Raw genomic sequence first — 175,109 nt, 5'->3', positions numbered from 1 at the left:
TCCGGCTGCCCGGCCCGAGGGTAGAGCTGGGTGACCTCGCGCGCCATACCGATCAGGCCCCGGAAAGACTGCCTCGACATCGACGGGAAGGGGAGCCAGAGCTGGGTTGAGGGTTCGTCCCAGAGGTAGCGGAAGTATTCGAACGCCTCCCCGTTGAGCCACTGGGCCTCGTCGACGAGGAAGGTACGGGGGCGTTCGGCCAGGGCCGTTTTCAGCAGGCGGTCGAACTCGCTGGGGTGGCGCGGTGGCTCGCCGGCCAGGTCGAGCGCGGTGAACAGTTCGTAGCGCACCGCGCGGGCGGTGGGCCGGGCCCGGAAGGTGATCTTTCGGACGTCCTCGCCGGGTTCGAGTGCGCGCAGGCAGGTGTTGACAGCGAGGGTCTTGCCGAAGCCAGCGCCGCCATGGATGCACATCATCGCGCGGGCAGCGACCGTGTCGGTGATGTTCTCCCGGGCAGTGAGCAGGGCGCGGGTGGTGACCACGGATGCGTCGGGCAGGTCGACGTACTGGTAGGTGGCCGCGGTCACGAGGCGTCTCCGTCTTCATCGGTGGTGGGGGGGTGCGGCCCGCCCGCCCGGGCCGTCGGGGGCGGAAGCGCCGTCACGGCCGTACGGGTACCGGACGGGCGGGCCTGGCGTGGTCAGCGGCGGCCGGGGAAGCCGGGGTGCGCCAGTCGGCCGGTGGCGCGGCGGGCGGGATGACGTCCGGCAGCGCGAGCTGCGCGAGGTCGGAGTCGGCAGTCTGGGCGAGTTCGGCCTCGGCCTGCGCGGTGGTCAGCGCGCCGAGCCGTTGAGGTGCCTCGGGCTGGTTCACGGCGGCGTAGCGCTCGAGCTGCGAGGCCTCCAGGTCCTTCTTCAGGCGGCGTGCGCGAGCGGACCGCGCCCTTCGTACGGCGCTGATCTGTTCGTCGGTGGCCTGGTCGGCCAGGTTCGCGGGGCCCAGGTAGCGGCCGGTGGCGGCGTGGTAGACCTCGATGCGGTGGTCGTGGTGGGGCATGAAGCGGATACGGACCTGGATCCCGGCCTGGCCGGTCATCCACGGACCCACGTAGTCGCGTTTCCTGAAGCGGATGCCGCGGGTGGTCAGCGTGCGGGTGCCGGCGTCCTCCAGGGTGAACGTCCACAAGTCCGCCGCGGGCACGTCCCGCAGCGGCGTGGGATCGTCCTGCCACGCCTGAAGCGGGGTCTTGCCCCGCAACGGCGCCGGGCGGTGCTCGGTGTTCCACCACAGCGTCCAATCCAGCAGCCGGGCGGTGAAGTCCTCGAAGCCCAGCAGCACTTCGTCCTTCGGACGAGAAGCCCGTTTGCCGGGGCGCGGCTGGCGGGCGTAGCCGGGCAGCGAAGCCAGGAACATGCTCTCCACCGCCCGGTTCAGGCCCTCCACGGTGCCCTTGAGGTGGGGGGTGTAGGCGGGCGGGTCCTCCACCGTCACGTCGAGGAGATCGAACGCTGCGGTCACCGTCCGGGACAGGAAGTCCTTGCCACGGTCCACCCGCACTTTCTCGGGCACGCCGCCGAACGGGCCGTAGGGGTCCTCGCGCAGGACCGCGGAGCGGAGCGCGGCCAGCACCGACTCCCGCGACGGATGCCCGGGCGTGACGGCAACGCCGGTGATCGCGTTGGTGGCACAGTCGGTGAACCAGGTGATCCACGGCCTGCGGGCCTTGCCGTCGATGTCGACCAGCACCGGCGCCTGGACGTGGTCGGTCTCCCACACCTGGTTACGCCAGCCCCGCGGCCGGGCCAGGAACACATCATGCTTGCGCGCCGCGCGCTCGCCTCCCGCAAGTCCGGCCCGCTCCCCCGGCGTCAGAAGCCGTTGTCTTTCCGAGCGTCGCGGGCGCGTTCCCGCTGGTCAGGTATAGGACCGGTGCTTCGGCGGCAGAGACGAGGTGTCGTGTCGTCTCTGCGGTGGAGGTGTTGGGATGTCGTCCGTGATGGGGCTGTTGGAGGAGCGCGAGCGTGCTGCTCGGCAGCGGGTGGAAGCTCTTCAGGCAGAGCTTCGGGAGGCGGAGGCCGCGTGGGAGCGGTTCATGATCGCCCGGGAGTCGGTCGGACTGGTGCTGGCTGAGTCCTGCGGAGGCAATGAGGTGCCGCCGGTCGTAGCGGCAGGTGAGCCGTCGACGCGGACCGTCGCAGCTGTGCCTGGTTCAGTGGTGCCGGTGTGGAGGGACGGACTCGAGGACAGTGCGTTGGCGCCGGACTACCGCCGACTCGTGGATGTCCTTGCCGGCGGGAGCGAGCCGGGCGGGGAGGCGATGGACTGTCGGCAACTCGCCGTGGCGCTCGGTCTGGAGGCGGTTCCGGCAAAGGTCGAGGGGGGTGCGGTCGAAGGCGAAGCGCCTGGTCGCGCGGGGCTGGCTGGCCGAGGAACGTCCGGGGATGTTCAGCGCGGTCGCCAGGCGAGTCAGCGCCCCGTAGGCTGCTGGGGCGGGTGTACCGGCCAGGACGTCCGAAACCTGGAGGAAGAGGCCCAGCGGTGGCAACGCTTTCAGAGATCCGCTCCCTGTTGGGCGAACCCCGATTTAACTGGTCGGATGCGGTGCCATGGGTCGAAATAGAGCGGGAGTTCGGTATCGAATTCCCTGCGGATTTCCGTGAGATCGTGAACGCCTACGGTTCGATCCAGATCAACGGTCAATTGTACCTGGAGCACCCCGCCGGCCATCTTCTGCACAGCTTGAGAGAGACCATCAGGGGGGATCTCGAGATGTGGCGGGAGGAGGACATGGCAGAGTTTCTGCCCAGTCCGGTTGGGTCGAAGCCCGGTGAGTTGATGCCGGTTGCGTCGGCCACGACGGGGGAATGGGTTTTCCTTCGCGTTCCAGACGGGCCCTCGTCGCCCTGGAGCGTCCTGGTTCAGGAGCTTGACAGTCCGGCCTGGACTCTCCATGAGATGACATTCAGCGACTGGTTGCTGGCTTATCTCAGGGGTGAGGACGTGACGGTGTGTTCTCGCAACTTCGCGCCTGACCGTCCGTTCTACGAACCCCTGTCCTGAATTGAACGCGGTGAAATCAGCCCGGTCGCCGGGCGAGTCGGCGGCTCATGACCATGGTCATCGACCACCGGATCACCGCCTCCGAGGTGTCGGTGCGCCTCTCGTAGTCGCGGGCCAGCCGGCGTGAGTGCATCAGCCACGCGAACGTGCGCTCTACCAGCCACCTCTTCGGCAGCACGGTGAACCCGCTGGTGTCGTCGCTGCGTCTGACCACGGTCAGCGCGACGCTCAGGACGTCGCGGGCGAGGTCGACCAGGCGCCCGGTGTAGCCTCCGTCGGCCCACACCCGCGTGACACGCCAGTTCCGCTCGTGCAGCCGGGCCAGCAGTGTCTGTCCCGCCTCCCGGTCGGTGACCGAGGCTGCGGTCACCATCACATGCAGCAGCAGTCCGAGAGTGTCCACCACGATGTGTCGCTTGCGGCCGTTGACCTTCTTCCCGCCGTCGAAACCCCTGGTCGCAGCCGGTACCGATGCGGCTGCCTTCACCGACTGCGCGTCGATGATGCCTGCCGTCGGCTCCGGGTCCCGGCCCGCGACCGTGCGGACCCGGTCACGCAGCCGGTCGTGGAACTCGGCCGCCAGACCCTTGTCCCGCCAGCGCCGGAAGAAGGCGTAGACGCGGCCCCAGGCGGGGAAGTCCGCAGGCATCGCCCGCCAGGTGATACCGCCCGCGACCAGATAGCGCACCGCGTCGACCATCTGACGGTGGCAATAACTCTCCGGCTGCCCGCCGCGGCCCTCCAGCCAGCCAGGCACCGGCATCGCATCGCGTACGACCGCCCACTCCGCGTCGCTCATGTCGGACGGATACCTCGGCCGCCTGTGCGGATGATCCCCGGCATTCCCGAACCGGTGAGCGAGGCAATCACACGTCAGAGGCTCCGAGTTGGACGCCATCGGCGACGGCACGGAAAACTGCAGCACCAGGGGCCTCCTGTTGCTCGGCTGGATTCGACACCCACGAGCTGTACGGGAGGCCCCGCTTGCATGCACCGCCGGCCGCGAGATCACCCGACCGAGTCGACGACCTCGAACTCATGCACACCAAGATCGATAGAGCAACGGCTTCTCAGATCACGGCGGATCGCCCGGTGCAGCGTCGTCAGAGACGGTGCGGAGACTGCCTGGCAGCACGCAGGACCAGTTCGCGGTGGACCGCCCGCACGTTCCCCTTCCACAGCGCCAACAGTCCACGGACCTCGGGCGTGACCGTGAACCTTGCATCGACCCGGGAGCGTGCGCCGGGGTTGGCGGCCGCGGTCTCATCGCTCTGAGCGGTGGCCAGCCAGCGCCACACCGTGCGCTCCGACACTCCTAGCGCGTCCGCGGCCACCCGTACATGGACTGCTGTCAGCTTCTTCCCTGCCCGCAGTGCCAGCAGCCGCCGCACGGCCGGACCGCGCAGCGCAGTCCTCGACGCCGCAGGCAGTCCGCCGCCTGCGCGGACCGCGTCACCGTCCTCCATGTCAGCTCCCCTCACGCGGGCGGGACATCGTGTGCTTGCCGGTGGCCGGGAGCATGCGATCGCCCTCCCGTCTCTTGCAGGAGTGCTCTGTTCACAGTGGCGGCGCGACCCGCTGGAATAGCCGCCTCAGCAAGGCCCGGTCGATGGATGCTTCAGCGGTGGTGAGCAGCGCGTTCTGTAGGTGCGCAGTCAAAACCGACCACCGTGCCGCCGCGCAGCCCTCGGAAGGATCAGAAGTGCCGTTCTCAAGACAGTGAAACGGAGCGGGGTGTACCGCCCCATGACAGCCGCACCGCTACAAAAACCACCCCACGACAGTGACCACGCCCTTCCCCAACGCCCGACCATCGAAAACACCCACCTCTGATGTGCCGTCACTGACACCCACCCACTGACACCAAACCGGCACATCGCATGCATGGCACGATGATTCGTTCACCTCGTGCCTGGGCGCTTGAACAAAACGATCGCCGTATCGTCTTCGCCTTAGGCACTGAAGCGACGATGTTCGCCGAATTCCGCCCGTTCCGCGTCGCCCAACACCGGCTGCCCGCGTGGAAAGCCGTGCTGCCGATCGGCGGTCACGTCGAACTCCGCCAGCCGGGACGGCCCTTGGTGGCGACGCCCGGGCTGATTGTTCCCCCCCAGTTGGCCCACACCTGTGCGGCGACTTCGCCCTACATCGCCCTGTTCGTCGACCCCTGGCTGCTGGCCCCCTGCCCGGAGCCGATACGGCTCGATGCTGGCGAGGTCAGCCGCCTGCTCGCCTCGCTCGGCACCATTGATTCCGACGGCCCCGACGCCGGTGTGGACACGACCGCCGGATACACCGAGCTGCGGACACTCGCGGGGCGCCCCTCCCCACTCGATCCGAGAGTCGCCCACGCTGTCGACCTGTGCACGCTGCACGATCCGGACATGCCCATCACCTCCATCGCCATCGAGGTCGGGCTGTCTGCCCCGCGGTTGCGCGCCCTGGTCCGCCAGGACGTGGGCATTACGCTTACCCGCCTGCGCCGATGGGGCCAGCTCCGCACCGCGATCGCCGACCTGCCGGATTCGACCGCCGCCCTAGCCGCAGCCACCGCGGGCTTCGCCGACCAGGCCCATCTCGCCCGTACCGCGAGGGACTTCATGGGGCGTACGCCTGCCTCTCTGCGACGCGCTGAAGCGTAGGGCGCGTCCTTGCGAGGCCGACATGCCCCGGCCCTGAGTGATCTGGCGAGCGCGGCCTCCTTGGCGAGCGTCATCGGGCGCACCGGCGGGGCCAGGTCGACCCGGTACAGGTAAGCGGGCCGGGTGCGCGCGCTGTGGCCGGGTCGCGCAGGCCTTACAGCGCAGCACCACAGCTGGCTCCTGACCACCGGGGCGAAGGCCTGCGGTGCGCAGCTGGCGACGTGTGGCCAGGCCCTCCAAAGCGGTGCGCCAGTCGTACTCAAGGACCAGCAGGTTCGGGGGATCTGGGCGGTGCTCCGGCGAAAACCCGCTGGGGATGTGGTGGTCTTGGGAGGGAGTACCGCGCGGTTCAGAATGGTTGGATGGTCACCTTTGATACTCCCCGTTTGATCCTGCGTCGCTGGCGCGAGGAAGACGTCGCGCCCATGGCTGCCATCAATGCCGACCCCCAGGTCATGCGGTGGATCCGCGACGGCAGCGTCCTTGACGAACAGCAGACTCGCGGCCGGGTCCAGGCATGGGAGAGCGAGTGGGAGTCACAGGGCTTCGGCCTGTTCGCCGTGGAGATACGGTCCACCGGCGAGCTGGCCGGGTTCACCGGCCTTTCGGTGCCCAACTACTTGCCGGAGATACTGCCGGCGGTTGAGGTCGGCTGGCGGCTGGGACGCTCCCACTGGGGGCAGGGCTTGGCCACCGAGGCCGCTGCGGCCGCTGTACGGTTCGGGTTCGAAGAGCGAGGGCTGAAGCGGATCGTCAGCATCGCTCAAGTGGGCAACGACGCCTCCGAACGCATCATGACCAAACTGGGGATGCATCTGTTCCGTGAGACCGTCAATCCCACCGGTGGTCGGCGTGTACGGGTGTTCGAGTTGTCGTTGGATTAGACGTCGTCGTTGCAGATGGCGTTGTGTCCGAGGCGAGAACGCACGAAGGGGCCGGTACCAAGCACGAGAAGGGCGAAGGCGGTGAGCCGCTGAAGACCCGGCTGGGCGGACAGGTTGCTGTGCTGGATGGAGTAGACCGCATACCAATTGGCGGCCAGGTCGGTTGCCATGATGCCGCAGGTCAGATCCACCCCCGCTCGTTTGCCGCACACCAGAAGCACGGCTGCCAGCGAGTCGAAGATGGCGAGAGATGACCAGAACAGGTTCAGCCACTGTGGAGCCCAGCGGTAGGGGTGCAGGCCACTGTGGACGAGGTCGGTGATGTGCGAGGCGGCACCGATGAAGACGAGGACGACGACGTACACGACGATCAGTGCGACCGCCGAGCGCGGTGTGCGGCGTATCCATCCGATCACGCCGTCGAGCATGCCAGGACCGCTGGGCGCAGTGCAGGTCATCCGTTGAGCCGGCGGTGGCCGATGAGTGCTGCGGCGATGCCGACGAAGCCGAGCCGACTGCATGCCTGCACCGACGCCTGGCGACGCGACGATGCAGCGGGAGTGCTGGCCACGTTGACCGACGACTGCCTGATCACCGAATGCTACTGCTCGGTCTACCGCGGGCATCGACGGGTCGAACAGTGAATGCATGCCTGGTTCGGTGCCAGCGGTTCGGTCGATGCTTGGAATCACCTCGGAGGCGACCGCCGAGGAGGCGCTGATCGCCGAGTGGATCTTCTCCTGCACCTGACAAGGAAAGGCAGCCACGTTCGAGGGCGCAACGATCGCCGGGGGAAGATCGCCCACCTTCGGGAGTACGCAACCTCAGTGCCGCTCTACGACTGGACGGGCACCTGGCACGATTGACATCCACAATCGTTCTGCTCGGAGGTACATCGCAGTGAGGCTCGATGAGGATGCGCGTCGCCTGGTGACCGTTCAGGGACCGGGATTCGTTGCCACGGTACGGCCGGACGGTACTCCGAGCTTGTCCCCAAGGGCACGACCGAGATATGGGATGACGATCACCTCGTCTTCCTCGACCTCCACTCGCCCGGCACGGTAGCCAACCTCGTCGCGAACCCGGCAGTGGAGATTAACGTATTCGACCCGGTCCGCCGGAAGGGTTACCGCTTCCGCGGAGTCGGCGAGGTGCACACTGAGGGCGAGCTGTACGACCGGATCGTACGTCGCTTCCAGCGCAGCCGCGGCACGAACCCGGCCCGGGTCAAATCGGCAGTGGTCGTCCGTGTGCTGGAAACCGAGCGGCTGGTCTCTCCTGCATACGAGGACGGCACCAGCGAAACCGAGATCGCGGCAAAATGGCGAGCTCGGCTGACTGCCGAGGAGGCGTGACGGAGAAGACCCGCACCCGGGGGTGCGGGTCTTCAGCTTGTCCTACATTCCAGGCGCCTGGCGAGTTGATCTTCTCCTGCACCTGACAATGAAAGATGGCCCGTTTAAGGGCGCAACGATCGCCAGGCTTGAAGGGAAGGCGATCGCCTACCTACGAGGGCACGCAATCTCGGCGCCGCTCTACGACTGGACGGGCACCTGGCACGATTGACATCCACGAGTCCTGCGCTCTTTACCGACTCGCAATCGGGCCGCCGTCTCACTTGCCGGAGTCAGCCCTCACCTGCCTGTGCGACAGTTGTGCGCAGCAACTCGGCCATCGACCGGCCGGCCACCCGCAGCGGTTCCGCATCACGAGCAGCCCGGCTGAGCATGAACGCCCCCTCAAGCATCATGATCATCGAGCAGGCGAGCGATCGCGCCGCCCTCGGGTCGACGACCCAACGGCCGAACCACCGCGTCGCGCTGTCGACCCACCCCTCGAAGACCTCTGCCGTCGCGGCCCGCAGCACCTCATTGCTGCTGGCAACCTCCAATGCCACTGTCCCGATCGGGCATGCGTCGGCGTAATCGGCCGCACCAAGGTCGTCCGCGGCCGCCTCGAAGGCGTGCACGAGGGATTCGGCAGGGTCCGGCACGCTGTCCAGCAGAGCCATAACCATTCGGCCGTACTCAGCTCCGGACGTGCGGATCATGTCCTCGGCCAGTTGCTGCTTCCCACCGGGGAAGAAGTGATAGATCGAGCCGAACGGCGCTTCCGCCTCTGTCGCGACCCGCTTGAGGCCGGTCGCCGAGTAGCCGTGGCGGCGGAACAGCATCGCGGCAGCGCCCTGGATCCTGGCTCGAGTGTCCGATTGCCCCATTGCCCTCTACTCTCCCTTCCCTCAAGATTACAGTAGAACAATCTATCAAATGGGGGTTTAATGCCGAGGATCGAGCTGTCGTCTGGACCGGTTGACTACCAGGACACCGGCGGTGAAGGGCCAGTGCTGGTATTCGGCCACGGTATGCCGATGAACGAGACTCAATGGCGCAAGGTGGTCCCACTGCTGGACGGATACCGCTGTGTCCTGCCCACGCTGCCCCTCGGCGGTCACCGCCAGCCGATGAACCCGGATGCCGACCTGTCCCAAAGCGGCGTCGCCCGGCTCCTGGGTGAGTTCATCGAACGGCTAGGCCTGGACCAGGTGACCCTCGTCCTCAACGACTGGGGCGGGGGCCAGTTCCTGGTGTCGGAAGGGCGGGCCCAGAGGCTCGCGCGCATGGTGCTGGTGGCCTGCGAGGCCTTCGACAACTTTCCCCCCGGACCCGCCAAGGCGATGGCCCAGGCATGCAGGGTCCCCGGCGGCGTCTGGCTCCTGACCCGGCTCATGGGCATCCCCGCGTTCCGCCACAACCGCGCCGGATACGGCGGGATGAGCCTGCGCGGGATCCCCGACGACATCATGGACGACTGGTTCGCTCCCGCCACCCGCAGCAGGGCCATCCGCAAGGACCTCGCCAAGTTCGCCACCGGAGCACCCGGCCGCAAGACACTGCTGGCCTGGAGCGAGCGACTGCGTGCCTTCGACCGCCCGGTACTGGTCGTCTGGGCGACCGAGGACAGACTGATGCCGCGTGAGCACGGCCCCCGACTGGCCGAGTTGTACCCGCAGGGCCGGCTGATCGAGATCGCCGACTCGTCCACCCTCATCCCCGAGGACCAACCCGAACGGCTGGCCGAAGTGCTGACTGACTTTCTTGTCCAGACTGGAGCAGAACCGACCCGACACTCCGACTGAGTGCGAGTGCAGTAGGCAAGAACAGCTCCTGCCCATCGGCCTACTGAAGGGCTCACACAGGTCAGTGCACTACTCCGCCACGACCTGAGCCGTGGAACGACTCCCGCAGTCACAGCGAAGCGACTCTAGCGATAACTGAAGTAGCCAGCTCTGGATCCTTGTCCAGGAGGGCGAGCAGTTGATCTGAGGGGACGACAGGGCTGATGCGCCGGCCTCCTGACGCTGATCTGCAACTTCTCTAGGAGGTGTTTTGCTGGCCGCGGAGGAGTTCTGCTGCCACACCCGTCGGGTGGGTTGGGAACAGGAACGGCGCCGCGCAGAGCGGGTGGTTGCGGAGCTGGACGCGCAGCGGCCCGCGTCCAGCAGGGGCTGGCGGTGGTCGCGGCCGAAGCGCCAGAAGGCGGGCCGGGCCGGGCCGTGCTCGCGCAGTTGGTCCAGTTGCTGTGCGGTTAAGAGCCTGTTTCTGGGAGTCGGCCGCGCACTGATCATCGGAAGTTAGGGTCACCAATAGATCGACTGGTTTGGCTGACTGGGAGGGCACATGGTTCGGGGGCGTTTGCCGCGTTTAGGGGCTGCTGGGTTGGTGTGTGTTCTCGCTGCTGGGGCTGGGTGCTCGGGAGAGGAGGCGTCCACTCCGGGGGCGGCGATGTCTGACGAGGCTCGGTCCTACCTGTCCAAGGCGTTGACCGTCATGGAGGACAACGCCCTTCGCCGCGACGATGTCGACTGGGGTGAGGTACGGCGAACAGCCTTCACCGAAGCCGGCAGCGCGCAGCGTCCTGGCGATACCTATCGGGCCATTGAGGCGGCCCTGGGCAGTTTGGGAGACGGGCACAGCGGCTTCTACGACCCGAAGAGGTCGAGAGAGCTGCACGGGGACAAGCAGATCCGCAACCCTGTGGAAGGGCGGGCGTTGACCGGCCGCATTGGGTATCTATCGCTCCCCGGGGTCAAGGGATCTGAGAAGGTCCATCAGCAGTACGTGCGGGAGGGGCGAGATGCCGTGGCGAAGGCTGACCGTCCGAACGCCTGCGGCTGGGTGATCGACCTCCGCCGCAACCGCGGTGGCAACATGTGGCCGATGCTTGCCGTCGTGGGACCGATCCTCGGCGACGGCGACGTCGGGGCGTTCGTCGATGCGGACGGCAAGAAGACGGTGTGGTCCATTGGGAAGGGCAGCCCTCGTCTGGACGGTGCATCCACCGGCTGGGGAACAAGTCCTCCCGTAGGCGGCGGATCAGCCCCTGTTGCGGTGCTCACCAGCCGTTCCACTGCCAGTTCCGGGGAGGCGGTGACCGTGGCCTTCCGCGGGCGCCCGCATACGCGCTCCTTCGGCGAGGACACCACAGGCGTCCCCACCGGCAACGCACAACACCGACTGTCCGACGGGGCGATCCTCAACCTGACAGAGGTGATGGATGCCGACCGCACGGGGCGTGCATACGACAGCCCCATTCCGCCTGACCAGCCAGTCGCCGACAACCTCGGGCGCGGGGGAAGCAAGGATCCCGTCCTGGAAGCGGCAACGCAATGGTTGTCCGAGCAGCCCGGCTGCGCGTAGGCGGGTGGGTGATCAGCTGGCCGGCGCCGGCCGAACGGGCCCGTCACGTCGCCGGCAACGGCCGACCGCCGCGGCGACGCTGGCGGCCGCTGTCGCCGCCCACGCATACGCCCTCAACCACCAGCCCGAGCAGGCCCGCCAAGCGCTGGCCGCCGCCGACGCCCCTCATGGACCGGCTCCCCGAGGGCGAGCGGTCGGACACGTGGCTGACGTACGGCGAGCAGAAACACCACGCCCACCTCAGCCACGCCTAAACCACCCTCGGGAGCACCCGCCGCGCGAACGAAAGCCAGCAGCGCGCCCTGGAGCTGTCCGCGCCGACCAGCACCATGACGCGCACCCTGCTGCACATCGACGCCGCCGCCTGCTCCCATCACGACGGCGACACCGAACAGGCGTGCCGCCGCACGATCGCCGCCCTGACCGCGCTGCCGACGGACTACCGCACCGGCCTGGTCCGCCGCCGCGCCCTGGACCTGTACGAGGCGATCCCCGCCCAGGCCCACCGCGAACGCGTCGTACGGGAACTACGCGACGTCGTGGCCAGCTGAGAACGACGGCTTCCACAGCGGGCGGGCCAGGCCGGTCCCGCCGCAGTGGCAGCAGTTCCCCTCCCCGGGCCCACTGCCCGCACCGATGGTGCCGATGGTGTCCCGCAGGAGCCGGGTGAGGCCTTCGACGTGAGCGTTGTGCAGCGGCAGCTCCTGTCGCACGCCGATCATGAGCTCCAGCGCGACGTCGGGCACGAGAGCGTACTCGCCGAGCCCACCGTCCCCGGCGAGGCGGCGCGACGCTGTTTCGATCACGTCGTGAAGGCGGCGAAGAGCGCCGCGAAGGAGCGAGAGGCCCGTCGCCGCGCGCCCGGCGACGAGACCTACACCGCTGAGGCTCTTGAGGCGGCCACGCAGAAGCACCTGGACGCCGTCCGGCACGTCAAGAAGCTCGAAAGGGAGCGGCAGGCGCTGCTTACCGCTCTGGGCAACCGCCGACCGCGGCCCGTGGTCCGTGCGGTGGAAGAGGACCGCGAGCCGAAGGCGGCGCTCACGCTCGCCGAGCAGCCGTACGAGGTCGCCGTCCACGTGCAGCGGTACGCCGCCAGCTGCTTGCAGCGCGCGGGGAAGACCCGGGGCTACGACCTGGCCGAGTCCCTCGTGGACGCCGGCCAGCTCTCCAAGGGCATGAACGTCCTTCAGCAGTGGCAGATCATCAACCCTGACGGCACGGTGTCCCGGATCTGGCGCATGGCCGCCGTGACCGGCAACAACCGGGCGCTGGCCCGCCTGGACATCTTCGGTGTGCACCCGGAGTACCTGGTCACGGGCATGCCTCAGTCCCTGCTGTCGCTGCCGAAGGAGAAGAGCGACCCCAAGCTGCGGCTGCTGAATCTGCGGGAGGTCCTGAACCGGGTCTCCGCCCGGCTCAACGAGGCCGGCACCCAGCCGGAGACGAGCCCTGAGGACCCGGCGATCCGGGCGGGGAAGATCGCCACGGTGCCCACGGAGATCGTCATCGGCTGCAACAAGCCGGCCGCGCTGGAACATGTCCTGCGGGCGCTGAATGTCAACGATCACCTGCGCGGCATCCAGCCCTACGACGAGGACGCCCGCCTGGTCGCCCTGTTCGCTACGCTCGTCGACTCCTATGCGAGCCAGTCCCTCCTGGCGGCCGCTCTGGCCGAAGCGTTCCCCCGTGCGCGGGGCGCGGATCTGCTCGATCTGCTCGGGGTGCGCGATGCCCTGACCGCCAACGGGCCGCTCGACCCGCTGGAGCCGCTCGTCCCCGCGGGCGACGAGGTGTCCCCGGTGGTCCTGCGCGATATCGCTGTGCGGGCCATCACCGCACTCGTGTTCCCGGAGATCCCCACGGCTCCTGAGACGGCAACGGGCAAGCGCACCGTCCGGGACACGGGGCGGTTTTGGCCGGTTGTGAAAGGGACGCTCCAGGAGCGGGCGTGGAGCCAGGTCAACGGGAAGACGGCCGGTGCCCGCACGCGTCTGTGGTCGGCCGCAGTCGCCCAGCTGTTCCTGCACCGCGGCAACATCCTGTCCTCGCTGGGACTGTTCGGTGTCGAGGAGACCAGGGAGGGCTCCGGACAGGACCCCAGGTCGCTCAAGGAACTACTCCTCGGAGCGGAGGCCGGCGAAGCAACAGCATGGGCCGCTCTGGTCCAGCGGATGGCGCCGGCGCTCATGCACGCTCCGGAGCCCTTCATCACGCCCGGTCAGGGAAGCGAGGCGGGTGAGGGCCGCAAGGGCGTACGCCGGACCCCCAGCAGCGCCCTCGCGTCCCTGACTCTGGCCTACACCTCGAAGAAGCCCGGCCATCAGCCGGCCTCTCCTCCTCGCGTTCGCGACGTCCGTCCTGGAGCACCCCGACGCCACCCAGCCCCCCGTCGCAGAAGACGGCGGCCCTCTGGTCTGCTACTGCGAGCGCCACCTGGCCGAGGAAGAGCAGAGCGCGGTCACAGCCGGGACGGTGATCGTCCCCGACATCGAGGGCCGGCCGACCAGGTACGTCGCCGACAAGGACTGGTTCGACGAGACGTTCCCGGTAGAACTCGGCCGCGCGGCACCGAATCCCGCCCGCAGCAGCGGCGTGGGCACCGGCATCACCCTCCCGGCAAGCGAGCCGGCCAGCGGCTCCACATCTCACGGAGAGGCGCCGCCCGACCCCCGCGAGCGGCTGGCCACCCTGCGCCGGGAACTGCCCGCCCGAGTCGAGCTGGTCGGGGACAGCTACCAGCGCGCGTGCGACGCCGCGCACACCCTGATGACGGACTTTGAGGAAGCACGCCGCCTGCGTGCCCAGCTCGGCGAGGAAGCTCTGCCCGCCGAGCAGCGGATCGAGTGGATGGAGAAGCTGGCCAAGGCCCGGGAGGCCGCACAGGCCAGCGTGACCACGCTCGGGCAGGTGGAGGCACTGATTCTGCAGATCTGACCGGTCATGTGCACGGCCCCGGGGCCTCCTTCCGGACCGGGGCCCTGTGCTCTCATCCGACCCGCCGGGCAGGGCCTCCTCACACGGCGCCGAGCTCCGCGCCCAACAGGCGCTCGGTGGCCGCCCGGGAGTGCCAGCGGCCCACACAGCACCTCGGCCGCCGAGTGCACCCGATTCACACCGCCGCATCAGGGTGCCGGTCGACGCCAGGGCGGGTTGACACCGGCCCCATGGGCGCGGCAGCCGGGACGCGGCCGGCGGCGGAAGGCAGCCTCAGCGGGTAGCGGAGGCGACCTCGAGTTCGGGCCTGTCTGCGACGGTGTGGACGGGCCGGGCCAGGAGCTACTGAGGGCTAGCAGGTGGTGCAGGGTGGGACGCGGCCGGGCTCCGATTACGTGGTGACCCGTGAAGCTCTGGTTGGTGTCGTGGACGGTGATGTGGCGCACGATCCGCTCGCCCTCCTGGCGCAGGAGACCGGCCAGGATATGGAGCGTGGCGTGGCAGTCGCCGAGAGCCGTGTGCGAACCGATCGCGCCGCCGGGAACGTGCAGTTCGGCCAATGCGGGGATGGTGCTGTGGCCCCTGCGGGCGCCGAACAGTCTTTGATGGATGCGTATCGGGTCAATCGCCTTCAGATGCTCCACGCCGACGCGGGCGGCCAGTAGCCGGAGGTTGTGGCGCCGGCATTCGGCATCCAGCAACTGAAGGTCGAATTCGGCGTTCGCCACCACCAGCACCGCACCGTCGCGCAGATGCTCGGCGATGGCATCCAGTGCGTGGTCGAGCGTCTGCGCAGGACGCCCGCCCTCGGCGTGCAGCAGGGAGTCGTCGATGCCGTTGACTGTGTAGGCGTCGGCGGGCATGGGGACCCCGGGGTTGATCAGATGACTGCGCCACTGCCGCGGGGCGTGGTCGGCCAGCAGCCACGCCACTTCGACGACGCGGTCTTGGTCTGTGGACAGGCCGGTGGTCTCGGTGTCGAGTACCAGCACGGAGCGGCAGGGGAACCAGTTTTCCCCCAGCAGGGAGTCCTGGCGCTCCTCTACAAGAGCGCGTTCGATCAGGTCGGTGTCGGTGGCCCTGGCTGTCTGCTGAAGCCAGTGAGCGATCCCATGAGCCGGGGTGTGATCCGACCAGCGGCGGAAGAGGCCCGCAGGGTCGGCGTCCACGTTGCGGTAGTGGACGAAGAACTGGTGAGCGCCGCCGGGGCTTCGAAGGGCTCCCACGACCGCTCCGTCAGTGGTGCGGTCGGGCCGATCACGGCTGAAGATCAGGCGCCAGTCGAGGACGATCTCCTCACCTGGCCGCAGATGCACGGCCTGGGACCGCGTGTCCTGGGCTCGCTCGCGCATGTCCAGGTCGTACCCCTCGGCCGACGGTTCCCGGGGGGCGTAGTCGGGGCTGCAGCTCCAGTCCTGCGGGAGCGCCTCGAGCAACTCCCGCATCAGGGCCTCAGGCTGGCGGTCGAGCGTCGGCACAGCATCCTCCTGCTTGGTCCCCGGTACCGCTCCATGAGCGCGCTTTCGTCCGGGGTGTCGCGAGCGGCCTGACAACTGGCCATACTGGTCGTTGAGTTGCCGGACTCGGAGTAGCCGACGGGGATGTGATGGCGGGGAGCACGGGCACGGCGCGGGGCGTCGCTTTCTTCGCGACGGCCGCGGCTGTCCTGGTCGCCGTGGGCGGCGCGGGTGTGGTGCTCGTTCCCGTGCACGGCGCTGCGGCGCACGGTCTGTGGCTGCTCAGCGGGTGGCTGGTGGTCGCGGCGGCCGCCGCGTGGTGTGCCGAGGCGGCCGTCGCTCGTGTCCGGCGCAGCCGCCAGTCCACTCGTCAGGGGGAAACCCGGACGCTGCACCTGTACACGACTGGGATCCTGGCGACGGTCTGTGTGGGCGAACTGACGGTGATCATCGCCAGGCTGTCCCGCGGCCAGGAGGACGTGACGGCCTGGGCGGCCGGAGGTGTGTTCCTTGCGCTGCTCGGCGTGGGGTCCTGGCGTACCGCCAGTGCCAGCGGCCGCTATGGCTCGGCCAGTGGCCACACCCCGTCCGACGGCGTCCTCACCATCGCTGCCTTCACTCTGGCCGAGGCGTGCGGGGCCTGGCTCACCGCCCGTTTCGCGGCTGAGGGGCCTCTGTGGGCGGCCTGGGCCCTCGGTGGTGCGATGGTGGCACTGGCCGCGGGTTTCTGGCTGTCCGATGCGCAGGACTGGTCGGTCGAGGACAGGTACCTCAAGGTGTTCGGGGGCGCCGGGGCCCTGGGGGCGGGCGGTGTGGTGGCGGGTTTCGCGCTGCGGGGTGAGACCGTAGCCGCGTGGTGGGCGGGCGGTGTCGTGGTGGGCGGTCCGCTGCTCGTCGTCGGTGCGCTCTGCCTCGCCTCCGCTCTCCGTCGAAGGACCGCCGGTGGTCGCGGCCGGACGGCTCCGCCGGGGGCGCAGCTCGCGGGGATTCTGGTCCCGCTGGGCAGTGTCGCGTGGGCGATGTCCTCCGGGGAGCCGTGGAGCGCAGCGGACTCCGGCGAACGGCTGCTGCGGGTTGGCTGGCTGGCCGTGGCCGGTGCCGCTCTGCTGCTGGTGCAGAACGTCGTACTGCTGTGGACGGGCAGCGGACAGCCGCGGGGCTGGACGGCCGAGATGGCCCGGCGCGTACGTGGGCTGGCTCGGGAGGATGCCGGGCCTGCGGGGCGTCCGGATGGCTCCGGCCGGCTGTCGCGCGGGCATGACGGGTACGGGCCTGGGTGGTCGTCGCCGGAGGGCGAGTGGGACTGGGAGCGGGAGCAGGCCTGGGAACGCTACCGGGAACGGGAGCGGGAGCGGGTACGGGAGCGCCGCTTGGGCGAGTGGGACTCGACTCCGGGCAGCGTCTCCACCTGGTGGCGGCGTCTCGCACATCCCCTGCGGTCTGCCGCCGTGAACGAAGTCCACCGGCGTACGGTTCTGACCACCGGCCTCGTCATCGACGAGGTCTGGCCCCGGATCGCCCTGGTCGCCTCCGACGAGGTCCTGCGACAGGTGCGGGGCGGGGAGCGGGGCGTCCTCGTCTGGCGGATCACCATCGCCGCGGCCCTGGGCACGGCGGGTGCCTGGCTGCTCATCGCGCTCACCGGCTTCGGCGGTTTCCGCTACACGGACTGGCGGCCCGTCCCGCTCGTCTGGGGGCCGCTGGTCGTGGCGGCGATAGCGCTGGTGCAGGCGCGCAGGTTGCTGGCCGAGGTGAGCCAAGCCAAGGCGGACGCGGTCGAGGTCTACCGGTACGACCTGGCCAAGCGCATGCACATCACCCTGCCGCCGGACCCCTCGGGCCCGTACATGATCCGGCTGGCCGGCGCGCTGAGCGGTGACGAGCCCCCGGACCGATCCGGGTGGCACCGGCCGCAGGAGCCGGAGCTTCCCGACGGCGCCCGGCTCGACGAACTCGCCGACCTCGTGGCGCTACGGGTGCGCAGCGGCGTACGCGCCGAGGTACGCCAGGCGGTCCGGGAGAGGGACGCCTCACTCGATGCGCGGTTCCCGGCCGGCGCCGCCGGCGCGGACCTCGATGTGAGCGCCCTCGCGCGGGAGGTCGCCGGCCGGGCGGCCGGTCCCGTCGCCGAAGGCCTGAAGGGCCACCTGAAGAACCATCTGACGGAACTGCACCGGCAGTTCGAGCGGGACGTCCGCGCCGCGATCCACTCCTCGGTGAAGGAGTCCGTGGCCGGCCCCGCCCTGTCGAACTTCGTCGGCTACCTCGCGATCGAGCTGGACCGGGGGCAGCAGGACGTACGGGCCGAGGGGGGCGTGGTCACGGCACCGGCGGGGCGGCGGGTGAAGCTGTTCGTCTCCGTCGTGCGCGACGCACGCGCCCGTGACCTCCCGTCGGTCGTCGAGAGCCCTCCGGGCCGGGACTTCTTCGTCTTCGAGCCGGTACGCGTCGAGGGCGGCAGGGACTCCCGTACGGTGTCCTTCGACGCCATGGCCGACAGTTCGACGCTCACACCCCTGCCACAGCGCAGGAACCTCCTTGTCGAGAACGAGCAGCAGACAGTTTTCGAGTTCCGGCTGCCCGAGGAGGAGGGCGGCCACGAGGTGTGGTTCCAGCTCTACCAGGCGGGCCACCTGGTCCAGGTCGTCGCCCTCAAGGTAGAGGTACAGGCCCCGGCAGGGGCGGCAGGCGACGCATGAACGAGGCGCGGCCGCCGGACGTCTCCGTACGTGTCCTGACCACCGATGAGGCGATCCGGCTGGAGTTCACCGCCCAGCGTCCCGGCGTCGCGCCCGTGCGCGCCACTCTGCTCGGCAGCGACGCGCTGCTGAGGGTCCGCCAGGAACTGGACCGGGGTCTGACCCGCCTCAAGGACGAACTCACCGCGTTCGACGTCGAGGACAAGGACCTCAACCGGGTCTTCCAGAGCCTGCACGGCCTCGGCCGCACCCTGCTCTTCATCCTCTTCGGCGGACAGCAGGCCGTCCTCAAGGAACTCCAGGCGTTCTGGAACGACGCCCTGCCGTACGGCATGAACCCCGAACTGCCGCCCCCGCTCGTCGAGTGCGTCGGCGGCCGGGACGGCTTCCTGCCCCTGGAGTTCCTGCCGCTGTTCCGGATGTTCCCGGGCGCGCCCATCGAGACCCCGGACGACTTCATCACCGCCTGCCGGAGCCTCGTGGGCTTCTCGTGCGTGGTGCGCCGGGCCATGTTGCCCGCCCCGGTCCACGGCGGCCTTACCCTGCACACCGGCCCCTACGGCCGGGTCCCCGCCCGCTACCTGTACTACGAGCACCTCGAAGGAGCCGTCGAAGAGCTGGCCTGGTTCAGCGGTGCCGCAAGCGCGCACATCGACCTCGAAGGCCCGTACCCCGACGGCGCGGAGCGCGGGCCGGGCCTGGCCGAGCAGATCTTCGACCCCCGGCTCCTCCTCGACGGCACCCGGCGCGAACTGCCCGACCAGGTACAGCACTTCGCCTGTCACTGTTACACGCGCTCGGACGACACACTCGCCTCCGAGATCGAACTCAGCGGAGCGGGACACCACTCGCGCATCACGCTGGGCGCCCTCGGAGCGGACCTCGTCGCCCTCGGCGCCAGCCAGGACGTGCGCGACTTCGACCTGCCGCTGGTGATGATGAACGCCTGCGGGTCGGGCCGGGTGCGCGCCCCGGGAGCGCCGTCGTTCCCGTACCTCTTCCTCATGAACGGCAACCGCGGCTTCATCGGCACCGAGACCGAGATCCCCGACGACATCGCCGCCGCGTTCTCCACGGCGCTGTACGAACGCTTCCTCGTCCGCAGGATCCCGCTGGGCAGAGCACTGCTCGAGTCCCGCCTGCACCTGCTGTACACGCTGCGCAACCCGCTGGGCCTCACGTATGCCGCCTACGCCGATCCCGGCCTGCACGTCCGCCCGACACCCGAGGAGAGACCCCGTGCCTCAGATCCAGCCCGCTCCTGACACCGCGAAGACGATCAGCGTCCTCGGCTTGGAGGACACCGACTCGGGTCGCACCGACCGGCTGACCCTGCGACGCCTCGAAGAATGGCGGGCCGCCCGCACCGAGATCCCTGCCGAGGAACTCCGCTCCCGCCTCGGCGACTTCGTCACGACGATGCAGGACGTGATCGCCTCGCTGCCCCAGCGCGCGGGCGAGTTCCAGCTGAACGAGGTGACGTTCAGCGCGGAGGTGAGCGCGAAGGGAACGGTGTCCCTGCTCGGGTCCGGCGGTGAACTGGCGGGGCAGGCAGGGATCACCTTCACCTTCACCCGAGGCTGAACCGTCCGTCCCTGCCCGCCCTGTACGCCGCACGGCTCCACGACCAGGGCGGGGACCGAGGTCCCGCCCGGGGGGTGTGCTGTCCCACACCAGGACCAGGCACAGCCAGCTCACCGCCGGCAAACTCCAGCAGCCCACCGCCCCCCGGACGGGACAGAGCGGCAGGGCAGCCGTGTGGGAAGCTGCCTCAGGGTCCGTGCCGGACCCGCAGACGCCACCCCCCCCTCTGCGCGGTGCGCGGCCCTACCCGCCCGGGGAGGGGTGAGCCCAGCCAGGACCAGCGGGGCTACCGGGGTCGCAGGGCGTGGAGATCCGGCAGATGGCGGTCGGCAACGTGAGGCAGGGTGGTCTGCCGCCCTTGGCTGTCGCACGGTGGGGAGGACTCCGTCTCCACGACGATGTCCTGAACGTCGGGCCAGGCCCACTTCCGCACCCGGACCACCCCGACCACGGCGATCCCGCTCGCCCCCACCACCGTGCGGGCACGCCACAGGGACAGGGCCCACACGCCGTCGACGATGGTCAGAACATGTGATCGCGTTCCGATCACTTGGGCCAAGGACGCTTTTTTACCGACAGCACACAGTGGCGTGGTGTAGTACGCGTTGTGCGAGGCCAGGGCCCGTTGGGGGCCAAAGCAAGCGTGTGGGGTACCAGCTCAACACCAGCCCGCTGGGCGTGTCCCGGCAGATTCAGGCTGACGCGCTGCCCCCAGCCGCCACCAGTCGCGTCAGACGGCGACCACGCAGTTGTCGGAGCTGTGGGTGCCGTGGACGGTGACGATGCCGGTTGTGCCGTCGCCGAAGAAGCGGGCGAGCATGCCCGCTGGGCGGCCGCCGAAGAGGAGCGGGCCGAGGACCGGTGCGATGTCGGCGTCGTGGGGCTCGTCCGCGCCGTCGGCGGCCAGGGACAGGCGGCAGGTGCGCGGGGACACGAAGTCCTGGACGATGCTGGTGCCCGCCTCGGCAGCTGCGATCACCGCCGTCTCCCACTCCGCCGGATCCGTCTCGCGGCCGATGGCGACCTGCTTGCCGCTCATCCCGATGCTCGCCTTGAGCACCAGCGACTCGCGGTTGTCCACGGCGTACCCGACGAGGTCGACCTTGCGGTCGCCCCGGTGCGTGAAGCGGTGGGACAGCACCCGCGTCCACGGGAGGTACCGGTCGACCAGGGCCTGCTCGGCGGCGCTCATCCACGGGCGGCCTTCCGACAGGAGCCCCATGGTGAGCTTGCTGGACAGGAAGGTGGATGTCTGGGTGCCCACTAGCAGGCAGCCGTGGTCCAGGGCATCCTGTACGGGCGCGGTGTCGATGCCCAGTTCCAGCCAGTCCGGGATGGTGAAGTCCCTCAGCCCGACCCGGTAGCGCAGGTGCGGCGGGCAGTCCCAGGCTTGGTAGAGGTCCTCAGGCTCGAAGAATCGCGCGGTCAGGCCTCGGCTGGCGAAGTACTCGGTCTGCATGTCGAAGTAGCGGGTCAAGCCGCCCTGGTCGCGGGCACTGCCCAGCACCGCCACGCGGGGCGCCACGCCCAGCTCCGCGCACAGGCCGCGGAACATCTCGGTGCGTACTGCGAAGGGGTCCTGGCTGCTGAATGGCACCCGACCCTGGTCGTCGGCGTACAGGTCGCGCCAGACCGCCAGGCGGGAACGCACCTCCACAGGGCCGCCGAGCGCCCCGCTGACGTTGAACTCCAGGAACTGCGGGCCGTTCGGACCGATCACGATGTCCGGGCGGGTCACGCAGTCCGCGTACCGCTCCTCAAGAAACTGATCGGCCATGAAGAGCTGGTGCTCACTCTCTGGCATGCGGTACGCCGCCAGCCGACCCTCCGTGCTGGTGGCCGTCTCCAGCGCGGTGCGGCGCACCAGGTCGAGCAGCGCGGCGGTCACCTGGAACAACTCCGCGTACGATGCGCGCGGCAGCACAATGGGCGCTGCGGGCAGCAGCCGCTGGTACGGCCAGCCGGTGTCCCGTATCTCGTGGTCAAGCATCCGGCGGATCGTGGCCGGGGGCAGGGCCGGCGTGGCCATGCGGTGGTTGCCGAACCACGGGTGGCCCGACGGCGCCTGCGTACCGACCTCCACGAGCGCACTCATGCGCCTTCCCCCCGACCCTTCCGATCCACTCGTGACACCAAATCCGGTACGGATGGCATGTGCCCATGTCAGACAGGTGCTCATCCGCGATGTGGATAGCCTACAGTCGCACCGCCCGGCAACCGCCGTATCGCACAAGGGAGATCAACGCATGACGCTGCGCCGCGTTCGGGACAATGAGTACGTGGAGGAGCACGGCGGGGACTACGAGGACTTCGAGGCCGGAATGCTGATCCGGCACTGGCCGGGCCGCACCATCACCGAGACCGACAACACCTGGCTGACCCTGCTCACCATGAACCAGCACCCGCTGCACTTCGACCGCGCCTACGGCGAGGGCGCCGAGTACGGGCGGGTCCTCGTCAACAGCGGGATCACACTCTGCCTGATCGGCGGCATGACCGTGCAGGCCCTCTCCGCACGGGCGGTGGCCAACCTGGGCTGGGACAAGGTCCGCTTGAAGGACCCGGTGTACGTCGGCGACACGCTGTACGCCGAGAGCCGGATCCTCCATAAGCGGCTGTCCGAGTCCCGCCCGGGGCATGGGATCGTCACGGTGGAGACGACGGGCAGGAAGTCGACCGGGGAGACGGTAATCGTGTTCGAGCGCTCCTTCATGGTCCGCTGCCGCGAGACGCGGCACGATGCCCCTCAGCCGCACGAAGCCTCGTAGAGCGCTGTCGCAGCGGCCGTGTCCTCGATGGCCATGCCAACGCCGCGGAACACCGAGGTACGGCCATCCGCTGCGGCCGACCCGTCCACCAGCGCGCCCAGTTCGACCAGCTGATGTTCGCCGATCAGTCCTGCGGCGAGCGCGGCCCGTACCTCGGCGGCTTCCTCGACGGCTACGGACCGCTTCTCCACGGCGACGAACGCGTCCGCGAGCAGCGCCGGTTCGACCTCAACCGCGTCCTCGTGGGTGCCGCCGATCACATTGACGTGTGCCCCGGGGAACAACCAGTCGGCGGCCACGAGGTGCGTGCGGTCGCTGGTCGAGGTCGCCGTGCAGACGATCTGGGCGTCCAGCACGGCATCCCGGGCGGTGTCGCACACCGTGACCTGCACCGCGGGGCCCGATGTGTCCCGTACCCACTGGGCGAACGTCTCCGTACGGGCACGGGTGCGAGAGAACACCCGCACCGAGCGAACCGGGCGGACCGCCGACACCGCCCGTACCAGCGCCCGCGCCTGCACCCCGGCACCGATGAGGGCTAGGTCCTCAGCGTCCTTCGGGGCACACAGGCGGGTCGCGAGAGCCGCGACCGCGCCCGTGCGGACGGCGGTCAGCTCGGCGCCCTCCAGCAGCGCCGTGACTCGCCCGGTCTCCAGGTCCGTGAGCACCACCACGCCGTGGATCAGCGGCAGGCCGCGGTCGGGATTGTCCGGAGTGAGCGTGGTGATCTTGACGCTGCCCACTCCACGCCGCTCCCAGACCGCCGTCCCTGCCAGCAGCTCCCGCTGCAGGCCGTGCTGGACGACGGTCCGCGACGGCGAGGCGGTCCTGCCCGCGGAGAGATCGGCGAACGCGTCGGCCAGCGCGTCGATCACGCCGAGCAGACGCTCCTCGCCCGCCATGTCCCCGGCGGTAATCATCAACGGTCCTGTCATGCGACCCTGCCGTCCTTACGGGTGCTCAGCTCGGCGACGACGTCGACAATCAAGTCCTCCTGACCGGCGATGGCCTGGCGCCTGCCGAGTTCGAAGAACACGTCGCGCGGGTCGACCCCGGCGCGCACGGCGTGGTCGAGCACCTGGTGTTTGAACCCTGAGAAGACTCCGGCCAGACCGCTGACGATGCTCAGTGAGCCGGTGACCGGTGGTGCGGGCATGAGTTCCCGCTCCGCGAACTCGGCGGCGTCGAGCAGCGCGTACAGGTCGATTCCGGTGCGGAACCCGGTGCGTTCCAGGACCGGAACGAGCACCTCCAGCTGGGTGTTGCCCGCCCCGGCACCGAAGCCGCGTGCGCAGCCGTCGATGATCGTGGCGCCCGCCCCGGCGGCGGCCACCGAGTTGGCGACGGCCATGCCGAGGTTGTTGTGCCCGTGGAAGATCACGGGCACGTCGACGGTCCCGGCGATCGCGCCGATCCGCTCGGTGACGTCCTCGGGCAGGAAGTGGCCGGCGGAGTCCATGATGCCGACCGCCTGCGCCCCGTACCCCACGGCCTTCGCCGCATGCTCGGCCAGCTCGGCGGGCGTTGCCATATGGCTCATCATCAGCACGCAATGCGCCTCGGCGCCCTCTGCCCGCAGGAATTCGAGGTGGCGCTCGGCCAGCGACGTCTCGGTGCAGTGCACACCGATACGGAGGATGTCGGCCCCGTGCACGACAGCCTTGCGCAGATCGGCGGAGGTGCCCCAGCCGGGCAGCATGAAGACGCCCATCTTGCTGGTGGTCAGCGCCTCCCGCACGGTCGACAGCATCTCGTCGTCGCTGACTGCGGCCCGTCCGACCTGGAGCGAGGAGGCGCCCAGGCCGTTACCGTGGCCCACCTCCACCACCGGGATCCTCGCGGCGTCGGCGGCTTCCGCGTACCCACGCAGCAGGGCGGCGCCGAGCTGGTGCCGCACCGCGTGCTGGCCGTCGCGCAGCGTCGGGTCGTGGATCGTCACGGAGCTCATCGGCGCTCCCCCGTCCGGACTGCCGAGATGAGCCGGGCAGCATGCTGCTCGGCGACCATGATGGCCGCCGAGTTGATGATGTCGAGGTTCCCGGCGTACGGCGGAAGCACCTCGCTGTCCGCCATGACCTCCAGGGAGACAGTGATCCGGTCGCCGCTCACCGTACAGGCGACGACCTCGTAGCCGGGCTGGACGGCCCGGACCTGTTCGGCCGCTGTGGCGACGACGGCGCGCACCGCCTCGGCGTCGGCTCCCGGGGCGACCGCGTGGACGGCCGTCCGGAAGGGTGCCGGGGGGACGGCAGGGCTGATGTTGAGGACCGCCTTGGTGTCGCGTACACCGGAGAACGCGGTGACGGCGTGCTGCGTCGTGGCCACGTACTCGTCGAGGTTCAGCCGGGTCGCGCGGCCCGCGATTGTGGAGGCCACGGTGGAGACGACCTCGATGTACTCCACGTCGAACCGGTTGGCGAGCGCGTGCGCGATCGGAACCGACGCCTGCCCGCCGCAGCTGATCAGGTTGATGTTGCGCACCATCGGCGCCTGCGTGCCGGTGACGGTCGGCACAACCATCTGCCCGATCTTGCTGGGCGTCATGTCGATCAGCAGCGTGCCCAGCGGTTCAAGTCGCCGCCAGTGTTCGGCGTGCGCCATGGCGTTGGTGGCGTCGAAGACGACATCGAATGGCCGCGGCGCGGCGAGGATCGCGTCGATCCCGTCCGACGATGTCGGGTAGCCGAGCCTGGCGGCGTACCGGAGGCCGGCGGAGTCGGGGCTGCGTCCGACCACCACGGCGCACTCCAGGATTTCGGAGCGGTGCGCCTTGCTGACCAGGTCCTGGCCAATGGCCCCAGTGCCGATGACGGCGACGGAGACGGGGGGTACGGCTCCGGGCGTGATGCCGGTGGTGTCGTCAACGACGGTCATGGGCTGCCTCCTCGCCGTCGCTCCACGTGCCTTTGGCGCTGCGCCCGAACCGCTGCGCCCACGCATCCCCGAGCGCCACCGTCGTACGGGCCATGCGGGCGAATGGCGGGCCGACCATGCTCCCGTCCAGGAGCGCGACACCGCCGTCGGCCGCTAGCACGGCCTCGGTGACGCGCCGGGCCCGGCGCAGCTCTTCCGGATCGGGCCGCAGTGCGCGGTTGATCGCAGCCAGTTCGGCCGGGTGCACAGTCACCTTGCCCTGGAAGCCCAGCTCGTGGATGCGGGCGATCTCCTCGGCCAGCGCCGCGGGCTCACCGAGCCGGAAGTTGGCGGTGTCGATGCAGGCCGTGCGGTAGCGGGCGCAGGCCATCGCCATCGCCTGCCGCGCCGGGAGCATGTTCGCCCAGGTGATCTCGACGCCCATGGTGGCGGCCAGATCGGCAGAGCCGAGCACCAGGCCGTCGGCTGCCTCCGCGATTGCGTCGACGCCGGCGACGGCACGGGGCGTCTCCAGGGTCACATAGATCTGCGGATGCACACCCGCCGAGGCAAGGGTGTCGCGCACCAGGGCGACCTCAGTCGCGGAGTCGACCATGGTCATCACGACGAAGCCGGGCTTGACTGGACACTCAGCAAGCATCAGCAGGTCGTGGACCGCCTCCATGGTGCCCAGTTCGTTGACGCGCACGGCGACGTTCGCCGGCTCGGGGGCCTTCTCCAGGGCTGCCCGGCACACGTTTCGCGCCGCCGCCTTCTGCTGCGGCGGGACCGAATCCTCCAGGTCGATCACATGGAGGTCCGCGTCGTACGACCAGGCTTTGACGACCTGGTCGAGGGAGAGCGCCGACGTGTACAGGATGCTGCGGGGGATGGCCCGGGCCGCGCCCATCACCGGGCCGCCTCGGCCGCGAGCGGGCCGGCCGGGCGGGCGCCCACCTCAACCAGCACCTTGCCCAAGTCGCGGATCTGCTGCTCGGTCTGGCCCGCGCGCATCATGACCCGCAGGCCCGCCGTGCCGCGCGCGACGATCGGGAAGAACACCGGGGAGACGTAGAACCCGGCCTCGATGACGCGACGGCCCGCCTCGATCACGGTCACGTCGCTCATCGGCACCAGCCGGATCGGGAAGGTGCTGCCGCCCTGGTCGGTGTGGATCAGCGAGTCGAAGAGCTCGATGTTGCGGTAGAGGCGGCTCTGCAGCGTGGTCAGTTCGTCGGTCCGGTGGATCTCCGCCGAGGCGAGGCCGGCTCCCACCGAAGCGGTGTCCAGGAGCTGGGAGTAGTTCAGGGCGCCGCCGAAACGCTCGATGATGCGCAGCGTCTCCTTGGACTGCCCGTCGAGCACGATCGCCGCACCGCTGGTGCCGAATGCCTTGTTGAGGGTGACCACCGTGATGGTGCGCTCATCCTTGGCCGGGTTGTGCGTACGGACGTAGCCGATGCCCCGCTCGCCGTACGCCGACAGCGAGTGCGAGTCGTCATAGTAGACCAGCAGGCCGTACCTGTCCTGGAGGTCGGCGAGTTCCTTCACCGGCGCGTAGCCCCCCAGGCTGTCGCTGCCGTCGCAGACGTAGGCGACCTGGGCGTATTTCTTGCACATGTCCTCGATGAACTCAAGGTCGTGGTGGCGGGAGGTGACGACCTCGGTCTCGTCGGCGCAGACCGGCTTGACGTTGGCCATCGACACATGGGCGTTCTTGTCGAAGATCATCAATGGCCGGGGGCCGTTGCCCAAATGGCCGGAGGCAATCAGCGGGAGCAGGCCGAAGGTCGCGGTGCTGGCGGCGATGGAGCAGACGACCTGGGCGCCGAACAGCTCCCCGAGTGAGGTCTCCAGTTCCTGCATGGCGGGGATCTGGACCCGGCTGCGGGCGATGCAGTGGTCGAGCACGCCGTAGCGGCGCAGTGCATCGACGGCACCCTCGATCACCTTGGGGTGGGAGTCGAGATCCAGGTACGAGCAGCAGCTGAAGTTGACGAACTCGTGGCCCGCGGGGATGAACTCATGGCCCTCGGTGGCGCGCAGGACTCCCGTCTCGGCGTCGAAGTCGGCCACGATCCCGGCCAGGCCGTGGCGCTCCGACATGTCCCAGAACTCGTTGCCGATACCGATCAGCTTGTCGTTGTTGCGGTACCGGTGGGTGGGGGTGATGGTCTGGCGCTCGGTCATGACGTGGTATCCGCCGGTTCGTAGTTGTAGACGCCCTTGAGCTTCCGGTAGACCGCGGTGTAGATCGCCACGCCAAGCACGTACGGGCGGCGAAATATCTTCGGGTCGCGCAGCCAGAAGTTCATATTGATGTTCATGTCGTCCAGCGACTCGGCCTGGTGCCACCAGCCGAGAGGCAGATAGAGCATCTCGCCGGGCTTCAGGACCAGTTCGCGCCGCTGGGCGAGCTTGGCGGCGAGCTTCGGATAGCGCGCCCAGTCCACGTCGTCGAAGTCGAAGACCTGCGACTTGTCGCCGAACCCGCGCCTGAGCGACCTTGGGTAGTACTCCCAGAAGCCGGGAGGAGCCAGGACGAACCGCTTGCTGCCCTCCAGGCAGATGTTGAAGTTCTCCAGCTCGTCGAAGTGACTCTGGGTGAACACGCCCTTGTGACTGATCCACAGGTTGGCGGCGTTCATGGGGCCGCGGTAGTCGAAGAGCCTCCCCGCGTCGAAGCCGAGGATCGCGTTGACGTCGGTCGGGCTGTTGCGGAAGTTCGAGACGATGCGGTTCCACGTGCTGGGATCGTTCATGTGCCGGTCGTCCTCGAAGAACTCACGTAGCCTGATCTCCCTGGTAGTCCACCGCTCCCGGTTCTGTTTGTTGCCCGGCTCGGTGAACAGGGTGACCGTCATGTCGCCGAGGCGCTCGGCCACGCCGTCGCGACCCAGGCCCTGGGCGCCCTTCGGCAGGGTGATGACCACCGGGACGTCAGCCCGGATGAGGGCTTGCCGCCCGAAGGCCAGGAACTCATCGAACGAGATACGGGGAACCGATAGGCCCCCGATACTGTCCCGCCCGGACACAGAATGCGCTGTATTCACAACTCTGTCCTCGTTCTTCACTGTTCTGCTGTTGCCATTTCAGGAGCCGGCTGCGCGGCCAACGCCCCCCTCCGCAGCACCGACTGTCCGACGAGACTCAGCACCAGGGCGACGAGTCCGCCGGCAGCCCCCGCCCATGCGGCATGCGCAGAAGTGGCCAGGTCGGCCAGTTGCCCGCCGACGGCAGTGCCCGACGCGATGCCGAGGGCGCCGCAACTGTTGAGCCAGGAGAACGCCTCGGACAGGGCGCCCTTCGGAGCCACCGATTCGAGGAGCGTGCTGCCCGCGATCAGGGCGGGCGAGACCGCGACGCCCGCGACGACCGCCAGGACGGCCATCACGGGAAGGGAGTCTGCGAAGGCCAGGGGGACCGCGCTGAGCGTCAGCACACAGGTAGTGACCGCGAGCAGTCTGACCTGCGGCACACGCCAGTTGACGGCGCCATAGACCGCCCCGGCGACAAGGCTGCCCACCGCGATCAGCGCCAGCAGCACACCGCCGAGACCGGGCGCCGATCGCTCCTGGGCGAACGCGATCATCGTGACGTCGACCGCCCCGAACAGGAAGCCCATGCCAGCGTAGGCGATCATCAGCACCCAGACCCCGGGCACCGTGATCGCCCGCTGAGGACGCTCGCCCGGCTTCTGGACGCTCGTCGGCTCGGACCGCCGGTGCAGCGCCACGAAGATCGAGCCGGTCACGGTCAGAATCGCGCAGGCGACCAGCCCTCCTGCCGGGTACACCGACGAGCTCAACACGGTGACCAGCAGCGGTCCGAGGAGGAAGATCGTGTCGTCGAGCATGGACTCCATGGCGTACGCGGTACGCAGCGCACTCTGGTCGACGAACGCCGCCCAGCGCGCCCGCATGAAGCCGGTGAACGAAACGGAAGTGCACCCGGTGACCACGGCCGCGGCGACCATGGCCCATAGCGGAAGCTCCAGCCCGATCGACACCAGCAGCAGTGTCATGCCGACCGCATGACCCAGGCAGGTGGTGAGCAACACCTTGCGCTGGCTGTGTCGGTCAGCCAAGCGTCCGAGGAACGGGGCTGCCACTCCCTGAGAGATGAGCATCGCCGCCGCCACCGTGCCGGCGTCGCCCAACGATCCGGTGACGGCCGAGATCAGCATCAGACAGCCGATGGAGCGCATGGCGATCGGGAACCGGCCGACCATTCCCCAGAAGGCCAGCGCGCCAGCGCCGGGCGACCTCAGTAATCGCAGATAGGAACCCAGTCCGGAATTCGACGGCGACGCACTCTCGGACACAATTCTCCTGTCAGCACAGAATGGATGACTCGAAATCATCCGGAGGTTCTGGGGTCGAGAAAAGTCGATCCGCCACCGATTAGGAACCAACTGCCGTGACTCAGCGGCGACAACCCCCGTAGCGTTCGCCCTATATGATGGCTCGTCATGCTAAGGCCGGAGATCACCGGCTGTCAATGGGAGTTTATTCGGTGCGCCACACAACAGCTCCGGGCTTGACATCGGCCGAAATGCCTCCACTCGGGTGATTCGAATATTTTGGGCGGAGTATTGTTCATGCTTTCCCATACGATGGAGGCGGCGTGACGGAGCAGACGCTTGAGAGCCAGGAGATCGGCCGGGGACTCCCGGTCCCGGAGACCGCGGAGATCCCGGAGGACGAGGCGAGCGAGGCCGTTGAACAGCGCAAGAACGGTCTGGAGCGGGACGTGAGTGAGCAGCTCGCCGAGAACATGAAGCAAGGCTGGGCCGACACCGAGCAGCACGACCTGCAGCCGATCCCGCAGGCCTGGCACACGGCCCGCCGCCGCGCCGAGCTGTCCGCCCGCTTCACCGGCGAGCGCCTGGTGATCCCGGCCGGCAACCTGAAGGTCCGCGCCAACGACACGGTCTACCGGTTCCGTCCCTCCTCCGACTACACGTATCTGACGGGCGACCAGACCGAGAATGGGGTACTGGTGCTGGAACCCCGGGAGGAGGGCGGCCACGAGGCCACCGCCTACCTCCTGCCACGATCCGACCGGGAGAACGGCGAGTTCTGGCTCTCCGACCGCGGCGAGCTGTGGGACGGCCGCCGCAACAGCCTCGGCGAGAACGAGCGACTTCTCGGCCTGCCCTGCGAGGACGTCCGCATCCTCGCCGACGCGCTCCGGGAGGGCACAGGCCCGGTCCGCCTGCTGCGCGGCTACGACGCCGGCATCGAGGAGGCCCTCACCGAGAAGGTCACTGCGGAACGCGACGAGGAGTTCCGCGTCTTCCTCTCCGAAATGCGCCGGATCAAGGACGAGTTCGAGATCGCCGACCTGCGCTTCGCCTGCGACGCCACCACCCGTGGCTTCGAGGACGTCGTCCGCTCCCTCGACCAGGCGCGGGCCACGTCGGAGCGGTACATCGAGGGCACGTTCTTCCTGCGCGCCCGCGTCGAGGGCAACGACGTCGGCTACAGCACGATCGCCGCCGCCGGGCCACACGCCACCACCATCCACTGGGTGCGCAACGACGGCGCGGTCCGCGACGGTGAACTGCTGCTGCTCGACGCCGGCGTGGAGACCCGCAATCTCTACACCGCAGACGTGACCCGCACCTTGCCGATCAACGGCCGGTTCACGCCCCTGCAGCGCAAGATCTACGACGCGGTTTACGAGGCCCAGGAGGCCGGCATCGCGGCGGTGCGGCCGGGTGCCCCGTACCGCGACTTCCACCGGGCCGCTCAGCGCGTCCTCGCCTCCAGGCTCGTCGAGTGGGGCCTGTTCGGCGACATGGACGTGGAGAAGGTCCTGGAGCTGGGGCTGCAGCGCCGCTGGACCATGCACGGCACCGGTCACATGCTCGGCCTGGACGTGCACGACTGCGCCGCGGCCCGGACCGAGATGTACGTCGAGGGCGTGCTGGAGCCGGGCATGTGCCTGACCGTGGAGCCGGGACTGTACTTCCAAGAGGACGACCTGACGGTGCCGAAGGAGTATCGGGGCATCGGCGTGCGCGTCGAGGACGACATCCTCGTCACCGAGGACGGCAATGAGAACCTCTCGGCCGGCCTGCCGCGGCAGGCGGACGAGGTCGAGGCGTGGATGGCCCGGCTCAAGGCCTGACCACAGGGGTGTGCCGGCCCGGGCGCGGGCCGGCACACTGCGGCTCCGGCCGAAGCATGGCCGGAATGCCATGGGCACTGCCCGCACGGCCCTCCGGATCCCGGGTCACAGAGTGCTCTCGGCCACCGTGCGCCAGACCTCGGCCGCGAGATCGGGCATGTTGGCCGTCTGGACCTGAGCGATGATCTCCTTGAGCCGGGCGCCTGCGTCCGCGTCCCCGGAGTTCAGGGCGAGGACTCCGCGCAGGACTTCATAGCGGACCTGGTCGCGGTACGAGAGCATCTTGACGCCCCCTTCGGCCTCGGCCGCGAGAAGGGCGGCACGGTCGAGGGCGCCCTGGTGGAAGGCGAGCTTCGCCTTGAGGAAGAGCAGTTCGTACCAGTGTCGCAGGGGCCCCGTGACCTTGAGGAGGGGCTCGACGCTATCCAGGTACGACTCGGCCTCTGCCAGCCGGGGCGGCAGGGCCTGCAGGGACAGGGAAGCGACAGCCAGCCTCAGCCTGATCCACAGAATGAGGTTGTCCCGGCTGTCGACCGCAGCCAGTGCGTCCTCCAGGAAGCCGAGGGCGCGGGCGAGGTTTCCTTGCCGGGTGCTGACCGTGGCCGCCGTCCAGAAGACTTCCGCGGCCAGAGCACCGTCGGTGCGCTCCAACGATCCGCAGATCTTGTCAATGTGAAGGGCCGCCTTGGCGAGATCGCCCAGTTCCGCCTCGGCGGACACCAGGACGAGATTGACCCGGACCAGCTCGCCCGGGGCGAAGATCCGCGGGACGTACTGCTCGCTGAGGGCGAGCGCCTCTCGCGCCGCCCGGCGGGCTGTCTCCGCGTCGCCGTGGTTACAGGCGTAGTGCGCCATCCGCAACCGCGCCCGGATCTGGAGCATGGGACGGGCCAGTTCGTCGCTCAGCTCGTTGAGGCGGCACAGGGCATGGCGCTGGCTGAGGAAGTCGCCGAGGGTCTCATGGATCCGGGCGAGTTGGGCGAGCGCATGCCACCGCATCACCGGATCGGCGTCCGTGGCGGTGTCCAGGGCCTCGGCGAGGAGAAGGGCGGTCTCCTCGGTGACCTCGCCCTCCGGGAGGGTGTCGACGGCGGTGACCGCGTTGGTGAGGCGGTCCTCGGGCTGCTCCTCGAAGCTCTCCGCCGGTATACCGAGCCGCTCGGCCAAGTACGCCACTACCCGCTCCGTGGGACGGCGGTCGCCGGATTCCAGCCGTGACACATAGGCGGCGGACATCCCAGACCCTGCCAAATGTGCCTGGAACTTCCCTTGCTGCTGTCTCAGCTGACGCAGACGCCGACCGAATGCTGGCTGCTCGAGCAACTTCAACCTCTACCTGGAAGAAAGAACGGGATCCATCCCGTTCGGTCCGCTGTGACCAGACCGGAAAGATCTGCAAGAAACCGGTTCTGACGACCTAGTAGTCGGGTCTCCCGGGGGAATCGCTCCCGAAGACCCGACCACTGATCAAAAGGCTGAAACCTGTCGACGTTGCGGCCGAATGGTCGTTGACAGCAAGGCCTTCAGCACACCGGGCTGACAGCCACCAGCCATCACAGTGGCCGCCTTTTGGGTATATTACGGACAACTGTAGTGACCCGGGAATCCATCGCCGATCGTCAAGTCAAGAGGATTTTCTGCCGTTCGGCGGACTCGAACTGTAGCGGCGCATCCCGGGCCGAGAGCATTCTTTCCCTCTGATCCTGCGGCAGCGAGTCAAGAATGCGACAGTTTAAAAGGTTGTTAAATGACCCCGAACAGTTTGTCAACTACTTGCCTAACGTAGTCATGTCCATGCAAGATCTTCAGCGTGCGCATGAGTACGCATGCCGGATGTCGGAATAGGGCCTAGGCCGGACGCGACTGCAGGCCTCCGGGGCCGTCAGAGGTCTGCCCGCCGTCACCGTGTGCTCCATGCGACGGAGTTCATGAGGACATGAGTCTTGTCAAAGGAGATGACATCGTTGCTGTTCGCCACGTCGAAGCGCGCCATACAGCCCGCCAGCTCTCCGTCGATGACGACGGGACCGAAAACCGTCGGCGCCTCCGTCTCGATCACGCGTCCGCTGCCGGGTTCAACGAGGCTCACCGGAATCCGCTGGGATGTGACCCGTTCCTGCACCACCCAGGCGCCCGACGCGAAGGCGTCATGCAACAGCGCCCGCCACGCCACCGGATCCATCTCGGAGCCCATGAAGACTCCGTTACCCCGGTTGCTGTCCGTACGCTTGAGAACGAAGCAGTCCTGCCCCGCACGCACGAGTTGGCTCAGCTTCCACGACTCCCCATGGAAGTCCACGACCGATTCGACGAGTTCGCGTGACCACGGAACGTAGCGCTCCACGAACTCCCGGTCGTCGTCCGTCATCCAGTCCTGGCCAACGGACAGCATGGCCAGAACCGCCTTACTGCTCAGCTGGTAGGAACTCTGCGACGCCAGCACGGTCGTCCCCGTGTTCCGCATGGCTTCCAGGGGGGCGAGGTCGCGACCGTTCTCCAGCCACTCCTGCGGTACGCACCTCTGCAGTCCCAGCGGGAACAACGAACCGGGACCGTTCCCAGTCGACACCTGGACAAATTGCTCGGGTTCGAAGTACTCCGACTCGATCCCCGCCCTCCGCATCTCCTCGATTTCCACCTCGTAGTAACGGAGAGTGGGAAGCTTCATGTACTCGGCGCAGCCGATGACCGCCACGCGCGGATCGACTTCGAGTTCCTTGGCGACTCTCCTCAGCATGGCATTGCGGGCCTCGAACGGCCGCTCCAGCCGCAGCCCCTGGAGCAGGTCCGACGGCAGGGTCCTGCTCCAGACATCGTTGAAGAGATGGACCCATGTCGGCCCCCCCACTCCCGCACAGGCGTTGAGCTCGACGAACTTCCAGCCTTCCTCGGTGAGAACAACGTCCGGGCGCGAAATGACCGCGGCATAGCGGTCCTCGAAATCGGTGTCTTTGTAAAGGACTTCAAGCTCAGGGTCCAGCTTTAGCTTCCGGTGCCGGGCCACCGGGGTGCCGGCGAGGGACCGGACCGCGCGGTGCACCAGGTCGATCAGGCGGACGGAGGCATCGCGGACCTCGTCCCCCAGCTCAGCGGAAAGGACTATGGGACCCGCCGAAACAAAGGGTGCCCATTTGAACGGGATTCCCCGGAACTGGCGCCGCACCTCGGCGACCAGGTCTCTTCCGTCCGCCTCCGAGGAAACTGCTGACTGCGGGTACTGCTGCACCTCACCCTCCCCATCATGAAAGTCGAGCCTTGAACAAGCTGCCCAGTTTCTGCACAGTCCTCAGAGAGATGCGCATACGCGCCAAGCTCACCCAGAAGGAGCTCGCCGACTTGGCCGGCCTCAGTGTCCGAGCCATACGAGATCTCGAACGGGGCCGGGTGAGCCGGCCGCGTAAGGACACCATCAGACTCCTCGCCGACGCCTTCCGTCTCGGCACCGATCGCCGCAACGCGTTCATGGCGACGGCGGCAGGGCCACTGGTCGACCACGCGCACCACGTCGTGGACGCGCTGCCGACTGACGACAGACCCCTCGACGCCGAGATTCAGACGCTCGCCGAGCTCCTCGTCTTAGAGAAACGGCGGCTCATGTCGGTCCAGGCGGAAGAGCCGGTCTCCGGCAGGGAGATCGTCTTCGTAGCCACCGGGAGCGCCGGCATCCCCACGGCCTGGTCGGTTCTGTGCCTGCCGACCGGGCCCAGCCCCGAGGACTGCCTCGCCGAAACAGCCCGCACCCCCGGCGGTCAGCGGTGACATCCGTGCTCAAGCGCGTCCTCCCTCCTTCGATCGCCTACTTCTCGTCGTTCGGCGACCACACCGGCCCACCGACGTACGCCGAGGAGGAACTCGTCATCCGCAACTCGGTGCCCGAGCGGCAGCGGGAGTTCCGCACGGCCAGACACTGCGCCCGGCTCGCCCTCGCTCAGCTGGGCCGGCCCGCCGTTCCGCTCCTCCCCGGGCACAGAGGAGCCGTTCGCTGGCCCGACGGTGTCACAGGCAGCCTCACTCACTGCCCCGGCTACCGCGCCGCCGCCGTCACGGAGACCGACCGGTTCCGCGCGGTCGGCATCGACGCCGAACCCCACCAGCCCCTGCCCGGGGGCACCCTGCGCATCGTCACGCTGCCCGCCGAGCGTGCGATGCTCGCCGCACTGACGGCAGCCGAACCGGATGTTCACTGGGACCGACTGCTCTTCTGCGCCAAGGAGGCGGTGTACAAGGCCTGGTTCCCGCTGACGGGTGCGTGGCTCGGATTCGACGGCGCACGGCTGACGTTCACTCCGGACAGCCGCCGTTTCCGAGCTCGGCTGCTGGTCACGGCGCCCGTGGTGGACGGCCGTACGGTCGACGAGTTCAGCGGCTGGTGGACGGTCGGTCAGGGCCTGGTGGTCGCAGCCGTCGCGGTACCAGCCGAATCGGCGGACTGACCCGGTGGTCCCGGACGGCTGCGGCTGACTGTTCCTCCGCGTGCCCCGCGGCAGGCAGTCCCCGGGCATGGATCCACAGGCACTCGCTGCAGCAGACCTCGCGGACCGCGGCATCCCGCCACCGCCTGACGGTGTCGACGATACTCACGTGCCCACGCCCTCTCGGTGAACTGCCCGGGCCGTCAGCCGACCAGTACCTGCTCGTCGGCCTCGACGCCCAGTCTGTCGTCGTGCCGAGCCGCGATCGGAGCCGAGTCCCGGGCGACCAGAAACTCCGGACGCGTCGGGCTGGGCGGGGCGTTGTCGACCGTGTTGTACGTGATGAGAAGCAGAGCGCGACGGTCCGCGGAGATGTTGTTCGACGACGAGTGCACGATGCTCGGGTGGAAAGCATGGATCGAACCGGCCCGGCCCATCACACGTTCCTTGCCTCTCTTCCGGGCCAGCGCCTCGGCCGTGTCCGCGGTCACCGTGTAGGCGAGGTCCGCGGACACGTGCTGGCGCCAATCGCCCTTGTCGTCCCCCGTCTCGGGGAGATCGAAGAGACCGAGACGGTGAGAGCCCGGGACGACGACCAAGGGGCCGTTCTCCTCGTGGATGTCATCCAGCGACACCGCGATGTTGACAGCTGCCGGGCTCGGCATGCCGTCCTGCTCGCTCCAGAACGCGTAGTCCTGATGCCAGGGCCAGGCCGCGCCCTCTTGGGCCTGCTTGAGGTTGACCTTGAACTGGTAGACGTAGACGGACTTGCCGGTCAGTGCCTCGGCCAGGGCGACGAGCCGCGGGTGCCTCACGAGCGCGGCGCACACGTCGTCGAAGGCGTGGCAGCCGTGGATGGCCCGCACCACGTCGCTGCCCTTCTCGTAGACGACCTCCGGCCGGCGCTCCTGGCAGATGGAATCGACGTGCTCACGTATGAGGTCGACCGCCGCCTTGTCGAACCGGAACGGTACGGGGCACCAGCCGTCCTCGTCGTATGCGGCCCGCAGCCGGGCGAAGGGGGTGTCGAGCGTCGTGGTCATGAGGCGATCTCCTTACGGTGAAAGGGGGACCCTTGCTCAGCGGGCGCCGGGGGCCGTTCGGGACAGAGCCAGCCGGTCGACCTTTCCGCTGGGTGTCCGGGGGAACTCGTGCTCCGTGAGGACGTACGCGGACGGAAGCATGTACTCGGGAAGCCGGTCGGCGAGTGTCTTCTGGAGGGTGGCCGCATCCGGGCCGGGCTGCTCGCTCGGCCGGTAGTGGGCGATGAGCCTGGTGTCGCCGACCCCAGACGTATGGGCGATGACCACGGCGTCCGCGATTCCGGGCTGCTCACCCAGGAGCGCCTCGATCTCGCCGATCTCGACCCGGTATCCCCGGATCTTCACCATGCCGTCCCTGCGGCCGAAGAACTCGATCTGTCCGTTCGGCAGATACCTGGCGACGTCACCGGTGCGGTAGAGGGTTCCGTCCGCCTCACCCAGGGGGCTCGGCATGAACTTCTCCCGCGTGAGCTCCGGGCGCTGCCAGTACCCCTGGGACACGGGTCGTCCAGCGACGCACAGTTCTCCGGCCACGCCCGCCGGCTGCACCCGGAACCGGTCGTCGAGGATGTAGACCCGGGCTCCGTTGATCGGGTAGCCGATCGTGGGCATGAGAGGCCACTTCGCGGGATCCCCGTCCAGGCGCAGCGAGCTGACGCTGTGGGTTTCCGTCGGACCGTACTGGTTGAACAGGACCGCGTCGTCGAGTCCGGCGAAGAACTCCCGGATCGCCGGCGTCACATGGAGCTGCTCGCCGGCGGTGATGCACTCCTTGAGGGCCGGTGTCGGCAGGCCCATCGCGGTCGCGTAGAAGGCGATGCTCTGCAGGGCCACGAACGGCAGGAAGATCCGCTTCACCCGCTGCTTGGCGATCACCTCGAGCAGCGCGTCGTAGTCCGTGCGGACCTCCGCGTCAATGATCACGAGCGTGCCGCCCGTGGACCACGTGCAGAAGAACTCCAGGAACGAGGCGTCGAAGCTCAGGGCGGAGAACTGGAGGGTACGGTCACCGGGGCCGGCCGCCGAGTCACGGCACTGCCAGTCCACCATCCCGGCCACCGGGCCGTGCGGCATCGCCACCCCCTTCGGTAGACCAGTGGAGCCCGAGGTGTACATGAGGTAGGCCAGGTCGTCCGGCCCGACCGGCGGGCAGTCGGCCGCGATCTCCTCGGACTGCTGCGGCAGGTCCCAGTCCTGCGGCTCCAGGGTCTTCACGCTCTCCGGTACGGCGCAGCGGTCGCGCAGGGACGGCTGTGTGAGCAGCGTGTGCAGGCCGCTGTCGTGGATCATGTAGGTGAGGCGGTCGGCGGGGTACGACGGGTCCAGAGGAACGTACGGCGCCCCGGACTTGAGCACCGCGAGCACGGCGACGGCCATGTCGAGGGAGCGCTCCATCAGGATGCCGACGGCCTGGCCCGGCTTGCCGGACCGCCTCAGCACCCGGCCGAGCCGGTCCGCACGCCTGCCCAGTTCCTCGTAGGTCAGCTCCTGGTCCCGCCAGACGGCGGCGATCGCCTCGGGGGTCGCGCGCCGCTGGTTCTCGAACGCGTCGTGCACGAGGGGTGCGGTGCGGGCCGCGTCGGAGGCCTGTGCCCAGATGCCAGTCACGAGGGCGGTCTCGTCGGCCGACAGCAGGGGCAACTCGTCCAGCGGCCGGTCGGGGTCGGTGACCGCCGCATCGAGCAGAACGCGGAAGCGCTCGGCGATGCGCTCCGCGGTCGCGTCGGCGTAGAGGTCCGTCGAATAGTCGAGGAACCCGCGGAAGGCGCCGTCGTCGACGGCGAAGTCGAAGCAGAGGTCGAACTTGGACGTGCCGGGGTGAACGTGGAGGCGCTCGACCGTCGCCCCGGGGAGGTCCAGCGCCACGGCGGGTTCGTCGTTGACGGTGACGACGGTCTGGAACAGCGGGAACCTACTGAGGTCCTCGCCGGTCGTCGTGTCCCGGACCAGCCTGCCGAAGGGCACGTCGCGGTGGCGCATCGTGCCGAGCACTTCCTGCTTGACAGTGCCGACGAGGTCCCGGAAGGACACCTCAGGGCGAGTGTCCAGCCGCAGCGGCATGACGTCGCTCAGGCAACTCATGAGGGAGTCGAGGCCCGCCCCACCCCGGCGCGAGACGGCCGTGCCGAGGACGGTGTCGCTCTGGCCGTTGTGGCGGTGGAGCAGGGCGGCGACCGCGGAGGCGAGGACGGTGAAGGGGGTGCTCCTACACGCCCGGGCCAAGCGCCGCACGGACTCGGCCAGCTCCGCGGGCAGGCCCAACTCGACGCGCCCCCCGCCGTCGCCGAGTTCCTTCGGCCGGGGAAAGTCAGGCGGGACGGTCGAGGCTTTCGGCAGCCCGGTCAACCGCTCGTGCCAGTAGCGCAGCTGCTCCTCGGGGATGTCATGAGCGCGCTGCTCGGCCGCGTAAGGACCGGCCTGCAGGGCGAGTGCCGGCAACGCGGCCTCAGCGGGCTCGCATTCGTCCTCCCTGCGCACGTGGGTGCGGTAGAAGTGGGCGAACTCGCGGTCCAGGACGGCCAGGGACCAGTCGTCCATGACCAGATGGTGCATGAGGACGGCGATGACCCAGTGCCCGTCCGCGACACGCAGAAGCGTCGGCCGGAGCGGGCCGTCCGCCGGGTCGAGGGGACGGGCGGCGAGCTCCCGCAGCCGCTCGTCCAGCTCCGCCTCCGGGCACTCGACGCGTACGAGGGGTTGGAGTGCCTCAGGGCAGACGACCTGGACCAGCCCCTCCGCCTCCATGGCGTACCGGCTGCGCAGGGACTCATGCCGACGTGTCACCTGGTCGAGCGCCCACTCCACGGCGTCCGGGTCGACATCGCCGCGGAGCCGGCGGGCCCATAGCACGGTGTACCTCGAACGCCCCTCCGCTATCGCGTCATTGAGCCAGATGGCCTCCTGCTCACGGGACAGCGGATAGGTCTTCGGCTCGCTGTGACCGGTCACGCTTCACTCTCCGTACGTTCCGTCGTCTCAGTGGGGCGCCGCTGTGCCCGCGATGCCGCCGCGGCCGGCCCGGGGCGCCTGCGTCGGCGGGACCCGCTGGCCAGCGCGACCAGGGCCGAGCGGTCGATCTTGCCGTTGGGGGTCAGCGGGAAGGCGTCGACAGCGCGCACCAGTCCGGGTATCAGGTACTGCGGCAGCAGCTCCACCAGCCCTCGCGCGACGTCCAGCGGGTCATCCGGATCGGCACCCTCCTCGGCACGCTCAGGCGCGGCGGCGGGCACGTAAAACAGGGCTGTCCCGGTGACGACACCGTCGGCCGCGGTGACGGGGACCACCGCGCAGTCGCGGACGCCAGCCACGCGTCGAGTGGACGCCTCGATCTCGGCGAGCTCCACGCGGTTACCGTGGATCTTCAGCTGGCGGTCGGCACGGCCGCGGAAGTGCAGGATCCCTTCCCCGTCGAGGAAGCCGAGGTCTCCGGTGCGATAGGCGCGGACCGTGCCGTTCTCGCCGGGGATCCGGACGAAAGCCCGGTCCGTCAGCTCGGGTTCCCCGTGATATCCGTGAGCGAGCCCCTCGCCGGAAAGGAGAATCTCTCCCACCTCACCGGGGGCGCAGGGCTCGCCTTCCCCGCCGAGTACGGTGATCGACGTGAACGGCACCGCCCTGCCCAGCGGGACGGCCGAGTCGTCCGCGCAGTCCTCGGCACGGACGCGATGGGACGCGGCGTGCATGCAACTCTCCGCAGGGCCGTACCCGTTGACGAGCAGAACCTCGGGGTGATGCTTCAGGAAGGCTCCGGCATGCCGGGGGGACATCCGCTCGCCTCCGACGAACACCTGCCGCAGACCGGTGAAGCAGTCCGGGTCCTCGTCGACGAAGAGGTGGAACAGCGTCGTGGTCAGGCGCAGAGTGGTCACTCCGTGCGTACGGATCATGGTGCGCACCGTGGCCGGCAGCAGGTAGTCCGTGTCGTTGAGCACGGACGTGCCACCGGTCATGAGCTGCCCGAACAGCTCGAACGCGTACATGTCCCACCAGGGCGGGGCTCCTTGCGGCATGACGTTGCCCCGGCCGAAGCCCGGTGGCGGCGTCTCGCGGAACATCCGGGTGACCGCCCGGTGGGGAACGAGCACGCCCTTGGGGCGCCCGGTCGTTCCGGAAGTGAAGATCACCATGGCAGGAGCCCCGGCGTCCGCCGCAGGCGCGGGCGGTGCGGACAGGGAAGCTGCGGCGGCCCTGTCCATGTCCCCCGTCGGTACGACCAAGACCTCGGCGTCGCCGAACCGCCAGGTTCCGTCGGCAGCCACCACGACGCGGGAGTTGACCATATCGAGCACGTCCCGTAGCCGCTGCCGCGGCCAGTGGGGGTCCACGCTGCTGTAGGCGGCGCCACACATGAGCACACCGAGCTGAACGGCCACGAGCTCGGGTGAGCGGGACATCAGGAGGGGCACGATGTGCCCCGGTCCCACGCCCCGGGCGGCGAGTCGCGCCGCATAGGCCCCTGCGGCGGCGTGCAGGGTGCGGTAGTCGTAATGCCGGTCACGGTGGATGAGCGCGATCGCACCAGGCGTCTCCCGCGCGTGGCGGGCCACGGCGAGATGGACCGTCCTCACAGCCGGTATGTCCTCAGCCACGGGCGGCCGCCTGCGCGGAATCCAGCCAGTTCACCAGGTCGGCCAGCACGTCGTGCTCGAAGAACGAGACGGGACTCAGCGTGTGTCCGGTCACCTGCTCGATCCGTACGCACACGCGGATGGCCTGGAGCGACGTCCCACCGAAATCGTAGAAGCTGTCGTCGAGTCCCACTCGGTCGACACCGAGGATGTCGGCCATGATCCGCGCCACGTCGGCCGCGGGTGTCCCTACGGGCTCCCGGTACGGGATGTCGGTGAAGTTCTCCCGCGGCTGGATCACCACGCCCTCCTGTCGGTCCGGATCGTCCTGGGCTGCGCAACGGTCGTCACGCGCCGGCCTGCTCGGTGATGGCGGCGGCGAGTTCGTTCACGGTCCGATGGCGCATGATCAGCCGGACCGGCAGCTTGACGTCGAGCTCCTTGCTCAGCGCGACGACCACCTGGACGGCCGTCAGCGAGTGGCCGCCGGGCACGGTGAAGAAGCGGTCGTCGTCGCCGAAGTCGGCGTGGCCGAGGACCTGCTCCCATACCGCGCGCACCAGTTGCCGCATGTCCACGTCGGTACGCTGCCCGCTTTCCATCATCGGGCCCCTTTCGGAGATACTTGTCATTTCGATGGGTGTGGGTGTCAACGTACGGACCCGAAAAACTCGGCAATTGCCTTGTTCACGCTGCCGGGGTCTTCCAGATATCCGTAGTGACCACATCTCTCGATCAATTGGAAACTCGCGCCTGGAATCACCTCGGCGACCTCCCGGCCCAGTTGAGCCGGAGTGATGAGGTCGTCCGCGAACGCCACCACCGCGCAGGGCCGCTCGATCTTCCGGTAGGCGTCGAGACGGTCCGGCATGGCGGAGAGCGCCAACTGCGCCCGGTTCGACCCGCTGACGGCGGCGGACATCTCCAGCAGGGCAAGCCAGTCGTCGATCCGCTCGGCGTTCGCGAGCGTGTGCGGCGACAGGTTCTGCATGGCTCTGACGACCGCCTTGTAGGAGGCCGGTAGCCGAGCCGCCGAGTCATGGAGCGCCAGTTCCGCCTCGGCGAGGGCCCGCCGCAGGACGTCCGAGCGACCGCGCGTGGCGATCAGTACGGCGCGGTCGACCAGGTCCGGCCTGGACAGGGCGAGCTCCTGGACGATCTGCGCGCCGAGTGAGTGACCGACGAGGCGGCACCTGCCGAGGCTGAGCCGCTCGATCAGCGCGGCGGTGTCCGCCACCATGTCCTGCACGGTGAAACCTTCGGCACACGGGTCGGAGGGCGCGATACCGCGGTTGTCGAAGGTGATCACCCGGTACCCCGCCGCAGTGAGGTGCGGCACCTGATGCAGGTGCCAGACCCGTCCCCCACTTCCGCTTCCGGCCACCATCACAACCGGCTCGCCCGAGCCGTGTGACGCGTAATGAATCCGGATACCGTTAACCGTCGTCGATGCCATGTCGCTTCCCGGTCGCGCTCAACAACTGAGGTCTCGATCAGCTATTGGCCGGCGGCCTCGCTGAGCAGCGTCTTGTGGATCGTCGTCAGAATCTCCGACACCGCGTCCCGTCCGATCCCCCTGGCCCGCAGCCGGATCGCCCACGCGTCATTCCCGTTGTCCGTGACGCGCAGGTAGAAACGGGGCCCGAGGGCGAGAAAGACCGGCTCCCAGGTGAGCTCCCCCTCCTCCCTGCCGAATTCCTCGAAGGCACCGGGATCGCCGGAGCTGCCTGCGACGACGTGGTTGAAGGCCCACGTCGACTCGTTCATGGCGATGTGCTGTGGGAAACGGCTGCGGATCGCCGCGATGGCGTCGTGGTCGAACATGCCGTTGCGATAGGCCTGCAGGCTCCGCATGGCCAGCGGCCGGGCCAGGTCTTCGAAGGAGCCCCCCTCCTGGACCCCGATGTGCAGGGGTGTCCACTGGTTCATCGACGTGACGTGATCGACCCAGGGGTGGCCGTGCCGGTTCGACGACGCCATCCGCATGGGGATCGACCGCACGCCTTGGACCTCCGCGACCGCACGCGCGTAGGCAGCGAGCAGGACGACGGACACGGAGAGACCAAGCCGGGTCGCGAGCTGTTCGGCCGCGACACGGGAGCGGCGGGATCGCAGGCATCCCTGGATCACCTCGGTGCCGCCGTCACCGTGCTCGGGCGGCATGCCGCCGTCGATCGACGCGGTGAGCGTCTTCTCCCAGTGCCGTTCGGCCGCAAGCCGCTTGGCGCGGAACTCGTCCGAACGCTGCTCCTGGGCCGTCCGGATCAGGCTGTATGCACTCTCCACCGGCGTTTCCGGGGAGGTCAGGGCCGTCATCAGATCGTCCCAGAGGATCTTCTTGGCCGTTCCGTCCGCGAGGATGTGGTGGTTCACCATCGCCACGTGCGTCGCCTCCCCGTCCCGGGTGAGGATGCTCGCCCGCCACGCGTACTCGGACCACAGGTCGAACGGCTGGTGAGCCATGTCGGTCGTCATGCCACGAAGCTCATGCTCCGTGGCACGGCCCACCTCGACCACGTCCGCGGCGGTGCCGGGGTCCTCGTGTACGACCTGCCGCGGGAGCGCCGGATCGGATATGTCGTAGACGGTCCGCAGCGACTCGTGCCGGAACGCCAGAGTCCGCAGCGCCCCGTGTACGGCGGCGACGGGCGCCGGAGCCGGAAGGGCCCACAGCGTCTTGAGGTTCGACTCGTGCCACCGCTCCACCGGGAGGCTCTGGACGGCTCGCATCACAGAGAGCTGCCCGAACGAAAGAGGGCCCTTCGTGCTCATTGCGTCTCCTGCGTGAATCGGTGTGTTCCGGCGGTGCCGTCCGTCCCCTGCTCCTGGGGTGCGTCTTGTGGACCGGCATCTGGTGACGAGAAGGCGATGGCTGCGGACCGGTGGGCCGACGCAGCGATGAACCGGGACACAGTGGAAGGCGTTCGAATGCCAGCGGGCCCCGTGGGATGTCGAAAACGTACCGGCCCCCGCCGGGAATGAGCGGCAGCGGCAGCGGCAGATACGCGCCCCGGCTCAGAGTCCGGCGGTCTGCACCGTCGGTACGGGCAGCAACCGGTGACCGTGGTAGACGACGGGCTGCCGCTCCTCGTCGTACGCGCTCGACAACACGCGGCCGACGAACAGCAGATGGTCCCGTACCGGCTGCACGCTCTCCACGGCGCACATCACCGTGACGGCCGCGCCGGTGAGGACGGGCTGGCCGTGCCGAAGGGTGTGCGCGACGCTGTCGAAGCGGGTCTTCGCGTCGCCGGCGGAGAAGTGGCGGCAGAGTTCCTCCTGCCCCTGAGCCAGTGCGTTCACTACGAAGGCTCCGCTGCGGCGGATGTGCCCAGCGGTCCGGCTGGTCTGTGCCAGCGACACCAGCAGCGACGGCGGCTGTGCGGACAGGGAGAGCAGGGCGTTGGCCGTACAGCCCACCGGTCCCTGTTCGCTCATGGTGGTGATGACGGTGACGAAGGTGGGGAGGTGGGCCATCGCGGCCCGGAAGTCCTCATCGGATGCGGCCTCGGTCGAGTGGGCCGATGCGGCCATGGGGAATCTCCTCGCTGACGTGCGGGGCTCGACGGAGCGGATGGTGACCGCAGGCGGTCTGGGTCCGCTCCGCTGCTCGCAGATCGTTCTCGCGGGAGTGCTCCGGTGTGCCCGGCGGCGCGGCGGCCCCCACGGAGCGCGACGCTGCCAACCCTAGGTATGGCTGCCCCCTATGAGCGGCAGTCGGACCGGCAGTTACCTCGCCAGCAGCTTCTCGTAACCGACGAGCCGCATGCAGGCGGTGACACCCATGATTGCCTGCACCAGCTCGTCGAGGGTGGGGTAGCTGGGTGCGATCCGGATCACCGAGTCGTCCGGGTCCTGGCCGTGAGGGTGGGTGGCGCCCGCGGGAGTGAGCACGATGCCCGCCTCGGCAGCGTGGCGCACCACTGCGCGGGCACAGCCGTCGAGGACTTTCAGGGTGATGAAGTAGCCGCCTTTCGGCTCCGTCCATGTGGCGAGCCCGGTGCCACCCAGCTCGGCTTCGAGGATGCGCACGACGGCGTCGAACTTCGGCCTGAGCTTGGCGCGATGGCGTTCCATGTGCGCGTGGACACCGGCTTCGTCCTTGAGAAACAGCGCGTGACGCAGCTGGTTCACCTTGTCCGGGCCGATGGTGCGCTTCGCGGTGTTGGCCAGGAGCCAGGCGACATTGTCCGGGGAGGAGCCGAAGAAGGCGACGCCACTGCCGGCGAGGGTGATCTTGGAGGTGGATCCGAAGACGAAGGCCCGGTCGGTATGGCCGCTCCGCGCGCAGGCGGCGAGCAGATCGCTGATCTCCACGCGCTCGTCGGTCAGGTGGTGCACCGCGTAGGCGTTGTCCCAGAAGATCCTGAAGTCCGGGGCGGCGGTGGACATGGCGGCGAGCCGGGCGACGGTCTCGTCGCTGTAGCTGATCCCGTCGGGGTTGCTGTACTTGGGCACGCACCAGATGCCCTTGACCGAGGAGTCCTCGGCCACCAGCCCCTCCACGACATCCATGTCCGGACCCTGGTCGGTCATGGGGACCGGAATCATCTCGATACCGAGGCGTTCGCAGACGCCGAAGTGCCGGTCGTAACCGGGAACGGGGCAGAGGAAGGCGATGCGCTCGTCGTCCACCCAGCGGGACTTGGCTCCCGGCAGCGCGCTCAGCAGCGCGTGCACCAGACAGTCGTGCATCAGTTCCAGGCTGGAGTTGCCCGCGGCCACGAGCTGCTCGACGGGGACCTGGAGCGGTCCGCTGAAGATCTCCCGCAGCTCCCGCAAGCCCTGCAGACCACCGTAGTTGCGGCAGTCCACGGCCTCGGCGCCGAAGTACGTGTCGCCCGGGAGTGTGAGCAGCGGCAGGGAGAGGTCGAGCTGGTCCGCGGCCGGCTTCCCACGCGTCAGGTCGAGGGAGAGGTGCTGCCCCACCAGCTCGGCATAGTCCCGCTGCGCGCGATCTCGGTGGGCGACGAGGGTATCGGTGCTGAGGGTGGTGGGATTGATGGTGATCTCCTTAGGGCACACGGCACACGGAACGAGACGTCGCCAGCACCTTACAGAGGCCCGTCCGCAGGTGTCCGACGCTTTCCTGGGGATGAGCACCGCCCTGATCATCTGCCTCTCCAACTGCCGCCCAGGGCATCCGGGCGTGACTAACGTGCTGCGCCGAGGCGAGGCATGAACCCGCCGCTCACCCCGGTCCCTGCCCGGCTCCCCTGGAGGACGCCCCCATGCCCTCTCATCAACACTCCCAGGAGCGGCCGCTCCTGGTCGGAGTGGTCGGCGCAACCGGACGACTGGGGTCGAGCATCGTCGGGGAATGCGCCCGACGCGGCATTCCCGTCACCTGGACGGCGACCAGCAAGGCGTGGGGTGCGACACCGGCGTCGCACGACGAGCCGGCCCGCCCGCCCACCGTGGTCATCGACGCCAGCCGCGGAGCCGTGCTGCCGCGGACAGCCGCGCACTGCGAGGAGACGGGCGCCGCGCTGGTGGCCTGCGCCTCGGACCTCGGTCCCGGGGAACTGGCGGCCGCGAGGGAGCTGTCCGCGCGGGTGCCGGTCGTACGTGCCGTCAACCTGTCCGTGGCGCACTGGCTGCAGTGCCGGCTGGTGAGCACTGCGGCGCGGATCGCACGGCGGCTGCCCGAACTGCCCGCCGCCGCCGTGCTCGAACGCCACACGGCGGCGAAGCGGGACCGGCCGAGCGCAACCGCGCGGGCGCTGGCCGGCACCTGGGACGAGGTGCTCGGCGACGGGGCGACGAAGGAGATCGCCTCCTACCGGGCCGGGCTTCCCGTGAGCGAGCACGCCTTCGATCTCACCTTCTGCCACGAGACGCTGACGCTCCGTCATGACGTACGGGATCTGGGAGCGGCCGTCTTCGGCGCGCTCACCGCCGCTTCCTGGGCACACGACGCCGCGCCCGGCTATCACTCCCTCACCGATCTCTTCGACCATCTCTTCCTTCGGTGAACTCACCGGACCACCGGCCCCTCGGACATTCCGCACCCCGCGAGCAGGAGCGCACACATGACAATGATCCGGCACTTCGACTCGCCTGAGCAGGCCGAACTCTTCGCCGTCGTTGAGCAGGTGGCGGACGAGGTGATCGCCCCGAACGCCGCCCAGTACGAGGCCAGGTCGGAGTACCCCCGCGAGATCGTCGGGACTCTCGGAGAACTCGGCCTGATGGGGTTGCCGTTCCCGGAGAAGTGGGGCGGTGGAGGCCAGTCCTACACGTTCTACCTCCAGGTCCTCGAACGCCTCTCCTACGGCTGGTTGGCCGCGGCCGAGTCCGTCCACCTCCAGGTGCTGGCCTGCCACGGGCTGGCCCAGTTCGGCAAGGACCCGCTGCGCGAGGCCTACCTTCCGAGGATGCTGCAGGGCGAACTGCTGGGCGCCAACTGCATGTCCGAGGCGGAGGCCGGATCCGACCTGGCCGCCATGACCACCGAGGCGCGGCCCCAGGACGACGGATACGCGATCTCGGGCATGAAGTCCTGGGTCAGCCACGGCGGTGTGGCGGACGTATACAACGTCTACTGCCGCACGGGCCGCTCCGGGGTGGGCGGTGTCTCGTGCTTCCTGGTCGATGCCTCGCAGACCGGTGTGCAGCCCCTGGCGCACATCAGCAAGATGGGGGTCAGCGCACTGCCGACGGCCCAGATCGGCTTCGACGACGTGCGCGTACCGGCCGAGCGGATGATCGGCGGCAGGAACCGCGGAATGCTCGTCGCCGCCTCGGTCTTCGACCACGGGCGCCTCGGCATCTCCGCCTGTGCCATCGGTCTCGCCCAGGCCGCACTCGACTACGCATGCCAATACGCGAAGGAGCGACGGCAGTTCGGCAGCCCGGTCATCTCCTTCCAAGGCGTCTCCTTCATGCTCGCCGACATGGCGACCCAGATCGCCGCCGCACGCGCGCTGATGCTGTCGGTCGCCCGTCTGAAGGACACCGGCCGTCCGATCTCGACCGAAGCCGCCAAGTGCAAGCTCTTCGCCACGGACATGGCGATGCGCGTCACCACGGACGCCGTCCAGGTCCTGGGCGGCTACGGATACACCCAGGACTACCCGGTCGAGCGCTGGATGCGCGAGGCGAAGTTACTCCAGATCATCGAGGGCACCAACCAGATCCAGCGCGTGTCCATCGCCCAGAGCCTGTGACGACCGCTCACCGCTCCACGACCTCGCTACCGCCCGAGAGGAACCCCATGCCCACACCCCTGCGATTCGGTTGCTTCCTTGCGCCGTGGCACCGCCCGGGAGAGGACCCGAACCTGCTGCTGCGGCGCGATCTGTGCACCACGGAGCTGGTGGACGAACTCAACTTCGACGAGATGTGGATCGGCGAGCACCACACCGGCGGCTGGGGCACGGTCACCGCACCCGAGCTCTTCATCGCGGCGGCCGCCGAGCGGACCAAGCGGATCAAGCTTGCCACGGGCGTTACCGCCCTCCCGTACCACCACCCCTACATGGTCGCCGAGCGCGCCATGCAGCTGGACAACCTGACCCGCGGCCGGTTCATCCTCGGCGTCGGTGCCGGATCCGGGGCGGCGGACATGCACATGCTGGGCGTCGCTCCCGAGGACACCCGGCGCCGTGTCGAGGAGTCGATGGACACCATCCTCCCTCTGCTGCGCGGCGAGACCGTGACGCGCGAGACGGACTGGTTCACGCTCAGGGACGGTCGTGTCCAGCTGCGCCCCTTCAACCCGGGCGGCTTCGAGATCGCGATCACCAGCGCCTCCACGCCCTTCGGCATGAGGCTGGCGGGCCGTACGGGCATCGGGGTTCTTTCCAACGCCTCCGCACCGTGGGGCGCCGCGCGCGCCGGCCACAGCGTCGGTGTGGAGCGACTGGCCGAGCAGTGGCGTCACCTGCAGGACGCGGCGAGCGAGGCCGGTACCCCCTGCGACCGGAAGAACTGGCGCCTGGTGGTTCCGGTCCATGTGGCGGCGAGCCGGGAGCAGGCGATCGCCGACATCCTGCCGGGCTGGCTCCGCGACCGCGGCGAACTGTGGGCGGACACCATGGGCTTCCCCGTCGCTCGCGGCGAGACCAGTGCCCGCAAGGCCTTCGAGACCACCGTGGCAGCGGGAGGCATCCTCGTCGGCGACGTGGACGACGTGGTCGCGGGCATCCAGAAACTCCAAGAGGCCACCGGAGGGTTCGGCACCCTGCTGATCACTCTCCAGGACTGGGCCACGCCAGAGCGCTCCCACCACAGCCTGGAACTCTTCGCCCGATTCGTCGCGCCCCGCTTCCGGGGGTCCGCCGACGGTCTACTCGCGTCCCAGTCCTGGGTGGCGAGCAACCGGGTCGCTTTCCAAGAGGCCCAGTTCGCGGCCCGCAGCAAGGCCATGACGAAACGCGAGGAGTAGATGAATCACCACGGCATGAAGGCGGTCCCGTTCTCGGGATCCGGGGACTGGGAGGGGCCTGCCACCTGGGGGCAACAGGGCTTCTGGGACAGCCTGAAGAGATACGACTGCACGTCCTGGTACCGCAATGTCGCTCCCGTGTGGACGGTGCCCGAGGGCTGGAGTCTGGCGGACGTCTTCCAGCTGCTCGGCTCGACCGTCTCCCGGTACGAAGGGCTGCGTACCGACGTCAGGGAGGGTGCGGACGGCCGGCTGCGCCAGCGCGTGCGCGGTCGCGGCGAGTTCCCGGTGGAGATCATCGAGGCCACAGACGAGAGCGACTTCGCGGGCCATGCGGCGCGGCTGCGGGCGCTGCCGATGATCGGCAACGGCAAGCTGCCGTTCGCGGCAGCCGTCGTCGTCGAGGAGGGCAGGCCCCGGCAGCTGATCTGGGCCATCTCGCATCTGGCCGTCGACGCGTCCAGCGTGCGGGTCCTGCTGAGCCATCTCGACGAGCCGCGGCAGGGGCCTCCGCCCCAGCCGAAGGACCAGGCCGAGGCGGAGGCCGGTGACCGGCTCGCGCAGGCAGCGGAGCGCTCGACGACCGCATGGCTGCGCGCCCTGGCCGGTGCGGACCTCCCGTTCGTCGCCCGGCGGCCAGAACCCGGAGCGGGGGGCATCATCCAGGAGACGCTCACCTCCAGGCCGGCGGCCACCAGACTGGAGGAGCTGACCGCCGTACTGGGCACGGACGCGTCGGCCGTGCTGCTGGCGGCGGTGTCCGTCGCACTGGGCTCGCACCTCGGGCTGCGGTCGCTCCCGCTCCAGGTGGTCACCTCCAACCGGCACCGGTCCGACACCGAGGACTATCTGGGCGTGCTGGCGCAACTGGGCCCGATGACGGTCGACCTGAACCCGGACCAGAGATTCGGCGACGCCGTCGGACAGGTCCGCCGCAGGTCGTTGCGCGCGTACAGCAGCGCGCTCTGGTCGCCCGCGGCGCTCGACAGCGCGCTGCGGGGCACCGGCCGGTCGGCGGACGAGGTGCTGGGGGCCACGTGCACGTTCAACGACGTTCGGGGCGGCTTTCCCGCCGTGATGGATCACCCGGCGCAGCCCGATCCGGGCAAGGACCATGCGGTCCGTCCGCTTCCGTGGTGGCCGTACCAGGGCGGCCGGTGCGGGATCGCCGTCGCGGGCGACCAGGAGCTGCTGCAGTTCGCGGTGCGCGCCGACACGGCGTATGTCGCGCCGAAGCTTGCCCGCTCATTGCTCCCGGCGATCGACACCGTTCTGCGTCTGGCCCATGAGCGCACCGACGCACTCGTGGGCGAGCTCACTGCGACCGTCGCGGGTGAGCTCGCCGACCGCTGACCCCTTGCTCGACAGCACGCGCGAGCAGGCCCCGGTGCGTGAGCCGGAAGTGTCCTTCCGGCTCACGCACCGGGGCCTGCCGACTGCCCAGGCATACGCGCGGGTCGGCCGGCTACTCCCGGCTCTTCAGGTCGGAGATCACCACCGCGGTGTGGCGGAAGTCCTCCTCGGTGAGCAGGCCGCCCAGCAGCACCGTGCTCACACCGAGCTCGAGATACCGGTCGAGGTAGTCGGCCACCCGGCGGTAGCTGCCCACGAGGAGCGGCATCGTACCCTTGTCGGCGCGGTAGGCGCCGGTCCAGTACACCTCGTCGTAGACATCGCCGTCGGTGGCGAGAGTCGCCAGCCGCCTGCTCCAGTCCGACTCCGACTTCTTGCGCATCACCGTTTTGAGCTGCGCTAGCCGGTCCGACGGGTACAGGGTCCTGGCGGCCTCCCATGCCTCGTCGTCCGTCTCCCTGGCGACCAGGCCGACGCGGATGCCGATCGCAGGACCGGCGGCGCCCGCCCGGGGCGGCGACTGCAGAAACGTGCGGGCGAAGGTGTCGACCGGCTCGGGATGGGTGATGGCGATGTCGGCCACGGCGGCGGCCCGCTGGGCGGCGGGAGAAGAACCCGCGACGAAGACGCGCGGGCGGTCCACCGGATCCAGCCGCGAGTACGTCCGCAGCCCCTGGTACCGGTAGAACCTCCCCTCGTGGACGAGCGGTTCGTCCGTGGCGAGCAGGGCACGCAGCACCGCGATGTACTCGACGGCCCGCTCGTAGCGCTCGTCGTGGTCGAGGGATTCGCATACCTGGCCCAGCTCTTCCTGGGCCGCGCCAGTGATCACGTTGACGTCCACCCGGCGCCCGTACAGGCGGGTCAGGCTATGGATCATCTTGGCGGCGGTGAAAGGCGGTATGGCGTACGGCTGCAGCGCGACCAGCGGGACGACGGTCTTGGTCTGTTGGAGCACCGCCCCCGCGACAGCCCAGGGATCGAGGTTCTGATGGTTGTAGAACGCGAGCAACCCATCCACCGCGTGCTGCTCCGCCAGCCCGGCGAGCTCACCGATGAGGGGGAGAGGCGCCCCCTCGCGCGGGTGCGGCGAGAGGGCCGTGCCGTAGACGTCGAAGCGACGTCGAAGCATGATGCTTCCTTCCTTGACGTGCGGAGGCCGCCCGGCCGGGACGACGGACGACGGGCGGCGCTGCTTCACTGCGGCGGAGATGACTACTCCGTCCGATGTCACTCCGGCCGTTCGCCGTCGGAGCGAACGGCCAGCCAGAGACAGAGCGCCAGCGGCGGCAGGGCCGCGAGCGTGCTCAGCACCTGCCAGCCCAGGCTGGCGAAAAGGATGCTGGACGAGAGCGAGGACATGGTGACGAAGATTCCGGTACCGCCCTCGACCACGGCCTGGACCCGGCCTCCCGCGCCGGGCGGGTAGCAGCGAACCACGTAGGAGCTTCCCGCCACGTAGAGGAAGTTCCAGCCCACACCGATCAGCCCCAGCGATACGACGAAGGCCGCGAGGCTCGTGCTCGCCGCGCCCACCAGGCCGCCTGACGCGAGGATCGCGGAGCCGAGGATCGCGGTACGGCGTGCGCCCAGTGCGGTGTTCAGCCAGCCACTGAAGAGCGACGGGGCATACATGCCCGCCATGTGCCACTGGATGACCATCGCGCCCTGCGCCTCGGAGTGCCCGGCGTGCGCGCTGCCGAGAGGACCGGCCGCCATCAGCAGGGTCATGATGCTGCCCGCCACCGTAATGACGGCGTAGGCGGTACGGAAATCCGCGGTCTTGACCGCGACCCGGATCCGTACGGCCTCGACGTGCTCCTTGGGACCGGACGTGCCCTTGGCGTTCTCCCTGATGGCCAGGACCAGCGGGATCACACCGGCTGCGAGCACCGAGACCAGCAAGTAGGAGCCCGCGTACCGGGTGCTGAGCAGGCCGCTGCAGGCGGTCGCCGCCAGGGGCCCCGCTATCGCCGCAACCACACCGCCGCACAGCAGGATGCTGATGGAACGCTCACGCCGGCCGGGGGGCGCTGTGTCTGCGGCCAGATAGCGGAAGTAGCCACCCGTCGCCTTGTAGGCGCCGACGATGGCGGTACCGAGGCAGAGCACGGCGAAGTTGCCCGCCTCGATGCCCCGCATGGAGACCAGGCCGCCCACGACGGCGAGCACCGCCCCCGTGATCAGCACCTTGCGGTGACCGAACCGGGTGCTGAGCAGGCCCGCGGAGAAGTTGGAGATCATGGCGACCACTCCCATGAGGGTCAGCGGCAGCGTCGCCAGCCCTGCGGTCGGGGCCAGCGAGAGGCCCACGATCGCGGTCAGCGTCAGGTCGACACCCACTCCCATGTAGAAGAGGAATTGACATCCCGTCAGGAGAGCCAGGTTTCGGGTGTTGCGACCGCCCTCGGTCGCCACGGACTGTGCGGCAGGGACGCCTGCGGGCGACTCGTCCGACTGAGCGTCCGGTTCGGTCGTGTTGTCCACGCGGGTCGTTCTCCTCTGCTGCGGCGGGGCGGGCGTGATACTCAGGAAGGACGCGCAAGCTTGCGCACACTCCAGACCGCGGCCTCCGGCCATGTGCGGTGCACCTGGCCGACGGCGTAGTCCCAATAGGAGCGGACCGCCAGGTCACCGTAGATGAATTCGCGCTTGGCCCAGACGTCATCGGGCGTCGACGTGTGGTAACCCCCGGGGACCTGCTCGGCGATCAACTGGAGGCGGCACGCGCGCTCCAGAGTATGCGCGTGCACGGTGGCGTGGCGGATGGACTTCCCGACGATGACGCCCCCGTGGTTACGGAGCAGGGCTGCGGGATTGGCGCCGAGCGCCTTGGCCACGCCGCGGGCGGTCTCGATGTCGAGAATGGTGTTGCTGGTCATCGTGAACCGGTCGAGGCGGTCCTCGAAGTACGCGCCGTCGTGCGACACGGGCCGCAGTGCCAGGTCGGTCGCTCCGAAGACCAGGGTGTAGGGCGCGTGGCTGTGGACGATGGCGTGGACATCCGGGCGTGCCTCGTACACCGCTTGGTGCAGGGGCAGTTCCGGCGGCGCCATGGCGGGCGCCGGTGCGTCCGGGTCCAGCGGAGCGACGATCACGTCCTCCGGTGCGCACTCGTCGAACCCCTTGAGTGCTCCCTTGATGAGCATGTGGTCGGACCCGGGCACCCGGGCTGACACCTGCCCCTGGTTGAAGTCGTCGTGACCGCCGATCGACAGCGAACGTGCCGCGATCGCCACCTGGATCCGCAGTCGCTGGACGATAGGGGGCAGGTCGACGGACGTATCCGCTGTCATCAGGTCTCCTTCGGCAAGTGAAATGGGGCACCCGGTCCGGATAGGCGACCAGCGCTGCCCAGGCGTCGGCTGCCTGGGCTCCAGCCGCGGGTTCGGTACGGCTCAGGCCTCGCTGGTCGCGCTCACACCCTGCTCGACCATGTAAGTCACCAGCCCTTCGACGGACTGGAGGAAGCCCGTGTCCTCCTCCAGGTCGATGTAGACGCCGAACTCCGTCTCCACGGCGTCGATCAGCCGGAGGTAGGCGAGCGAGGTCAGGCCCTGCTCGGTGAGGGTGACGCCACTCTGGAGCGCCTGCGCCTCGCTCACGACGCCTTCGCTGGCCGTCGCCACGAGCTTCGCCGTGCGCTCCATGAGCAGTTGGTGGTTGGACATCGGGATCTCCTTCAGTTCTGCAGGGAACAGGAAAACGTGGAGTGGTGCCGAGCGACGGATCCCGGCCGTGTCAGATGGTCGGCCCGTCCTGCGTCTCGGCGAAGAGCTGCCGCGCCGCGCTGAGCCGGGGCTTGCCGAGGCTCGTCTTGGGAAGTCGGTCTACGACCAGGAACCGCTCGGGCACCTTGTAGGCGGCGAGGCGTCGCAGGCACCGGGCCCGCAGCTGCTCCCCGGTCAGGCCCTCCGAACCGGCCACCACCGCCACGAGCATGGGATCTCCGTTGCGCTTGTCCACGGAGAAGACAGCGGATTCCGTCGCCCCGCACTCCGCCAGGACGGCGCGGACCTCCGCCGGGTCGATCTTGCGCCCGCCGAGGTTGATGGCCTTGCCCACCCGCCCCTTCAGCACCAGTCGGCCGCTCTCCAGCAGGCCTCCGTCCCCGGTGCGGTAGAAGCCGTCCGCGTCGAGGCGGCCCTCCAGAACGCCGGGGGCATTCAGATACCGAGATCCCATGGAGGAGCTGCGAACCCGGATCTCCCCCGCCATGCTCTCGTCGCCGGCGCTGTCTGCCCCGCCGCCGAAGGCGAACTCGACTCCGGGCAGCGGGTAACCCACACCTCGGTCCGGACCGGGTTCGGGGTCGTAGGTGAGCGGCCCCGCCTCGGCGACCCCGTAGTAGTTGCACACCGACAGGGAGAAGCGCTCTCGCAGCGCGCGTGCGGTCTCCGCCTTCAGCGGCGCCGCCGAGGACAGCGCACTACGCAGATCGGCGAGCTCGGGGATGTCGGCGTCCCGCCGCAGCAGCGACTCGTACAGGGCCGGGAAACCGGTGAGCCGTGTCGGCGTGACCTGCTTCAGGAACCGGATGACGTGGCCGGAGCTCGGCAGACCGGACGGCACCCACAGAGATGCGCCCGCGAGAAAGGCGGGCAACAGCGAGGTGTTGAAGGCCAGCCCGTTGAAGAGCCCCGCGAAGCAGAGCACCCGCTCCCCTTCGCTCAGTCCGGTCGCCTCCCGCCAGGCCTTCGCTGCGTTGTGCACCGCGGTACCAGAGAACTCGATACAGCTCGGGGATCCGGTGGAGCCGGAGGTGAACCGGCAGACCTCCGTGGTCCCGAGGAGGGCTGGACGGGGTCGGTCGGATCCGGCGGAGACCCGGGTCACCCGCAGGCCGCCGATCGTTGTCGTATCGCATTGGGCGAACTCACCCGGCAGCTCGCGGTCATGGACGAAGGCGTCGATGCCGCATTCCGCCACGACGGTGGTTATCTCCTCGGCGCCCAGGGCCGGGTCCAACAGGAAGGGCACCATGCCGGCATGGAGCAGTCCGGTGTACGTCGCTATGTAGCGGGCGGAGTTCGCCGCGTAGACAGCGACACGGACACGGTCGCCGTCGGCCGCGTCACCGACAGAACCGCCCGCTTTCCACCACATGTCGATCGTCGCGGCGAACCGCTCTGCGGCGGCGCCGAGTTCGCGATAGGTCAGGCTCCCGCTCGCGTCGCCGACCGCCACCCGGTCGGCATGGGCGGCGAATTGCCTGACCAGTACGTCCTTCAGCACACTCATGAACCCTGTTTCCCGTATCCGTGCGTCGCCCTGCCGGCTCCCACTGGTCCCGCTATTCACCGTGCGCATGGGCGGCGGCCAGCCGGTCGATCTTGTGGCCGCCCTCCGCATCGACGCCGAGGGCCATGAGGTACACCACTTCTTCGTCGTCCCCGATGCCGGCCACGTCGCGCAGGCCAGGCCCGTCGAAACCGCCCACAGCCGTCACCGCCACCGAGTTGCGGGCCGCACCCAGATAGATCAGCTGGGCGGCGGCCGAGGCCCGGAAGAGCGCATCCCGCAACACCTGCGGGTGGCCATCCAGAAGCACGCGCTCCCTGGGGATGTGGAAGAGGACGAGGGCCTGGGCATCCCCGATGTGCCGCTGGCCGAAGCAGAGCCGGGTGATCGCGTCGCGGTCGCCGACGACGTCGGAGACCACCAGCCTCACGTCGCCGCTGGGGAACTTCTCCCGGCAGGCGCCCACATTCGCCCCAGGGCCGATGATCAGGGAGATTCTCACGCCGCCATCCCGCTCACCGTTCAGGCGCCGCAGGTCCGTCGGCAGGGCGGTACTGAGCACGCTCATGGTGCGTGCCACCGCCGAGGGGGGCTGATCCTCCGGCGCGAACGCCTTGCAGGAGTAGCGCAACTGTGTCAGACGGCGCCACTCGTGGCGTCCGATCCTCGACGAGGAAGCCAGTCTGTCGCCGGGTGCGACGACCGGGGCCAGTTCCACTGCGGCGGGCAGGTCACCTCCGTCCGGCAGTGCCGCGGGGATCTGTGACCAGCAGAAGTGCTCCAGGTCCCCGTGCGAGTCGGCGGGCGTGCCGCGGGACTGGTCCAGGACGGATAACTCCGTGGAGTCTCCCGTGGGCGCTGCGATCGTGATCACCGAGTGGACCTCCCGATAGGGCAGGAAGTCGTCGATGACGGCTCGGACCGCGGGACGCGGGACGCGCAGCCGCAGCGCCGCATCACCTCTCCCGAGCGCGGTGCCGAGCAGGTTCGTGGCGGCGTGACCAGCGTCGAGATGGGTATAGAGGTAGCCGCGCGGACCGTACTTGCGCATGGACAACCATGGCCTGGCCAGCACCACGATGTGGTCGACGGCATCGGGGCTCTGTCCGTGGGCCAGCGCACGATGGAGCTCCACGGTGCGCATGACAGTGAGGGGGAGCCTGATGCAGACCGCCTGGGCGAGATCGACTCTATAGATCACGGGCCGGGAGGTGCCGCTGGCTGCCTCTGTGGTGACGATGAGGATGTCGTACGGGAACAAGGCACCTGCGGAGGGAACGCTCCGGGCCCCACCCGCCCCCGTGTGCACAAGCGCCTCTTCGACGATGCGCAGGGCGTTGGCCGCACCGGGGCTTCGCACCGCGACCCGCTCATGGCGTGTCACCGGCCTGAGGGCGATCATGTCCAGCCAGGTACGACTGAATGAAGGGCCGCCTTCCTCACGTGTCTCCGCTCGCATTCCGGTCCGCTCACGCGTCTCCATGACCCACCACGTGTCCATGAGAAGTGCCATGTCAATGATTCGCCCAAGTGGCTTGGTGCGCTTGTGATAGGGCACCAACTCCTCGGACGAGCCTCTGGTCGCACGTCAACGTACTGAGGCATTCCTGAGGCAGGAGGCAGTTGAAGAGGCAGGTTGTGATCGGCGTCGCCGAGAGACACGAGTGTCAGCCGGATCTCCTGTCAGCGACGGTGAAGGCAGAGATGCCCGCCGCACCAATGAGCGCCTTCTCGATGCCGGCCGTCGCATCGGGCTCGTACACGTCGTCGTGGAGGGTGACAGTGCCGTCTTCCGCCACGGACAGACGGTTCTGCCCTATCAGCCGGAACAGCACCGCCGCCATCACCCGACGCGGCCCGCCCGTCAGGAACCGCGAGACCGAGCCCTTCGTACAGCATCGCCGTTCCCCCGTAGCCCCGTCTACGCAAGGGGGTTGTTCCCACGGCGGGCAGATCGACAAGCTCACCGGCAGCGGCGTGCCCGCGCTGCGTACCCCCCAACGCCCCACCGGGACACACAGCTTTCTTCAGTCGGGCGGCAGAGCCTCCCCAACCGAAGGCGCACATGATCGTGGGTCAGGAGCAGTCACCGCGTTCGGCCGGGTGCCGCGTTCCCGGCCGGTCTGGGCGTGATCCTCGTGGTCGAGGACGATGGTGTCCTCGGCCTGCCGGGCTCGCACCTGGCCCCGTGGGTTTCTGTCGTCTTCACCAGGGCGGCATCACCGTGCTGCCGGAGTACAACGGGCTGATGAGCCCGGCCATCGTCATCGCCGGCGACGTCGGGATGACGGAGCGGTGCGCGTCCGCCTTGCTCAGGCCAGTGCACTTCCATCACAAGATCTGCCATTGGAGATCCAGCCAGCCGATGAGCGCGGTGCGCTCGTCGGCATGCAAGGGGGGACGTTCAAGCGAAGGTGCCGTTTCCTTCGGACGTTAGGGCGCCCGGGCCCCGACTGTCGTCCAATTTTCAGCTGCGCCCGGAAACTGGCTCCCCACTCCACGGCCAAGCCAACGACGATCCGCCTCGAATCAGTCACAAGATCCGCCGGACAGATCCTAGGTGTGCTGTCCCGGGACGTTGGTGACAGGCGACACGCCTTGAGCGGTCCTCGAACGAGGCGAGGGCCTCTGGATTCGGTGTGGATTGCGACATCTGAACCGGCAAGAAGCTCGGCCGCATCACGGACGGCGGCGGCCACAAAGCCCTCCCCGCGCAGCCGGCCGGGCCAACCAGGACCGCCGCAACGGCGCCGGATACGCCTACCTGCACACCGCCCTGGACGACCACTCCCGCCTGGCCTACACCGAGGACCTGCCCGACGAGAAGTCCGCCACCTGCGCCGGCTTCCTGCAACGGGCAACCGCCTGGTTCGCCGCGCGCGGCGTGACCGTCGAGCGGGTGCTGACCGACAACGCCTGGGCGTACACCTCAGACGTCGAACGACAGGCAGCGTTTCCCGACTGGCTGGACTGGTGCAACTACCACCGACCACACCGGAATCAGCGGCCAAACACCAGCCAGCGCGTCACCAACCTGTCCGGTCAGTCCGGTCAGCACAGCTAGCCGCGCGCACCCCGCGCAGCGAGCTGCACGCACCGGTCGGACAGCCCGGGCAGCCCTCTCCCCTCCTCAGCCGCGCCATGTACGGCGCCTTTGCCAGGACCTCTTACGAGGTCAGCGGCCGGCGCTTCAGTGCTCGAAGACCGCCGTCGCCACCGGCACTGCCAGCAGCAGGCTGAGTCCAACCAGGGGGAGGCGGTCCAGCCACAGGATGGCGGCGAATTCGCGCAGTGTCGCGGCCAGCCAGTAGGCGGGGGCGGTAGGCGCGCCCACGACGTGCACGGGCACGCCGACGCGGCGGGCCAGCAGGGTCGTGCGGTAGACGTGGAAGCCGCTGGTGACCACCGTGGCACGGTGGCCGGGAGTGGTGCCGTCCACGAGGGCCACGCTGAAGCGGAGGTTCTGCCCGGTGTTGACGGAGCGGTCTTCCCGCACGATCCGGTCGGCGGGCACTCCGCGTTCGCGTAGATAGTCGGCCATCGCGTCCGCCTCGGAGCGGACCTCGTCGGCGCCCTGGCCGCCCGAGACGACGAACACCACACGAGGCGTGTCCGGTGCGCGGGCGGCATCGAGCGCGAGGGCGCACTCCAGCCTGCGGGTCAGCAGTGGGCCGGGCCGGTCGCCGTTGAGCCCGGCGCCCAGGACGACGACATGGGTGGTTTCCGGCAGGGGGGCACTACGGCCCCGGACGAACACGTAGCCGGCGAAGACCAGGAAGAGCAGAGTGAGGTATCCCGCGGCCGCGTTCACCGCGACCACGAGGGCACCGAACGCCTGGCCGCCGACCGCGTGGAAGACCGCGTCGAGGCAGAGCACCGCCAGCACCGCGCAGCCGGCGGCCCCGGTCGCCAGCAGGGCTGCCTGCGGTCCGTAGCGCCGGACCAGGAGGACGCCGTCGGCCAGCAGCAGCAGGCCCAGCGCGAGCGCCAGGAGCAGGGCGGCGACGGCGAGGACGGTGGCGATGGTCGGGTGGGCTGCCGCACTTCGAGCGGCCACGCCGAGCCCGGCAGAGGTCACAGCGAGGCAGAACAGGACGGCGGTGGAGAACCGGTGCGGTGCCAGCAGGGCGTTGACGACGCCGCCCGCGGCGAATACGACCGCGGCGAGGTACTCCGGGTACTCCGGCATGTGCCGCACCGCTCTGCTCTCCCGCCCGCCGGGCCGCTGCCCGTACCCGCCCGTCTCTCGCCGCCCGCAGGTTCCCGAACCCGTGCAATACGGCGGACCCCGGTACGGACGGCTGCCGTCCATCCTCCCAGACCCTCTGTGGTGCGCCGAACGCGGGCGGGCAGTGGTGCGTTCTTCGGCGGGACCGGCATGTCGTGCCGGTGGTGCCGCCCGGCGGCCGCGCAGGACGCACAGATGAACGGTGTGCCCTATAGCCGGTGCAGATCCAGCAGGTACGGAAAGCGCGACGCGGCGGACCGCTCCTTCGGGCGACGCTGCACCGATGGACATCATCTGTAACGCGATGTGGTAGCCGGTGCCCTATGTTCGACCGCCCCCACCCGGACGAGCATCCCGAGGAACGCGGTAGGCCGTCGACTTCGTCAGACCGGCGCGGCGCGCCACGTCCCTGGGGTCGTGCCATGGCGGGCGGGCGGGTGGTGCTGTGCTCGTCGACCACCTCGCACAGCGCCGCGACCTCGGTTTCATTGACGCCAGCAAGCCGGAGAGGATTGCAACGAGGTGGAGCGGGCCGGCCGCTTTGGATCCCGGTGTGAGCAGACACAGGACGCGTGCGACAGCACAGAGACGGTGGGCAAGTCCCCGAAATCAGCGGCCCTTCGAAGCGGTGAACTCGCGTAGCGGGGGCACAGGCAGGGCAACGCGTGGGGACACGGCCTGGAAGGGTGACGATGGGTTCGGTCAGTCAGTTGCGACAGCTCAGGGCCTTGTATGCGGGCGGTGTGGTGGCCTGGACCTTCTGCCTGTTGCTGAATCTGGTCCAGGGCAAGGAATCGGCGCGGCAGATGGTCCTGCTGCTGGGGCTGCTCGCCCTCTTCCTCGTCCTGCTGCTGTGGTCAACCTGGTGTCTCTGGGAGACCGGGGGCGCACCGTGGGGCCGACCGGGCCGGGCGCACGGCGAACGCGCACGCCGAGGCGTCCTGATGCGAGCACGGCTCCGGGAAGGGACCTCGACGGCGGCGAACCGCCGGGCCGGCGCCTGACCGGGGCGCCGGCCTGGCAGGTGTTCCGCTTCACGGCGACAGATCAGCGCCGAGGCGAGCAGCCCGCACTTGGGTGATCCCGGCGTCGGCGGGATCAGGAACGTTATCGGGCCTGATCAGGTCACGCTACGGCTCGTAGGCATCGTCCACGGTCTCGCCGGACGCCCCGGTGTAGCGCCTCGGCGACGCACCTTCCCGTCTGGAAGACGCGCGGGTTCCCCCTCGTGCTCAAGGAACCCCAGGGGCCCGACCTGGCTGCGTGAGAGGCCGGGTGACCGCCGCGTACTGCGATGTCCGGGTGAACACCGCACGTGAGTGCGATAGGTTGCCCGCCATGACTGAGCCCGGACTCGTCGCCTGGCCGCCTGCTCCGATCAGGACCGAACGGCTCGTGCTCCGCCAGTCCGAGGCCGCGGACCGTCCGGCGTTTATCGAGCTGTTCGCCTCGCCTGAGGTGCGCACCTACCTTGGCGGCGCTCGCTCGCGTGATGAGCTCGAACACGCGGTGCCCGAACTGCCCGGGCGGCGTCCCGGCGTCTTCGTGGTCGCGCTGGACGGAGCGCTGATCGGCACCATCACGCTTCTCGACAGGCGCGACGCCACACGTCCGGGACACGTCCGCCCCGAGGCCGGGGAAGCCGAACTCGGTTACATGTTCCTGCCGCAGGCGTGGGGCTGCGGGTACGCGGCCGAGGCGTGCGCAGCGGCACTCGACTGGTTCGCCGACGCGTTCCCCCATGAGCCGGTGGTGCTTTGCACCCAGACCGCCAACCACCGCTCGATGCGCCTCGCAGGAAAGCTGGGGTTCACTGAGGTGGAGCGATTCGAAGAGTGGGGAGCCGAGCAATGGTTCGGCGTGTGGTCCCCGGGCACACCGTCCAGCTGATCTACGACGATCCGTTTGCGTCAGGCCGGATCACGGTGCGGTGCCAGACCCCGCGATCCCCAGCAGGGCCGTCGCGCAGCAGAGGCCGGGGCATCTGGGTCAGCTCGGCCAGCTGCGCGATGACGGTGCTGAGGTCCCGGCCCAGGCGACGTCGCGCGCGTAGCCGAATCGTCTGGGCAGCTCAGAGCGTCAGCGTTACTGCGCGGGCCGCCTGGTGGCATCGGCGCAGCAGCAGCAGCGCGAGCCGCAGTGTGGCGCGGACCTCGGCGCCGTCCAGGGGAGGGCGGGCGCCAACAGATGGGGATTGCACGTCGAGGGGCGTTACGTCAGGCTCGGGCGGGAGTGTCGTTGGATACGCCGGTCAGGGCAATGCGGGCCGTGATGCGCTTACCGACCGCCTCCTGCTCGACGGACAGTCCGGCCGTCACCGCCTTGACGATCTCCAGGCCGTGGCCGCCGATCCTGCCGGGGTCCGCAGCCCGGGCCGCGGGGACCGTGGGGTCGCTGTCCCACACGACCACTTCCAGGGCTTCGGCGGTGAGGCCCAGCTCCACCAGGACGGGGCCCGGAGCGTACTTGCAGGCGTTGGTGACCAGCTCGCTGACCACGAGCTGGGCGAGGTCCTTCACACGCGCCGGCACCAGCAGGCCGTAGTCGTCGCCAGCCTGGTCGAGGAAGGCGGCGGCGTGCTGGTGGGCGTCGGCGATGCACCCCTCATCGCCGCCCAGGGCGAAGCCGACGCGCACCAGGTGCCTGTCCGGCGCCATACAGCCATCACCGTCGGCATCAGATTCCACTGGCCTCGCCCTCACTCCCCGTTTCCCGCGCCGGTACCCCCTGCGCCGCCATGCATGCCGGAGGGGTGGTGTTCGAACGCCGCCAAGCGAATGCATCCGGCCGGACGGGTGGGGCAGAATCATCCGCGCGTGTCCTGAACCGGGGACAAGCCTGAATCGCAGTCGAGGAGACCGTGGCCCACATCGAACCAGCGGACCGGCCGGAGCGGCTCTTGGTCGAACACCGCACGCTCTCGGGCATCCGTGTAGTGACGCTGCGGGGCGAGATCGACCACGACGTCCAGGACGTCCTCAGCCAAGCCCTGCTGGCTGAGGACACGACGGTGCCGCTGCGCGTTGTAGCGGATCTCAGTGGTGTGACCTTCATGGACTCCAGCGGCATCAACGTCTTCGTCGCCGCCTACCAGCAAACGAGCGGCACAGGCGGCTGGCTGCGCATCGCCGGGGCACAGGAATCCGTCCTGCGCGTCCTGCAACTGGTCGGCGTCGACGCCCTCATCCCCTGCCACCCCACCACCGAACAGGCCCTGACCCCCTGACCGCTAGCCGGCCTGACGCAAGTCGTACGCTCCGCGCGAGCGCCGCTGCACGGCCGCGGAAAGCTCCTTGCCCACCGGCCCCGGCAGTGGCTTCCCCAGCGCCCAGCCGATCAGCCGACCCGGCCCACGTCCGCGGCCTGCGGCACCGGCAGGGCCGGGTCATGCGGCGTGGCCGAAGGCGGCGGCCGAGGCGAAGACGTCGGGCCCGTACTTGTCGCGGCCGATGCGCGGCTGCATCTGCGGACCTACACCGACGAGAGCGGGTGGGACGGTGAGTGACCTGGTCGACGAGCGCTTCCACCTCATCCTGACGGCGGAGGGTCGGCCGGTGATGCACCGCTGGTGGAGCTGAGGCACACGACCGAGCATCAGTTCGGCTCGTGAATCGGCTCATGGGGCGGCATCGGCGGCGCCCGGATCGTGCTGACCGAGCGCTGCACGACGGCGGTGTGTGCCTCACCGGCGGTGTGCCGCATCTGCGCCACATCGCCCCGCTTCTGCTCCTCGACCACCAACGCCCGGAGGGCGTCGTCGTAGGTCAGCCGAAGCCGCGGAGCGATGTGAAGATGTACCCCAGCAGGACGAGGCAGGAGCTGCCGACTGCAACGATGATCTGCGGAACGCTCGACTGGCTCCCCAGCATCAGGGGACTCCAGCCCCAGAACACCAGCAGGGTCAGCGCAGTGCGCACGGTCTGGAACGGCGCCGACCAGGCCACCTCCTGAAGGTCGTCGGCGTCGGGCACAAGGGTGAACACAAAGGTCAGGATCGCGCCGATGAACCCCATGGCGATGAAAGCGATCAGCGAGCCCATGCCCAACTCGTCATCCTGAAAAGCCCTCCAGCGGTTTTCGGCGAGTGTGCGCAGGTCCTTGCTCTCGTTGATGTAACCGCCGAGATCGGGGTCGGACCGGGCCCACAGGACGTCGACCTCGGTGCCCTTGCCGGGCTTCTCCTGCGTGTAAGCGCCGCGCACGGTGAGCCGTTCGGCACCGCCGGGCACGGATACCACAAGCCGGGACGCGTATCCCTTCACGACGCCGTCGCTCAATTCCTGTCGCGTCGAGTGCCGTTCCACGACCGTCGCGGTGCTCACCTCTGCGCCCGCGTCGCGCAGAGCGTCAAGCTTCTCGCCCGCATTGGCCGAGGTCAGGATGGCCACGGCGAACACGGCGGATGAAAACGCGACGACGGCCCAGAGGGCACCGGTGCGCAGCTTGACCCAGAACTCGTCCGTTAACCCGTCGCCCTTGGGCTCGCCGCGCAGCACCCACAGCGCCACCACCCGCACCACGGCACACCCCACGGCGACAGCACCCCACACGAAGGGTTCGTGCCAGGGCCGGGCCATGGCGGTGGCCCCCAGCAGCCACATGCAGGCGACGGCGGCCGCGACCCACGCCGCGAGCGAGCACAGCCGTACGAGCCATATCAGCGCCGAACGCACAGAACCTCCCGATGGCATGCAAAGCGACCTCACTGCAGCGTGCGCGTCGAGGCGCCGACGTAAACGGCCAGGACGGCAGGAGACCACCCCCGGCGAACCATCTGCATCAGGGTCTCGCTTCAGCTGCTCAACGAGGCCTCCCCGCCGACGCCGGCTCCCTCAGAACACTTCCACCTTGAGCACTACGGAGGTCGATCTCCCCCGGATGGACACCTACCGCCTCAATCCAGGTCAGGCCGACAGCACAGAACGTCATTCACCGACCCCCGGCTCTGCGTGGCCGCAGGCCGCCGCCGGCTGAGAAGGGACCAGTGGGGCCGGCGTCGGCGGGTGAGGTCAGCGGTTGCCGACTTCCCGCGCCACGCGCTCCAGTCGGCTTCGGTGGCCCTCCCACGATGCCTGATCACCTGATGGCATGTTGCCCTTACCCTGCAAGTGCCCGACAGATCCGTCGATGAGTTCTCGCACGATATCGGCGTGGCCGGCATGCCGGTGGGTATCAGAAATCACGCGCACCAGAATGTGGTGCAGTGTCACCTCTCGTCGTCCCTCCGGCCACCACGGGACATGACCGATCGCGTCAAGCGTCAGCGACGCGATCGTGCTGTTGGAGTGCTCCCACGCCTGGCGGTACAGCCCAACGATGTCTTCGCGTGACTCGTCTGCACTGGCCCACATGTCCGAGTTGGGTTCCGCGTCCTGCGTGTACCACCAGGGCGGTGGATCCTCGTCGAAGAACGGCCGCCCGAATGTGTCGCCGAAGTACCCCAGCTCCACACCGGCGACATGTTTGACCAGCCCCAACAGGTTCGTGCCCGTGGGGGTCAGCGGGCGGCGGATGTCGTACTCCGAGAGCCCGTCGAGCTTCCACAACAGGGCATCACGCCCCTCTTGCAGGTATCGGAGAAGGTCCGCTTTCGGGTTCGGTTCGATCATGCCGGGCAGTCTTCCACCCGGCACTGACAGCCGACCTCCATCGAAGGCCCGCCGGGTTGCGTCCAGGGAAGTGATGTACGGGCTCCCACCTGAGCCAGGGGGTTGCCCGGGCATCGGGATGAAGGCCGCATAGACGGACGGCCACCGGCTGATCTTCGAAGTGTCGACCGGACGGTCTGCGCCTGCATGACCTCGCCGGCGAGCGCCTCGGGCTTCGACACGCCTGTCCGGTGTCGATCGCCGTCATTTCATCCGGTTTGTCATATTTTCTGACTAGTTGCTTTCTCTCCATCGGAATGCCGAGGCCTGCCCCGCCATGCCCAAAGGACAGAACCGGACGCCGACGCAGCGCGACCTCCGCGCGCACACGCTCAGGGCATGCGCCGCGACCGCAGTCGTGGTGTCGCTCGCCGCCTGTTCCGCCACCGGCACGCCCTATAAGGCGCAGGCGCCCGTATCGCGGGCGGGTGAGCCGGCTCCCGGGCCTGCGGCACCGCCGCGCGAAGACCGCGGCACGACTCTCGCGAAGGCACTCAGGAGAATCCTGCCGGACGGCAACACACGGCTGTCGGTGGCCGTACTCGGCGAGAGCAGCGGCAACCAGGAGATCGCGTCCTACGGGCATGAGGCGACGTTCGACACGGCAAGCATCGTCAAGGTGGGCATCCTGGTGACCCTGCTGCTTCAGGCACAGGACGACCACCGCGAGCTGACAGCCCCGGAACGTCGGAATGCCGAGGCGATGATCCGCACGAGCGACAACGAAGCGGCGCATGTGCTGTGGCGGGCGATCGGCCATGCGGAAGGCCTCGATGCGGCGAACGAACGACTGGGGCTTTCCTCGACACGGGGCGGCCCCGGCACCAGATGGGGGCTCACGCAGACCACGGCAAGGGACCAGGTCAGGTTGCTGCGCGCGATTTTCTCCCGAGGGCCGGTGGCCCCCGCCCGCTCACCCGTAGGACTGACCGAGGCCTCCCGTGCTTACATCCGCGATCTGATGGGCCAGGTGGCGCAGGGCCAGGACTGGGGGGTGTCCGCGGCCGGTCCGCGGGGCTCCCGATGGGCCCTCAAGAACGGCTGGCTGCAGCGGAGCGCCACTGGCCTGTGGGTCATCAACAGCATCGGTCAGGTCACAGTGCACGGGCGCCGGTACCTGATCTCGGTCCTCAGCGGCGGCAACGCGTCGATGGAAAGCGGGGTCTCGCTGGTCGAGCAGGCGGCGAGGGCAGCGATCGGCGCGGCCGGCGCACACGTCCGCCCCTGGCGACGATAAGCGGTCCGGTGTGGGGGGCGCTTCCGCTTGCCTGGTGTGCCCATGCTTTCCCAGACGACTGTCTCCGCTGGTCGGCGATAGTCCGCCGGCACCGAGACAGAACACCAATGACCGTTTCCAGAGCATCTCGGCGAGGGAGACCAGCGTGCCTGGTGCCGCGGCGGTCGGTGGCGCGATGCCGGAGGCGGCGGGTCCGCAGGAGGCGGTAGCGGGCTTCGGCTGTTGGGGGGAGTGTTCGGATCGCCCCCGGGTGCGGGCGGACGACCTACGATCTCCACCTCACCCGAACCCTGCGTCACGCAATGCCTGGACGCGGCACCGCCGCCACCCGACGGCCTGAGACCGTGCAGTTCCGCCGGGGGCTGATCGAGGAACTGAAGGCCAACGGCTTCGTCGCGGCGTCGCTGCGTCTTCGGATGGGCAGCATGGAAGCATGTCCACGAACGCGAGTGCCGCGTCGGCGGTCGAGGTGTGTTCCCTGAAGCGGGACACACCCCAGTCCGTCCCCGCGAACAGTCCGTACCAGGTCATCCGGTTCCCTTTCGGGGCGGCCGAGTCGAGCGACCGGTCCGCCATGCATCAGGTCAGCCAGCCTGACGGATATGTGATCACTGACTGGCACTCAGACGACCGGTCCGGGTTGATCTGGCCCAGCAAGGCCGGCTGGGGCGACCTGTACGCGATGATCCAGTGGGAGGCCGGGGACTACAGCGAACTGCGGGACCAGTTCGTCCGCGACCCGCTCGGTCTCACCCCTCAGCCCAACGACACCACGGCGACGGAGCACCGGCGGCCGAGCCCAGGCATGCAGTGCTGGGTGAAGCACTGGGGCATCTTCGTGGATCCGGGCACCCCGCTGGCTGTCCGGGCAACCCACGACGACGGCGTGTCTCGGAACATCACCCTCGCGGAGTTCAAACTCGTCATCCATCCCGCTGAATGACCCGTCAGGTTTCAGGGCTCGCGGACCAGGCCGGTGATGTGGGCGGTGATGGTGTCGAGGACGGCCGTCCAGGCGTCGTCCTCGCCGAGTACGAGGTAGTTGAGGGTCAGGCCGTCCGTCATGGCGGCCAGGTAGCATGCCAGGACCGGTGTCGGTACGCGCAGGCGCAATCCCATGGTCTGCCGCAGTTGGCCGATGAGCTCGGTGTACGTCTCGGCGTACAACTCGTACTGGCGTCTTGCCAGATGTCGCAAGCCGGGCTGGCGCAGGGCGTACTGGGTGAGCTCGTAGGTGAGCATGTGCTCGTCGGGGTGGGCGCGGACATGGTCCCAATACGCCTGGAAGCCGGCCCGGACGGTCTCCTCGAGGGTGTTCCGGGGCCGTAGGGCCTCCTTGACCACGGTCGCGTAGTGCCCGGTGATGGTGGTGATGACGGACTCGAGCAGTTGCTGCTTGGAGTCGAAGCAGTAGTGGAAGACGCTCAGCGAGACGCCTGCTTCGGCCGCGATGGACCGGGTCGTCGTCCGGGGGACGCCGTCCCGGGCCATCGCCCTGATCGCCGCTTCGGTGAGCTGTCGCCGCCGCTCGGCGGACGGCAACCGTGCCATGGATCCCCTCTCCCGCGCGGGTGTCAGGTGCTGTGGACGCCGACTTCGTGGAGGGAGTAGCCCCATTCGGTGCCGCGTGCCAGGCCCTGGACGCGGACGTATCTGGCCGGGGTGGCGGTGAACCTGGCCGTGTCCAGGCCCCCGTCACCGGCTGTCGTGGACCAGGCGGTACGCCAGTTCACTCCGTCGGTGGAGAGGTCGACGCGGTACGACTTGCCGTACGCGCGGTCCCAGTCGAGGGTGACCCGCTTGACGAGCCGGGTGGACCCGAGGTCGAGCTTGTACCACTGGTCGTCGCTCCAGTCGCTCGCCCAGCGGGTGCCGCCGTCGCCGTCGACGGCCCGGTCCGGTGCGTAGCTCGTGAACAGGTTCCATTCCGAGGAACTGGCCGAAGCGGTGGAGCCGGTCGCGAGATTGGCTCCGGCCTTGTGGTGCTCGGAGGCCTTCCAGGTGTCGAGGTAGGACTCGGCGCCGCGGAAGAGGTCCTGCACCACGTCCTGGCCGCCGACCCGGCGGATGTCCTCGATCCAGTCCGGGACGAGGCCGTAGTGGGCCGCTCCGTCGGTGTTCAGGTCCCAGGTGCGTTCGCCGGTGGTCTGACGGTCGATGACGGAGCCGCCGTCGACGCTCTTGAAGGGGTAGGTGACCTTGTTGGGGGCGTCCGCTCCGCGCGGGGCCGGCCAGCCGCCGACGCCGTTCATGTCGGTGCCGTAGCCGTAGCCCACGCCGTACTTGTCGCGCAGGGCCTTGGTGCGTTTCGCTTCCGAGATGAAGCCCTCGGAGCCATGCATGTACTGCGCGATGAAGCCGCCGAGGCCGTAGACCCGTTCGGTCCAGTCCAGGTCCATCCAGCTGTGCGAGGAGAGGACGCCGGGGTAGGACGCGGCCTCGAAGATGTCGAGCACCCGGCCGGTGGCCTTGACGCTCATGTGGTCGATCTCCAGCATCATCCCGCGTTGCATCATGCCGCGGACGGCGTACTCGCCGAGTTCGGTGAGTCCTCGGACGTTGCACTGGGCGTCGACGCTGTACGAGGGGACCTCCTCGCCTGCCGGGAGCCTCTTCTCGGCTTCGGCCGCCGAGGCGTTGCCGATGGGGTTGTCGTGCTGCGGGCCCGTGCACTTCTCCGTCTTCCAGAAGGTGCCGGTCGACAGGAACTGCCCGACGTTGATGGCCGTTCCGAGCGAGCCCGAGTCGAAGCGGACCCCGCACAGCGCGTTGTCGAACTTGTGGCAGAGGAACATGCTGCGCACGCCCAGCGCGTGCAGCTCGTCCAGGCCCTTGTCGATGTCCGCCTTGCTGCACTGCGCGATGTCGAGGACCTGCTTGCAGCCGAAGGGCTCGGAGGTCTCGACGCCGAGGACGACGGCCAGCTTGCCCTGTTCGATGACCTCACGGGCCTGGCCACTGTCGGTGACGATCCGGAAGAAGCCCTTGCCGGGCCCCCCGTAGATCTTGTCGATGTAGTCCTGCATGTCGTAGGTCAGCTTGGCCTGGAGCCGGATGGACGTCATCTCGTCGCAGCCGCGGTCCTTGAAGAAGTACACGGAGCAGATGACACCGTTGGTGACGAGGTCGTTGACCAGCACGCGTTGGCCGCCGCGCCAGGCCCGCTCCACCCATGCGTAGTAGTTCTGCTGGTGGGTCAGCGAGTCGTGGGCCGGCCAGTCCTTGAAGGTGGGCCAGCCGACGGGGTCGTGTTTGCCGTCGCCGCCTTTGGTGATGAAGTCGAAGACCGCGAGGGAGCCGTCCGGGTAGTGCTCGGGGCAGTCCTTGAGCGCGTCGGTGATGCCCTGCTCGGAGAACGGCTTTCCGCAGATCAGACGGCCGCCGAAAGCCTCGTTGGAGAAGATGTGGTCGTGCGCGTCGACGAATCCGCGCACGTCGCCCTTGGCGTCGGTGCCGGTGAAGGGCTCGCCCGTGATGTTGATCCGGGAGTCCGGCGCGGGCCGTGCGGCCGGTTCCCACCAGTCGGGGCCGGCCGCCGAGCTCGGTGTCGGGCCCAGCACGACGGCGAGCACGAGCAGGAGGAGCGACACGGCGGTGACGTTCCTGTTTCTGCGGTACGGGCGTTCGGCACTGGTCACGGCCCACGTCCTCGGTCGGCGGGATGGCGCGGTCGACGTCTCGGCCGTCTTTGGCCCGGGGGCCGGGGGGGGGACGACCCGATTGTCATGACCCGCTCATGGTGGGACGAGGATGGCTACTTCCGTTGCACGAGTCAAGAGTCCGGGACAGATGACCTGCTGACGGGAGATCGGTTCGCACCCGGAGGTGACCGGACGCCGCATGTGCGTACGGGGGAGGCCGGGCCCGGGCAGCATCGCGGGGACGGTCTCAGCATGGTGATCAGCTCGAACGCCCGCCTCAGGGACGGGGACGGTGCGGGAGTCGGGCGGACGGTGCCCCGACGCCAGTCAGCTCTCCAGCGCCGTGAAGGCCGTACGGTGGCAGGGCGCGAGCGGGCGCAGTCGGTCCTGGAAGGTGTCGACCAAGGCGTCCGTGTGAGCGCATCCGAGCTCGCCGGTGGCCGGACGCTATGACGCGGGCTCGCGGGGACATATAGGTCTGCTGCCCACCATCTGCCGCCTGACGGTGGGTTCGAACGCCATGCGGCTGAACGGCCGGAAGAAGTTCCGCCTCGCCGGTGCGCTCTGCCATACACGACCGATCGCGCACCGGGCCATGTAGCTCCGTCACACAGGCTGTCGCCACACGTGGCCGTTCCGCCCATGCCGACGCCGGCGGGCTCACGCCGATGATGCACGCCACGCCGGTTCACCGGGCCGGTTCCGGTATCGGCACATGAAGCGTTCCCCACATCAGGAGGCAGTCGTCATGGGACAGTCGCACCCTCCGTTCCGCTTCACCAGGAGCAGCCGCCTCGTCCGGGGTGTCCGCCGCTGGATCACAGCGGCCGCGGGGGCCGTGGTCCTGACCGGTGCCCTGATGACCGTGAGTCCCCAGGCAGCCGCCGCGGATCTGACCCAGGTCACCGGCTTCGGCACCAACCCCGGCAACCTGTCGATGTACACCTACGTGCCCGACGCGCTGCCGGACGGCGCCCCGCTCGTGGTCGCCCTGCACGGCTGCACGCAGAGCGCGAGTGACTACTACGCGCACTCCGGCTGGCCGAAGATCGCCGACACCTACGGTTTCGCGCTGGTCTTCCCGCAGACGGGCAGCGCCAACAACGCGAACTCCTGCTTCAACTGGTTCGAGCCGGGCGACACCTCGCGTGGTCAGGGCGAGGCGCTGTCGATCAAGCAGATGGTCGACAGGGCCGTCGCGCTGTACGGCAGCGACACCCGGCGGGTTCACATCACCGGCCTGTCCGCCGGGGGCGCGATGACCGCGAACATGCTCGCCGCCTATCCGGACGTCTTCGCGGGCGGCGCGATCGGCTCCGGACTACCCGCACGCTGCGCGAGCAGTGTGTCCGCGGCGTACACCTGCATGTACAGTCCGCCGGACAAGAGCCCCGCCCAGTGGGGGGACCTGGTGCGCTCCGCCGCCCCGGCCGGCACGACCTCCTGGCCGCGTGTCGCGATCTGGCAGGGCACCGCTGACACCACCGTCAGGCCCACCAACGCGACGGAGTTGCGCGACCAGTGGACGAACGTGTGGGGCATCGGTCAGACGCCCTCCCGCACCGAGGGTCTCAGCGGGGGTGTCACACTGAGCGTGTACGACGACGCCTCCGGCCGGCCCGCCGTCGAGGTCTACTCCGTCTCGGGTATGGGGCACGGGCTCGCGGTCGACCCGGGCAACGGCGGTGAGCAGTGCGGCAGCACGGGCACCTACTACCTCGACACCATCTGTTCCAGCTACCACACCGCCCGCTTCTGGGGGCTCGACGACGACCGGAGCACCGGTGCCCTGCCCGCACCCAGTGGGATGACGGTCACCGGGATCACCGGCACCACGGTTTCGCTGAGCTGGAAGGCGGTCGAGGGCGCTGCCTCGTACGTCGTCCACCGCGACGGCAAGAAGGTGGACACCACGACGTCGGCCTCCTACACCGACACCGGCCTGGCCACGGGCACGGCGTACAGCTACGCCGCGGCGGCCGTGGACTCGGCGGGTGCGGTGGGGGCCGTCTCCCCGGCGGTGAACGCGACCACGACCGGGTTCACACCCACGTGCCACACGTCCAGCAACTTCGACCACACGGCCGCCGGACGCGCCTACCGGAGCGGCGGTCACACCTACGCCAAGGGCTCCGGTCAGGCCATGGGGCTGTGGAACGCGTTCACCACGCACACCCTGGAGCAGACCGCGCCCGGGCACTACGTCGTGGCGGACTCCGGCTGCTCGGCCTGAGGGTCCGCGCGCCCGGGCGGGCGCCGGCCGGGCGTCGCGGCGGGAGGTCAGCCACCGGCCTCCCGCGCCACGCGCTCCAGGCGGTCACGGTGACTCTCCCACAAGGCCTGGTCATTTGGTGGCATGTTGTCCTTGCCTTGCAGGGACCCGGCCGCACCGTCGATGAGCTCACGCACGATGTCGGGCAGGCGGCGTCGGTATCGGAGTCCCGTGCAGGACGGCGCCCGAGTGGGGCGGCTGCCTCGACCGCGACGACGAAGTCGCCCTCGTTGCCGCCTCGTCGGCATCCGGGTGCCACAACTGGAGACCGGTTCCGGGCACATGACATGACTCGGATCCGGAAGCGACCGGCCTCGCCTGTCCGTACCATCTCTACACCCAGGCATGTCGCGGCACGTTCGGTGTCCCTGCCGGACCGCCGAGACATGGCCCAGGACAGCACTGCCCGCAGCACGGCCACAGGCCGAGGAAAGGTCAGCACCATGCCCGAGACAACAACGCCCGCCACTGAACTGGCATCGCAGTACATCGCCCAGGTGACCGGCGACCTCGAAGCGAACGTCAAGGAGCAGGAGCGCGTCAGTGCGGAAATCGCCTCCCTGCAGGAACAGCTCGCCGCACTGCAGCGCGACCACGCCGTGCTGATGAACATGCAGCAGGCACTCGGCATCACGGCGGCTCCGGCCGAAGCCGCGGTCGACTCCCGGAGCGTCACGGTTCCCTCTCCACGGCGCACAAAGACCGACGCGACGCCCCGCGGGAAGAAGAAGGCGCGCAAGTCAACGGCCGCGCCTCGGAAGAACCCTGCCAAGAAGCCCGCAGCCAAAGCGCAGGACGCCACGAAGGGAGCCCAGCCCACCTTGGTCGAGCTGATCCGACGCCACCTCGCCGAGCAGACGGAACCGCGCTCCGCCGCGGAGATCGCAACAGCGCTCAGCGAGGCCCACCCCGGTCGCGACATCACCGCCAAGGTCGTACGGGTCACGCTCGAGGGACTCGTGGCCAAGAGCCAGGCCGAGCGCAGCAAGCAGGGCAGGTCCGTCTTCTACACCGCCCCGGCGTCGGAGCCGACGGCTGCGCCCGAGGCCGGGGCGCAGCATGCAGGCGCCGATCGCTGACGACGGCGGGTGCAGCGCGGCTCCGGGTGGCGGACGGGCATCCGGTGCGGATCGTGCCGAGTACTCGGCTGGTCGCCCACTCCCCTACCGACACCGCTGTCTCCGCCGCGGCGTGAGGAGCGGCTCGCCGCTGTCCGGCCGTACCGGGGCAGTGGTGCACAGTGGAGTCATCGAATCCTGACCAGAGCTCAGTGCGAAGCCAGAGCGTCGGAGGAGTGGAGCGATCTTGAGTCGGATCCTGGTGACCGGTTCCGCGGACGGGCTCGGACGGTATGCGGCGGATGCCCTGCTGTCCTCGGGGCACGAGGTGGTGGTACACGCCCGCAACCGGGAGCGCGCTGCCGGCCTCGACGTGCTGGTCGGCCGCGGGGCACGGCTCGTGGTCGGGGACTTCACCGAGCGGGACGCCGTACGACGCGTGGCCGACGAGCTGAACGGGGCCGAGCCGCTCGACGCCGTCATCCACAACGCCGGCGTGTGGAGCGGCCGGGCGGTCATGCCGGTCAACATCATCGCCCCGTATCTGCTGACCGCCCTGCTCCGCGGGCCGCGCCGGCTGGTGTACCTGAGCAGTGGCTCGCACTTCGGCGGGCGTCCCTCGCTGGAGCGGGTCGACTGGCGGGGCGGGAACGCGGGCTCGTACGCCGACAGCAAGCTCTTCGTCACGACCCTCGCGGCCGCCGTGGCCCGTCTGCGTCCCGGGGTGCTGAGCAATGCGGTGGATCCCGGGTGGGTGCCGACGAAGATGGGCGGGCCGAGCGCACCCGACGACCTCGAGCTGGGCCATCGCACGCAGGAGTGGCTCGCGACGAGCGACGAGCCCGAGGCGCTGACCACTGGCGGGTACTGGTATCACGGCCGGCGGCAGGAGCCGCACCGCGCGGTTCACGACGAGGCGTTCCAGGACCGCCTCGTCGCGACGCTGGCCGAGGAAACGGGCACCGCGCTCTGACGCGTCCGCCGGTCGGCGGACGTCGACAGGCGCGGCTCGGGCCTCCGGCCCGAGCCGCGATCCGTCTCCTCTCCCCTGCCCTCTCCGTCCAGGGTCCGCCGTCGTGCGGCCCGGCACCGGGGCCGCCGGGTCAGTCCTCGTCGCGCAGCCGGGCAGCCAAGGAGATCAGCGGCTCGGTCTCCTCGGTGTGGCCCAGGGCGGTCAGGTGGGAGACCGCCGCGTCGAGGCGGGTGAGGGCGGGGGCGGGGCGTTCCAGGTAGATGCCCTCCACGGCGCCCGCGAGACGGACGCACTCGGCCCACTCGCCGGCACTGTCGTCCTCGGGTCCCGGCTCGCCGAGCAGGGCGAGGGCCTTGTCCAGGGCGGCCAGCGCGTCCTCGTATGCGCCGGCGTAGGCGTTGACCCGCCCGTGTTCGTAGGCCAGGGCGGTGTCCAGGGAGCGGCCCTGGGTCTCGTAGGCGGCGGCGCGGGCCTCGTCGGCGATCCGTCCCGCGTCGGCGAGGAGGGCGAGGGCGCCGGCCAGTCCGTCGGGGCCCTGCTGCTGCGCCTGGAGGCGGGCGAGTTCGCGCAGGCAGTTGCTGAGCTGCTCGTAGCGCGGAGCGTCGGCGTGGGCGGCGAGTGCCTGGTCCGCCGCTTCGCGGGCCCGGCCGAAGTCGCCGGACTCGCCGAGGAGTACGGCCGTCTCCGCGGCGATCATGGCGTGGCTCCCCTGGTCGTCGTCCCAGCCGGCCGACTCGGCCGCGAGGGCGACGAACTCCGCGGTGGCGGCCTTGAGGTCCTCCCCGGCGTGCAGTGCGCGGGCGCGGGTCAGGCGCAGCTGGGCGACGAGCCGGTCGTCGGCTTCTCCGGCGGTGATGTCCGGTTCGGCCAGCAGGGAGTCGAGCAGGGCGATGCAGTCCTCGACCCGGCCCAGGTCGAGGCTGAGCTGGGCGGCGTTGGCGTAGGCGCAGTACGCGTCCGTCCGGTTGCCACGGCGAAGGTCCAGCTCCGCCGAGCGCGTCAGGTGCCGCAGCGCCTCGTCGGGGCGGCCCAGGCGCATGCAGGCCTCGGCCAGATCACCGTGAAGACGGCTGGTGTCGACCGCGTCGGCCGGCCAGTCGGCGGCCCGTCGCAGGCCTTCGGAGAGGTCGGTGTACGCGGCCTGCGCGTCCCGGAGGCCGAGCTGGAGCCGGCCGCGCAGTCCCAGCGCGCGGGGCAGGTGCCAGGCGGGGCCGTGCGCCTTCAGCCGGTCGATGAGGGCGTCGGTCTCGGTGACCGCTGCGGGCAGGTCGCCGGAGATGGCGTAGGTGCTGGCCCGCAGCAGCAGCGCGCCGGAGATCTGCCCGACGACATCGTGCCGGGTGGCGAACGCGTGCAACGCGTCCACCTCGGCGACGACCGGCGCGACGTGGTCCTCGCTGCCCGAGGTCTGCAGGCGCAGTGCGAGCGCGGTCGCCCGCAGCCGCAACAGGCGGGCCTCCTGGTACGGGGCGAGGCCGGGGGTCTCCTCGTGCAGGCGAACCAGGGACGCGTGGGCCGCGGTCAGCGCGGCGGCCTTCGCCTCGGGCCCGTCAGCGCCCTCCCCGGAGTTCTCGGCGGTGGCGAGCAGGGCGCCGGCGCGGGCGAGCGCCGCCTGCCCCGGCTCCCCGGCGTCGTCGTACAGGGCCGCGGCCTCCTCGTGGAGGGCTACGGCGTCGGCGAACTCGTCGTTGTTGCCCGCCCGGCCCGCCTCGTCGTCCAGCAGGTCCGCGCGCAGCCGGACGAGCGGGCCCACGGCCGGATCATCGGGGTGGGTGTAGTCGCGGGCGGCGACGAGCGTGCGCAGCCGCTCCCAACGGGCCCTTGCGTCCGGGTGCCCCTGCTCCTCCAACCCGCGTGCCTGGAGGATGAGTTCGACGAGCGAGTCGGGGGCGGGGTCGGCCGGACGGGCGGGCGGCGCGGCGACCGGGGCGGCGGGCGTCACGTCGTCAAGACTGCGGGTGCGCAGAGTGAGTTCCAGCGCGTCCAGGAGCGGGGCACGGTCGAGGCGGGCCCTGCGACGGTCGCTGTGGGCCGTGGTGCCGTTGCGGGCGTCGAAGCGGGCGGCGTGGTCGTCGGCGCGGCGGCGTACCTCGGCGCGCAGCCCGGCCACCGTCCAGGTGCGGCCCGCGTATCCGGCCGCAGGCAGTGCGCCGTGGCCGAGGAGCTCGACACGCTGGAGGAGGACCTCCACGCCGGTGAGGAAGTCGAGCAGGTCCAGCGGCGAGTCCACCTCGTCGAACAGGCTCCGGTTCTCGGCGAGCAGTTCCAGGCCACGGGCCTCGTTGCCGGTCAGCGCGCAGAACTCCAGGTGCCGCCCGATCTCCCCGGACATGGCGGGGTTGCGGCGGCAGGCGCGGTAGCCGGTGAGGTGCAGTTCGCGCGCACGGTCGGTGCGGCCGGTGCGCAGCAGGGGCAGCAGGGCGTACGAGAGGGAGCGTGCCGGCTCCTCCTGGCAGGACTCCTTCCCGTTCAGGACGGGCTCCCAGGCGCGCAGTGCCCGCTCGTCGTCGCCCGCTGTGAGGTGGTACCGGGCGCGCTCGCAGATCTCGCAGGCCTCGCAGTCGCTGAGGCGGGTGCGGGTGCGGCCCGCCCACAGTTCGTAGGCGGGGGTGGTGTCCTCGCCGACGTGGGCGGCGAGCTGGTATGCCTGCCCGTAGTACGGCTGGAGGCCGAAGCCGGCCTTCTCGTACCGGTCGCGCATCTCCGTCAGCCACTGGCGGAGACTGGTCAGCGGCATCTCCGGCAGCTGGCGCAGGGCGTGGCTCACCCACTTGAACCGCCAGAACAGCGTGTGGCGCAGGCGCTCGTCGAAGACGTCGGGCTGTTCGTCGAACAGGGTGAGCAGACGGGCGAAGACGACGGGCGACTTTCGGGGTTCGGAGCCGTAGGTGTACGCCTCCTGGAGTTCGAGGAGGGCGTGGACGAGCGGGGCGGGCTGGTCGAACTGTTCGGCGGCGTCGACGAGTTCTTCGGCAGTGACGGTACGGGTGCGGCCGTAGGGGCGCCGGTCGTTCTCCTTCAGCGCCTCGTACAGCTCGTCGGTGGTCTGGGGTGCGGTCGGCATCGTCAGCTGTCCTTGCGGAGGGCGTGGGCGAGAAGGTCGAGGAAGGAGCGGTTGATGAGACTCGATTCGGCGGGCCTGAGGGGGCGCCTGGACAGCATCGCGGCCTGCCCGTAGAGGGCTTCGGCGCTGGTACGGGCAAGCTCGGGCTCGTCGATGGTGACGGCGGTGCGGACCAGCGGGTTGAGCTGGTTGAGGATCAGCTGGGCACGCGGGGCCTCCTGGCGCAGGGCGCCGAGGATGTCGCCCCACAGGCCGCCTTCCTGCTCGCGTGCGAGCTGGGAGCGGGTGCGCTCGTGCCGGGCCTCCCGGCTGTCGACGAGGAGGGCGGGGGCGGAGGCGGGCTGGAAGGTGCGCAGTGCGACGTCGCAGTCGAAGACGGCGAGGGCGTCGCGGGCCTGGGCGAGGTAGGCCGCGGCGGCGAGTTCCGTCTCCCGGTCGACGGGGTCGAGGTGAGCGGTGAGGGTCTCCGGGTCGAGGTCGGCGACGGTGGCGCCGGGCCTGATCTCGGGGAGCCGGTGGACCAGTTCACGGTCGTAGGTGTAGCCGCCGTTGACGACGCCGAGACCGGCGGCGGAGGCGATCGCCGCGACCTGCCGGAACTCCTCCACGCTCGAGGTGACGAGCACGGTGCGGTGGGTGCGCGCGAACTCGTCGAGGGTGGTGTGCCCGTCGGTGGTCTCGAACGGCAGCCAGGGCAGCAGCATCCGCAGGATCTCGTCGTCGTGCACCGCGAGGGACTTCACGGCCAGGTGGTGGGCCTGGAGGAAGCGGGCGAGCAGGTCCGGGTCGCTGGCTGCGGCCCGGGCGATCCAGGCGCGCAGCCGCTCGGCGAGGGCGTCTCGGACGGCGGCGAGGGTGTCGTCCTCGTACAGGGACTCGCGGGACGCCGTCGGGCGCAGGCTTTCGGCGTCGACGACGCAGCGGACGAAGAACGCCCAGTCGGGCAGGATCTCCTCGGCCTGCTCGGACAGCAGCATGCCCTTGACGTGCACGCGGTGCCCGTGGCGGCGCCCGGCCGGCACCGCCTCGGGAAGCACGCAGGCGATGCCCTTCAGGCCCACGGCGGGCAGGTCCAGTTCGATGGTGTCCAGCGGTGTGAAGCCGAAGACGTTCTCGCCGTACGCGGCGAGCGCCCTGGAGCGGGCTCCCGGGGTGGGGTACGTGCGTGTCCAGGGCGCGGGATCGGGGTTGACGGACGCGGCCGGGTCGCCCGGCCTGCCTGTGCCGTCGTCGAAGGTCACCGGGTGGCGCAGCAGGGAGCCGAAATGGCGGGCCAGCGCGTGGACCTGTGCCGGGCGGGTCCACTCGCCCGCGTCGGCGCGCGGCGTCAGCGTGACGGTGGTGCCGGGCCGGGGGACGGCGGAGGCGGGCAGGGTGCGGACGGTGTAGCTGCCGTCGCCGCGTCCCCGCCATTCCACGGCGGGTGCGTCAGGGGTACGGGCGGAGCGGCTGAGGACGTGGATCTCGTCCGCGACCAGGAAGCAGGAGAGCAGGCCGATGCCGAACTGGCCGATGAAGTCGCCGCGTTGCTCGGCGATCTGTTCTGTGCGTTTGCTGCTGCGGCCGATGGTGGCGAGGAAGGTGTGCACGTCGGTCTCGGAGAGACCGACGCCGTCGTCCTCGACGCGTACGACCGAACCGTCGGCGTACAGGCGGACGCCGAAGGCGTCGGCGGGAGCGGCCGGTTCGAGGGCCCGCCGGGCGGTCAGCGCGTCCACCGAGTTCTGCATCAGTTCGCGCAGGTAGACGCGGGGGCTGGAGTAGAGGTGGTGGGAGAGGAGGTCGACGAGGCCGCGCAGGTCCACCTGGAAGGTGCGGTCGGCGCCGGCCGGGTTCGTGGCGGTGTCGGGCAGAGTCATCGGGCAGTCCGTTGGTGGGAAGGGCGACGGGTACGGTCGGGCGGCGGGCCCGCGGGGTGCTTCGGGGGGGGCGGCGGGGCCGGTCTCCTGGGCGGCAGGGCGGCAGGGTTGGCGCCGCGACTGCGGGGCCGCCTGCGCGTACCGGGGGGCGTCGGAGCGGGAGGGGCGGAGAGTCGGCGGAGACGGAAGGCTCTGAGTCTCGACCGGGACCGGCGGGTCCTGAGGATGGGGCCGGCCGTGGGGTGCCGAGGACCGGCCGGGCCGGTGGCTGCTCAGGCGCGGCGGTGACGGCGGGCGAACTGCTTCTCCGGTTCCGCGAAGTACGTCCAGGGCCACTCGGTGTAGGCGCCGTCCAGCGTCCGGAACACGCGCTTGACCGTGTGCCGTTCGTCGGCCAGCGACAGTGCCATGGCGAACATGTTGAAGTCGTGCTGCCAGCCCGGGCGCCACACGTAGGCGGGGTGGAGGATGCTGTGGTCCGCCGCCTCCCGCAACTGCGCCTGGATCTCCGGGGTTTGCAGGTAGTCCCCGCGCTCCGACTCGACCCACTCCTCGATGTACGCCATGGCGATCACGCAGCCGAGGCGGTGCCCCTGCGGGGCGCGGGCGCCCGCGTCCTGGGCGAATGCCAGGGCCTGCCCCGGTTCACCACCCCAACGGGGCTGCAACTGCGACACCCAGGCGAGGTGGGTCTCCAGGTCCAGCGGGTCGCGGCGCAGGGCGGCGTCACGCCGGGTCTCGTTCACGGCGGGGCCCAGCGACATGCCGCGACCGGAGGTGAGCAGGCAGCGCCACGGCGTGATCCATTCCGGCCGCAGCTCGGCGGCCTCGAGCAGCTGCTCCTCGGCGGTCCGCAGCCGCTCGTGGAAGACCCGCCACTGCTCCTGCGTGACGTTCACGGCGCGTTCGGCGGTGCGCGCCTCCCAGCCCCAGGTGATGTGGCGCGCCCCGGATATCAGCAGCGCCGTGGCCCGGTGCTCCTTGTCCTCCTCGACGGCCCGGCCGATCCAGTCCTGCACACCGTCCAGATCGGCCAGCTCACCCAGGACTTGGTGGTCTCGGCCCAGATCGAAGGGGGCCAGCGTCTCCTTGACCGCCTCCCAGTCACCCGCTTCGGCCGCCTCCACCAGTGCGAGCACCCGCGCGTCCCCGAGCGCGCGCAGCGTGTACATCCCGTTCTTCTGCCTGCGCGGGGCGGGAAGGACGTGCGAATCCGCCACCGGTCTCTCCCCGCCCCTGCCGAACAGCTTGCCGAACATGCCGCGCCCTCCCCTGGTACCGCGTGATCTTCCGGTGCAGCATAAACGGCCCCACCGACACCGCTTCCACAGGGTTTTCACCGACGCTTCACGAGGGCTTGGCTCCCAACACCCGCAGGGTGCCGGAGCGATGGGCTCCTGGGAGTCAGCTGTTGCGGGTGAAGAGCCTGTCCCGAGTGGAGCCGGTGGAGCACAGCTTCTTCTCGGCTGCCGTCATCTTGCGGGACTTGACCACGACCGCGTTGTGCTTGCCGTCCGTGCCGTTCGGAGCGGGGCCGGTGACCACGTCGGGGACGAACCAGTAGTAGTGGCCCCACTTGGGGTCGTCGTAATGGGTCTGCCACGTGCCGGAGATCCGCTGCATCACCTGGGCCCGGGAGATCCAGCCGACTTCCCCCGGCTGCACGTTCACAGTGAAGGAACTCGTCTCCGTGCGGGAGCTCTGCCACGTGTAGTTGTACGTCGCGGTGACACTGGCCGTGATGATGCCTTCGATGCCTCCGCCCACGGTGACGGAGCCTCCCACCGAGTGGGAGGAGCCCACGGTGTCGGCCCATGACATCGACTGGGCGGCGGGCGAGTCGGTGCAGTTGAAGAGCAGTTCTGAGACCTGACGGGGCTCACCGAGGTAAGCCTGTCCGATGGTCGGGGAGTTGAAGGTGCACTTGCCTTCCCCGGAAGCGCAGTCGGCCATGATCTGCTCCGCGGTGGGCTGTTCCTCGGCCGCAGCGGGTACGGCCGCCGCGATCATCCCGAGCGCCGTCGCCGTCAAGGCCAGCGTGCGGCCGCCGTACCGCAGCGTGCGGTTCATCGTCATCGTTGGTGCCTCTCACCATGCATGGGGGGTCGGCGACCAAGCCCCCTGTCACGGGAGGGCGTGCGGTCACCGCGTGGTGCCAACGAGGCTCACGTAAACCACAGCCCACCTACACCAAGGACGGGTAAAGTTGTAATTGATATTCAGAAATGATGAACCGTCAACATGACGCACAGGGCGGTCTCTTGGCGGCCCGGCACCGCCGGTCCGCATCCGGCGGTTTCGAAGCGCCCGCGGTCGTCAGTCTGAGGACAGGGCCTGTTCGGCCCAGATCGTCTTGCCGTGGTAGGTGTGACGGGTGCCCCATCGCTCGCACAGCTGGGCGACCAGCATGAGGCCGCGCCCGCCCTCGTCGTAGACGCGAGCCCGGCGCAGGTGCGGTGCCGTGCTGCTGGCGTCGGAGACTTCGCAGATGAGGTTGCGGTCGAGGATCAGGCGCAGTTGGAGGGGAGGCTCGCCGTACCGGATGGCGTTGGTGACCAGTTCGCTGACGACCAGCTCGGTGACGTACGCCGTCTCGCCCAGGCCCCACTCCTGGAGCTGCCGGCTCACCTTGTCGCGTGTCTCGGCCACCGCGGACGGTTCCGGTCGTACGTCCCAGGTGGCCACGTGGGCCTCGTCCAGGACGTGCGTACGGGCCAGCAGCAGCGCCACGTCGTCCGCCGGCCGGGCCGGGAGGACGTCCCGCAGGACGGTGTCGCAGATGCCTTCCAGGGATGCGCTCGGCCTGGCCAGCGCCTGCAGCAGGAGGTTCACGCCGTCGTCGATGTCACGGCCCCGGGCCTCGATCAGGCCGTCGGTGTACAGCGCGAGCAGGCTGCCCTCGGGCAACTCGACCTCGGCCGCCTCGAACGGCAGGCCACCCAGTCCCAGCGGCGGACCGGCCGGCAGTTCGAGGACGCGCGCGGCGCCGTCAGGGGTGAGCAGCACCGGCTCCGGGTGGCCGGCGCGGGCCAGGGTGCAGCGCCGGTGGACCGGGTCGTACACGGCGTACAGGCAGGTGGTGCCGACGTCGGCGGCGGCGCCGGGCGTGCCGTCGGTCTCGGCCGACAGCCGGTTGACCAGGTCGTCCAGATGCGTCAGCAGCTCGTCGGGAGGCAGGTCGACGTCGGCCAGGGTGCGTACGGCGGTCCGCAGCCGTCCCATGGCGGCGGAGGCCTGGATGCCGTGGCCGACGACATCGCCGACGACCAGGGCCACGCGGGCGCCGGAGAGCGGGATGACGTCGAACCAGTCGCCGCCCACACCGACCTGCGCGCTGGCCGGCAGATAGCGGGAGGCGACCTCCACGGCGGGCTGCCGGGGCAGTCGCTGCGGCAGCAGGCTGCTCTGCAGGGTCAGCGCGGTGTCACGCTCGCGGGTGTAGCGGCGGGCGTTGTCGATGCTCAGGGCGGCCCGAGCCGTGATCTCCTGGGCCAGCAGCAGATCGTCCTGCTCGAAGGGCTCGGGATGGCGGTGGCGGGAGAAGGTGGCCACGCCGAGGGTGATGCCACGCGCGCTCATCGGCACCGCCAGCACGGAGTGGAAGCCGAACCGTCGCACGCGTTCCGCCCGGTCAGGCGCCAGGGATGCCCATCGGTCGACACCGTCCGCGGTCACCTGCTGGATCAGTGGCTGTCCCGTGACCAGGCATTCGGCCGCGGGCGAGGTGCTCGGGTAGGTGGCGACCGAGCCCAGCGGGATCACGGCCTCGGGGCAGCCGGGCAGCACCGACTGGTTGGCCACGCGGCGCAGCAGGACCGGGCTGGGGAGCGTCACGGCCCGCAGTTCCCGGTCGTCCTCGATGTCGGGAAGCAGATCCACCGTGACGAAGTCGGCCAGGTGCCCGACGGCGACGTCGGCCATTTCCTGGGCGGTGCGGGCCAGGTCGAGGGTGGTACCGATGCGGACACCGGCCTCGGCGACCAGGGCGAGCCGCTGCCGTGCCTGGTGCTGCTCGGTCATGTCGTGCGCGGACAGCAGCACCCCACGCACCACTCCGTATTCGTCGTTCACCGGAGCCAAAGACACCGACCACACGCTCGCGTGCTCATGGCCGGCCAACTGCAGGGTGGCCCTCAGGTGCTGCTGTTCGCCGCTGCTGAGGACCTTCAGCATCAGCTCTTCGGCGCGTTCGCCCTGCGGGTCGAGAACGATCTCCGACACCCGCAGCCCCCGCATCTCCGCCTCGGAGAGTCCCATCACGCGTTCCATGTCCGCGTTGGCCTTGAGCAGCCGCAGCCGGGAGTCGTACAGGGCGGTGGTGCACGGCGACTGGGTGAGCGACCAGCCGACCAGGACGTCCTCGTCGGGCTCGGCCCGGGTGCGCGCCACCGGTGAGACCAGAAACCACTCGTGGGCGTCGCCGTCACTTTCCGGGTTCGGCTCGCGACGGTGCGCCAGCAGGGTCACCGGGAGGACGTGTCCGTCGCGGTGCCTCAGGGTCGCCGTACCGTTCCACCGCCGCACGCCGACGAGGGAACGCAACTCGTGCGCCGGAGGCTCCCCGGCGAGCAGCAGGGCCGCGGGGCGGCCGACGATCTCCGATGCCGGGTATCCGACCAGGCGGCGTGCGCCTTCGCTCCACCCGGTCACCGTGCCGCGCGCGTCCACGACGGCCCGTGCCGTGGCCGTGTCGTCAACGACCGCTACCGGCTGCGGGCCCACCCCTTCGTTCCCGGTCGTCCCTCGTGGCGGCATCACGCTCGTCCTGCCTGTAGCAAGCACCGGGCCGACGTGGCGCACCGTCGGCCCTATATAGCATGGACTTTAGTATAATCCTGAAAATTAGGACAAATATTGTGACGGGCTTTCCCCGCTCCGGGCTGTTCACTCCTCTGCCGCCGCGGACATCTCGTCACTTCTCCTGGGAGGCGGCGAGCAGCCTCAGTGCGTGTGCCTTGAGTTGAGGGTCGGCGTCCGCCGCGTTCCCGGAGTCGTACGGGGGCCGGGGGTCGTACTCGACGGCGAGTTGGACGGCTCTGGCCGTGTCGTCGTCCGTGAGCAGGGCCGCGAGGTACAGGGCCATGTCCAGCCCCGCCGACACACCAGCGGCAGTGATGATCTTCCCGGAGCGCACGTAACGCCGCGGCAGGTAGGTGACGTCGAAGGTGGACCGAAAGTAGTCGGCGGAGGCCCAGTAGGTCGTCGCCTCCCGGCCGTCCAGCAGCCCTGCCGCCGCGAGGACGATGCTGCCGGTGCACACGGAGGTCGTCCATCGGGTGTGGCGGTGCATGGCACGGATCCAGCGCAGCAGTGTCTGGTTGTTCATCGCAGCGATCGTGCCGCGGTTGCCCGCGCCGGGCACGAGCAGGACGTCGAGGCGGTCGACCTCGGCGAGGGAGCGGTCGGCGATCACCGCCACGTCTCCCGTGTCCGTGCGGACGGCCCCGCGCTTCTCCGCGATCATGGTCACGGTGGCGTCCGGCAGCCGGGAGAGGATCTCCGCCGGGCCGGTGGGATCCAGCAAGCTGTAGCCGTCGTACAGCAGGATGCCGATGTTCGGTCCGGTTCGGCCACGGCGCGGGGCCGCATACGCCTCGGAAGGTGCCGTGGTCGTGGCGGCGAGGGTGGCGGTGGCCACCGTCCGCCGCAGCACGTTTCTGCGTGTCGTGAATCGGCTCATGGACCGGAAGTCTTCTGCTCCCGCGTGGCGCGTGCGGCCGGCATGTCCGGCATCCTGCGAATGCTGTCGCCGGTGACCCCGTAGTGGTCCAGGAACGCCTGCCGCAGCGTCTCCGGCGATCCGAACCCGCAGCGGCGGGCGATCGCCGCCAGGGACAGGGCGCTGGATCGCACCAGATGCGCCGCCGCCTCGGTGCGCGCCACGCGCACGGCCCGCGCGGGGGTGGTGCCCAGGTGTGCGTTGAACAGCCGGGTCAGGTGCCGGCTGCTGACTCCCGCACGGGCCGCCAGGGCCGCGGGACTGAGGTCCTCGCCCAGATGGCCGGCGATATGACCGGTCAGGTCCCGCACCAGCCGGTCCTCCGGAGGCGGCGCGGCCAGGAACACGGAGATCTGCGCCTGGTCGGCGGGCCGGTGCAGATGGGTGACGAGTTCCCGGGCGACGGCGCGGGCCAGCGTCGGTCCGTGGTCGTCCTCGATCAGTGCCAGCGTCAGATCGAGAGCGCTGGTGACACCGGCCGAGGTGTAGACGTCGCCGTCCCGGATGTAGAGGGGACCGGCGTCCACGGCCACGGCGGGGTGGCGCTCGGCGAGCCGGTCCCCCCATCCCCAGTGGGTGGTCACCCGTCGGTGGTCCAGCAGACCTGCAGCGGCCAGTACGTAGGCACCCGTGCAGACGGAGGCCACACGCCGGCTGTGCGTGGCCAGTCGGCGCACCTGACCCAGTAGCCGCTCGTCCGCCGCCGCGTCCTCGCAGCCGATGCCGCCAACGACGAGCAGGGTGTCCAGCCGTCCGGTGACCGCCTCCAGGCTCTGCCCGGCTCCCACCAGGATGCCCGCCGAGCTCCGGGCGGCCCGGCGGCCCAGGGTGCCCAGTTCGACGGAGTAGGGCGGCTCGGCCCCGTATCGGTTGGCGATGTCCAGGGCGCCGCTGGGGCAGGCGATGTCGAGGATCTGTGCGTCCTCGTAAGCGACGATGAGTACGCGCCGCAGGCCGTCGTCTCCTCGGTGTGCGCTCACGCCCCAGCTCCATCTCCCTCCGGACTGCCGGCGCCTCAGACGGACCGGCTCCGGCGGTTCTTCAACCACCAGGCACCGGCGCCGCCGAGGACGAGGAGAACGACCGCACCGATGCCCAGGGGCACTGCCGCGGGCATGCCGTCATCGGTGGTGCCCTTCGCCACCGGCTCGGCTGACGACTCGTCGGCGCGCTTGTCCGGGGCGGTGCCCGTCGACGGGGCTGGAGTCGTCGGTTCCTCCGTGGGGCCGGGGCTCACGAGCTCGGCGCCCGGTGCGGCGGCCTTCAGCTTCAGGCGGGGTGCGGGATGACCGTGCCCGTGCCCGTCGTCCTCGGCTTCCTCCTCCAGCTGGATCCAGCGGTCGATGGTGCCGTCGCTGTAACTCTGAAGGGTCTTGAAGACCAGTTCTTTCGCGTCGGGCAACTGCCGTACGGTCACGACGTATTCGGCGTCCTCGCCCATGGCGAGCTTGGGCCCGGACACCGTGTAGCCCCGGCTGGTCGGGGCGAACTTCCAGCCCTCGGGGCCTTTTTTGTAGGTGACGTCCTGCGGGGTGATGCCCTCAGGCAGGACCACCTCCAGCTTGCTGATCCCGGCCGAGGCGGACTCCGACTCCGCGGAGAAGGTCAGCGCGACGTTCTGGTCGAGCGCCCGGGCGCCCTCCGCCTCCACCTCCGCGTGGGCCGCGGCCGGTCCCGCGGTGGCGACGGCGACGGCGAACGCGGCTGCGGAGAGGGTGACAGCCGTGGTGCGGGTCTTCCCAGTCATGGGGTGTGCTCCTGTTTTTCTCTGTTGTGCACTGGCCTGTGGGAACGATCAGGCAGCGGCGAGCGCCGGCGTGGCGGACCGGCGTGCGGCGCGGCGGGACCGGTGAAGGAGTGAAGGGGTCACGACCGTGCGTACGGCGCGGCCGATGCCCGAGGCGGGGAGACGACGGCTCGTCGTCTCCGTGCAGGGCGTCTTCGTGCACGTGCGTGCGGACGTCTGCGTGGGCGGCCTCGTGAACCTGCTGTCGTCAGGCGACAGTTGTCCCCGTGGGCGGTCCGCGGGAGATGACCGCGTGCCTCGGAAGAAGCCGCCGCGGTGTGCGATCGGAGCGGCTCCGGGCGCGGACGCGCGGGCGGTGCGGCGGCGTGGGCGGTCGAAGGAGCGGACGCAGCGGTGCCATGAGCCATCCGGCGAGCGCCCGCAGGATGCGGAACGCGGCCCGCTCGCCGTGGGCGAGCCACAGGCCGCACAACAGCGCCGCCAGCAGGTGGGCGGCGAGCATGCCGGTCGATGACATACCGCCGATGTCGTGGCCCAGCGCGTGCGCGGCCACCGCGTGGTCCATCGGCCGGACGGGGAGAACGGCACCCGTACCGTGACGCATCGCGTGGTCCATGACGAGTGAGCTGCTGCCGCCGGAGCGATCAGGGTGCACGACTGCCTGCGCCAGCGAGAACGAGGTGTGCAGCAGGGCCTGGGCGGCGACCGCGACGGAGCCGACGAGGACCGGCCCGCGCTCCCGGACGGCCAGCCGCCAGGCGGCGCCGCCGGTCACCACCGCCCCTGCGGCCATGGCCCACCAGGGCACGGCGGTCCCCGACGTCATGACGTGGCCCAGGGAGGCGAGCAGCACGCAGACGGCCGCGAAGACGGCGGCTCTGAGCGCGCGAGAACACCACCCAGCGGTCATGGCGCCTCATCCTCGCAGTCGGGGTCCCACACGTCACGGGAAGGTACGGAACACTGCCAGGCCTCTGACTCAATCCAGTCATCGTGATCCACGCCACAACGAGGGCCGCAGGCCGTTGCCCTGTGCCCCTTTCGTCCGCGGAACCAGCCGGGAAACGCCGGCTGCGTGGTGACCGCGCGAAACGAGCACGGAAGGGTGCGCTCGGGGTACTCGACGTGACCGTCGCCTCCGTGGCCGGCGGACGGACCCTGGCGAGCGGTCCCCCTGCGACGGACGAGCGGAGCGCGGATGACAGTCGACCTGGCCGGATTTCTTGGTGTGGTGCTGGTGGCGTACCTGGTGCCCGGCCCGGATTTCCTCGTGGTGGTCAGATCGGCGGCCGAGCACCCGGCGACGGGGAGGGCCGCGGCGCTGGGCGCGCAGACCGGGCTGTGCGTGCACATGCTGGCCGCGGCCGCCGGCCTGTCGGTCGTCGCCACCCGCTCCCCCATGGTGTACGACGCGATCAAGCTGCTGGGAGCGGCCTACCTCGTCCATCTCGGGGTGCGGGCCGTCCTCGCCGCCCGCCGGGCCGCCGCGGAGCAACCGCCGCCCTGGTCGCCGGCGCCGGAGGGCGAGCCCACCCGGGGGAGCTGGAGGTCCGGCTTCACTCAGGGCTTCCTCACCAACGTACTCAACCCCAAGGCGGCGCTGTTCTTCTTCAGTGTCCTTCCGCAGTTCGTCGAGGGCGACGGTTCCGTAGCCCGGCAGATCTTCCTGCTGGGCGTCCTGGACGTGCTCATCGGAATCGCCTACTGGTTCGCCCTCGTCGTCGTCGCCGCGCGACTGCGCGCCCTGCTCGCCCGGCCGCGGATCCGCCACCGCTGGGAGCTGACGACCGGCTGGCTGTTCATCGCCATCGGCATCTCGATCGCCGCCGTCGCCTGACACCGCTGACACCCGACGGGTGCTGTCACGAGCTGGGCCTCGTCCCGATCTGCATGCCCGGGCGGCGGCGGTGGACGGTGACGTAGCACAGGCCGCTGCTGCCGGCGACCAGGCCGCGAGAGCTGCCGTGGGGCAGCCAGACCAGGTTGCCGGGAGCCAGCGGCTGCGGGTCCGCCGCCGGGCCGAGGGTGCCGTCGCCGGCCACGACGAGCAGGAGGACATCGAGGTCGGGCTCGGTATGCGTGCCGACGTGCCCTCCGGGCGGGATGCGGATGAGGTTGGCATCGAGTTGCCGTCCTGGCTCGGCCAGCCGCCACAGCGCGCCGGCCGGTGTCGAGTCGGCCGCGATCAGCGACTCGGTGTCGCACAGAACACGCGGTACGGGGGCGCCGTCCGCGCCTGGGTGTGTCTCTGCCTCAGTCATCGCTTTGCCACCTTGCCACACATGCCTTTGGGTGAGGGCGGATCCGTGCCGGCCATCTCCTTGCGAGCGCCGTGTCGGCGGTCGTGGCTGCTGCTGATCCGGCCGGGCCTCAACCGTCGTTCCGGCCGGGTCCTCGCCGGCGAGGACCTGCCGCGCTCGCGTGCCCACCTGTGAAGGTGGCCACCGAGGCGGTCGAGATCCTCGCTCTCCGCGCTCCGGGCATCGACATCCTGATGACGTGACCGGCTCTCAGCCCGATTGCCGCGTGCCGTGGTAGCGCTGGGCGAGCCGGGCGAGGGCGACCGCGCCGAGCAGGAGGCCGAAGTCGCGCAGCGCGATGTCGTAGTAGCCGGGGATGGTCAGCAGGTTGACGATGATGCCGGCCAGCCATCCGGCCACCAGCCAGCCCCCGAAGCGCGGGGCGAAGGCCACGACGAGGCCCGCGACGATCTCGACGGCACCGACGGCGTACATCGCCGCCTGGGCACTGCCGGGCACGACGTCGTCGATCCACGGCGCGAGGTAGCCGGGCCAGTCCACGAGCAGGTTGGCGAACTTGTCCAGCCCGAACAGGATCGGCGCCACCGCGAACCCGACGCGCAGGAGGACGAACGCCTGGTAGCCGGGGTCGGTGAACACAGCCCGCCGGGAGGCGGCGGGGGGCGTGGTTGTGGGTGCGGACGACATGACGCCCACCTTTCTATAGACAACTCTCACTGTCGATAGAAGCGCGCACCCGCTCTTAAGTCAATGGCCGTGGGTTTTACACTGGTGTTCGTGGACCACCCGGAAGAAGGACCCGGCCGCGACGTCTCCGCGGTCGCCGCTCTGGACGAGCCGACCCGCAGGCGGCTGTACGACCATGTCGTGCGCCAGCGGGAGCCCGTCAGTCGTGACGAAGCCGCCGCCGCCCTCGGGCTGGCCCGTCAGACCGCTGCGTTCCATCTGGACCGCCTGGCGGACGAGTCGCTCCTCGATGTCGTCTACGAGCGGCGCAGCGGCCGCACCGGTCCGGGAGCCGGCAGGCCGGCCAAGCTCTACAAGCGCTCCGCCAAGCAGATCGCCGTCAGCCTGCCCGAGCGGCACTACGAGCTGGCCGGGCGGCTCCTCGCCCAGGCCGTGGAGGAATCCGAAGCCACCGGGGAACCGGTCCGTGCCGTGTTGCACCGAAAGGCCCACGACCTCGGTGCCCAGCTCGCCGGTCCGCGCGACACGGACGTGTTCGGCCTGCTGGAGCGGTACGGGTTCGAGCCCCGCCCCAAGGGTGACGCCATTGTGCTGGGCAACTGCCCGTTCCACGCGCTCGCCCGCGCACACACCGAGACCGTCTGCGGCATGAACCTCCATCTGCTCCGCGGCGCCCTGGAAGGCCTCGGCCGGAGCGGTCTCCGGGCGTGCCTGGTCCCGAGTCCCGGCCACTGCTGCGTCCGCCTGGAGCCTTCTTCCGATCCGCCTGCGGCGGCGAGGTCGTGAGCACCGCCCGCCGCCCGGACCACCTGCGGCGCGCGCCGGGCAACCCGGACGGCGTGCGCGGCGTCTCTCCTGGTGAGCGGGACGGGTATGTCCGCCTACCGACCATGCGACGGGGACGACGATGAGTGACAAGGCTCGCAGACTGTTCGAGGCGCTCGACCTCGACCATGACGGGGTACTCACCCGGGAAGAGGTGATCGTCGCCCTGCGGACGAAGGGACCGTCCCTGGCCGCCTCGGGCGTCGTGCCGTTCTGGGGAGTGCAGGACGTCGAAGCGTCCTCCGCGTTCTTCGACACCGCCGACCAGAACGGGGACGCGGTACTGACCCTCGAGGAGTTCACCGCGGTGGTCGACCGCCGGTTCGGCTGGAGCTGACCCGGGGGAGGCTCGCGCCGAGAGCCTCCCGGGCGCGTCAGCCGGCGGACGCTGTGGGTGGCCTGGTGTCCTTGCCCGGTTCCGGCGCGGTCGCCGGGGCCGGGGTGTCGCTGGTCTGCCGCGTCGCACTCGGCTGACCGCGGAACTCCATGGTCAGGCGGTCCGGCTTGACCGTGACCACGGCCTGGGGCCGCGGCGGCCGGGAGGTCAGCGCGAAGGACGGCCATGTCCGCAGGACCGTGGCCAGGATGATCTGGAGTTCGGCCCACGCGAAGTTCTCGCCGATGCACTTGCGGCGGCCGTCACCGAAAGCGAGGAACGAGCCGCGGGTGGCCGACACGTTTGCGGCCGTCCAGCGGTCCGGGTCGAAACTGGCGGGCCGGGCGAACACGGCGGGATCGTGCTGGTGGAGGTAGGGGCTCCAGACGACGTCGGCGCCCTGGGGAACCAGGTGTCCTCCGAGGTCGATGTCACGGGTGGCCGTCCGGGTCACCAGCCAGGCCGGACCGTACTTGCGGATGGCCTCCTGCAACACCTGGCGGGCGTACGGGAGGTGCTCCAGGTCGTCGTGGCGCAGCGGGCGGTCCGCGCACACCGTGGTCAGCTCCTCGCGCAGCCGCCGTTCGACCTGCGGATGACGGCTGATCTCGTACAGCGTCCAGGCGAGCGTGGTACCGGTGGTCTCGATCGCCCCGGTCAGCAGGGTGATGGCCTCGTCCTGGAGCTGCTGACGGGTCAGCGGATCGTCGGCGGTCAGCAGGGTGTCGAAGAGGCCGGTCTGCTGCTCGCGGCCCACCGCCGCGTGCGGGCATCCGGCCGCGGACGCGGCCGTCGCGGCGTCGGGGGACGCACCCGTGACGCGGCTCGCACGATGGTCGATGGCCTGGTCGATGAGGGCTCGCAGGCGGGCGACGCGCTGCGCGTGCGCCCGGTTGGCGGGCAGCGGCAGCCGGGTCACCCATGGCGGGAGAATCGTCTGCCGGATGGTTCCCTTCATGATCTGGGGCATGAGCGAGGTGAACTCGCCCTCCAGATGCTCGGGCAGGTCCGCGCCGAACAGGGCGACGAGGAAGGCCGCGAGGGTGACTTCGTTCATGTCCTCGTACACGTCGCGCGGCCGCCCTTCGGGCCAAGCGCCGACCATCGCCGAGACCTGCTCGATCATGGCGTCGCCGCGGTCGGCGATGTGGGCCTTGTTGAACATCGGCTGCATCAGCCGCCGGTTGCGCAGGTGGGCGTCGCCGTCCGCGATCGTGGCGAGTCCGTCTCCGAAGAACACGCGCAGGGCGTCGATGATCTTGCCGCCCTTGGCGTAGTGCCCGGCATCGGTCACCAGGACCTTTCGGGTCAGCGCTGGATCCGTGACGACGTAGGCCGGGGCCGGGCCTATGCGTATCCGTACGACGGGGCCGTGTTCGCGCAGGGAGCTGATGAAGGGCAGGGGGTTGCGGGCGAGTTGGAGGCCGTGGCCGATCAGGGGGAGTCCGCCGGGGGCGGTGCGGGTGGGGGACGTCGCGGGAGCGCTCATGGCCGGTTTCACTCCTTGTGGGGGCGACAAACGATCGATGCATGCCCACGGCGCGGTCGCGGAACTCCACCCCTCGATGATCACTACGTCACACCCGGTTGACAACGGGTGGGGCCGGAGTTCAGCACGCTCGGGACGATCGGGCGACTGGTGTACCCGGGGAATGAGGAGCTGGTCGCACTGAGTGCGGCGGCGGCGGTCATCAGCCGGATCCGGCTGACGACGAGTGTGCTGCTGGGGCCGCTGTACACGAACGCCGCGCTGCTGGCGAAGCAGGCGGCCTCCCTCGACCGGCTCTCCGGAGGGCGATTCGTGCTCGGTGTCGGGCTGGGCTGGCGCGACGACGACTACGCCGCGAGCGGACTGCCCACGGCAGGCCGGGGGCGTCGGCTGGAGGAACAGCTGGCGGAGATGAAACGCGTCTGGTCGGGCGAGGAACGCGGGTTCGCCGGGGCGATCGGGCCGGAACCCGGGCGTGAGGGTGGTCCCGAGCTCGTCCTGGGCGGTGGGACCCCGGCCGGTTTCCGGCGGGTGGCCCGGCTGGCCGACGGCTGGATGGGCGGTGGCACGCCGGAGATGTTCGCTGAGGCCTCGGTCGGCGTCGCTGCCGCGTGGAAGGAAGCGGGGCGGGCCGGCGCGCCGGGCAAGCTGGCGCTGGCCTATTTCGCGCTCGGCCCGGACGCCCGGGCGCACGCGGACGGTTACCTCCGGCACTACTACGGCTTCCCCGGTGAGGCTGCCGCGCAGATCGCGGCGGGTGCCGCGGTGAGCGCGGAGATGGTCGCCTCATACACCGCCGCGTACGCAGCCGCCGGCTGTGACGAGCTCATCTTCGTTCCCGCGGCGTCGGGGCTCGAGCAGGTGGGGCTGCTCGCCGAGGCGACCGGCTGAGGGGTCCTTGCACCATGGGTCGGCCGTCGCCCGAGCGACCGGGAGCCGGGCCCCTCCCCCACGGCTCGGAGGAAGGACCCGGCCCCTGGCGGCCGGTGGCTCAGGACGACTGCGCGCTCTGGTACAGGTTCTGTGCGTCCGCGCCGAAGTACGGGCCGTACATGGCGTTCGGCAGGAAGTTGTACTTGAAGCTGTTCACCGAGGACTGCAGGCCGGTCCCGGTCGCCTCGTCGAACTGGGTGAACCACGGGCCTCCACTGGAGCCGCCGGTCATGTCGCAGGTCAGACCGTGGTCGCTGGACAGCAGGAAGTCCCGGAAGGTGGTTCCGCTGCAGTAGATGAACTTCTCGCCGTCGTACGGCGCGGCGGCCGGGAAGCCGAAGGCGTACATGGCCTTGTTGTAGCCGGTGTTGAAGGCCAGCCCCTGCCCGCCGACCACGTCGGTCAGCTTCTTGCCGTCCAGCGGGGCGACCACGGCCGCGCCGATGTCGTAGTTGATGTCCTCGCCGGCCGTCCACTGCGGTGTGGAGAGGGTCTTGGCCGCCGTCCAGGTGCCGTACGGCCGCTGCCCGTCGTGGTAGCCGGGGACGAACACCCAGTTGGTGTGCCAGGCCCCTTCCAGCTTCACGCAGTGGCCGGCGGTCATCACGGTGCTCTTGTTGGCGCTGGTGACGGCGTTGCCGGAGCAGGAGGCGGTGCGCCCCTGGTAGGTGAAGAACACGCGTCCGGCGGTCTTGGTCACCGCTCCGCCTCCGGACCAGGGGCCGCCGCCGTGCGGGAAGGCGAGGGGCCCCACGGCGGAGGCGGGTGCGCTCGGTGCCACAACGGTCGCCTGGCCCTTGCGGGGTGCCGCTGTCCGCACGTCGGACCGGTCGACGGACAGGACGTCGAGGGGGGTGGCCTCGCGCATCCGCTGCGGGGTCCAGAAGGCGAGGGCGCGTTCCTGCGCCGAGGGCGCCACCGCTCCGGGCTCCGGCGCGGCGCCCGCCGGCGTGGCGGTGACTCCGGTCGCCAGCAGTGCGGCGACCCCGGCGAGGGCGCCGAGGACGGTGCGGCGAACGCGGGTGCCGCCGGACAAACGAGGGCTACGGGGTCTGCCTATCACGCGGTCTCCTTCTGCTGTGGGGGCCGGGTGGTGGGGTCATCCACCCGGTCACGCAGGGCTGCCACTGCGCGCAGTCAGAGGGCAGCGTGCCACCGGGAGACCGTATTGGACAGGTGCATGTCAGAGAGATGGCCGAATCGCCACACGCTCTCCGCATCCTGGACACCGGAACACAGGCGGACCCGGCCTCCACCATGGTGGAGGCCGGGTCCGGAGAGCGGGGCCGTGGGTGTCAGAAGGTGGGGCCGCTGCCGCCGCCCGGCTGGATACGTCCACGCCAGGCGCCGGACTCGGCTCCACGCTCCTCGATGTACTGCTTGAAGCGCTTCATGTCGCCCTTGATCCGGCGGTCGATCGTGCCCATCATGTCCGCTGCCTTCTCCACGACTCCGCTGGGCTCGACGTCCATCACCAGCTCCACCCTCGTATGGGTGTCGTCCACGCGCTCGAAGCGGACCGAGCCCCTCTGATGGGTGTCTCCGCTGGTCGTGCGCCAGGTGACGCGCTCGTCGGGCAGCTGGTCGACGATCTCGGTGTCGAACTCGCGCCGCACTCCGCCGATCTTGGTGGTCCAGTGGTTGTGGCGGTCGTCCAGCTGCCTGACCTCCTCGACGCCCTCCATGAAGTTCGGGAACTCCTCGAACTGGGTCCACTGGTTGTAGGCGGTGTGGACGGGCACGCCGACTTCCACGGTTTCCTTGACGGTGCTCATCTGTATGCCTCCGTTTTCCCTGATCGACTACTGGAGGCCCATCGGCCCATTCAGGTCCGGGCCCGCTGCGACGACGAGTACCCGAGATCTTCCGGTAGCCACACGGATCGGTGCCCGCCCGGGAACGGGAGCGGAATGAGCCCGGCCACGCAGCTGTCCCTGTCAGGCCGCGGAGGTGGCGGCCAGGGCCGTTTCCGAGCGGAAGCCGTGACCGACCTCGGGGGCCAGGCCGTGGTAGTGGCGGAAGTTGTAGATGAGGGGACTCCAGACGGCGGGGTCGATGTGATGGGTGCCGGGCACGACGACGCGTTCGGCGGCGTGGACGCGCAGGACCTCGCACTCGACGCTGAAGAAGAGGCCCGCCCCGCCCGGCGTCAGCGCGCTGACCCGTGCCTCCAGCTGGAGGGCGCACTCGGCGACGCGTGGCGGCCCGACGAGGCCGGAGGCGGCCGGCGTGAGCCCGGCAGCGGCGAACTTGTCCCGCTCGTGCCGGTACAGCCCCCGCTTGGCCTCGGGCACGGGGCCGGCGCCGGTGAGCGGTGCGAGGCGTTCCACGTGCTCCCAGAGTTCCGGCGAGGCGACGTTGATCACGAGCTCCGGGCGTTCCGCGAGGTTGCGCACCGTCTGGCTCTCGCTGCCCACACCCAGGACGACGTGCTGCCCCAGGGCCCACGCGGACGAGACCGGAGCGAGATTGGCGGTGCCGTCGTCGTTCTCGGTGGTCAACAGGACCACGGGCGTGCCGAAGTAGAGAATGCTGGGCCGGATCACTCGGTGGGTGTCAGTCGTCATGCCCAGGACGCTATGGGCCGGACGTTTCGGCGCCCGTCGAAGGGTCGGAGGGCAAGAATCAGGGGGCGCGCTCACGGAGGAGCGGCGGGGCCGGCATCGCTACGTGCGTCTGGCGGACCCCGGTGTCGCGGAGATGATCGAGGCGCTCGCGGCGAGGGTGCCCCGTCGGCTCGTCCCCGTGCGTTCGCTCGCCGCCGCCTGTCGGCACCTCGCCGTGGCGATCACCGACGCCATGACCGCTCGCGGGCTGTTGTCCTGGGAGCCCGGCCCTGCGCTCACCGGGTACGGCGCGGCATGGCTGACGAGGGCCGGGATCGCGGACGTAGGAGTGGCGCACCGTCCGCATGTGCGTACCTGTCTGGACCGGTCGGAGCGGAGGCCGCATCTGGCGGGGGGCGCTGGCCGCCGCCCTGTTCCACCGTGCTCTGGAGGCGTACTGGCTCGTGGACGGCGACGGCTCTCGCGTCGTGCGGTTGACGGACCAGGGTGGGGCGCCTTCCGGCGGCACCTGGGGCTGACGGACGAGGCACTCACGACCGGCTGAGCGCCTCGCCCTCCGGGACGACCGGATCAGAACCGGTGCGTCTGCTCCGGCTGCCCGTACGTCTGGCCGCCCTGGCCGCCCGCTCCCTGGGCCTGCAACTGCTCCGCCTGTTCCTTGGTCACCTTCTGTTCCGCCCCGCAGAAGGTGCACTGGGTCAGGTACTTCGTCGAGATCGGGAACAGCGGCACGAAGAACAGCGTGAACTTCGTGACGCGCTTCCTGAGCGTGTGGGCGGCCGGGTTGCCGCACTGGCCGCACACCAGCGTCAGTATCGCCAGCTGGTACAGGTACCCCTTGGTGCCGAAGATGATCACGTGACGGTCCTTCCCGGGTCGGATCTTCCTCCAGTGTCCCGTACGGCGGTGCCCGGGCTCAGCCCGACAGTGCCGCCAGCACCACGGTCTTGGCCTCCTCCTGGACCCGGGCCAGGTGGTCGGGGCCGAGGAAGGACTCGGCGTAGATCTTGTAGACGTCCTCGGTGCCCGAGGGGCGGGCGGCGAACCAGGCGTTGTCCGTGGTCACCTTGATGCCGCCGATGGCCGCGCCGTTTCCGGGGGCCTCGGTGAGCACCGCGGTGACCGCGTCACCGGCCAGCGTGTCCGCGCTGACCTGTGCCGGGGAAAGCCTGGCGAGCAGCGCCTTCTCCTCGCGGGTCGCCGGGGCGTCGATCCGCGCGTACGCCGGTTCGCCGAAGCGGGCGGTCAGATCGGCGTAGTGCTCCGACGGTGTCCTGCCGGTGACCGCCGTGATCTCGGAGGCGAGCAGCGCCAGGATGATGCCGTCCTTGTCGGTGGTCCACACCGAGCCGTCCCGGCGCAGGAAGGACGCCCCGGCGGACTCCTCCCCGCCGAAGCCGATGGTGCCCCCGACCAGCCCGTCCACGAACCACTTGAACCCGACGGGCACCTCGACCAGTTGACGGCCCAGGTCGGCGGCGACCCGGTCGATCATCGCGGAGGACACCAGGGTCTTGCCGACGCCGGTGGCGGCCGGCCAGTGGTCGCGGTGGGCGTACAGGTAGGAGATGGCGACCGCGAGGTAGTGGTTCGGGTTCATCAGGCCCGCGTCCGGAGTGACGATGCCGTGCCGGTCGGCGTCGGCGTCGTTGCCGGTGGAGATCTGGAAGCGGTCGCGCTGCTCGATGAGGGAGGCCATCGCGTACGGCGACGAGCAGTCCATACGGATCTTGCCGTCCCAGTCCAGCGTCATGAACCGCCAGGTGGGGTCGGTGTGCGGGTTGACCACGGTGAGGTCGATGCCGTGCTGTTCCGCGATCCGGCCCCAGTAGGCGACGGACGCCCCGCCCAGCGGATCCGCCCCGATGCGCACCCCGGCCGCGCGGATCGCGTCGAGGTCGAGGACACCGGGCAGGTCGGCGACGTAGGTGCCGAGGAAGTCGTAGCGGCCGGTGCCGGCCGCGGAGAGCGCCCGGGCGTAGGGGATGCGACGCACGTCCTTCAGGCCGCCCCGGATGATCTCGTTCGCCCGGTCCTGGATCCAGGAGGTCGCGTCGGAGGCGGCGGGGCCACCGCTGGGCGGGTTGTACTTGAAGCCTCCGTCGGCGGGCGGGTTGTGGGAGGGCGTGACGACGACGCCGTCCGCGAGGCCCGTCGTGCGGCCGCGGTTGTGGGTGAGGATGGCGTGCGAGACGGCCGGGGTCGGCGTGTATCCGTCCGCGTCGTCGATCAGTGTCGTCACCTCGTTGGCGGCGAACACCTCCAGCGCGGTGACCCGCGCGGGCTCCGACAGGGCGTGTGTGTCGGCGCCGAGGAACAGCGGCCCGTCGACCCCCCGCTCGGCCCGGTACTCGCAGATGGCCTGGCTGGTCGCGGCGATGTGGTCGTCGTTGAACGCGCCGGCCAGTGACGATCCACGGTGCCCGGAGGTCCCGAACGTCACGCGCTGCCCCGGGTCGTCGAGGTCGGGGTGGAGCGCGTAGTACGCGGTGACCAGCCGAGCGACATCGACGAGATCTTCGGGACCGGCCGGAATGCCCGCTCGCTCGTGCTGCATGGCCCGCTCCTCCGCATGAGTTGATCCTTCGTGTGCGGTCACATCCTTCCTCGTCCCCGTGGTGACGCGCGAGAGGGGCACGGGGGTGAGGGCCGGATGTGGGCCAGGCCACGCGACGACCGCGGGGACCGCGTCCGTGACCGGAAACGAGGCGGCGCGGCGGACCACCGGGACGTCCGGTGATGCGCCGCGCCACCCTGCCGGCCTCGCGGGCGCAGGGCCGAGCGCCCTCGCCGTCGTCAGATCCGCCCGCCGGTCATCCGGGTGAGGGGCCCGTACGTGTGGCGTTCCGCGCGGCGTCCCACCGCGTACGACGCGGCACTCAGGGCGGTCAGGCCGGCGCCGACGCCCGCGGCGACGAGCTTGCGGTGGGCGATGACCGTCCAGGCCGTCCTGGCCGTGGCCGCGACGTGGCCCGAGGCCGCGACGACCGCCTGGCGGCCCGTCTCCACGCCCTTGGCCGCGGTCTGCACGGCCGCCGACGTCGTCTCGGCGGAACGCTCGGCGCCGGACTTGACCGCTGACGCCGCGTCATCGGCCTTCCCCGCCGTGCGCTTCGCGGCCTGCGATGTCGACGCGCTCGCCTTGTCCGCGGCGCGACGCGCCTTGGTCTGGGTCGTCTGGCTCGTGGTCGGCTTCTGATTCGTGCGCTTGTTCTCTTCCGTCATGGACACCGCCTTGCCTCTGACTCCGGCGGCAAACACGTTCGGTCGCGCACCGTCCGGCCGTGCGGAGGCCTGAGCACGTCGTCGAAGGGGTAGGCGAGCCACAGACAGGACGACGTCAGGACATGCAGGAGGGTGCGTCATGGCCGGCATTCTGAATCGCATCAAGCAGTTCGCCCGGACCCCGCAGGGGCAGCGGGCCATCGCGGAGGCGCGGCGGGCCGCCGCGGATCCCCGCAAGCGAGCCCAGGCGCAGCGCCTGCTCGGCAGGCTGCGCGGTCGCCGCTGACCTGGCCGCGGGCCCACCGCGGGGCCCCGGAGCCCAACTCCTCCAGCAGACAAGTGTGTTCATGTCCGGCATGGGCACTTGGGTCACACTCACACTTGAGGAGAGGAGCTGGTTCGATGGGCAGGGCAGGTTACGGCAGGAGGGTCTGTGCCTTAGGTGTCACCGGCGTCCTGGCGGGGACGATGCTGGCCGGCTGCGGCGACGACGGGGGCACGGGAGACGATGCGCGGGGCTCCTCGGCGAAGCCGGGCGCCGGGGCGCAGGAGCAGGGCACGCGGGCGGTGCGCTCGGCCTACGACAAGACCGCCGAGGAGGACACCGCCCGGGTGAAGCTGCGGGTGCAGACCTCGGCCCAGGGCGCCTCCGAGTCGGCGAACGGGCAGGGTGCCGTGGACCTGGACGACGGCGACAGCGTCATGACACTCACGGTGCGGGGGCAGCGGATCGAGCAGCGCGTGGTCGATCAGGTGCTGTACCAGAAGATGCCGAAGGGGCAGGCGCCGGGCGGCAAGCCCTGGATCAAGATCGACCTGGGGAAGGTCGCCGACCGGCAGGGCACCGGCGACCAGTCCATGAGCGACCCGGCGCGGTCCGCGGCGTACGCGAAGGCGATCACCGACAAGGACGTGACCAGGAAGGGCACGGCGACGGTCGACGGGGTGCGGACCACGCACTACCGCGTCTCCGTCGACGTCGCCGAGCTGCCGGGCGGTGACACGCTGCGCCGGCAGGTCGGCCCGGCCCTGCCGATGGACGTGTGGCTCGACGACGAGGGCCGCATGCGCCGTCAGCAGATCGACATGACGCTCAAGGCCCCGCCGTCGGAGCAGCGGTCCTCCGCTGACGCCTCGTCCTCGCCGCAGAAGGTCACCGTGCGCACCGTCATGGAGTTCACCGACTTCGGCACCGAGCTGGAGGCGGACGCGCCCCCGGCCGGACAGGTCACCGACATGACCGGCAAGGCCCTGGAACAGGGCAAGCAGGGCAAGGGCCGGAGCTGAACCTCAGGCGTTCCGAGGTGGGCACTTAGCCTGCGCAGATGTGCCGTCGGGCAAGATGGGGCCATGAGCGTAGTCAAGATCAACGTGCTGACCGTGCCCGCCGAGCAGCGGGAGACGCTGGAGAAGCGGTTCGCCTCCCGTGCGCACACCGTGGAGAGCTCCGACGGGTTCGAATGGTTCGAGCTCCTCCGCCCGGTGGAGGGCACCGACACCTACCTCGTCTACACGCGGTGGCGTGACGAGGAGTCGTTCCAGGCCTGGATGGAAGGGCCGATGAAGGCCGCGCACCAGGGTGGCGGCCAGGGAGGCGAGCGGCCCAGGCCCGCGGCGAGCGACTCGACTCTCTGGTCCTTCGAGGTCGTGCAGCAGGCGGGCCCGAAGGGCGCGTAGTACCCGGCGACACCCGTGCGAGGTCCCCCGTGCGCGAAACGGTACGGGGGGCCTCGCGCAGCAGAGGCCGATCCCCCGCTAGGGGCGCCAGGAGCGTGAGGGTGCGGCGGTACGGCCGACGTCGGCCGCGAGTTTGCGCAGCCGGCGCCAGTCCAGGCGCGGTGGCGCCTCGGGAACTCCGGGACGGTCGCGGGGCACCCGCACGCGCAGGGCCCGGCGTGCGATGCGGCAGTGCACGGGAGCGGTCAGGGTGAGCGCCTCGCCGTCCAGGCCGACGTCCAGCTGCGGTTCGTCGCCCTGGACGACGACGTGCTGGGCGGTGAGCACCGTGAGCCCCTCCGGGCGCGGGGACAACAGGAGTTCGGCCGCGTCCACGGCGCTGTCCACACGAACGGCGAGCACGCCCAGCGTCCCGGAGTCGAGCCGCTCGCGTCGGCCGAAGCCGAACGGATCGTCCATGCGGTACGGGTTGTTGCTCACCAGGATGGCCTGTGGATCGGCGATGGTGGTGCCGTCGGCCCGGGCCGTCAGACGCGGGCCGGTCTGCCGGGTGAGCAGCTCGGGCAGCCGCTCCAGCGCCGCCCCCACCTTGTCGTCGCGATAGCCGGGACTCTGGACGACGGCTCCGTACACGCCGAACGACGCGTTGTTGACGAAGGGGTGATCGTCGGCGAATCCGAGATCCACGCGGACTTCGACACCGTCGGTGAGCGCGTCGAGGCAGGTGGACGGGTCGTCCCGGTCCAGGCCCAGGTCCATGGCGAAGTGGTTGCGGGTGCCTGCCGAGATGACGAGGAACGGGAGGCCGTGCTCCGCCGCGACGGCGGCGACCAGAGCCTGGGTGCCGTCGCCTCCCGCGACGCCCAGCAGGTCGGCTCCGTCGGCCACTGCCGCCCGGGCCAGCGCGGTGACGTCCTGGTGCCGCTCCGGGTCGAGCAGGACGACTCGGGCACCCAGTGCCTCCGCCTTCTCCTGGAGGGCGAACTTCTCGACCTTGCCGCCGCCGGAGCGCGGGTTGAGCAGGAGGAAGGGGCGCCGCGGCGGTGGCGTGCGGTACTCCCTGACCCGGACCGGGCGCAGGCCCGTGCTGCGCAGCGCGTAGCGGCCGCTCCACACCGCGAGGCACCACAGCAGCGCGGAGACGACGACCCAGAGCAGATCGGCTATCGCGAACAGGGTGATGACGGCGACGGGGGTGACGGCGGCCAGCGTGGCCGCCGCCATGCGTGCCGGTCCCCGGCGGGACAGCACCCACCAGAGCGCGGCCGCGGTCAGGGCGAGGCCCGCGATGCCGACCGGGAGCAGCAGCACTCCTCTCAGACCGCCGGACACCAGCGGCAGCAGCGCCGCCAGCGCGACCGCGGCCAGGGCTCCACGGGCCGCCCATCTCTGCCGGCGGTGATACCGGTCGCTCATCGCCGATGCCATCTCTTCCTCCGCTCGAAGGCCGGCGCGGGCGGCCTTCGAGACCGCGCCCGGCCCAGCAATATGGTGCCCGCCGACGGATCGGCTCGGCCACCGCCGTCCCGGATGCCTCCCCCGTCGGCGAGCCCGTCAGACGTGAAGGTCCCCCCGGGGCAGAGCCACCGGTAGCGTACGCGGCCCTCCGCACGCGGTCCGCCCACCATGCCCGCCCCGGGACGAGGAGGAGCCGGGCGTGAATGCGGTACGTCGCCGTGGACGCGCCAGTAGGCTCCCGGGCTGATCACCGGAGCGGTCTCGCGGAGGACGGCGCTTTCCGTTGGATTTCCGCAGGAACCGGCCCAGCGGGGCGAAACAGCCCACGAGGGCTTGACGGGGGGCACTGCGCTCGGCCTACTGGAAGGCGCAGCCGGCCGAGTCGGGGGGCCCGTCCGGCGCCGGCTCTCCTGGGCCGCACCACTCCGCCCTCCCCGCCGAGACACAGGTCAGGGGTCCGATGGTGCGGCGACGATGGGCAGTGGTGCTGGGCCTGGTGGCCTGCCTGTTGTCGCTGCCTCTCGTCGTCCCGGGGCTCGGGGACGGTGGCCGTACGGCCGAGGTCGCGGTCACGGCGGCCGTCGGCCCGGGCGTGGTGGAGACGGCCGGGACGGCGGGTGCCGGGGCCGAAGAAGCCGGGGAGCCCTGCCCGTGCGCGAAGGAGCCGTCGGTCCGGCCATGGGTGGTACGGACCCCGCGGGCCGCGGGAGCGGCCGGGGCGAGTGCCGTGGTGGCCGCCGCGCCCGGGGTGGACCGGGGCGAACTGGACATCGGCGCGGTGAGAAGAGGCCGGAGTGCGAGAGCGGCGGGAACCGCTCCGACCACGGTCGAGTTGCAGACGTTCCGCTGCTGAGAGGCGGCAGTACCGACAGGGGCCCGCGCCGTGCGACCCGTACTGCCCGGTGCCGTGCGCGGTGATGCGCGGGCCCTCGTGTGTCCCCATGCCGATGACACAGGAGGCAGACGTGCCTGGAAAGCGCGTTCTCGTTCTGAGGCCGGACGAACTCGGCCCGGACGAGTGGAAGATGTGGCGGGAGATACGGACGGAGTCGCGAGCCCCGGCCAATCCCTTTCTGGACCCGGTGTTCACCACGGCCGTCGGTCAGGTCAGACCGGGAGCCAGAGTGGCGGTGCTGCAGGAGGACGGCTGCCCGGTCGGGTTCTTCCCGTACGAGAGAGGTCCCTTGGGGCAGGGCCGGGCCATCGGGCTGGGGGTGTCCGACTGTCAGGGGGCCGCGTTACGCCCCGGGATACGGCTCGACGCCCGGGGGTTGCTGCGGTCCTGTGCGCTGTCGTCCTGGGAGTTCGACAACCTCGAAGCCGACCAGGGGGTGTTCGTGCCGCACGCGGTGGAGGAGCTCGCCTCCCCCGTCGTCGACCTGGGCGAGGGGTTCGAGCGGTACACGGAGCGGCTGCGTGCGAGGTCGGCGAGCTTTCTCAGACAGACCCTGGCCAAGGAGCGCAAGCTGGCCCGCCGGGCGGGCGAGGTGCGGTTCGTCCACGACGCCCGGGACCCGGACGCGCTGCGGGCGCTGATGGCATGGAAGTCGGCCCAGTACCGGCGGACCGGCCGGCGGGACCGGTTCGCGCAGGAGTGGATCACCCGCCTGGTGGGACTGCTCGGGGAGAGCGAGGAACCGGAGTGCCGTGGCGTGTTGTCCGTGCTGTACGCCGCGGACCGGCCCGTGGCCGCGCACTTCGGGCTGTGTTCGCGCACCGTGCTGTCCTGGTGGTTCCCGGCGTACGACCGCGCGTACGCGAAGTACTCCCCCGGCCTCGTCCTGCAGCTGAGGATGCTGGAGGCCGCGGCCGCCGACGGGATCGAGACAGTCGACCTGGGGAGTGGTCCGGCCCGCTACAAGGAGTCGCTCAAGACCCGTGACCTGCGGGTGTACGAGGGGTCCGTGGTGCGGCCGGTGCCGGGCGGAGTCGCCCACTGGCTGGGCCGGGAACCGGCACGGGCCGCCCGTCGCTTCGTACGCAACCGGCCCCGCCTGGCCGGCGCGGCGGCCCGGGCACTGACGGAAGTGGGGCGGCTGCGCGGCCGCTGAGCGCGGGTGGGAGGCGCGACACCGGCTCGGCGCCCGGCCCCTCGCGCCACACGGCCTCGTCACACGGGCCGGTGGACGCCGCACGGGCCGGGCGCCGGGGCGCTGATGCGCCACGGGCTCGTCGCGCGGGCCGGCGGGCGCACCACACGGGCTCGGCCCCAGGGCAGGCCGACAGCTCATCGGATCAGCCCCAGGGCCTGCCGACAGCACGTCGGATCGACCCCAGGGCAGGCGGTGCGCCCGGCACCGGGAAGTCGGGCGCATCGCGGTCAGCGGGTGGCGGTCCAGCTGTGGGCGACGTCGACGATGACGCGGCCGTCCAGCTGCAGGACCCGGAAGGGCAGCCGCGCTCGGACGCCGAGGCCGATCTGGGTCTCGCCCTCGAAGCTGCCGGCGTAGCGGGTGTCCCGGAAGGTGCGGTAACCGGTGAGGTCCACGCCCGGCAGCGGGCGCGCGACCCGTCCGGGGTACGTCGGTGCGCCGGTCTCCGGATCGTAGGCGGGTGCGGCCACCCGCACCTCGAGGACGGCTCCGCCGGCCACGGGGATGTACTGGCCCGAGCCGTCCTGGTAGAGCCGGTCGACGTACCGGACCGAGTAGCCGACGTCGCTGCCCGCGCCGGGCACGTCGATGACCATCCGGTCGAAGCAGTCGTGACGGCCGGTCCTGACGTTCTTCACCGGCGAGATCGTGGCGCTGGTGTCGGTCTTGGCGAGACTCCCCCAGCCGGTCGGGCATGCCGTGGCCGCCGCGGTGGCCCGGGCGGCGACCGGTGCCGCACCGGCCGGGACCGCTGCCACACCCACCGTGGCGCCGACGAACGCGAGAGTCGCGCATGCTGTTCTGATTCGTACCATTGCCGCCCCCGAGGCTCGCATGTGGCTGATATGGGGTGAGACGACCGTTCCGGCCGAAAGGTTGCGCCTGCCGCGCCGGAGTGCCGACCATGGCACATCCTGGTGGGGAGCGATGGTGTCCGGTGCGTCCGTACCGGGAGGACGCGAGATGGATGAGCCAACCGCCGTACCGGACGGGCCGGGGTCGCCTGGCGGCCGGAGCCGGAGCGGTGGTGACGGCCGGGCCCGGACAGGGGACGCCGGCCGGATCGAGGACGCCCTGACCGCGCCGCTGAGAGAGGCCGTCGGGGCCCTGGGGGGTTACGGCGGACTGGTCTACCTGCGCTCCCGCGACCGGCGCTCGCTGGTGCTCGCGATGGTGACCGGGGTGCCCCGGTCGCTGCTCAGGGCCTGGTGGCGGGTGCCGGTGAGCGGTGCCCTGCCCATGGCGGAGGCCTACCGCCACGGCGAGCCCCTGTGGCTGCCGGACGAGCGCGTCACCATGGTGCGCTTCCCGCACTTCACCGCTGGGCTGCCGTACTCCTTCGGGTCGGCGCACCGGCCCGTGCGGGTCGGCGGCGAGACCGTGGGCGTCCTGGTCGTGCTGCGCTCGGCGGCCCGGCCGTCGATGGACGCAGAGGCCGTGGATCTCGCTCTGCGCCCCGCCGGAGAGGACATGGAGGAGCGCCTCGGCCGCCTCGCCGCCGCCCGTTCCGCTCCGGGGGGCGCCGCGTACCGGATCGAGTACGACGACGAACCGGTCGGCGTGCGGCTGCCCACGCCCGCCGTCCAGCCCGTCCGGGTGGGACTCATCGACTGGGACCTGGACAGCGACCGGTGCGCACCCGACGACGAGGCCCTCGCTCTCCTCGGTATCGACCGGGCGGACTTCGGCGGCCGGATGGCGGACGTCGAGGCCCGCGTCAGCCCCGACGACCTGCATGAGCTGCGGGCCAGCCGGGACGACGCGCTCAGGGACGGCCGGGTCAGGTCGCGGCAGTTCCGGGTGCGGGACGAGTCCGCGGGCGGCGGGGAGGCCGGCTACCGGCCGGTCGAACTGTGGGGCCACCTCGTGCGCGGCGAAGCCGGGTCCCCCCGGGTGCTGGTGGGCACCCTGGTCGACGCGGTCGGCGGACTCACCGCGGCCGAGGCCACCGAGCGGCTGCCCGACGGGCTCTTCTCCCTGGACCAGGACGGCCGCCTGACCTACGCCAACCGCCGCTGCGAGGAACTGCTGGGCTCCGGCCGGGAGGAGCTCCTGGGCCGTCATCCGTGGGAGGTCGTCACCTGGCTCCGGGATCCCTCCTACGAGGACCGCTACCGGGCGGCGATGCTGTCGCAGGAGCAGGTGTCCTTCCTCGTGCGGCACCCCGACGCGCGCTGGCTGGGCTTCGTGCTGTACCCGGATGTGCACGGGCTGACCGGGCGCGTCTATCCCACCGTGGCGCCCTACGGGGCCGAGACGGGGCGCGAGGCCGGGGCCGGCGGGCCCGCGCCGGGTGCCGCGGCCGGGGCGCGTGCCGGGGCGCTGTACCACGTGGTGCAGATGGCGAGCGTGCTGACCGAGGCGGTCACCGTGCGGGACGTGTGCCGGGCCGTGTCGGAGCAGCTGCTGCCCGCGTTCGGGGCGCGGGAGTTCGCGCTGTACACCGTTCGCGAGGGGCGGATGTACCTGCTGTGGGAGTCGGGCTACCCGGAAGGCTTCCTCGACCCGTTCGAGGGGGTCACGCTCGACACGCATCTGCCCGGCGTCCACGCGCTCACCACGCGGCTCCCCCTCTTCTTCGAGTCGCCCGAGGACCTCTCCGTCGCTTATCCGGGCATCAGCCTGGACCGTATGAGCGCCTGGGCGTTCCTGCCGCTGATCGCCTCCGGTCATCCCGTCGGCTCCTGCATCCTGGGCTGGGAGGCCCCGCACCACTTCACCGCCGACGAGCGCTCCGCCCTCACCGCGCTGAGCGGTCTGGCCGCCCAGGCGATGGAGCGGGCGCGGCTCTACGACTCGGAGTCCGCCGTCGCCCGTGTCCTGCAGGAGGGTCTGCTGCCGCGCCGGCTGCCCGCCGTCGAGGGGCTGCGCACCACCGGACGCTATCTGCCGGGCACGCAGGGCATGGCCATCGGCGGGGACTGGTACGACGTGATCACCACGGGGCGGGGAGTGGCGCTGGTGATCGGGGACGTGGAGGGGCACAGTGTCGGCGCCGCCGCGCTGATGGGGCAACTGCGCAGTGCCGTGCACGCCTTCGCCGCGAGCGAGCGGCCGCCGCAGGAGGTCATCACGCACACCAACCGGCTGCTGGCCGAGCTGGAGGCGGATGCCTTCGCCACCTGCTGCTACATCGAGCTCGACCCGCGGACGGGACGTGCGCTCGCCGTGCGGGCCGGGCATCCCCCGCCGCTGCTGCGCCGACCCGACGGGCACGCCGAGACGCTGGACCTCGTGGGCGGCGTCATGCTGGGGGTGGAGCCCGACGCCGTGTATCCGGTCACGGAGCTCACCCTGGCCCCGGGCAGCGTGCTCGCCCTCTACACCGACGGGCTCGTGGAGCAGCCCGGCAGTGACATCGAGACGGGCATCGAGGAGGTCCGCCGGTGTCTGGCCGAGACCCCGGCGGACTCGGTGGAGCACCTCGCCGACCGGCTGGTGCGGACGGCGCGGCGCGCACGGGAGCGGCAGGACGACGTGGCGTTGCTGCTGACGGCGTATCGGTGAGCCGACCGGGGGCGGTTCGGCCGGGCTCTCGGCGCCCGGCGGTCCGCTCGGCGCGGGGTACTGTTGACAGGGCCGGGCTAGCGAGGCGGTGGTCGGTGGTGGAGTGGCAGCAGTATGCCGAGGAGATGGCGCTGCTCGCCCGGGACCTGTTGGCGCAGGATTCCGTGCAGGGGACGCTGGACGAGATCGCGGCATCGGCGGTGAAGCTGATCGAGGGCTGTGACGCGGCGGGCATCCTGGCCGTGTCCAAGGGGCGGGCCGTGACGCTGTCCGTGTGCGGGGACATGGTCGAGGAGTCGGACAGGCTGCAGGGCGAGCTGGGTGAGGGGCCCTGTTTTGACGCCGCCCGGCGCGTGGACGGTGAGCGGCTGTTCCGTATCGCCGACATGAGCCGGCCGCAGCCGTCCTGGCCGCGGTTCAGCCAGAAGGCCCGCGACCTCGGGATCGGCAGCATGACCGGCGTGCTGCTCTACACCGACCGGCAGGACTTCGGCGCGCTGAACCTCTACGCCCGCCGCCCCGGGGCGTTCGGCAAGGACATCGAGTCCGCGGGCTGGCTGCTCGCCTCCCATGCGGCCGTCGCGCTGGCCTCGGCCCGCACCGTCGAGCAGCTCGAGCACGCCCTGGAGACGCGGCACGCCATCGGTGAGGCCATGGGGATCCTCATGGAACGCCACCGGCTGAGCCAGGACGAGGCCTTCGATGTGCTGCGGCGCCTCTCCCAGGAGCACAACATCAAACTGCGCGATGTGGCGGGGTACGTCCGGGCCGACTCTCCCGCTCAGGACTGACCGTCCGGCGGGCGCGTGGCGCGCAGCAGGAGCACCGCGATGTCGTCGGTGTGCTGTCCGGTGGGTGTCGTGTGCCGGACGAGCCGGTCGATGAGCCGTTCCAGATCCTGGCCGTCGCCCGCGTCCAGGTGGCCGGCGAGGTCGGACGTGGTCCGTGTGGCGTCGGTGCCCGGGAGTTCGACCAGTCCGTCGGTGTACAGGGCGAGGGTGGTGCCGGGGAGCAGGGGCACGGTGGTGACCGGGTAGTGCGCGCCGGTGTCGATGCCCAGCAGCGGGCCGGGCTCGGCGTCGAGGACCCCGGTCGGCCGGCCGGGCTGGTGCAGGAGCGGGGGGACGTGTCCCGCGCTGGCGAAGGCCGCCTCCTGGCGGGCCAGGTCGAGCTGGACGTAGAGGCAGGAGACGAGCAGCTCGGAGTCGAGGTCGCCGAGCAGCCGGTTGGTGCGGGCGAGGACCTGGCCGGGTGCGGTGCCGGCGGTGGCGTGGGCGTGGATGGCGGTGCGGACCTGGCCCATCAGCGCGGCGGCGGCCATGCTGTGGCCTTCCACGTCGCCGATCAGAGCTGCCGCGGTGGTGTCGTCGAGGCGCAGGACGTCGAAGAAGTCGCCGCCGACCTCGAGGCCGTGGCCGGCGGGCAGGTAGCGGGCGGCGACCTCCAGGCCGTGCAGGTGCGGCAGGGCGCGGGGCAGCAGGGCGCGTTGCAGTTCGTGGACGAGACGGTGTTTGGCGTCGTAGAGCCGGGCGCGGTCGAGGGCCTGGGCGATCAGACCGGACAGCGAGGTCAGGACGGCGCGTTCGTCGGCGGTGAAGGCGTGCGGGTGGTCGTAGGACAGGATGCAGCAGCCGACCGGCCGGCCCGAGATGATCAGAGGCAGGAACGCCCAGGCCTGCTTGCCGCTGATCTGGGGTGCCTGGGGGTCGGTGGCGGCCAGTTCGGCCGGGTCGGCGAAGAAGGCGGGGGTGCCGCTGGCGAGGACCTGCCCGGCGGGGGTGAGGTCGGTCTCCAGTGACAGGGCGTCGAGTCGTTCGATGGTGGCGGCCGGGTATCCGTGATGACCGGTGATCTTCAGTCGGCCGGCGTCGGCGGAGGAGAGCACCATGCCCGGGGCGCGGAAGGCGGGCAGGATCTGGTGGGCGATCAGTGTCACCAGGTCCCGCACGGTCACCGCCTCGGTGAGCGCTGCGGCCAGGTGCACCAGTTGGTAGAGGCGTCCCGTCGGTGCCGCTGGCAGGGGCCGTGCGGGTGCGGGCGGTGCCGCGTCCTCGGGCCGCTCTCCTCGCGGGACGACGCGGACGCTGATGCCGCTGGTGTCGGGGTGGAGCTGGAAGGTCAGCCAGTGGTCCGGTGGGCGGAGCGCGGTGAAGGACACGGGCGCGCGGCTGAGGACCACCGTGCGGTAGTGGTCCTCGTAGACGGGGTCGTCCAGCCAGGACAGGGACTGCCAGGGCCGGGTCCCCAGCAGCCGGTCGGCGCGGCGGCCGAGCAGGTGTGCCGCGGTGGTGCTGGCCATGGTGATCCGGCCCTCCAGGTCCAGGGCAAGGGCACCCTCGGGGAGGCGTTCGAGGTAGTCGGCGGCCGCCAGGCCGGTCTGCACGGGGTGGTGTGCGGCGTCGACGGGGACGATGCGCGGCTGGTCGGGCAGGGTGGGCGGCCGGGTGGCGTCGTCCAGCATGCGGGCCATGCGGCGGGCGCTGGAGGCGATGTGTCCCCGCTCGCGGGGGGTGACCTCGCGGGGACGCGCCGCGGGCCACATCAGCACGATGCCGCCCCAGCGGCGCCGTACACCGGTCAGCGGGGCCGCGGCCAGGGCGAACGGATAGGGCAGGGCCGCGGCGGCCCGCGGGTAGCGGCGGGCCATCTCGTCCTGGCTGCCGAGGCAGACCAGGGCGTCGTCGTGGATCGCGTCGGCGACCGGGACGGGCGCGGTGAGCGGCAGCCGCTGCCAGGGGGCGCTGAACGCCACCGGCAGGCCGCACAGCGCCGCCAGGCGCAGCACCGGCTCTGCCTCCTCGATCAGGTACAGGCCGCCGATCGAGGCGCCGGTGCCGCGCACCATGTCGGCCAGGGCCACCCCCAGGGCGTCGTCCAGCGCCTCGGCGCCTCTGGGTGGCTCGTCGCTCCCGGACATGCTCGCCTCCCGCTCCAGGGCCTGTTGCGAAAGTGCCCTCTGCCGCGCGACGCCCGGCACGCTCGTCCAAGCTCTTCGAACAGGGGGACCCCGACTCGCCGCACCGGACGCCGGGCGGCCGCCCTCCGGGCGACGAGGCCACTTGCGCAACAGGCCCTAACCCGGACGTGACGCCCAGCGGGACGTGGGGGCATGTCGTCCCGGCGCCCTTGTGACGGGAAGGGGGGTGGTCCGTCGTGGCCTCCTGGCAGAATCAAGGGCCTGACGAGCGATCGGGAGGCCGGGCGTGCAGACGCTGACATCGCGGGATCCACTGGCCGTGGCCGTCATCGAGGCGATCCGGCGCGGCGATCTGACCGGGCTCGGGCAGTTGCTCTCCGACCACCCGGGTCTGGCCACCGCGCGCATCACCGAGCACGGTGAGGACGGCAAGGGCACCCGCAGTCTGCTGCACATCGCGACCGACTGGCCCGGTCACTTTCCCGCGGGCCCGAGGTGGTCGCCGCACTGGTCGCCGCCGGGGCCGATCCCGGCGCCCGCTTCGAAGGTGCGCACGCGGAGACGCCGCTGCACTGGGCCGCCAGCAGCAACGACGTGCCCGTCCTGGACGCGCTCATCGCCGCAGGGGCCGACATCGAGGCGCCCGGGGCGGTGATCGCCGGCGGCACCCCGCTCGCCGACGCCCGCGCGTTCGGCCAGTGGCGCGCCGCGCACCGGCTCGTCGAACACGGCGCCCGCACCACCCTCCAGGACGCCGCCACGCTCGGTCTGCTCGACCGGGTCCGGGCGTACGTCGAGAGCGACCGGCCACCGTCGCCGGACGAGATCACCAGCGCCTTCTGGGGGGCCTGCCACGGCGGTCACCTGACCACCGCGCAGTACCTCCACCGGCGCGGCGCCGACATCGACTGGTGCGGCTACGACAACAGGACACCGCTCGGCATCGCCCGCGCCCAGGGCGCCGACGACGTCGTGCGGTGGCTGCGCGACCGGGGCGCGAAGAGCGGGTCGTAGGCAGGGCTCGCCTCTCGGCCGTTTCCGGGGCCGGTCGGCTCACAAGCAGTAGCGGACCAGCCATTCGTCCTGGTTGTACGCGGTGCGCGCCGGGTCCGGGACGCCGGCGGGTCGCTCCTCGACCATGTCCTCCACGCGGACCGGCTCCGGCAGTGCCCCGAAGCGGGCCCGGCGTGCGGCCACCTCCGCCTCATTCCCCTGCTGCGCGGTCGCATCGTCCACGGCGATTCCCCTCTCCGGCTGGTCCCCCGGACCGATCGGCCCTCCCTGGGTACAGAGTTGACGTGCGAGACGGGCCCAAGGTTCCCGTCGCGTCGCTCCGCCGCGGAGGTGGTGCCGCCGAGCGGTGCTCGACCCTCGTCGGGCTCGGCCCAGACACACGCGATCACGGTCGATTGGCCCCTCAGGACGGCGCTCAATTGGACCTGCACCCGGACCGCCCGGCTGCCTAGCGTCGCCGGCATGAACGCCACCACCACGCGCGGAGCCCTGCTCGCCGCGCTCGCCTGTGTCCTCGTCGGGGGCTCCTTCACGGCCAACAGCGTCCTGGGCGACTACCCGTACGCGGGCGGCCAGTTCCTGCGCTACGGGCTGGCCTGTCTGCTGCTGGTCCCGCTGGCGGGGAAGGGCGCGACCGGACGGCTGAGGGCACTGGCGCCCCGTCAGTGGCTTCGTCTCGCCCTGCTCGCGGCGGTCGGCATGGTCGGCTTCAACCTGGCCGTCATCGCCGCGGAGCGCACGGCGGAACCAGCGGTTCCCGGCGTGTTCGTGGGCTGTGCGCCGGTGGTCGTCGCCGTGCTGGTGCCCCTCCTGGGCGGGCGCAGGCCCCAACGGGTGGTTCTGTACGGTGCCTTGCTGGTGGCCGTCGGCGCCTTCGCCGTCCAGGGCTGGGGGCGTACGGACGGAGCGGGCATGGCCTTCTCGGCGTGCGCCCTGGCGGGGGAGGTCGGGTTCGCCGTGCTCGCCGTGCCCGTGCTGCGGCCTCTCGGGCCCCGGCTGCTGTCCGCCACGGTGTGCGGCATTGCCGCGCTGGAGTCGGCGGCGGTCGCGGTGCTGGTCGACGGCGCCGGGTGGCTGCGGCTCCCGGACGGTGTCGAGGCCGCCGCACTGCTGTGGCAGGCGGTGGTGGTCACCGTGGTCGGCTTCGTGTGCTGGTACCTGGGCATGCAGCGGATCGGCGCGGAACGCGCCACCCTGTTTTCCGGCCTCATCCCGGTCGCGGCGGCGTGCACCGCCCCACTGGTCGGCACCGGCCCCTACGGGCTCGTGCAGGCGGCGGGCAGCACGCTGGTCGGTCTGGGCGTGGCGCTGGGGTCCGGAGCGCTGACGCGGACGGGGCCCGCGGGGGACGAACCGCGCGCGGCCCGTGCACCGGGGCTCATCCGGACGGGACGGTGACCGTGGCCGGAGCCGTGGCCGCGCGGCGGCGGGTCGTCGGTGCCCCGCAACGAACGGCCGTGCTCCCCGGGTGACCGCCTTTCGGGGGAACGGCCCGCCCCGAGGGCCTGACGACGCCGCGTCCGGCATGCCGGCGTGGTCCCGCCCGCATCTAATGGACGGCACCGAACGTCCCGGCCGACACAGGAGGCCACGTCCATGCCGCGCACCCGCACCGGTGAGAAGGCCGAGGACCCGGCGCGTGCGGGCGTGCTGCGGCGGCTGGGCGAGTGGTGCGCGCACCACTTCGTGATCGTCATCATCGCCTGGCTCGTGGCGCTGGTGGCACTGCAGGTCGTCAGCCGTGAATTCGGGGGGACGTACTCCGACAACTTCAGCCTCCCCCAGGCGCAGTCCCAGAAGGGCCTGGACGTGCTGAAGCAGCACGACCCCCAGGCCGGCGGTTACAGCAGCCAGATCGTGCTGCACGACGACCAGCAGCCCCTGACCGCGCTGAGTTCCCAGATGTCCACCACGGTCGCCGACCTGGAGAAGCTCCCGCACGTCCTGTCAGCCCAGAACCCGCTGTCCGCCCCGAGCTCGCCGAGTGGGCAGTCCCAGCAGAACGTGGGGCCGGTGTCGGACGACAAGAAGACGGCCTACATCACCGTCCGTTTCGACGTGCAGCCGTCGACGCTCGGCGACGGCTACCTCGACGGCGTCGACTCCGCCGTGCAGCCGTTGCGGTCGGCCGGCGCGGAGGTCGAGTACGGCGGCCCCCTCGGCGAGCTGGCCCGGCCGGCCGCCGACGACCGGGTGAGCGAGCTGATCGGTTTCGGCGTGGCCGTCATCGTGCTGCTGGTCGGGTTCGGAAGCGTGATCGCCGCGGTCGTCCCGTTGCTGAGCGCGCTGATCAGTGTGGTCGGCGGTCTCGCCATCCTCGGGCTGCTGGCAGCGGCGTTCACGTTCGCGACGGTCTCACCGACCCTGGCCACGATGATCGGCCTGGGTGTCGGGATCGACTACGCGCTGTTCATGATCACGCGGCATCGGCAGAACCTCGTGGACGGTGTGGACCCGGTGCGGGCCGCCGGACAGGCCGCGAGCACCAGCGGGCACGCCGTGCTCGTCTCGGGCTGCACGGTGATCATTGCGCTGGCGGGCCTGTCCGCGTCCGGGGTCTCCTTCATCTCCCTGCTCGGTCTCGCGGCCGCCGTCACCGTCGTCTCGGCCGTCGCCGGCGCGCTCACCCTGGTGCCGGCCCTGCTCGGCCTCATCGGCCGGCATATCGACCGCTACCACGTGCGCCGCCCTGTCGCCGAGACGGAGGCCGAGGGCGGTGAGACGCCACAGGGCACCTGGCACCGGTACGCGCAGCGGGTGGAGCGCAGGCCGCTGTGGTTCCTGTCGGGGGGTGTCGCCGTGGTCGTCGTCCTCGCGATCCCGTTGTTCTCCATCCAGTTCGGCCACATCGGTGACGGCGCCGACCCGACCTCCTTCACCGACCGGCGGGCGTACGACCTCATGAGCGACGCTTTCGGGCCGGGCTCGAACGGCCCGCTCACGGTCGTCGTCGACCAGACGGACGTACCGCAGTCGCAGCGCTCCGCCCTGGCCTCGAAGGCTCAGCAGACGCTCGACAAGGTCGAAGGAGCCGCCGTCGTCACCCCCCTGACGCCCACGCAGGACGGCGACGTCCTGGTCGGCACGGTCTATTCGGCCAAGTCCCCGCAGAACGCCGCGACCACGGACCTGAGCAACCGTCTTGTCGACGACACGCTGCCGGATGCCGTCCAGGGCACGGACGCCAAGGGGTACGTCACCGGTACGACGGCGACCCAGGTCGACTTCCGTGACATCGTCGCCTCCCAGCTGCCCGTGATCATCGCCGTCGTGGTGGGCCTGGCGTTCCTGATCATCCTCGCGGTGTTCCGGGGGCTGCTCGTCGCCGTCAAGGCCGCCGTCCTGAACGTGCTGTCGATCGCCGCCTCGTACGGTGTGGTGGTCGCGGTCTTCCAGTGGGGATGGGGCGGTCCCGCGCTCGGCGTCCACGGCAAGGTGCCCATCGAGAGCTATGTGCCGATGATGATGTTCGCCATCGTCTTCGGCCTCAGCATGGACTACGAGATCTTCCTGCTGTCGCGTGTTCATGAGGCCTGGCTGCGCACCGGGGACGCCAAGGGGTCCGTCGCGCACGCCCTGGAGATCACGGCCCGGGTCATCACCTGTGCCGCGCTGATCATGGTGAGCGTGTTCGCGGCGTTCATCGTCAGTGACAACATCGTGGTCAAGATGCTGGGGCTGGGTCTGGCCGTCAGCGTGCTCATCGACGCCACCGTCGTACGGCTGCTCATGGTGCCGGCGGTGATGACGCTGCTGGGGCGGCACGCCTGGTGGACGCCGCGGTGGCTGGACCGGGTGCTGCCCCGTATCGACGCCGAGGGGGCGCGGGCGTAGCCGGTGGGGCGGCTGTCACTGGAGCACCAGGTGGACGAGGGCGATGGTGCCGACCGACACGATCAGGGTCCGCAGGACGGCGGGGCTGAAGCGGCGGCCCGTTCTGGCTCCGAGGAGACCGCCCAGTGCGGATCCGGCGGCGATGAGCAGGACGGCCGCCCAGTCGAAGTCCGCGAAGAAGAGGAAGAGCACGGCGGCGACGGTGTTGACGAGGGCGGCCAGCACGTTCTTGACGGCGTTGAGCCGCTGGAGCGTGTCGTCGAGCACCATGCCCATCAGGGAGACGTAGATGATGCCCTGCGCGGCGGAGAAGTAGCCGCCGTAGACGCTGGCGAGGGTCAGCCCGGTGAAGAGCAGCGGGCCCCCGTCACGGCGGACGGGTCCGCCTCGGTCGCGACGGCGGCGCACTCGTGCGGCGATCAGGGGCTGGCAGGCGACCAGGACGAGGGCGAGGCCGACCAGGGCCGGGACGATCCGATCGAACGCAGCGGCGGGCAGGGTCAGCAGCAGCACCGCGCCGGTCAGGCCGCCCAGTACGGCGCCGCCACCCAGCAGCGCGACGCGTCGCCCCTGCCCTCGGAGTTCCTCGCGGTAGCCGATGATCGCGCCGATGGAGCCGGGGACCAGTCCGAGCCCGTTGGACACCGTGGCGGTGACCGGCGGGAGTCCGGTGGCGAGCAGCACCGGGAAGGTGATGAGCGTTCCCGACCCGACGACGGCGTTGACTGCGCCCGCGCCGGCACCGGCCGCGAAGACGGCCGCCATATCCCCCGGTGTCATGCCACCCCTCTCATGGCGGCGGAGCCGCGTGTGACGTTCCTGGTGAGGTTCATGGGGTCACGCTAGAGGGTGAGCGGTTCGGCGGTCGCCGAAGGGTCCCGGGCCGGGCCTCGGTCGCGGGAGCCGGAACGGCGGCAGGCCCCCTCGGGGTCCTGCCGCCGTTTCCCTGCTGGTGGGTGATGTGGTGTCAGCCGCGGCGCGCACGGCGGAGGACGACGAAGCCCGCCAGGACCAGGACGGCGCCTGCCGCGGCCGGCCAGAGCTGGGCACCGGTGTCGGCCAGGCCGCCGCTGCCGACCGCCTGGGGCTCGGTCCGGGGCGGGAGCGACGGGGTCGGGGCGGAGCTGGTCGCCGTGCCGACCGCCTGGGACTGGCCGAGACCGTCCGTGTCCTCGCCGGTCTCCTCCTTCGAGCCGCCCTGGTCACCCGTGTTCGCGGTCCCCGCATCCGCCGTCGCCGTCGCCAGTACGCCGGGGGCGTCAGTGCCGGGGGACTGTCCGTCCTGGTCCGGTTCGGGGGCCGGCTTGTTCGTCGCCGGCGGCTGGACGGCCTCGCCCTTCCCGTCTTCGGAACCGTCCGCGTCACCGGGCTGGCCGCCGGCGTTGCCGCCCTGCTGGGCGTCCGGCGTACGCGTGGGCTGGTCCGCCGGGGCCTCGGGCGTCTTCGTCGGCTGCTCCTGCGGGGCCTCGGGGGCCTTCGTCGGCTGCTCCTGCGGCTCCTCCCCCGCGCCCGGCTCCTGACCCGGCTCCTCGCCCGGCCCGGCTTCCGCGCCCGCCCCGCACGTCCGGCCCTCGTTGATGCAGTCGACCATCTCCCGCATCAGACCCTCGTCGAAGACGTTGATGAAGTCGCCGTGGTCCGTGACCGGCTTGTGCAGCTGCTCCGGGAAGGAGTCCACCGCGAAGAGCGGTGTCGTGCGGCCGCCGTCCTTCAGGCTCGGCGCGTCGACGTCGTAGACGATGCGCTGGACCAGCTGCGGAACGGGCCGGAAGCCGGACGGGCAGTTGCCCGCGGCGTCCGTGAACGCCATGTGCGTACGGTGGTTGGCGCTGTCGGTGTTGCGGCCGTCCCAGCAGCTCTGGAACTTGAAGGTGCGCACGACGTCGCTGCCCTGCGGGCACAGCGGGTACTTGTCCTTCAGCTGCCGGTCCTCGAGGCCCGTGCAGCTCCATGAGGCGTTGGCGTTGGCCGGGCCGTTGAGGAACGACTTGGCGTCGCCGGTGATGATGCGCAGCAGCCGCGGCATGGCGGTGACCTTGCCGCGCGGGTTCCCCTGGAAGGTCAGCGTGACCTGCTTGGGCGTGACGATCTCACCGGCGTTGCCCTCGATGCCGCCGCCGGGCGAGTCGGCGTCCTGCTCCTGGGTGCCGTTCTGGAGGCGCAGGACGGGCCAGTAGTAGGAGGACCTGTCGCCCGGGTCGACGCAGCTGGTCTCGGCGTTCGCGAGGTCCTGGTCGCTGGCGAAGGCGTTGTTGGCCTGGTTGCCGATGTAGTCGTGGAAGTGGTGGGCGCCGTTGGTGACGCCCGGGGCGGCGATGATGTTGTCGGAGTTGAACAAGCCGTTCTCGTTCACGCCGCAGTCGGTGGCGAAGGAGCCGCGGGAGGCGTCCGCCGCCTGGCGCGGGCGGGAGGCGTCCGGCTGGACGCTGGTGATGGGCGCGAAGTCGGCGGCGACCGGCCCGTTGCCCGCCTGTCCGCCGTTACCGCCCTGGCCGCTGCCCTGCCCGCCCTGGTCGCCGTCGCCCTGCGCCTGGCCGGGCTGCTCACCGGTGTTCCCGTCCGTGCCTTCGCCCTGCGCGGGGGCCTCGTTGCCGGAGTCCCGTACGGCGCAGGCGGCGAGGGTGTCGAGCCCCTCGGGTCGGTTCCCGACGCGGTCGATGGCGATCGCGATGCGCTCGAGGGTCGCGGCCCGCTTGTCCTTCAGCGGGTTCATGATGGCGTTGTCGGCGAAGCCCGCGTCCTGCCGCACCTGCTGGGCCGACTCGCTCAGCCGCTGGTACGCCTTGGCGATCTGCTCGTCCAGCAGGGCCAGTTCCTTGTCGACCTCCGGCCTCGCCCGGTCGGGAACCGCGGTCAGCTCGGTGGCGACGTCCGGGCAGTCGATCGTGGCGCCCGCGGTCCGGACCCCCGTACCGGACCGCGTCCAGGCGGCGTCACCGCCGCCGTCGGTTGCGGAGGCGTAGACGTTCGCCGCCATCAGGCCGCCTCCGCCGAGGATCAGTGCGAATGCGGCGAAGGTCGCGCGTCGCGGGCCGGTAGGGCGTCTTCGCGTGTTGCGTCCCAAGGGTGCTCTCCTGCGCTTGTGGCGTGCCGGGCATGAAAATCCCCTTGCCCCATACGTACGGGAGCACCGGCGTGTTCAAGCGTCCCCGGAATTCTTCGGAAACTCTCAGGAAGCACAGGGCGTGCCGGTCCCCGCCGGACGCACGACCCGGCGGAGACCCGCAGGTCAGCGGAAGTTCACGTCACTGCACAGGAAGTAGGTCTGGTCCATGTGCGAGGCCTGCCAGATCGTGTAGACGACGTGCCGGCCACTCAGCCCCGAAGTGCTCACCGGAATCTCGTAGTTCTGGCTGGGCGCGTACTTGCCCGTGCGGGCCACGAGGCGCAGGTCGCTCCAGGTCAGCGGCTGGGTGGTGGGGTCGAAGCCCTGCCGCGTGACGTAGACCAGGAAGTAGTCGGCGCCGTGACTGGCCTGGTCGTACAGCTTCACGGTGAAGTTGCGGCCGATGTCCGTGGTCTTCCACGCCCCGACCGTGTCCAGGGAGTTGTACCGGCCGCCCTCGGTGCGTCCGCCGCTGCACAACTGTCCGTTGGGGACCACGGCCTGGAAGTTGCCGCCCGAGCCGTTGCGGTACAGGCCGTTCCAGTTCCACATGGCGTTCGCGTCGGCCCGCCACGCCTGCCAGCACATGGGGTCCTGCTGGGCCATCGCGGGGTTCAGGTGGTCGCTGCCCCAGCGCTGCCAGCAGCCGTAGTTGCGGGATGCCGGGTCGACGACCGAGCCGTGCGCGACGGCGGTGCCGCTCCAGGGGAGCAGGCTCAGCAGGGCGGCGACCAGCACACTCAGGGCGAGCGCCAGACGTGATCGTGGCCTGAGACCACCACGACTAAGGACATGACCATGACAATTCATGATCTCCTTCTTTCGGATGTGGGGGTTGTCGAAGCTCTTCCGTGGGGAGCGGGAGAGCGTGGGAGCGCTCCCGCAGTGCACAGGGTGCGCCCGAAGACACGGGTCGGCAACGTCTGATTGCGCCACTTCCGCTCCTCCTGGCGCGTTCGATGCGCCTGCCGGGCCGGGGGCGTCAGAGACGGTCGGCTTCCTCGGTGGCACGTCCGAGGTAGGTGGTGGCGCCGGGCCCGGGGACGTCGAGCTCGTGGAAGCCCACTCGGCCGTAGAAGGCCCTGGCCCGGGTGTTGGCGGTCCCCATGGCCAGGTGGACGGCCGGTACTCCCCTGCCGTGCAGAGCCTCCAGGAAGGTCCGCATCAGGCGGCGTCCGTGGCCCCCGCCCTGCCACTCGGGCAGCAGGTCGATGTGCAGATGCGCGGGGTACGCGGCCAGTTCGGGAACCACCATCCGTTCGGGACGGTGCAGCAGACGGGCGATCTCCTCGTCAGGGGTGCGCGGCGGTTCGGGCGGCGCCGGGTAGCGGTCGGCGACCAGAGGCAGCCACTCGGTGCGGAAGGCCTCCGCGAAGCGCCCGGTGTCGGCCGTGCCGAGGATGTAGCCGACCGCCTGCCCCTGCCCGTCGTCCAGCACGAAGGCCAGTTCCGGCTCCAGGTGAACGTACGGCGCCGCGAAGGTGGCCGGGAAGACGCCCGGGTCGACGTAGTGAGGGCGGCTGTCCTGGCCGTTGTGCGCGGTGCGGACGCAGATGTCGTCGAGGGCCGGACCGTCCTCGGAGCGGTACGGGCGGACGGCAGGGGACGCGGTCATGAGGGCATCGTGCCCGGTGCGGAGTGCTCCCTCAACCCCGCCGGGAGAGCCGCGCCGGCCATTCCCGAGACCAGGGAGGGGACGCGCTTCGGCGTGGCCGCACGGCGGACGGCGGGGTGCGTGACCGCGCGCCGGGCCCCGGACCCAGGACGGCGCGCCGAGCGCGGCTTAAGGGCACCGCGCGGGGTTACCCGGTGCGCATGGTGAAGCTGCATATTCCAGGACGAAAAGAACACCGAGAGGCCGAGGCCCCGGCTCAGGACCCCGCCTCCACTCGTGCCCCGGCTTCGGAAGCCGATGCGGCAGAGCCCGGGCCGGCCCCCGAGGTGGAGCGTGCGGCGCCGGACACGCCGAGCGAGCTGCCGCGGAAGTCGTGGGGCGCGGTGCTGAAGGGGAGCCTGCGCGAGTTCAAGGACGACGAGCTGACCGACCGGGCGGCCGCGCTGACGTACTACGGAGTGCTGGCACTGTTCCCGGCCCTGCTCGTGCTGGTGTCGGTACTGGGCCTCACCGGCAAATCGACCACGGACAAGGTGATCGACAACCTCCAGCAACTCGCCCCCGGCTCTGCCCGCGACATCATCACCCGGGCCGTCGAGCAATTGCAGGGCAACGCCGGTATCGGCTCCCTGATGGCGATCGTCGGACTCGTCCTGGCGGTGTGGTCGGCCTCCGGGTACGTGGGCGCGTTCATCCGCTCGGCCAACGCCGTCTACGACATGCCCGAGGGGCGGCCGGTGTGGAAGGTGCTGCCGGTGCGGGTGGGTGTGACGGTCGCGCTGATGATGCTGGCCACGTTCAGCGCGCTGATCGTGGTCTTCACGGGCGGGCTGGCCCGTGAGGCCGGAACGGCGCTCGGGATCGGCGACACCGCGCTGACGGTGTGGTCGATCGCGAAATGGCCGGTCCTGGTCGTGCTGGTCACGATCATGATCGCGCTCCTGTACTGGGCGACCCCGAACGCCAAGGTGAAGGGATTCCGCTGGATCACGCCGGGCAGCGTGCTGGCCCTGGCGATCTGGCTGGTCGCGTCCGCCGGCTTCGCGGTCTACGTCGCCAACTTCGCCTCGTACAACAAGACCTACGGCACGATGGCCGGTGTCATCGTCTTCCTGGTGTGGCTGTGGATCACCAACCTGGCCATCCTGCTGGGCCTGGAGTTCGACGCGGAGACGGCACGGCAGCGGGCCATCGCGGGAGGTCATCCGCCCGAGGCCGAGCCCTACACCCAGCCGCGCGACACCAGCGCCTGGGACGAACAGGACCGACGCCGAATGGAAGAGAGCTGACCGCCCTCGCCCTCTCAGCCCATGAGTCCGGCGGCGGCCGTCGCGCCCAGTTCCCAGCATTTCCCGACGTCGCTCTTGTCCGGCTCGCCGGTCACCGTCACGGCCTCGGCGGTGCGGCGCCAGCCGAGGCCCGTCGTGATCGCCTCGATGCCCCGCACCGCTCCGGTGACGTCGTTCCCGCCGTGGACCCAGTAGCCGAAGGGCCGGCCGCGGGTCGCGTCCAGGCACGGGTAGTAGACCTGGTCGAAGAAGTGTTTGAGGGCTCCGGACATGTAGCCCAGGTTGGCGGGGGTGCCGAGGAGGTAGCCGTCGGCGGCGAGGACGTCGGAGGCGGTGGCGGACAGCGCGGGCACGCGCACGACCCGTACGCCCTCGATCTCGGGATCCGTCGCGCCGGAGACGACGGCTTCGAACATCGCCTGGCAGTTGGGCGAGGGCGTGTGATGGACGATCAGCAAGGTGGCCACGTCGTCCGACCCTACAAGTCGTGGGCGCCATGACTGAACGGCGCGCGAACTGGTACCCGGCGGTTGCTCACCGTACGAGAAAGGGAGGTAACCGCCTTGTCCCAGGTAGAGGAATCCATCGAGGTCCGCGTCCCGGTGCACACCGCGTACAACCAGTGGACGCAGTTCGAGACGTTCCCCGAGTTCATGGACGGTGTCGAGCGCATCGAGCAGCGCACCGACACCCTGACGCACTGGGTGACGAAGATCGGCGGCCAGCAGCGGGAGTTCGACGCGGAGATCACCGAGCAGGTACCCGACGAGCGGGTCGCGTGGACGACCGTGAACGGCGAGGCGAGGCAGGCCGGCGTGGTGACCTTCCACCGCATCAAGGACGACACGACCAAGGTCATGCTCCAGATGGACTTCGACCCCAGTGGCATGGCCGAGACGGTGGGCGACAAGCTCGGGTTCGTCAAGCGGCAGGTCTCCGGTGATCTGCAGCGGTTCAAGCGGTTCATGGAGGCCCGTGGGTCGGAGACGGGAGCCTGGCGCGGCGAGGTCTGATCAAGCGACGAGGGCGGCCGCCACCACTGCTCGTGGTGGCGGCCGCCCTCGTCGCTTGCCCGTCAGGCCACCACCGGCTTGGCGATCCCGCTGTGCAGCAGATCCCGGGCCTTCTCGCTCAGGTCGGCCAGGCGAAGGGCGGCCCGGGCCGCGGTGTCGTAGAGGCTGTGCACGGCCTGGAGGCGTTCCAGGCGGGGGGCGAGGGCGGAGAGGGCGATGGCCAGGGCCACGCCCGCCCAGGCCACCGGGCCGAGCGGCGTGCAGCCGAAGAAGTGGCTGACGCCGGGGGTCTGGACGAGTGCGGCGAGCACGGCGGCCGAGCCGAGGGCCGTCGCCCACACCAGCGGACTCCGGCGGCGCCCGGAGAGGGTCTGCACCAGTTGTGCGCCCACCACGCCGCACAGCGCCATGGTGGTGGAACGGCGTTCCGTACCGGGGGTGAGGCGGCCGATGAGATAGGCCGCGACAGCGCCGAAGCAGGTGGTGATGCCTCGCCGCCGGATCGAGCGCAGCAGGGGCGCGCCGAGGACGTCGAGGCCCATCGGGCGGGTCGCGGCGTGCTCGGCCGTCGAGGGGTCGTCGCTCGGGGTGACCGCCACGGCCATGGCCGGGAACATGTCGGTGAGCAGGTTGACCAGGAGCAGCTGACGCGTCGACAGGGGCGATGCCCCGGCCAGCAGGGTGCCGAGGACACTGAAGCCGACCTCGCCGGCGTTGCCGCCGATGAGGATGCTCACCGCGTCGGCGACGCTTCGCCACAGGGCCCGGCCCTCGACGACCGCGTCCACCAGGACGGACAGGTCGCCGGTGGTGAGCACGAGGTCGGCGGCGTTGCGGGCCGCGGCGGAGCCGCGGGCCTCGATGCCGACGCCGACGTCGGCGGCGCGAATGGCGGCGGCGTCGTTGGCGCCGTCGCCGATCATCGCCACGACCCGGCCCGCCTGTTGCAGGGCCTCCACGACGTGCAGCTTCTGCTCGGGTGCGACACGGGCCACGACGCCCGCACCGCGCAGAACCCGGACCCGTTCGCGGCGCTCCATGGCGACCAGTTCGTCGCCGGTCACGACTTCGGTCTCCTCGGGCCAGCCCAGTTGCAGGGCGATCGCGCGGGCGGTCTCCGGGTGGTCGCCGGTGAGCATGACGGGCAGGATGCCGGAGCTGCGCAGTTCCGCGAGCAGCGCCTGTGAGGTGTCGCGGGGCACGTCGGCGAGCGCGATCAGTCCGCTGAACTCCAGGTCGGCGAGCGACGCGTCGAGTTCGGCGTCGGCGTCGCCGGCCCGGCAGGAGCGGCGGGCGACGGCGAGGACGCGCAGGCCTCGTCCGGCCAGTTCGTGGGCGGTGTCGGTCGCGTGACCGGGCAGGTCCCGGCAGGCGGGCAGGATCGTCTCGGGGGCGCCCTTGACGACGAGGACGTCACCGAGGTCCGGGTCGCCGTCGCGGCCGACCGCCGCGGCGTAGCCCCGGCGGGCCTCGAAGGGCAGCTCGCCGACCGGCGTCCAGCCCTCGTCGGGCGGGGCGACGTCGAGGACGGCCTCGTCGGTGGCGTGCGCGACGCGGCGCCCCTGTTCCGTCTCCTCCTGCGGGCAGGCGCGCGCGGCCAGACGCATGATCGGTGCGGCCTGTTCGCTGTCCACGTCCAGGACGGTGCCGTCGGCGGTGGCGACGCGGACCAGGCGCAGTGTGTTCTCGGTGAGGGTGCCGGTCTTGTCGAAGCAAACGGTGTCGACCCTCCCGAGCGCCTCCAGGGTGCGCGGGGTGCGCACCAGGACGCCGCGCCGGGACAGCCGGCGGGCCGCCGCCATCTGCGCGACCGTCGCCACGAGCGGGAGTCCCTCCGGTACGGCGGCGACGGCCACCGCGACACCGCCGCTGACGGCGCGTCGTATCGGACTGCCGCGCAGCAGGGACAGCCCGGTCACGGCCGCGCCGCCCGTGAAGGTCACCGGCAGGGCCTTGCGGGTCAGCTCCTGGAGCCGGGCCTGAACGCCTGCGGGCGGCGGGGTGCGGGCGGCGAGCGTGACGGCACGTCCCGCCTCGGTCCGGTCACCGGTGTCGACGACGAGCGCGGTGGCGTTCCCGGCCACGACGGTCGTGCCCTCGAACACCATGCAGGCGCGCTGCGCCACCGGCGCGCCCGGGGTGGCGTCGAGGGCCTTGGCGACCGGCAGCGATTCGCCGGTGAGGGCCGACTCGTCGACCTCGAGACCGTCGACGTCGAGCAGGCGTGCGTCGGCGGGTACGACGTCGCCGGCGCCGAGGGTGATCTCGTCCCCGGGCCGGAGCCGGGCCGCGTCGACGGTGACCGTGCGGGTGCGGCCTTCCCGCCTGCGGGCCTTGGGCTGCTGCCGGGCGGCCAGCCGGGCCAGTGCCTGTTCGGCGCGCAGCCGCTGGAGTCCGCCGGTCACGGCGTTGAGGTCCATGGCACCGACCACCAGCAGCGCGTCGACGATCGAGCCGAGCAGCGCGGAGGCGACGGCGCCCGTGGCCAGGACGGGGGTGAGCGGGTCGTCGAGTTCGCGGCGTACGGCGCCGGCCGCCTGCCAGGTCCAGCGGGCGGGTGTCAGCGCGGGCCGGCGGGTCAGGCGTGCCGCCCGCTGTCGCGTGCGGTCGGTGAGCAGGGCGAGTCCGCGGGGCTCCTCGTCCCTTCCGGTCCGTGCCAGCCGGGCGTGGGCCTCGTGGGGCTCCAGGGCGTGCCAGGGGATGTGCAGCCGGGGCGGGGGCGGGGTGGCCCGGGCCACGCGGGTGGCTTCGAGCCAGCCGGCGAGCAGGGCGTTCGCGGCGGCGATGTTGACGGGGGCGTGCCGGCTGAAGGGCCACCGGCCGGCCGGGCCCGGGGCTTGTCCGCCGCGGGCGACCAGCAGCCCCGACAGGGCCGCGCCGGCGCGGGCCAGGGTCTGCGAGCGGCGTCCGACGCGGCGGGCCGCCGGGATCGCCGTCAGCAGTCGCCAGACGTCGGCGAGTCCCCCCGGGGCCAGCACGTCGGCGCCCCAGGAGACGGCCGTCCGGCTGTCGGTGAGAGCGATGGCGATGTCGCCGGCGGGCAGTCCGGCCGCGACGTGCCCCTCGCCGGACTCGCTCAGCCGGGCGACGGTCACGACCACGCGCCCGTCGTCCTGGAGGCCGCGTACGACGTCCGCGAACGGTGTCCCGCTCGGGGCGACCTCGTCGGCGAGCCGGGTGATGTCCTTCAGGTCGGAGCCGCCCGCGATCACGACGTGCAGTCCCGCCCTGCGGGCTGCGTCGAGGACGGCCTCGGCGTGGGGGTCGACCGGATCGTCGGGCAGGCCGTCGGCGGGGCCGGACGCGTCGTCGCTCCGGGTCCGCCGGCTGCGCAGGGCGTCGGCGTGCAGGACGAGGGCGTCGGCGATCTCCAGCTGCCGCAGCCGCTCCGCGCTGCGCACGAGGATCCCGGAGTGGGCGAGGAAGGTGCCGAGGGTCGCGTTGAAGGCGGCCGGTCCGTACCGGGCCGCCTTCGGGGATCCTGCCAGGACCGCTTCGGCCGCTTCCCTCGCGTCGTGCGTCACGAGGAGGGTGGCGGCGGCGCCGGCGAGGCTTCCGGTGCTCGCGTGGGACGCGTACTCCTGGGCGGGTGTCACCCGCAGCGGCGGCCGGGTGCCGGCCGGACAGGGCAGGCTGGTGCGCCCTTCGAGGCAGATGTCGTCGTGCAGGGCCTCGAACGCCGCGGCCCTGGACACCGCCTCGGTCAGCTGGGTGCCGCGCAGCACGCCGTCGAGCACGAGTGCCAGCGGGGTCTGGCCGACTCCGTGTGCGGCGGCGTTGCCGGCGGCGAGGACGAGCTCCATGCCGGACTTGCCGAACCGCTGCCTCAGGAAAGCGCGGAAGCGGGGGTTCTCCCGCAGCAGCGTGACGCCGGCGGTGACGATGCGTGAGGTGGGCGGCAGGCGCAGCGAACGGCCGGCCAGGGCACCGGCCGCGCCGGCGGCGTCCAACAGGATGCCCGCCGCGGTGACGCGCACCTCGCCGGGGTCACCGGGGTGGGAGACCTCCGGTGCTTCCGGATCGGCGCCCTCGTCCAGGCCGAAGCGGGCGGCGAGTTCGATGGCCCGTTCGGTGACCCGGTCGGTAGCGGTCTCCTCGGCCGCGGTGACCACCAGGCGGGACAGTCCCTCGTCCCAGTACGCCAGGAGGACGTCCGGGTGCTCGAGCAGTTCCCCGGCCAGCTTGCGGGCACGGGCGGCGGCCTCGCCGTCGGAAGGCCGCAGCGCGAGGTGGACGCGCTGCCCGGCCTTCCAGTGGTGTGCGCCGGTCAGGGCGTTGCGGGCGACGTTGCGGACGCGGCGCGTGGTGTCGTAGACGGACGTCACTCCCTGTGCGGTGCTGCGGGCGGCGCCTGCGGCCGCCCCGGCCACGGCCCCGGCGAGCGGGGCGACGTCGAAGCGTGTGAGCATCTGCTGGTGTCCCGACTCAGCTGGTGGGGCGGCTGTCGTGTCCGTGCCGGTGGATCTGCTCCCGGTCCGGTTCCTCGCCGTGCGGGTCGTGGTGGGTGGTGGCCTCGGCCACCTGTTTCAGCGCGGACGCGGTGGCTGTGTCGCCCACTTTGGCCGGCTGCTCGTGCACGTGCTGTTCCGGCCGGTCGTGCCGGTAGTGCGACGCGGCGAGCTTGTCGCCGGGGCCGTACGAGGTGTCCGGCTCGTCCGGCGTGTCCTTCGCGCCGGCCTCCGAGGGGCGTTCGCCGGCCCGCTCGGCCCGCGGACCGCCGTCCGGGGGCGCGCCGTCGGGCCCGTGTCCGGGCCGCGGCCGGGTCAGCCAGGCGACGGCGGCGCCGGTGAGTGCCACCGGCCACTCGACCACTCCGGCCACGCCGAGCACACCGGCACCCGCGTACACGGCCATCCGGCGGCCGCGCGGCGACACGGCTCCGATCCGGTCCAGGGTGCCTCCGGCCACCTTGCCCACCTGTTCCGCACCCGGCACATGCCTCAGCCCGGATGCGACGGCCCGAAGCGGCTGCGGAAGATCGGGCGAACGTGATGTCTCCTGGTTCATGTCGACCTCCACGAGCGCGATATCATGCGGCTCCCCCCGGTTTCCCAGCTCTTTGCCCCATATTCCGCTTTTCGACGAGTGACTGCTTGTCGTGGGCGACGCAGGGGCCGGCGTCGTGCGCGTGCGCCGGGTGGTGCCGGGCGTTCCCATGGCCGGGAACGTCGCGGTCGGGCTCACTCCGGCACCCTGCCGTGTCGGTCCGCAAGCGTCGGGTACTCAGAGCGGGCACGCAGGCCGTCTCGGGTCCGGGCAGCGCAGGGCAGAGCGGTGTCCGGTTCGGCGAATGGAGGGGTCATGACGCAGAACGGTGATGACGCGACGCTCGTCCGGCGACCGGGGATCCCGGACCTCCGGATGGCCCCGGACCGTGCCGAGCCCGCGCCACCACAGGACCCGCAGGCCGCGGAACCGCCGCAGGAGCTGCCCCTGGACCGCAACCAGGCGCTGCTGGAGGCGGCCAAGCAGGTCGGTGCCCTGCTGAAGCGGAAGGGGCACCTCTTCGCGCTGGCCGGGAGCGTGGCCGCCTACGCGCACGGCGGCGAGAAGAACCTGCAGCACGACGTCGACTTCGCCATCCGCCCCGAGGACGCGGAAGCGGTGGCGGCCACGCTCCGCGAGGCCGGGCTGACGGTCTACACCCCGCCGGAGGACTGGCTGATCAAGGCCACGTGTTTCGGACAGCCGGTCGACATCATCTTCGAGCTGGCGCACCAGCCGGTCGGCGCGGACATGCTTCAGCGGGCGGAGGAGGTCTCGGTCGACTCGGTGCGCATGCCCGTCCTGGCGCCGACCGACCTCCTGTGGAGCCTGCTCGCCGCCTTCTCCGAGCATCACTGCGACTTCGGCGCGGCCCTGCCCATCGCACGTGCCCTGCGCGAGAAGGTCGACTGGGAGCGGGTGCGGCGCGAGTGCGGGGACGCGCCGATGCCCGCCGCCTTCTTCTTCCTTCTGGAGCGCCTGAACGTCATCTGAAGCGGAAGGAACACCCATGACCACCCACGGACCGGAGCACGCGGGCGGCGGTGAGCCGGCGCGGAACCTGGACTACCGGATCGCCCACCTCCAGGACCGCCTCGCCTCCGGCGACCTCGGGGAGCTGGGCGTGCGGGCCGAGGCCCGCGGCCAGACGGTGCTGCTCACCGGCACCGTGCCCTCGGCGCCCTGCCGCGACGAGATTCTGCGCACCGTCCACGAGGAGCTGGCCGGGGTCCCGGTACACAGCGACCTCGTGGTGACCGAGGCGTCCTCCCCCGACCACGCGGAGGAGCTCTCATGATCCGCATCGCAGCCGTCGGAGACATCCACATGGGGCCCGAGAGCCAGGGTGTGCTCCGCCCCGCCTTCGAGACCCTGCCCGAGTGCGCCGACCTTCTGCTGCTGGCGGGTGACCTCACCCGGCACGGCACGCCCGAGGAGATGCGGGTGGTTGCCCGGGAGATCCAGGATCTGGGCGTCCCGGTGGTCGCCGTCCTGGGCAACCACGACCATCACGACGACCGGCCCGACGAGGTCTCGGCCATCCTCCGGGAGGTCGGCGCCCACGTCCTGGAGGGCCAGGGAACGGTCGTGGAGAGCGGCGGAGCACGGATCGGCGTGGCCGGCACCAAGGGGTTCGGCGGCGGTTTCGTCGGCCGTTGCGCCGGGGAGTTCGGTGAGCCGCTCATGAAGGAGTTCGTCAGGTACTCGCGCCGGCGCGCCGACGCCCTGCGGGCCGCTCTGGAGGGGTTGGGTGAGAAGGGCTGTGACGCGCGGATCGCGCTGACCCACTACTCCCCCGTCCCGGAGACGCTGGCCGGCGAACCGCTGGAGATCTATCCGTTCCTGGGCAGCTATCTGCTGGCCGAGGCGATCGACACGGCCGGTGCCGATCTCGCGGTGCACGGGCACGCGCACGCCGGCACGGAGCACGGCATGACGAGCGGCGGCGTGCGGGTGCGCAACGTCGCCCAGCCCGTCATCGGGCGCGCCTTCCACGTCTACCACCTGCCGGTCCGTGACCACGCGACCACCGGGGCCGCCGCCCGAGCCGCCCACTAGGCACCGCCCGTCACCCATCCGCCGCCGGCCGACGCCGGCGGCGTTCTCCGTGTGCCGCGACGGCGGCGCCGAGGCCCCGCTCCGATGCCGCCTCTGGTGTGAATACGCCGCACGTCGTACCGGTTCCAGGCATTTTGTCTGCTTAGCATGCATGCTCCGCGCTCCGCACATCTGCGATGTCCCCACGCGTCCGCCCGGGGTGCGACCGCCCCGTACGAGAGGACATCAGATGGCGCTGACGGGCCGTCGTGGAGCCCTGTCCGAGCATGCCCTTTCCCCGCACGACGACGTACTGCGCACCGCGGCGCCGCACGTCGCCCGCCGCCGTTTCCTGACCGTCACCGCGGCGGCGGCGATGCTCGCCTTCGCCACCAACCGGCCGGCCCGCGGCGCCACCGCCGCCGCCGAACTGGACGCCGCCCGGGTCTCCGCGGACCCGTTCACCCTCGGGGTGGCCTCCGGCGACCCGCTGCCGGACTCGGTACTGATCTGGACCCGGCTCGCGCCCGAGCCGTTCGCGGAGGACGGCGGCCTGGGCCGGGAACGGCTCGTCGTCGAATGGGAAGTCGCCGCGGACGAGCGCTTCGCGCTCGTCGAGCAGCGGGGTGCCGCCACGGCCCACCCCGAGTACGGCCACAGCGTGCGCGTCGACGTCAAGGGCCTCATGCCTGACAGGCACTACTACTACCGGTTCCGGGTGGGAGGCTGGATCAGTCCCACGGGCCGGACCCGCACGGCACCGGCCGCGGGCGGCGAGACGGGTGCCATGCGGCTGGCCGCCGTGGCCTGTCAGTCCTACCAGGACGGCTACTACACGGCCCACCGGCATCTGGCGCAGGAGGACGTCGACGTGGTGTTCCACCTCGGCGACTACCTGTACGAGTATCCCGTGGACGCCTCCGGCGGGGCCCGCCGCTACAACGACCGCACCCTGCCCGACGTGTTCAACCGCGAGACGGTCACCCTGGCGGACTACCGTTTGCGTTACGCGCTCTACAAGAGCGACCCGGACCTGCGCGCCGCGCACGCCCGGCACCCGTTCCTCGTCACCTGGGACGACCACGAGACGGAGAACAACTACGCCGGCGCCGTCGACGAGAACGGCAGTCCCCCGGAACGGTTCCTGGTGCGGCGCGCCGCCGCCTACCGGGCCTACTGGGAGAACCAGCCGCTGCGCGCCGAGCAGCTGCCGCAGGGGCCCGACGCCCGGTTGTACCGCCGGCTGGCCTGGGGTTCGCTCGCCCAGTTCGACATCCTCGACACCCGTCAGTACCGCTCGGACCAGGCCTACGGCGACCGGCCGCATCCTCAGGGCCCCGAGTCGGACGACCCGGCCCGCACCCTCACCGGCGCCGCACAGGAGAGCTGGCTGCTGGACGGGTGGCGGAACTCCGGCGCACTGTGGCACGTGACGCCCCAGCAGGTGTGCTTCTCCCAGCGCAAGTTCGAGGCGACCACCCCGGCCCGGGTCTCCATGGACGCATGGGACGGCTACCGTGCCTCCCGCGACCGGGTGGTGGCGGGCGCGAAGGCCGCGGGCATCGACAACTGGATGGTCCTCACCGGAGACGTCCACGTCGGGTACGCCTTCGACATCAAGGACGACTTCGACGACCCGGGGTCCAGGACGCTGGGCACGGAGGTCACCTGCACCTCGATCACCAGCGGCGGGAACGGAAGCGAGAAGCCGGCCAACTGGGACACGTACATGAGGGCCAACCCCCACATGCAGCACTACGACGGCCGGCGCGGCTACGTCCGGGTCGAGCTGGGTCGCCTGAGGGCCCAGGTCGACTTCCGCACCGTCTCGGGCGTCACACGGCCCGGGGGCACCGTCTCGACGTCCGCGTCCTTCGTCACGGAGGTGGGTTCGCCGGGTCTGAAGCCCGCGTGACCGTCCGGCGTCCCCAGTACTGCAGTTGGCGCCCTTCCCCGCGCCCAAGCGCGAAACGGGACCGCCCCGGGCATCGCTCCGGGCCGTTCCGGCAAGGCCTATGGCCTCATGACCGCTTCACCGTGACCGAAGGAGACACATCGAATGGGCCACAGACATGCCGTGCCCGGCCGCCGGGCTGTCCTCACCGTGCTCGGCGCGCTCGTCGCCACCGGGATCCCCTCCGCCGTGGCGGCCGAACCCGCGCCGCCCGCGGGCCCGCTGCCCTCGGCCGCCCAGACCCTCGGCGCCGACCGGCCGTCGGCTCCGGTGCTGCGTGCCATGGAACGCGACCTCGGGCTGACCCCGGCTCAGGCGTCCCGGCGACTCGTCAACGAAGCGGAGGCGGGCACCCGGGCGGGGCGGCTGCGCAACGCCCTGGGCGGCCGCTTCGCGGGGGCCTGGCTGCGCGGCACGACGTCGCAGGAGCTGGTCGTGGCGACGACCCACACGACGGACGTGCCCGCCATCCAAGCCCAGGGAGCCAAGGCGGTTGTCGTGAAGAAGACGCTCCGTGACCTCCGGGCCGCCAAACGGAAGCTGGACGCGGCGGCGGTCCGCCACAGCACCCGTGACACCCCCGTGTGGTACGTCGACATCCCGGCGAACCGGGTCGCGGTGGAAGCCAGGAGCAAGGCCGCGGCAGCCGCGTTCGTCAAAGCCGCGGGCCTCGATGCCAAGGGCGTCGGCGTCAGGGTGACGGCGTTGCGGCCCCGACTCCTGGCGGACATCACCGGCGGCGACGCCTACTACATCAACGGCACGGCCCGCTGCTCCGTCGGTTTCTCCGTCACCAGGGGCACGCAGCAGGGCTTCGCCTCGGCGGGCCACTGCGGTAGGACGGGCGCCAGGACGACCGGGTACGACAACACGCCGCAGGGCACGTTCCAGGCCTCCACGTTCCCCGGCAAGGACATGTCGTGGGTGGCCGTCAACGACCGGTGGACGACCACCGCGAACGTGCGGGGCGAGGGCGGGCAGAACGTGCGGATCACCGGCTCGGTGCAGGCGCTGGTCGGCGCGGCGGTCTGCCGCTCCGGCTCCACCACCGGGTGGCACTGCGGCCGGATCGAGCAGCACGACACGAGCGTCAGTTACACCGAGGGCAGGGTGAACGGGCTGACCCGGACGACCGTGTGCGCCGAGCCGGGCGACTCGGGCGGGCCCTTCGTCGCGGGCGCCCAGGCGCAGGGCGTGACCTCCGGCGGTACCGGCGACTGCGGTAGCGGGGGCCACACGTACTACCAGCCGGTCAACCCGCTGCTCAGCGACTTCGGGCTCACCCTGAAAACCACGGCCGCCGATGCCGCGGCCCCGCAGGACAACGTCGCGCAGACGTGGGCCACCGGCCGTGTCTACGAGGCCGGTGCCGTGGTGATCCACGCCGGTGTGCGCTACCAGTGCCTGCAGACCCACCAGGCGCAGGGCGCCTGGGCACCCGCCCGCACCCCGGCCCTGTGGCAGCGAGCGTGACGAGGGATCAGCTCCTGCGGGTCAGGCCCGGGCCACCACCCGCAGCGTCCGGACGGAGGAGTCGGCCGCGTCCGGGATGAGGACGCCGTGCTCGACCCCGCTGCGCAGGTAGTCCAGGACCTCGTCGGTGATGACCTCGCCGGGCGCCACCACGGGCACGCCCGGCGGGTAGGGGCTGATCATCTCCGCGGCGATCCGTCCCGCGGCCCGCTCCGCGGCCACGTGCTCGACCGGGGCGAAGAACGCCGCGCGGGGCAGCATCGCCTGCTCCAGTTCCAGCGCGGAGGGCTCGGGCAGCCGGACCGGGGGGCGCCGGTCGACGTACTGCGCGTGCTCGACGAGCGCGCGCAGGGCGTCCACCAGGATCTCCTCGGTCTCGTCGTCGTCGGCGCAGGTGATGGAGGCGCTGATGCGGCAGCTGTCCGAGCCGCCGACGTCCACGTGCCGGTGGGTGCGCAGCCACTCCGTGGCCTGCATCCCGCTCATGCCGAGCTTGCGTACGTCGATGACGAGCTTGAGCGGGTCGAGGTCGGCGGCGAGCCCCTCCTCCACGACCTCGCGTCCCATGGGCCGCAGGCCCGGCATGTCGGCCACCGCCGCCCGGATGCGTCCGGCGCGGTGGATGGCCGCCTCCAGGAGCTCCAGCCCCTGTTCCACCATCTGGCGGCGCCAGCCGTCGAGCGTGGCGTACACGAGGGAGGAGGCGCTGGTGGTGCCGAGCAGGTCCTCCCGCTGAGCGAGGACCTCGGGCGACACGCGGTCGTACTGCAGGTGGAAGACGGAGCTCTGCTCCACGGCCCCGCCCATCTTGTGCACGCTGGTCACCACCAGGTCGGCCTCGGCGTCCATGCCCCAGACGGGCAGGGCCGGGTGGAACGGCAGGTGGGCGCCCCAGGCCTCGTCGACGATGACGGGCACGTCGAACTCGTGGCACACCCGGGCCACTCCCTCGACGTCCGCGCAGGATCCCCAGTCGGTGGGCGTGATGAGCAGCATGCCCTTGGCCTCCGGGTGCTCCCGGAGCCGCCTGCGGACGTCCTCGGGCTCGGGCGGGTGGGCCAGATGCCGTTCGGTGTCGAACTTCGGGTGCACCCAGATCGGTTCGACACCGTTGACGACGACCGCGGCGATGACGGACTTGTGGGCGTTGCGGGACAGCAGGAGCTTCTCGCCCGGCCCGGCCGCGGCCAGCATGGCCGTCTTCACGGACAGGGAACTGCCGCAGGTGGAGAAGAACGCGTGCTCGGCACCGACCGCGTCCGCCATGAGTTCCTGCGCCTGGCTGAGGACGCCCTGTGACTGGCGGCGGTCGTCCAGCCCGTTGAGGGAGAGCACGTCGGACCGGAACACATCGAGCCCGACGATCTCGGCGACCCGGGGGTCCACTCCCCTGCCCTGCTTGTGGCCCGGCGGGCCGTAGGCGATGTCGCCGCGGCGCCGGAAGGCCTCCAGCGCCTCCAGCACGGGCGCGCGCGAGTGGTCCATGGTTCCTCCCAGATCGGGCCCGCCCGGCCGTCACCGCTGCGTCCACGCTGTCGTGGCCCGGCGGGTACACAGACCGTGTTGCACCGGTGCACCGCTCGAAACGCCGCGCGGGTCGCGAGGCCGTAGCGGTGCGGTCGGCGGCCGGTGCGGGGGCGGGCCCGGCCGGGTCTCGCGGCCTCATGCCGGGCCTCTCGTGGCCTCTCGCCGCACTCCGGTCGGTACGGGTGTGTTCCGTCCTCGAAACGCCGCGCGGGTCGCGAGGCCGTCGCGGTGCGGTCGGCGGCCGGTGCGGGGGCGGGCCCGGCCGGGTCTCGCGGCCTCATGCCGGGCCTCTCGTGGCCTTCTGCCGGGCCTCTCGTGGCCTCTCGCCGCACCCCGGCCGGTACGGGTGCGTTCCGTCCTCGAGGCGCGGCGCGTGTCACGGTGGCGTGCGGAGAAACCCGGGCGGGGACACACCGCTTCCGACGCCGGGGAGGACTCGTGGACCGCACGCGTGAGGACGTGCACCAGGCCGTTCGTGAGGAGGTGGCGGCGCGGGCGGGCGCGCTGTGGAACGTGGCTCTGCGTCTGCACGCCGACCCCGAGTACGGCTTCGCCGAACACCGGGCGGCGGCCCTGCTGTCGGGCGAGCTGGAGCGGGCCGGTTTCGCCGTGGAGCGCGGCGTGGCGGGGATGCCCACCGCGTTCACGGCGCGCTCGGGCCGGGGCCGGCCCACGGTGGCACTGCTGATGGAGTACGACGCCCTGCCGGGGCTCGGCCACGCGTGCGGCCACAACCTCATCGCGGCGGCGGGCCTCGGTGCCGCGCTGGCGGTGGGTGCCGTGGCGGAGGCGTCCGCCGGGTCGGTGCTGGCGGTGGGCACTCCCGCGGAGGAGGGCGGAGGCGGCAAGATCCTGGAGGTGGAGGCCGGGGTGTTCGACGACGTCGACGCGGCGCTGATGTTCCATCCGGGCGTGTACAGCTGGGCGCGGGCGCCGCTGACCGCGCAGGTGCAGTACCGGGTCGCTTTCCACGGCCGGGCGGCGCACCCCACGGGGAATCCGACGGAGGGCGTCGACGCGCTCGCGGCGCTCGTGGAGCTGTTCAACGTGCTGGGCGTGGTGGGGCGGCGGCTGCCGGACGGCTCGCACGTGCAGGGCATCGTCACCCATGGCGGCACCGCCACGAACATCGTCCCGGAGTACGCCGAGGGCTTGTTCGGCCTGCGCGCGGCCACGACGCGGGCGCTGGACGACCTGACGGACCGACTGCGGGTGTGCGCCGACGGTGTGGCCCGGGCCACGGGCACCACCGCCGAGGTGGAGCGGGCCACCGTGCGCTACGAGCACTTCAGGGACAGTGAGGTGCTGTCCGAACGGTTCGCCGCCCACCTGGCCCGGGCCGGGATCCCGCTGTCACCGCCCGCGCCCGGCGTGTACCTGGGGTCGTCCGACATCGGGAACGTCAGTACGCGGGTGCCGGCCATTCACCCGTTCGTGGCGATCATGGACGAGGACGGTTCCGACCACACCCCCGAGTTCGCCGAGGCCGCCGCGTCCGACCGGGCCCGGGAGGTGTTGGTCGCCGTGACCGAGGCCCTCGCGTGCACCGCCGCCGACGTGCTGCGGTCCGGGGAACTGCGCGAGGAGGCGTGGGCGCGGCACCGGGCGGCGCGAACCGGGTGAGTGCCATCGCCCCTGGCGGGGAACCCGGCGAACGCCGTACCACCGACACCCCTGGAGAGGGCCATGAGTCTGATGCGCTTGCTCGGCCGCCCCATGCTGGCCTCGATGTTCCTCACGGGCGGCCTGAACTCCGTCCGGGAGCCGGAGCAGGTGGCTCCGATCGCGGAGCCTGTCGTCCAGCCGGTCACGGATCGCGTTCCGGCGTTGCCCGACCGCACCGAGCAGGTCGTGCGCCTGAGCGGCGCGGTGCAGGTCGCGGCCGGGCTGATGCTGGCCACGGGGCGCATGCCGCGTCCGGCCGCGCTGGCCATCGCGGCCACTCTGGTGCCCACGACGCTGGCCGCGCACCGCTTCTGGGAGGTGGAGGACCCCTCGGAGCGTGCCGAGCAGCGCATCCACTTCTTCAAGAACATGTCCATGCTCGGCGGCCTGCTGATCGCCGCCGACGACACCGGCGCCCGCCCCTCGCTGCTGTGGCGCGGCACCCACGCCGCCCACGGCCTGCGGCGTGACGCCGGGCTGGTGCGCCGCTCCGTCCGTGCCACCGCACGCCCGGCCGCGGCCGCCGGACGGGTACGGGCCAAGCTGCCCGCCTGATCCGTCCGGGGGACGTGGGCCGCACCGCGCGTTAGCTCCTGAGGCCCGGGGAAACCCGTGGGCTGGAGGTGAAGGACATGGGACACGGAGGGAACGTCATCGACGAGCTGGTGACCGATCACCGCGAAGTCGAGGAGATGTTCGGCAAGATCGAGGCGCTGCCGGCGGGGCACGAGGACCGCAAGCTGTACGCGGACCAGGTCACGATCGAGCTGGTCCGGCACTCGGTGGCCGAGGAGGCCTACCTCTATCCGGCCGTGCGCGAACACGTGGCGGGCGGGGACGAGCTCGCCGACCAGGAGCTCCAGGACCACGCCACGGCCGAGCGGATCATGAAGGACCTGGAGGGCTGTGATCCGGGCGACGCCGAATTCGACCGGCTGATCGGCATGCTGATGAGCGAGATCCGCTCGCACATCGCGGACGAGGAGGGGAACCTCTTCCCGGCGCTGCGGCAGGCATGCCCGGCGGACGCGCTCGACGAGCTGGGCGAGAAGGTGCGGAAGGCGAAGAAGACCGCCCCGACCCGGCCCCACCCGGCTGCCCCGGACAGGCCTCCGGCGAACAAGCTGCTGGCTCCGGGCACCGGAATGGTCGACCGGCTTCGTGACGCGCTGACCGGCCGGGGGAAGTCCGCGTAACGCCGCCGCCCCACGAGGGAGGGGCCCGTCGCCTGGGCGACGGGCCCCTCCCTCGTGGTGTGTCCGGCATCACCTGCCAGGGCCGGGGCCATGCCCCTGATCGTCAGCTGTGATCAACCACACTCGCTTGCCCAAATCCCTTGTGCCCGGCCATGTTTGGGTGGTGCGCCGGCGGCGGGCACGGTGCGGGCGGCGTCGACTCGGGGTGTGCCTCTGCCACGATGGTCGGCGCCGTATCCCGAGGGGAGCCGCCGCGCAGCGCAGCCGGTGCTTCTCGTTCCCCTCGTCCCCCACCTCCTGAGTCCTCCGGCTCGCCGACGAGTGGCGCACTGTGTCTTCCTCCTCGCTCTCCCCTGTTCAGCCCACCTCTCGCTCGCCCTGGCGGTCGCTGAGGTACCGCAGCATGCGCTGGTGGTCCGCCGCGAACTTCGTGTCGAACGCCGGCACGTGGATGCAGCTCACGGTGCAGAACCTGCTGGTCCTCCAGATCACCGGGTCCGCCGCCGCGACGGGGCTGTCCATGTCCGTGCAGGCCGCTCCCGCCCTGCTGATGAGCGTCCTGGGCGGCGCGGCCGTCGACCGGTGGCCCCGCAAGCTGACGGCGGCCGTGAGCCAGGCGCTGCTCGGCGCGATCGCGTTCACGACGGCCGTCCTGGTGGCGCTGGACCGGCTCGACATGACCTCCCTGATGGTGCTCGCCGCCCTCACGGGTGTCGTCGCGACCGTCGACAACCCGGCGTGCGCGCTGCTGGGCAACGATCTCGTCCCGCCGGAGGACGTGCCGTCGGCCATCGGGGTCGGGGCGCTGGTGCACCAGGCGGGGCGGCTCGTGGGGGCGGCTCTCGCCGGTGTGGCCGTCGGGTTCCTCGGCACGTCCGCCGCGTACTTCGCGAACGGGCTGTCGTTCCTGTTCGTGGCCTCGGTCATCCCCTTTCTGCGCCCGGCGGCCGGCGCGGTCCGGCAGTTCACCCCGGACCCGAAGGACACGGGCACCGACATGACCGTGCGCGAGGGGCTGACATTCTTCGCGCGCCGGCCCCGTCTGATGGCGCTGGCCGGGGTGACCGGTATCAGCGCGGTGTTCGGCCGCAACTACCAGCTCACCCTGGCGGTGCTCGTCACCGGGCCGCTCGCGGGCGGAGCCGGTTCGTTCGGCACGGTGTCGACCGTGCTCGCCGTCGGCGGCATCCTCGGCGCGCTGCTCGGCGCCCGGCTGCGCCGGCCGTCCGTGCGGCTCGTGGGGGCTCTCGCGGCGGCCGGGGCGCTGCTCCAGGTGGTGGCGGGGCTGTCGCCGTCACTGGCGGTACTGATCGCGCTGGTGCTGCCGATGGCCGTGGTCGAGTCCGTCTCCGACACCGCCGGTACGGCCGTCCTGCAGACCGACCCGCCCGCGCACCTGCGGGGCCGGGTGCTGGGCGTGTGGGGCAGCATCGGCACGGTGTGGAGTCTGGGCGGCCCGCCCGCTCTCGGCCTCCTCATGGAACTGGCCGGGGCCCGCGGCGCCCTCGTCACCGGCGGCCTGCTGATCGCCGGCGCGATCGGTGCGGGCTACCTGCTCCGGCAGCGCCGGACCGCGACCCCGGTGGTGCTCCGCCCGGAGGAGGGCGAGGTGGCGGGGCAGCCCGCCCTGAGCACGGCTGCCTGAGAGGACCTCACGAGCCCGCTCTCCGAGGGACCGTTTCCCGTGCTTGCGCCGGGAGAACCTCTCCTCCTTCGGAGGATGCGCATGGGCGTGCCGGGCCTTTCGGCGGAGCTGGGCGGGCCCGGTCCCGTCGAGGGGTGCGTGCGGCGCGAGCCGAGGTGTGCCCGGGAGGCGGGTCAGCCGTCCGTTCCGTCCTCGCGGAACCAGGCGATGGTGCGCCGCAGGCCTTCCTCGGCGCGCACCTGCGGATCCCAGCCGAGCTTGTCGCGGGCCAGCGTGATGTCGGGGCAGCGCACGGCCGGATCGTCCACCGGGCGTTCGATGAAGCGGATCTCCGACGAGGACCCGGCGAGTTCGACGACCAGTCGCGCCAGGTCGAACATGCTGATCTCGGTCGGGTTACCGATGTTGACGGGGCCGCGCATGCCGTGGGCGGCCGCCGCGAGGACGCCGCGGACGGTGTCGTCGACGAAGCACAGGGACCGGGTCTGGCGGCCGTCGCCGGTGACGGTGAGCGGCTCGCCGGCCAGGGCCTGCCGTACGAAGGTCGGTACCGCGCGTCCGTCGTGACCGCGCATCCGGGGGCCGTAGGTGTTGAACAGCCGGACGATGCAGGTGTCGGTGCCGTGCGTCTCCGCGTGGGCGGTGGTCAGCGCCTCGCTGAAGCGCTTGGCCTCGTCGTAGACGCTGCGGGGGCCGACCGGGTTGACGTTGCCCCAGTAGCGCTCGTCCTGGGGGTTCTGCTGCGGGTCGCCGTAGACCTCGGAGGTCGAGGCGAGGACGAAGCGGGCGCGTGCGGAGTGTGCGAGGTCCAGTGCGTTGCGGGTGCCGAGACTGCCGGTCTCCATGGTGTGCAGCGGCAGTCGCAGGTAGTCCGCCGGGGAGGCCGGGGAGGCGAAGTGCAGGACGAGGTCGGGCGGCCGTTTGACCCGCAGTCCCTCGGCGACGTTGGCCTGCAGGAGCGTGAACCGGGGTTGTTCGAGCAGCGGGGATATGTTCTCGGGCCGCCCGGTGCTGAAGTCGTCCACGCAGGTGACGGCCGCGCCCGCGTCCAGCAGGGCGGCGCACAGATGGGAGCCGACGAACCCGGCGCCGCCGGTGACGACGGCGTGTTTCCAGCTCCGTGAGCGGGCGGTTGTCATCTCGGTCTCTCCTCCGTCAGTGGCGTCACTGCCCGGCACGACGTCGCGCGCCTCGGGCCGCCGAGGCCGGCCGGAGACCGTCGAGCCCAGCATCAGGGTCCGCCGACCGTACGGAGGAGGCACGGTCGCGTACGGCAAAGGTGTGAGTCACGGAGGGTGAACACGTCGGCGCGGGCAGGTCACGCAGGTGGAGGGAGGTCGGGGGGAGACGCACGGGCCGGCGCCTGCGGGGGACGCGGTCCGTGTCAGGCGATCAGGGTGCGGCCCGGGTTCAGGCGGTCGAGGAGTTGAGCGTGGTGGAGTTCGGCGACGGGGGCGAGCAGGTCCGGGTGGCGGAGCAGGGACGCGGCCCTGCGGTCGCCGTCGTCGGGGGCCACGAGCCTGCGGAACTCGGCGTGTGTGCCGGTGCTGTGGCTGCCCTCGGCGAGCGCGGCCACCGCCCGCGCCGCCAGCTCGGGGTCGGTGAGCAGGCCGGCCGCCCAGCTCGCCACGACCTCGTCCACCCAGGTGCGCCAGGCGTGCGCGTCATCCACGTGGTCGCCCAGGGCCGCGTCCGCGCCGGTCACCCAGTCGAGCCGCGCGGAGCCGCCGGGACCGGCCAGGCCGAGCAGCTCGGCGTCCATCGCCGTCGGGTACCTGAGCCAGGCGGCGACGGTCACGGCCTGCCGGGCCTGCACCTCGCACAGGGCGGAGGCCAGCGCGCCTCCGGAGGCGGGGAAGGAGCGGGTCAGCCACTGGGCGGTCGCCGCGATGACAGGGGAGAGATCTGCTTGCACTGCCGGGCCGTCCGGGAGAGGTGGGAGAGGGGGCGTGGTCGTAGACGGTAGCCTCCGCGGCGCGTGCCGGGACATGACCGGGGCCTCGTCCGGGACGTGGTCTCGGCCACATCGGCCCAGCGCGGCGCGATGTGCCGAGGGACGCCGGTCCCGTTTCGCCGAAGGAGCGGCCGGGCACCCGGCCGGCGTGCTCGTCCACGGACCCGTGACGTCCGGCGAACCCCCGGCCCGGCGCCGGCGAAGGGCCGGGTCACCCGTGCGCCTCCTGCGCTTCGACGGCTGGATCGCGGGGCTGGGAACGGCGTCCGGCGCCCGCGTGGTACTCGGGCACTGGGCGGCTTCGCCCTTCGGGCCGTTCAGCGACGTGATGTTCGAGGACGCCGCCGGCCACCGGCTGCTGCTGGCGCCCTCGCGGGAGACGGCGGACTTCGTGGCCGGTACGTACGTCTTCGACGAGGTCCGGGTCGTACCGGTCAGGGTGCGGGTCGCCGGCGGCCGGCACTGGGCCGTGTCCGCGGGGCGGCTCGACCTGCGTTTCCGCACGGGCCCCAGGGGCCTGGCGGGACTCGCGCTGCGGGCGGTGCCGGGCGCGATCGCCACCCGTCCGGGCTGGATCGCGCTGTGGGACCGGCCGGCCCGGCTGCTGCTGGGCGCGCGTACCCACGGCAGTGCCCAGGCCGGCCGGCACCAGTGGTACGGCGCCCGTGACCTGCACCCGGTCACCTGGGCCGAGGTCAGCTACGAGGGCGTCGGTCTCGGCGCCCTGAACCCGGTCGAGCCTCCCGTGCGGTTCGGGTCCGGCTCGACGCCCCGCATTCCCTGCGTCGTGCGTGTCACCACGAGCGTGTCCGTGGGGCGGGGCCGGAGCAGGACAGGAGCAGTGCCGTGACGGAACACCGAGCTGACGCGCCGGGCGCCGGGCGTCCCCCGGGCGCCGACATGTCCCTGCTGGGCATCTACCTCAACGACCACCTCGCGGGCGCCACCGCGGGGACCGCGCGGGCGCGCTCCCTGCTGCGCGCGTGCCGGGGTACGGCGCTCGGCGACGGGCTGGCTCCGGTCGCCGCCGAGATCGCGGAGGACCGGGCGAGCCTGCTGGACCTCATGCGGCGGCTCGATGTTCCGGTGCGGCGCTACAAGGTCTACGCGGGGCGGGCGGCCGAGCAGATGGGGCGGCTGAAGAGCAACGGCAGCCTGGTACGGCGGTCCCCGCTGAGCACACTGTGGGAACTGGAGGCACTGGTGCTGGCCGTGGAGGGCAAGGCGGCGGGCTGGCGGACGCTCCATGAGCTGGCCGCGACGGTCGAGCGCCTCGACGCACGGCGGCTCGACGACCTCGTCGAACGGGCGCGGCGGCAACGCGCCACGCTGGAGGAGCTGCGCCGCCGGCAGGTCGGGGTCGCCTTCCGCGAGACCTGACACACGCGACACACGCGGGCCCCGCCTTACCAGAACCTGCTGCTGAGGGCCGGCTGATGCGCCAGGTGCACGGCGTCCCGCAGCCGCAGCGCGACGCTGATGAGGGCGCGCAGGGCGGAGGGACGTAGCGTCTGGGCGGTCTCGGTGGCCAGGATCAGCAGGCAGGCCGCCGCCTGCTCGACGACCGGGACGGGGAAGGTGAAGTCGCTGTCGGCGGCCGCGCGGAACGCCTTCAGGGGGATCGCGGCTCCGTCGATGGCCCGCTGTGCGGCCTGCTCCAGGTGCTGTGCGGCCTGTTCGCACACGGGGGCGGGCAGGGCGATGGTGCTCTGGAACGATGAACTCGTCATGCCCCGACTGCTCCCCCGGTGGCGGCCGTTTCTGTCGGCCGGGGGCGGGATTTCACCGTCCCGCGTGACCGGCGGGTGGCGAATGTCCCGGGATCGGACGGACCGTCGTCGGCTGCGGGTGCTGCGTGGCCGCTCGCGCTGGGCCCCGGTGCCCCCTGCCGTGCGGTCGTACGCTGGGTGTTGATCAAAGGCGCAGCTGGAAGGGAGCCATGCATGGCCGGCCGTGCGGATGCCGTGGTCCGGCTCACCGGGCGGGCCGTCAGGAGAGAGAGGCCCCTGTCGGCGTCCGTTGCCGAGGTCACCCTGGACGACGAGCGGGTTGTCATCGCCAAGCGCTCCGACGATCCGGGGGCGACGCGGGCCGAGGCGGCCGGGCTGCGCTGGCTGGCCGCCGCCAGCTCGGTGTGCGTACCGGCGGTACACGGCCACGACGGCGACTGGCTGGTCGTCGACCGGGTCATGGAAGGGCGGCCGAGCCGGGAGGCGGCGGTCGCCTTCGGCCGCGCTCTGGCCGCTCTCCATGGCGCCGGGGCGCCCGCGTTCGGCGCGCCCCCGCCGGACGGGCCGGCGGACGCCTGGATCGGGCTCGCCCCGATGCGCAACGAGCCCGGCGCCGACTGGCCGCGCTGGTACGCCGAGCATCGCGTCCTGCCGTATCTGCGGCTCGCGGTCGACCGGGGCACCGTCCGCTCCGGCGAGGCGACCGTCGTGGAGCGTCTGTGTGAGCGCCTGCCGGGGCTGGCCGGGCCCGCCGAGCCGCCCGCGCGGCTGCACGGCGATCTATGGAGCGGCAATGTGCTGTGGGGAGCCGACGGCCGGGTGTGGCTGATCGACCCGGCCGCGCACGGCGGGCACCGCGAGACCGACCTGGCGATGCTGCGGCTCTTCGGCTGTCCGCACCTGGAGCAGGTGCTGGACGGTTACCGGCAACAGGCTCCGCTCGCCGAGGGCTGGGAGGAACGCGTCGGCGTGCACCAGCTGTTCCCGCTGCTGGTGCACGCCGTGCTGTTCGGCCGCGGTTACGCGGAGCAGGCCCTCTCCGTTGCCCGTACGGCCCTGTCGGGATGATCGGTCAGCGCGTCACGACGTGCCGTTCGTCGGGGACGCAGTGGGTCATGGTGAGCCCCTCGACGTCACGCGGCTTGTTCTTGCCGAGGTTCGAAAGGCGTTCGCGGTCCTCGTCGGTGAGGTCCTGGCTCGCCAGCGGCTCCAGGCCGGCCACGTCTTCGGGGCCGATGCCCAGTCCCTCGCCGACCCGCAGGCCGAGGTCGTTCTCGACCAGCAGGAAGTGCCAGACCATGCGCTCCTGCACTTCCCGGTCGCACTGGGACAGTTGATTGATGAAATTCTTGACGAGATCGTCGCGCTCCCAGTCCTCCAGGAGGAGATAGCGCTGGCCGGCCTGCAGGTAGTCGTTGGTGCGCGGGATGCGTTTGCGGGTCAGACGGCCCTGGATCTCCGGTCCCTGCTCGTCGTGCGTGGGGTACCGCGCCTCGCGCAGGCCACCGGTGATCGACGGCTCGTAGTTCACCTGCGGGTTCTCGCCTCCGCCGTCCACGTAGTACGCCATCTGGCCGTCGCGCTGATTGGTGCGCACCTCGGCGTTCTTGGCCTGGTTGACCGGCAGCTGGAGGTAGTTCGGGCCGACCCGGTAGCGCTGGGTGTCGCTGTAGGAGAAGGTCCGGCCGACGAGCATCTTGTCGTCGGAGAAGTCCAGGCCGTCGACGAGGACGCCGGTGCCGAAGGAGATCTGCTCGTTCTCCGCGAAGAAGTCCCGGGGCATGCGGTCGAGCACCATCCGGCCCACCGGCTTCGGCGGGAAGTCCTGCTCGGGCCAGGTCTTGGTGTCGTCCAGCGGGTCGAAGTCGAGCTCCGGGTGGTCGTGGTCGTCCATCATCTGGACGAGCAGTTCCCACTCCGGGTGGTCACCGCGCGCGACCGCCTCGTACAGGTCCTTGGTGGCGTGGCCGAGGGTTTCGGCCTGGACGTTGGCGGCGTCCTCCTCGGTCATGCTGCGCACGCCCTGTTTGGGCATCCAGTGGTACTTGACGAGTTTGGTGTGGCCGTCGGCGTTCACCCATTTGTACGTGTTGACGCCGAAGCCCTGCATGTGGCGGTAGTCGGCGGGGATGCCGCGCGGGCTGAACAGGTTGACCAGCATGTGCATGGCCTCGGGCGTCTGCGACATGAAGTCGAAGATGCGGCGGGGCTGCTGCTCGAAGGTCACCGGATCCGGCTTGAGGGCGTGGATGACGTCCGGGAACTTGATGGCGTCGCGGATGAAGAAGACGCCGAGGTTGTTGCCGACCAGGTCCCAGTTGCCGTCCTCGGTGTAGAACTTGACCGCGAAACCACGCGGGTCCCGGGCGGCCTCGGAGGAGTCGCGTCCGCCGATGACGGTGGAGAAACGGACGGCGACGTCGGTGCGTTTACCGCGCTCCTGGAACAGTTTGGCCCGGGTGTAGCGGCTGATCGGCTCGTCGCCCCAGGTGCCGTAGGCCTCGAAGTGGCCGTAGGCGGTGACGCCGCGGGCGTGCACGACGCGCTCGGGGATGCGTTCCCGGTCGAAGTGGCTGATCTTCTCGAGGAACTGGTAGTTCTCCAGTGTGGCGGGGCCTCGGGCACCGATCGTGCGCTGGTTCTGGTTGTCGTAGACCGGATGGCCCTGGCGGTTGGTGAGGATCTCTCGGTCGTCGCCCGGAGCGGGACCGGTGCCGGATACGTCCGTCATATGCGTGGGCTCCTTCGGCTCGGGCCGGCGGCCGACCGGGGCGGCACCGCGAGCAGCCGCCCGGCCGGTCGTGGCGGACCGCCCGGGTACCCGGTGGGGCGGGTGAGTCACGCGCCACCAGCCGAGTGAAAGAACTGACCGGCCATAGGGCAGGGTCTACGCCCCGGGCCTCGCGCTGCCCCCACCTGTCCACCCGGACAGGAAAGGACCCGGACCCCGCCGCGGCGGGGTCCGGTCCGTGCCGCTCTGGTGGGCCTCAGCCCCCGTTGAGACGGGTGCGCAGGAGCCCCTTGCCCAGTTCGGCACCCTTGCGGCTGTCCGCCTGGGCCTTGCGGAACAGGTCCGCTACCTCGGTGTCCTTGGCGCGTTCCGCGTCCTGGATGTAGCTTTCCAGGCGCAGGGCGTTGTTCAGGCACGCCTCTACGTACCAGATCAGGTTGTAGTCCTTGTCCTGCGTACCGGTCACGCCGCCGGTCTCCGTCTGGCTGCTCATTCGGACCTCCTTCTCGCGGAGCGGGCCTCTTCGGGCGCCGGACGGGTACCCTGCCGCCGACCTGGCACACAGGCGTTCGCCATCACTTTCCGCACCCGTACGGTCACACCCGCGAGGCAGACCCATACGGAACCCCAACTCCCCTCCCCTGCATGGCAATCCAGACAGTTGACGCAGAAACGAACAGACACCTTCAACTTTCAGAACGAAGTGGCCCTCCACCGTGCGAGATCGGTCTGTGACGGTGTGTACTGTGCTGCGGGTGGTTGAACAGACCACCTCGGACCACCCCCTGCCCGACTCCCCCTGGAACCCACTCGAATGATCGATCTACCGGACCTGGCCGTCGGTGGTCTCGCCCTCGGCACACTGTCCGCGTTCGCCCTCGGCGGCGGGCTGCTGCGTTCGCGGCGGCACCTGCGTGCACAGCTCGAGAAGACGGCCGCCCTGCGAGCCCGACTCGACGGGACCACGAGGGCGTTCACCGCCGAGGTCGAGCATCTGGCGGCGCAGCGTGTGCCCGCGGTGGGCCGGCGGGTCGCGCATCCGCACGTCACGGTGCCCGGACCGCTGAACCCGCAACTCGCCGGTTCGCCTCTGGGCTTGGCCCTCGATCAGGTACTCAAGGGGCTGCACGCCGAACTCACCGCGCAGCGCACCCGGATCGACGCGGCGGCACAGGCCGGGATGCGCGGTGCCACCCGGGAGATCCAGGCGGCGCTGTACCGGTTGCAGGACGCCCTGCGCGGCCTGCAACAGCGTTATGACGATCCCGAGTTGGCGCAGACGCTGTTCGCCCTGGACCACGAGAACGAGCAGTCCCTGCGGCGCGCGCAGATCGCCGCGGTGGTGTGCGGGGCCTGGGTCGGGCTGGCCCGCGAGGAGTCCCACCTCGTCGACGCGGTGACGGGCGGTCAGGCCCGGCTCGCGGGCTACCGGCGGGTCCGGGTCCACAACCATCTGGAGGCGGGCACCGCGCTGGTGTCCCACGCCGTGGAGCCGGTCGCCATCATCGTCGCCGAACTCCTCGACAACGCGCTGCGGCACTCCGCGCCCGACACCGACGTGGTGGTCAACCTCGAGGCCGTCCACCACGGTGCCTGCGTCATCGTGGACGACGCCGGGCTGGGCATGACGCAGGACGAACGCGCGCGTGCCCAGCGGATGGTGGCGGGTTCCGAACCGATCCTGCTCACCGAGCTCGGCGACCCGCCGCGCATGGGTCTGGCCGCCATCGGTCAGCTCACCCGGCAGTTCGATCTGAGCGTGGATCTGTCCTCCTCGTCGCCGTACGGCGGTGTACGGGCGGTGCTGCGGGTGGACAGCCATCTGCTGACCCGGATCGATCCCGAGGAGAAGCCTCCGGCCGCCAGCGCCCCGCGTTCGACCCGCAGGGCGGACCGGGACGGGGTGGGTGGTTCGGCCTCGTTCCGGAACACCGTGCGCGAGTCCGGCCAGCCGGAGCCGTCGCCTGCCGCGACGCCCCCGAAACCTGAGACCGCGTCGGCGGCCGTACCCTCCCAGGACTCCGAGCCCGCACCGGCAGCACCGGTCCAGGAGCCGGGGCCGGCCGTGGCCGCCGGGTCGGACGGATCGAAGCCGGCGGCCGGGTCACGGGATTCCGAGCCGCCCTCCGCCGGCGGCTCCGGTCGGCCTCCCGCCGGCCCGGACCACGGATTCGGCTCCGACCAGGACGACCAGGCCGCCGCCCCGGCCTCCGGGCACCAGGACCCGCAGGGCAGCAGCGGCCTCCCCCAGCGGCGGCGCCGCAGCCGGATCGCACCCCCGCCGGACGTCTCCGCGCCCGCACCACAGCCCCGGCCGCGCCGCCCCGAGGAGTCCGCCGCCGCCCTCGGCGCCCTTCAGTCCGGCACGGCGGCCGCCCGTTTCGCCGCCCGGTCGAACACCGGCGCCGTTCCAGCCGTACCTGAGGGTGCCCCGGTCACGACCAGGACCGACGAGGCATCCGACGACACCGACCGAGACCAGAACGACCACGAAGGGGGAACGGCTCGATGACCAGCCGCGCAGCGGGGGACACGGCATGGGTGCTCGAACCGGTCCTGGAGGTGCCGCACGTCGTGGCCGCCGTCCTGCTCACCCGGGACGGGCTCGTGACGGGCTACACCGACGCGCTGTCGCAGCCGTCGGCCGAGCGGGTCGCCGCCATCACCAGCACCGTGCAGGGCGCGTGCCGGACCGCGGCGGCGGCGTTCGCGGACTCCGACCGGGCCGAGATACGGCAGGTCGTCATCGAGTCGGACCACGGCTATGTGCTCATCGTGCCGACGGACCACGGCACTTGCGTGGCCGCGTACGGCGACCCCGAGGTGCGCCTGGACCTGCTCGCCCACCGGGTGCACTCGCAGGTCGCGCGGCTGGGTGAGAAAGCGATGACCGCCGGACCCCGAGGTGCCGACGGCGACACGCCGGCATGACCCGCCGCCGGGGCGGCCGTCCGCTGGTCCCCGCGTACCTGTCGACCGGCGGAGTGGCGAGGCCCAGCCGTACGCATCTGGAGCGGCTGTCGGTGCTCACCGGCAGCGGCGAACCGGCCCCCGCCGACCTGCCCGCCGCCCACGCGGCCCTGCTCGAGGAGCTGGAGTACGGGGCGCTGACGGTGGTGGAGGCCGCGGCCCTGCTGCGGCTGCCCGTCTCCGCCGTGCTGGTGCTGGCCGCCGACCTCGTCGACCAGGGCCTGGCGCTGTCCCGCGCGCCGATCCCGCCCGCCAGGCGCTTCGACCCCGACCTGCTGAAGAGAGTGGCCGATGGCCTCCGCGACCTCAAGCACCGCTGAACCCGAGACCGGCGGCACCGGCATCCACCTCCCCGACACGGCCCGCGACCTGGTGAAGATCCTCGTGACGGGGCCCTTCGGGGTGGGCAAGACCACCCTGATCCGCTCCGTCTCCGAGATCCGCCCGCTGCACACGGAGGAGCAGCTCACCGAGGCGTCCGCGCCGGTGGACGATCTCGCCGGAGTACGGGACAAGTCGACCACGACGGTCGCCATCGACTTCGGCCGCATCAGCCTGCCGGACGGCATCGTGCTGTACCTGTTCGGCACGCCCGGCCAGGAGCGCTTCCGGCCGCTGTGGGACGACATCGCATACGGGGCACTGGGCGCGCTCGTCCTCGTCGACGTCCGCCGGATCGACGCCTCGTTCGACGTGCTGGAGCTGGTGGAGGAGACCGGACTGCCGTACGCGGTCGCCTTCAACACCTTCCCGGACGCCCCCCGCCACCACACGGCCGAGCAGTTGCGCGCCGCCCTGGACCTGGAGCCCACGACCCCCATGGTGACCTGCGACGCGCGCGAGGCGGACTCCTCGATCGACGCCCTGCTCGCGCTGGTGCAGCACCTGATCGACCACCACCCCCCGGAGCCCCGGTGACCCACCCCTCCCCCGCCGAACAGGCCTTCTCCCTCGCCACGCCCGTACGCCTGTGGGAGGACGGCTTCGCCCGCGACCCTCACCCCTACTACGCCGCCCTGCGCGCCCAGGGCCCGGTCGGCTGGGCGGAACTCGCACCCGGGGTGCCGGCGTACGTCGTCACCGACCGGCGGGCGGCGCTGGACCTGCTGCACGACACGGAGACGTTCTCGCGCGATCCGCGGCCGTGGCAGGCGACCGTCCCCGACGACTCCCCGGTGCTCGGCATGATGCGCTGGCGGCCCAACACCCTGTTCGCCGACGGCGACGCGCACATCCGTTACCGCACCGCGCTGATCGACACCTTCGACCTGGTGGAGCCGCACGACCTGCGGGCCATGGTGCACCGGGCGGTGCACCTGCTGGTCGGCCGGTTCGGGCCACGCGGGGAGGCCGACCTGGTCGGTGAGTTCACCAGGCCGCTGATGGCGCTGGTCTTCAACAGCCTGTTCGGGTTGCCGGACAGCGCGAGCGACCGGCTGGACTCCGCGGTCGGCAAGATCATCGAGGGCGGTGCGCAGGCGGCCGAGGGCGAGGCCGAGTACGGGGGGTACGTGCTGGAGCTGATCGCGGCCAAGACGGCGCGGCGCGGCGACGATCTGCCGAGCTGGCTGCTGGACCATCCGTCGGGTCTCACCGCCGAGGAGGTCACCTGGCAGGTGTTCCTCACCCTCGGCGCCGGCCACGAGCCGACGGCCAATCTGGTGTCCAACGCGCTGTCGAGGATCCTCGGCAACCCGGCCTACTACTCGACACTCACCAGCGGCGCCCGTCCCGTGACGGACGCGGTGCTGGAGGTGCTGCACCACGAGACGCCGCTCGCCAACTACGGCATCCACTACGCCCGTGCGCCCCTCACCTTCCACGGCGTGTGGATCAGGGCGGCCGTGCCGGTGGTGGTCTCCTACGGGGCGCTGGCGCACGCCACCGAGCAGGAGCGCGGCGGAGACCGCCATCCGGGTGACGCCTCGCACCTGTCCTGGTCGGCCGGCCCGCACGCCTGCCCGGTCAAGCAGCACACCGTGCTCATCGCCACCGAGGCCGTCGAACGGCTCACCCAGTGGCTGCCCGACCTCGAACCCCTGGTGCCCCGCGAGCGCCTCACCTGGCGGCCCGGCCCCTTCCACCGCTCGCTGACGGCACTGCCCGTCCGTTTCAGCCCCCGCTCCCCCGACCAGCCAGGAGGACGACCGTGACCATCACCGACCGCATCGCTCTGGACCCGTTCGGCGCCGACATCGCCGGCGAGAGCGCCCGATTACGCGCCCTCGGCGCGATGGTGCCCGTGGAGCTGCCCGGTGGCATCCCCGCCTGGGCGCCCACGCGCTACCGCACCCTGAAGGAGCTCATCCTCGACCCGCGGGTCAGCAAGGACCCGCGGCAGCACTGGCGGCTGTGGCCCGAGATCGGCGAGCATCCGTCCTGGGCCTGGATCCTGGGCTGGGTCGGCGTGGTCAACATGCTCTCCGCGTACGGCGAGGACCACACGCGGCTGCGCAAGCTGGTGGCGCCCAGCTTCACGCACCGGCGCACCGAAGCCATGCGGCCCCGCGTGGAGGCGATCACGGCTGAGCTGCTCGACGGGCTTGACGCGGCCGGCGGGGAGGTGGTGGACATCAAGGAGCGGTTCGCCCACCCGCTGCCGATGCGGATGATCTGCGAACTGTTCGGAGTCCCGGACGACCTGCGCGAGGACACCGGCCAATTGTTCGCGGACATCCTGGACACCACCGACCCGAGCCCGGAGCACGCGGCGGCCGTCCAGCAGCAGATCGGCACGGTGCTGCCCGCGCTGATCGCGCACAAGGCAGCACACCCCGGTGACGACATGACCACCGAACTGATCCGGGTCCGGGACGAGGACGGCGACCGGCTCAGCGACGAAGAGCTGATGTACACGCTGCTGCTGGTCATCGGCGCCGGTTACGAGACCACGGTCAACCTCATAGGCAACGCGGTGGTCGCCCTGCTCCGCCACCCCGGACAGCTGGCCGCCGTCCGGTCCGGGGAGATCGGCTGGGACGCCGTCGTCGACGAGACACTGCGCGCACACCCGTCGATCGCGTCCCTGCCGCTGCGGTTCGCCGTCACGGACCTCGACGTCGGCGACGTGACCGTCCCGGCCGGTGACGCGATCATCACCACCTACGCGGCAGCGGGGCTCGACCCCGAGCACTACGGGCCGGACGCCGACGTCTTCGACGCCACCCGCGCCGCCGACGACCATCTGGCGTTCGGGATCGGGGTGCACCGCTGCATCGGCGCGCCGCTGGCCCGGCTGGAGGCGCTGACCGCGCTGCCGGCGCTGTTCGGCCGGTTCCCGGATCTGAGCCTCGCGGCCGGTGAGGAGGAACTGCGGCAGGTGCCGTCCTTCATCGCCGTCGGCTGGCAGGAGATCCCGGTGCGGCTGCGGGGCTGACGCGGTCCGGGCACCGGCCGGGCCGGGACGACTGGCGGGAGCGCGACCGGTCCCCCGTTCCGGTCGTGCCCCCGCTGTTCCACGAACTTACGTCCACGGTCGTTGCTGTGTGAACCTCGTCGATGCCCGCTGCGTGCCCGGCAGGGCTCACCTGTGCACAGCTGAGTCCGGATGGCCCGGTTTCGTACCGTCGGCGCCCGGCCAACCGGCTGTCCTCGAGGCCGGGAGGCGAGGAGGTCAGTCGGCGCGGTGGAGAAGCGGCAGGTCGAGGTCGCCCACGGCCAGGTGGGCCAGCACGACCTCGTACAAATCCGTGCCCGCGGCGAGCAACTGGCGTTCCAGGACGGGCTCGGCGCTGCGGACGTGTTCCCGCACGGTCTGCGCGTGCACGCCCAGGGCCTGTGCGGCGCGTTCGGCGTTGCCGCCGACGGCGATCCAGGTGCGCAGGGTCCGCCGCGGGTTCCGGGCGTCCTCGTCCAGCCGGCCCAGCAGGTTCTCGGCCCAGGTACGCGCGGGACCGGACAGCAGGTCGGAGAGCCGGGGCCCGGCGTCGCCGGTGGCGCGGGGAGACGGTATGTCGGGCAGCCCGATCTGGGTGTTGAGCGCCAAGTGGACGGCGGCCCGGACCCTGAGGTCGCTGAAATCGGTGCCGAGGAGTGACTCGACGCGTTCCATGCGGGCGCGGACGGTGTTGCGGCTGACGCCGAGCACCTTGGCGGCGTTGACGGCGGTGAACTCCAGGCCGAGGCGGGTGGTGGCCAGGAGCTCGGCGCGGGTGTGGTGCGGCAGGGTGTCGAGGGGGCGCAGCACACGGGCGGTCCAGCCACGCAGCGCCTCGGGGTCCATCAGGCGTTCGGGGTGGGTGCGTTCGGCGTACACGGCCGTCTTGTCGGGCCGGAAGTGCGCGACGGCGAGGGCGCTGACGGCCTGTCCGTAGGCGGTGGCGGTCCGGGCGAGGCTCTGCCGGACGCTGCCGCCGAGGTAGAGGCCCGGATGGCGTCCGACCAGTGACCGCAGGGCGGTTCCCGCGGTGTCCCGGGGGCTGACGACGATCACGTGGCCGTCCATGGCGGGGCAGCGCACGACCAGGGCGTCCTCCCTGGTGCTGTCCAGGCACTCCTCGGCGATGCGGTCGCGGGCGGCCGGGTCGGACTCGACGACGTAGACGCACGCGGTGTCGGTGTCCAGCAGTCCGGGCCAGAGTCCGGCGGCGACGCGGCGGGCGGCGATGGTGTCCTCGACCATGAGCAGTTGCAGGATCGCCAGGCGCAGGTCGGAGGTGGCGCGCCGGAGCCGGTGCCCGGCGGCGGTCGACTCGCGCGCCGCCAGCACGAGCCCGAGGACCTGGGCGGTGCGCGTGACGACATCCGAGGAGCGCCGGTCGAAGGGAGCGTCGCGGGAGACGGCCAGCACCCATGCGTGCAGGGGGTGTTCCACCCTGACCAGGCGCAGGTGACGGTTCCGGCTCTCCCAGGCGGCGGAGGCGATCCGGCCCGTGGCGATGTCCGTGACCAGACTTCCGTCCAGCGGGAGCCGGTCACCGGCGACGAGGTTCCCGGCGGCGTCCTGCAGGGCGGCGGATCCGTGCACGGCACCGGAGAGCCAGGCGACGATCCTGCGTACGTCGCGCCCCGCGGGTCGCAGGTGCTCGAGCAGTTCCTCGGCCCATGCCGGTTCCGCACCGCCCGGCGTCCCCTGCTGCCCGTTCCCGTCCTGTCGGCCAGCCACTTCGGCCTACCCCTCGTTCCTCGCACCGCCTCTCTGGCGCACCGGTCGGGGACGTTACCTCACCCACCTGGAGACCCTCACCCGGGACGACGCCGACCACCCGCGCGGGGTGCCAGGACTCCCGCGGAGCCACGCGCGGCCACACACCTCCGGTCCCCGCCCCCGCATCCGGCAAACCGATCCCGGTGAAAGACGCCGACGCCGCACCCGGCCTGCCGGCCGAGCCCCTCGGCGCGGCCGGCCGAGCCGCCCCTCCCGCCCCCTCGGTCACCGAGCCCCACGCCGCCGATCCGGCCCGAACCGACCCGACCCGCCCGGTCCCCGGTGGCCCGACACGCCCCAGCCGCCCTCGCGATCCTCCCGGTGCGAGTCGAACCGGGCCCGCCCGTCCACCTACGCCCGCTTCCCGCCGGGCCCGGCACGCCCCGCCGGCCCCCAGCGCTCCGCTCCCGGACCGGAGCCTGATCCACCTGACCGGGCCCCGGACCGCCCCACCCCTGCACAGCACACAGCGACCGCCTGCCCCGCACCCCCACATGCGCGGCATAAGCTCGATGGATGGCGAAGTACTACGACGTGCACCCCGACAACCCCCAGCCGCGCACCATCGGCCAGATCGCCGACAGTATTCGCGCGGACGCTCTCGTCGCCTACCCGACGGACTCCTGCTACGCGCTGGGCTGCCGCCTCGGCAGCCGCGACGGCATCGAGCGGATCCGGACGATCCGCAAGCTGGACGACCGGCACCACTTCACCCTGGTGTGCCAGGACTTCGCGCAGCTCGGCCAGTTCGTGCGGATCGACAACGACGTGTTCCGTGCGATCAAGGCGTCGACGCCCGGCAGCTACACCTTCATCCTGCCCGCGACGAGGGAGGTGCCGCGCATGCTCCAGCATCCCAAGAAGAAGACGGTCGGCGTGCGCATCCCCGACCACGTCGTGACCCAGGCCCTGCTCGCCGAGCTCGGTGAGCCGCTGCTGTCCAGCACCCTGCTGCTGCCCGGCGAGGAGGAGCCGATGACCCAGGGCTGGGAGATCAAGGACGAGCTCGACCACGTCCTGGACGCAGTGGTCGACTCCGGTGAATGCGGTACCGAGCCGACGACCGTCATCGACTTCTCCGGCGGGGAGGCGGAGATCGTGCGGCGCGGCGCGGGCGACACGTCACGGTTCGAGTAAAGGCCGGACCAAGGGCCCTTCACGGTCGCCCCGGGCACCGGGGGCGGGCGAAACGCCGGGGGAGGCGGCGTGTCACGATCCCCGTGGACCACCCGGTCGGCCGGGCGGTATCCGGACGACACCCCGCAGAAAGGCAGCTCAGCCATGACCGCCGTACAGGGAACCACGGTCGATGTCCCCACCGAGGACGGCACCGCCGACGCCTATCTGACCCGCCCCGCCGACGGGGCCGCGCACCCGGCGGTCCTGCTCTACATGGACGCCTTGGGCCTGCGTCCGCAGCTGCGGTCCCTGGCCGACCGGCTTGCCGGTGAGGGCTACACGGTGCTGGTGCCCAACGTGTTCTACCGGCACGGCCGCGCCCCCTTGTTCGATCTGCCCGAGTTCATCGACCCGGGGGTGCGTCCGGAGATATTCGAGCGCATCGGGCCGGTCATGCGGTCCCTGACGAACGAACGGGCGATGCGGGACGCGGGGGCGTATCTGCGCTGGCTGGCCGAGTCGCCCGCCGTGGCCGGCGGGCCGGTCGCGCTGACCGGCTACTGCATGGGCGCCGGGCTGTCGCTGCTCACCGCCGGGACCTACCCGGAGCGGGTCGCGGCCGCGGCCGGCTTCCACGGCGGGCGGCTGGCGACGGACACGCCGGACAGCCCGCACCTGGTGGCCGGCAGTGTCACCGCCGAGCTGTACTTCGGCCACGCCGACCAGGACCACTCGCTGCCGCCGGAGCAGATCGAGCGCCTGGAAGAGGCTCTGACCGCGGCGGGCGTCCGCCACCGGTGCGAGGTGTACACCGGCGCGTCCCACGGTTTCACGCAGGCTGACACGGCGGCGTACCGCAAGGAGGCCGACGAGCGGCACTGGGCGGCCCTGCTCGACCTGCTGAAGCGCACATTCTGACCGGAGAAGATCAGATCTCCGCGCCAAACGCCCAGCACACAAGGGTACTTGGCTGAATTTCGACCCTCACGTGACCGGACTTGATTGTTCATGACAGAGAGTTGTTGATCTACCGACGGTAAGGGCTTGCTTTAACGTGCCAGCTGCCCGTAGACCTTGCTGAAAACCAGCCAGGACTCGGGGGGAGTTGGCTCATGGACGGTACGGTCGACGGGTTTCGCTACGGGGCGGTGACCCCGGTCGCGGCCTATCTGATGGCCTGTCTGGGAGGGGCACTGGGGCTGCGGTGCATCGTGCGCACGCTGCTCGACGCGCGGTCCTGGAAACCCGGCTGGCTGGCGTTGGGCGCCACCGCCATCGGGTGCGGCATCTGGACGATGCACTTCATCGCCATGATCGGCTTCCATGTGGAGGAGACCCGGGTCCGCTACGACGCGGCCACGACCGTGCTCAGTCTCGTCGTGGCCGTCGCTGTCGTCGGCATCGGCGTGTTCGTCGTCGGCTACCGCGGCACGCGGGGCGTCACCCTGGCGGTCGCGGGCGTCGTCACCGGACTGGGCGTGGCCGTCATGCACTACCTCGGCATGGCGGCGATGCGACTGAACGGCGACATCGGCTACCACCCGGCCGGTGTGGCACTGTCCGTGCTGATCGCCATCGCCGCGGCGACCGTCGCCCTGTGGTCGGCTGTGACGATCCGCGGCTTCCTGACCAGCCTCGGGGCGAGCCTGGTGATGGGTGTGGCCGTCTCCGGGATGCACTACACGGGTATGGCCGCCGTCAGCGTCCGCGTGCACGACACGACCGGCGGGACCTGGGACGGCGAATCACCCCTGTCCCTGCTGCTGCCGATGCTGCTGGGGCCGGTCGTCTTCCTGCTGCTGGCCGGGGTGCTGGTGATGTGCGACCCGCTCCTCGTCCAGGGCAACAGGGCCGGGGGTCAGCGGACTCCCGCCGCCGGCCCGGACGCCTCCGGATCCGCCCGTGCCACCAACTCCGTCACCGTCTCGCGTACTTCCTGGCACGACAGGGACTCGCCCGCCCGCGGCCGGTGAGCAACCCGCCCGCGGACGGCCCCCGGATCATTGTTACGGTGCACCGGTGTCCGACTCCTCACGCGACTCCGCCGAAGGCGCCGGCTGGGGTACCGACGAACGCGGTGCCTACCGGCAGTTGATGCCGCGGCAGGTGGAAAAGATCTCCTGGCTGAACCCCGGGACGCTGTGGGCCGCCCGCAACGGCGTGCTGGCCTCCTGGTTCGGGGACCCCACCGGCCGCACCCGCCGCCGGTGGGTGGCCCAGCGGGCGGCCGCCGGAGCCCCGGAGGACAAGGTGATCCGACGCGACGAACCGGACCGGTTCTCCTTCCTGGTCATCGGCGACACCGGCGAGGGCGACGACCCTCAGTACGCCGTCGTACCGGGCTTGCTGAAGACGGGTCAGGACACCAGTTTCGCCGTGCTGGCCAGTGACGTGATCTATCCGGTGGGCAGCGCCGACGACTACGGCACCAAGTTCTTCCGCCCGTACCAGGACTACCGGGCGCCGATCTACGCGATACCCGGCAACCACGACTGGTACGAGGACCTCGGCGGCTTCATGCGCGTCTTCTGCGACGACGCCCCGCCCCTGCCGTCCGAGCCCCGGCCACGACCCCTGACCCGGGCCTGGATGCGGTCCCTGCTGTGGCACCGGCCGCGTCCCGACGACGGCCGGCACCTGGCCGAGGCGCGCACGTTGCGGTCCGATCCCGCCCAGCGGGCCGTGCAGCCGGGGCCGTACTGGGCGATCGACGCCGGACCGGTGCGGATCGTAGGCATCGACACCGGGCTGCTCGGCACCATCGACGCCGAACAGGGCGCCTGGCTGCGCCAGGTCTCCCAGGGGCCCCGCCCGAAAATCCTGGTCACCGGCTCACCCCTGTACGTGGACGGCAGGCACGAGCCGTGCGCCGTCGAAGGGGGCGGTACCGTCGACGACATCGTCCGCGACCCGGCGCACCACTACGTCGCGGCGATCGGCGGCGACATCCACAACTACCAGCGCTACCCGGTCCGGCTGGACGACGGACGCACCCTGCAGTACGTGGTCGCGGGCGGCGGCGGGGCGTTCACGCACGCCACCCACACCATCCCGCGGGTCTCGGTCGCGAACGTCACCGAGAAGGACTTCCGGTGCTATCCGCTGCGCGGCGACTCCCTCGCCTTCTACAGCCGGCTCTACGGCCGCCGGCTGCGGATGCAGCGCTTCTTCACGCTCACCGAGGCGGAGGCGACGGCTGTGATCGCCGAGCGCCTGGGCATCTCGCCCGCCCGCGTCCCGGGCCCGGACACCCGGGTGACCCGGCGCGTCCGGCTGGTCGCGGGCCTGCTCGGCACCGGCCGCCGTCCCGACCGGGCCAGACGGTTCCGGCTGCCCGTGCGGAAGATCTACACGTCGCTGTTCTCGCCGAGCTCGGCGACCTACAGCCCGCCGTTCTTCAAGTGCTTCCTGCGCCTGGACGTCTCCCCCGAGTCGGTGCGGCTGCGCTGCTACGCGGCCACCGGCAACCGGGCCCAGGAACTCGACCCGCCGGTCGAGGACGAGGTGACGATTCCACTGGGGTGATCCGGTGCGCCGGGGAGAGGGCCGTGGCCGGCCGGTAAGGGATCCCCTCCGGCACCCCACCACCCACCGTTCACCAACGCCCGGGAGCCGTCCCGGTGATCGGCTCCGACACCCTGCCGTCCACTCCGACGGGCACGTCCCCCGCGAGCATCACCCGGTGCATGATCCGCGGGTGGTCGAGATGAGCGGTGTCGCCCGGAGCCAGGTGGATCGTGGCGCGGTTGTCCCAGAAGGCCACGTCGCCCGGCTCCCAGCGGAACCGGACGGTGTACTCGGGCCGGACCGCCTGCTCCAGCAGCATCTCCAGGATCGCGCTGCTCTCGGGCCGGGAGAGCCCGGCGATCTGCTCGACGTAGTAGCCGTTGACGTACAGGATCCGCTCCCCGGTCTCCGGGTGGACGCGCACCAGCGGGTGCAGCGTGGCGACCTGCCGTTCCAGCAGATGGCGGACGTACGCGTCGTCACCTGGCCGGGGCTGGTAGCCGACGCCGAGCCGGTGTTCGGCCCACAGCCCGTCGACGAACTCCCGCAGTGGCTCGGAGAGCCCGGCGTACGCGGCCGCCAGATTGGACCAGGTGGTGTCGCCGCCGTAGGGCGGGACGGTCTCGGCGCGCAGGATCGTCGCGGCGGGCGGGTCGACACGGGCGCCGTGGTCGCAGTGCCAGCCGCGCAGCAGGGTGTGACGGCGGCGCCGCAGCCACTCGTCGTGCTCCATGCCGAACCTCCCGCCGAGCTCCAGCCGGTCGGCGGTCGTCTCGATCTCGGGGAAGTCGGCGGGTGAGGCCCCGCCACGGCGCGGCAGCACCACGGCCTCCCCGAACCGGCGCGCGAACGCCACATGCCCCGCGTGGTCCAGCCGTTGCCCCCGGAAGAACACCACCTTCCAGCGCAGCACCGCTGCCCTGATCGCGGCGACCACGGTGTCGTCGAGTTCCGCGGTGAGGTCGACACCGCTGATCTCGGCACCGATGTGCCCGGCGGCCGGCCGCACCTCCACCCCGGCGTCCCGCACCGCCTCGTCCGTCATCGGGCTGTCCGTCGTCATGCGCACTCCGCTGGTCGTGAGCGTGGTCCTTCCCGGAGATCGTGACAGTGATCCGCGCCCGGGGCGACACCGCCGCACGAGCGGGCCCCGCAGGCAGCGGTCCCTCCTGAGAGCCTCTTCCCTGTGCGGGGAGCCGCGGGGCGTGAAGGACGGTCAGAGCAGCGGCGTCAGCGGTTGTTCGCACCAGATCGTCTTGCCCCGGGTGGTCTGCCGGCCTCCCCAGCCCTGGTGATCTGGGTGCACGGCAGCGGTCCGCGGCCGCCCTCGTCGTCCTGGTGGGCCCGGCGCGAGTGTGGGGAGGTCGGACTGCCGCCGGAGACTACCTGGCAAGCCGCGTCGTCGAGCCGCAGGTAGCGCTGGGGCTCAACCGCGCGCTCACGACCGGCTCTCGGCGTTCCGTGCGACGCCGCGGGCCCAGAGCACTAGGGGGACCTGAAGCGGCAGGCGTCCGAAGGCCGCCGCCTTCTGCGGCGTGGGGCGGTGGCGCCAGTCGGCCGCCATCTTCACGTTCGCGGGGAACACCCCGACGAAGAAGGCCGCCGTGGCCAGCGCGGCCGCCTTGCGGGTACGCGGCAGGGCCAGGCCGGCGGCCAGCGCGAGCTCGGCGGCACCGCTGGCGTAGGTCCAGGTCCTGGGCGAGCCCGGCAGGCTGCGCGGGACGGTCGCGTCGAACGGGCGCGGGGCGGCGAAGTGGGCGACCCCCGCGGTGGCCAGCAGGCCGGCGAGCAGCAGGGGTGAGCGTTCGGACCGGGGCACGGTTCCTCCTCTGATGGCCTGCCGCGCGATATTACTGGACGGTAAAGGGACGGATGGTCATGGAGGTTCGGCGGATCGGGCGCGGCGGGTGTGCGTACCCGGTGTGTATCCGAACGAGCGGCGGAAGACGTCGATGAACGCGCTGGCGGAGGACCAGCCGCAGCGGTGCGCGACGGTCGTGACGGGCAGGCCGTCGGCCAGCATCCGGAGCGCGTGGTAGAGCCGTGACTGAGTGCGCCACTGCGGGAAGGTCATGCCGAACTCGTGGCGGAAGAGCCGGCTGAGGGTGCGCTCCCCCACCCCGGTCGCGGCGCCGAGGGCGGCGAGCGTGCGCGAGTCGGCCGGGTCGTTGTGCACGAGGGCGCAGACGGCCGCGAGGCGCGGGTCGGTGGGCGTGGGCAGGCGCAGTGGCTGCTGCGGCGAGACCCGGAGCTGGTCACGCAGGACGGCACGCAGCCGGTGGCGCTCGGGGCTGCCGTCGGCGGGGTCGCGGGTGTAGGCGCGGATCAGCTCGCGCAGCAGCGGGCTGACGGCGAGGACGGCCGGGTGGTCCAGGCCGAGGGGGTTGTCGTCGGCGGGCAGACCGATCAGGTGCAGGTCGAGCCGTCCGTGGGCGCGGTGGGCGTGCACGGTGCCCGCGGGGACCCAGATGGCGCGGGTACCGGGCGCGAACCAGGTGCCGGCGTCGGTGGTGACGGCCACGACGCCGGCGCCCGCGTAGACGATCTGGTGGTCGTCGTGCCGGTGCGCGTCGATGCGGTCGCCCGCGGTCAGCCGCTGGGCGCGGGTCGGCGCCGTGGGTGTGTGGCGGATGTCCGGCACAGTCCGGCAGATTACCGGAAGCGGGCCAGGTGCCCGGCGGACGACGATCGCCGGGTGACCGATTCCCATCGCGACCGATCCGTCGCCCTGATGTCCCTGGGACACGCCTGTGTGGACGTGTACCAGGGGGCCGTGGCAGCTCTGGTGCCGTACTTCGTCGCCGAGCGCGCCTACTCCTACGCCGCCGCCTCGGGCGTCGTCCTGGCGGCGTCCCTGTTGTCGTCGCTGGTGCAACCGCTGTTCGGGGTACTCACCGACCGGTGGGCGATGCCGTGGCTGCTGCCGCTCAGCGCGCTGACGGCGGGGGCGGGCGTCGCGTTGAGCGGAGTGACCGGCTCCTACGCGCTGACCCTGGCGGTGGTCGCGGTGTCGGGGTTCGGCGTGGCCGCCTACCATCCGGAGGCCGCCCGGGTGGCCCGGGCCGTCGCGCGGGGCCGTCATACGGCGATGAGCTGGTTCTCCTTCGGTGGCAATGCCGGTTTCGCGCTGGCACCCCTGCTGGTCTTCGCCGTGGTGGCGACGGGCGGGCTGGGGGCCTCCCCGCTGCTGGCCGTTCCGGCCGTAGTGGGGGCGGTGCTGTGTGCGGCGGCGGTGCGCAAGGCGGGAAGCGGCACCAAGGGCTACGGTCCGCCGGTCTCCGTGGGCCGGGACGACTGGGCGTCCTTCCTGCGGCTGTCCGGTGCCGTGGTCTGCCGCTCGGTGGTGTTCGTCGGCCTGAGCACGTTCGTCTCGCTGTACGCGCGGGAGCGGACCGGCGGCGGGGAGGCGGCCGGAACGGCGGCGCTGTTCGTGCTCTACGCCGGTGGTGCGGTGGGCACGCTGGCCGGGGGACGGCTGGCCGAGCGGTACGGGCGGCTGGCGGTGGTGCGCCGGTCGTACGCCCTGACAGTCCTTGCCGTGGCCGGTCTGGTGCTCGTGCCGGGGCCGCCGGTGTACGTGTTCGTCGCCTTGACCTCGGCGGGCCTGTACGTGCCGTTCTCGCTGCACCTCACCCTGGGCCAGGACTGTCTGCCCCGGCGGGTGGGCACCGCGAGCGGTGTCACGCTGGGGCTGGCCGTGAGCGTGGGAGGTCTGGCCGCTCCGGCGCTCGGGGCGCTGGCCGACGCGACGTCTCTCCGGACGGCCCTGCTGCCGCTGATCGCTCTGCCGGTGGTGGGCCGGCTGCTGCTGTGCCGGCTGCGGGAGCCGGCCCAGCACGATGACCGGGACCGGGCCGACGCCCACGTCGCCGGTGGGGACCCGCGCGGTCGGCGTCAGCACCGCTGAAGCGGTCCGCACCGTGCTCCCAGTCCGGGCGTTGGCCCGCCGGGGCGGACCGGGGCACCGGTTCGCCGACGTGGCGGGGAAGCCGTCGACGATGCGATGGACGGGCGTGGCCGGCCGCCGCGGTTCCCCCCTGCGACCGGTCGGACAGGGCCAATCCGCATGCCGCGCACTCCGGCCTCGCGCACCCTGGTGACGGACTGAGCGCCGGCGCCGGGGAGCTCCAAGCGCCGGCGACACGGCGGTCGTCCGGGTCGGGGACCCACGTGACGCAGCCGGACTTCCGCCCGGTCCGAGGGCGGCAACCGCAGAGACCGGGTCCCGGTCCGACGCCGTTCAGGGGAAAGACCCGGGGAACGCGCGTGAGCGCGCACCGGTACGTCCACAACTCACCCGTGGACCTGCCGCTGATCCCGCCCATGCTCGCCACGCCCGGCACCCTGCCGCCGCCCTCGCAGGACACGCGCTGGGCCTATGAGACCAAGCAGGACGGCCAGCGCGTGGTGGCCTACCTCCCCGGGGACGGCAGCGTGCTGCTGCGCGCCCGGTCCGGGGAGGACATCACGGGCGCCTACCCCGAACTGCGGCCGCTGGGCGCCGCGCTCGGCCCCGTGCCCGCGGTCCTGGACGGGGAGATCCTGGCCCTGGACGCACACGGCCGGGCCAGCTTCCAGTTGCTCCAGTCCCGTATGGGCCTGGCCCACGCGCCCGCCAGGGCGGCGCGGCGGGCGGCGGAGGTCCCGGTCCACCTCGTGCTGTTCGACGTGATGCACCTGGAGGGCCGTTCGCTGATCCGGCTCGCCTATGCGCGGCGCCGCTCGACCCTGGAGGATCTCGGTCTGACCGGCCCCTCCTGGTCCACCCCCGCCGCGATCGTCGGCCACGGCGCCGAGGCCCTGGCCGCCACCCGCGAGCACGGCGCGGAGGGCCTGGTCTGCAAGCGGCTGGACTCGGTGTACGAGCCGGGGGTGCGCTCCCGGGCCTGGATCAAGATCCGCAACATGCGCACCGAGGACGTGCTGGTCGGCGGCTGGCAGCCCGGCAAGGGGCGCCTCACCGGCCTGCCCGGAGCGGTGCTGGTCGGGCAGCGTGCCGCGGGGCGGCTGCGTTACGTCGGGAGCGTGGGCACCGGCTGGAGTGAAGCCGAACGGACGGACCTGGCCGGGCTGCTGCGGGCCGCCGCGACCGACGTCTGCCCCTTCGACCCCGCGCCGCACGCTCCGGGCGCGCACTGGGTCGTCCCCCGGCTCGTCGGCGAGGTCCGCTACAGCACCCGCACGAGGGACGGGCGGCTGCGGCAGCCGTCGTGGCTACGGCTCCGGCCGGACCTCGCACCCGAGGAGGCTGCTGCCGACATCCCGGACGACATGGTCTGAAACGGCGTCCGGACTCCGGCTGTCGGACGGTGATTCACTTCTCGGTCCTCGCCCCCCTCTTGGCATGGACGCGTTCAGCGTGGAAGCTGAACCTCCTTTTCCCCCACAGCCGTTGGGCTGCGCCCAAGAGGAGGACGCAGTGTCGTCACGCCCGATCACATCCCGCAGGAGATGGCTCACCGGAGCGGCTGGAGCCGTTGTCCTCGTCCTGGCCTTCCCCGCCACGGCCTTCGCCGCGCCGCCGCGCGCGCTTCCGGCCAACGCGGAGTCGCTGGAGCAGACGTTCCAGCCGGCCTACGACTACGACACCGACGGCTGCTACTCCACGCCCGCCATCGGCCCGGACGGCACCGTCAACGGGGGGCTCAAGCCGACCGGCGCCCTGAACGGCGACTGCCGCGACGCCTCGGACCTCGACAACACCAACGGCTACTCCCGCTACAAGTGCAACAACGGCTGGTGCGCCATCCTGTACGCGCTCTACTTCGAGAAGGACCAGGCCGTGGCCGGCAGCGGCATCGGCGGCCACCGGCACGACTTCGAGCACGTCGCCGTGTTCGTGCAGGACAACCAGGTCAAGTACGTGTCGACGTCCGCCCACGGCTCGTTCGACGTGCACGCGGCGTCCGAGGTCCGCTTCGACGGCACCCACCCGAAGATCGTCTACCACAAGGACGGCGTCAGCACGCACTGCTTCCGCCTCGCGAACCCGGGCGACGAGCCGCCGGAGAACCACAAGGCCACCTGGCAGTACCCGCCGCTGGTGGGCTGGAACGGCTACCCGGCGGGCGTGCGCGACAAGCTCGCCTCCTACGACTTCGGCAGCGCCAACTTCGGCCTGAAGGACGCCAACTTCGCCAACCACCTCGCCTCGGCGAAGCCGGCCGGCATCGCGTTCGACCCGTACGCCTGATCCGCCCGGGCCTGGCCGGGGACCTAGGTCCCCGGCCGGGCCCGGCTTCCTCCCGCCGTCGGATCCGCGGGCGCCGGGCGGGCGCATAGCGTGCCCGGCATGGACACGCACGACACGACAGGGACGCTCGAAGAGGCACTCGAACGGCTGCACTCCTGCGGGCCGGAGCGGCTCGGCAGGCTCACCAACCACGCCCCGATGGTCGTCGAGGCGCTCGCCGCGCACGGCCAGGCGGGCGCCGTGCACCGCTGGCTGGATCTGTACCGGCACAAGCTGGAGGACTTCCCCCGGCCCGTCGCTCCCGTGACCGACGTGGGCTGGCGGGAGGCGCTCGGCGATCCGCGCCGGGCCGCGGACTGGATCGGCCACTTCACCCGCGCCCTCGCGGCACGGCCGTGGCGTGACGTCCTGGCCGAGTGGTGGCCGCGCCTGCTGCCCGGAATGTACGGCGGCTCCACGCATCCCGTGATCCGCGTCGGCCATGCCGTGCGGGCACTGGAAGCCGGCGAGAACCCGCCACGGCTCGCCGAACTCGCACACGGGCTCGGCTACTGGGCGGCCCGGCACCGTCCCGTGTCCGGCATCACGGCACTGCCCGCCGCGCCGACCGCCGCGGAATCCCTCGACGCCGTGCCGCCGCTCACCGACCCCACCGGGGGGTTCCCCGACCGGCTGGCGGCCGTACGACGACTGCCGCTGTGGGCGGGCGACGTGACCGATCCGGACACCGCCCGGGCGCGCCTGACCGAACTGGTCCGGGCCGCGACCCACCGCTACGCCACACACGGCCACGGCCAGCCGACCATGCTGGTGCACGCGGCGACGGCGCCCAACGCCGTACTGCGCACCCTCGGTTCCCTCCCGCGCGAGCTGTGGGCGCCGAGCCTGCACGCGGCCTGGACCGCGTCCGCGGCGGTCACCGCCATGTACGCCCCCGCCGAACCCGTCGCCCGCGTCCCCGCGCCACGGTGTACGGCCGAGGAGGTGCTGGAACGGGCCCTCGCCCACGGCGACGAACACGTTGTCAAGCTCGCCGACACCGCCCTCGACGTCGGCGACGCGCAGGCCCTTGCCGCGGCCCTGCGCGCGGTCGAACTGAGCGAGCCGCTCGTCCCGAACTGACGTGTGCCGGCCGGCCGCCGGGGAGGTACGGCACGAACGCACGCGCCGGAGGGTCTATCGTGTCCGCATGTCCGTCCCCGAACTGATCCGCATCGTCTCCCGCGACTCCCCCATGGCCCTCGCCCAGGTGGAGCGCGTCCGGACCGAGTTGGCCATCGCCCACCCCGGAGTGCGCACCGAGGTCGTACCGGTGAAGACCACCGGGGACAAGTGGATGGGAGACCTGTCCCAGGTCGAGGGCAAGGGCGCGTTCACCAAGGAGGTCGACGCGGCACTGCTGGCCGGGGAGGCCGATCTCGCCGTGCACTGCGTGAAGGACGTGCCCGCCGACCGGCCGCTCCCCGCGGGCACGGTGTTCGCCGCGTTCCTCAAGCGGGACGACGTCCGCGACGCCCTGATCCACCCGGGCGGGCTCCCCCTGGACGAGCTGCCGGCCGGGACGCGGATCGGCACCTCCTCGGTGCGCCGGGTCGCCCAACTCGCCGCCACCCACCCGCACCTGGAGTGCGTGCCGTTCCGCGGCAACGCCAACCGGCGCCTCGCGAAGCTGGAAGCCGGAGAGGCCGACGCCCTGCTGCTCGCGGTCGCCGGCCTCGAGCGCATCGGCCGGCAGGACGTGATCACCGAGATCCTCTCCACCGAGACGATGATGCCGCCCATCGGCGCGGGCGTCCTGGCGCTCCAGTGCCGCGAGGACGACGCCGACCTGATCGACGCGGTGAGCGGTCTCGGCGACCCGGACACCTACCGGGAGACCACCGCCGAGCGCATGTTCCTGCATGTGCTGCAGGGGCACTGCAACAGCCCGATCGCCGGGTTCGCGCGGGTGGACCGCAGTGGTGAACTGTCGCTTCGCGCCTGCGTGTTCACCCCGGACGGCAAGACCCGGCTGAACGCCCACGAGTGGGCGGGCCGGCTCGACCCGGCCACGCTCGGCACCTCGGTCGCCGTGGCCCTGCTGCGTCAGGGTGCCCGCGAGATCATCGACGGCATCCCGCACTGACCGGCAGGACGCCCTGACACGGGATCAGGCGGTGCCTTCCCCCGCCTGGTCCTGCAGGAAGACGCTCACCTGGTGCGCCAGGCTGTCCCGCACGGCACCCGGCTGTCCCCCGGTGGGTCCCTCGTGTGCCCCGATGCCGCCCGACCACAGCCGGCGCCCGGTCCACTCCTCGTCGACGCGCAGCTGGACCTGCACGTCCACGAGTCCCAGGGACGCCTCGGCGCCGGCCGCGTAGAGCACGGCGGTGGCCCGGCGCAGCGGATAGACGTCAAAGCCCTCGATGAACTGCGAGTTGCGCCAGTCGAGGAAGGCGCTCTCCCCGTCCGGGCCGACCCGCACGTCGATCTGACCGTCCTCGAGGTGGACGCCGAGGTGCCGGCTGCCGCGGTTCTCGACCGTCACGCGGAGGCAGAAGTACGTCAGCCCGTCGGCGGCGTCGTCACGGCCCCGGGGCGGCTCGGCCAGTTCCAGACGGTGGACGCGGACGCGCAGGCCGGCATGCTCGTCGTACTCGTGCCAGTCCCCGACCACGTTCGGCTCGTACACGGTGCCCCTCTCGACCTCTGGAAGCTGCTTCCTATCTGTGGTGTCACGGCACTGTCAAATGAGCAGAATGCGCTGTGGCCAGGCAGTTCATCCCTTTTGATCGGTGATCAAGCCGTGCCCAGCGGTTATCCGGAAACAGGAGGAGAAAGCGGTTGCCGGGGCGTGCCGCACATCACTGTCGCGGGTGAAGATCAACGGGCCGGGCGGCCCGGCGGCAGGCCCGTAGCCCCGGATGGGCGTATCGTCGGAATTGTCTCGTAACCTTCCCGGCCGGGAAGGTGCGATGCAGTGCTTCGGACAGGAGGCACGTCCGTGGGAGCCGCCCGGACCCCCGGGGCCCTCCGTGAGGTCCGAGCCCGTGCTTCCCACGGTGTCTGTCCATTCGGCACCGGCTCAGGGAGGTGCGCACCATGCGTATCGCCGGCAGCACCCGAACGCACCCCCACGACGACGCCCCCGACACCGCCGCGGCGTTCGAACGCCTCGTGCGGCTGTCCGAGGGGCCCGAGCGCAAGGCCCTGCGCGACGAGCTGGTCGAGGCCTGGCTGCCCATGGCCGAGCGGATCGCCGTCCGCTTCCGCGGCCGCGGCGAGGCCCTCGAGGATCTGTACCAGGTGGCGGCCCTCGGCCTGGTCAAGGCGGTCGACCACTACGACCCGGCGCGCGGCAACGCCTTCGAGGCCTACGCCGTGCCGACGGTCACCGGCGAGATCAAGCGTCACTTCCGCGACCACATGTGGACGCTGCACGTCCCCCGCAGGGTCCAGGACCTGCGCAACCGGGTGCGGCACGCCGTCAAGGAGCTGTCGCAGACCACCCCCGGCCGCTCCCCCACGGTCGCCGACATCGCCGAGTACGCGCACCTCACCGAGGGTGAGGTACGTACCGGCATGGAGGCCCTGGAGTGCTTCTCCGCGCTGTCGCTGGAGGCGGAGATGCCCGGCACGGACGGCTACGCCCTCGGGGACGCGATCGGCGGGCCGGACCCGGCCTTCGACACCGTCGTCGACCGGGTGGCCGTGAGGCCCTGTCTGGAGGCGCTGCCGGAGCGCGAGCGCATCATCCTGTACCTGCGGTTCTTCAAGGGAATGACGCAGAGCCGCATCGCGGACCAGCTCGGCATCTCCCAGATGCACGTCTCCCGGCTGCTCAGCAGCTGCTTCGCCCATCTGCGGGAGGAACTGCTCGCCGAGGCCCGGTGAGCGCGAGCCCGGCGTCGGCGCCGCCGGTCACCGCTCCGGCGGCGCTCCGGGCACCTCTGTCGGTCCCACGCGGTCGAGGGCGTCTGCCAGAGCGGCCCGTATGTCCCTGGGCATCGCGCCCGTTCGCCCCCAGACGAGAATCATCTCCGCGACGTTGCGCAGCTTGACGTTGGTGTGCTGGGAGACCTCCTTCAGCACCGCCCACCCCTCGTCGGGTGAGACCCGGCCGAGCACGACGATCACCCCGATCGCCTGGTCGACGACGGCGTGCGAGACGACCGCCTCCTTGAGCTGCTGGACCTCCTCCTGCAGCTCGAGAATCCGCTCCGAGCCCCCGTCCGTGGGCATGGTCACCTCCGGATCCGGTGCGCCGCTGCCTCCGTGGCCTCACATGGTGCTTGAGTGCCTTGACGCAGTGTCCGACGCCTCCATCGTCGTCACTCGGACCGCCCGCTGCCACCGGGGCGGTCCAGGCCGGTTCACCTCACCGTTTCGGCACCGTCGCCGGGGTACTCGGCAGGCGCCCACGGGGGTTCCGGTTGGACACTGGTGTCATTCCTCCGGTGGCTGCCAGGCCGACGAGATCAGGACGCGACTGCCATGAACCACAACACGCCCACCCCCTCCGGCACCAAGGACGTCGTCTCATCACACTCCGTGTTCGGCGCTCCCTGCTGGGTGAGCCTGACCAGCAGGGACGTCAAGGCGACGGAGGAGTTCTACGGGGCCGTGCTGGGCTGGCAGTGGCGGCCGGCCAAGCTCGGCGACCGGTTCCGGATCGCGCTGATGGACGGCTCGCCGGTGGCCGGCATCGCGGGGGTGGCCACCATGTGGCAGATGGCCGTGGCGTGGACGCCGTACTTCGCCGTGCGCAGCGCCGACGAGGCGGTGGCACGGGTGCAGGAACGCATGGGCACGGTCGCGGTCGGTCCGATCTCCCTGCCGCCCGGGCGGGCGGCCCTGCTGGCCGACCGGGACGGGGCGACCTTCGGTATCTGGGAGGGGGACCTGTTCACCGACTGGGAGACCTGGCGCAACGCGCAGCCGGCTTTCATCACGCTGCACACGCGTGACGCGTTCGACGCGGCCATCTTCTACGGCGAGATCCTCGACTGGGCTTCGGGACGGTCCGGCTGCTGCGAGGTCCACTACGAGGGCGGGGAGGTCGTCCTGCGCAGCCGCGGCGACGTGGTGGCCCGGATCGAGTCGGGGGCGCTGGAGGCCGCCCCCGACCCCGCGATCCGGCCGCACTGGCAGGTCCACTTCACCGTCGACGACGTCGAGGCCTGCGCCCGCGCCGCGGAGCTGCACGGCGGCAGCGTGCTGTCCCAGGGCAGCGACGAGGCCGTGCTGCGCGACCACGACGGCGCACAGTTCACGGTGACGTCGCGCAGAGGCCGCTGACACCGAGGAAGCCCTCGGCGCCCCGTCACCCCTGCTCGCGGGAGGTCCGCGACGGCCGGGACAGCAGGATCAGGCTGCGTGCGCCGACGGTCAGGCCCGCGTTCGCCTTGTGCTCCGCCTCGTCGGGGGTGCCCTCCGGGTCTGCCGTGTCGATCAGGACCGTCCAGCGTTCGCCGTAGGAGGCGTCCGGCAGGCGGAAGTCGACCGGCTCCCAGTGGCTGTTGAGCAGCAGCAGGAACGAGTCGTCGACCACGGGGCGGCCGCGGGCGTCGGGCTCGGCGATGGCGTCGCCGTTGAGGAACACGCCGACGCAGTGGGCGTCGCCGCGCTGCCAGTCGTCGTCGGTCATCTCCTGGGCGTCCGGCGCCAGCCACACCAGGTCGGGCAGTGGCTGGTCCGCGCGGGTCGGGGTCTCGCCGAGGAAGAAGCGGCGCCGGCGCAGCACGGGGTGCGTGGTGCGCAGCCGGACGACGTACCGGGTGAACTCCAGCAGGGCGCGCTGTTCCCCGGTGAGCCGCCAGTCGATCCAGGAGATCTCGTTGTCCTGGCAGTAGGCGTTGTTGTTGCCGCGCTGGGTGCGCCCGAGTTCGTCGCCGTGCGAGAGCATCGGGATGCCCTGGGAGAGCAGCAGTGTGGCGAGGAAGTTGCGCTGCTGGCGGCCGCGCAGCTCCAGGACGGCCGGGTCGCGGGTCGGGCCCTCGGCGCCGCAGTTCCAGGAGCGGTTGGTGCTCTCGCCGTCCTGGTTGTCCTCGCCGTTGGCCTCGTTGTGCTTGTCGTTGTAGGAGACGAGGTCCCGCAGGGTGAACCCGTCGTGCGCGGTGACGAAGTTGACGCTGGCGCGGGGGCGGCGCCTGCTGTGCGCGTACAGGTCGGAGGAGCCGGTCAGCCGGGAGGCGAACTCGCCGAGGGTATGGTCCTCGCCGCGCCAGAAGTCCCGTACGGCGTCCCGGTACATGCCGTTCCACTCCGACCACAGCGGCGGGAAGTTGCCCACCTGGTAGCCGCCCTCGCCGACGTCCCACGGCTCCGCGATCAGCTTGACGCGGCTGATCACCGGGTCCTGCTGGATGAGGTCGAAGAACGCCGACAGCCGGTCCACCTCGTGGAACTGCCGGGCCAGGGTCGCCGCGAGGTCGAAGCGGAACCCGTCGACGCGCATCTCCGTGACCCAGTACCGCAGCGAGTCCATGATCAGCTGGAGCACATAGGGGTGGCGCATCAGCAGGCTGTTGCCGGTGCCGGTGGTGTCGTAGTAGTGCACCCAGTCACCGTCGACCAGGCGGTAGTACGAGGAGTTGTCGATGCCCCGGAAGGACAGGGTGGGGCCCTTCTCGTTGCCCTCCGCGGTGTGGTTGTAGACCACGTCGAGGATCACCTCGAGGCCGGCCGCGTGCAGGGTCTTCACCATCGACTTGAACTCGGCGACCTGCTGCCCCCGTGTGCCGTGCGCGGCGTAGCCGTTGTGTGGTGCGAAGAAGCCGATCGTGTTGTAGCCCCAGTAGTTGGCCAGACCACGGTCGTGCAGCACGCCGTCGTGGACGAACTGGTGCACCGGCATCAGCTCCACCGCCGTGACACCCAGCGAGGTGAGGTGCTCGACGACCGCCGGGTGCGCGAGCCCGGCGTAGGTACCGCGGAGTTCCTCGGGCACCTCCGGGTGGGTGCGGGTCAGGCCCTTGACGTGTGCCTCGTAGATCACCGAGTCGGCGTACGGGCGGCCGGGCGGGGTGTCGTCGCCCCAGTCGAAGGACGGGTCGGTGACGACGCCGAGCATGGTGTGCCCGGCGCTGTCGGCCGGGTCGGGGCCGTCCGGGTTCCGCTCGTAGAGCGAGGGATGGTTGTCGGTCTGCCCGTCCACCGCGCGTGCGTACGGGTCGAGGAGCAGCTTCGCCGGGTTGCAGCGGTGGCCGGCGGCCGGGGCCCACGGCCCGTGCACGCGGTAGCCGTAGCGCTGGCCCGGGCCGACGCCGGGGAGGTAGCCGTGCCACACGAAGCCGTCGACCTCGGTCAGCGGTACCTGGGTATGTGTGCCGTCGTCGTCGACGAGGACCAGCTCGACGTGTTCGGCCACCTCGCTGAAGAGGGCGAAGTTGGTGCCCTCCCCGTCGTAGGCCGCGCCCAGCGGGTAGGGGCGCCCGCTCCAGGCGGGCACCCCTGTGCGGGACTTCCGGCGGGTCACCTGGCCTCCTCCAGGACCTCGTCCGGGGTACTCACCGGGTCGGCGGCCAACTGGGCGACCCGTACCTCGCGGGGCACGTCGAGGCCTTCGCTCAGGTACGGCGCGGGTGCGGTCGGCACCAGCGGGACGCGTTCGCCGGCGCGGGCGCGCTGCGAGAACCAGATGACCTTGCTTCCGGTCTCGGTGGCGCAGCAGCCCCAGCCGTCGCTCATCGCCGCGAGGTGCTCCAGGCAGCCACGCAGTTCCTGGTCCGGGCGCAGGGCGCGGTCGTTGTCCGCGATGGCGGTGATCAGATGCTGGCGGTTCCACCACATCTCGATCGACGTGTTCTTGTCGGTGGCGTGCTCGTCGATGGCCTTGAGCAGCATCTCGGCGCCGCCGCAGACGGGCTTGACCAGGTTGTCCAGGTCCCAGAACCTGAGGTGAGCGGCCAGAATGCGGCTGACCTGTCCCACCCGTTCCGGGCTGACTTCCACGTCGAGGTGGTAGTAGCAGGGCACTGCGGTCTTCATCGGTTGGCTCCTCACCACGAAGCTCAGCTCCTCCTCGTTCCCGCAGTCCTGCGGGACGAGCCCCGAACACGGAACGTGAGTGCGCATCGCTTCTGAGTCACCCTCAGCCTGAGGGCGCTAGCCCGTTCGTGCAACACGAGCGCACGCCTGAGGCGACCTCATACACAAGTGAGCAGGCATGAACGCCCCGGACGGCCCATCCCGGGCTGCCGCTCGCCAATGATCCAACAGGACGCAGCGTCGTCGCGCGTGCACCATGTGTGAAGAACTCGATCGCCGTTACGGGTCCGTGTCGCTCTGGCACGGCCGCCGTCCGACCGTCGGGAGACCGTCCCCCTCGAGCCCGAAAGGTGATCGGCGCCATGCTGCTACCCGCCAAAGCCGAAGTCGCCCGGCAGTTGCGGCGTTACCGGGCCTGGGAACGCGTGATGCTCGCGGCACCGAACGACCGCACGGTCCGGGCCACGTTCGAGGATTCCGGTTACACCCTCTGCGTGCTGATGGGCGAACGCTGTGCGCGGGAGGCGGCGGACGCGGCCGAGCGGTACCTGCGTGCGGCCCAGGTCAGCTCTCTGCGGGAACAGAGCGACAGGCCCCGCCCGGCCGCGGCGGTGAGGCGAGGACCGCCGGCGGTGGAGCGGCGCTCCCCGGCGGGGGCCTAGGGAGTGTTCCGGACGGAGGTTGTCCCCTGACCGGGCCCGCGGGCCCGGCTTTCGAGCACGGTGGAGGTGAGGACCATGAGAAGGACCCGGGCCATCGGCCGTATCCCGGTACGGGACGTCCGCCCGGCCGTGGAGGGCGGCAACCGGCCGGCCAAGGCGGTTGTGGGAGAGACGTTCGAGGTCACCGCCACCGTGTTCCGGGAGGGGCACGACGCGGTCGCCGCCAATGTCGTCCTGAAGGACCCCGAGGGCCGCCCCGGGCCGTGGACACCGATGCGCGAACTGGCCCCGGGGACGGACCGGTGGGGCGCCGAGGTCACCGCGGACGCGGTCGGCCGCTGGACGTACCGGGTGGAGGCGTGGAGCGATCCGGTGGCCACCTGGCGCCGCACGGCAGGCATCAAGGTGCCGGCGGGCATCGACCCGGATCTGGTCCTCGAAGAGGGCGCCGAACTCCACGAGCGCGCAGCGGCCGGCGTGCCGAAGGAGTCCGGCCGCGGTGTGCTGCTCGGCGCGGCCGAGGCCCTGCGCGACGACTCATCGCCCCCCTCGGCGCGGCTGGCGGCGGCGTTGACGCCGGAGGTGGACGAGGTGCTGGCGCGGCATCCGCTGCGGGAGCTGGTCACCAGCAGTGAACCGCTGCCGCTGCTGG

General features: G+C 71.1%; 163 protein-coding genes and 3 pseudogenes. 78 read left to right on the top strand and 88 right to left on the bottom strand.

The features are described 5' to 3' along the window. Positions 1–527 (bottom strand): ATP-binding protein (locus IE97_RS0114745; protein WP_234331816.1); only part of this gene is annotated, 527 nt, incomplete at its 3' end. 73 nt (positions 528–600) lie between these two features. Further along, positions 601–1,716 (bottom strand): Mu transposase C-terminal domain-containing protein, encoded by a 1,116-nt coding sequence (locus IE97_RS0114740; protein WP_234310630.1) that lies wholly within the window; start codon positions 1,714–1,716, stop codon positions 601–603. A gap of 762 nt (positions 1,717–2,478) precedes the next feature. Between IE97_RS0114740 and IE97_RS0114730 the strand changes: the two genes are divergently transcribed. Beyond that, on the top strand, positions 2,479–3,000 hold the full coding sequence (locus IE97_RS0114730; RefSeq protein ID WP_030238399.1) for an SMI1/KNR4 family protein: 522 nt from the start codon (positions 2,479–2,481) through the stop codon (positions 2,998–3,000). 16 nt (positions 3,001–3,016) lie between these two features. Here IE97_RS0114730 and IE97_RS0114725 read toward each other — a convergent pair whose 3' ends face one another. Together IE97_RS0114725 and IE97_RS41455 are read right to left on the bottom strand one after the other, a co-directional pair. Then, complete coding sequence (locus IE97_RS0114725; protein ID WP_030238396.1) at positions 3,017–3,799, bottom strand: IS5 family transposase; 783 nt, start codon at positions 3,797–3,799, stop codon at positions 3,017–3,019. A 304-nt stretch (positions 3,800–4,103) separates the two neighbouring features. Then, the gene (locus IE97_RS41455; RefSeq protein ID WP_030238392.1) at positions 4,104–4,466 is read right to left on the bottom strand and encodes a helix-turn-helix domain-containing protein; all 363 of its coding nucleotides are present in this window, start codon (positions 4,464–4,466) and stop codon (positions 4,104–4,106) included. 414 nt (positions 4,467–4,880) lie between these two features. Here IE97_RS41455 and IE97_RS42945 point away from each other — a divergent pair, with 414 nt between their 5' ends. Beyond that, on the top strand, positions 4,881–5,642 hold the full coding sequence (locus IE97_RS42945; RefSeq protein WP_234310632.1) for a helix-turn-helix domain-containing protein: 762 nt from the start codon (positions 4,881–4,883) through the stop codon (positions 5,640–5,642). Here the strand turns inward: IE97_RS42945 and IE97_RS42940 are convergent. After that, positions 5,639–5,912 (bottom strand): annotated as a pseudogene (locus IE97_RS42940) (RRQRL motif-containing zinc-binding protein); the annotation flags it as partial. The gene IE97_RS42945 and the pseudogene IE97_RS42940 overlap by 4 nt on opposite strands. Before the next feature lie 92 nt (positions 5,913–6,004). Between IE97_RS42940 and IE97_RS0114710 the strand changes: the two are divergent. Continuing rightward, positions 6,005–6,526, top strand: a complete 522-nt coding sequence (locus IE97_RS0114710) for a GNAT family N-acetyltransferase (protein ID WP_030238383.1) — start codon at positions 6,005–6,007, stop codon at positions 6,524–6,526. Here the strand turns inward: IE97_RS0114710 and IE97_RS42935 are convergent. Next, positions 6,523–7,272 carry a hypothetical protein gene (locus IE97_RS42935; RefSeq protein WP_234310634.1) on the bottom strand — a complete coding sequence of 250 codons (750 nt, stop codon included), beginning with the start codon at positions 7,270–7,272 and terminating at the stop codon, positions 6,523–6,525. The genes IE97_RS0114710 and IE97_RS42935 overlap by 4 nt on opposite strands. Before the next feature lie 204 nt (positions 7,273–7,476). Here IE97_RS42935 and IE97_RS43450 point away from each other — a divergent pair, with 204 nt between their 5' ends. After that, positions 7,477–7,881 carry a pyridoxamine 5'-phosphate oxidase family protein gene (locus IE97_RS43450; protein WP_078603238.1) on the top strand — a complete coding sequence of 135 codons (405 nt, stop codon included), beginning with the start codon at positions 7,477–7,479 and terminating at the stop codon, positions 7,879–7,881. A 272-nt stretch (positions 7,882–8,153) separates the two neighbouring features. On the opposite strand, the gene IE97_RS0114685 is transcribed toward IE97_RS43450, so the two are convergent. Next, positions 8,154–8,699, bottom strand: coding sequence for a TetR/AcrR family transcriptional regulator (locus tag IE97_RS0114685; RefSeq protein ID WP_234331815.1), 546 nt, complete (start codon positions 8,697–8,699; stop codon positions 8,154–8,156). 105 nt (positions 8,700–8,804) lie between these two features. Here IE97_RS0114685 and IE97_RS0114680 point away from each other — a divergent pair, with 105 nt between their 5' ends. From IE97_RS0114680 to IE97_RS38465, 4 genes are all read left to right on the top strand, one after another. Further along, entirely contained in the window at positions 8,805–9,662 is an 858-nt protein-coding gene (locus tag IE97_RS0114680; RefSeq protein ID WP_030238371.1) for an alpha/beta fold hydrolase, read from the top strand. Positions 9,663–10,308: 646 nt separating this feature from the next. After that, a complete protein-coding gene (locus IE97_RS0114675; protein WP_030238369.1) occupies positions 10,309–11,223 on the top strand; it encodes a S41 family peptidase in 915 nt (304 codons plus the stop codon). Positions 11,224–11,231: 8 nt separating this feature from the next. Continuing rightward, positions 11,232–11,477: a hypothetical protein gene (locus tag IE97_RS42100; RefSeq protein ID WP_158708294.1), complete on the top strand. Its 246-nt coding sequence runs from the start codon at positions 11,232–11,234 to the stop codon at positions 11,475–11,477. Positions 11,478–11,552: 75 nt separating this feature from the next. Continuing rightward, positions 11,553–11,774, top strand: a complete 222-nt coding sequence (locus tag IE97_RS38465; protein WP_037836329.1) for a hypothetical protein — start codon at positions 11,553–11,555, stop codon at positions 11,772–11,774. Here the strand turns inward: IE97_RS38465 and IE97_RS42095 are convergent. Continuing rightward, a complete protein-coding gene (locus IE97_RS42095; RefSeq protein ID WP_158708293.1) occupies positions 11,751–12,029 on the bottom strand; it encodes a hypothetical protein in 279 nt (92 codons plus the stop codon). The genes IE97_RS38465 and IE97_RS42095 overlap by 24 nt on opposite strands. Before the next feature lie 3 nt (positions 12,030–12,032). Between IE97_RS42095 and IE97_RS42090 the strand changes: the two genes are divergently transcribed. Both IE97_RS42090 and IE97_RS42085 read left to right on the top strand, forming a co-directional pair. Beyond that, complete coding sequence (locus tag IE97_RS42090; RefSeq protein WP_158708292.1) at positions 12,033–14,006, top strand: hypothetical protein; 1,974 nt, start codon at positions 12,033–12,035, stop codon at positions 14,004–14,006. Next, entirely contained in the window at positions 13,993–14,160 is a 168-nt protein-coding gene (locus IE97_RS42085; RefSeq protein ID WP_158708291.1) for a hypothetical protein, read from the top strand. The genes IE97_RS42090 and IE97_RS42085 overlap by 14 nt, the downstream gene beginning before the upstream one ends. Positions 14,161–14,348: 188 nt before the next feature. Here the strand turns inward: IE97_RS42085 and IE97_RS39260 are convergent, their stop codons facing one another. Continuing rightward, the gene (locus IE97_RS39260) at positions 14,349–15,638 is read right to left on the bottom strand and encodes a 3'-5' exonuclease (RefSeq protein ID WP_051704968.1); all 1,290 of its coding nucleotides are present in this window, start codon (positions 15,636–15,638) and stop codon (positions 14,349–14,351) included. A gap of 128 nt (positions 15,639–15,766) precedes the next feature. On the opposite strand from IE97_RS39260, the gene IE97_RS0114640 reads away from it, so the two are divergent. Genes IE97_RS0114640 through IE97_RS0114630 form a run of 3 tightly spaced genes read left to right on the top strand, consistent with a single transcriptional unit; the run spans position 15,767 to position 19,900 of the window. Further along, positions 15,767–18,316: a hypothetical protein gene (locus IE97_RS0114640; RefSeq protein ID WP_030238360.1), complete on the top strand. Its 2,550-nt coding sequence runs from the start codon at positions 15,767–15,769 to the stop codon at positions 18,314–18,316. Then, positions 18,313–19,581 carry a CHAT domain-containing protein gene (locus IE97_RS0114635; protein ID WP_030238355.1) on the top strand — a complete coding sequence of 423 codons (1,269 nt, stop codon included), beginning with the start codon at positions 18,313–18,315 and terminating at the stop codon, positions 19,579–19,581. The genes IE97_RS0114640 and IE97_RS0114635 overlap by 4 nt, the downstream gene beginning before the upstream one ends. After that, positions 19,556–19,900: a hypothetical protein gene (locus tag IE97_RS0114630; RefSeq protein WP_030238351.1), complete on the top strand. Its 345-nt coding sequence runs from the start codon at positions 19,556–19,558 to the stop codon at positions 19,898–19,900. Before IE97_RS0114635 ends, IE97_RS0114630 begins: the two co-directional genes overlap by 26 nt. A 286-nt stretch (positions 19,901–20,186) precedes the next feature. Here the strand turns inward: IE97_RS0114630 and IE97_RS0114625 are convergent, their stop codons facing one another. Further along, entirely contained in the window at positions 20,187–20,450 is a 264-nt protein-coding gene (locus IE97_RS0114625; RefSeq protein ID WP_030238347.1) for a PH domain-containing protein, read from the bottom strand. 180 nt (positions 20,451–20,630) lie between these two features. After that, positions 20,631–21,995, bottom strand: coding sequence for a hypothetical protein (locus tag IE97_RS0114620; RefSeq protein WP_030238343.1), 1,365 nt, complete (start codon positions 21,993–21,995; stop codon positions 20,631–20,633). A gap of 151 nt (positions 21,996–22,146) precedes the next feature. Between IE97_RS0114620 and IE97_RS0114615 the strand changes: the two genes are divergently transcribed. Further along, the gene (locus IE97_RS0114615) at positions 22,147–22,668 is read left to right on the top strand and encodes a MaoC family dehydratase (protein ID WP_030238339.1); all 522 of its coding nucleotides are present in this window, start codon (positions 22,147–22,149) and stop codon (positions 22,666–22,668) included. Here IE97_RS0114615 and IE97_RS0114610 read toward each other — a convergent pair. The 7 genes from IE97_RS0114610 to IE97_RS0114580 are packed head-to-tail and all read right to left on the bottom strand — an operon-like array spanning position 22,647 to position 29,845. After that, positions 22,647–23,603, bottom strand: coding sequence for an ornithine cyclodeaminase family protein (locus IE97_RS0114610; RefSeq protein ID WP_030238336.1), 957 nt, complete (start codon positions 23,601–23,603; stop codon positions 22,647–22,649). The two genes, IE97_RS0114615 and IE97_RS0114610, sit on opposite strands and share 22 nt — an antisense overlap. Next, positions 23,600–24,616, bottom strand: a complete 1,017-nt coding sequence (dmpG, locus tag IE97_RS0114605; RefSeq protein ID WP_030238331.1) for a 4-hydroxy-2-oxovalerate aldolase — start codon at positions 24,614–24,616, stop codon at positions 23,600–23,602. The genes IE97_RS0114610 and dmpG overlap by 4 nt, the downstream gene beginning before the upstream one ends. Further along, complete coding sequence (locus IE97_RS0114600; protein ID WP_030238324.1) at positions 24,613–25,542, bottom strand: acetaldehyde dehydrogenase (acetylating); 930 nt, start codon at positions 25,540–25,542, stop codon at positions 24,613–24,615. The genes dmpG and IE97_RS0114600 overlap by 4 nt, the downstream gene beginning before the upstream one ends. Then, complete coding sequence (locus tag IE97_RS0114595; RefSeq protein WP_037844323.1) at positions 25,529–26,434, bottom strand: HpcH/HpaI aldolase/citrate lyase family protein; 906 nt, start codon at positions 26,432–26,434, stop codon at positions 25,529–25,531. The genes IE97_RS0114600 and IE97_RS0114595 overlap by 14 nt, the downstream gene beginning before the upstream one ends. Then, the gene (locus IE97_RS0114590; RefSeq protein ID WP_030238316.1) at positions 26,431–27,711 is read right to left on the bottom strand and encodes an aminotransferase class I/II-fold pyridoxal phosphate-dependent enzyme; all 1,281 of its coding nucleotides are present in this window, start codon (positions 27,709–27,711) and stop codon (positions 26,431–26,433) included. Before IE97_RS0114590 ends, IE97_RS0114595 begins: the two co-directional genes overlap by 4 nt. Next, positions 27,708–28,574, bottom strand: a complete 867-nt coding sequence (locus tag IE97_RS0114585) for a cupin-like domain-containing protein (protein ID WP_234310649.1) — start codon at positions 28,572–28,574, stop codon at positions 27,708–27,710. The genes IE97_RS0114590 and IE97_RS0114585 overlap by 4 nt, the downstream gene beginning before the upstream one ends. A 17-nt stretch (positions 28,575–28,591) precedes the next feature. Beyond that, positions 28,592–29,845: an MFS transporter gene (locus tag IE97_RS0114580; protein ID WP_051704967.1), complete on the bottom strand. Its 1,254-nt coding sequence runs from the start codon at positions 29,843–29,845 to the stop codon at positions 28,592–28,594. 368 nt (positions 29,846–30,213) lie between these two features. On the opposite strand from IE97_RS0114580, the gene IE97_RS0114575 reads away from it, so the two are divergent. Further along, positions 30,214–31,656 (top strand): aminopeptidase P family protein, encoded by a 1,443-nt coding sequence (locus tag IE97_RS0114575; protein WP_420706086.1) that lies wholly within the window; start codon positions 30,214–30,216, stop codon positions 31,654–31,656. 105 nt (positions 31,657–31,761) lie between these two features. Here the strand turns inward: IE97_RS0114575 and IE97_RS0114570 are convergent, their stop codons facing one another. Together IE97_RS0114570 and IE97_RS0114565 are read right to left on the bottom strand one after the other, a co-directional pair. Then, positions 31,762–32,979 (bottom strand): helix-turn-helix domain-containing protein, encoded by a 1,218-nt coding sequence (locus IE97_RS0114570; RefSeq protein ID WP_030238299.1) that lies wholly within the window; start codon positions 32,977–32,979, stop codon positions 31,762–31,764. A gap of 577 nt (positions 32,980–33,556) precedes the next feature. Next, positions 33,557–34,882 carry a hypothetical protein gene (locus tag IE97_RS0114565; RefSeq protein WP_030238295.1) on the bottom strand — a complete coding sequence of 442 codons (1,326 nt, stop codon included), beginning with the start codon at positions 34,880–34,882 and terminating at the stop codon, positions 33,557–33,559. A 68-nt stretch (positions 34,883–34,950) separates the two neighbouring features. On the opposite strand from IE97_RS0114565, the gene IE97_RS38460 reads away from it, so the two are divergent. Then, positions 34,951–35,415 (top strand): helix-turn-helix domain-containing protein, encoded by a 465-nt coding sequence (locus IE97_RS38460; RefSeq protein ID WP_078603243.1) that lies wholly within the window; start codon positions 34,951–34,953, stop codon positions 35,413–35,415. Between the two features lie 5 nt (positions 35,416–35,420). Beyond that, a complete protein-coding gene (locus tag IE97_RS0114555; protein WP_030238291.1) occupies positions 35,421–36,089 on the top strand; it encodes a 4'-phosphopantetheinyl transferase family protein in 669 nt (222 codons plus the stop codon). A gap of 182 nt (positions 36,090–36,271) precedes the next feature. Here IE97_RS0114555 and IE97_RS0114550 read toward each other — a convergent pair whose 3' ends face one another. From IE97_RS0114550 to IE97_RS0114510, 9 genes are all read right to left on the bottom strand, one after another. Next, positions 36,272–37,111: a phytanoyl-CoA dioxygenase family protein gene (locus IE97_RS0114550; protein WP_030238289.1), complete on the bottom strand. Its 840-nt coding sequence runs from the start codon at positions 37,109–37,111 to the stop codon at positions 36,272–36,274. 36 nt (positions 37,112–37,147) lie between these two features. Continuing rightward, entirely contained in the window at positions 37,148–40,060 is a 2,913-nt protein-coding gene (locus tag IE97_RS0114545) for a non-ribosomal peptide synthetase (RefSeq protein WP_051704965.1), read from the bottom strand. Further along, positions 40,057–41,679 carry an amino acid adenylation domain-containing protein gene (locus IE97_RS0114540; protein WP_051704964.1) on the bottom strand — a complete coding sequence of 541 codons (1,623 nt, stop codon included), beginning with the start codon at positions 41,677–41,679 and terminating at the stop codon, positions 40,057–40,059. Before IE97_RS0114540 ends, IE97_RS0114545 begins: the two co-directional genes overlap by 4 nt. 13 nt (positions 41,680–41,692) lie before the next feature. Then, complete coding sequence (locus IE97_RS0114535; protein WP_158708289.1) at positions 41,693–41,980, bottom strand: phosphopantetheine-binding protein; 288 nt, start codon at positions 41,978–41,980, stop codon at positions 41,693–41,695. A 46-nt stretch (positions 41,981–42,026) separates the two neighbouring features. Further along, positions 42,027–42,281, bottom strand: a complete 255-nt coding sequence (locus IE97_RS0114530; RefSeq protein ID WP_158708288.1) for an acyl carrier protein — start codon at positions 42,279–42,281, stop codon at positions 42,027–42,029. Positions 42,282–42,328: 47 nt separating this feature from the next. Then, positions 42,329–43,135, bottom strand: a complete 807-nt coding sequence (locus IE97_RS0114525; RefSeq protein ID WP_030238271.1) for an alpha/beta fold hydrolase — start codon at positions 43,133–43,135, stop codon at positions 42,329–42,331. A 41-nt stretch (positions 43,136–43,176) separates the two neighbouring features. Beyond that, the gene (locus IE97_RS0114520; protein ID WP_030238268.1) at positions 43,177–44,451 is read right to left on the bottom strand and encodes a condensation domain-containing protein; all 1,275 of its coding nucleotides are present in this window, start codon (positions 44,449–44,451) and stop codon (positions 43,177–43,179) included. A 243-nt stretch (positions 44,452–44,694) separates the two neighbouring features. Then, entirely contained in the window at positions 44,695–45,213 is a 519-nt protein-coding gene (locus tag IE97_RS38455; RefSeq protein ID WP_051704963.1) for a flavin reductase family protein, read from the bottom strand. Between the two features lie 195 nt (positions 45,214–45,408). Beyond that, positions 45,409–46,683, bottom strand: coding sequence for an aminotransferase class I/II-fold pyridoxal phosphate-dependent enzyme (locus IE97_RS0114510; RefSeq protein WP_030238260.1), 1,275 nt, complete (start codon positions 46,681–46,683; stop codon positions 45,409–45,411). 227 nt (positions 46,684–46,910) lie between these two features. On the opposite strand from IE97_RS0114510, the gene IE97_RS0114505 reads away from it, so the two are divergent. Genes IE97_RS0114505 through IE97_RS0114490 form a run of 4 tightly spaced genes read left to right on the top strand, consistent with a single transcriptional unit; the run spans position 46,911 to position 51,421 of the window. Beyond that, positions 46,911–47,654: a dihydrodipicolinate reductase C-terminal domain-containing protein gene (locus tag IE97_RS0114505; protein WP_078603231.1), complete on the top strand. Its 744-nt coding sequence runs from the start codon at positions 46,911–46,913 to the stop codon at positions 47,652–47,654. A 57-nt stretch (positions 47,655–47,711) separates the two neighbouring features. Further along, positions 47,712–48,848, top strand: a complete 1,137-nt coding sequence (locus IE97_RS0114500; RefSeq protein WP_030238251.1) for an acyl-CoA dehydrogenase family protein — start codon at positions 47,712–47,714, stop codon at positions 48,846–48,848. Positions 48,849–48,895: 47 nt separating this feature from the next. Then, positions 48,896–50,068 carry an LLM class flavin-dependent oxidoreductase gene (locus tag IE97_RS0114495; protein WP_030238247.1) on the top strand — a complete coding sequence of 391 codons (1,173 nt, stop codon included), beginning with the start codon at positions 48,896–48,898 and terminating at the stop codon, positions 50,066–50,068. Continuing rightward, on the top strand, positions 50,069–51,421 hold the full coding sequence (locus IE97_RS0114490; RefSeq protein ID WP_030238243.1) for a condensation domain-containing protein: 1,353 nt from the start codon (positions 50,069–50,071) through the stop codon (positions 51,419–51,421). Positions 51,422–51,533: 112 nt separating this feature from the next. On the opposite strand, the gene IE97_RS0114485 is transcribed toward IE97_RS0114490, so the two are convergent. The 8 genes and pseudogenes from IE97_RS0114485 to IE97_RS42925 all read right to left on the bottom strand — a co-directional run. Further along, the gene (locus tag IE97_RS0114485) at positions 51,534–52,553 is read right to left on the bottom strand and encodes an LLM class flavin-dependent oxidoreductase (protein ID WP_051804021.1); all 1,020 of its coding nucleotides are present in this window, start codon (positions 52,551–52,553) and stop codon (positions 51,534–51,536) included. Positions 52,554–52,651: 98 nt separating this feature from the next. Then, positions 52,652–54,001 carry an MFS transporter gene (locus tag IE97_RS0114480; RefSeq protein WP_078603230.1) on the bottom strand — a complete coding sequence of 450 codons (1,350 nt, stop codon included), beginning with the start codon at positions 53,999–54,001 and terminating at the stop codon, positions 52,652–52,654. Further along, positions 53,950–54,717, bottom strand: coding sequence for a class II aldolase/adducin family protein (locus tag IE97_RS0114475; protein ID WP_030897020.1), 768 nt, complete (start codon positions 54,715–54,717; stop codon positions 53,950–53,952). Before IE97_RS0114475 ends, IE97_RS0114480 begins: the two co-directional genes overlap by 52 nt. A gap of 102 nt (positions 54,718–54,819) precedes the next feature. After that, positions 54,820–55,092, bottom strand: coding sequence for a hypothetical protein (locus IE97_RS0114470; RefSeq protein ID WP_030238227.1), 273 nt, complete (start codon positions 55,090–55,092; stop codon positions 54,820–54,822). Between the two features lie 70 nt (positions 55,093–55,162). Next, positions 55,163–56,662 (bottom strand): class I adenylate-forming enzyme family protein, encoded by a 1,500-nt coding sequence (locus IE97_RS0114465; protein ID WP_051704961.1) that lies wholly within the window; start codon positions 56,660–56,662, stop codon positions 55,163–55,165. A 52-nt stretch (positions 56,663–56,714) separates the two neighbouring features. Continuing rightward, complete coding sequence (locus tag IE97_RS0114460; protein ID WP_078915082.1) at positions 56,715–58,220, bottom strand: nitroreductase family protein; 1,506 nt, start codon at positions 58,218–58,220, stop codon at positions 56,715–56,717. Positions 58,221–58,329: 109 nt separating this feature from the next. After that, complete coding sequence (locus IE97_RS0114455) at positions 58,330–58,506, bottom strand: hypothetical protein (RefSeq protein WP_158708286.1); 177 nt, start codon at positions 58,504–58,506, stop codon at positions 58,330–58,332. 400 nt (positions 58,507–58,906) lie between these two features. After that, positions 58,907–59,056 (bottom strand): annotated as a pseudogene (locus IE97_RS42925) (mini-circle protein); the annotation flags it as partial. A gap of 269 nt (positions 59,057–59,325) precedes the next feature. Between IE97_RS42925 and IE97_RS38450 the strand changes: the two are divergent. Further along, positions 59,326–59,685, top strand: a pseudogene (locus IE97_RS38450) (DDE-type integrase/transposase/recombinase); the annotation flags it as partial. Between the two features lie 167 nt (positions 59,686–59,852). Here the strand turns inward: IE97_RS38450 and IE97_RS0114445 are convergent. After that, positions 59,853–60,851, bottom strand: a complete 999-nt coding sequence (locus tag IE97_RS0114445) for a YdcF family protein (RefSeq protein WP_158708285.1) — start codon at positions 60,849–60,851, stop codon at positions 59,853–59,855. Between the two features lie 731 nt (positions 60,852–61,582). Between IE97_RS0114445 and IE97_RS0114440 the strand changes: the two genes are divergently transcribed. Together IE97_RS0114440 and IE97_RS0114435 are read left to right on the top strand one after the other, a co-directional pair. After that, positions 61,583–61,894, top strand: a complete 312-nt coding sequence (locus IE97_RS0114440; protein WP_158708284.1) for a hypothetical protein — start codon at positions 61,583–61,585, stop codon at positions 61,892–61,894. 334 nt (positions 61,895–62,228) lie between these two features. Continuing rightward, positions 62,229–62,780 carry a GNAT family N-acetyltransferase gene (locus tag IE97_RS0114435; protein ID WP_030238201.1) on the top strand — a complete coding sequence of 184 codons (552 nt, stop codon included), beginning with the start codon at positions 62,229–62,231 and terminating at the stop codon, positions 62,778–62,780. Between the two features lie 326 nt (positions 62,781–63,106). On the opposite strand, the gene IE97_RS0114430 is transcribed toward IE97_RS0114435, so the two are convergent. Then, positions 63,107–63,577, bottom strand: a complete 471-nt coding sequence (locus IE97_RS0114430; protein ID WP_030238197.1) for an ATP-binding protein — start codon at positions 63,575–63,577, stop codon at positions 63,107–63,109. Positions 63,578–63,750: 173 nt separating this feature from the next. On the opposite strand from IE97_RS0114430, the gene IE97_RS0114425 reads away from it, so the two are divergent. After that, the gene (locus IE97_RS0114425) at positions 63,751–64,116 is read left to right on the top strand and encodes an STAS domain-containing protein (protein WP_030238193.1); all 366 of its coding nucleotides are present in this window, start codon (positions 63,751–63,753) and stop codon (positions 64,114–64,116) included. Between the two features lie 159 nt (positions 64,117–64,275). Here IE97_RS0114425 and IE97_RS0114420 read toward each other — a convergent pair whose 3' ends face one another. The 4 genes from IE97_RS0114420 to IE97_RS0114405 all read right to left on the bottom strand — a co-directional run bounded on the left by IE97_RS0114420 (position 64,276) and on the right by IE97_RS0114405 (position 66,499). Then, positions 64,276–64,422: a hypothetical protein gene (locus IE97_RS0114420; protein WP_158708283.1), complete on the bottom strand. Its 147-nt coding sequence runs from the start codon at positions 64,420–64,422 to the stop codon at positions 64,276–64,278. 62 nt (positions 64,423–64,484) lie between these two features. After that, entirely contained in the window at positions 64,485–64,631 is a 147-nt protein-coding gene (locus IE97_RS42080) for a hypothetical protein (RefSeq protein WP_158708282.1), read from the bottom strand. A 23-nt stretch (positions 64,632–64,654) separates the two neighbouring features. After that, the gene (locus tag IE97_RS0114410; protein ID WP_030238186.1) at positions 64,655–65,563 is read right to left on the bottom strand and encodes a hypothetical protein; all 909 of its coding nucleotides are present in this window, start codon (positions 65,561–65,563) and stop codon (positions 64,655–64,657) included. Positions 65,564–65,899: 336 nt separating this feature from the next. Further along, positions 65,900–66,499, bottom strand: a complete 600-nt coding sequence (locus tag IE97_RS0114405) for a DinB family protein (RefSeq protein WP_030238183.1) — start codon at positions 66,497–66,499, stop codon at positions 65,900–65,902. Between the two features lie 316 nt (positions 66,500–66,815). Here IE97_RS0114405 and IE97_RS0114400 point away from each other — a divergent pair, with 316 nt between their 5' ends. Together IE97_RS0114400 and IE97_RS0114395 are read left to right on the top strand one after the other, a co-directional pair. Beyond that, positions 66,816–67,775, top strand: coding sequence for a serine hydrolase (locus IE97_RS0114400; protein ID WP_030897031.1), 960 nt, complete (start codon positions 66,816–66,818; stop codon positions 67,773–67,775). A 433-nt stretch (positions 67,776–68,208) separates the two neighbouring features. Continuing rightward, the gene (locus IE97_RS0114395; RefSeq protein WP_030238176.1) at positions 68,209–68,718 is read left to right on the top strand and encodes a hypothetical protein; all 510 of its coding nucleotides are present in this window, start codon (positions 68,209–68,211) and stop codon (positions 68,716–68,718) included. An 11-nt stretch (positions 68,719–68,729) separates the two neighbouring features. Here IE97_RS0114395 and IE97_RS0114390 read toward each other — a convergent pair whose 3' ends face one another. Beyond that, positions 68,730–69,326: a TetR/AcrR family transcriptional regulator gene (locus IE97_RS0114390; RefSeq protein ID WP_030238171.1), complete on the bottom strand. Its 597-nt coding sequence runs from the start codon at positions 69,324–69,326 to the stop codon at positions 68,730–68,732. A gap of 23 nt (positions 69,327–69,349) precedes the next feature. Then, complete coding sequence (locus IE97_RS0114385) at positions 69,350–71,413, bottom strand: discoidin domain-containing protein (RefSeq protein WP_030238168.1); 2,064 nt, start codon at positions 71,411–71,413, stop codon at positions 69,350–69,352. Between the two features lie 751 nt (positions 71,414–72,164). Here IE97_RS0114385 and IE97_RS0114380 point away from each other — a divergent pair. From IE97_RS0114380 to IE97_RS0114370, 3 genes are all read left to right on the top strand, one after another. After that, positions 72,165–73,649, top strand: coding sequence for a PHB depolymerase family esterase (locus IE97_RS0114380; protein ID WP_078603226.1), 1,485 nt, complete (start codon positions 72,165–72,167; stop codon positions 73,647–73,649). A 482-nt stretch (positions 73,650–74,131) separates the two neighbouring features. Beyond that, the gene (locus IE97_RS0114375; RefSeq protein WP_030238161.1) at positions 74,132–74,767 is read left to right on the top strand and encodes a hypothetical protein; all 636 of its coding nucleotides are present in this window, start codon (positions 74,132–74,134) and stop codon (positions 74,765–74,767) included. Positions 74,768–74,993: 226 nt separating this feature from the next. After that, a complete protein-coding gene (locus tag IE97_RS0114370; RefSeq protein WP_030238159.1) occupies positions 74,994–75,719 on the top strand; it encodes an SDR family NAD(P)-dependent oxidoreductase in 726 nt (241 codons plus the stop codon). A gap of 130 nt (positions 75,720–75,849) precedes the next feature. Here the strand turns inward: IE97_RS0114370 and IE97_RS0114365 are convergent, their stop codons facing one another. The 9 genes from IE97_RS0114365 to IE97_RS0114325 form a co-directional block, all read right to left on the bottom strand. Further along, positions 75,850–78,783 (bottom strand): hypothetical protein, encoded by a 2,934-nt coding sequence (locus IE97_RS0114365; protein ID WP_030238157.1) that lies wholly within the window; start codon positions 78,781–78,783, stop codon positions 75,850–75,852. Positions 78,784–78,785: 2 nt separating this feature from the next. Beyond that, entirely contained in the window at positions 78,786–80,642 is a 1,857-nt protein-coding gene (locus tag IE97_RS0114360) for an HSP90 family protein (protein WP_030238154.1), read from the bottom strand. A gap of 272 nt (positions 80,643–80,914) precedes the next feature. Further along, complete coding sequence (locus tag IE97_RS0114355; protein ID WP_030238151.1) at positions 80,915–81,901, bottom strand: hypothetical protein; 987 nt, start codon at positions 81,899–81,901, stop codon at positions 80,915–80,917. Positions 81,902–82,046: 145 nt separating this feature from the next. Then, positions 82,047–82,718, bottom strand: a complete 672-nt coding sequence (locus tag IE97_RS0114350; protein ID WP_030238147.1) for a hypothetical protein — start codon at positions 82,716–82,718, stop codon at positions 82,047–82,049. Between the two features lie 240 nt (positions 82,719–82,958). Then, on the bottom strand, positions 82,959–85,397 hold the full coding sequence (locus IE97_RS0114345; RefSeq protein ID WP_030238142.1) for a SpoIIE family protein phosphatase: 2,439 nt from the start codon (positions 85,395–85,397) through the stop codon (positions 82,959–82,961). A 157-nt stretch (positions 85,398–85,554) separates the two neighbouring features. Continuing rightward, positions 85,555–86,322, bottom strand: a complete 768-nt coding sequence (locus IE97_RS0114340) for a DJ-1/PfpI family protein (RefSeq protein ID WP_030238138.1) — start codon at positions 86,320–86,322, stop codon at positions 85,555–85,557. After that, positions 86,319–87,341 carry a GlxA family transcriptional regulator gene (locus IE97_RS0114335; protein ID WP_051704957.1) on the bottom strand — a complete coding sequence of 341 codons (1,023 nt, stop codon included), beginning with the start codon at positions 87,339–87,341 and terminating at the stop codon, positions 86,319–86,321. The genes IE97_RS0114340 and IE97_RS0114335 overlap by 4 nt, the downstream gene beginning before the upstream one ends. Positions 87,342–87,376: 35 nt before the next feature. Then, positions 87,377–88,108, bottom strand: a complete 732-nt coding sequence (locus IE97_RS0114330) for a DUF1775 domain-containing protein (protein ID WP_030238131.1) — start codon at positions 88,106–88,108, stop codon at positions 87,377–87,379. 247 nt (positions 88,109–88,355) lie between these two features. Next, a complete protein-coding gene (locus IE97_RS0114325) occupies positions 88,356–89,018 on the bottom strand; it encodes a hypothetical protein (protein WP_030238127.1) in 663 nt (220 codons plus the stop codon). Between the two features lie 288 nt (positions 89,019–89,306). Between IE97_RS0114325 and IE97_RS0114320 the strand changes: the two genes are divergently transcribed. Further along, on the top strand, positions 89,307–89,945 hold the full coding sequence (locus IE97_RS0114320) for a LysE family translocator (RefSeq protein WP_030238124.1): 639 nt from the start codon (positions 89,307–89,309) through the stop codon (positions 89,943–89,945). Between the two features lie 25 nt (positions 89,946–89,970). Here IE97_RS0114320 and IE97_RS0114315 read toward each other — a convergent pair whose 3' ends face one another. Together IE97_RS0114315 and IE97_RS0114305 are read right to left on the bottom strand one after the other, a co-directional pair. Continuing rightward, a complete protein-coding gene (locus IE97_RS0114315; RefSeq protein ID WP_030238121.1) occupies positions 89,971–90,369 on the bottom strand; it encodes a cupin domain-containing protein in 399 nt (132 codons plus the stop codon). A 249-nt stretch (positions 90,370–90,618) separates the two neighbouring features. After that, on the bottom strand, positions 90,619–91,056 hold the full coding sequence (locus IE97_RS0114305) for a DoxX family membrane protein (RefSeq protein ID WP_030238118.1): 438 nt from the start codon (positions 91,054–91,056) through the stop codon (positions 90,619–90,621). An 84-nt stretch (positions 91,057–91,140) separates the two neighbouring features. Between IE97_RS0114305 and IE97_RS0114300 the strand changes: the two genes are divergently transcribed. Continuing rightward, a complete protein-coding gene (locus IE97_RS0114300; RefSeq protein ID WP_030238114.1) occupies positions 91,141–91,842 on the top strand; it encodes a helix-turn-helix domain-containing protein in 702 nt (233 codons plus the stop codon). 121 nt (positions 91,843–91,963) lie between these two features. Next, a complete protein-coding gene (locus tag IE97_RS0114295; protein ID WP_030238110.1) occupies positions 91,964–92,218 on the top strand; it encodes an EF-hand domain-containing protein in 255 nt (84 codons plus the stop codon). Positions 92,219–92,255: 37 nt separating this feature from the next. Here the strand turns inward: IE97_RS0114295 and IE97_RS0114290 are convergent, their stop codons facing one another. Continuing rightward, positions 92,256–93,746: a cytochrome P450 gene (locus tag IE97_RS0114290; protein ID WP_030238106.1), complete on the bottom strand. Its 1,491-nt coding sequence runs from the start codon at positions 93,744–93,746 to the stop codon at positions 92,256–92,258. Positions 93,747–93,896: 150 nt separating this feature from the next. On the opposite strand from IE97_RS0114290, the gene IE97_RS0114285 reads away from it, so the two are divergent. Next, positions 93,897–94,637 carry an LLM class flavin-dependent oxidoreductase gene (locus IE97_RS0114285; protein ID WP_234331813.1) on the top strand — a complete coding sequence of 247 codons (741 nt, stop codon included), beginning with the start codon at positions 93,897–93,899 and terminating at the stop codon, positions 94,635–94,637. 100 nt (positions 94,638–94,737) lie between these two features. On the opposite strand, the gene IE97_RS0114280 is transcribed toward IE97_RS0114285, so the two are convergent. From IE97_RS0114280 to IE97_RS0114270, 3 genes are all read right to left on the bottom strand, one after another. Next, a complete protein-coding gene (locus IE97_RS0114280; RefSeq protein WP_078603224.1) occupies positions 94,738–95,742 on the bottom strand; it encodes a trypsin-like serine peptidase in 1,005 nt (334 codons plus the stop codon). A 232-nt stretch (positions 95,743–95,974) separates the two neighbouring features. Then, on the bottom strand, positions 95,975–96,454 hold the full coding sequence (locus IE97_RS0114275) for an SRPBCC family protein (RefSeq protein ID WP_030238094.1): 480 nt from the start codon (positions 96,452–96,454) through the stop codon (positions 95,975–95,977). 162 nt (positions 96,455–96,616) lie between these two features. Continuing rightward, positions 96,617–97,246, bottom strand: a complete 630-nt coding sequence (locus IE97_RS0114270; protein ID WP_030238090.1) for a flavin reductase family protein — start codon at positions 97,244–97,246, stop codon at positions 96,617–96,619. Positions 97,247–97,590: 344 nt separating this feature from the next. Between IE97_RS0114270 and IE97_RS42075 the strand changes: the two genes are divergently transcribed. Next, entirely contained in the window at positions 97,591–97,764 is a 174-nt protein-coding gene (locus tag IE97_RS42075) for a hypothetical protein (RefSeq protein ID WP_158708281.1), read from the top strand. A gap of 52 nt (positions 97,765–97,816) precedes the next feature. Here the strand turns inward: IE97_RS42075 and IE97_RS0114260 are convergent, their stop codons facing one another. The 3 genes from IE97_RS0114260 to IE97_RS0114250 all read right to left on the bottom strand — a co-directional run bounded on the left by IE97_RS0114260 (position 97,817) and on the right by IE97_RS0114250 (position 100,471). Next, positions 97,817–98,104 carry a zinc-ribbon domain-containing protein gene (locus tag IE97_RS0114260; RefSeq protein WP_030238087.1) on the bottom strand — a complete coding sequence of 96 codons (288 nt, stop codon included), beginning with the start codon at positions 98,102–98,104 and terminating at the stop codon, positions 97,817–97,819. Positions 98,105–98,162: 58 nt separating this feature from the next. Continuing rightward, entirely contained in the window at positions 98,163–99,803 is a 1,641-nt protein-coding gene (pgm, locus tag IE97_RS0114255) for a phosphoglucomutase (alpha-D-glucose-1,6-bisphosphate-dependent) (RefSeq protein WP_030238082.1), read from the bottom strand. Positions 99,804–100,042: 239 nt separating this feature from the next. Further along, positions 100,043–100,471, bottom strand: coding sequence for a hypothetical protein (locus tag IE97_RS0114250; RefSeq protein WP_030238079.1), 429 nt, complete (start codon positions 100,469–100,471; stop codon positions 100,043–100,045). 139 nt (positions 100,472–100,610) lie between these two features. Here IE97_RS0114250 and IE97_RS42490 point away from each other — a divergent pair, with 139 nt between their 5' ends. From IE97_RS42490 to IE97_RS0114235, 3 genes are all read left to right on the top strand, one after another. Continuing rightward, on the top strand, positions 100,611–100,757 hold the full coding sequence (locus IE97_RS42490) for a hypothetical protein (RefSeq protein WP_199807043.1): 147 nt from the start codon (positions 100,611–100,613) through the stop codon (positions 100,755–100,757). A 116-nt stretch (positions 100,758–100,873) separates the two neighbouring features. Continuing rightward, positions 100,874–101,758: a hypothetical protein gene (locus tag IE97_RS0114240; RefSeq protein ID WP_030238074.1), complete on the top strand. Its 885-nt coding sequence runs from the start codon at positions 100,874–100,876 to the stop codon at positions 101,756–101,758. Positions 101,759–101,821: 63 nt separating this feature from the next. After that, complete coding sequence (locus IE97_RS0114235) at positions 101,822–102,148, top strand: antibiotic biosynthesis monooxygenase family protein (RefSeq protein WP_030238071.1); 327 nt, start codon at positions 101,822–101,824, stop codon at positions 102,146–102,148. 78 nt (positions 102,149–102,226) lie between these two features. On the opposite strand, the gene IE97_RS0114230 is transcribed toward IE97_RS0114235, so the two are convergent. Further along, positions 102,227–103,576: a diacylglycerol/lipid kinase family protein gene (locus IE97_RS0114230; protein ID WP_030238068.1), complete on the bottom strand. Its 1,350-nt coding sequence runs from the start codon at positions 103,574–103,576 to the stop codon at positions 102,227–102,229. A 490-nt stretch (positions 103,577–104,066) separates the two neighbouring features. Here IE97_RS0114230 and IE97_RS0114225 point away from each other — a divergent pair, with 490 nt between their 5' ends. Together IE97_RS0114225 and IE97_RS0114220 are read left to right on the top strand one after the other, a co-directional pair. Next, positions 104,067–104,459, top strand: coding sequence for a hypothetical protein (locus IE97_RS0114225; RefSeq protein ID WP_234310647.1), 393 nt, complete (start codon positions 104,067–104,069; stop codon positions 104,457–104,459). A gap of 94 nt (positions 104,460–104,553) precedes the next feature. After that, positions 104,554–105,657, top strand: a complete 1,104-nt coding sequence (locus IE97_RS0114220; RefSeq protein ID WP_030238060.1) for a GNAT family N-acetyltransferase — start codon at positions 104,554–104,556, stop codon at positions 105,655–105,657. Between the two features lie 269 nt (positions 105,658–105,926). Here IE97_RS0114220 and IE97_RS0114215 read toward each other — a convergent pair whose 3' ends face one another. Continuing rightward, the gene (locus tag IE97_RS0114215; RefSeq protein ID WP_030238056.1) at positions 105,927–106,514 is read right to left on the bottom strand and encodes an AMIN-like domain-containing (lipo)protein; all 588 of its coding nucleotides are present in this window, start codon (positions 106,512–106,514) and stop codon (positions 105,927–105,929) included. Between the two features lie 148 nt (positions 106,515–106,662). Here IE97_RS0114215 and IE97_RS0114210 point away from each other — a divergent pair, with 148 nt between their 5' ends. Together IE97_RS0114210 and IE97_RS0114205 are read left to right on the top strand one after the other, a co-directional pair. Further along, positions 106,663–109,206, top strand: a complete 2,544-nt coding sequence (locus tag IE97_RS0114210; protein WP_037836354.1) for a SpoIIE family protein phosphatase — start codon at positions 106,663–106,665, stop codon at positions 109,204–109,206. A gap of 125 nt (positions 109,207–109,331) precedes the next feature. Continuing rightward, the gene (locus tag IE97_RS0114205) at positions 109,332–109,997 is read left to right on the top strand and encodes a GAF and ANTAR domain-containing protein (RefSeq protein WP_078603242.1); all 666 of its coding nucleotides are present in this window, start codon (positions 109,332–109,334) and stop codon (positions 109,995–109,997) included. Here IE97_RS0114205 and IE97_RS0114200 read toward each other — a convergent pair. Beyond that, a complete protein-coding gene (locus IE97_RS0114200; RefSeq protein ID WP_030238046.1) occupies positions 109,988–112,123 on the bottom strand; it encodes a SpoIIE family protein phosphatase in 2,136 nt (711 codons plus the stop codon). The two genes, IE97_RS0114205 and IE97_RS0114200, sit on opposite strands and share 10 nt — an antisense overlap. Before the next feature lie 495 nt (positions 112,124–112,618). Between IE97_RS0114200 and IE97_RS38445 the strand changes: the two genes are divergently transcribed. Next, on the top strand, positions 112,619–113,137 hold the full coding sequence (locus IE97_RS38445; protein WP_234324073.1) for an ankyrin repeat domain-containing protein: 519 nt from the start codon (positions 112,619–112,621) through the stop codon (positions 113,135–113,137). Positions 113,138–113,176: 39 nt separating this feature from the next. Here IE97_RS38445 and IE97_RS0114190 read toward each other — a convergent pair whose 3' ends face one another. Next, positions 113,177–113,359 carry a hypothetical protein gene (locus IE97_RS0114190; RefSeq protein WP_030238042.1) on the bottom strand — a complete coding sequence of 61 codons (183 nt, stop codon included), beginning with the start codon at positions 113,357–113,359 and terminating at the stop codon, positions 113,177–113,179. Positions 113,360–113,599: 240 nt separating this feature from the next. Between IE97_RS0114190 and IE97_RS0114185 the strand changes: the two genes are divergently transcribed. Then, on the top strand, positions 113,600–114,535 hold the full coding sequence (locus tag IE97_RS0114185) for a DMT family transporter (RefSeq protein WP_051704956.1): 936 nt from the start codon (positions 113,600–113,602) through the stop codon (positions 114,533–114,535). Positions 114,536–114,733: 198 nt separating this feature from the next. Beyond that, complete coding sequence (locus IE97_RS0114180) at positions 114,734–116,971, top strand: MMPL family transporter (protein ID WP_030238035.1); 2,238 nt, start codon at positions 114,734–114,736, stop codon at positions 116,969–116,971. 15 nt (positions 116,972–116,986) lie between these two features. Here the strand turns inward: IE97_RS0114180 and IE97_RS0114175 are convergent, their stop codons facing one another. The 4 genes from IE97_RS0114175 to IE97_RS0114160 all read right to left on the bottom strand — a co-directional run bounded on the left by IE97_RS0114175 (position 116,987) and on the right by IE97_RS0114160 (position 121,692). Continuing rightward, complete coding sequence (locus IE97_RS0114175) at positions 116,987–117,751, bottom strand: sulfite exporter TauE/SafE family protein (protein WP_030238031.1); 765 nt, start codon at positions 117,749–117,751, stop codon at positions 116,987–116,989. Between the two features lie 187 nt (positions 117,752–117,938). Continuing rightward, positions 117,939–119,948, bottom strand: coding sequence for a DUF1996 domain-containing protein (locus IE97_RS0114170; RefSeq protein ID WP_030238028.1), 2,010 nt, complete (start codon positions 119,946–119,948; stop codon positions 117,939–117,941). A gap of 252 nt (positions 119,949–120,200) precedes the next feature. Next, a complete protein-coding gene (locus tag IE97_RS0114165; RefSeq protein ID WP_030238023.1) occupies positions 120,201–120,887 on the bottom strand; it encodes a lytic polysaccharide monooxygenase auxiliary activity family 9 protein in 687 nt (228 codons plus the stop codon). A gap of 172 nt (positions 120,888–121,059) precedes the next feature. Next, the gene (locus IE97_RS0114160) at positions 121,060–121,692 is read right to left on the bottom strand and encodes a GNAT family N-acetyltransferase (protein ID WP_030238019.1); all 633 of its coding nucleotides are present in this window, start codon (positions 121,690–121,692) and stop codon (positions 121,060–121,062) included. Between the two features lie 200 nt (positions 121,693–121,892). Here IE97_RS0114160 and IE97_RS0114155 point away from each other — a divergent pair, with 200 nt between their 5' ends. Beyond that, the gene (locus tag IE97_RS0114155) at positions 121,893–122,981 is read left to right on the top strand and encodes a YihY/virulence factor BrkB family protein (RefSeq protein WP_078603223.1); all 1,089 of its coding nucleotides are present in this window, start codon (positions 121,893–121,895) and stop codon (positions 122,979–122,981) included. 14 nt (positions 122,982–122,995) lie between these two features. Here IE97_RS0114155 and IE97_RS0114150 read toward each other — a convergent pair whose 3' ends face one another. Further along, a complete protein-coding gene (locus tag IE97_RS0114150; RefSeq protein WP_030238014.1) occupies positions 122,996–123,448 on the bottom strand; it encodes a flavodoxin family protein in 453 nt (150 codons plus the stop codon). 96 nt (positions 123,449–123,544) lie between these two features. Here IE97_RS0114150 and IE97_RS0114145 point away from each other — a divergent pair, with 96 nt between their 5' ends. Next, a complete protein-coding gene (locus IE97_RS0114145) occupies positions 123,545–123,994 on the top strand; it encodes an SRPBCC family protein (RefSeq protein WP_030238012.1) in 450 nt (149 codons plus the stop codon). 62 nt (positions 123,995–124,056) lie between these two features. On the opposite strand, the gene IE97_RS0114140 is transcribed toward IE97_RS0114145, so the two are convergent. After that, positions 124,057–128,403, bottom strand: a complete 4,347-nt coding sequence (locus IE97_RS0114140) for a cation-translocating P-type ATPase (RefSeq protein WP_030238009.1) — start codon at positions 128,401–128,403, stop codon at positions 124,057–124,059. A gap of 16 nt (positions 128,404–128,419) precedes the next feature. Further along, the gene (locus IE97_RS42485; protein ID WP_051704973.1) at positions 128,420–129,001 is read right to left on the bottom strand and encodes a hypothetical protein; all 582 of its coding nucleotides are present in this window, start codon (positions 128,999–129,001) and stop codon (positions 128,420–128,422) included. A 294-nt stretch (positions 129,002–129,295) separates the two neighbouring features. Here IE97_RS42485 and IE97_RS0114130 point away from each other — a divergent pair, with 294 nt between their 5' ends. The 5 genes from IE97_RS0114130 to IE97_RS0114110 all read left to right on the top strand — a co-directional run bounded on the left by IE97_RS0114130 (position 129,296) and on the right by IE97_RS0114110 (position 134,444). Continuing rightward, on the top strand, positions 129,296–129,973 hold the full coding sequence (locus IE97_RS0114130) for a nucleotidyltransferase family protein (RefSeq protein ID WP_030238002.1): 678 nt from the start codon (positions 129,296–129,298) through the stop codon (positions 129,971–129,973). Positions 129,974–129,989: 16 nt separating this feature from the next. Next, a complete protein-coding gene (locus IE97_RS0114125; protein ID WP_030238000.1) occupies positions 129,990–130,277 on the top strand; it encodes a BON domain-containing protein in 288 nt (95 codons plus the stop codon). Next, positions 130,274–131,038 carry a metallophosphoesterase family protein gene (locus tag IE97_RS0114120; protein ID WP_030237996.1) on the top strand — a complete coding sequence of 255 codons (765 nt, stop codon included), beginning with the start codon at positions 130,274–130,276 and terminating at the stop codon, positions 131,036–131,038. Before IE97_RS0114125 ends, IE97_RS0114120 begins: the two co-directional genes overlap by 4 nt. Before the next feature lie 229 nt (positions 131,039–131,267). Then, positions 131,268–132,932 (top strand): alkaline phosphatase D family protein, encoded by a 1,665-nt coding sequence (locus tag IE97_RS0114115; RefSeq protein ID WP_030237991.1) that lies wholly within the window; start codon positions 131,268–131,270, stop codon positions 132,930–132,932. A gap of 144 nt (positions 132,933–133,076) precedes the next feature. Beyond that, positions 133,077–134,444: an alpha-lytic protease prodomain-containing protein gene (locus IE97_RS0114110; RefSeq protein ID WP_030237987.1), complete on the top strand. Its 1,368-nt coding sequence runs from the start codon at positions 133,077–133,079 to the stop codon at positions 134,442–134,444. 21 nt (positions 134,445–134,465) lie between these two features. Here IE97_RS0114110 and IE97_RS0114105 read toward each other — a convergent pair whose 3' ends face one another. Beyond that, positions 134,466–135,929 carry an aminotransferase class I/II-fold pyridoxal phosphate-dependent enzyme gene (locus tag IE97_RS0114105; RefSeq protein WP_030237977.1) on the bottom strand — a complete coding sequence of 488 codons (1,464 nt, stop codon included), beginning with the start codon at positions 135,927–135,929 and terminating at the stop codon, positions 134,466–134,468. A 480-nt stretch (positions 135,930–136,409) separates the two neighbouring features. On the opposite strand from IE97_RS0114105, the gene IE97_RS0114100 reads away from it, so the two are divergent. The 4 genes from IE97_RS0114100 (at position 136,410) to IE97_RS0114085 (ending at position 140,477) form a co-directional block, all read left to right on the top strand. Next, positions 136,410–137,594: an amidohydrolase gene (locus tag IE97_RS0114100; protein WP_030237974.1), complete on the top strand. Its 1,185-nt coding sequence runs from the start codon at positions 136,410–136,412 to the stop codon at positions 137,592–137,594. Positions 137,595–137,657: 63 nt separating this feature from the next. Then, positions 137,658–138,191, top strand: coding sequence for a DoxX family protein (locus IE97_RS0114095; RefSeq protein WP_030237970.1), 534 nt, complete (start codon positions 137,658–137,660; stop codon positions 138,189–138,191). A gap of 77 nt (positions 138,192–138,268) precedes the next feature. Next, positions 138,269–138,832 carry a hemerythrin domain-containing protein gene (locus tag IE97_RS0114090; protein WP_030237966.1) on the top strand — a complete coding sequence of 188 codons (564 nt, stop codon included), beginning with the start codon at positions 138,269–138,271 and terminating at the stop codon, positions 138,830–138,832. Positions 138,833–139,163: 331 nt separating this feature from the next. After that, entirely contained in the window at positions 139,164–140,477 is a 1,314-nt protein-coding gene (locus tag IE97_RS0114085; protein ID WP_051704955.1) for an MFS transporter, read from the top strand. A gap of 173 nt (positions 140,478–140,650) precedes the next feature. On the opposite strand, the gene IE97_RS0114080 is transcribed toward IE97_RS0114085, so the two are convergent. Together IE97_RS0114080 and IE97_RS0114075 are read right to left on the bottom strand one after the other, a co-directional pair. Further along, positions 140,651–141,616 (bottom strand): NAD-dependent epimerase/dehydratase family protein, encoded by a 966-nt coding sequence (locus tag IE97_RS0114080; RefSeq protein WP_030237958.1) that lies wholly within the window; start codon positions 141,614–141,616, stop codon positions 140,651–140,653. 245 nt (positions 141,617–141,861) lie between these two features. Beyond that, on the bottom strand, positions 141,862–142,392 hold the full coding sequence (locus IE97_RS0114075; protein ID WP_030237954.1) for a hypothetical protein: 531 nt from the start codon (positions 142,390–142,392) through the stop codon (positions 141,862–141,864). A gap of 256 nt (positions 142,393–142,648) precedes the next feature. On the opposite strand from IE97_RS0114075, the gene IE97_RS0114070 reads away from it, so the two are divergent. After that, the gene (locus IE97_RS0114070) at positions 142,649–143,281 is read left to right on the top strand and encodes a hypothetical protein (RefSeq protein WP_030237950.1); all 633 of its coding nucleotides are present in this window, start codon (positions 142,649–142,651) and stop codon (positions 143,279–143,281) included. Beyond that, positions 143,278–143,811 (top strand): hypothetical protein, encoded by a 534-nt coding sequence (locus IE97_RS0114065; RefSeq protein WP_030237946.1) that lies wholly within the window; start codon positions 143,278–143,280, stop codon positions 143,809–143,811. Before IE97_RS0114070 ends, IE97_RS0114065 begins: the two co-directional genes overlap by 4 nt. A gap of 26 nt (positions 143,812–143,837) precedes the next feature. Here IE97_RS0114065 and IE97_RS0114060 read toward each other — a convergent pair whose 3' ends face one another. Further along, positions 143,838–144,161, bottom strand: a complete 324-nt coding sequence (locus IE97_RS0114060) for a hypothetical protein (RefSeq protein WP_030237941.1) — start codon at positions 144,159–144,161, stop codon at positions 143,838–143,840. A gap of 213 nt (positions 144,162–144,374) precedes the next feature. On the opposite strand from IE97_RS0114060, the gene IE97_RS0114055 reads away from it, so the two are divergent. After that, the gene (locus IE97_RS0114055; RefSeq protein WP_030237938.1) at positions 144,375–145,229 is read left to right on the top strand and encodes a fructosamine kinase family protein; all 855 of its coding nucleotides are present in this window, start codon (positions 144,375–144,377) and stop codon (positions 145,227–145,229) included. A 4-nt stretch (positions 145,230–145,233) separates the two neighbouring features. Here the strand turns inward: IE97_RS0114055 and IE97_RS0114050 are convergent, their stop codons facing one another. Together IE97_RS0114050 and IE97_RS0114045 are read right to left on the bottom strand one after the other, a co-directional pair. Beyond that, positions 145,234–146,892, bottom strand: coding sequence for a catalase (locus IE97_RS0114050; RefSeq protein ID WP_030237935.1), 1,659 nt, complete (start codon positions 146,890–146,892; stop codon positions 145,234–145,236). Positions 146,893–147,148: 256 nt separating this feature from the next. Beyond that, complete coding sequence (locus IE97_RS0114045; RefSeq protein ID WP_030237932.1) at positions 147,149–147,385, bottom strand: hypothetical protein; 237 nt, start codon at positions 147,383–147,385, stop codon at positions 147,149–147,151. A gap of 321 nt (positions 147,386–147,706) precedes the next feature. Between IE97_RS0114045 and IE97_RS0114040 the strand changes: the two genes are divergently transcribed. From IE97_RS0114040 to IE97_RS0114015, 6 genes are read left to right on the top strand one after another with little or no spacing between them, the layout of a single operon-like run. Beyond that, positions 147,707–149,404, top strand: a complete 1,698-nt coding sequence (locus IE97_RS0114040; protein WP_030237927.1) for an ATP-binding protein — start codon at positions 147,707–147,709, stop codon at positions 149,402–149,404. Then, complete coding sequence (locus IE97_RS0114035) at positions 149,401–149,823, top strand: roadblock/LC7 domain-containing protein (protein ID WP_030237923.1); 423 nt, start codon at positions 149,401–149,403, stop codon at positions 149,821–149,823. Before IE97_RS0114040 ends, IE97_RS0114035 begins: the two co-directional genes overlap by 4 nt. Next, a complete protein-coding gene (locus tag IE97_RS0114030; protein ID WP_030237919.1) occupies positions 149,820–150,182 on the top strand; it encodes a DUF742 domain-containing protein in 363 nt (120 codons plus the stop codon). The genes IE97_RS0114035 and IE97_RS0114030 overlap by 4 nt, the downstream gene beginning before the upstream one ends. Next, on the top strand, positions 150,154–150,780 hold the full coding sequence (locus IE97_RS0114025; protein WP_030237916.1) for a GTP-binding protein: 627 nt from the start codon (positions 150,154–150,156) through the stop codon (positions 150,778–150,780). The genes IE97_RS0114030 and IE97_RS0114025 overlap by 29 nt, the downstream gene beginning before the upstream one ends. Further along, positions 150,777–152,015: a cytochrome P450 gene (locus tag IE97_RS0114020; RefSeq protein WP_030237912.1), complete on the top strand. Its 1,239-nt coding sequence runs from the start codon at positions 150,777–150,779 to the stop codon at positions 152,013–152,015. Before IE97_RS0114025 ends, IE97_RS0114020 begins: the two co-directional genes overlap by 4 nt. Beyond that, positions 152,012–153,238, top strand: coding sequence for a cytochrome P450 family protein (locus tag IE97_RS0114015; RefSeq protein WP_030237908.1), 1,227 nt, complete (start codon positions 152,012–152,014; stop codon positions 153,236–153,238). Before IE97_RS0114020 ends, IE97_RS0114015 begins: the two co-directional genes overlap by 4 nt. Positions 153,239–153,475: 237 nt before the next feature. On the opposite strand, the gene IE97_RS0114010 is transcribed toward IE97_RS0114015, so the two are convergent. Continuing rightward, entirely contained in the window at positions 153,476–154,966 is a 1,491-nt protein-coding gene (locus IE97_RS0114010; protein WP_030237906.1) for a helix-turn-helix domain-containing protein, read from the bottom strand. Positions 154,967–155,524: 558 nt separating this feature from the next. On the opposite strand from IE97_RS0114010, the gene IE97_RS0114005 reads away from it, so the two are divergent. From IE97_RS0114005 to IE97_RS0113990, 4 genes are all read left to right on the top strand, one after another. Further along, positions 155,525–156,145 (top strand): L-threonylcarbamoyladenylate synthase, encoded by a 621-nt coding sequence (locus IE97_RS0114005; RefSeq protein WP_030237903.1) that lies wholly within the window; start codon positions 155,525–155,527, stop codon positions 156,143–156,145. Positions 156,146–156,289: 144 nt separating this feature from the next. Then, a complete protein-coding gene (locus tag IE97_RS0114000; protein ID WP_030237901.1) occupies positions 156,290–157,045 on the top strand; it encodes a dienelactone hydrolase family protein in 756 nt (251 codons plus the stop codon). Between the two features lie 194 nt (positions 157,046–157,239). Next, positions 157,240–158,100 (top strand): MHYT domain-containing protein, encoded by an 861-nt coding sequence (locus IE97_RS0113995; protein ID WP_030237896.1) that lies wholly within the window; start codon positions 157,240–157,242, stop codon positions 158,098–158,100. A 46-nt stretch (positions 158,101–158,146) separates the two neighbouring features. Next, the gene (locus IE97_RS0113990) at positions 158,147–159,652 is read left to right on the top strand and encodes a metallophosphoesterase family protein (protein ID WP_030237893.1); all 1,506 of its coding nucleotides are present in this window, start codon (positions 158,147–158,149) and stop codon (positions 159,650–159,652) included. Between the two features lie 70 nt (positions 159,653–159,722). On the opposite strand, the gene IE97_RS0113985 is transcribed toward IE97_RS0113990, so the two are convergent. From IE97_RS0113985 to IE97_RS0113975, 3 genes are all read right to left on the bottom strand, one after another. Then, positions 159,723–160,697 (bottom strand): TauD/TfdA dioxygenase family protein, encoded by a 975-nt coding sequence (locus IE97_RS0113985; RefSeq protein WP_030237890.1) that lies wholly within the window; start codon positions 160,695–160,697, stop codon positions 159,723–159,725. Between the two features lie 375 nt (positions 160,698–161,072). After that, positions 161,073–161,453, bottom strand: coding sequence for a DoxX family protein (locus IE97_RS0113980; RefSeq protein ID WP_030237886.1), 381 nt, complete (start codon positions 161,451–161,453; stop codon positions 161,073–161,075). Positions 161,454–161,510: 57 nt separating this feature from the next. Further along, the gene (locus IE97_RS0113975) at positions 161,511–162,275 is read right to left on the bottom strand and encodes an AraC family transcriptional regulator (protein ID WP_030237881.1); all 765 of its coding nucleotides are present in this window, start codon (positions 162,273–162,275) and stop codon (positions 161,511–161,513) included. 90 nt (positions 162,276–162,365) lie between these two features. Between IE97_RS0113975 and IE97_RS0113970 the strand changes: the two genes are divergently transcribed. The 5 genes from IE97_RS0113970 (at position 162,366) to hemC (ending at position 167,952) form a co-directional block, all read left to right on the top strand. After that, positions 162,366–163,541, top strand: a complete 1,176-nt coding sequence (locus IE97_RS0113970) for an MFS transporter (protein WP_051704971.1) — start codon at positions 162,366–162,368, stop codon at positions 163,539–163,541. A gap of 392 nt (positions 163,542–163,933) precedes the next feature. Beyond that, positions 163,934–164,914, top strand: coding sequence for a non-homologous end-joining DNA ligase (ligD, locus tag IE97_RS0113965; protein WP_030237876.1), 981 nt, complete (start codon positions 163,934–163,936; stop codon positions 164,912–164,914). Positions 164,915–165,053: 139 nt separating this feature from the next. Beyond that, positions 165,054–165,827: an NPP1 family protein gene (locus IE97_RS0113960; RefSeq protein ID WP_030237873.1), complete on the top strand. Its 774-nt coding sequence runs from the start codon at positions 165,054–165,056 to the stop codon at positions 165,825–165,827. Positions 165,828–165,926: 99 nt separating this feature from the next. Next, complete coding sequence (locus tag IE97_RS0113955; RefSeq protein WP_030237868.1) at positions 165,927–166,949, top strand: questin oxidase family protein; 1,023 nt, start codon at positions 165,927–165,929, stop codon at positions 166,947–166,949. A 67-nt stretch (positions 166,950–167,016) separates the two neighbouring features. After that, positions 167,017–167,952, top strand: a complete 936-nt coding sequence (hemC, locus tag IE97_RS0113950; RefSeq protein ID WP_030237865.1) for a hydroxymethylbilane synthase — start codon at positions 167,017–167,019, stop codon at positions 167,950–167,952. A 24-nt stretch (positions 167,953–167,976) separates the two neighbouring features. Here hemC and IE97_RS0113945 read toward each other — a convergent pair whose 3' ends face one another. Further along, positions 167,977–168,498, bottom strand: coding sequence for a hypothetical protein (locus tag IE97_RS0113945; protein WP_030237862.1), 522 nt, complete (start codon positions 168,496–168,498; stop codon positions 167,977–167,979). Positions 168,499–168,908: 410 nt separating this feature from the next. On the opposite strand from IE97_RS0113945, the gene IE97_RS0113940 reads away from it, so the two are divergent. Further along, a complete protein-coding gene (locus IE97_RS0113940; protein ID WP_030237859.1) occupies positions 168,909–169,700 on the top strand; it encodes an RNA polymerase sigma factor SigF in 792 nt (263 codons plus the stop codon). A 27-nt stretch (positions 169,701–169,727) separates the two neighbouring features. Here IE97_RS0113940 and IE97_RS0113935 read toward each other — a convergent pair whose 3' ends face one another. Then, positions 169,728–170,048: an ANTAR domain-containing protein gene (locus tag IE97_RS0113935; RefSeq protein WP_199807044.1), complete on the bottom strand. Its 321-nt coding sequence runs from the start codon at positions 170,046–170,048 to the stop codon at positions 169,728–169,730. A gap of 252 nt (positions 170,049–170,300) precedes the next feature. Between IE97_RS0113935 and IE97_RS0113930 the strand changes: the two genes are divergently transcribed. Then, the gene (locus tag IE97_RS0113930; RefSeq protein WP_030237853.1) at positions 170,301–171,104 is read left to right on the top strand and encodes a VOC family protein; all 804 of its coding nucleotides are present in this window, start codon (positions 170,301–170,303) and stop codon (positions 171,102–171,104) included. A 25-nt stretch (positions 171,105–171,129) separates the two neighbouring features. On the opposite strand, the gene glgX is transcribed toward IE97_RS0113930, so the two are convergent. Both glgX and IE97_RS0113920 read right to left on the bottom strand, forming a co-directional pair. Further along, entirely contained in the window at positions 171,130–173,283 is a 2,154-nt protein-coding gene (gene glgX, locus IE97_RS0113925; protein WP_030237849.1) for a glycogen debranching protein GlgX, read from the bottom strand. After that, complete coding sequence (locus tag IE97_RS0113920) at positions 173,280–173,795, bottom strand: hypothetical protein (protein WP_030237846.1); 516 nt, start codon at positions 173,793–173,795, stop codon at positions 173,280–173,282. Before IE97_RS0113920 ends, glgX begins: the two co-directional genes overlap by 4 nt. Before the next feature lie 362 nt (positions 173,796–174,157). Here IE97_RS0113920 and IE97_RS0113915 point away from each other — a divergent pair, with 362 nt between their 5' ends. After that, positions 174,158–174,457, top strand: coding sequence for a DUF5133 domain-containing protein (locus IE97_RS0113915; RefSeq protein ID WP_030237843.1), 300 nt, complete (start codon positions 174,158–174,160; stop codon positions 174,455–174,457). 75 nt (positions 174,458–174,532) lie between these two features. Then, positions 174,533–175,109, top strand: a 577-nt coding sequence (locus IE97_RS0113910; RefSeq protein WP_030237840.1) for a maltotransferase domain-containing protein, incomplete at its 3' end; no start/stop codon positions are given.

This window comes from Streptomyces sp. NRRL S-455 (genome assembly GCF_000717875.1).
Lineage (GTDB): Bacteria > Actinomycetota > Actinomycetes > Streptomycetales > Streptomycetaceae > Streptomyces.
This window is presented reverse-complemented; position numbering and strand designations above follow the sequence as displayed.

Bases quoted from the DNA above. Each gene is read 5' to 3' on its own strand.
- IE97_RS0114725 (WP_030238396.1), bottom strand. From the start codon at position 3,799: ATGAGCGACGCGGAGTGGGCGGTCGTACGCGATGCGATGCCGGTGCCT.
- IE97_RS41455 (WP_030238392.1), bottom strand. From the start codon at position 4,466: ATGGAGGACGGTGACGCGGTCCGCGCAGGCGGCGGACTGCCTGCGGCG.
- IE97_RS42945 (WP_234310632.1), top strand. From the start codon at position 4,881: ATGCATGGCACGATGATTCGTTCACCTCGTGCCTGGGCGCTTGAACAA.
- IE97_RS0114710 (WP_030238383.1), top strand. From the start codon at position 6,005: ATGGTCACCTTTGATACTCCCCGTTTGATCCTGCGTCGCTGGCGCGAG.
- IE97_RS0114685 (WP_234331815.1), bottom strand. From the start codon at position 8,699: ATGCTGTTCCGCCGCCACGGCTACTCGGCGACCGGCCTCAAGCGGGTC.
- IE97_RS0114680 (WP_030238371.1), top strand. From the start codon at position 8,805: ATGCCGAGGATCGAGCTGTCGTCTGGACCGGTTGACTACCAGGACACC.
- IE97_RS0114675 (WP_030238369.1), top strand. From the start codon at position 10,309: ATGTCTGACGAGGCTCGGTCCTACCTGTCCAAGGCGTTGACCGTCATG.
- IE97_RS38465 (WP_037836329.1), top strand. From the start codon at position 11,553: ATGACGCGCACCCTGCTGCACATCGACGCCGCCGCCTGCTCCCATCAC.
- IE97_RS42085 (WP_158708291.1), top strand. From the start codon at position 13,993: ATGACGGACTTTGAGGAAGCACGCCGCCTGCGTGCCCAGCTCGGCGAG.
- IE97_RS0114640 (WP_030238360.1), top strand. From the start codon at position 15,767: ATGGCGGGGAGCACGGGCACGGCGCGGGGCGTCGCTTTCTTCGCGACG.
- IE97_RS0114635 (WP_030238355.1), top strand. From the start codon at position 18,313: ATGAACGAGGCGCGGCCGCCGGACGTCTCCGTACGTGTCCTGACCACC.
- IE97_RS0114620 (WP_030238343.1), bottom strand. From the start codon at position 21,995: ATGAGTGCGCTCGTGGAGGTCGGTACGCAGGCGCCGTCGGGCCACCCG.
- IE97_RS0114615 (WP_030238339.1), top strand. From the start codon at position 22,147: ATGACGCTGCGCCGCGTTCGGGACAATGAGTACGTGGAGGAGCACGGC.
- IE97_RS0114610 (WP_030238336.1), bottom strand. From the start codon at position 23,603: ATGACAGGACCGTTGATGATTACCGCCGGGGACATGGCGGGCGAGGAG.
- dmpG (WP_030238331.1), bottom strand. From the start codon at position 24,616: ATGAGCTCCGTGACGATCCACGACCCGACGCTGCGCGACGGCCAGCAC.
- IE97_RS0114600 (WP_030238324.1), bottom strand. From the start codon at position 25,542: ATGACCGTCGTTGACGACACCACCGGCATCACGCCCGGAGCCGTACCC.
- IE97_RS0114590 (WP_030238316.1), bottom strand. From the start codon at position 27,711: ATGACCGAGCGCCAGACCATCACCCCCACCCACCGGTACCGCAACAAC.
- IE97_RS38460 (WP_078603243.1), top strand. From the start codon at position 34,951: ATGCGCATACGCGCCAAGCTCACCCAGAAGGAGCTCGCCGACTTGGCC.
- IE97_RS0114550 (WP_030238289.1), bottom strand. From the start codon at position 37,111: ATGACCACGACGCTCGACACCCCCTTCGCCCGGCTGCGGGCCGCATAC.
- IE97_RS0114530 (WP_158708288.1), bottom strand. From the start codon at position 42,281: ATGGAAAGCGGGCAGCGTACCGACGTGGACATGCGGCAACTGGTGCGC.
- IE97_RS0114525 (WP_030238271.1), bottom strand. From the start codon at position 43,135: ATGGCATCGACGACGGTTAACGGTATCCGGATTCATTACGCGTCACAC.
- IE97_RS0114520 (WP_030238268.1), bottom strand. From the start codon at position 44,451: ATGAGCACGAAGGGCCCTCTTTCGTTCGGGCAGCTCTCTGTGATGCGA.
- IE97_RS38455 (WP_051704963.1), bottom strand. From the start codon at position 45,213: ATGGCCGCATCGGCCCACTCGACCGAGGCCGCATCCGATGAGGACTTC.
- IE97_RS0114505 (WP_078603231.1), top strand. From the start codon at position 46,911: ATGCCCTCTCATCAACACTCCCAGGAGCGGCCGCTCCTGGTCGGAGTG.
- IE97_RS0114500 (WP_030238251.1), top strand. From the start codon at position 47,712: ATGACAATGATCCGGCACTTCGACTCGCCTGAGCAGGCCGAACTCTTC.
- IE97_RS0114495 (WP_030238247.1), top strand. From the start codon at position 48,896: ATGCCCACACCCCTGCGATTCGGTTGCTTCCTTGCGCCGTGGCACCGC.
- IE97_RS0114490 (WP_030238243.1), top strand. From the start codon at position 50,069: ATGAATCACCACGGCATGAAGGCGGTCCCGTTCTCGGGATCCGGGGAC.
- IE97_RS0114485 (WP_051804021.1), bottom strand. From the start codon at position 52,553: ATGCTTCGACGTCGCTTCGACGTCTACGGCACGGCCCTCTCGCCGCAC.
- IE97_RS0114480 (WP_078603230.1), bottom strand. From the start codon at position 54,001: ATGGCCGGAGGCCGCGGTCTGGAGTGTGCGCAAGCTTGCGCGTCCTTC.
- IE97_RS0114475 (WP_030897020.1), bottom strand. From the start codon at position 54,717: ATGACAGCGGATACGTCCGTCGACCTGCCCCCTATCGTCCAGCGACTG.
- IE97_RS0114470 (WP_030238227.1), bottom strand. From the start codon at position 55,092: ATGTCCAACCACCAACTGCTCATGGAGCGCACGGCGAAGCTCGTGGCG.
- IE97_RS0114465 (WP_051704961.1), bottom strand. From the start codon at position 56,662: ATGAGTGTGCTGAAGGACGTACTGGTCAGGCAATTCGCCGCCCATGCC.
- IE97_RS0114455 (WP_158708286.1), bottom strand. From the start codon at position 58,506: ATGGCGGCGGTGCTGTTCCGGCTGATAGGGCAGAACCGTCTGTCCGTG.
- IE97_RS0114445 (WP_158708285.1), bottom strand. From the start codon at position 60,851: ATGCCGGAGTACCCGGAGTACCTCGCCGCGGTCGTATTCGCCGCGGGC.
- IE97_RS0114440 (WP_158708284.1), top strand. From the start codon at position 61,583: ATGGGTTCGGTCAGTCAGTTGCGACAGCTCAGGGCCTTGTATGCGGGC.
- IE97_RS0114435 (WP_030238201.1), top strand. From the start codon at position 62,229: ATGACTGAGCCCGGACTCGTCGCCTGGCCGCCTGCTCCGATCAGGACC.
- IE97_RS0114420 (WP_158708283.1), bottom strand. From the start codon at position 64,422: ATGAGGTGGAAGCGCTCGTCGACCAGGTCACTCACCGTCCCACCCGCT.
- IE97_RS0114405 (WP_030238183.1), bottom strand. From the start codon at position 66,499: ATGATCGAACCGAACCCGAAAGCGGACCTTCTCCGATACCTGCAAGAG.
- IE97_RS0114400 (WP_030897031.1), top strand. From the start codon at position 66,816: ATGCCCAAAGGACAGAACCGGACGCCGACGCAGCGCGACCTCCGCGCG.
- IE97_RS0114395 (WP_030238176.1), top strand. From the start codon at position 68,209: ATGTCCACGAACGCGAGTGCCGCGTCGGCGGTCGAGGTGTGTTCCCTG.
- IE97_RS0114390 (WP_030238171.1), bottom strand. From the start codon at position 69,326: ATGGCACGGTTGCCGTCCGCCGAGCGGCGGCGACAGCTCACCGAAGCG.
- IE97_RS0114380 (WP_078603226.1), top strand. From the start codon at position 72,165: ATGGGACAGTCGCACCCTCCGTTCCGCTTCACCAGGAGCAGCCGCCTC.
- IE97_RS0114375 (WP_030238161.1), top strand. From the start codon at position 74,132: ATGCCCGAGACAACAACGCCCGCCACTGAACTGGCATCGCAGTACATC.
- IE97_RS0114365 (WP_030238157.1), bottom strand. From the start codon at position 78,783: ATGCCGACCGCACCCCAGACCACCGACGAGCTGTACGAGGCGCTGAAG.
- IE97_RS0114360 (WP_030238154.1), bottom strand. From the start codon at position 80,642: ATGACTCTGCCCGACACCGCCACGAACCCGGCCGGCGCCGACCGCACC.
- IE97_RS0114355 (WP_030238151.1), bottom strand. From the start codon at position 81,901: ATGTTCGGCAAGCTGTTCGGCAGGGGCGGGGAGAGACCGGTGGCGGAT.
- IE97_RS0114350 (WP_030238147.1), bottom strand. From the start codon at position 82,718: ATGACGATGAACCGCACGCTGCGGTACGGCGGCCGCACGCTGGCCTTG.
- IE97_RS0114345 (WP_030238142.1), bottom strand. From the start codon at position 85,397: ATGCCGCCACGAGGGACGACCGGGAACGAAGGGGTGGGCCCGCAGCCG.
- IE97_RS0114340 (WP_030238138.1), bottom strand. From the start codon at position 86,322: ATGAGCCGATTCACGACACGCAGAAACGTGCTGCGGCGGACGGTGGCC.
- IE97_RS0114330 (WP_030238131.1), bottom strand. From the start codon at position 88,108: ATGACTGGGAAGACCCGCACCACGGCTGTCACCCTCTCCGCAGCCGCG.
- IE97_RS0114325 (WP_030238127.1), bottom strand. From the start codon at position 89,018: ATGACCGCTGGGTGGTGTTCTCGCGCGCTCAGAGCCGCCGTCTTCGCG.
- IE97_RS0114320 (WP_030238124.1), top strand. From the start codon at position 89,307: ATGACAGTCGACCTGGCCGGATTTCTTGGTGTGGTGCTGGTGGCGTAC.
- IE97_RS0114315 (WP_030238121.1), bottom strand. From the start codon at position 90,369: ATGACTGAGGCAGAGACACACCCAGGCGCGGACGGCGCCCCCGTACCG.
- IE97_RS0114305 (WP_030238118.1), bottom strand. From the start codon at position 91,056: ATGTCGTCCGCACCCACAACCACGCCCCCCGCCGCCTCCCGGCGGGCT.
- IE97_RS0114295 (WP_030238110.1), top strand. From the start codon at position 91,964: ATGAGTGACAAGGCTCGCAGACTGTTCGAGGCGCTCGACCTCGACCAT.
- IE97_RS0114290 (WP_030238106.1), bottom strand. From the start codon at position 93,746: ATGAGCGCTCCCGCGACGTCCCCCACCCGCACCGCCCCCGGCGGACTC.
- IE97_RS0114275 (WP_030238094.1), bottom strand. From the start codon at position 96,454: ATGAGCACCGTCAAGGAAACCGTGGAAGTCGGCGTGCCCGTCCACACC.
- IE97_RS0114270 (WP_030238090.1), bottom strand. From the start codon at position 97,246: ATGACGACTGACACCCACCGAGTGATCCGGCCCAGCATTCTCTACTTC.
- IE97_RS42075 (WP_158708281.1), top strand. From the start codon at position 97,591: ATGTGCGTACCTGTCTGGACCGGTCGGAGCGGAGGCCGCATCTGGCGG.
- pgm (WP_030238082.1), bottom strand. From the start codon at position 99,803: ATGCAGCACGAGCGAGCGGGCATTCCGGCCGGTCCCGAAGATCTCGTC.
- IE97_RS0114250 (WP_030238079.1), bottom strand. From the start codon at position 100,471: ATGACGGAAGAGAACAAGCGCACGAATCAGAAGCCGACCACGAGCCAG.
- IE97_RS42490 (WP_199807043.1), top strand. From the start codon at position 100,611: ATGGCCGGCATTCTGAATCGCATCAAGCAGTTCGCCCGGACCCCGCAG.
- IE97_RS0114240 (WP_030238074.1), top strand. From the start codon at position 100,874: ATGGGCAGGGCAGGTTACGGCAGGAGGGTCTGTGCCTTAGGTGTCACC.
- IE97_RS0114235 (WP_030238071.1), top strand. From the start codon at position 101,822: ATGAGCGTAGTCAAGATCAACGTGCTGACCGTGCCCGCCGAGCAGCGG.
- IE97_RS0114230 (WP_030238068.1), bottom strand. From the start codon at position 103,576: ATGGCATCGGCGATGAGCGACCGGTATCACCGCCGGCAGAGATGGGCG.
- IE97_RS0114225 (WP_234310647.1), top strand. From the start codon at position 104,067: ATGGTGCGGCGACGATGGGCAGTGGTGCTGGGCCTGGTGGCCTGCCTG.
- IE97_RS0114220 (WP_030238060.1), top strand. From the start codon at position 104,554: ATGACACAGGAGGCAGACGTGCCTGGAAAGCGCGTTCTCGTTCTGAGG.
- IE97_RS0114215 (WP_030238056.1), bottom strand. From the start codon at position 106,514: ATGGTACGAATCAGAACAGCATGCGCGACTCTCGCGTTCGTCGGCGCC.
- IE97_RS0114210 (WP_037836354.1), top strand. From the start codon at position 106,663: ATGGATGAGCCAACCGCCGTACCGGACGGGCCGGGGTCGCCTGGCGGC.
- IE97_RS0114205 (WP_078603242.1), top strand. From the start codon at position 109,332: ATGGCGCTGCTCGCCCGGGACCTGTTGGCGCAGGATTCCGTGCAGGGG.
- IE97_RS0114200 (WP_030238046.1), bottom strand. From the start codon at position 112,123: ATGTCCGGGAGCGACGAGCCACCCAGAGGCGCCGAGGCGCTGGACGAC.
- IE97_RS0114185 (WP_051704956.1), top strand. From the start codon at position 113,600: ATGAACGCCACCACCACGCGCGGAGCCCTGCTCGCCGCGCTCGCCTGT.
- IE97_RS0114180 (WP_030238035.1), top strand. From the start codon at position 114,734: ATGCCGCGCACCCGCACCGGTGAGAAGGCCGAGGACCCGGCGCGTGCG.
- IE97_RS0114175 (WP_030238031.1), bottom strand. From the start codon at position 117,751: ATGACACCGGGGGATATGGCGGCCGTCTTCGCGGCCGGTGCCGGCGCG.
- IE97_RS0114170 (WP_030238028.1), bottom strand. From the start codon at position 119,948: ATGGCGGCGAACGTCTACGCCTCCGCAACCGACGGCGGCGGTGACGCC.
- IE97_RS0114165 (WP_030238023.1), bottom strand. From the start codon at position 120,887: ATGAATTGTCATGGTCATGTCCTTAGTCGTGGTGGTCTCAGGCCACGA.
- IE97_RS0114160 (WP_030238019.1), bottom strand. From the start codon at position 121,692: ATGACCGCGTCCCCTGCCGTCCGCCCGTACCGCTCCGAGGACGGTCCG.
- IE97_RS0114155 (WP_078603223.1), top strand. From the start codon at position 121,893: ATGGTGAAGCTGCATATTCCAGGACGAAAAGAACACCGAGAGGCCGAG.
- IE97_RS0114140 (WP_030238009.1), bottom strand. From the start codon at position 128,403: ATGCTCACACGCTTCGACGTCGCCCCGCTCGCCGGGGCCGTGGCCGGG.
- IE97_RS42485 (WP_051704973.1), bottom strand. From the start codon at position 129,001: ATGAACCAGGAGACATCACGTTCGCCCGATCTTCCGCAGCCGCTTCGG.
- IE97_RS0114130 (WP_030238002.1), top strand. From the start codon at position 129,296: ATGACGCAGAACGGTGATGACGCGACGCTCGTCCGGCGACCGGGGATC.
- IE97_RS0114125 (WP_030238000.1), top strand. From the start codon at position 129,990: ATGACCACCCACGGACCGGAGCACGCGGGCGGCGGTGAGCCGGCGCGG.
- IE97_RS0114120 (WP_030237996.1), top strand. From the start codon at position 130,274: ATGATCCGCATCGCAGCCGTCGGAGACATCCACATGGGGCCCGAGAGC.
- IE97_RS0114115 (WP_030237991.1), top strand. From the start codon at position 131,268: ATGGCGCTGACGGGCCGTCGTGGAGCCCTGTCCGAGCATGCCCTTTCC.
- IE97_RS0114110 (WP_030237987.1), top strand. From the start codon at position 133,077: ATGGGCCACAGACATGCCGTGCCCGGCCGCCGGGCTGTCCTCACCGTG.
- IE97_RS0114105 (WP_030237977.1), bottom strand. From the start codon at position 135,929: ATGGACCACTCGCGCGCGCCCGTGCTGGAGGCGCTGGAGGCCTTCCGG.
- IE97_RS0114095 (WP_030237970.1), top strand. From the start codon at position 137,658: ATGAGTCTGATGCGCTTGCTCGGCCGCCCCATGCTGGCCTCGATGTTC.
- IE97_RS0114090 (WP_030237966.1), top strand. From the start codon at position 138,269: ATGGGACACGGAGGGAACGTCATCGACGAGCTGGTGACCGATCACCGC.
- IE97_RS0114080 (WP_030237958.1), bottom strand. From the start codon at position 141,616: ATGACAACCGCCCGCTCACGGAGCTGGAAACACGCCGTCGTCACCGGC.
- IE97_RS0114060 (WP_030237941.1), bottom strand. From the start codon at position 144,161: ATGACGAGTTCATCGTTCCAGAGCACCATCGCCCTGCCCGCCCCCGTG.
- IE97_RS0114055 (WP_030237938.1), top strand. From the start codon at position 144,375: ATGGCCGGCCGTGCGGATGCCGTGGTCCGGCTCACCGGGCGGGCCGTC.
- IE97_RS0114050 (WP_030237935.1), bottom strand. From the start codon at position 146,892: ATGACGGACGTATCCGGCACCGGTCCCGCTCCGGGCGACGACCGAGAG.
- IE97_RS0114045 (WP_030237932.1), bottom strand. From the start codon at position 147,385: ATGAGCAGCCAGACGGAGACCGGCGGCGTGACCGGTACGCAGGACAAG.
- IE97_RS0114040 (WP_030237927.1), top strand. From the start codon at position 147,707: ATGATCGATCTACCGGACCTGGCCGTCGGTGGTCTCGCCCTCGGCACA.
- IE97_RS0114035 (WP_030237923.1), top strand. From the start codon at position 149,401: ATGACCAGCCGCGCAGCGGGGGACACGGCATGGGTGCTCGAACCGGTC.
- IE97_RS0114030 (WP_030237919.1), top strand. From the start codon at position 149,820: ATGACCCGCCGCCGGGGCGGCCGTCCGCTGGTCCCCGCGTACCTGTCG.
- IE97_RS0114025 (WP_030237916.1), top strand. From the start codon at position 150,154: ATGGCCTCCGCGACCTCAAGCACCGCTGAACCCGAGACCGGCGGCACC.
- IE97_RS0114005 (WP_030237903.1), top strand. From the start codon at position 155,525: ATGGCGAAGTACTACGACGTGCACCCCGACAACCCCCAGCCGCGCACC.
- IE97_RS0114000 (WP_030237901.1), top strand. From the start codon at position 156,290: ATGACCGCCGTACAGGGAACCACGGTCGATGTCCCCACCGAGGACGGC.
- IE97_RS0113995 (WP_030237896.1), top strand. From the start codon at position 157,240: ATGGACGGTACGGTCGACGGGTTTCGCTACGGGGCGGTGACCCCGGTC.
- IE97_RS0113985 (WP_030237890.1), bottom strand. From the start codon at position 160,697: ATGACGACGGACAGCCCGATGACGGACGAGGCGGTGCGGGACGCCGGG.
- IE97_RS0113970 (WP_051704971.1), top strand. From the start codon at position 162,366: ATGTCCCTGGGACACGCCTGTGTGGACGTGTACCAGGGGGCCGTGGCA.
- IE97_RS0113955 (WP_030237868.1), top strand. From the start codon at position 165,927: ATGGACACGCACGACACGACAGGGACGCTCGAAGAGGCACTCGAACGG.
- hemC (WP_030237865.1), top strand. From the start codon at position 167,017: ATGTCCGTCCCCGAACTGATCCGCATCGTCTCCCGCGACTCCCCCATG.
- IE97_RS0113940 (WP_030237859.1), top strand. From the start codon at position 168,909: ATGCGTATCGCCGGCAGCACCCGAACGCACCCCCACGACGACGCCCCC.
- IE97_RS0113935 (WP_199807044.1), bottom strand. From the start codon at position 170,048: ATGCCCACGGACGGGGGCTCGGAGCGGATTCTCGAGCTGCAGGAGGAG.
- IE97_RS0113930 (WP_030237853.1), top strand. From the start codon at position 170,301: ATGAACCACAACACGCCCACCCCCTCCGGCACCAAGGACGTCGTCTCA.
- IE97_RS0113920 (WP_030237846.1), bottom strand. From the start codon at position 173,795: ATGAAGACCGCAGTGCCCTGCTACTACCACCTCGACGTGGAAGTCAGC.
- IE97_RS0113915 (WP_030237843.1), top strand. From the start codon at position 174,158: ATGCTGCTACCCGCCAAAGCCGAAGTCGCCCGGCAGTTGCGGCGTTAC.